General features: G+C 64.4%; 138 protein-coding genes, 2 tRNA genes and 5 pseudogenes (1 of these 145 running past the window's edge). 69 read left to right on the top strand and 76 right to left on the bottom strand.

Annotated elements, in window-relative coordinates; all coding sequences use genetic code 11:
• A partial coding sequence (locus DNX69_RS26460; protein WP_207803143.1) for a hypothetical protein occupies positions 1 to 204 on the top strand: 204 nt, incomplete at its 5' end.
• A 4-nt stretch (positions 205 to 208) separates the two neighbouring features.
• Here the strand turns inward: DNX69_RS26460 and cas2 are convergent.
• The 4 genes from cas2 to DNX69_RS12315 form a co-directional block, all read right to left on the bottom strand.
• Positions 209 to 565, bottom strand: coding sequence for a CRISPR-associated endonuclease Cas2 (gene cas2, locus DNX69_RS12330; protein WP_234826947.1), 357 nt, complete (start codon positions 563 to 565; stop codon positions 209 to 211).
• 1 nt (position 566) lies between these two features.
• On the bottom strand, positions 567 to 1,529 hold the full coding sequence (gene cas1 / locus DNX69_RS12325; protein WP_234826946.1) for a type II CRISPR-associated endonuclease Cas1: 963 nt from the start codon (positions 1,527 to 1,529) through the stop codon (positions 567 to 569).
• Positions 1,530 to 1,556: 27 nt separating this feature from the next.
• Positions 1,557 to 5,000 carry a type II CRISPR RNA-guided endonuclease Cas9 gene (gene cas9 / locus DNX69_RS12320; protein WP_110786270.1) on the bottom strand — a complete coding sequence of 1,148 codons (3,444 nt, stop codon included), beginning with the start codon at positions 4,998 to 5,000 and terminating at the stop codon, positions 1,557 to 1,559.
• A gap of 314 nt (positions 5,001 to 5,314) precedes the next feature.
• Positions 5,315 to 7,000 (bottom strand): methyl-accepting chemotaxis protein, encoded by a 1,686-nt coding sequence (locus tag DNX69_RS12315; protein ID WP_110786269.1) that lies wholly within the window; start codon positions 6,998 to 7,000, stop codon positions 5,315 to 5,317.
• Between the two features lie 320 nt (positions 7,001 to 7,320).
• Here DNX69_RS12315 and DNX69_RS12310 point away from each other — a divergent pair, with 320 nt between their 5' ends.
• The 3 genes from DNX69_RS12310 (at position 7,321) to DNX69_RS12300 (ending at position 11,192) form a co-directional block, all read left to right on the top strand.
• Positions 7,321 to 8,343 (top strand): AraC family transcriptional regulator, encoded by a 1,023-nt coding sequence (locus tag DNX69_RS12310; protein ID WP_110786268.1) that lies wholly within the window; start codon positions 7,321 to 7,323, stop codon positions 8,341 to 8,343.
• A 272-nt stretch (positions 8,344 to 8,615) separates the two neighbouring features.
• A complete protein-coding gene (locus DNX69_RS12305) occupies positions 8,616 to 10,022 on the top strand; it encodes a DEAD/DEAH box helicase (protein ID WP_110786267.1) in 1,407 nt (468 codons plus the stop codon).
• Positions 10,023 to 10,124: 102 nt separating this feature from the next.
• Positions 10,125 to 11,192, top strand: a complete 1,068-nt coding sequence (locus DNX69_RS12300) for a GGDEF domain-containing protein (RefSeq protein ID WP_110786301.1) — start codon at positions 10,125 to 10,127, stop codon at positions 11,190 to 11,192.
• Between the two features lie 69 nt (positions 11,193 to 11,261).
• Here the strand turns inward: DNX69_RS12300 and DNX69_RS12295 are convergent, their stop codons facing one another.
• From DNX69_RS12295 to DNX69_RS12240, 12 genes are all read right to left on the bottom strand, one after another.
• Positions 11,262 to 11,723, bottom strand: coding sequence for a TfoX/Sxy family protein (locus tag DNX69_RS12295; RefSeq protein WP_110786266.1), 462 nt, complete (start codon positions 11,721 to 11,723; stop codon positions 11,262 to 11,264).
• An 81-nt stretch (positions 11,724 to 11,804) separates the two neighbouring features.
• Positions 11,805 to 12,281: a RidA family protein gene (locus DNX69_RS12290; protein ID WP_110786265.1), complete on the bottom strand. Its 477-nt coding sequence runs from the start codon at positions 12,279 to 12,281 to the stop codon at positions 11,805 to 11,807.
• Positions 12,278 to 13,378, bottom strand: a complete 1,101-nt coding sequence (locus DNX69_RS12285) for an NAD(P)/FAD-dependent oxidoreductase (protein WP_110786264.1) — start codon at positions 13,376 to 13,378, stop codon at positions 12,278 to 12,280. Before DNX69_RS12285 ends, DNX69_RS12290 begins: the two co-directional genes overlap by 4 nt.
• Positions 13,379 to 13,383: 5 nt before the next feature.
• Complete coding sequence (gene goxA, locus DNX69_RS12280; protein WP_110786263.1) at positions 13,384 to 15,348, bottom strand: CTQ-dependent glycine oxidase GoxA; 1,965 nt, start codon at positions 15,346 to 15,348, stop codon at positions 13,384 to 13,386.
• 161 nt (positions 15,349 to 15,509) lie between these two features.
• A complete protein-coding gene (gene sufA, locus DNX69_RS12275) occupies positions 15,510 to 15,881 on the bottom strand; it encodes a Fe-S cluster assembly scaffold SufA (protein ID WP_110786262.1) in 372 nt (123 codons plus the stop codon).
• Positions 15,882 to 16,010: 129 nt separating this feature from the next.
• A complete protein-coding gene (locus tag DNX69_RS12270) occupies positions 16,011 to 16,427 on the bottom strand; it encodes a VOC family protein (protein ID WP_110786261.1) in 417 nt (138 codons plus the stop codon).
• 8 nt (positions 16,428 to 16,435) lie between these two features.
• Positions 16,436 to 16,804: an SUF system Fe-S cluster assembly protein gene (locus DNX69_RS12265; RefSeq protein WP_054163221.1), complete on the bottom strand. Its 369-nt coding sequence runs from the start codon at positions 16,802 to 16,804 to the stop codon at positions 16,436 to 16,438.
• Positions 16,801 to 18,048, bottom strand: coding sequence for a cysteine desulfurase (locus DNX69_RS12260; RefSeq protein ID WP_110786260.1), 1,248 nt, complete (start codon positions 18,046 to 18,048; stop codon positions 16,801 to 16,803). The genes DNX69_RS12265 and DNX69_RS12260 overlap by 4 nt, the downstream gene beginning before the upstream one ends.
• Positions 18,045 to 19,358, bottom strand: a complete 1,314-nt coding sequence (gene sufD / locus DNX69_RS12255; RefSeq protein ID WP_110786259.1) for a Fe-S cluster assembly protein SufD — start codon at positions 19,356 to 19,358, stop codon at positions 18,045 to 18,047. The genes DNX69_RS12260 and sufD overlap by 4 nt, the downstream gene beginning before the upstream one ends.
• A gap of 23 nt (positions 19,359 to 19,381) precedes the next feature.
• Positions 19,382 to 20,140, bottom strand: coding sequence for a Fe-S cluster assembly ATPase SufC (sufC, locus tag DNX69_RS12250; protein ID WP_110786258.1), 759 nt, complete (start codon positions 20,138 to 20,140; stop codon positions 19,382 to 19,384).
• A 134-nt stretch (positions 20,141 to 20,274) separates the two neighbouring features.
• Positions 20,275 to 21,771 carry a Fe-S cluster assembly protein SufB gene (sufB, locus tag DNX69_RS12245; protein WP_110786257.1) on the bottom strand — a complete coding sequence of 499 codons (1,497 nt, stop codon included), beginning with the start codon at positions 21,769 to 21,771 and terminating at the stop codon, positions 20,275 to 20,277.
• A gap of 83 nt (positions 21,772 to 21,854) precedes the next feature.
• Positions 21,855 to 23,027: a cysteine desulfurase family protein gene (locus tag DNX69_RS12240; protein ID WP_110786300.1), complete on the bottom strand. Its 1,173-nt coding sequence runs from the start codon at positions 23,025 to 23,027 to the stop codon at positions 21,855 to 21,857.
• Between the two features lie 233 nt (positions 23,028 to 23,260).
• On the opposite strand from DNX69_RS12240, the gene DNX69_RS12235 reads away from it, so the two are divergent.
• Entirely contained in the window at positions 23,261 to 23,908 is a 648-nt protein-coding gene (locus tag DNX69_RS12235; protein ID WP_011158012.1) for an alpha/beta hydrolase, read from the top strand.
• Positions 23,909 to 23,917: 9 nt separating this feature from the next.
• Here DNX69_RS12235 and DNX69_RS12230 read toward each other — a convergent pair whose 3' ends face one another.
• Entirely contained in the window at positions 23,918 to 25,021 is a 1,104-nt protein-coding gene (locus DNX69_RS12230; protein ID WP_110786256.1) for an anhydro-N-acetylmuramic acid kinase, read from the bottom strand.
• Between the two features lie 157 nt (positions 25,022 to 25,178).
• On the opposite strand from DNX69_RS12230, the gene tyrS reads away from it, so the two are divergent.
• The 3 genes from tyrS to DNX69_RS12215 all read left to right on the top strand — a co-directional run bounded on the left by tyrS (position 25,179) and on the right by DNX69_RS12215 (position 28,520).
• Positions 25,179 to 26,435, top strand: coding sequence for a tyrosine--tRNA ligase (gene tyrS, locus DNX69_RS12225; RefSeq protein WP_110786255.1), 1,257 nt, complete (start codon positions 25,179 to 25,181; stop codon positions 26,433 to 26,435).
• 84 nt (positions 26,436 to 26,519) lie between these two features.
• On the top strand, positions 26,520 to 27,737 hold the full coding sequence (locus DNX69_RS12220) for an MFS transporter (protein ID WP_110786254.1): 1,218 nt from the start codon (positions 26,520 to 26,522) through the stop codon (positions 27,735 to 27,737).
• A 222-nt stretch (positions 27,738 to 27,959) separates the two neighbouring features.
• A complete protein-coding gene (locus DNX69_RS12215) occupies positions 27,960 to 28,520 on the top strand; it encodes a cytochrome b (protein ID WP_110786253.1) in 561 nt (186 codons plus the stop codon).
• 31 nt (positions 28,521 to 28,551) lie between these two features.
• On the opposite strand, the gene DNX69_RS12210 is transcribed toward DNX69_RS12215, so the two are convergent.
• The gene (locus DNX69_RS12210; RefSeq protein WP_110786252.1) at positions 28,552 to 32,172 is read right to left on the bottom strand and encodes a DUF3971 domain-containing protein; all 3,621 of its coding nucleotides are present in this window, start codon (positions 32,170 to 32,172) and stop codon (positions 28,552 to 28,554) included.
• 281 nt (positions 32,173 to 32,453) lie between these two features.
• Between DNX69_RS12210 and DNX69_RS12205 the strand changes: the two genes are divergently transcribed.
• The gene (locus tag DNX69_RS12205) at positions 32,454 to 33,056 is read left to right on the top strand and encodes a peroxiredoxin (protein WP_110786251.1); all 603 of its coding nucleotides are present in this window, start codon (positions 32,454 to 32,456) and stop codon (positions 33,054 to 33,056) included.
• Between the two features lie 93 nt (positions 33,057 to 33,149).
• The gene (locus DNX69_RS12200) at positions 33,150 to 34,523 is read left to right on the top strand and encodes a M23 family metallopeptidase (protein WP_110786250.1); all 1,374 of its coding nucleotides are present in this window, start codon (positions 33,150 to 33,152) and stop codon (positions 34,521 to 34,523) included.
• Here DNX69_RS12200 and DNX69_RS12195 read toward each other — a convergent pair.
• The 7 genes from DNX69_RS12195 to DNX69_RS12165 all read right to left on the bottom strand — a co-directional run bounded on the left by DNX69_RS12195 (position 34,520) and on the right by DNX69_RS12165 (position 43,190).
• Positions 34,520 to 35,446 (bottom strand): DMT family transporter, encoded by a 927-nt coding sequence (locus DNX69_RS12195; RefSeq protein ID WP_110786249.1) that lies wholly within the window; start codon positions 35,444 to 35,446, stop codon positions 34,520 to 34,522. The genes DNX69_RS12200 and DNX69_RS12195 overlap by 4 nt on opposite strands.
• A 108-nt stretch (positions 35,447 to 35,554) precedes the next feature.
• Entirely contained in the window at positions 35,555 to 35,866 is a 312-nt protein-coding gene (locus DNX69_RS12190) for a glutathione S-transferase domain-containing protein (protein WP_110786248.1), read from the bottom strand.
• A gap of 75 nt (positions 35,867 to 35,941) precedes the next feature.
• Positions 35,942 to 36,793 (bottom strand): NAD(P)-dependent oxidoreductase, encoded by an 852-nt coding sequence (locus tag DNX69_RS12185; protein ID WP_110786247.1) that lies wholly within the window; start codon positions 36,791 to 36,793, stop codon positions 35,942 to 35,944.
• A 244-nt stretch (positions 36,794 to 37,037) separates the two neighbouring features.
• Entirely contained in the window at positions 37,038 to 37,928 is an 891-nt protein-coding gene (locus DNX69_RS12180; protein ID WP_110786246.1) for an NAD(P)-dependent oxidoreductase, read from the bottom strand.
• A gap of 6 nt (positions 37,929 to 37,934) precedes the next feature.
• Positions 37,935 to 39,066 (bottom strand): peptide chain release factor 2 gene (gene prfB / locus DNX69_RS12175; RefSeq protein ID WP_110786245.1). Its coding sequence is split into 2 segments (ribosomal slippage): positions 37,935 to 38,996 and positions 38,998 to 39,066, totalling 1,131 coding nucleotides; the frame shifts between segments, so codons are not numbered across the junction.
• A gap of 110 nt (positions 39,067 to 39,176) precedes the next feature.
• Positions 39,177 to 41,672, bottom strand: a complete 2,496-nt coding sequence (locus DNX69_RS12170; protein WP_110786244.1) for a penicillin-binding protein 1A — start codon at positions 41,670 to 41,672, stop codon at positions 39,177 to 39,179.
• 207 nt (positions 41,673 to 41,879) lie between these two features.
• Complete coding sequence (locus DNX69_RS12165; protein WP_110786243.1) at positions 41,880 to 43,190, bottom strand: N-acetylmuramoyl-L-alanine amidase; 1,311 nt, start codon at positions 43,188 to 43,190, stop codon at positions 41,880 to 41,882.
• A 701-nt stretch (positions 43,191 to 43,891) separates the two neighbouring features.
• On the opposite strand from DNX69_RS12165, the gene DNX69_RS12160 reads away from it, so the two are divergent.
• Complete coding sequence (locus DNX69_RS12160; RefSeq protein ID WP_110786242.1) at positions 43,892 to 47,128, top strand: Rne/Rng family ribonuclease; 3,237 nt, start codon at positions 43,892 to 43,894, stop codon at positions 47,126 to 47,128.
• A gap of 379 nt (positions 47,129 to 47,507) precedes the next feature.
• On the opposite strand, the gene DNX69_RS12155 is transcribed toward DNX69_RS12160, so the two are convergent.
• The 3 genes from DNX69_RS12155 to DNX69_RS12145 form a co-directional block, all read right to left on the bottom strand.
• Positions 47,508 to 48,845, bottom strand: a complete 1,338-nt coding sequence (locus DNX69_RS12155; RefSeq protein WP_110786299.1) for a dicarboxylate/amino acid:cation symporter — start codon at positions 48,843 to 48,845, stop codon at positions 47,508 to 47,510.
• Between the two features lie 96 nt (positions 48,846 to 48,941).
• Positions 48,942 to 49,499 (bottom strand): biotin transporter BioY, encoded by a 558-nt coding sequence (locus DNX69_RS12150; protein WP_165825248.1) that lies wholly within the window; start codon positions 49,497 to 49,499, stop codon positions 48,942 to 48,944.
• Positions 49,500 to 49,657: 158 nt separating this feature from the next.
• Positions 49,658 to 50,848: a pyridoxal phosphate-dependent aminotransferase gene (locus DNX69_RS12145; protein WP_013502762.1), complete on the bottom strand. Its 1,191-nt coding sequence runs from the start codon at positions 50,846 to 50,848 to the stop codon at positions 49,658 to 49,660.
• Positions 50,849 to 50,955: 107 nt separating this feature from the next.
• Between DNX69_RS12145 and DNX69_RS12140 the strand changes: the two genes are divergently transcribed.
• From DNX69_RS12140 to DNX69_RS12125, 4 genes are all read left to right on the top strand, one after another.
• Positions 50,956 to 52,383, top strand: a complete 1,428-nt coding sequence (locus DNX69_RS12140; protein ID WP_110786240.1) for a M48 family metalloprotease — start codon at positions 50,956 to 50,958, stop codon at positions 52,381 to 52,383.
• Between the two features lie 216 nt (positions 52,384 to 52,599).
• Positions 52,600 to 52,992 carry a BA14K family protein gene (locus tag DNX69_RS12135; protein ID WP_110786239.1) on the top strand — a complete coding sequence of 131 codons (393 nt, stop codon included), beginning with the start codon at positions 52,600 to 52,602 and terminating at the stop codon, positions 52,990 to 52,992.
• Positions 52,993 to 53,187: 195 nt separating this feature from the next.
• Positions 53,188 to 53,817, top strand: a complete 630-nt coding sequence (locus tag DNX69_RS12130; RefSeq protein ID WP_110786238.1) for a peroxiredoxin — start codon at positions 53,188 to 53,190, stop codon at positions 53,815 to 53,817.
• A 185-nt stretch (positions 53,818 to 54,002) separates the two neighbouring features.
• Positions 54,003 to 54,770 carry a DsbA family protein gene (locus DNX69_RS12125; RefSeq protein ID WP_110786237.1) on the top strand — a complete coding sequence of 256 codons (768 nt, stop codon included), beginning with the start codon at positions 54,003 to 54,005 and terminating at the stop codon, positions 54,768 to 54,770.
• Positions 54,771 to 54,858: 88 nt separating this feature from the next.
• On the opposite strand, the gene DNX69_RS12120 is transcribed toward DNX69_RS12125, so the two are convergent.
• The 3 genes from DNX69_RS12120 to DNX69_RS12110 all read right to left on the bottom strand — a co-directional run bounded on the left by DNX69_RS12120 (position 54,859) and on the right by DNX69_RS12110 (position 57,049).
• A complete protein-coding gene (locus DNX69_RS12120) occupies positions 54,859 to 55,542 on the bottom strand; it encodes a TetR/AcrR family transcriptional regulator C-terminal domain-containing protein (protein ID WP_110786236.1) in 684 nt (227 codons plus the stop codon).
• Complete coding sequence (locus tag DNX69_RS12115; RefSeq protein WP_110786298.1) at positions 55,539 to 56,492, bottom strand: cation diffusion facilitator family transporter; 954 nt, start codon at positions 56,490 to 56,492, stop codon at positions 55,539 to 55,541. Before DNX69_RS12115 ends, DNX69_RS12120 begins: the two co-directional genes overlap by 4 nt.
• 344 nt (positions 56,493 to 56,836) lie before the next feature.
• Complete coding sequence (locus DNX69_RS12110; protein WP_110786235.1) at positions 56,837 to 57,049, bottom strand: hypothetical protein; 213 nt, start codon at positions 57,047 to 57,049, stop codon at positions 56,837 to 56,839.
• A gap of 436 nt (positions 57,050 to 57,485) precedes the next feature.
• Here DNX69_RS12110 and DNX69_RS12105 point away from each other — a divergent pair.
• From DNX69_RS12105 to aat, 10 genes and pseudogenes are all read left to right on the top strand, one after another.
• A pseudogene (locus DNX69_RS12105) lies at positions 57,486 to 57,776 on the top strand (DUF1236 domain-containing protein); the annotation flags it as partial.
• A 285-nt stretch (positions 57,777 to 58,061) separates the two neighbouring features.
• Positions 58,062 to 58,517 (top strand): type II 3-dehydroquinate dehydratase, encoded by a 456-nt coding sequence (gene aroQ, locus DNX69_RS12100; RefSeq protein ID WP_110786297.1) that lies wholly within the window; start codon positions 58,062 to 58,064, stop codon positions 58,515 to 58,517.
• A gap of 38 nt (positions 58,518 to 58,555) precedes the next feature.
• Entirely contained in the window at positions 58,556 to 59,053 is a 498-nt protein-coding gene (gene accB / locus DNX69_RS12095; protein ID WP_110786233.1) for an acetyl-CoA carboxylase biotin carboxyl carrier protein, read from the top strand.
• Between the two features lie 115 nt (positions 59,054 to 59,168).
• Entirely contained in the window at positions 59,169 to 60,521 is a 1,353-nt protein-coding gene (gene accC, locus DNX69_RS12090) for an acetyl-CoA carboxylase biotin carboxylase subunit (protein ID WP_110786232.1), read from the top strand.
• Between the two features lie 179 nt (positions 60,522 to 60,700).
• Positions 60,701 to 62,233, top strand: coding sequence for a sensor histidine kinase (locus tag DNX69_RS12085; RefSeq protein WP_110786231.1), 1,533 nt, complete (start codon positions 60,701 to 60,703; stop codon positions 62,231 to 62,233).
• Entirely contained in the window at positions 62,230 to 62,673 is a 444-nt protein-coding gene (locus DNX69_RS12080; RefSeq protein WP_110786230.1) for a response regulator, read from the top strand. The genes DNX69_RS12085 and DNX69_RS12080 overlap by 4 nt, the downstream gene beginning before the upstream one ends.
• Positions 62,670 to 63,749: a histidine kinase dimerization/phosphoacceptor domain -containing protein gene (locus tag DNX69_RS12075; RefSeq protein WP_110786229.1), complete on the top strand. Its 1,080-nt coding sequence runs from the start codon at positions 62,670 to 62,672 to the stop codon at positions 63,747 to 63,749. The genes DNX69_RS12080 and DNX69_RS12075 overlap by 4 nt, the downstream gene beginning before the upstream one ends.
• Positions 63,750 to 63,871: 122 nt before the next feature.
• Positions 63,872 to 64,543, top strand: coding sequence for a spermidine synthase (locus DNX69_RS12070; RefSeq protein ID WP_110786228.1), 672 nt, complete (start codon positions 63,872 to 63,874; stop codon positions 64,541 to 64,543).
• Positions 64,544 to 64,787: 244 nt separating this feature from the next.
• Positions 64,788 to 66,005 (top strand): citrate transporter, encoded by a 1,218-nt coding sequence (locus DNX69_RS12065; RefSeq protein ID WP_110786227.1) that lies wholly within the window; start codon positions 64,788 to 64,790, stop codon positions 66,003 to 66,005.
• A gap of 57 nt (positions 66,006 to 66,062) precedes the next feature.
• Complete coding sequence (gene aat / locus DNX69_RS12060; protein WP_110786226.1) at positions 66,063 to 66,740, top strand: leucyl/phenylalanyl-tRNA--protein transferase; 678 nt, start codon at positions 66,063 to 66,065, stop codon at positions 66,738 to 66,740.
• 13 nt (positions 66,741 to 66,753) lie between these two features.
• On the opposite strand, the gene DNX69_RS12055 is transcribed toward aat, so the two are convergent.
• Positions 66,754 to 67,677: a DUF2155 domain-containing protein gene (locus DNX69_RS12055; protein ID WP_110786225.1), complete on the bottom strand. Its 924-nt coding sequence runs from the start codon at positions 67,675 to 67,677 to the stop codon at positions 66,754 to 66,756.
• 244 nt (positions 67,678 to 67,921) lie between these two features.
• On the opposite strand from DNX69_RS12055, the gene DNX69_RS12050 reads away from it, so the two are divergent.
• Together DNX69_RS12050 and DNX69_RS12045 are read left to right on the top strand one after the other, a co-directional pair.
• Positions 67,922 to 68,866, top strand: a complete 945-nt coding sequence (locus DNX69_RS12050; RefSeq protein ID WP_110786224.1) for an alpha/beta hydrolase — start codon at positions 67,922 to 67,924, stop codon at positions 68,864 to 68,866.
• Positions 68,867 to 68,972: 106 nt separating this feature from the next.
• Complete coding sequence (locus DNX69_RS12045) at positions 68,973 to 70,307, top strand: agarase (protein ID WP_234826945.1); 1,335 nt, start codon at positions 68,973 to 68,975, stop codon at positions 70,305 to 70,307.
• A 23-nt stretch (positions 70,308 to 70,330) separates the two neighbouring features.
• Here the strand turns inward: DNX69_RS12045 and DNX69_RS12040 are convergent, their stop codons facing one another.
• Positions 70,331 to 71,269: a GlxA family transcriptional regulator gene (locus DNX69_RS12040; protein ID WP_110786222.1), complete on the bottom strand. Its 939-nt coding sequence runs from the start codon at positions 71,267 to 71,269 to the stop codon at positions 70,331 to 70,333.
• A 125-nt stretch (positions 71,270 to 71,394) separates the two neighbouring features.
• Between DNX69_RS12040 and DNX69_RS12035 the strand changes: the two genes are divergently transcribed.
• Positions 71,395 to 72,099 carry a DJ-1/PfpI family protein gene (locus DNX69_RS12035; RefSeq protein ID WP_110786221.1) on the top strand — a complete coding sequence of 235 codons (705 nt, stop codon included), beginning with the start codon at positions 71,395 to 71,397 and terminating at the stop codon, positions 72,097 to 72,099.
• Between the two features lie 24 nt (positions 72,100 to 72,123).
• On the opposite strand, the gene DNX69_RS12030 is transcribed toward DNX69_RS12035, so the two are convergent.
• Entirely contained in the window at positions 72,124 to 72,534 is a 411-nt protein-coding gene (locus DNX69_RS12030) for an NADH:ubiquinone oxidoreductase subunit NDUFA12 (RefSeq protein WP_110786220.1), read from the bottom strand.
• Between the two features lie 422 nt (positions 72,535 to 72,956).
• Between DNX69_RS12030 and DNX69_RS12025 the strand changes: the two genes are divergently transcribed.
• Positions 72,957 to 73,400, top strand: coding sequence for a BA14K family protein (locus DNX69_RS12025; protein WP_425327306.1), 444 nt, complete (start codon positions 72,957 to 72,959; stop codon positions 73,398 to 73,400).
• A gap of 238 nt (positions 73,401 to 73,638) precedes the next feature.
• Positions 73,639 to 75,870: a lytic transglycosylase domain-containing protein gene (locus DNX69_RS12020; protein ID WP_110786219.1), complete on the top strand. Its 2,232-nt coding sequence runs from the start codon at positions 73,639 to 73,641 to the stop codon at positions 75,868 to 75,870.
• A gap of 261 nt (positions 75,871 to 76,131) precedes the next feature.
• Here DNX69_RS12020 and DNX69_RS12015 read toward each other — a convergent pair whose 3' ends face one another.
• On the bottom strand, positions 76,132 to 77,580 hold the full coding sequence (locus tag DNX69_RS12015; RefSeq protein WP_110786218.1) for a porin: 1,449 nt from the start codon (positions 77,578 to 77,580) through the stop codon (positions 76,132 to 76,134).
• A 689-nt stretch (positions 77,581 to 78,269) separates the two neighbouring features.
• Here DNX69_RS12015 and DNX69_RS12010 point away from each other — a divergent pair.
• Positions 78,270 to 78,363 (top strand) — tRNA-Ser (locus DNX69_RS12010).
• Positions 78,364 to 78,643: 280 nt separating this feature from the next.
• A complete protein-coding gene (locus tag DNX69_RS12005; protein WP_110786295.1) occupies positions 78,644 to 78,865 on the top strand; it encodes a hypothetical protein in 222 nt (73 codons plus the stop codon).
• 101 nt (positions 78,866 to 78,966) lie between these two features.
• Here the strand turns inward: DNX69_RS12005 and modB are convergent, their stop codons facing one another.
• Together modB and modA are read right to left on the bottom strand one after the other, a co-directional pair.
• Positions 78,967 to 79,662 (bottom strand): molybdate ABC transporter permease subunit, encoded by a 696-nt coding sequence (gene modB, locus DNX69_RS12000; RefSeq protein WP_110786217.1) that lies wholly within the window; start codon positions 79,660 to 79,662, stop codon positions 78,967 to 78,969.
• Positions 79,663 to 79,668: 6 nt separating this feature from the next.
• A complete protein-coding gene (modA, locus tag DNX69_RS11995; RefSeq protein ID WP_234826944.1) occupies positions 79,669 to 80,361 on the bottom strand; it encodes a molybdate ABC transporter substrate-binding protein in 693 nt (230 codons plus the stop codon).
• 173 nt (positions 80,362 to 80,534) lie between these two features.
• Here modA and DNX69_RS11990 point away from each other — a divergent pair, with 173 nt between their 5' ends.
• Positions 80,535 to 81,440 (top strand): ABC transporter ATP-binding protein, encoded by a 906-nt coding sequence (locus DNX69_RS11990; protein WP_234826954.1) that lies wholly within the window; start codon positions 80,535 to 80,537, stop codon positions 81,438 to 81,440.
• 305 nt (positions 81,441 to 81,745) lie between these two features.
• Here the strand turns inward: DNX69_RS11990 and DNX69_RS11985 are convergent, their stop codons facing one another.
• The 10 genes from DNX69_RS11985 to DNX69_RS11940 all read right to left on the bottom strand — a co-directional run bounded on the left by DNX69_RS11985 (position 81,746) and on the right by DNX69_RS11940 (position 91,854).
• Complete coding sequence (locus DNX69_RS11985) at positions 81,746 to 82,507, bottom strand: SDR family NAD(P)-dependent oxidoreductase (protein WP_110786214.1); 762 nt, start codon at positions 82,505 to 82,507, stop codon at positions 81,746 to 81,748.
• A gap of 15 nt (positions 82,508 to 82,522) precedes the next feature.
• Positions 82,523 to 84,262 carry a nitrilase-related carbon-nitrogen hydrolase gene (locus tag DNX69_RS11980; RefSeq protein ID WP_110786213.1) on the bottom strand — a complete coding sequence of 580 codons (1,740 nt, stop codon included), beginning with the start codon at positions 84,260 to 84,262 and terminating at the stop codon, positions 82,523 to 82,525.
• A 14-nt stretch (positions 84,263 to 84,276) separates the two neighbouring features.
• A complete protein-coding gene (locus DNX69_RS11975) occupies positions 84,277 to 85,266 on the bottom strand; it encodes an acetamidase/formamidase family protein (RefSeq protein WP_110786212.1) in 990 nt (329 codons plus the stop codon).
• A 24-nt stretch (positions 85,267 to 85,290) separates the two neighbouring features.
• Positions 85,291 to 86,004 carry an ABC transporter ATP-binding protein gene (locus DNX69_RS11970; protein WP_110786211.1) on the bottom strand — a complete coding sequence of 238 codons (714 nt, stop codon included), beginning with the start codon at positions 86,002 to 86,004 and terminating at the stop codon, positions 85,291 to 85,293.
• Positions 85,997 to 86,719, bottom strand: coding sequence for an ABC transporter ATP-binding protein (locus tag DNX69_RS11965; protein WP_011157964.1), 723 nt, complete (start codon positions 86,717 to 86,719; stop codon positions 85,997 to 85,999). Before DNX69_RS11965 ends, DNX69_RS11970 begins: the two co-directional genes overlap by 8 nt.
• Entirely contained in the window at positions 86,719 to 87,783 is a 1,065-nt protein-coding gene (locus DNX69_RS11960; protein ID WP_110786210.1) for a branched-chain amino acid ABC transporter permease, read from the bottom strand. The genes DNX69_RS11965 and DNX69_RS11960 overlap by 1 nt, the downstream gene beginning before the upstream one ends.
• 11 nt (positions 87,784 to 87,794) lie before the next feature.
• The gene (locus tag DNX69_RS11955; RefSeq protein ID WP_110786209.1) at positions 87,795 to 88,667 is read right to left on the bottom strand and encodes an ABC transporter permease subunit; all 873 of its coding nucleotides are present in this window, start codon (positions 88,665 to 88,667) and stop codon (positions 87,795 to 87,797) included.
• Positions 88,668 to 88,784: 117 nt separating this feature from the next.
• Positions 88,785 to 90,023, bottom strand: a complete 1,239-nt coding sequence (locus DNX69_RS11950) for an urea ABC transporter substrate-binding protein (protein WP_110786208.1) — start codon at positions 90,021 to 90,023, stop codon at positions 88,785 to 88,787.
• A gap of 11 nt (positions 90,024 to 90,034) precedes the next feature.
• Entirely contained in the window at positions 90,035 to 90,700 is a 666-nt protein-coding gene (locus DNX69_RS11945) for an ANTAR domain-containing response regulator (RefSeq protein WP_110786207.1), read from the bottom strand.
• Complete coding sequence (locus DNX69_RS11940) at positions 90,697 to 91,854, bottom strand: transporter substrate-binding domain-containing protein (RefSeq protein WP_110786294.1); 1,158 nt, start codon at positions 91,852 to 91,854, stop codon at positions 90,697 to 90,699. The genes DNX69_RS11945 and DNX69_RS11940 overlap by 4 nt, the downstream gene beginning before the upstream one ends.
• 393 nt (positions 91,855 to 92,247) lie before the next feature.
• On the opposite strand from DNX69_RS11940, the gene DNX69_RS11935 reads away from it, so the two are divergent.
• Positions 92,248 to 92,583 (top strand): hypothetical protein, encoded by a 336-nt coding sequence (locus DNX69_RS11935; RefSeq protein ID WP_110786206.1) that lies wholly within the window; start codon positions 92,248 to 92,250, stop codon positions 92,581 to 92,583.
• A gap of 89 nt (positions 92,584 to 92,672) precedes the next feature.
• Here DNX69_RS11935 and draG read toward each other — a convergent pair whose 3' ends face one another.
• The 3 genes from draG to DNX69_RS11920 form a co-directional block, all read right to left on the bottom strand.
• Positions 92,673 to 93,551, bottom strand: coding sequence for an ADP-ribosyl-[dinitrogen reductase] hydrolase (draG, locus tag DNX69_RS11930; protein WP_110786205.1), 879 nt, complete (start codon positions 93,549 to 93,551; stop codon positions 92,673 to 92,675).
• Positions 93,552 to 93,561: 10 nt separating this feature from the next.
• Positions 93,562 to 94,317: an NAD(+)--dinitrogen-reductase ADP-D-ribosyltransferase gene (locus DNX69_RS11925; protein WP_234826953.1), complete on the bottom strand. Its 756-nt coding sequence runs from the start codon at positions 94,315 to 94,317 to the stop codon at positions 93,562 to 93,564.
• 192 nt (positions 94,318 to 94,509) lie between these two features.
• On the bottom strand, positions 94,510 to 95,514 hold the full coding sequence (locus DNX69_RS11920; protein WP_110786204.1) for an AraC family transcriptional regulator: 1,005 nt from the start codon (positions 95,512 to 95,514) through the stop codon (positions 94,510 to 94,512).
• A 443-nt stretch (positions 95,515 to 95,957) separates the two neighbouring features.
• Here DNX69_RS11920 and DNX69_RS11915 point away from each other — a divergent pair.
• The 9 genes and pseudogenes from DNX69_RS11915 (at position 95,958) to DNX69_RS11875 (ending at position 102,180) form a co-directional block, all read left to right on the top strand.
• Positions 95,958 to 96,047 (top strand) — tRNA-Ser (locus DNX69_RS11915).
• A gap of 1,190 nt (positions 96,048 to 97,237) precedes the next feature.
• Positions 97,238 to 97,366 carry a hypothetical protein gene (locus tag DNX69_RS26785; RefSeq protein WP_283809343.1) on the top strand — a complete coding sequence of 43 codons (129 nt, stop codon included), beginning with the start codon at positions 97,238 to 97,240 and terminating at the stop codon, positions 97,364 to 97,366.
• Positions 97,353 to 97,928, top strand: coding sequence for a class I SAM-dependent methyltransferase (locus DNX69_RS11905; RefSeq protein WP_110786202.1), 576 nt, complete (start codon positions 97,353 to 97,355; stop codon positions 97,926 to 97,928). The genes DNX69_RS26785 and DNX69_RS11905 overlap by 14 nt, the downstream gene beginning before the upstream one ends.
• Positions 97,929 to 97,938: 10 nt before the next feature.
• The gene (locus DNX69_RS11900; RefSeq protein WP_110786201.1) at positions 97,939 to 98,598 is read left to right on the top strand and encodes a DedA family protein; all 660 of its coding nucleotides are present in this window, start codon (positions 97,939 to 97,941) and stop codon (positions 98,596 to 98,598) included.
• A 239-nt stretch (positions 98,599 to 98,837) separates the two neighbouring features.
• Complete coding sequence (locus DNX69_RS11895; RefSeq protein ID WP_110786292.1) at positions 98,838 to 99,704, top strand: UDP-2,3-diacylglucosamine diphosphatase; 867 nt, start codon at positions 98,838 to 98,840, stop codon at positions 99,702 to 99,704.
• Positions 99,704 to 99,814, top strand: a pseudogene (locus DNX69_RS26655) (glycosyltransferase family 1 protein); the annotation flags it as partial. The gene DNX69_RS11895 and the pseudogene DNX69_RS26655, both read left to right, overlap by 1 nt.
• 10 nt (positions 99,815 to 99,824) lie before the next feature.
• Positions 99,825 to 100,063: pseudogene (locus tag DNX69_RS11885) on the top strand (ATP-dependent DNA helicase RecG); the annotation flags it as partial.
• Between the two features lie 81 nt (positions 100,064 to 100,144).
• The gene (locus DNX69_RS11880; protein WP_110786200.1) at positions 100,145 to 100,819 is read left to right on the top strand and encodes a response regulator transcription factor; all 675 of its coding nucleotides are present in this window, start codon (positions 100,145 to 100,147) and stop codon (positions 100,817 to 100,819) included.
• The gene (locus tag DNX69_RS11875) at positions 100,816 to 102,180 is read left to right on the top strand and encodes a sensor histidine kinase (protein ID WP_110786199.1); all 1,365 of its coding nucleotides are present in this window, start codon (positions 100,816 to 100,818) and stop codon (positions 102,178 to 102,180) included. Before DNX69_RS11880 ends, DNX69_RS11875 begins: the two co-directional genes overlap by 4 nt.
• 147 nt (positions 102,181 to 102,327) lie before the next feature.
• On the opposite strand, the gene DNX69_RS11870 is transcribed toward DNX69_RS11875, so the two are convergent.
• The 3 genes from DNX69_RS11870 to DNX69_RS26650 form a co-directional block, all read right to left on the bottom strand.
• Positions 102,328 to 103,170, bottom strand: coding sequence for an alpha/beta fold hydrolase (locus DNX69_RS11870; RefSeq protein ID WP_110786198.1), 843 nt, complete (start codon positions 103,168 to 103,170; stop codon positions 102,328 to 102,330).
• Positions 103,171 to 103,418: 248 nt separating this feature from the next.
• Positions 103,419 to 103,634, bottom strand: a complete 216-nt coding sequence (locus DNX69_RS11865) for a hypothetical protein (protein WP_110786197.1) — start codon at positions 103,632 to 103,634, stop codon at positions 103,419 to 103,421.
• A 137-nt stretch (positions 103,635 to 103,771) separates the two neighbouring features.
• Complete coding sequence (locus DNX69_RS26650) at positions 103,772 to 103,957, bottom strand: hypothetical protein (protein WP_234826943.1); 186 nt, start codon at positions 103,955 to 103,957, stop codon at positions 103,772 to 103,774.
• 153 nt (positions 103,958 to 104,110) lie between these two features.
• On the opposite strand from DNX69_RS26650, the pseudogene DNX69_RS26645 reads away from it, so the two are divergent.
• Positions 104,111 to 104,524: pseudogene (locus DNX69_RS26645) on the top strand (LysR family transcriptional regulator); the annotation flags it as partial.
• 156 nt (positions 104,525 to 104,680) lie between these two features.
• On the top strand, positions 104,681 to 105,385 hold the full coding sequence (locus DNX69_RS26640) for a methyltransferase family protein (RefSeq protein ID WP_234826952.1): 705 nt from the start codon (positions 104,681 to 104,683) through the stop codon (positions 105,383 to 105,385).
• Positions 105,386 to 105,567: 182 nt separating this feature from the next.
• Here DNX69_RS26640 and DNX69_RS11850 read toward each other — a convergent pair whose 3' ends face one another.
• From DNX69_RS11850 to DNX69_RS11825, 6 genes are all read right to left on the bottom strand, one after another.
• Positions 105,568 to 106,779, bottom strand: coding sequence for an acyl-CoA dehydrogenase family protein (locus DNX69_RS11850; RefSeq protein ID WP_110786195.1), 1,212 nt, complete (start codon positions 106,777 to 106,779; stop codon positions 105,568 to 105,570).
• Between the two features lie 47 nt (positions 106,780 to 106,826).
• Positions 106,827 to 108,368, bottom strand: coding sequence for a sugar ABC transporter ATP-binding protein (locus DNX69_RS11845; protein WP_110786194.1), 1,542 nt, complete (start codon positions 108,366 to 108,368; stop codon positions 106,827 to 106,829).
• Complete coding sequence (locus DNX69_RS11840) at positions 108,365 to 109,492, bottom strand: SMP-30/gluconolactonase/LRE family protein (protein ID WP_110786193.1); 1,128 nt, start codon at positions 109,490 to 109,492, stop codon at positions 108,365 to 108,367. The genes DNX69_RS11845 and DNX69_RS11840 overlap by 4 nt, the downstream gene beginning before the upstream one ends.
• Entirely contained in the window at positions 109,476 to 111,665 is a 2,190-nt protein-coding gene (locus DNX69_RS11835) for an ABC transporter permease (protein WP_110786291.1), read from the bottom strand. The genes DNX69_RS11840 and DNX69_RS11835 overlap by 17 nt, the downstream gene beginning before the upstream one ends.
• Positions 111,666 to 111,746: 81 nt before the next feature.
• Positions 111,747 to 112,766 (bottom strand): sugar ABC transporter substrate-binding protein, encoded by a 1,020-nt coding sequence (locus tag DNX69_RS11830; protein WP_110786192.1) that lies wholly within the window; start codon positions 112,764 to 112,766, stop codon positions 111,747 to 111,749.
• Positions 112,767 to 112,810: 44 nt separating this feature from the next.
• Complete coding sequence (locus DNX69_RS11825) at positions 112,811 to 113,812, bottom strand: ABC transporter permease (protein ID WP_234826942.1); 1,002 nt, start codon at positions 113,810 to 113,812, stop codon at positions 112,811 to 112,813.
• A gap of 159 nt (positions 113,813 to 113,971) precedes the next feature.
• Between DNX69_RS11825 and DNX69_RS11820 the strand changes: the two genes are divergently transcribed.
• Entirely contained in the window at positions 113,972 to 114,679 is a 708-nt protein-coding gene (locus DNX69_RS11820; protein ID WP_110786191.1) for a GntR family transcriptional regulator, read from the top strand.
• A 285-nt stretch (positions 114,680 to 114,964) separates the two neighbouring features.
• Here DNX69_RS11820 and DNX69_RS26780 read toward each other — a convergent pair whose 3' ends face one another.
• Together DNX69_RS26780 and DNX69_RS26630 are read right to left on the bottom strand one after the other, a co-directional pair.
• Positions 114,965 to 115,306: a TonB-dependent receptor plug domain-containing protein gene (locus DNX69_RS26780; protein WP_110786190.1), complete on the bottom strand. Its 342-nt coding sequence runs from the start codon at positions 115,304 to 115,306 to the stop codon at positions 114,965 to 114,967.
• On the bottom strand, positions 115,246 to 115,776 hold the full coding sequence (locus tag DNX69_RS26630) for a hypothetical protein (RefSeq protein ID WP_234826957.1): 531 nt from the start codon (positions 115,774 to 115,776) through the stop codon (positions 115,246 to 115,248). Before DNX69_RS26630 ends, DNX69_RS26780 begins: the two co-directional genes overlap by 61 nt.
• On the opposite strand from DNX69_RS26630, the gene DNX69_RS26625 reads away from it, so the two are divergent.
• Together DNX69_RS26625 and DNX69_RS26905 are read left to right on the top strand one after the other, a co-directional pair.
• Entirely contained in the window at positions 115,686 to 116,081 is a 396-nt protein-coding gene (locus tag DNX69_RS26625; RefSeq protein ID WP_234826951.1) for a helix-turn-helix transcriptional regulator, read from the top strand. The genes DNX69_RS26630 and DNX69_RS26625 overlap by 91 nt on opposite strands.
• 154 nt (positions 116,082 to 116,235) lie before the next feature.
• Positions 116,236 to 116,526 (top strand): annotated as a pseudogene (locus tag DNX69_RS26905) (ABC transporter ATP-binding protein/permease); the annotation flags it as partial.
• A 245-nt stretch (positions 116,527 to 116,771) separates the two neighbouring features.
• Here DNX69_RS26905 and DNX69_RS11800 read toward each other — a convergent pair.
• Positions 116,772 to 117,272 carry an RNA polymerase sigma factor gene (locus DNX69_RS11800; RefSeq protein WP_042441556.1) on the bottom strand — a complete coding sequence of 167 codons (501 nt, stop codon included), beginning with the start codon at positions 117,270 to 117,272 and terminating at the stop codon, positions 116,772 to 116,774.
• Positions 117,273 to 117,547: 275 nt separating this feature from the next.
• Here DNX69_RS11800 and DNX69_RS11795 point away from each other — a divergent pair, with 275 nt between their 5' ends.
• From DNX69_RS11795 to DNX69_RS11725, 15 genes are all read left to right on the top strand, one after another.
• Positions 117,548 to 119,329, top strand: coding sequence for an IucA/IucC family protein (locus tag DNX69_RS11795; RefSeq protein WP_110786188.1), 1,782 nt, complete (start codon positions 117,548 to 117,550; stop codon positions 119,327 to 119,329).
• 358 nt (positions 119,330 to 119,687) lie between these two features.
• Positions 119,688 to 121,046: an IucA/IucC family protein gene (locus DNX69_RS11790; RefSeq protein ID WP_234826941.1), complete on the top strand. Its 1,359-nt coding sequence runs from the start codon at positions 119,688 to 119,690 to the stop codon at positions 121,044 to 121,046.
• Entirely contained in the window at positions 121,043 to 122,311 is a 1,269-nt protein-coding gene (locus DNX69_RS11785) for an AMP-binding protein (RefSeq protein ID WP_110786187.1), read from the top strand. The genes DNX69_RS11790 and DNX69_RS11785 overlap by 4 nt, the downstream gene beginning before the upstream one ends.
• The gene (locus tag DNX69_RS11780) at positions 122,308 to 123,618 is read left to right on the top strand and encodes a DUF6005 family protein (protein ID WP_110786186.1); all 1,311 of its coding nucleotides are present in this window, start codon (positions 122,308 to 122,310) and stop codon (positions 123,616 to 123,618) included. Before DNX69_RS11785 ends, DNX69_RS11780 begins: the two co-directional genes overlap by 4 nt.
• Positions 123,618 to 124,508 carry a sugar phosphate isomerase/epimerase family protein gene (locus tag DNX69_RS11775; RefSeq protein ID WP_110786185.1) on the top strand — a complete coding sequence of 297 codons (891 nt, stop codon included), beginning with the start codon at positions 123,618 to 123,620 and terminating at the stop codon, positions 124,506 to 124,508. Before DNX69_RS11780 ends, DNX69_RS11775 begins: the two co-directional genes overlap by 1 nt.
• Positions 124,509 to 124,516: 8 nt before the next feature.
• A complete protein-coding gene (locus DNX69_RS11770; RefSeq protein WP_110786184.1) occupies positions 124,517 to 125,422 on the top strand; it encodes a siderophore ABC transporter substrate-binding protein in 906 nt (301 codons plus the stop codon).
• Entirely contained in the window at positions 125,419 to 126,396 is a 978-nt protein-coding gene (locus DNX69_RS11765; protein ID WP_110786183.1) for an ABC transporter permease, read from the top strand. The genes DNX69_RS11770 and DNX69_RS11765 overlap by 4 nt, the downstream gene beginning before the upstream one ends.
• Positions 126,389 to 127,339 carry an iron chelate uptake ABC transporter family permease subunit gene (locus DNX69_RS11760; protein ID WP_110786182.1) on the top strand — a complete coding sequence of 317 codons (951 nt, stop codon included), beginning with the start codon at positions 126,389 to 126,391 and terminating at the stop codon, positions 127,337 to 127,339. Before DNX69_RS11765 ends, DNX69_RS11760 begins: the two co-directional genes overlap by 8 nt.
• Entirely contained in the window at positions 127,336 to 128,094 is a 759-nt protein-coding gene (locus DNX69_RS11755) for an ABC transporter ATP-binding protein (protein ID WP_110786181.1), read from the top strand. The genes DNX69_RS11760 and DNX69_RS11755 overlap by 4 nt, the downstream gene beginning before the upstream one ends.
• A gap of 119 nt (positions 128,095 to 128,213) precedes the next feature.
• Positions 128,214 to 129,203 (top strand): FecR family protein, encoded by a 990-nt coding sequence (locus tag DNX69_RS11750; protein WP_110786180.1) that lies wholly within the window; start codon positions 128,214 to 128,216, stop codon positions 129,201 to 129,203.
• A 191-nt stretch (positions 129,204 to 129,394) separates the two neighbouring features.
• The gene (locus DNX69_RS11745) at positions 129,395 to 131,533 is read left to right on the top strand and encodes a TonB-dependent receptor (RefSeq protein WP_234826940.1); all 2,139 of its coding nucleotides are present in this window, start codon (positions 129,395 to 129,397) and stop codon (positions 131,531 to 131,533) included.
• 24 nt (positions 131,534 to 131,557) lie between these two features.
• A complete protein-coding gene (locus tag DNX69_RS11740) occupies positions 131,558 to 132,043 on the top strand; it encodes a GNAT family N-acetyltransferase (RefSeq protein ID WP_207803142.1) in 486 nt (161 codons plus the stop codon).
• A gap of 151 nt (positions 132,044 to 132,194) precedes the next feature.
• Complete coding sequence (locus DNX69_RS11735) at positions 132,195 to 134,510, top strand: TonB-dependent receptor (RefSeq protein ID WP_110786177.1); 2,316 nt, start codon at positions 132,195 to 132,197, stop codon at positions 134,508 to 134,510.
• 108 nt (positions 134,511 to 134,618) lie between these two features.
• Positions 134,619 to 134,921, top strand: a complete 303-nt coding sequence (locus DNX69_RS11730) for a DUF2218 domain-containing protein (protein ID WP_110786176.1) — start codon at positions 134,619 to 134,621, stop codon at positions 134,919 to 134,921.
• Positions 134,922 to 135,544: 623 nt separating this feature from the next.
• The gene (locus DNX69_RS11725) at positions 135,545 to 135,919 is read left to right on the top strand and encodes a MarR family winged helix-turn-helix transcriptional regulator (RefSeq protein WP_234826939.1); all 375 of its coding nucleotides are present in this window, start codon (positions 135,545 to 135,547) and stop codon (positions 135,917 to 135,919) included.
• 148 nt (positions 135,920 to 136,067) lie between these two features.
• On the opposite strand, the gene DNX69_RS11720 is transcribed toward DNX69_RS11725, so the two are convergent.
• From DNX69_RS11720 to DNX69_RS11695, 6 genes are all read right to left on the bottom strand, one after another.
• A complete protein-coding gene (locus DNX69_RS11720) occupies positions 136,068 to 136,676 on the bottom strand; it encodes a TetR/AcrR family transcriptional regulator (protein ID WP_110786175.1) in 609 nt (202 codons plus the stop codon).
• A gap of 185 nt (positions 136,677 to 136,861) precedes the next feature.
• A complete protein-coding gene (locus DNX69_RS11715) occupies positions 136,862 to 138,139 on the bottom strand; it encodes an enoyl-CoA hydratase-related protein (RefSeq protein WP_207803141.1) in 1,278 nt (425 codons plus the stop codon).
• Entirely contained in the window at positions 138,126 to 139,691 is a 1,566-nt protein-coding gene (locus DNX69_RS11710) for an acyl-CoA synthetase (RefSeq protein ID WP_110786173.1), read from the bottom strand. The genes DNX69_RS11715 and DNX69_RS11710 overlap by 14 nt, the downstream gene beginning before the upstream one ends.
• A 250-nt stretch (positions 139,692 to 139,941) precedes the next feature.
• Positions 139,942 to 140,499 (bottom strand): aromatic-ring-hydroxylating dioxygenase subunit beta, encoded by a 558-nt coding sequence (locus tag DNX69_RS11705; RefSeq protein WP_110786172.1) that lies wholly within the window; start codon positions 140,497 to 140,499, stop codon positions 139,942 to 139,944.
• Positions 140,499 to 141,755 carry an aromatic ring-hydroxylating oxygenase subunit alpha gene (locus tag DNX69_RS11700; protein WP_110786171.1) on the bottom strand — a complete coding sequence of 419 codons (1,257 nt, stop codon included), beginning with the start codon at positions 141,753 to 141,755 and terminating at the stop codon, positions 140,499 to 140,501. The genes DNX69_RS11705 and DNX69_RS11700 overlap by 1 nt, the downstream gene beginning before the upstream one ends.
• 128 nt (positions 141,756 to 141,883) lie before the next feature.
• Positions 141,884 to 142,534 (bottom strand): TetR/AcrR family transcriptional regulator, encoded by a 651-nt coding sequence (locus DNX69_RS11695; protein WP_110786170.1) that lies wholly within the window; start codon positions 142,532 to 142,534, stop codon positions 141,884 to 141,886.
• Between the two features lie 304 nt (positions 142,535 to 142,838).
• Here DNX69_RS11695 and DNX69_RS11690 point away from each other — a divergent pair, with 304 nt between their 5' ends.
• Positions 142,839 to 143,894 (top strand): MBL fold metallo-hydrolase, encoded by a 1,056-nt coding sequence (locus DNX69_RS11690; RefSeq protein WP_110786169.1) that lies wholly within the window; start codon positions 142,839 to 142,841, stop codon positions 143,892 to 143,894.
• Here DNX69_RS11690 and DNX69_RS11685 read toward each other — a convergent pair.
• The 6 genes from DNX69_RS11685 to DNX69_RS11660 form a co-directional block, all read right to left on the bottom strand.
• Positions 143,878 to 145,188, bottom strand: coding sequence for an FAD-dependent oxidoreductase (locus DNX69_RS11685; protein WP_234826938.1), 1,311 nt, complete (start codon positions 145,186 to 145,188; stop codon positions 143,878 to 143,880). The two genes, DNX69_RS11690 and DNX69_RS11685, sit on opposite strands and share 17 nt — an antisense overlap.
• Positions 145,189 to 145,323: 135 nt before the next feature.
• On the bottom strand, positions 145,324 to 146,238 hold the full coding sequence (locus tag DNX69_RS11680) for an alpha/beta hydrolase (RefSeq protein ID WP_234826937.1): 915 nt from the start codon (positions 146,236 to 146,238) through the stop codon (positions 145,324 to 145,326).
• Complete coding sequence (locus tag DNX69_RS11675; protein ID WP_234826936.1) at positions 146,235 to 146,939, bottom strand: SDR family NAD(P)-dependent oxidoreductase; 705 nt, start codon at positions 146,937 to 146,939, stop codon at positions 146,235 to 146,237. Before DNX69_RS11675 ends, DNX69_RS11680 begins: the two co-directional genes overlap by 4 nt.
• 33 nt (positions 146,940 to 146,972) lie before the next feature.
• On the bottom strand, positions 146,973 to 147,809 hold the full coding sequence (locus DNX69_RS11670) for an enoyl-CoA hydratase/isomerase family protein (protein WP_110786166.1): 837 nt from the start codon (positions 147,807 to 147,809) through the stop codon (positions 146,973 to 146,975).
• Between the two features lie 163 nt (positions 147,810 to 147,972).
• Positions 147,973 to 149,127 carry an acyl-CoA dehydrogenase family protein gene (locus tag DNX69_RS11665; protein WP_110786165.1) on the bottom strand — a complete coding sequence of 385 codons (1,155 nt, stop codon included), beginning with the start codon at positions 149,125 to 149,127 and terminating at the stop codon, positions 147,973 to 147,975.
• A 302-nt stretch (positions 149,128 to 149,429) separates the two neighbouring features.
• Positions 149,430 to 150,584 (bottom strand): acyl-CoA dehydrogenase family protein, encoded by a 1,155-nt coding sequence (locus tag DNX69_RS11660; RefSeq protein WP_110786164.1) that lies wholly within the window; start codon positions 150,582 to 150,584, stop codon positions 149,430 to 149,432.
• A 241-nt stretch (positions 150,585 to 150,825) separates the two neighbouring features.
• On the opposite strand from DNX69_RS11660, the gene DNX69_RS11655 reads away from it, so the two are divergent.
• Entirely contained in the window at positions 150,826 to 153,609 is a 2,784-nt protein-coding gene (locus DNX69_RS11655; protein ID WP_165825243.1) for a LuxR C-terminal-related transcriptional regulator, read from the top strand.
• Here DNX69_RS11655 and DNX69_RS26100 read toward each other — a convergent pair.
• Entirely contained in the window at positions 153,606 to 153,974 is a 369-nt protein-coding gene (locus DNX69_RS26100; RefSeq protein WP_133256012.1) for a hypothetical protein, read from the bottom strand. The two genes, DNX69_RS11655 and DNX69_RS26100, sit on opposite strands and share 4 nt — an antisense overlap.
• 14 nt (positions 153,975 to 153,988) lie before the next feature.
• Between DNX69_RS26100 and DNX69_RS11650 the strand changes: the two genes are divergently transcribed.
• The 4 genes from DNX69_RS11650 to DNX69_RS11635 all read left to right on the top strand — a co-directional run bounded on the left by DNX69_RS11650 (position 153,989) and on the right by DNX69_RS11635 (position 160,590).
• On the top strand, positions 153,989 to 155,194 hold the full coding sequence (locus DNX69_RS11650) for an acetyl-CoA C-acetyltransferase (protein WP_110786162.1): 1,206 nt from the start codon (positions 153,989 to 153,991) through the stop codon (positions 155,192 to 155,194).
• 12 nt (positions 155,195 to 155,206) lie between these two features.
• Complete coding sequence (locus DNX69_RS11645; RefSeq protein ID WP_110786161.1) at positions 155,207 to 157,327, top strand: 3-hydroxyacyl-CoA dehydrogenase NAD-binding domain-containing protein; 2,121 nt, start codon at positions 155,207 to 155,209, stop codon at positions 157,325 to 157,327.
• 57 nt (positions 157,328 to 157,384) lie between these two features.
• Positions 157,385 to 158,950, top strand: coding sequence for a long-chain-fatty-acid--CoA ligase (locus tag DNX69_RS11640; protein WP_110786160.1), 1,566 nt, complete (start codon positions 157,385 to 157,387; stop codon positions 158,948 to 158,950).
• 752 nt (positions 158,951 to 159,702) lie between these two features.
• Positions 159,703 to 160,590 (top strand): transglutaminase-like cysteine peptidase, encoded by an 888-nt coding sequence (locus DNX69_RS11635; RefSeq protein ID WP_110786159.1) that lies wholly within the window; start codon positions 159,703 to 159,705, stop codon positions 160,588 to 160,590.
• On the opposite strand, the gene DNX69_RS11630 is transcribed toward DNX69_RS11635, so the two are convergent.
• Positions 160,556 to 161,491, bottom strand: the final stretch of a protein-coding gene (locus tag DNX69_RS11630) for a YDG domain-containing protein (protein ID WP_165825242.1). It continues 12,183 nt past the right edge of the window; the window shows 936 of its 13,119 coding nt (coding positions 12,184-13,119); its start codon lies beyond the right edge, outside the window — the gene reads right to left on this strand; its stop codon occupies positions 160,556 to 160,558. The two genes, DNX69_RS11635 and DNX69_RS11630, sit on opposite strands and share 35 nt — an antisense overlap.

Here is a 161,491-nt window from a genome sequence, read left to right as displayed (position 1 = left end):
AACTTGATCAGTGCGGCGCTGAAATTCTTCAATCGTTTCGGTTGGCCCTCAATCACCAGTCCGCTAAACTTGGAGCCGCCGCAGCCACCGCCGCCGCTCCGTTTCGGTTGGCCCTCAATCACCAGTCCGCTAAACTGGCTACCGAACCACCCGCTTGCAAATACTGGAGAATTTCTGATCGACGAGGCCCCGAAGCGCATCTGACGGGCTAGAAGAGCGCGTATTGATCCGGATTTTTCGGGCTCTGTTCGCGATTTCTTCCGCGATAGGTTCGGATGTTCTCATATTGCTTGTCGGTGATGCCGATGATGTGGATCTTCCCGGACGAAGGCATCGCCTGCTCGACCTTTCGGGCATAGGCTTCAGCCTGCTCCTTGCCGGCGCAGAAGCGCAGATAAACAGAAAACTGAGACATTTCGAAGCCGAGATCGAGCAGCTTTGTGCGAAATCCGGTCGCGCTCTTGCGCTGCTTCTTGGTCCCCACCGGAAGATCGAACAGCACCAACAGCCACATGATTCGATAACCTGACAGCGCGGGCGGCGCCTGGTGTGCGGCGGTCGCCATTTCAGAAGCCGAGCGGCAAGCCGGGTTTCGGCAGGATCAGGCGATCCGTCTCGCCGGCGCAAGCCTTCGCAAGCGACGTTGCGAGACGTTCGAGGCAGGTCATCATCGGACTGAGGCCGTCTTCGACCGGTAGGTCGACCACCATCGTGCGAGCCAGCGCGGCCTTTGCTTCGCTAGTCAGCTCGACGACACCGCTCTCCTTCAGCCGATATACTTCGCGATCGACGAGCGACCGGAACGGCTCCATCAAGTCGTCCACCAGAACCATCGGGTTCCCGCGATTGGAGTGCATCAGGCCGAGGCTCGGATGAAGGCCGGCCGCCATCACGGCGCGCGCCGTGGCGGCCCGCAGAATCGCATAACCGTAGTTCAACAGCGTATTGAGTCCTCCGCCCTCCTGATCGCGACGAAACTCGCGCCCGAGTAGCAACGGCCAATAGCGCCGCGCGGCCTCTGCCTCGACATTGTCGGGATCGCCGGCGCGAACCTTCCGGGCCAGCAAGCGAAAGCCGCCGGCTTCGGCACCTACCGCATCGAGCGTCGCCCCTTGGGCAAGGATCTTCGCTTGCACGATCTGCTGCCACAGCCGCTTCTTCAGCGGTGCCGACGCTCTGGCCTGATCACTCATCCTTCCGGATTGCGCGTGGTGGCCATCCACCGGCCAAACCACCGCAGCGGGCCGATGATTGGCTCCGCACAGCACCATCGGCACTCCACGAGCAGCGAGTGTCACGAGGAGATTGTTGGAGTACGTCAGGCCGTGCGCGTTGGCGACGACTGCCGCAAGATCGTCGAGCGGCACCCGGGCGAGTTCCGCCCCCTTTTCAGCGATGGTCATGAAACCGCGACTGACCGCTAGGTGCCGTCCATCAGTCGCCACTTCAACCACTCGGCCGACCATCGCCATCGCCTCCTGCTGGTCCTGCACACGTACCAGAGCAAGAGCATGAGGCTCGACGACCATACACGCAACGCGTGTGTCGTGACGTAGTTAACGCGGGTCGATACGCCAGACCCGTCCGAGTTCGTCGACTCGAACCGGCACGGCCGCCATCTTCTTCAGCGTACCGTAGGACGCCATCAACCACCGGAAAGGATCGATGTCGTTGTCCGTCGCATGGCGTTTGTCGAGATTGCCGGTCTCGTTGTGCGCGGCCAACTTGAACCGGCCGGCTGCCGCGTCGAGCCGGTGTACCACCATGATCCTGGTCCGGCCTTCGTATTCAAGCCTTATCAAATCGCCCTTGTGGATGCGCATCACCAATCGCGCTCCCGCGCTCTCGGTGCGCCACCTCGGCACATGCGGCGTCTTTGGCCCGCGGTTCGACCTGTTGGCATCGAACCGTCGGACCGCTTCGCCGCTCCATTTGCCATCGGCGGTCTCGAACACCTCGACGCAGAAATTCTCGCCGGCGCTGTAGGCTTTGTAGGGCCGACCGGTGGCTCGATCGACGACGGGCACGAGATAGTCCGTCTTCTCTTTCTTGAGAAGCCGCACATGGCGCAGCCCGTGCCTGAAATGCGGATTGTCGGACGACTCCGTCAACTGCCGCAGCGCGTCTGCGAGAGCGACACCGTCCCGTTTCGCGGCATCGACGTGATCGCGGACAAAGTCGCGCAGCCGCCGATCCCGGATACGGCCGATCTCGTTCTCGTTCAACATCTCCACCGCTTTGCGGTAGACGAGGTTCGCGGGTTCTCGATCGTCATCGTCGACAGCTTCGGGTCGATCGAGCAATCCGTAAGCGCTGTCCTCGTGCAGCTTACCCTGGACGCCGTGATCCGGCTTGTGCGACACCACCATCTTGTCGAGCGCCGCCTTGAGATCGTCGCGCATCGTCGGCCACGGCAATTCGACGACGAATTTCTCGCGCTCGTCGTCGTAGGCGTTCGCCATCTTCCACAACAGCGATCGATCCGTCAGCGCGGCGACCAGACCGTCGATGGCGTGGTGCCGGTGATCGGCACGATTCTTCACGCCGGAAAACTCCATGTCGTCGGTGGACGCCAGAAATGCGTCGGCCTTGTCCTGGACGCCAGCGTAGTTGTGGTCCGGTAGCAGCGCGTTCAGGCCCCATTTGCCGCGCAGCAAGCCAGTGAGCCGGCCGGGGACCACCCAGATCCGGTTCGGATCCGTGACAGCTCCGAGATACTCCTTGGCCAGTCGCGCCAGCCAGCCGGTCTCGTTGAGCTGTCGCGCCAAAAAGCCGCCGCGCTTGTCGAACTGTTCGCGCGCATCGGCGTCGAACCGCCAGCGCTTGTTGCGCGGCAGCGCTGCCGCCCGCGTTACGATATCGTCCCAAGCGTAGCGGCGGCCCTGGACAAGCGGGCTGGAGCCGAAAGCCTCGAACGGAGTCTGCTTCCGCTTGTGGCGGTTGGCGTAGCGCATGCAGACGATCTTGTTGGCCGCGCTGTCGTCCAACGTCATGGCTACCGGCAGGATGTGATCGATATCGACCTCTTCCGACAGCAGCCTCTCGATGCCGATCTGCTCGCCCGTGTAGACGCACTTGCGATCCAGTGGATCGCGCAAGTTCAATTCCTCCCACAGCCGCATCTTCAGGAGGTTGCGCGGATTGGCTGGAAAACCGAGATGCTCCAGCTCGGCTGCACGGGCCCGGTTCTTGTCCTGGTTCTTGCGCTGTTCGCGCTGCACCTGCGCCTTTTGATCCTCCGACAATCTCAACGCGCGGGTGAATTCGATGGAGATTTCCGTCGGGGGCCCGTAGGCTCGGATCAACTCGTTGACGAGACGACGCAGTTGCCCCAACCCGATATGAACGGTCGGATTGGGAAATTGGCCGAACTGCCGTTCCTTGCCGTCGCGTGCATCACCGCTGCCGACCACGGCATCGGCGAGCCACTTGCCGTAGTACGGCAGATAGTCGAGATCGCCCCCGGCCGGGAGTTTGGCGTGATCGTAACCGATGCGCTTAGCTGCTTCGTAGTAACCGGCACCGCTGACGCCGTCGTCCCCAAGCTCATTCTGCATCACCGGCACGATCTTCTTGATCGCTCGCAAACCCAAACGGCAGTGGCCCTCCGGCAAGCTGGTGTTCGCCACCCGCGCGGCAGCTTCCGGGCCGAGGCCGCATTCCTGCTCCAGCCAGTCCACCAGTTCGGCCTCGACCTCCACGGTCATCAGCTTCTCGACGATCGCGATCTGGCGCTCCAAGGGAAATCCCCGCCAAGTTTTGCCGAACCCGTTCTTGTCCGACAGCCGTGCGGCAGTCGCGTCGCCGTCGAGCGCAGCGCGACGATCCGACTCGAGGTTGAACTTGGATTCCGCAGGCAACTTCAGAAGCGTCCGCAACTTGTCGAATTTGACCTCCTTGCTGCCCAGCAGAGCGAGGGCGACGGCATCGCTCTGCGCCTTGGTCAGTTTTCGCGATCCCCTACCGGTCTCGCGGATCTCCAGATTGCGCGCCTCTGACAGAATTCGAAACCGCTGTGCCAACGGATGCGCCCACGGCGCCCGATAGCCTTCCGGGTCCTCCTTGAACGGTCGTGTCGCCGGATCGAGCGAGCACTTGCCGACGATCGGATCCTTCAAGGGTCGCTGATAGAAAATGATCCGCTCGATCTCTCGGCACGCACTCTCGGTCATCGTCGAATGGTGTGGCGCCTGCGCTCTCCAGATCGCATGAAACTCCTGGAGCAGCAGATCGCGGGTCGGATAGAAGTCGTAGGAGGCCTTCGTCCCGGTGATGATCGCACGCGCTCTGACGCTTTCCGGTGCCACGGCCGGATCGAGCACGTCATCTCCGAAAAGGCGCTTGCGGACCTTCGCCCACGCCTTCTTGCGGGCATTGCCGGTCAGATGGTCTTTGCCGATCCGCTGCAGTTCAGCTCGGATCGCGGTCTGCCGTTCTGCGTAGGTATCTGAGTGACGCCGACCCGCGAAAAACTCGCCGAGGGTTTGTGCGCCTTGGCTCGCCATGCTGTCACGCAGGCGAGACGCGGCCTGCTTGATGGCGCCGTCCTCGCTGTTCTTCTTGTTGTCCGTCTTGCGATTGGAGAGAAAGCCGCGGCGCTGATTGAGATGAAACAGCGCGCGACCGACATGATGCGCCGGCAGCCTATCGACCAGGGCTCTGGCCCTCAACTGATAGGGATCGAGCCCGGCCAGAGCTTTGCGCGCCGCGGCCTCTTGGGGCATCAGGCCGTGCCTCACCAGCGCAGCCATCAGTTGGCTGCGGCGCAGGACGAATCGGTCGCGCCGCTTGCGAGCGCCCCGCGCCATCCGGCGGTCGACGGCATTGGACGCTTTGCTCTGCGGGTCGCGGCCATCGGGAAAGATCCGCACCCCGCCGGGCCCCAGGCCGACCGGTTCGAAACGATCGCCGCGTTGTTGGAGAGTGGTGACAAACCAGCCGAGCGAATTGGACCCCAGGTCCAGCCCGAGGCGATACGGTTGTGGAAGCCTCTCCAACATTATCTGCTCCGTCTCTTGACGGACGTATTACAGCACTGCACAATTCTAACGTGCAATGCTCCTTATCGGCAGACTTACTGGTTTTAGCGGACTGGTGATTGAGGGCCTCCCGTTAACAAGCTTATGCACAAAATGGGGCATCCTGCGGGATGCCCCTTCCATTCGTGTTGATGGTTTTTTTGACTGCTGCACGTCGGGACGTAACGGACTACTTCCTGAACGTCTTGATCTCCGACACGCCGCCGTCGCGATAAGTCAGCTCCACCGAGACCGACGTCGCGTTCGGCGCCAGCTTGATCACAACGGCGCCGTGCCTATGCGGCGCGGACGGTCTCGAGGAATTTGCCGACTTCCATCTTCAGCCGGTTGCTGTCGTTGGCGAGCGACTGCGCCGCCGACAGCACTTGCGTCGATGCGGAGCCGGTCTCGCCGGCGCCGCGCTGAACATCGACCACGCTGGCGGAGACTTGCTGCGTACCTTGGGCCGCCTGCTGGACATTGCGGGAGATCTCCTGCGTCGCCGCGCCCTGCTCTTCCACCGCAGAAGCGATCGTCGAGGCAATCTCCGACATCTTCGAAATCGTGGCGCCAATCTCGCGGATCGCGTTCACCGATTCATGCGTCGCAGCCTGAATGCCGCCGATGTGCTGACTGATCTCACCGGTGGCCTTGGCGGTCTGCTCGGCAAGCGCCTTCACCTCAGCCGCGACCACCGCAAAGCCCCGCCCCGCCTCACCAGCACGGGCCGCTTCGATCGTCGCGTTGAGCGCCAGCAGATTGGTCTGGCCGGCGATGGTGTTGATCAGTTCGACCACGTCGCCGATCCGCGTCGCGGCCTGAGACAGTTCGCCGACGCGCTCGTTGGTCCACTGCGCCTGCGTCACCGCCTCGTGGGCAATCCGCGCCGAGTCCTGAACCTGACGGCTGATCTCCGTCACCGACGAGGCCATCTCTTCGGTCGCTGACGCCACCGACTGCACGTTCGCCGAAGCCTGTTCGGATGCCGCAGCGACCGACGTGGTGACCTCCTGCGCGCGTTGCGCACTCGACGTCAGCGTGGTGGCCGACGCTTCGAGCTCGTTCGAAGCCGAAGATACTGCCTGGATCACCTCGCCGACCGCGGTTTCGAAGTGATGAGCGAGCTTTTCCATCTCCTGCTTGCGCTGTGCCGCGATGATCCGATCCTGATCGGCTTTCGCCTGAGCTTCCTGCTTCGCCTTCTCGGAGAGCATCAGCTTGATGCCGTTGACGGCGTTGGCGGTCTGGCCGATTTCGTCGCCGCGCTCGGTACCCGAGACCTCGACGTCTTGTCCGCGCGCCATGGCCTGCAGATCGCCGACCAGCCGGCCGATCGGGCGGGCGATGCCGAGCTGCACGATCGCGAATGCCAACGCCAGCACGGCAAGGAAACCGCCGCCGACCAACAGGATGGTCAACTTGACCGTGCTCGCGACATCTGCGGACGCGGCGTGCGAGCGGTCGCTGAGCTGCTTGTCGAGCCTATTGGTGATTGAGAACTGAAGCTCCCGCACGTCTTGATTGCGCTTCGCGAGATCCTTCGCCAAGCGAACCGCGAGCGCGTTGTCGTTTGCCATTGTGGCGCGCTCGAGAGCGGCGTAATCCTTCTCGATCATATCATCGAACATGCGATCGATCCGGTCGAAGTCCGCGGCAAATTGCGGCAAGCCCTTTTTCGCCTGGGCGACGAATTCGCTGAATTCCTTATGGTTGGCTGCAATCTCGCGGCTCAGCCGCTGCATTTCGGCCGGCTCGGTCTCGGCGATGATCCGCCACGACATTCGTCCGAAGTTGTACAGCCTGGCATTGGCGCGAAAATTCGCCTTCATGCCCTGCACTTCGTTCTCGAGCATCGCCGCGTAGGTTCGATTGATCTCTTCCATCTTCGCGGTGGCGAACCAGATTCCGAATCCAACGACCACACTGAGCAATAAGAAACAGCCCAGGATTTTGTAGAGCAATTTCACGTTCGAAAGCTGCATGGCAGGTACCCCAACCCTTAATGTGCCGACCCGTCGCACCGTACGTTCGAGCATTGGCCGATGTTGTTAGCGCCGACGGCGCGGGCTTCCGATAAACTCATTGCCTCACGACGTGATCGTGCGATGCGTAAATTGATCAAACAGCTCGCCGACGGTGGTGCCCCGAACACACAACATCGATCATCGTCCGTATCAGGAGGCTGCTAATCACCAGTGAGTACAAATTCGGTCAGTTAGGACAAAACCGGGAGACGGGTCGACAAAGCCGCCGCGACGGTCGAAATAGCGGGACCATCCACTGGAGTCAGCGTGAGCGTCAGATGAATTCGGAAGGCGTCGTTTCAAATTCGGATCAGGAGTTACTGAAGGATTTTCCGCTGGTGCGGAGCCACGATCCGATTGAGGCGCGAGACATCCTGCGACGCTACGGCGTCGATATGATCGCCTCAAATCCCAACGACTTCTTCATGCGAACCAACCTCGCCGAGCTGCCACATATCGGCTTGTACTTCCTCCACAGTTCCGGCGCGACCGAGCTTGTCATCCCGAAGCGCGAGATCGCCCTGGTGCATCTCTGCCTGCAAGGCGAAGCGTCACTCACCAGCGGTGATCGCCGCGTCGAACTGTCGCAAGGCGCGGCATGTATTTGCTCGCCGGGAGTGAGCGCCCAGCTCGAATTCGGACGCAACTCGCGGCAATTGCTGCTGCGGATGCCGCAGCGGGTGCTCGAGCGAACCATCTCGTCGCTGCTCGGCTTCAAGCCGCGGCAGCCGATCCTGTTCGAACCGGCGATCGCGAACGACGAGCCGCGCTATCTCGGGTTCAGAGATCTGACGACGCTACTCGCGTCGCGACTGGATGCGAGCTACTCGGTGTGGCCGAAGAACGTACTGCTCCATCTCGAGCAATCATGCATCACCGCGCTCTTGTATTGCAGCCGGCACAATCTCGGCCATCTGCTGGAAAACGCCAACGCAGTGAACGACGATGTGCCCCGTTCCGTCCGCACAGCGGAACACTATGTCGACAATCACCGCGACGACGACATCAGCGTCGAAGATCTCGCGCGTATCGTCGGGGTCAGCATCTCCACCCTCACCCGCGCCTTCCTCAAACACCGCGGTTACTCGCCATCGGCTTACGTCAAGCGCGCCAAGCTGCACCACGCCAAAATGCTGCTGGAGACCGGGGCGGCGACCACGCTGATCGGCGTCGCGCTGCGCTGCGGGTTCGCCAATCCCAGTCGATTCGCTCAGGATTACCGCGAGGCGTTCGGGGAATCGCCGACCGAAACGCTCCGCCGCTGCCGCCCCCACCGCAGCCCCGAACCGCAAAAACATTAAGCTATTTCAGCCGTTTCATGCGCCGGCGCATTGACTTTGGCCGATTCCGGCCTATGTTCCGCCCGTGATGCGGCCCGGTATTGCGACGAGCAGTACGATGATTGAGCCGCCTGTCCGCGACCAGGCTTCCCCGTGCACGATTGCTAGCCGCTCCGGGGTTGAGCGCGACAGTGATTTTCGAAGAATCCATGCGGCGGTTCGATTTAGTGGCGTGCCCCCGAGTTCCGGCCGAAGGCGTTAGGACCAGGCCGCGCCCCGACAACAGAGGCTCGATGTCTTTTACCAATCTGGGACTTTCCGAGAAAGTCCAAGCCGCCGTCGCCGCCGCCGGTTACGTTTCGCCCACCCCTATCCAACAGCAGGCGATCCCCCACGTCCTCGCCCGCAGGGACGTCCTTGGCATCGCCCAGACCGGCACCGGCAAAACGGCCGCGTTCGTGCTGCCGATGCTGACGATGCTGGAGAAGGGCCGCGCCCGGGCCCGGATGCCCCGAACCCTGATTCTCGAACCGACCCGCGAACTCGCCGCCCAGGTCAAAGAGCAGTTTGACAAATACGGCGCCGGCCAAAAGCTCAACGTGGCGCTTCTGATCGGCGGCGTGTCGTTCGGCGATCAGGATCTCAAGCTGACCCGTGGCGTCGACGTGCTGATCGCCACTCCGGGCCGCCTGCTCGACCACACCGAACGCGGTGGCCTGCTGCTCACCGGCGTCGAGATGCTGATCATCGACGAAGCCGACCGCATGCTCGACATGGGCTTCATCCCGGACATCGAACGGGTCTGCAAGCTGGTCCCGTTCACCCGACAGACCCTGTTCTTCACCGCGACGATGCCGACCGAGATTCGGCGCATCACCGAGACCTTCCTGCACAATCCCGAAAAGATCGAGGTCAGCAAGCCCGCATCGACGGCGGTCACGGTGACCCAGTCCCAGGTCCCGTGCGGCCGCGAGCCGCACGAAAAGCGCGAGACGCTGCGCCGACTGATCCGCGGCGCCACCGACCTCAAGAACGCGATCATCTTCTGCAACCGCAAGCGCGAGGTCGCGCTGCTGGCAAAGTCGCTGCAGCGCCACGGCTTCAGCGTCGGCGCGTTGCACGGTGATATGGACCAGACCGCTCGAACGGCCGCGCTCGAAGCGTTCCGCAAAGGCGACCTGCCGATCCTGGTCGCGTCCGACGTCGCCGCCCGCGGCCTCGATATTCCGGAAGTCAGCCACGTCTTCAATTTTGACGTCCCCCACCACCCCGACGACTACGTCCACCGGATCGGCCGCACCGGCCGCGCCGGTCGCACAGGCACGGCGGTAAGCATCGTGGCGCCGTCCGATCTGAAGTCGATGGCGGCGGTCGAAAAGCTGATCGGCCAGGAGATTCCCCGCGCCGAGGTCGGCCCGGGCGTGGAAGCCGACACCAGCGACGAGGCCGAGACCGAGCGTCCGACGCGCTCCCGGCGCGCCGCGCCCGAAGGTCGCCATCGTGAACCGCGCCGCGAAAACCGCGAACCGCGCGAGCGCAAGCCGCGCCGTGAGCCGCGCAGCGCGACGCCCCCGGCCGCCGTTCCGGCAACCCATGCGTCCTTTGGGTCCGCACCACCGGCCCGCGATACCTCTTCGGAAGCCGGCGATCATTCGCATCTGCCGGCGTTTCTGCTGCGTCCGGTCCGCGCGCGCGGCTAACGCGCACGGAACCCAACGGCGTTTACCGCACCTTCATTACCCGACCATAGGTTCGTACCGTTCACAGCGGTGCGTATAGAGACGTCGGATCGGAGATTGCTGGTGGCCGGGAGGCAGGACAACAATGATCGCACCTTGGCTTATGCCGAGGTGGCCCTCTCGCAGATCAAGGCGCTCGGGCAAGGCGCTGTGCCGCGCAACTACGAGATCTGGTACGTTTATGCGACCGGCTACAATCCGGCGTTGAACAAGGCGATCAACGATACGCTGGCGCAGCGTGGCAGCCTCAGCGACGCCGATCTCGATCAACTCTACGACGATTACTTGTCCCACGGACGGACCACCGACCGCCTCGACCAGATCGGAGCGCGTGTCGTCGGCGAGATCGACGACATCATGATTTTGCTCGCGGGCACGCTCGGCAGCACTGCGAGCTTCGGCGAAAATCTGCGCGGCGAAAGCGACAAACTATCGACCGCCACCGACCACGACCAAATCAAGGCGATCGTCGAGCGCTTAGTGTCGGCTACGCGTGAAATGCAGCAGACAAACAGTGCACTGGAACAGCGGTTGTCGCAATCCAAGCAGGAGATCGCCAACCTTCAGGTCAACCTGGAAACGATCCGCGCCGAGAGCCTGACCGACCCGCTCACCGGGCTCGGCAACCGTAAGCACTTCGACCGCGCCGTCAGCGAAGCGATCCGCGCCGCCACCGCCGGCAATCAGCCGTTGTCGCTGCTGATGATGGATATCGACCACTTCAAATCATTCAACGACACCTACGGCCATCTCACCGGCGATCAGGTGCTGCGGCTGGTCGGCCTGACCTTGAAGCAAAGCATCAAGGGACAGGACTTCACGGCGCGTTACGGCGGCGAAGAATTCGCTGTGGTGCTGCCCAACACACCGTTGCGCCAGGCGATCATCGTCGCCGACAATATCCGCCGGCTGGTGATGTCGAAGGAACTGAAGAAAAAATCGACCGGTGAAGTGCTCGGCCGGGTGACGATGTCGGCCGGCGTGTCGACGCTGAAGCCCGGCGACGACGCCGACGCACTGATCGAACGCGCCGACGCCTGCCTGTATGCGGCCAAGCGCAACGGCCGCAACCGGGTGATTTGCGAAACAGATCCGGAATTCTCCTGCGTGACGCAGGCCGCGGTGGCCTGACTCGGGCCGCCTGACGCCTCTGCTAACGCGCGGCCCGGCTCCGTCCGGCGGCACTGGGTCTCGGAGTCTTCACCTTTTTTTATCCGGATCTACTGCCCTTGCAGCCTTCTTCGGCTTCGGCTGGACGCCGGCTGACTTGCTCTGCTTCGGTGCCTTGCTCCTATCCGTCTCGGCCTTCTTCGCTGCGGCACGCCGCGTTTTCGATGCTTTGCTGAGGGCGGCGCGCTCGGCGACTGCGTAGGCTGCGCGCGCCCAATCAGCGAGTTCATCCGGATCGTCGAGCAGCCTCTCTGGCAGCAGCCAGTACGAGCCGACGGTCACCGTCTTTGTGCTTGTATCGTAGCGGAACGGCCGGCTGCCTTCGCCCTCGAACCTTGCGATCGTCGCATCGTCGGCACGCAGATAGATCGCATCGCGGATGACCAGCGCGAAGGTGATGCCGTCAGCCGAAATCCCGAAACCGGAGAACATCCGGCGGATCGTCACCGGGCCGAACGGCGCGAACAGGTCGGCGAGAAATTCACGGTCCATGACGGCTCGCAGCGCTGACGGATCGGGCGGCGCGGCAAAACGCGCCGCCGACCAGCTTAACTGCGAACGCGCAGGATGCGCCTATTTTTTCTCCGGCGCGTAGAACGTGCCGTCGATCTCGGCGATATCGCCCTGGTCGAGCGCCGGGACCTGCAGCACGGTGCGCGGCGGATACGGGCCGTCGCCCCAGATGTCCTTCTGCACCTTGTTGACCAGCGGCCGATATTTGGCGACGTCGGTGACGAACACGGTGAGCCGCACCGCGTCGGCCTTGGTCGCGCCGGCAGCTTCAGCCGCCGCCAGCATGTTGTCGAACATCCGCCGGATCCGCGCCTCGTCGCCGTCGACCATCTTGCCAGTGACGCGGTCGGTGCCCCGCATCCCGCCGATGAACACGAAATCGCCGGCGCGGGCGCCGATGCTCCAGGTGCCGCTCGGGGTGATCGTCTTGTCGGTCGGCGCGATGATCTTCACCGCACTGGATTCGGCGGACGCCAGGGTCGGCATCGCGACCGCAATGGCGGCAGCAGCGAGCAGCGTGCGCAGAGGGGCGTTCATGGCAGTGTCTCCTGGTGGGGGTGGAACGGTGCATTGGCGCGGCGGCGCTGCCAGAACGGCTCGGCGGCGAAGCGCGGCTCGGCGGCGTACATCGCCTGTTGAGTGACGAGGTGCTGTGCGATCCCTTGCAGATAATCGCGCTCATAGGCCTCGGCCCGATCACACTCGCCATTGGTCAGCGTCAGCGCCGCCTCGGCGGCCGCGATCCCACTCCACAGCGCGGTGGCGAGCCCGTTGGCGCCGAGCGGATCGAGCGCAGCAGCAGCGTCGCCGGCGCGCAAGATGCGCCCCTCGATCAGTCGGCTGGCCGTGACGGTGGCGGCAGGCGCGACTTGGGGCGGCTCCAGGGCAGCCGTGACATCGAGACCCAGGCTGTGTAGCCGCGGCGCGATCGCGATGGTGGATGTGGCCAAGTCGGTCCATTTGGCGCCATCCTGCGCAGCGCCGGGTGGCAACAGATCGGTATCGGTGAACAGACCTAGCATCATACGGCGGCCCGGCAGCGGAGCCATGTACCACCAGCCGAGCGCCACAGCTTCGATCAACGTCGCCGCGGCGGGTTCGGTGTCGTCCGGCAAGTCGAGTACGCGCCACACGGCGACGAGGCGGTCGGTGCGGCGACGCCCCGCCGCTGCTCCTGACGACAACGCGGCCCGGCCGCTGCAATCGATGGCCGCGTCCGCGAACACGACGCGGCCATCCCCGAGTTCGAGCACCACGCCATCACAGTGATGCGCCAGCATGGTGACGATGAGCGGATGCGACTCGATCGGGTCGCTGTTCAGCTTGGACCGCATCTGCCGCTCGAGGCTGGCGCGGTCGAGGTGCCAGGCGCCCTCGCCTCGCGCTGCCATACGCAAGGTCGCATCGCCCCAGACCGAGAACCGACCTTCGCTCGGCAGCGCGGTGTCGTCGTCGAGCAGGTCGGACCATTGCAGCCGCTCGAGCGATACCGCAGCCGCGGAAGATAACGTCTCGCCGCGGCTACTCACCTCGCGATCGGGCGCGAGCAACAGCGGCCTTCGCCCCGCCAGCACAACGCTGCGGGCGGCAGCGAGCGCCGCAACGCCTGCGCCGATCACGGCAATCCGGCCCATCGAGATCAGCGCGGAAGTGTCGGCGCCGCAATGTCCATCGAACCGCGCTGGACTTCGACATAAAGCTGCTCAGGTACGCCGGGCAGTCCCTTCGGACCGGGACGACGCACCACGACGCCCATCTGCGTCCACAGCTCGATCATCCGCCGCAAGCCGTCGGTGTAGCCGGCCTCGACGTGCAGACCGATGCCGGCCGCGCCGCGCGCCCACGGCACCCGCGTGTGATAGAACCGCAGCCGCTCCTCCTCGGGCAGATCGGTCCGCATCATCTGCTGATAGAACGCATCCGGCAGCACATCGACCGGCAGCAGCGCTGGCCACCATACCGGGGTCGGGAAACCGCTGGCAGTGAGAACCGCTTGGCAGCTGAACGCATCACCCTGCCACGGCACACCCATCCAGCGCGTCAGGTCGCCCGGCGCCTGCGGGCCGATCGGCTTGCCCTGATCCGGCTTGTCGGGATTGCCGGCGAATACATTGACCGGATTGAGCTGAAATCCGACGTCCTGGACCAGGCTCTTGCGGTTCGACAACGCGAGGCGGAACGGCAGCTTGGTCTCGTTCGGACCGCGATACAGCTCCTTGTGGCGGATCGGCCAGGTGATTTCGACACCGGGATGGAAAGCGCCACCCGAACAGGCGTCGAGCGCGGCGCGCGTCATCGCCTCGGGGCGTAGTTCGATCGGCAGATCGTCGAGCGTGCGAACCGAGTCGGCGCTCTTGTTCGCGTAGTCGGCTTCGAACTTGCCCTCGGCCCAGAGTTCGAGCACGCGATATTGGGTCGGCGTCAGCGCCAGCCAGGCATGCTGGCTGTCCTGATAGTTGACGCCGTCGCCGAGCATGATCGGAATCGCGTAGCCGCGCTGATCGCTGCCATCCGGTTTGCGGAACGCGTCGAAGACCTTCTTGCGCGCGGCCTTGGCGTCGGCACCGGGCTTGGCCAGCGTCTCGATCGTCGCCGGGCTGGACAGATCACCGATGTCGTTCCAGGCGGCACCGAGGAACGACGCTGTAGCGACCCACTGCATCGCGCCGGCGCGGCGCAGGATCGGCAGCACGTCGCGGCGGAACGACACCTTGTCGGTCGGGCTCTGCATCTGGCCGAGAGCGACCATCGCTTCGCGCGCGGCATCGTACAGCGTCACGATCGGCTCGAGCTGCGGCGCAAATTTCGGACCGCAGCACACCACCCAGGCCGGATCGCAATCGAGCTTCTGGCCGTCCACGGTGACGGTCGCCTTGACCCAGCCGTCGGCCCAATCGTCGTGCCAGCCGTCGTTATTGGTGAAGTCGCGCACCGGATTCTGCGGCAGCGCCGTGCGCGAGACGCCGTCGGCGGCGAACACCAACAGACGGCCCTTGTCGTCGGTGCGCAGATGGCCGAGCGAGACATCGAGCGTCTGCCAGAACCGGCCCTTCATCCGATATTTGTCGTCGCCGCCCTTTGCGTTGGTCGAGGCGCCGGCGATCTCCAACCGGCCGCCGTCGATGCACAGCATCGCTTCGCGCTTGTCAGCGGCGATGAACGCATTGCGCTGCGGGCCTGGCACGCCGGGCGCGGCGTCACCGCGATCCATCGCATTGACGAAGCCGTACCAGGCGGCCTTGGTGTTGGCGACGTGGACGCTCCAGGTCACACCGTCGGAGCCGTCGAGCTCACGCACGACCCGGCCCTGATCGTCGTAGCCGAACAGCCGGAACCGCTGGACCTGCTTCTTGATGCGGCCTTGCTTGTCCTTGAAGCCGCCCTCGGGCTCGTCGAGCAGGCCCGGCACTTCGGGGGCGAGGAACCAATCCTCAGCGTTGCCCACGCGGGAGAAACCGATCGCCGGAAAAATCGCGACCTTCGCGATCTTCGCTCCCTTCGGCGCCGCCGGCTGCGCGTGCAGCGACGAGATCGCCGCCTTCGCGAGCCAAGGCCCGCCGAGCCCGACGGCCGCAGCCCCCAGCAAAAAGTCACGGCGCTTCATGCGATCACTCCCCTGCGAATGCCTCGCAGAGGTTTTCCGATACCACTTCTTAATTACTGTTTAATGAGTAGTACCGTTATTGAGCGCTTGATGCACAATCCGCACCCCCTTCCGCTCACGGGAAGATCGGATCGGATCATGCGAAGCAGCGGGAGACCCGCTCAGCCATCAATTGCCGCGGGCTTCAGTTCTACCGATTCGCCGCAGCCGCAGGCGGAAATCTGGTTCGGGTTGTTGAACACGAACTGCGCCTGCATCCTGTCGGCCTTGTAGTCCATCTCGGTGCCGAGCAGGAACAGCACCGCCTTCGGATCGACCATGATCTTGACGCCCTTGTCCTCGATCACCTCGTCGTTCGGCTTGATGTCGTGGGCGTACTCGACCGTGTAGGACTGCCCGGCGCAGCCGCCGTTCTTGATGCCGACGCGCAGACCGAGAATCTCGCTGTCGGCGCGGCCCATCAGTTCCTTCACGCGAATGGCCGCGGCATCGGTAAGCCGCATCACTTGAGGCCGAGGACGTGCCGTAGCCATGGTGTTTCCCACTCCTGTTGCCGGGCCTGCCCGGATACGTTCGCCGCTGCACCGGCGACCAGCCGGACCTTCAGATAGTTACGCAACCGCCACTTCGAAAGGTGTTACCACGTCGTCGCCATATGCCTGCTAATGGATCGGCCAGACACCCGGCGTCACAAGTTCCAACAGATGGCGATCGGGATCGCGGAAGTAGATACTCGACCCTCCGCGCGGCCAATCCGTGCGGCCTTCGATCGCCACGCCGTGCTCCCGCAGGCGCGCTTCCCACTCGCCGAGCCGATCGCGATCGACCGACAGGCCAATGTGGATGGGTCCGCTGCCATCGTGCGGCGGGATCGTGCCGCCCGGCAGTTCGACCGTCTCCAGCGTGCTACCCCGCTTGAACAACAGCAGCACGCTCCGACCGCCGACGTCGAAAGCACAAAACCGCTGGTCGCTCGTCATCGGACTCAGCAGCAAGACGTCCTGGTAGAAGCTCCGGGCGCGATCGAGGTCGTCGACATACAAAGCCGACTCGATCACTCCATTCAGACGCAAATCCAATCCGTTCCTCACCACATGTTCAGCACGAGCCGGGCTTCGTCGCTCATTCGCTCCGGAGTCCACGGCGGTTCCCAGACGATGTTGACGTTGACCACCCCGACGCCCGGCACCGAGGCGACCGCATTCTCGACCATGGTGGGCAATTCGGCTGCAGCCGGACAGTTCGGCGTCGTCAGCGTCATGTCGAGATCGACGGTACGGTCGTCCTTGATCTCGACCTTGTAGATCAGCCCGAGCTCGTAAATGTCGGCCGGAATTTCCGGGTCGAACACCGTCTTCAGCGCGCCGACGATCTCGGTGCCGAGCCGCTCGGTCTCCTCCGGCGGCAGCGCCGAGACGGTCTGCATATTGGCTTTGGCTTCGATCGTATCGGTCATGCGAACAGATCCCGCGCCTTGATCAGCGCACTGACGAGTTGGTCCACTTCCTCACGGGTATTATACATGCCGAACGACGCACGGCACGTCGCAGTGACTTGGAACCGCTCCAGCAGCGGCATCACGCAATGGGTGCCGGCGCGAACCGCGATCCCCTGCCGATCGATCACTGTCGCGATATCATGCGGGTGAGCGCCCTTCATTTCGAAGGAAATCACCGGCCCCTTGTTCTTTGCAGAACCGATGATCCGCAGCGCGTTGATCTCGCGCAGCCGCTGATCGGCGTAGGTCAAAAGATCGTGTTCGTGGGCGGCGATCCGCTCCTTGCCGATCGAATTGACGTAATCGATCGCCGCTCCGAGTCCCACCGCTTCGACGATCGCCGGCGTGCCGGCCTCGAATCGATGCGGCGGGTCGCCGTATGTCACCCAGTCCTGCGCCACCTCGCGGATCATCTCGCCACCGCCGTTGAAGGGGCGCATCTTGGCGAGGATGTCGTACTTGCCGTACAGCGCGCCGATCCCGGTCGGGCCGTAAATCTTGTGCCCGGTCATGACGTAGAAATCGCAATCGATATCCTGGACATCGATGGCGAGATGCACCGCCGCTTGGCTGCCGTCGACCAGCACCGGAATGCCGCGGGCGTGGGCGATCTTCACCACCTCCTTGACCGGAACGACGGTGCCGAGCGCGTTCGACATCTGGGTGATCGCGACCAGCTTGGTCTTGGCGGTCAGCAGCTTCTCGAACTCGTCGAGCAGGAAGTTGCCTTCGTCGTCGACCGGCGCCCATTTCAGCACGGCGCCCTGGCGCTCGCGCAGGAAGTGCCACGGCACGATGTTGGAATGGTGCTCCATGATCGAGAGCACGATCTCGTCGCCCTCGCCGATGTTCGGCGCGCCCCACGACGACGCCACCAGGTTGATCGCTTCGGTGGCGTTGCGGGTGAAGATGATCTCTTCCGGCCGCCTGGCGTTGAGCAGTCCCTGCACCTTGGCGCGGCCGCCCTCATAGGCCTCGGTCGCAGCGTTGGCGAGATAATGCAGGCCGCGATGCACGTTGGCGTATTCGCTCTCGTAGGCCTGCGTCATCCGAGTCAGCACCTGGCGCGGCTTCTGCGCCGAGGCAGCGTTGTCGAGATACACCAGCTGCTTGCCGTAGACCTCCAGCGACAGCGCCGGAAAGTCTTCACGGACGCGGGCGACGTCGTAGCTGCCGTTGCTGACCGCCGGATGCGTACTCATTGCCTCGCCTCCAGCCAGCGCACCGCGGCCGCGGTCACCAGCTCACGCAAATTGTCGTCCGCAATCGCCTCAATCGCCTCGCCGACGAACGCCTGGATCAGCATCGCCTCGGCTTCTTTCTGCGGCAATCCGCGGGCACGCAGATAGAACAGCAAGGAATCGTCGAGCGCACCGACGGCCGCGCCGTGACCGCAGGTGACGTCGTCGGCGAAGATCTCGAGCTCGGGCTTGTTGTCGACCTCGGCCTCGTCGGACAGCAACAGCGCCCGCGTCATCATCTTGGCGTCGGTCTGCTGCGCCGGCTGGCGAACGTTGATCCGGCCCTGGAACACCGAATGGCCGCGGTCATCCACCACCGCGCGGAAACCTTCGCGGCTGGCGCAATGCGGCACGTCGTGATTCATCACCAGCGTGGTGTCGGCGTGCTGCTTGCCGTTGAGCAGATTGACGCCGTTGGTCTGCACCTCCGAGTGCGAACCGGCCACCGTCACCACCGCTTGATAGCGGCTGACGAATCCGCCGGTGGTGATGCAGAAGGCGTTGAAATGCGCATGCGTTCCGACCGCGACCGTCGCCGAGGTCACGTTGAACGCCTCGCGGGAGTCTTCGACGATCCGCACGTAGTCGAGACGCGCGTGGTCGCCGACCGCGATCACAGCGGAATCGTGAACCTGATAGGCGCCGGCGCCCTCGCCCGCCACGTAGCTCTCGACCACCGTCGCCACCGCGGCGTTGCCGAGCGCAATCCGCGACCGGGTGAACATTGCAGCCGGCGCTTCGCCGGAGGCAACGTGCAGGACGTGAAGCGGCCGAGCCAGCGTGGTGCCGTCCGCGACCTCGATGACGACGCCGTCGGTCATCAGCGCGGTGTTGAGCGCCACCATCGGATCGGCGGTGTCGAGCGACAGCACGCGATCGTCGCCGCTCTGCAGCGCCTCGCGCAGGCTGCGGATCGACAGGCCGGATTCGAGCCCCGCAAGATCCGACAGACCCGGCGCCAGGACGCCATCGACCAGCACCAAGCGGCGGACGCCGTCGATCGCGTGCAGCTTGGCGGCGGCCTCGGCGCGCGACAGCGCGCTCGCCTCGGGCTCCGCCGCGAGCGGCAGCACCTCGCGCATCAGCGCGCGCAGGTCGGTGTACTTCCAATCTTCGATCCGCCGATGCGGCAGCCCGATACGCAGGAACGTATCGAGCGCCTGACGGCGGGTGTCGGCGACCTTGCCCGCGCCCGGCACGCGGGCGCTGACCGCAGCGAAATTGTCGCTGACGGTGTCGAGCTTGTCGGGTTTCGCCACTGCGATGTTCATGACCGTGTCCCGATCGGCGGCGCTCAGGCCGCCGCTTCCTGATATTGCGCGTAGCCGTTGGCTTCGAGCTCGAGCGCGAGCTCCTTGCCGCCGCTGCGTACCACCTTGCCCTTCGACATCACATGCACGACGTCGGGCACGATGTAGTCGAGCAGCCGCTGATAGTGGGTGATCACGACCATCGAGCGGTTCGGCGCGCGCAGCGCGTTGACGCCTTCGGAGGCGATCCGCAGCGCATCGATGTCGAGACCGGAATCCATCTCGTCGAGGATGCACAGGCTGGGCTGGAACAGCGCCATCTGCAGCACTTCGTTGCGTTTCTTCTCGCCGCCCGAGAAGCCGACATTGACGCCGCGCTTCAGCATCTCCTGCGGAATACCGAGCGAACCGGAGACTTCACGAACGCGCTTGAGGAAATCCGGCGTCGACAGTTCGTCCTCGCCGCGTGCCTTGCGCTGCGCGTTCAGCGCGGTGCGCAGGAAGTTCATGGTGGCGACGCCGGGGATCTCGACCGGATACTGGAACGCCAGGAACACGCCCTTGGCGGCGCGCTCGTTCGGCTCCATCTCCAAGAGATCCTCGCCCTTGAACAGGATCTGGCCGCCGGTCACCTCGTAGCCCGGCTTGCCGGCGATGACGTGGCTGAGCGTCGACTTGCCGGAGCCGTTCGGCCCCATAATCGCGTGCACTTCGCCTTCGTTCACCGAAAGCGTCAGGCCGTGCAGGATCTCGCGATCCGCGACGCTGACCTGGAGGTCCTTCACTTCGAGCAATGCAGGCATAACGACCTTCCTGTTTGGCTCTCATCCTGAGGATCGATCGCGGCGCGCGCCTCGAAGGATGAGTTGGTATGACGTTCTCGTTGCGGATCCTGCGAGGCGGCCGCGGCGCGGCCACCTCGTGAAGCTTGCCGGCGTTACCCGACCGAACCTTCGAGGCTGATCGAGATCAGCTTCTGCGCTTCGACCGCGAATTCCATCGGCAGTTGCTGCAGCACGTCCTTGACGAAGCCGTTGACCACGAGGCCGACCGCCTCCTCCTGGCTGAGGCCGCGCTGGATGCAGTAGAACAGCACGTCCTCGGAGATCTTCGACGTGGTGGCTTCGTGCTCGAACAGCGCCGAGGCGTTCTTGGCTTCGATGTAGGGCACGGTGTGCGCGCCGCATTGGTCGCCGATCAGCAAAGAGTCGCAGGCGGTGAAGTTGCGCGCGCCCCTGGCCTTGCGGTGCGCCGTGACGAGGCCGCGATAGGTGTTCTGCGACTTGCCGGCGGCGATGCCCTTGGAGATGATCCGGCTGGTGGTGTTGCTGCCGAGATGGATCATCTTGGTGCCGCTATCGACCTGCTGATAGCCGTTCGAGATCGCGATCGAGTAGAACTCGCCGCGCGAATTGTCGCCACGCAGGATGCAGCTCGGATATTTCCATGTGATCGCCGAACCGGTCTCGACCTGGGTCCAGGAGATCTTAGAATTGGCGCCGCGGCAGTCGCCACGCTTGGTGACGAAGTTGTAGATGCCGCCCTTGCCTTCCGAATTGCCCGGGTACCAGTTCTGCACCGTCGAGTATTTGATCTCGGCGTCGTCCAGCGCCACCAGCTCGACCACGGCGGCATGGAGCTGGTTCTCGTCGCGCTGCGGAGCGGTGCAGCCTTCCAGATACGAGACGTAGGACCCCTTGTCGGCGATGATCAGGGTGCGCTCGAACTGGCCGGTGTTGCGCTCGTTGATCCGGAAATAGGTCGACAGCTCCATCGGGCAGCGCACGCCCGGCGGCACGTAGACGAACGAGCCGTCTGAGAACACCGCCGAGTTCAGCGTCGCGTAGAAATTGTCGGACGTCGGCACCACGCTGCCGAGATATTTCTGCACCAGCTCGGGGTGATGGCGGATCGCCTCGGAGATCGGCATGAAGATCACGCCGGCCTTCTTCAGCTCGGCCTGGAAGGTGGTGGCCACCGACACCGAGTCGAACACCGCGTCGACCGCGATCTTGCGGCCCGGCGAGTCCGGCTCGCCCGGACGCGGTTCGACGCCCTCGAGCAACGCGACTTCACGCAGCGGGATGCCGAGCTTCTCGTAGGTCTTCAGGATCTCCGGATCGATCTCGTCGAGCGAGCCGACGGTCTTCTTCGGCTTCGGCGCCGAATAGTAGTAGAGATCCTGGAAATCGATCTTCGGATAATCCACCCGAGCCCAGGTCGGCTCGGTCATCGTCAGCCAGCGGCGGTAGGCTTCCAGCCGCCACTGCAGCATCCAATCCGGCTCGTTCTTCTTGGCCGAGATGAAGCGGACGATGTCTTCGGAAAGCCCCTTGGGAGCCTTCTCGGATTCGATCAGTGTCTCGAATCCATAGCGATATTGATCGACGTCGATCTGGCGGACCCGATCGACGGTCTCTTGGACGGCAGCCATTCAAACCTCCGCTCACGGTTTCAAGGACCGCGGTGGATCTGCGAAAGACATGCTTACACGATCCGTCACGGGATGAAACCCTCTTAGAACCGTTCAAGCACTGTTTCACGATCCCTTCTAGCTATGTTGCCGACCAGCTTTCTCCAAGCCTCCAGACAACAATCAATGTCGGATTCGCTACTCGACCAGCCGAGGCTGATCCTGATTGCAGACTTAGCAAGTTCCGGGCCGCAGCCCATCGCCCCCAACACGTGCGACGGCTGCACCTTGCCAGACGAACACGCCGACCCCGACGACACCGCGATACCGGCCAGATCGAAGCCGATTACGGCGGTTTCGGCGCGTAATCCCGGAATTGCGACGAGCGTCGTGTTGGGGAGCCGCGGCACACCGGCCGACATGATCACCCCGTCCTCCCCGGCAATATGTCGCAAGCCGGCCTCAAGTCGTGTCCGCAATCCTTCGACCCGGACCATGTCGTGCTTGATCGCAGGGATGGCGAGAGCCGCCGCCGCGCCGAAACCAGCGATCCCGACTAGGTTCTCGGTGCCGGCCCGCCGCCCCAATTCCTGGCCGCCGCCGCGCAGCAAAGGCTCCGGCCCCGACAGCCCGGAACCGAGCACCAGCGCACCGACCCCCTTGGGGCCCCCGATCTTGTGTGCAGACAAGGCCAGAAGATCGGCCCCGAGATCTTTGATTCTGAACGAAATCTTGCCGAACGCCTGGATCGCATCGACATGAAGCACCCCGCTTGCTTCATGGACGATCTCAGCGACTTCACGAATCGGCTGAAGCGCACCGGTCTCGTTGTTGGCGAGCATCACAGACACCAGGGTGGCTGGACCGCTAGCCAGCATGGCGCGCAGGTGGTCGAGATCGACCACGCCGTCCGGCGTGACCCGGATCTGGTCCACGCGTTCCGCAGTGAACCGGCCGCCGCTCAGCACCGCGGCGTGCTCGATCGAGGAAACCAACAATCGTTCAACGGGTTCCGAGCCGATCCGGAGGCCCGGCGTCAGCGCCAGAGCGTTCGCCTCGGTGCCCCCTGAGGTGAATACGACATCGCGCGGCACTGCCCCAACGGCCTCGGCGAGCTGCGCCCTGGCCTGCTCGAGCAGGCCGCGCGCCGCACGTCCTTCGGCATGGATCGAGGACGGATTGCCGACCAGATCGAGCGCCGAGGTCATCGCCGCCTTCGCCTCCGGCCGCAGCGGCGTGGTCGCATTCCAGTCCAGGTAAACTCGATTGGCCGTCACCGCGCTTGTTTCCCCCTTCACAGCAGTCGATCCGCCGGTGATCGGCTCCGCCGCCGGCCCACCCTGTTCAATATGCTTGCATTTGGCCCTGCGCTCCATGCTAGAACGCAGCTCCCCGTTTCCTCCGGCCGCCTGCCCGATCCGCTTCGCGGCAGCCGGCGGCTGTTGCTGGCAGGACCCGCCCGTGCACGGCGCGGCAGGCCCATTCCCACAATGTCGCGCAAGGATCGCTGATGCCCGAAGTCATTTTCACCGGTCCGGCGGGCCGCCTCGAAGGCCGCTACCACCCCGCCAAGCAGAAGAACGCGCCGATTGCGATGGTGCTGCACCCGCATCCGCAGTTCCGCGGCAACATGAATCACCCGATCGTCTATCAGGTGTATTACGCCTTCGTCGCGCGCGGCTTCTCGGTGCTGCGCTTCAATTTCCGCGGCGTCGGTCGCAGCCAGGGCTCGTTCGACCACGGCACCGGCGAACTGGCAGATGCGGCCTCGGCGCTCGACTGGGCCCAGACCATCAACCCCGAGGCGCGCGCCTGCTGGGTTGCCGGGTTCTCGTTCGGCGCCTGGATCGGCATGCAACTGTTGATGCGTCGGCCCGAGGTCGAGGGCTTCATCTCGATCGCGCCGGAACCGAACCGCTACGACTTCTCGTTCCTGGCGCCCTGCCCCTCGTCCGGCCTGATCGTCCATGGCGAGAAGGACATCGTGGCTCCGGCCAAGGACGTCAACACCCTGGTCGAGAAGCTCAAGACCCAGAAGGGCATCGTCATCGACCAGCAGACCATCCCCGGCGCCAATCACTTCTTCGAAGATCGGATGGAGCCGCTGATGGAGACGATCACGTCCTATCTGGACATGCGGCTCGCCAACGTACGCTGACGCCTCCGGCTACGGCCGCGCCAGCAGCCCGCCGGTCATCGGGAACGCGACACCGGTCGTCGCCGGATAGCTGAGCGGCAGCCCCTTCAGTCCACGCGCGGCGAGGAAGCCGAACGCCTGCGCCTCCATCGCATCCGCCGACCAGCCGAGTGCGTCGGCGCTGTCGATGCTGGCCGGCGCCAGCGCGTCGCGCAGCATCCGCATCATCGTCAGGTTCCGCGCCCCGCCGCCGGTGACGACCCAGCTCGCGGGCGGCTTCGGCAGTAGCGGCACCACCGCCGCAATCGCCCGGGTGGTGAACGCGGTCAGCGTCGCTGCGCCATCAGCCGCCGACCAGTCGCGCAGTGCGAGCCCGGCGAAGTCGTTGCGGTCGAGCGATTTCGGCGGCGGCTTGATGAAGAACGGATGCTGCAGCGCATCGCCGACCCACGCCTGATCGACCACGCCTTGCGCCGCCAGCCGGCCCTCGCAGTCGAACGGCTTGCCTTGGGTGCGGAACACGAAATCATCGAGCAGCGCGTTGCCGGGCCCTGTATCGCAGGCGATCAGCGTATCGCTGCCGTCGATATAAGTGATGTTGGAGACGCCGCCGATATTCACCACCGCGACCGCGCCGTCACGGCTGAGCGACTGCGTCAGCGCACGATGATACACCGGCACGAACGGCGCCCCCTGACCGCCCGACGCGACGTCGGCGGCACGGAAATCGTACACCACAGGAATACGAATCGCCCTGGCCAGCGCAGCAGCGTCACCGATCTGGACGGTGAGCTTCGCCTCCGGCCGGTGCAGCACGGTCTGGCCGTGAAAGCCGGCGACGTCGATGGCGGCGGCAGACAGCCGGTATTGCGCGATGAATGCCGAGACCGCTTCGGCATGCGCGATCGTCACCGCCCGCTCGGCTTCGGCGAGCACGCCGGGGCGCGCATCGCGGCGGTCGAGCTCCGTCGCCTCCGCAAGCGCCTGGCGCAGCAGGCCGCGCTCGGTCTCGGTATAAGGCCGGTAGCCCGACGGACCGAGCGCAGCGACGCGCCGCCCATCGGTCTTGATCAGCGCGACATCAACGCCGTCGAGCGAGGTGCCGCTCATCAGTCCGATCGCCGTCATCATCATGGCAACGCGCCTTTCTGCCCGCTGCAGAACGTCCAACTTGTGTCAAACACCTAGTTCTTATAATGCCACGGGGTAACGGCCCCGAAAGACTTTCCTGGGCGTCGTCGCGCGCGATTTGCGCCGATCGTGAAATAACTGTGATCAGAGACCGATACAGATGACCGCTTTTAAGTCTGATTTTATGAATGTTCTCCAGAGTCGGGGATTCATTCATCAGATTTCCGACCCCGACTCGCTCGATGCGCTCGCGGCGAAGGGCGAAGTGGTCGCGTATGTGGGTTACGATTGCACGGCCGCGTCGCTGCATGTCGGCCACCTTCTCTCGATCATGATGCTGCATTGGCTGCAGGCGACCGGCAACAAGCCGATCGCGCTGATGGGCGGCGGCACCACACGCGTCGGCGATCCGTCCGGCCGCGACGAGACCCGCAAGATCCTCACCTACGAGCAGATCGACGCCAACAAGGAGTCGATCAAGGGCACGTTCTCGAAGTTCATCACCTTCGGCGACGGCCACAGCGACGCGGTGATGGCCGACAACGCCGAGTGGCTGACCAAGCTGAACTACATCGAGATGCTGCGCGACGTCGGCCGCCACTTCTCGATCAACCGCATGCTGACGATGGACTCGGTGAAGCTGCGGCTCGACCGCGAGCAGGAGCTGTCGTTCATCGAATTCAACTACATGATCCTGCAGTCCTACGACTTCGTCGAGCTGGCGCGCCGCTACAAATGCAATCTGCAGATGGGCGGCTCGGATCAGTGGGGCAACATCGTCAACGGCGTCGACCTCGGCCGCCGCATGGGCACGCATCAGCTTCACGCCCTGACCTGCCCGCTGCTGACGACATCGTCCGGCGCCAAGATGGGCAAGACCGCCGCCGGTGCGGTCTGGCTCAACGGCGATATGCTGGCGCCCTACGACTACTGGCAGTACTGGCGCAACACCGAGGATGCCGATGTCGGGCGCTTCCTGAAGCTGTTTACCCTGCTGCCACTGGACGAGATCGAGCGGCTTTCGAAGCTGCAAGGTGCCGAGATCAACGACGCCAAGAAGATCCTCGCAACTGAAGCGACCGCGCTGATCCACGGCCGCGAGGCGGCCGACAAGGCGGAAGCCACCGCGCGCACCACCTTCGAGCAGGGCGGCACTGCGCAGGATCTGCCAAGCGTCGAGATCAGCCGCGGCGAACTCGACGCCGGGATCGGCGTGCTGGCGGCATTCGCGGAGAAGACCGGCCTGGTCGCCTCCAACGGCGAAGCGCGCCGCCAGATCAAGGCCGGCGGCCTCAAGGTCAACGATGCGCCGGTGACCGACGAGAAGATGACGCTGACCGCGACCGATCTGTCGTCGGACGGCGTGATCAAGCTGTCGATGGGCAAGAAAAAGCACGTGCTGCTTCGGCTTGCATAGCCCCATTCGCCAGTTGGCCCTGCTCCTTTCCGGCAAAACCGCGTTCGATACCCAAAACGTGGTTTCGTTCGGGAAGGAACGTCCTTGGATCACCGTGCCTCGCGCATCGGCCTGTTCATTCTCGGCCTGTGCTTCGTGCTGTCGTTGCTCGGGCGCGGGCTCGGCGAGAGCTTCACCGTATTCCTACTGCCGATCTCGGCCTCGTTCGGCTGGGACCGCGCCGAGGTGGTGTCGATCTATTCGCTGACGGCGCTGTGCACCGGCCTCGCCTCGCCGTTGGTCGGCCGCCTGTTCGACCGCTCCGGCCCCCGCGCGGTCTATACTCTCGGCATGGCGCTGCTCGGCGGCGCGCTGCTGATCGCCGCCTATGCCGAACGGCTATGGCAGTTGCAGATCACCGTCGGACTGTGCGTCGGCCTCGGCATCGCATGCACCGGCAACGTTCCGAATTCGATCCTGCTGGGGCGCTGGTTCGGCGCCAAGCTGCCGACCGCGATGGCGGTGGTGTATTCGGCGATCGGTGCCGGCGTGCTGGTGATGCTGCCGGTCGCGCAAGTCCTGATCGAGCGGTTCGGCTGGCGCGAGGCGTATCTGATCCTCGGCGTCGCGATGCTGATCCTGCTGGTCCCGCTGTCGCTGCTGCCGTGGCGGCGGTTCGCCGCCGGTGCCGACGCGCACACGCGGCGGCCGAGCAACGAGGCAGTGGACGACGATTGGACGCTGGCCAGCGCGATGCGTCACCATGCGTTCTGGGCATTGTTCGCGACGTTCTTTTTCACCGCGATCGGCATGTACTCGATCTCCGTGCAGGTGGTCGCCTATCTGGTCGACGCCGGATTCACCCCGTTGCAGGCCGCGACCGCCTGGGGGTTCTCCGGCGTCGTGCTGGTGGTCGGCATGCTCGGGGTGAGCTGGCTCGATGGAGTGATCGGGCGTCGACCTTCGATCCTGGTATCCTACGCGATTTCGATCACCGGCCTCGCACTGCTGTGGCTGCTCCAGTGGTACCAGAACCTGCTGCTGCTCGGCGGCTTCGTCATCTGCTTCGGCTCGATGATCGGCTCGCGCGGCCCGCTGATCACCGCCACAGCAATGAGCATCTTCCGCGGCAGGCGCGTCGGCACGATCTACGGCACGATCTCGATCGGCAGCGGCCTCGGCTCGGCGTTCGGCTCGTGGTGCGGCGGCCTGCTGCACGACCTCACCCAGAGCTACAATCCGGTGCTCGGCTTCGCGCTGATCAGCGTCGTGCTCGGAATGATCCCATTTTTGGTGGTCCCGGCGCTGCGAGAGCGACAATAAGTTCGCGCTGTTGCTTTGCAATCGCAGCTACCTGTCATGACTTCGTATTTCCTCCGTGGCATAGATCGGGCCATTGGCAGCCCGCCGTCCCTGCGATCAGCAAAATGTGTTCGGCAAATTGCGCTCGATCACATCGCGCCTGCCGCCCTGCCGGGCATCATCGTCCGGTGGGCTGCTCGCGCCGCGGGCTGCGACGCGCCGCGATTTTGCTTCGGAGACAACATGACAACCACGACTCTCGACTCCGCCGACAAACGGCCCGCCGAGTACGGCGCGCTCGCTGTCCTCATTCACTGGCTGATTTTCTTCGCCGTGATCGCCCTGTTCGCTTCGATGAACTACGCACACGGTCTGGAGAAAACCGACCCGCTGCGGGGCACGCTGTACAACTGGCACAAGGCGATCGGCACCTGCGTGCTCGGCCTCGGCTTGCTGCGCATCCTGTGGATCAAGATCCACGGTACGCCCGATCTGGTGCCCTCGCCGCGCATCACCGAGGTAATCGCCCGGATCAGTCACGGCCTGCTGTATTTGCTGCTGCTCGCTCTGCCATTGTCCGGCCTCGGCATGACGCTGTTCTCCGGCCGCGGCGTCGACCTGCTCGGCATCCCGCCGATCGCCAAGAACGATGCGATCGCCAGCGTGCTGCACGCGGCGCACGGACCGCTGTTCCTTTTGACTGCGATCGTTGTGCTGATCCACGTGATCGGCGCGCTGTGGCACCAGTACTTCCGCCACGACGCAACGCTCGGCCGCATGGTGCCGTGGCTGCGTGGCAAGTAAGCGCGGCGCCGATACTCGAAAAATGTAACGCTTAGTTGGGCGGCGCCGGGAAATCGGCGCCGCTGTTTTGTCGGCCGGTATTGAACTCGAAGATCTTGCGCAGCACGCCCGGTGCCATCGCTGAGATCGGGTTGACCCGCAGCACCGGCTTGCCCGGCGTGCCGACCACCTCGTAGGTGACTCCGATCAGGCCCTCATTGCTGCCGCCGCCGAGGAACAGGCCGACGATCGGGATCTGCCCGAACATGTTATTCAGCCCGTACATCGGCACGAAGGTGCCACTCATCCGCACCTGGTTGGCGCCGTAATCGATCGAGCCTTCGATCGTGGCGCCGATGGTCGGCCCCTTCACCACCCCGTCGCGGATGGTGAGCTGGCCGTTTTGGCGGCTGAACTCGGCGCGCAGTCGCGAAAACGCCAGCCCCTGCGGCTGTCCGCCCGGTGCACCGGCGGCGACGCGATCGAGCGCCGCTTCGCCCTTCACGGTGAAGTCGCGGACGTTGATCAGACCTTCCTTCTCGCGCGGCTCGCCGCCCGGCGGCTCGACCGCCAGCGAGAGCTGCCCGCCATACATCTTGGCGTAGCTGTCGGTGAAGCGGAAGAACGCGCCCGCGTCGTTGGTCTCCAGATAGATCACCTCGCGCCCCTGATTGCGACCGCGCAGATCTGCGGTGATCGGGGTGTCGCGTCCGAGCTTGCCGCTCATCGTGAAGTTGCGGAACGCGCCATTGCGACGCGTCGCTTTGACATCGAGGCTGCGCAGCGCTTCGCCATAGAAGCCGGCGACCGCGCCGAGCTTCAGGTCGAGATCGAAATCGATACTCTTGCCCTTGGCATCGCTCGAGCTGCCCGAGAGCGCCGACTTGATGAAGCCGCGGCCGTCGAACACGTCGCCGCGCATCACCGCTTTCAGTACGCCGTCGTTGCCGCGATCCGCCTTGAGCATCGCCTTGTCGCCTTCGGAGGGCGAATACACGGGGAAGTTGGCATTGAGCAGGTCGCCGTCGCCGTCGACCTCGAGAGCGCCCTTGATCAGCGTGCCGCCGCCCTCGATCGTGACGTCTTCGAGCCGGGTCGATTGCGGCTTGCGGACCACATTGAACGCGGCTCGGCCGGGCTTGCCGGGCGACTTGGTCCAGCCGGGCAACAGATTGTCGAGCTTCACCGAAGTGAGATCGGCCTCGATGGCGAATTTGGAATCCTGCTCATTGTCGCCGATCTTCCCGTTCATCTTCACCCCGAGCGGGCCGCTGAGGCCGCTGCCGAGATCGAACCCGAGCCGGGCGCGGCTGGCGTCGTCGAGCGTCGCCTGAAGCTTGAGGTCGGCGTCGCCGTCGACCGGCTTGCGATAATCCAGCGACGCCGGCTGGCCGTTGATCTTGACGTCGCCTTTGACCTGATAGCCTTGGTTGTTGGCCGTGACCTTCAGCGTGGTGGCTTCGAGCTTCTGGCCCATCGCCACCTTGTCGCCGGAGAAGCCGCTGAGGTCGGCTGTGATCGAATAGCTAGTGTCTTGCTTGGTCAGCTCGCGCTGGATCGGCATGCCGAGCATCACCTGGGCCGACACCGTTCCCTTGGTGCCATTGGGATCAATCGGCAACGCGGCGGCGTCGCTGAGCCGGCCGGAGGCCAGCACCTCGGCGACCGCGGGCACCGCGCCGTCGAGCTTAAACTTGATCCGCGCCGGTGCCGGCTTCGGCGCAAGATCCGGCACCTCGAACAAAATGTCGGACAACGCAATCTTCCGGCCGCTGTCGGTATCGGCATTGGCCTGATTGATCGCCACCGTGGCGGTGCGGCCGGTCACCCGAACCCGCATATCCGCGTCCTTCACGGTCGGCATCCCGTCCACCGGATGGATCGCCGCGCCGCTGCCGAGGATATTGACGAGCAGCCCCTCGTCCGGGATCGGCGGCCCGCTACGCGACAGGTTCTTCAACGGCGAGTTGACGGCGATGTCGATCGTCTGGATTGAGCCGGCGAGGATGCGATCATTTACCCACTCGCGCAGCTCGGGCACAATCAGTACCGGCCACATCCGCTTCAGAGCCGAAACCGACATCGGCGTGCCGGCCAGCCCGAGCGTCAGCCGCGGCTCGCCGGAGTAATCGATGCTGCCGGAACCAGCAACGCCGATCTCACCGTTGCTGACGTCGGCTTGTGTCAACAGCACCCGGCGATTGGCGCTGTCGAACCGCACCCGGACGGCGATCCGGTTGAAGATCAGCGGCGCCTCGTTCTGAGCGCCCGGCAACACAATCGTCCCGCCGGACAGACCGAGCCGCCAGTCGTTGACGCTGCCGTTCGGCGGCTCGAGCGAGGCCAGCAGCGTCACCCGGTTCTGGCCGGCCAGCACCTTGAACGGCGCGATCAGCACGCGGCGATTGGCGTCCCATTCGAAAGTCGTCTCGATCTGATCGATCGCCATCGGATAGTCCGGCGTTTCCAGGTCGACCAAGGTGCCGGCTCCGGCCGTCAGCTTGCCGCGGAAATAGGTCGGCACGCCGTCGCGGCCGACCTCGCCCTTGAGATCACCGGTGAGCGGGAGGTCGGCGCTGTAGGTCAGATTTTTGAGTCGCAGCGCAAGCAGCACGGTCCGGGTCGGGACCTGGTTGGCGTGCAGCTCGACCGAGCGCACACCGTCGCGGGCGGGACCGACCTGGACGCGGAGCGACCACGGCTTGGCCCCCTCCTCGCCGACGCTGAGCGCAACGCCGCCCCCGCTCGGCCGCCGCAGACTGAGCGAGATGTTTTCGAACGTCCAGCGATTGCCGCGCTGCTCGTCGTCGACGACCAGATTGCCGTTCTTGAGACCGATCTCGTTGAGGTTCTGACCATCGAGCCCGGTCATGCTCAGGCTGTCGAGCCAGGACAGGCCGGCCAGCACGCCTTTCATCGCGTCGGAATTGTCTTCCGCTGGCGCGGTGGGCGCAGGCGCCGCGACGTCCGGCGAAGCGCCGGGCACGTCAGGGGCCGACGTCTGGCTGGGCAGCTTGAACTCGACCGGCCGGCCGGCTCTTGCGACCCCGGTAGCGAGCGGTTTTTCGGTGGATCCAGCCGACACCGTGACCTGACCCTCGGGGTCGATCCGGATCGCCAGTTCGGCCCCGACCAGTCTCAGGCTCTCGGCCCGCAGCTTGCCCATCAGCATCGCCGAGCCGGACAGCCGCACTTCCGCTTTCGGGGCCGAGGCGATGACGGCATGATCGCGGTCGCGGACCACGATGTCGCGGATCCGCACCGCGATGCGGATCCGACCGGCGCGCTCGATCTGCGTGCCGCCGATCTCTACCGAGTTACCATTACCGATGTTTTGCTCGATGGCGTCGGCCAGCCAAGGCGTCACCATGTCGAGGTTGATCGGGCCGGCACCGAGCCGAAGCCAAAGGCCGGCAAACCCGGCGGCGAGCACCATGCCGACCACGGCGAGCGTCACAACGATGCGCTTCAGCCACGGCGCGCCGACGGTGTGACGGCGGGACCATTCGTTGATGCGATGCAGACCAAGTCCACGCCGCTTCAGCAATCGGCGGGCGCGATGACGGCCGTCTTCCTCATGCGCGTGGTCCCAATGACCATCGTGCCAATGCGGGTCAGATGAATCGTGGCCGGCGTGCGGGTCGGACTGGTTCGGCGTCGGATGTTTCGCCATTGCCTCTCGTTGCACGCGCCCGTCGGGAGCCTAGTTGTGGAGGAAGGAGCCAGGCACCATCACGCAAATCATGCGCTGCAGTGGCGGCTTCGCAGCTCTCCTCGTATGAACCTCTACTCGCCCGCCGGCCCAACAGCCCCACTGAACGAACGGGGATAGTCGGTACGCCGAATCCCTGCGACCATACCCCGAGGTCGACGGACTTGCCCAGCAGCGGCATAGTCGCATCGCGTCTGGCGATGATCGATGTTGACCTTTCGAAAACGACGAAAGGAAGGCGCATGTCCAAGCAAACGCCGGAGAAATCACCTAAGAAAGTTCGTCCCCCAGCGAAGCAGAAAGCCGGAGCCTTCGCCGCAAAGAAAACCTCGAAGCCCGCGGCTAAGGCGGCAGCGAAGACCGCCGGCTCCGCCAAATCGGCCACTTTGATCGAAGGCGGCAAGGCCCCGGACTTCACGCTGCCCCGCGATGGCGGCGGCTCGGTCTCGCTCGGCGACTTTGCCGGCCGCAAGCTGGTGCTGTTCTTCTATCCGCGGGCCAACACGCCGGGATGCACCCGCGAGGCGATCGACTTCACTCGCCTGGCGCCCGACTTCGAGGCCTGCGGAACCGCGGTACTCGGCGTCTCCGCCGACTCGGTGAAGGCCCAGGACTCGTTCCGCGACAAGCATCAGCTCGCCACGCCGCTGCTCTCGGATCCCACCCATGCGATGCTCGAAGCCTACGGCGCCTGGGGCGAAAAGTCGTTATACGGCCGCAAGTTCCAAGGAATCATTCGCACCACGGTTGTGATCGATCAGGACGGCCGTGTCGCGCGCGTCTGGCGCAACGTCAAGGTCGATGGCCACGCCGACCAAGTACTCGCCGCAGTCCGATCGAGTTAGTTCGCATTTTCTGAAAATTAACCATGCAGGGGTCAAATCGGCTCGCGCCTCGAGCGGAACAGTAACGAGTTTCCGATCGGCGCGGGAGTTCCGATGTCTTATCGTTCCGGCCATCCATCCGCAGCGCAGCACTACCACCCCCACGATCAAGCCCGGCCGGCAACTCCGCGCCCGGCTCGGCCGCCGCGGCCGGTCCAACGACCGGCGCCGGATGCGCGCAGCTACACGATCGCACATGCCGGCCGGCAGGTCCGGATCGGGCCGGTGCTATTCTGGATCGTGATCGGCAGCATCGTGCTGCTCGGTGGCTGGACCGGAATTACCGCCACCTATTTCACCTTCCGCGACGACGTCCTGACCCGGCTGATCGCGCGCCAGGCCGAGATGCAATACGCCTACGAGGATCGTATCGCCGAGCTGCGCGCCAAGGTCGATCGCACCACCAGCCGGCAATTGCTCGACCAAGAACAGTTCGACAAGAAGCTCGACCAGATCATGCGGCGGCAGTCGCTGCTCGAGTCCCGCGCCGGCGCGCTCGGCGCCCTGCCTGACGTCGCGGTCACCGGCAGCATCAAGCCGACCCGCACGCCATCGTTCGACAGTGAAACGACGACCGGCCGGCCGAAGCCGTCACCGATCAACGACACGGTGATCTTCGTCGCCCCTCCAGACCGCGAAGCGCGGCTGCAGTCGCGCACCATGCCGGCGGCGCTGGAACGCCCGCCGACGCAATACGCCAAGGCCCAAGGCGTCGAAAGCGTGCTGACGCGGCTGCAGAACTCGCTCGACCAGGTCGAGAAGCAACAGATCGCCGCGCTCGGCGCCGTCGAAGACAGCTACGAATCCCGCGCCCGCCGGATGCGCGACGCGCTCAGCAGCCTCGGCCTCAACACCCGCTCGCTTGAAGCCGCGGCGCCGCGCGGCGGCGTCGGCGGCCCGTTCGTGCCGGTGCGCGCGCCGTCCGCCAACGCGTCGAGCTTCGACCGCCAGCTGTATCGCATCAGCGTGAGCCGCGCCCAGGTCGACCGCCTCACTCGCGTGCTGACACTGGTCCCCTATCGCAAGCCGGTGGTCGGCGAAGTCGAGCTGTCGTCGGGTTTCGGCGTGCGCACCGACCCGTTCCTCGGCCGACCGGCCATGCACACCGGCCTCGACTTCCGCGGCTCGACCGGCGATCCGGTCCGTGCCACTGCCGCCGGAAAGGTCGTCAGCGCGGGCTGGGCGGGCGGTTACGGTCAAATGGTCGAGATCGACCACGGCAACGGCCTATCGACCCGCTACGGCCATCTGTCGAAAATCATCGCCAAGGTCGGCCAGCATGTCAGCATCGGCCAAGTGGTCGGCGAGATCGGCTCGACCGGACGCTCCACCGGCCCACACCTGCACTACGAAACCCGCATCGACGGCGAAGCAGTCGACCCGCAGAAGTTTCTGCGGGCGGGGGTCAAGCTGGCGGGGGCGGCCTAGAGCCACTCGCTCCGCCACCTGTGTGCCTGGAGCCAAGCGATAGCCCGGCCGTCGATGATCAGGAGAGCGCTGGCGATCACGCTGCCGCCAATCAATTCACGAACGCCGATGTGTTCGTGCAGCACCACAGTGCCGAGCAGGATGGCCGTGACCGGGATCAACAACGTCACCAGCATGACGTTGGTCGCCCCCGACCGCGCAATGATGCGGAAGAACAGGACGTAGCCGAGCGCGGTCGAGAGCGTACCGAGTGCCGCCACGGCCAGAATGACCGGCGCGCTTGGAACGGGTAGTCTCCACGGCTGATCGAGCAACGCCGCGACGACACCGGTGATGAGCGTTGCCACGACCATCTGTGACGTCGCCGTCGTCAGGGGTGCGAAGCCGGTCAATCGCCTTCGCGCCAGCAGCGCCGACAGGCCGTACGACAGCGCCGCGCACAGACACAGCACCACGCCGATCCCCGTTTCGACCTCCCGCAGGTCAACCCCACGCAGGATGGCAACTCCCGTCACGCCGACTGCGACTCCAACTATGCGCTGGGCCGTCAGCCGCTCCTCTCCGGCGATCGCCATCACGACGACGGTGAACAAAGGGGTCGTCGCATTGAGCACCGACGCGAGGCCGGTCGAGATGAACGTCTGGCCTGTCGCCAGGCAGGAGAACGGAACGACGTAGTTGAGACAGGCCATTCCGACGAAGGGCAGCCACCCGGCGACGCCGCGCGGCATCGGAATCCCGCGGAGCCAAATGATTGCGAGCAAGACAAGCGCGGCGATCGCGGCACGAAGAAAAACGATCGTGAAAGGCGGCAATTCTTTCAGAGCCACGCCCACGCAAAAGAACGATGCACCCCACAGGATCGACAGCGCGATCAAGAGAGCCCAGTCTCGCGGATGAATCGGATGAACGGCTGATGACATGAGCGCACCTCGCGGCGTCAGTCATCAGTCATGTGGCGGTGCGCAGCCACCCGAATTCCGAAGCGGCTGTCGCGCGACTCGCATCTTCAGACGCTTGTGGAGACATCGTCAGCCGCAGCAACTGGTCCGCGCCGGCGACAGCCGCAACTTGTCAGCGATATCGGCGACCGATGGTGAGGCCCCGATGGCGAAAGCGTTCGTCTCAAAATGTCGTTCGGCGACACTAAGGCAATCGTCGATGCGCTTGCGCAGGAAACCGAGCACATGCTCATCGGGCGCTGGGGTGAATGCGCGCAGATAGCTGGACACCGCCATGTAGCCGGACAGCTTGGGATTGTCCCAGAACAGCCAGCGCATGATTACGTGACGATCATCCTCGTTCGTCTCACCGAAGCGGCAGTAGGCTTCGGCCAGCCGCAACAGGATCAGTCCGGCCTGCGTCAGGCTTGGCGGCCTCCGGATAGGCGAAGACGCATCGGAACGCGCCGCGGCCCGCTATTTTCCGCCGCGGATGGTGTACTCCGCCATCGCCGCCCAGTCGCGTTCGCCCTGCCCCGAAGCGACGGTTTCAGCCATCTGGCGGTGAACGGCGCTGAGCATCGGCAGCTCTCGGCCGGCCTGTTCGGCAGCCTCCGTGGCGAGGCGGAGATCCTTGAGGCCGAGCACCGCCTTGAAACCAGGCTGGTACTTGCCCTCTGCGATGATCGCCGAATACACCTGATAGGATCGGCTGCCGAACAACGTGCCGAGGATAAGTTCGAAGAAGCGCTCGCGCGGCAGCCCGTTGGCCTCGGTGAGCACCACACCTTCAGCCATCGCCTCGATCGCCATGGTGATCATCATGTTGCAGGCGACCTTGGCGGCGTTCGCGGTCGGCGCCTCGGTCCCCATGTCCCAGATCTTGCCGCCGATCACTTCGAGCACCGGCCGCACCGCTTCCACCGCGTCGGCCGGCCCGCCGGCCAGGATGTTCAGCTGGCCGGCAGCCGCGACGTCCGGCCGGCCGAGCACCGGCGCGGACACATAGCGAACGCCAGCCTTGGCGTGGACATCCACCAGTTCCCGCGCGAACGCCACGGAGATGGTCGATGTCACGACATGAACGAGGCTCTTGTTCGCCTTGCTCAGAGCGCCGCTGTCGAGCAGCACCGAACGGATCACAGCATCGTCCGACAACATTGTCAGCGCGACGTCGCCCTGCAGCGCGTCGACCGGGGTATCGACCATGGTCACGCCCTCGATCGTGCCGCCCGAGCGATTCCACGCTTTCACCCGATGGCCGGCGGCTGCGAGATTCCGCGCCATGCCGCGCCCCATTGCACCAAGTCCGATGATGCCGATGTCCATTGTGTTCTCCGATGCCAAACGTCCGCCAGACGCGCGTCCGCGCCCGCAGCGAATGCGCCAATGTCCCAGAGATAGAAGACGCTGACTATATCGGAAGGTCGATCAACGCATACGAGGAACGCGGGCCGCTCCTCCGCCAGGTTCAGCAGCCTGACATCGGCCAGCGTCGACACAACCAACCCGCGCAACCGCAAATCGGTCGAGCCGCGCTGTGCGAACGACGCGTTTTAGAGAATCACGATTCTCAAACTCGAGGCTGATCCGACAACAACTCGATCAGCCGCCCCTCATCCTCGGCCGGCATAGCGGCTGCAGCTTTGGCGTAGATCTCGACCGCGGCGCGGCTGAGCGGGAGATGCGGCAGGAGCGCTTCGCCGAGCTTCAGCGCATACACCGCATCCTTGTGCCGGAGCGCAGCCGTAAAGGTCGCGTTAGTGAAGTCACGCGCGATCATCCGGGGAGCGTGGCGGACGACCTGCGGACTTGCAACGACGCTGCTGAGGATCGCTTCGCGTACCAGCGCCATGTCGAGACCGGCCTGCTCGGCGATCGCAATGCCTTCGGCGATGCCGGCGATCTGGATCGCGCCCATCAGATTGTTGATCAGCTTGTAGACGGTGCCGGCGCCCACCGGGCCGAAATAGCGGATCGTCTGGCTCAGCGGTGCCAAGAACGGCCGCGCCTGATCGAGGTCGTTCGGCTCGGCGCCGATCAGCAGCGTCAGCTCGCCGCGCGCAGCAGCATCGGGCAGCCCGGTGACCGGACAATCAATGTAGACGAGATCTCGCGCGCGTAGCGCGGCGGCCATGTCGAGGGCGTGCTGATGCGACACCGTCGAACATTCGATCGCCAGCGCATCCGCTGGGGCGGTCGATGCCGCGCCCTCGGGACCGAGCCACACCGCCTGCGAGGCGGCATCGTCGGCGACCATCGTCAGGATGGCACGGGTCTCGCGCGCAGCTTCGGCGGGACTATCGGTCCACCGAGCGCCGCGGCCGATCAGATCGTCCGCCTTGGCCTTGCTGCGATTCCACACGGCAACGTCGAAGCCCGCATCGAGCAGCCGCCCGGCCATGCCGTGCCCCATCTTGCCGAGGCCGATGAAGGCGACACGGGTTCGGGGCCGATGCGCCATCGCGGCTTAGTCCACGTCCTCGATCGCGCCCGGTCCGCCGCCGAAGGCGCGTTGCGCCAGCGTCGCGGCCATGAACTCGTCGAGATCGCCGTCGAGCACCCCGGCGGTGTCGGAGGTCTGCACGCCGGTGCGCAGGTCCTTCACCATCTGATACGGCTGCAGCACGTAGGAGCGGATCTGGTGGCCCCAGCCGATTTCGGTCTTGGCGGCCTGGTCGGCGGCGGCCTGCTCTTCGCGCTTCTTCAGCTCGATCTCGTACAGCCGCGCACGCAGCATGTCCCAAGCCTGCGCCCGGTTCTTGTGCTGCGACCGGCCGGCCTGACAGACCACCGCGACGCCGGTCGGAATATGCGTGAGGCGCACCGCGGATTCGGTCTTGTTGACGTGCTGACCGCCCGCGCCGCCGGACCGCATCGTGTCGACACGCACGTCGGATTCGGCGATGTCGATCTTGATCGAGTTGTCGATCACCGGGAAGATCTGCACACTCGAGAACGAGGTATGTCGGCGGGCGTTGGAATCGAACGGCGAGATCCGCACCAGACGATGCACCCCGGCCTCGGTCTTCAGCCAGCCATAGGCGTTATGGCCGGAGATCTGGATCGTCGCCGATTTGATCCCGGCCTCTTCGCCCTCGGACTCTTCGAGATACTCGATCTTGAAGCCGTGCTTCTCCGCCCAGCGGACGTACATCCGCAGCAGCATCGAGGCCCAATCCTGGCTCTCGGTACCGCCGGCACCGGCATGGACTTCGAGATAGGTGTCGAAGCGATCGGCCTCGCCGGACAGCAGCGCTTCCAGCTCGCGGCGCGCGACTTCCTTCTTCAGCGCCTTCAGCGCGTTCTCGGCTTCCTTGACGATGCCTTCGTCGCCCTCGGTTTCACCGAGTTCGATCATCTCGACATTGTCGGTGAGCTCGCGCTCGACCTTGCCGATGCCGGTGAGCGAATCCTCCAGCGAGGTCCGCTCCTGCATCAGCTTCTGAGCCTTTTGCGGATCGTTCCAGAGGTCGGGATCCTCGGCGAGCTTATTCAGCTCCGCGAGGCGGACGGTCGACTGATCGACGTCAAAGATGCCTCCTCAGCAGCCCGACTGACTGCTTGATCTCTTCGACGAGGCGTTCGATTTCTGCGCGCATGGGATCTCTTCGGAAGCGGCGGTGCCGCGAATGCTGAGACGCGATTTAACGGGCGACGCGGCAAAGCGCAATCGCCCGTTGGGCTCAAGGCCGGATCGATCCAAACTGGATCAATAAAGTCCGCCGGTGCCGGGCCGGAAGAAGCCGCGATCATCCGGCGGCGGCGCCGCCTGCTGCGGCTGGCGACCGTCGGCATCGGCGACGCCGATCACCGAATAATTGTCCGGCGGCGCGGTGCCCGGCTTGAACGCTTCGAGAATGGTGCGGGTATCGCCCGGCCCGGCCCGCATGCCGCTCTTGGCGTCGACGCGGATCAGCTTGATGCCGGCCGGCACGCGGAACGGAACGGCCGGCTTGTCGGCGAGCGCGAGCTTGAAGAAGTCCTTGGCGACCGGGGCGGCGAGATGGCCGCCGGTAGCGCCGCGGCCGAGGTTGCGCGGCTTGTCGTAGCCGAAATACACACCGACCACGAGATCCGGCGAGAAGCCGATGAACCAGGCGTCCTTCTCGTCGTTGGTGGTGCCGGTCTTGCCGGCGATCGGCTTGCCGACCTCACGCACCACGGTGGCGGTGCCGGCCTGGACCACGCCTTCCATCATCGAGGTGATCTGATAGGCGGTCATCGGATCGAGCACCTGCTCGCGGCGGTCGACGAGCTGCGGTTCGGGCTGATTGTGCCAGCCTTCCGGAGCCTCGCAGCCGCGGCACTCGCGCTGGTCGTGCTTGAAGATGGTGTGGCCGTAACGGTCCTGAATCCGGTCGATCAGCGTCGCCTTCACCCGCCGTCCGCCATTGGCGAACATCGAATAGGCGGTGACCATCCGCATCACCGTGGTTTCGCCGGCGCCAAGCGCATAGGATAGATAGTTCGGCAACTCGTCGTAGACGCCGAACCGCTTGGCGTATTCGCCGATCAGCGGCATGCCGATGTCCTGCGCGAGCCGCACCGTCACGGTGTTGAGCGAGCGCTGCAGCGCGTTGCGCAGCGTGGTCGGACCGTAATACTTGCCGGTCGAATAGTTCTCCGGCCGCCACACCCCAACGCCCTGCCCCTGGTCGATTTCGATCGGGGCGTCGATCACCACCGTCGACGGCGTGTAGCCGTTGTCCATCGCGGCCGAATACACCAGCGGCTTGAACGACGAGCCCGGCTGCCGATAGGCCTGGGTGGCGCGGTTGAACTGGCTCTGGTCGAACGAGAAGCCGCCGACCATCGCCAGCACGCGGCCGGTCCACGGGTCCATCGCCACCATCGCGCCCGACACTTCAGGAATCTGCCGCAGCCGGTACTGGCCCTCGATCACCTTGCCCTCTTTGTCGAGCAGCGGGTCGACATAGACGACGTCGCCGGGCGACAGCACGTCCGAGACCGTTCGCGGGGTCTTGCCGCGGGACGAACCGCTGGTTGGCTTGGCCCATTTCACGCCTTCGAGCGTGACCAGACCGGTCTCGCGCTGCTTCGAGATCGCGCCGCCGAGCTCGCGACCGGGCTGGAAGCCGATCCGCGCCGACTGATCCGAGGTCTCCAGCACCACCGCCATCCGCCACGGGGAGATGTCGGCGAGCGATTTGACGTCGGCGAGCTTGATGCCCCAATCGCCGGAGATGTCCAGCTTGTGGGCCGGGCCGCGCCAGCCGCGCGCCTCGTCGTAGCGGACCAGCCCCGCCACCATGGTCTTCCGCGCCTCGACCTGCAGCTTGGGATCGAGCGTGGTACGGACCGACAATCCGCCCTCGTACAGCTTCTTTTCGCCGTAGCGCTCGAAGATGTCGCGGCGGACTTCCTCGGCAAAATATTCGCCGGCAAAGGTGTGAGCGAGATTGCCGCGGTTGGTGACGACCAGCGGCGACTTGCGCGCCTTGTCGGCGTCGGCCTGACTGATCCAGCCGTTCTCCAGCAGACGATCGATCACGTAATTGCGGCGCTCGACCGCGCGGTCGTGGTTCTTCACCGGGTGCAGCGACGACGGCGCCTTCGGCAGCGCCGCCAGATAAGCCGCCTCCGAGACGGTGAGCTCGTTGACCGACTTGTCGAAATACACCAGCGAGGCGGCAGCGATGCCATAAGCGCCGAGACCGAGATAGATCTCGTTGAGATACAGTTCGAGGATCTTGTCCTTGGAATAGGCGCGCTCGATCCGCATCGCGAGCAGCGCTTCCTTGATCTTACGGGTGAACGACACCTCGTTGGTCAGAAGGAAGTTCTTGGCGACCTGCTGAGTGATGGTCGAGGCGCCCTGCGGCCGGCGGTTGGTGCCGATGTTCTGCGCATACAGCAGCGCCGCGCGCGCCATGCCCTGATAGTCGATGCCGCCGTGCTCGTAAAAATTCTTGTCTTCGGCGGCCAAGAAGGCGTTGATCACCAGCTTCGGCACTGCCTGGATCGGCAGATACAGCCGGCGCTCCTTGGCGTATTCAGCAAGCAACGAGCCGTCGGATGCATGAACCCTGGTCATCACCGGCGGCTCGTAGTCCTGAAGCTGCGAGTAGTCCGGCAGATCCTTGGAAAAATGCCAGATCAGTCCAGCAGCGACCGCGACGCCGACCAGGAACACGATCGTGCCGGCCGCGAACAGGAAGCCGAAGAAACGCAGCAGCAAGCGCATCAGAGAGTTCCGTTTCATCCAGGGCCGCACCTCGCGGCGGATGTCCCTTGACCGAGAATGCCGTCGTTCGCAACCCGTGCGGTGCACGCTACCGGGCGAGGCCCAATTGCAATCGACCTCACGAACCGCGCAAGACGTCTTATAGAACTTCCGCTGTGGCCAAACTAGGGCCCGCCGCGCCCCCTCACCGTACCGGAAATGCCGAAATTAACCCGGCTGGCCGGCCGAAACCAACCGCCTGCTCAGAAACGAATCAATTGCCTGTGCCACGGCCCCAACAGTCTTGTTGCGCCATTGCTCGGACAAAAGGTGCTGCAGATCGGCCTTGTTGGAGACATAGCCGAGCTCGATCAGCACCGACGGCACGTCCGGTGCCTTCAGCACCCGGAAGCCGGCCGACTTCAGCGGACGTTTGTGCATCCGCGTAGCGGTCTTCATGTCCTTCATCAGTTGCTGAGCGAATCGGCTGGAGAACGTCTTGGTCTCGCGCTGGGCAAGGTCGATCAGAATGTCGGCGACGTCGGTCGGCTCCTCGGTAAGGTTGACGCCGCCGATGGCGTCGGCCTTGTTTTCCGCATCCGCCAGCCGCTGCGCTTCGGCGTCGGAAGCCTTATCCGACAGCGTGTAGATGGTCGCGCCCTGGGCGTCGCCTTCGCGCCGCGGCAGCGCGTCGGCGTGGATCGACACGAACAGCGCCGCTGACTGCTCGCGCGCGATCTTCACGCGATCGTTGAGCGGAATGAAGGTGTCATCGTCTCGGGTCAGCACCACGCGGAATTTGCCCTGCCGGACGAGCCGGTCGCGCAATGCGAGGGCGAAATCCAGCACGATGGTCTTCTCCGCGACGCCGTCGGCCGATTGGGTGCCGTTGTCGATGCCGCCGTGGCCGGGATCGAGCACCACCACCGGCCGCGGGTCGTCGCGCTCCACTTTCGGCGTCGGCGCGCCGCGCGGCACCCCCGCGGTGGCCTCGGCGCCCGCCACGGTCGGCCGCAGTTCCGCGACGCTGTCGGCGGTGCGCAAGGCTTGCACAAAGGCGTCGCGGTCGATCGTTTCGAGGTCGATCACCAGCCTGGCCGGCTGGCCGTTGGCGGGGTCGAGCATCTCGGTCTTGGCGATCTTCACCGGCCCGGTGAGGTCAAGCACGATGCGAGAGCCGCCCGGCATCACCAGCCCATAGCGGAAAGCCTTGATCAGGCCGCGACCGTCCTCACCCGCCCCTTTCGGCAGGCGGAAATTGATCTGCGGCAGATCGATCACCACGCGATAAGGATCGGCCAGCGCGAACGCACGCAGCGGCACTTTTTGGTCGAAATCGACGATCAGGCGGGTCTGTTTGTCGTCACCGGCGACGCGAGCATCGGATACAGTGGGGAAACTCGCGGCGACCGGCACGGCGGCACTGGCGGCCGGCTCGGCAGTCGCGGCAACGACTGCAGCGGGCGTCAGGCAAAATAATGCTGCAGCGCACGCGACAAGCGCACTGAACAAAACAAAATGATTTGCGCGGCGTGCCAAACGAATCCCAACCCTCCCGGAAGTCGTTCTACCGCAATAGGACCGCACGGTTAATTGGAGCTTAAATGACCTCGGGATGAAACCTGCGGGGTGTTGCCGGGCCGCGACGCTCGCCTTGCAACCGACACCCAATCCACGTATGTATTTACTGCTGACGGTCTATACTACCGGTTGTGTCGCGTTCAGCCACTCGGTGCAGCGCCAAGTCCCCGAACCCAATCCGGTGGATTTTGCGTTTTGCCGGCCCCTCCGAGCCAGCGCAGTGCGCGGCAGGTCAAGGAGTGCCGGCCCAGCCCGAACGGCGTCCGTCCCCGGGCCTTCTCTACGTACCAGGGACGGTTCAACACTTCATGACCGGCCACATTCGGCTCACCGGCCGGATGCCCTACTCCGGCTTAGCGCCTCGGCGCGGAGCCGGCCCATCAGCGAAACGACACGGCGGCTGATCGAGCCGCCACCTGTTCAGACGGGCCGACGCTTAATGCGCCAGACTGCGACGCCGAAAACGACCCACGCAAAGGCCGCGCCGCCGCGAAGCTATCGCTTCGCCTCGCACGTCGCCTCGGGTCTCCGACCGGCACGGCACACCGCGACGCGCTTCGGCCTTCCCCTCACCCCCGAATCAGGTGGACCGTCGCGTCTGCCGGCCGCGCTGCTTGCGCGAGCCGTTTCGCGCGCGCTCCGCCGACATGAGTTGAAAAATGGCCAACAAGATGCTGATCGACGCCACCCACCCGGAAGAGACCCGGGTGGTCGTGGTCCGTGGCAACCGCGTCGAAGAGTTTGATTTCGAAACCGCTCAGCGCAAACAACTCCGCGGTAACATCTATCTCGCGAAAGTCACCCGGGTCGAACCCTCGCTGCAGGCCGCCTTCATCGAATACGGCGGCAATCGCCACGGCTTCCTCGCCTTCAGCGAAATCCATCCCGACTATTATCAAATTCCGGTCGCCGACCGGCAGGCCCTGATCGAGGCCGACGAACGCGCCCACCGCGAAGCTGAAGAAGAAAGCGAACAGCGCTCCAGCCGCCGCCGGTCGCGGCATCGCAGCCATCGCCGCCGGAACAATGGCGAGCGGGTGCAGAGCGAGATCGTCGAGGCCGCAACCGACGCCTCGGCGGAGCAACCGTATCCGGTCGCCGAGCAGCCCGAAGCCCATGAGGCCGAGGCTCACGAGGCCAACACCTACGAGACCGCGGCGCACGAGGCAGAGACTCACGCATCCGGAGCGGACGAGGCTGATGCCCCCGCCGCCGAGCAGCTGATGCACGAACTGCCGGAGGCTGAGACCGCCGAGCAGCAACAAGATACTGCGGATGGCGCCACGGCGCACGAACCGGCCCAGCCCGACGCCGCCCCGTCCGCCCCGGCTGTGAGCCCCACGGTCGAGGCCGCGGCTGCCGAGCCGGAGGTGATCGCCGAGGCTCGCGCCTCGTTCGATGCGCCGCAACTGGCTGCGTCGCAGGACGAAGTCGAGGCGCACGCCGACGGGCAGCCTGACGATGACCATGCCGAGGTCAGTGCCGGCTTCGTCGAGGACGCACCGTTCCCGATCGACGAGCAGCACGACGGCGATGAGGACCACGAGGCGCACGACGATCACGCCGATCACGAGGCTGAGACCGACGCCGACAGCGAGGCGGAAGCCGAGGACGACGACGAGGATGACGAAGACGACGCCGAGGAGGACGTGGTCGAGTCCGTCGGCGGCGACGACGTGCTCGAGGAAGTGCCGGAACGCGCCTTCCGTCCGCGCCGACAGTACAAGATCCAGGAAGTCATCAAGCGCCGCCAGGTGATGCTGGTGCAGGTGGTCAAGGAAGAGCGCGGCAACAAGGGCGCGGCGCTCACCACCTACTTGTCGCTCGCCGGCCGTTACGCTGTCTTGATGCCGAACACCGCCCGCGGCGGCGGCATCAGCCGCAAGATCACCTCGGCGCAGGACCGCTCGCGGCTGAAGGAAGTGGTGCAGGACCTCGACGTGCCGGAAGGCATGGGCGTGATCCTTCGCACCGCCGGCGCCTCGCGGACGAAGCCGGAGATCAAGCGCGACTTCGAATACCTGATCCGGATGTGGGAGACGGTGCGCGACGTCACGCTGAATTCGCAGGCACCGAAGCTGGTCTACGAGGAAGGCTCGCTGATCAAGCGCTCGCTTCGCGACCTCTACAACAAGGAGATCGACGAGGTGCTGGTGGCCGGCGAAGCCGGCTATCGCGAGGCCCGCGACTTCATGCACATGCTGATGCCGTCGCAAGTACGTGCGGTGAAGCTGTATCGCGACGGCCAGCCGCTGTTCTCGCGGATGGGCGTGGAGAGCCAGCTCGACGCGATGTTCTCGCCGACCGTGCAGCTCCGCTCCGGCGGTTACATCGTCATCAATCAGACCGAAGCGTTGGTCTCGATCGACGTCAACTCGGGTCGCTCGACCCGCGAGCACCACATCGAAGACACCGCGCTCAAGACCAACGTGGAGGCCGCCGAAGAAGTCGCGAGGCAGCTCCGGCTGCGCGACCTCGCCGGCCTGATCGTCATCGACTTCATCGACATGGACGAGAAGCGCAACAACCGCGCGGTCGAGCGCAAGCTCAGCGACTGCCTGCGGCAGGATCGCGCCCGAATCCAGGTCGGCCGCATCTCACATTTCGGTCTGCTCGAAATGTCGCGCCAGCGCATCCGCGCCAGCGTGCTGGAGAGCTCGACCGAGCCCTGCCCGCATTGCGGTGGCTCCGGTCACGTCCGCTCGGTCTCCTCGGTGGCGCTGCAATTGCTGCGCGGCCTCGAAGAAATGCTGATGAAGGGCGCGACCCACAATCTGATCGTGCGGACCCGAACCGACGTGGCGCTGTATGTGCTCAACCACAAGCGCGGTCACCTGCGCGACCTCGAGACCGGATTCCGGGTGTCGCTGTCGGTGCTCGCCGATCCGACCGTCAGCGGCCAGCAGTCGTTCGTGATCGACCGCGGTGAGCAGGTCCACACGCTCGAGACTGCCAAAGCGCTGCTCGCAGCGCAGGTCGCGGCCTCCCCGGCCCCGATCGAGGAGCCGGACGACGAGGACGGGTACGAGTTCGAAGCCGAGATCGAGACCGAGGAAACTGTCGGACTCGCCGAGGATCAGGGCGGCGAAGCTGGCGAAACCGAGAGCGATAACCGCAAGCGTCGCCGTCGCCGTCGCCGTCGGCGGTCGGGTGAGCCGCGTGAAGCAGCCGAGGCCGGCGCAGCGGCCGAGGACGGCGAGCAGCCGTTCGCGACCGAAGGTGTCGAGCAGGTCGGCGAAGCTGACGAGGGTGACGAGGCCGGCGACGACGACAATGAGGGCGAAGCTCGTGCCGATCAGGGCGAGAACGGCGAACGCCGTCCGCGCCGCCGTGGTCGTCGCGGTGGACGCCGCCGGCGCGGCAACGCTGAAGGCGGCGAGAACGAGGCCGAAGCCGGCGTGGTCGGCTCGATCGGCGACGAACTCACCGCGACGGACGAAGCGGAAGCTTCGGACGCGGTCGCGGACTTCGACGGCGGAAGCCCGTCGGTGCAGCCCAGCTTCGATCCGGCAGTCGAGCCGGAACAGCCGCAGCACGTCGCGCAATCCGAACCGCAGCCCGCCCCGGCAGCGGAGGCCGCAAGCGCCAGCGAGCCGCCGGCCGAAGACGACAGCGCCGCCAAGAAGGCCGCGCGTCGCCGCTCGACGGTGCGCGAAAAGGTGAGCTTCGGCGCACCAGCCGCATCGGCAGAGACGACGATCGAAGCGCCTGCCGAAACGCAACCCGCGCCAACCGCCGAGGCGGAGCAGCCAATGGCGTCGGAGCCTGCGGCCGAAGTCCCGGCTCCGACCGCCGAGGCCGCACCGCAGGCAGCCGCGCAGCCCGCGCAGGAGCCCTCCTCCAACGCCCCGCGCCGGGTCGGCTGGTGGTCCCGCCGATTCGGCGGCGGCAATTAATCGGCCGCCAATGCAATCGCCTGCAAAATGCCCGCGCACGCCGCGGGCATTTTCATTTCAGGCACTGGTCAGGCATTGGTGATGAGATCTGCGCTCGGCTGCGCTGCATCAGTTTGATCAGCCCTGACGCCCCACTCGCAATGCCCGGGCTCGTCCCACGCATCCACGCCTTGAAGCCGAAGTTGCGAGGAAGACGTGGATGGCCGGGACGAACCCGGCCATGACAAAGTAAGTGACCAACCGGCCATCGTCTTAAGAAGCCGCGAATTGTCTACGACTCCGGGGCCGCATCCTCAGACAACAAGTCGCCTCAAAACGTCGATGCCCGCGACAAGCGCGGGCACCGACTTTGTCGTTGCAATCGTTGGTTCCGAAGTCGTCAGCCGGTGGTGACGGCCGTCTCGACGTCGGATGGATCGATGGTGCGGTTGAGATTGGCGTGCAGCCGATCGTGGTCGAGTTCGCCTTCCCACCACGACACGAACACCGCGGCGACACCGTTGCCGGTGATGTTGGTGAGGGCGCGGACTTCGCTCATGAACTTGTCGATCGAGAACACGATCGCCATCCCCGGCAGCAGCGCCGGATTGACCGCGGCGAGCGTGCCGGCGAGCGTCACGAAGCCGGCGCCGGTGACGCCGCTGGCGCCCTTCGAGGTCAGCATCGCCACCAACAGGATCGCGACCTGGTGGCTGAAGGTCAGTTCGATGCCGAGCGCCTGGGCGATGAACAGCGTCGCCAGCGTCATGTAGATGTTGGTGCCGTCGAGGTTGAACGAATAGCCGGTCGGAACCACTAGGCCCACCACCGACTTCGAACAGCCGAGCCGCTCCAGCTTTTCCATGAGTTGCGGCAGCGCGCTTTCCGACGACGAGGTGCCGAGCACGATCAAGAGCTCGTCCTTGATGTAGGCGATGAACTTGAAGATGTTGAAGCCGACGAACCGCGCGATCAGCCCGAGCACCAGCACCACGAACAGTGCGGCGGTGGCGTAGAACAGCAGCACCAGCCCGAGCAGGTTGCTGAGCGCCGCCGGGCCGTATTTGCCGATGGTGAAGGCCATCGCGCCGAACGCGCCGATCGGCGCCGCTTTCATCACGATGGCGATGACGCCGAACACCGCGTGCGCGGCGTCGTCGATCACGTCGCGCAGCCGGTGGCCGCGCTCGCCGAGCGCCATCAGCGAGAAACCGAACAGCACCGCGAACAGCAGCACCTGCAGGATATCGCCCTTGGCAAAGGCGCCGACCACGCTGTCCGGGATGATGTGCAGGACGAAGTCGACCGCCTTCAGATGGCTGGCCTGATCGACGTATTTCTCCACCGCGGCGGCGTCCGGCTTGGCGGCGAGACCGTGGCCGACCTGAAACAAATTGCCGACGATCAGGCCGAGCAGCAGCGCGAAAGACGACACCACTTCGAAATACAGCAGCGCCTTGACGCCGACGCGGCCGACCTTGCGGGCGTCCTGAATGTGGGCGATGCCCGACACCACGGTGCAGAAGATGATCGGAGCGATCACCATCTTGATCAGCTTGACGAAGCCGTCGCCGAGCGCCTTCACCCATTCGTTGGTGGCGATATGCGGCGACAGCCAGCCGAGCAGCACGCCGAGCACGATGGCGAACAGTACCTGGACGTACAGCACCTTGTAGAACGGCTTCGACTTGCCGCTCTGCGGCAGCGCCAGTGCATCGATATCGGTCGTCGCCGACATGGCCATCACTCCACTCGCTTGATGCCTGTCGAAGAATGTGACGTTGCTGACCGACCGCAGGCAGACCGGCCAGCCAAGTCGATTGACTTTGAACCGTCAGCGTTGGCGGTCGAGGATGCGGCGCATCGCGGGTAACAAGGTCGCGCCAAGCGCGGACTTGACCAGCGAGCCGGCGAGGAACAGAACCACACCGATCCACCAGGCCTTGGCCACGCCGAGATGCAGACCGAAGGTGAGCCAGGTGAAACCGAGTGTCAGGATGGCGAGGTGGCCGGCGAGCATCGCTGCGAACAGCTTCGGCACCGAGCGATCGCAGCCGCGTTCGGCGAACCACCCGACCAAGACAGCGGCGACCACGAAGCCGCCCAGATATCCGGCGGTCGGGCCGAGCAGCGGCGCCAGTCCACCGACCGGGCCGGCGAACACCGGCAGACCGACGCCGCCCGAGACGAGATAGGCGAGTAGTGTCGCGGCACCGAGCTGCGCGCCATAGGCGGCCCCGATCAGCACCACCACCAGCGTCTGCAGCGTCATCGGTACCAGCGGCAGCGGCAAATTGACCTTGGCCGACAGCGCCAACAACAGCACGCCAGACGCGACCAGAACGATCGCCCGCAACCAGACAGAGAATCCGCCCGAGTGCTGCGGCCACATGCGAGCAGCAAGCACTGCGTGGCCGCCGGTGCACGGCGGCGCGGACGAACCGAGCGGCAAGGGAATTCTCCCGGGAGAAATTAGTCGCGGGAGCCTATAGCGACGAAATGCCGCAAAGATCAACCTTTGAAATCGCCAATCCTGTCATGCGGCCGAGATCATCGGCCGAGCCAGGCGGTGATCCGGCGTACCGCTTCGCGCATGTCCTCCGCGGACCTGGCATAGGAAAACCGCACGAAACTCTTGCCGCGCACCGGATCGAAATCGATCCCCGGCGTCGCCGCCACCCTCGCCTCCTCCAGCATCCGCCTGGTGAAATCGTAGCTGTCGGACGTGAAGGCGGAAACGTCGGCGTACAGGTAGAATGCACCGTCGGCCGGCAGGAACTCGGTCAAGCCGGCCTTCGGCAGCCCTTCGATCAGAATCGCCCGGTTCTCTTCATAGCCGCGCTTCACCGCTTCCATCTCGTCGCGACCGTCGAACGCCGCCTCGGCGGCGATCTGCGACAGCGTCGGCACCGAGATCGCCAGATTCTGCTGCAGACGCTCGACCGGCCGCACCAGGCTTTCCGGCAGCACCATCCAGCCGACGCGCCAGCCGGTCATGCAGAAGTACTTCGAGAACGAATTGATCACCACCGAGTTCGGCGACAGTTCCGCGGCCGTCACCGCGGGGAATGCGTAGTCGAGGCCGTGATAGATTTCGTCGGAGATGAAGCGGATGCCTTCGCTCTCGGCGACCGCGATCAGTTCGGTGAGCGCTTCGCGCGTCATCATCGTGCCGGTCGGATTGGCCGGACTGCCGACCAGCACGCCCTTCAGCGGCGCCTTGCGGTGCGCGGCGAGCAGCGCTTCGCCGGTCAGCGCATGACGCGTCTCGCTGTGCGTCTCGATCGGCACCGGCACGCAGCCGAGCGCATTCAAAATGTGGCGATACGGCGGATAGCCCGGCACCGTCACCGCCACGCGATCGCCGGGCTCGAACAGCGCCAGAAACGACAGGATGAACGCGCCCGACGACCCAGTGGTGACCACGATGCGGTCCGGATCGACATCGCAGCGATAGGTTTCGCGATAATGCTTCGCGATCCGTGCGCGCAGCGACGGAATCCCAAGCGCGGAGGTGTAGTCGATCCGGCTGCTGTCGAGCGCCGCATGTGCGGCGGCAAGCGCGGCGCGCGGCGCTGGCGCCCACGGCTGTCCGACTTCCATATGAATGACGTGACCGCCGGCCGCTTCGATCCGGTCGGCAGCCGCCATCACGTCCATCACCATGAACGGCGGTACGTCGCTGCGGGCGGACGCGGTCAACAATCCGCGCGCACGTTGTGTCTTGGTCGCATCGAGCATTGAATTCTGCTATCCCCGCGCGGTCTGTTCGGTGAACCCGCTGCGCGCCGCGCCGCTGCCGTCTTGCTGGGCCGACCAGGAGATACCCGGAATTCGATGCACGGCCAATGCTGAACGACATTGCAGTTTTCGCCGGACGGCTATGCCCGTCCGCACGCAAACACGCTTCGCGGCTGGTCGCGGGCTTCCTTGCGCTCGCGCTGGCGGTCCCGCCGGTTCCCGCGCTGGCGCAGGCGCGTGGTCAGAAGGGCCCGCCGCTGCTGCGCGACACCGAGACCGAGCAATTGCTGCGCGACTACACCCGGCCGATCCTGCGCGTCGCGGGCCTTGAGAAGCAGAACATCCAGGTCGCGATCATCAACGATCCAACCTTCAACGCCTTCGTCGCCGATGGCCACCGCATCTTCGTCAATTACGGCGCGCTGTTGCAATCGGAGACGCCGAACCAGTTGATCGGCGTGCTGGCGCACGAGACCGGCCATCTCGCCGGCGGTCACCTGTCCAAGCTGCGAACTCAGATCTCCAACGCCCAGACCCAGATGATCGTGGCGATGCTGCTCGGCGTCGGCGCGATGGTCGCAGGCGCCAATGCCGGCCCGGGCAGCGGCGCCAGCAACATCGGCGCCGCCGCGATCTCGGCCCCGCAGGAGATTCTCCGGCGCAATATTCTGTCGTATCAGCGCCAACAGGAAGAGAACGCCGACCGGGCGGCGGTGAAATTCCTCAACGCGACGCAGCAGTCCGCGAAGGGGATGTACGAAACCTTCCAGCGCTTCACCAAGGAGAGTCTGTTCGCAGCGCGCGGTGCCGACCCGTATGCGCAATCGCATCCGATGCCCGCCGAACGCGTCGCGGCCCTCGCCGACCTCGCCCGGTCGAGCCCTTATTGGGACAAGAAGGACGATGCGGCCCTGCAAATGCGCCACGATATGATGCGCGCCAAAGTGTCGGGATTCATGGAGCGGCCGGATACGGTGTACCGGCGCTATCCGGCATCGAACACGAGCCTGCCCGCGCGCTATGCCCGCGCCATTGCCAGCTATCTGCACGGCGATCCGCGCTCTGCACTGGCGCAGATCGACGGTTTAATTCAGGCGCAGCCCAACAACCCGTATTTCTACGAATTGCGTGGCCAGGCGTTGCTCGAAGGCGGGAAACCTGCCGAAGCGATCGCACCACTACGCAAGGCGGTGGCGATGACCCGCGGCGCGCCGCTGATCGAGATCCTGCTCGGCCAGGCGCTGGTCGCCAGCAACAACAAGGCCTACACCGACGAGGCAATTCGAATCCTGCGCGGCGCGCTTGGCCGCGAAGGAGAAGTACCGATGGGTTACAGCCAGCTTGCAATGGCCTACGGCCAGAAGGGCAACTACGCCGAGGCCGATCTCGCTTCGGCACAGGCGGCTTACTTGCGCGGCGATTCGAAAACCGCGCGAGAGCTGGCGGCTCGCGCCAAATCCCGCTTCCCGGTCGGTTCACCGGGATGGGTCAAAGCCGACGACATCGTCGCGGCGAAGATGCCCGGACAAAAGTAACCGGTCCGCGGTCGATTGTCGCGCCGCGACGGATTGTCCCTCACCCGCTGCTCTGCCACACTCCCGGTGTGGAGATTTTGTCCGCCTCGTGAGTCTTGCGATCGCCCCGACATCGCGGTCGATACATTGGCAGGAAGTGCACTGGCGGTCGATGCATTGAACGCCCCGCGCTCGACAGCAGACGAAATCACTGCATCAACATCGGGAGAGACATCCATGAGCAACTCGACACGGCCCTCGGGCAACAAGCCCCGAAAATTCGTCACGCGTGCGCTGGCGAGCGTTGCACTGCTGACGATGTACGGTTTGGGGATGATCGCCACCACCGGCGCAGCGATGACGCTGGCATCGACGCCAGCCCAAGCCCAGCGCGGCCGCGGTCGTGGATGGGGGGGACGTGGCCGAGGCCGCGGGCGCGGCTGGGGCGGCCCCGGCCCGGGCGCTGCGATCGGTATCGGCATCGGTGCTGCGATCGTCGGCGGCGCGATCGCGGCCAGCCAGGCCGAAGCGGCACGCCAGCAGGACTACTGCGCCCGCCGCTTCCGCTCGTACAATCCGGCGACCGGGACCTACATCGCCAAGGGCGGACGCGAGGTGCCCTGTCCGTAGCCGTATCGAGATACGTCTCGTTCGGGCGGTGCATGGAAATCATGCACCGCCCGAACTTTTTTGCGGATGCTTTTGCGACGAGTTCCTTGATCCTGCAGTGCGGAATCTCCATCTAGAAGGCCTCTACACTTCCGCGCGTGCGACCTTGTTTCGACGCGCAATCAGCATTCAGCAAACCTACAGGAGACCGTACCGATGTCCCTTCATATCGGCGATATTGCCCCCGATTTCACCGCCGACACCACCAAGGGTAAGATTTCGTTCCACGATTTCATCGGCGACTCCTGGGTCTTCTTCTTCAGCCATCCGGCCGACTTCACCCCGGTCTGCACCACCGAGATGGGCAAGACCGCCAAGCTCGCCCAGCCGTTCGCCTCGCGGAACGTCAAACCGATCGGCCTGTCGACCGACACCGTCGACGAACACCTGAAATGGATCGGCGACGTCAACGACACCCAGCAGACCGATCTGCAATTTCCGATCATCGCCGATCCGGACCTGAAGGTCGCCAAGCTGTACGACATGATCCATCCCAACCAGAGCGATACCGCCGCGGTGCGTTCGGTGTTCATCATCGACCCGAACAAGAAGATCCGTCTGACCATGACCTACCCGATGAATGTCGGGCGGAACTTCGACGAGATCCTGCGCGTGATCGACGCGCTGCAGTTCGCCGACAAGCACACCGTCGCAGCACCGGCAGATTGGCGGCCGGGCGACAAGGTCATCATCCCGCTGTCGCTGAAGGGCGAAGCCGCCACCAAGGCGTTCCCGCAGGGCTGGGAAGAACCCCGCCCCTATCTGCGCCTGACCACCATCAAGTAACGCGCCATTCGACCTGCACGACGCCGGCGTTCGGCCATCCCGAGCGCCGGCGTGGTTGCGTCGCTCCAGCGCCGACTCGGCCTCACGCGTTCACAAAAACCGCGTATTTGCCGACGAAAAGCGCTATGAAGCATTCGAATCCACGCTTCTTTTCCACGACCTGACCCGCCGAAGGGATCCCGCTCATGCCGTCGTTCCGCCCGCTCGCCACAGCCTTGCTCGCGCTCGCCATCGTCGGCGCGCCGGCCATCGCCTCGGCGCAGAAGTTCTCCGACGAGCAGCGCAGCCAGATCGAGACGATCATCAAGGAATATCTGGTGTCCCATCCCGAGGTCCTGGAAGAAGCTTCGGAGGAGCTCGGCAAACGGCAGGCGGCGGCACAGGCCGAGAAGCATCAGTCCGCGATCACCGAGAACGCCGCGACGATCTTCGACTCGCCGCGCGGTGTGACGCTGGGCAACAAGAACGGCGACGTCACCATGGTCGAGTTCTTCGATTACAATTGCGGCTACTGCAAGCGCGCCATGGCCGACATGATCGAGCTGATGAAGGACGACCCCAAACTGAAAGTCGTTCTGAAGGAATTCCCGGTGCTCGGCCCGCCGTCGGTCGAAGCCGCGCAGGTGGCGATCGCGGTTCGGATGCAGGACCCGAGCGGCAAGAAGTATCTCGACTTTCACCAGAAGCTTCTCGGCGGCCGCGGTCAGGCCGACAAAGCGCGCGCGCTGGCGGCAGCGAAGGATGCCGGCCTCGACGTTGCGAAGATCGAGAAGGACATGAACAGTCCGGAAGTGCGCACCACGATCGAGGAGAGCTTCAAGCTCGCCGAAGCGATGGGGATGAACGGAACGCCGAGCTACGTGATCGGCAAGCAGGTGGTGGTCGGTGCGGTCGGCCTCGACACGCTGCGCCAGAAGATCAACACCGCACGTTGCGGGAAGGATAAGTGCTGAGCGCGATCGGAAAGCCTGATTTCAGATCCCGGTCGCAGCGTGGTGCCGAGACCGACGATCTGGCGCCGGAGCAACGACGGCGAAGCTTTCAGTCGGGCGAGCGGCGCGGCTGGCCGCACAATCCTCGGATAAAGAGCTCGTTGGCGATCTCGAAGACGGCTTCGGTCTCGAGAGCCAGATACGAGGGAGCCAGTTTCCTCAACACCGGAAACTCGGCAGACGGCAGCGCCTCGATCTCCGCAACCTCGGAGGCGCGAGCCGGCCGTACCAGCCCGCTGATTTCCGCCGCGCACAGGCCGATCACGCACGCGTACCAGGCGAGACACACCGCGGGAGCCTCCTGGTCAGGTACGCCGGCATCAGCAAGGGCACGGTGGACCATTTCGATATGGGGAAAGTCGGCAACCCCGGTGTTGAGAAACCTCTGCAGCAGCGGAAACGTGTTGGGATATCGGAGCGTCAGCGCGCGATGATCGCGCGCATGGGCGCGTAGCCGATCCTGCCAAGGCTGGTCGCTGCCGACGGGCGGCAGCTTCGCCACCAGGGCGTCGGCCATCGCGCGATACATGCCGTCCTTGTTCTTGAAGTGATAGAGGATGGTCATCGGATCGCAGCCGATTCTGTCGCCGAGCTTGCGCACGCTGAAGGCGGCCTCCCCCACCTCTTCCATCAGCCTCACCGCGCTGTCGACGATCTCGCGCTTGGCGAGCCCGCGCCGGCCGGAACTCGCGCGGGCCCTTGTGTTCAGCTTTGCATCAGCGGTCGAACTCATTCGGCCCATTCAGGATCACCCGTGAACACGACGGTCAGCCATCGGTTCGGTCCGTCGTCGCCGACGAGATCTCCGATCTCGTCACGCAACGCGTCCCATTCGCCGATGGTTCGCGCAGGGGCGTCGGCCGGAACGATGAAGTAGAGCTCGATCTCTTTCGATCGTCCGACACGCGCGACGTAGGCGCGATAGGACAGGAAGCCATGCTTCGCAACGAAAGCCGCCGCCACCGTGTCGAGGTGCTTCTTCAGATCGATCGGCGTGACCAGGAAGACGTCGGCAAGCGCCTGTCGCACGGTCGAGATCGGCAGCGGAATGATCAAGATGCAAACCGCCGCCAGGACCGCCGGATCGATATAGGGCGAAATCCACTGCCACGACGTTCCCTGCACGGCCAAGCCGATCATGAAGGCGATCAGCAGCGCGGCACTGATCCCGGCCGACATGATCCAGCCGCGCACGTCGAGCCTGACGAACTCGGATCCGATCTTCTTGTTGGCGTGCCATTCGACGGCGGCGATGCCCGCGCAGGCGATCACCGTCACCGCCGCGTAAACCAGCGCCCAACCGAATTCCAGGTCGCGCCCACCACTCAACAGGCTGCCGATGGCCGTGACCAAGGCGTAGACTGCCGCACTGATCAGCAAAGTGCCGTTCAGCCCGAGCACCATCGGTTCGAGATGCCAGAGGCCGAACGAGAACCGTTCCCTGAGCTTTCGCGACAGATGATCCGCCACCGCGTAGGACGTGATCAGGTTGACCACGATCAGCGACAGCAGGCTCATCCCCGCATCGATCAGGGAATACACGCCGTCGAAAGCGATCGCGAACGATCCCGAAAACAGCCCGAACCCGATGCCGAGAAAAGAGATCACGAAGGTCACGGCGATCGAGGTTCTCAACACGCCGCGTTCGTCTGACAGATCGAAAATAGATAGCAGTCCGCTCATGGTTCGCTCGCAGTCGGAGCCTCGCGTCGCGCGTCGGCTCCCGGACACGCGCATCAGCGTGCTCCGCAGACTGAACAAAACGGCAGTCTAGGCCGAAGAGCCTGATTGAGATCACGAAGCAGGTCGCGATGTCACCGTGTGAACCTCTCGCAACGTTGTCGAGGCTCACGGGCGACTATTTCTACACTGTAGAAATAGACGGAGCAACCATACGATGTCACCCACGCGGCCCCGGCGACAGCGATCGTCCCACGCTGGTTCGAACACAACGAAGGCAGATCCAGATTCGGGATGATCGAGCACGATCCCGCACGCTTCTCATTCGGGCACGAGTTGCCAGAGGGCTAGGATGGAAACTCGGTCTCGGCGACGTCGACGCGATCGGCGTGTAGAGACCATTCTGGCAGCCGTTCCTGTTCGCAGAAACGACGCTTGGCGAGTTCGACGGCATCGTGGCTGGTCTCGGCATCGACCTCGATCAGCCTCTGGCAGACCTCCTCGTGACGACCGTTCTCGCCGAGGATGCCCTTCATAAATCGCACGATGTAGCGAGACATGACACCTCCGGTTTGCAACTACTAACGGAGCGAGAGACGCCTGAATGCGCAAAGCCGATGGGTTCAGGCTGAAGCGGCGCGCGAGATCGATCGAGCCTTCGGCATCGCGACCGCGCCGCAGTCGCCGCAGAGCCTCACACGCTCGATCAGCTTAGTCCGATTGTGACGGTTGGACAAAACAAAACTCCCGGACTCGACGATGGAACCCAGTACGCGGGGAACAGTGGCGCAGACCTGCCGTCGAGGCATGGGCAGGCAACCTGGACAGCACCATGAACCATCCACGATCGACCGCAGCGCCGGCAACGACCGCGACCGTGATCGCGACATGCAACGCGGCGCCGACAGCCGTCGGGATGGTGACCGGGACATGCAGCGCGGAGCCGACAATGATCGCAACCGCAACACCCAGCGTGGTGCCGACAACGATCGCGAACGGTCCGCGACCACCACGGGACAGGCCGGCGCCCGCGCCAAGTTGTCCGGCGAGCAGCGCAGCAAGATCACCACGGCGATCAAGAACCAGCGCGTCGAGCCGCAGATCAACATCAACTTCTCGATTTCGGTCGGCACGCGTGTCCCCCGCGACGTCCGTTTCGATCCGCTTCCGGCCGAGATCAACACCATCTATCCGGACTGGCGGGGCTACGAATTCTTCCGGGTGCGCGACGAGATCGTGGTGGTCGACCCGCGCACGCTGGAGATCGTCGCGGTCCTCGATATCTGATCGCTGGCCGGAATCCGGTTCTCTGCAAGGGGGGCGGCGCGACCGCCCCTTGCTTCATCCAGGCCACAGCGCGCCGATTGCGAACGATTCCCTGTGGTTGACGATCCACACTCGTCCAAAGCATCAGGCAATTCATCCATGCCTCAAGCCTGTTCAGGCTTCCCCTCAGCGCCGAGGTTACCTATAACGCCCGCAATCAGGTGAATTTCGCCGGATTCCGACAGGCTGCGCGGTGAATTGCGCCGCTCGGCTGGATCAGATTCGCAAATATTGCCGGAATTTTCGATGCCTCAGACGATTTACGTGCTGAACGGCCCGAACTTGAATCTGCTCGGGACCCGTGAGCCGGAAATCTACGGTCGCGCCACGCTGGCCGATGTCGAGAAACTGTGCGCCGAAACCGCTGCCGGCTTCGGTCTGGCTGCCGTTTGCCGTCAATCGAACCACGAAGGCGAGCTGATCGACTGGATTCACCAGGCGCGCAGCGAGAAGGTGGCTGGCATCGTGATCAACGCCGGTGGCTACACCCACACCTCGATCGCCCTGCACGACGCGCTCGTCGGCGTGCAGATCCCGACGGTGGAAGTCCATGTTTCCAACGTATTTGCGCGTGAGGACTTCCGTCACCACTCCTTCCTTGCGAAGGCTGCCTTCGCCAGCCTGTGCGGCTTCGGCATCGACGGCTATCGCCTGGCCATCACCGGCCTCGCCGCCAAACTCGGCGCCAGCGCCACGGCCTGACCCCAACCGTTCACTCAAGACATCTGGATCGACATATCATGGCCCGCCAGCCTGCAGAGAAAACCGCCGCCGAGCCGACTACCGCCCCGGCGACCGACGACAGCAGCCTGATCCGCGAACTCGCGGTGCTGCTGGACGAGACCAATCTGACCGAGATCGAGATCGAACGCGCCGGCTTGCGGGTTCGTGTAGCGCGCAACGTCAGCATCGCTGCGGCGGTGCCGGCCTATGCGGCTGCGCCGGGCGCGAAGGCGGCCTCGGCGGGAGCGGCCGACGCGGGGTCAATCGACCCGGCCAAGCATCCCGGTGCGGTGACCTCGCCGATGGTGGGAACGGTGTATTGGGCGCCCGAACCCGGCGCCAAACCGTTCATCGACGTCGGCAGCCGAGTTTCGGTCGGCGAAACCCTATTCATCGTTGAAGCGATGAAGACCATGAACCAGATCCCATCGCCGCGGGCTGGCATCGTCACCCAGATTCTCGTCGAAGACGGCCAGCCGGTCGAGTTCGGCGAGCCGCTGGTCGTGATCGAGTAAGAAGCGAATGGCGTGCAGCGAATAGCGAGTGAAACACGCCGCTTAGCTGCATCTCCTTTGATCCTCCATTCGCTATTTGCCCTTCGCCCTTTGGCCTCACAGCGCGGTTAAGCCGATGTTCGATAAAATCCTGATAGCCAATCGCGGCGAGATCGCTCTGCGCGTGTTGCGCGCGTGCAAGGAGCTCGGCATCGCCACCGTGGCGGTGCACTCCACCGCTGATGCCGACGCGATGCACGTCCGTCTCGCCGACGAGAGCGTGTGCATCGGCCCGCCGCAGTCCAAGGACAGCTACCTCAACGTCCCGGCGCTGCTCGCCGCCTGCGAAATCACCGGCGCCGACGCGGTCCACCCAGGCTACGGCTTTCTGTCTGAGAATGCCCGGTTCGCCGAGATCCTCTCCGACCACAATTTGCATTTCATCGGCCCCAAGGCCGAGCACATCCGGCTGATGGGCGACAAGATCGAGGCCAAGAAGACCGCCAAGCGCCTCGGCATTCCGGTGGTGCCCGGCTCGGACGGCGCCGTCGGCGCCGACGACGACGCCATGGCGATCGGCAAGTCGATCGGCTTCCCGGTGCTAGTGAAGGCTGCAGCCGGCGGCGGCGGGCGCGGCATGAAGGTCGCGCACACCGCCGAGGATCTGGCGATGGCGATTTCCACCGCCGGCAACGAAGCCAAGGCCGCGTTCGGCGACTCCTCGGTCTATCTCGAAAAGTACCTACAGAAGCCGCGCCATATCGAAATCCAGGTGCTCGGCGACGGCCGCGGCGGTGCGATCCATCTCGGCGAGCGCGACTGCTCGCTGCAGCGCCGGCATCAGAAGGTGTGGGAGGAAAGCCCCTCCCCGGTGATCAGCCCCGAGGCGCGCGCCCGGATCGGCGGCATCTGCGCCAAGGCAATGCAGGAGATGCAATATCTCGGCGTCGGCACCATCGAATTCCTGTACGAGGACGGCGAGTTCTATTTCATCGAAATGAACACCCGCATCCAGGTCGAACATCCGGTGACCGAGATGATCACCGGCATCGATCTGGTGCTGGAGCAGATCCGGATCGCTGCCGGCGGCGATCTGCCGGTCAGACAGGACGAGATCACACTCAACGGCCACGCCATCGAGTGCCGCGTCAACGCCGAGAATCCGGTGACCTTCCGGCCATCGCCCGGCAAGATCTCGCGTTACCATCCGCCCGGCGGCCTCGGCATTCGGATCGATTCGGCAGTCTACCAGGGCTACACTATTCCGCCCTATTACGACTCGCTGGTCGGCAAGCTGATCGTCCATGGCAAGACCCGTGGCGAATGCCTGATGCGGCTGCGCCGTGCGCTCGACGAGATGGTGGTCGACGGCATCGAGACCACGCTGCCGCTGTTCCGCGCGCTGGTCCGGGAGCCGTCGATCATCGACGGCGACTACCATATCCACTGGCTGGAGCAGTATCTGGCTTCCGGCGTCACTGACGGCTAGGATCGCATCCTACTGACAAGGTGGCCTTTTCCGGCATTATCGGCAGACCGAGCATAAGCTCTAAAAGTTCGGAGACTAGGGAACCATTCCGCTACGTCGGCGTTAGATTGCGTTCAGAGTCTGGTTGGGGCGTGTCTGGGGGATGGTTTGCTTGATGTTGTTCGTGCCGGGGGCGTGCGTTGACGCCTGAATCCGCGCGCAAGCGTTCGCTTGTCCAGATCTCCCTGCTGTCGTTGTCGTTCGCGGTCCTGGTCGCGGTCAGCCTCGCCTCGGTGTACTGGCTGCAGAAGGCGCGCGAGGATAACGCCTGGGTGGCGCACACCCTCGAGGTGCAGAACCAGATTGCGATGGTTCAGTTGCAGCTGCGCCGGGCCGAAAGCGCCGAGCGCGGCTATGTGCTCACCGGCCAGGACGATTTGATCCGCCAATTCAACGAGGTTGCGGCGGACGTGATGCCGCGACTTAATCAATTGCGCGGCTTCGTCGCCGACAACGAGGTGCAGCGTCCGCTGATCGAGCAGGCGATCGTTTCCGCCGAGGCCCGGCTCGACCGGTTCCGCGACGTCATTGCGCTCGCCAAAGAGAATCGGGCCGAAGAAGCCAGGAAGCTTTTGCGCGACGTCGATAGCCGGCGCGCGATGAACGATCTTACCGATGCGCTGGCGAAGATGCGCACCGAGGAAAACCGGCTGTTCGCCGAACGGACCTCCGCCGCCGATCGCAGTCAGGCGCTGGCGACCATCATCACCACCACCGGCTCAGGCCTGGTGCTTATGCTGGCCGGCCTGTCGATCTTCCTTGTCCGCCGTTCGGCGCGGGCTCGCGACGAGGCCGAGTCCCGGCTGCGTGAGAACAACCTCAACCTCGAATCCACTGTGCAGGAGCGGACCACCGACCTACGCGAGGCCAACGAGGAGATCCAGCGCTTCGCCTACATCGTCAGCCACGATCTGCGCTCGCCGCTGGTCAACATCATGGGGTTCACCAGCGAGCTGGAGGAGCTGCGCACCGACATCTTCCGCCGGATCGCGACCCTGAGCCGCGAAGTCGCCGGCAAGCAGAGCGCAGCTAATGCCGACAGTGACGGCGAACCGGAACTCGAACCCGCCGACCAACAGCTCTCGGACGATTTCACCGAGGCGCTCGGCTTTATCAAATCCTCGATCGGCAAGATGGACCGGCTGATCAGCGCCATCCTGAATCTGACCCGCGAAGGCCGGCGCCAGTTTCAGCCGGTGCGGATCGACACTCGCGAATTGATCGAGAACATCGCCTCGACGGTCGCCCATCAGGCCGCCGAAGCCAATGCCGAGATCCGGATCGAGCCGCTCCCCGAGATCGTCAGCGATCGCCTCGCGCTTGAACAGATCTTCTCAAATCTTATCGACAATGCCCTGAAATATTTGAAGAATGGCGTTCCGGGCGACATCGTGGTCCGGGGCCGGCAGAAGCTCGGCTTCGTGATCTTCGAGGTTGCCGACAATGGCCGGGGGATCGATCCGAAGGACCACCAGAGAATCTTTGATCTTTTCCGCCGCGCCGGTACACAGGATCGGCCAGGACAAGGCATCGGGCTCGCTCACGTGCGGGCGCTGGTTCGGCGCCTGGGCGGCACGATGTCGGTGTCTTCCGCGCTCGGAGAGGGCTCGACTTTCACCATCACGCTGCCGGCCAAATGGGCGGCGAACAAGAACCAGGAACAGCGCGCATGAGTAACCCTGTCACCATCATCATGATCGAGGACGACGAGGGGCATGCCCGCCTGATCGAGCGGAACATCCGTCGTTCCGGCGTCAACAACGAGATCATCCCGTTCACCTCCGGGACAGCCGCGCTGAATTATCTGTTCGGCAGCGACGGCACCGGCGTGGAGCACCAGCATCGTGCCCTGCTGGTTCTGCTCGACCTCAACCTGCCCGACGCCAGCGGCATCGATATCCTGCGGCGGATCAAAGAGAACGATCACCTCAAGACCACCCCGGTGGTGGTGCTGACCACCACCGACGATGCCCATGAGATCAAGCGCTGCTACGAGCTGGGCTGCAACGTCTACATCACCAAGCCGGTGAACTACGAGAGCTTCGCCAACGCGATCCGCCAACTCGGTCTGTTCTTCTCGGTCATCCAGGTTCCGCAACCCGACGCTCCATGACAGACGCCAAGCCGACCCTGCTCTATATCGACGACGACGAGGCGCTCGGCCGGCTTGTGTCGCGCGGCCTGCAGCGACAGGGATTTTGCGTCGAGCACGTGCTCAGTGGCGAAGCCGGTCTGGAACGGCTGCGGCAGGGCGGCATCGATGTGATCGCGCTCGACCAGTACATGCCCGGTCTCGACGGGCTGGAGACGCTCGAGCAGATCCAGGGCATCCCGGACCCGCCCCCGGTGGTGTTCGTCACCGCCTCCCAGGATTCCAAAATCGCCGTCACCGCGTTGAAAGCCGGTGCCGACGATTATCTCGTCAAGGACGCCCAGGGCGAATTCGTGCCGCTGCTGCAGGTCGCGGCCGATCAGGCGCTGAAGCAGGCCATGGTACGTAAGGCCCGCGACGACGCCGAAGCCGAAGTCCGCGCCTCACGCGACCGCTACGCCGCACTGGCCGCCGAGCGCGAAATGCTGCTGCGCGAGGTCAACCACCGCGTCGGCAATTCGTTGCAGATCATCGCCTCGCTGCTGCACCTGCAGGCGTCCTCCAGCAAGCAGGAAGAGGTCAAAGCCGCACTGACGAATGCGATGGGCCGCGTCGCCGCGGTGGCGCAAGTGCATCGCCGGCTCTACACCTCGCACGATCTGAACAGCGTGATGCTCAACCAGTATCTCGAGGCGCTGCTGGAAGACCTGCGACGCTCGGCCGAAGGTAACCGGATGTCGCGGCTGACGCTGTCCGCCCAGCCGGTCGAAACCGACCCGGACCAGGCGGTGGCGATCGGAATCATCGTCAACGAACTGGTGATGAACGCCGTCAAATACGCCTATCCGGAGGGCAAGGGCCCGATCCATGTCGAGCTGAAGGCCGACGGCGACAACCTCGAGCTGGCGATCTCCGACGATGGAGTCGGCCTCAACGTCAAGGTCAACCCGCAGTCGACCGGCATGGGCCAGCGTATCGTCAGCGCGATGGCCGCCAAGCTGGAAGCCGGCGTTGAACGCGACCCCAATCACCCGGGAACGCGGATCGTGCTGCGGTTTCGCCGCGCCACCCCGCCGGCAGCGCGGACCGCCCCCTGAATCAGCGGCATGCGGGTGACAGCGGCGCGCCTGCGCCGTAGATGAGCTCCAAACTTTTCGGCCAAGCGCTCCCCCTTGGCGGGCGTCTCATTTCCCATTTCCGCGACTGAAAGGCGATTGCCGTGCTTCCCTGGACCCAATTGGCCACCGCGCAGATCCCCGGTGGCGGTGAATTGCGGCTGATGCGACGCGGCCAGGAATTCTCGATCCGGCTCGATGCCAACGAGCTCATGAACAGCCGGCTCGGCGGCTCGGAGGAAGCACTGGCCACTCTGGCCTGTCAGAAGCTCGCCGGCCGGCCCAAACCGCGCGTGTTGATCGGCGGACTCGGCATGGGGTTTACGCTGCGCGCCGCGCTGAAGGTCTTCGATGAGGCTGCGATCATCGAAATCGCCGAACTGGTGCCGGAGGTGATCGACTGGGGGCGCGGCGCGATGGCCGAACTGTTCGGCGGCAGCCTCGGCGATCCTCGCGTCAGCATCCTGCCGCGCGACGTCGGCGAACTGATCCGGACCGGCAGGGAACGCTACGACGCCATTCTGCTCGACGTCGACAACGGTCCCGAAGGACTGTCCCGCCCCGCCAATGACCAGCTCTACGATAGCCGTGGCCTCGCGGACGCGCACGCAGCCTTGCGTGGCGGCGGCGTGCTGGCCGTATGGTCGTCAGGGCCGGATGACGCCTTCACCAAACGGCTGCGGCGTAGCGATTTCGTCGTCAACGAAGTCCCGGTCCGCGCTGTCGGCAAGCGCACCGGGTCACGGCATTGGATCTGGCTCGCCGTCAAAAGCTGATCGCCGCGCGCGCTACCGCAAGGATTTCGGTGCGATAGCCGGTGCCTTAAGACCATTGCTGCCTTGCCATTTTGTCGCACGTCGGGCAGCTTCCGCCGCACCGCTGACCGTTGCCGGTTCGGCGGATCCGATCTCGGGAAGATACGCCTTTGAACCTTCAGGCTCTCAGCGGCGGCGTGTTGCCGTCGGCATATCATTGGCGCGTCGATGCGCTGCAGCCCGCCCTGCCCGGCACGAGGCTGTCGTGACCCCGGTTCTGGTGTTCGGCATTCCGCTCGATTTCATCCTGTTCGCCGCCACCCTCGTCGGTGTGGCGATCTTCCATCGTCATACCCTGCTGATCGCTCTGACCGGGCTGGCCACCGTCGTCAGCTACAAACTGCTGTTCGCCGGCTTCAAGACAGGCACCGGGCTGACCGGACTGACGCTGCACATGCAACACGAATGGGTGACGCTGGCGAACCTGTTCCTGCTGCTGATGGGATTTGCGCTGCTGTCGGCGCATTTCGAAAAGAGCGGCATTCCCGACGAAATGCCGGCGCTGCTGCCCGACGACTGGAAGGGCCCGGTGGTGCTGCTCGGCCTGGTGTTCGTGCTGTCGAGCTTCCTGGACAACATCGCCGCCGCGCTGATCGGCGGCATGGTGGCGCGGCACGTTTTCCGCGGCCGGGTGCACATCGGCTATCTGGCCGCGATTGTCGCCGCCTCCAACGCCGGCGGGTCGGGCAGCGTGGTCGGCGACACCACCACGACGATGATGTGGATCGACGGCGTCAGCCCTCTGGAAGTGCTCGACGCCTACGTCGCGGCCGCGATCGCGCTGGCGCTGTTCGCGGTGCCGGCGTCGATCCAGCAGCAGCGGTTCTCGCCGATCGAGAAGAACGCGCCGCGCGGCCTGAAGATCGAATGGGTCCGGGTCGGTATCGTCGCTGCGATCCTGATTGCGGCGCTGGCTGCCAATGTCACCGCCAACATGAAATTCCCGACGGTACTCGACCATGCGCCGGTGCTCGGCCTGACGGTCTGGGCAGTGCTCCTTCTGACGGCGCCGCTGCGCCGCCCGGATTGGGAGCTGATGCCCGCGACCTTCAAGGGCACGATCTTCCTGCTGGCGCTGGTGACCACCGCCTCGATGATGCCGGTCGAAGAGCTGCCGGCGGCGAGCTGGCAGACCGCGCTCGGCCTCGGCTTCGTGTCGGCCGGATTCGACAACATTCCGCTTACCGCGCTGGCGTTGAAGCAAGGCGGCTACGATTGGGGCTTTCTCGCCTACGCCGTCGGCTTCGGCGGCTCGATGATGTGGTTCGGCTCCTCGGCCGGAGTGGCGATCACCAACATGTTCCCCGAGGGCAAGTCGGTGGTGCTGTGGCTGCGCCACGGCTGGCACGTCGGCATCGCGTATTTCATCGCGTTCTTCGCGATGCTGGCGTTGCTCGGCTGGTATCCCGACCTGCCGCACTAAGCCAGGCGCCCGCTCCCGCAGGGTCGCGCGTCGCCGCCGTCGTGCTATGGTTTCGGCATGGCTTCACGCGACTCCGCCGCTTCCGAGATCACCCCCGACGTGCTGCTGCGCGCCTATGCCTGCGGCATCTTTCCGATGGCCGAGAGCGTCGACGATCCGTCGCTGTTCTGGGTCGAGCCCGACATGCGCGGCATCATCCCGCTCGGCGGCTTTCGGGTGACCTCGCGCCTCGCCCGCACGGTGCGCTCCGATGCCTTCACGGTCACGGTCGATCGCGACTTCAAAGCGGTGATCGACGGCTGCGCCGCGCCGCAGCCCGGGCGTGACGATACCTGGATCAACCGCCGGATTCGCGAGCTGTACATCGGCCTGCACGAGATCGGCCACTGCCACAGCGTCGAGGTCTGGCAGGACGGCGATCTCGTCGGTGGCCTTTATGGCGTCAGTCTGGGGCGCGCATTCTTCGGTGAGAGCATGTTCCACCGTGCCCGCGATGCCTCCAAGGTCGCACTGGTGCATCTCGTCGCCCGTCTCCTGGCCGGCGGCTACATCCTGCTCGACACCCAGTTCGTGACGGATCATCTGAAGAGCTTCGGCGCGATCGAAGTGCCGCGGCTGCGCTACCGCAACCTGCTCGACGATGCGCTCGACGGCGAAGCCTCGTTCGCCGCACTGCCGACCGACCGCCCGGTCGCCGGCGCCGAGGCGCTGGCGATCATCGCGTCGCGCAGCTGAGGACCACGATCAGTTACTGCTGGAAACCCGGCAGCGGCGGCGGGCGTTGCGGGCGCGGCTGGGACTGCTGCTGCGAGCGGCGGCGCGGCTGGGGCTGGGCGGCCGGCTTCGGCGGCTCAGGCTGCGCGCTGGCGACGTTCGGCTTCTCCGGATCCTTACAATCGGTCAGCCAGATGTCGTAGATCGGGTGCTCGACCGCGTGCAGGCCGGGGCTCGCCGCGAACATCCAGCCCGAGAAGATCCGCTTCACCTCGCCCTGCAGCGTGATCTCGTCGACCTCGACGAAGGCGTCGGTGTTGGTGGCCTCGGTCGCCGGCCTGGTGTAGCAGGCGTCGGTCTTCACCCGCAGCGCGCCGAACTGCACCGTCTCGCCGATATCGGCATCGAAATTGATGGTGCGGCCGGTGATCTTGTCGAGGCCGGTGAAGCTGGCCTTCTTGTTGACGATCTTCTGCGCCGGCGGCTCGGTGACGATCTCGTCGCCCGGCTGCAGCGTCGCCGGGGCCGGTGGCGGATTGGTCTGCGGCGTACCGCGCGGCTGGCGCTGCCCCGGCGGCAGGCCGGGCAATGGATTGGCGCCGGCAGGTGCGTTGGCGACGCCGGTATTCGGCTGGCCGGGCGCAGCGGCTGGCGGTGCGGTCTGCGGGATGATCGTCGTGCCGGGCGGCGGCGGGAGCGGCTGCGATTGCACCGGCCCTGGCATCGCCGAACCCTGGATCGCCCGGTTCGGGGCCGGCAGCACCCGCCCCTGGGGCGGCAGATCCGGCACCTCTTCCTCGTCGTCGTCGGCCGGCGCACCGCGCGGTACCATGCCCGGCGGCCGCGGCGGCGGATCCGAGAAGATGTTGCCGATCTGCGCCTGCGCCGGGGGCGCAAACGCGATCAACGGGGCGACGATCAACGCCGCAAGACCGACTAGGCTCAGGCTTCGGGACATTCCGCGCGGCTTCAATCGACGAATCAGGCTTGCGACATTCTACAGCTTCGGGCCGCTCGCATTGGCCTCTCGGTTAACACGGGGAATACGGCGGGGAAAGGGCCGGTCAGCGGCGAGCCTGAAGCACCCGCTGCTGCTGGCTATTGCGAGGAACTCCTGAGATATTGGTTTCAGGCTCCGCGGGTCCGCCCTCGGCGCCGCAACAAATAGCCCCGGCTCGAACCGGGAAGCCCGAGGAAGCCCCATGCCCGCCAAGCTCGATCCCGATGCCGCTGCCGTCTATCAGGCGTTCCAGGACGCCGGCCGCCCCTCCTATGAGACACTGAGCGCGAGCGAAGCGCGCGCCTACTACTCGGCGGCGCGGCTGGTCAGCAATCCGGAGCCGCCGGAGCTGGCATCGATCCAATCGATCGCCATCCCGGGACCGGTCGGCGACATCCCGGCCCGGCTGTATACGCCGAAGACGCTGCGGCAGGACGGCGGTCTGGCGCCGGCGCTGGTGTTCCTTCACGGCGGCGGCTGGGTGATCGGCGATCTCGATACCCACGACGTGGTGTGCCGTGGGATCGCCAATGACGGCGAGCTGTTGGTGATCTCGGTCGACTACCGGCTGGCGCCGGAACACAAATTTCCAGCGGCGGTCGATGACGCGATCGCGGCGACGCGGTGGATCGCTGACCATGCCAAGACGCTCGGCATCGATCCGGAGCAGCTCAGCGTCGGCGGCGACAGCGCCGGCGGCAACCTCGCCGCAGTCGTTGCGCTTCACGCCCGCGATCACGGCGGACCGCTGCTCGCCGGCCAGGTGCTAATCTATCCAGCCACCGATTTTTCGATGCAGCATCCGTCGCACAGCGAACCGGAGACCAGCGTGCTGCTGACGCATTCGGTGATCCGCTGGTTTCGTGATCACTATCTGAATGGAGCGAACGACGCCGACGACTGGCGCGCCTCCCCGGCCCGCGCCGAAACGCTCGCCGGCCTGCCGCCCGCCTTCGTCATCACCGCCGGTGCCGACCCGCTGCGCGACGAAGGCGACGAATACGCCCGCCGCCTCGCCGATGCGGGCGTACCGGTCGAGCATCGGACCTTTCCGGGCCAGTTCCACGGCTTTTTCACCATGGGCAAGCTGCTGCCGCAGGCCAACACCCTCGTGCGCCAGATCGGCGACTGGCTGAAGGCGCTTTAGCCGCAGCACGGCATTGACCGGCGTCAACGAGACGCTGGTCCCGCCGTCCGAGGATTTGCCCGGTCACAGGGAGCAGCGGCGCGCGGGCGCCGATCGTCGCGACGGAATGTCTGAACTTGAACGCACACGCTGGGGCGGCCTCGCCGATGGCAAGGCCACCGCAACCGGCTTCTTCCGTGTCGAAGAGATCGACGGTCGATGGTGGTTTATCGATCCCGACGGCGGACGGTTTCTCTCCAAGGGCGTGGTCTCGGTGCAGTTCGACCACGACAACATTCAGGGCACCGACCGCCGCCCCTATCGCGAAGCCTGCACGCGCAAATACGGCAGCCGCGCCGCGTGGCGTCACGCCGCGGCGGACCGCCTCGCCTCCTGGGGCTTCAACACGCTCGGTGCGTGGTCGGAGCCCGAAATCGCGCGCGCCGGCGCGGTCCCCCTCGCCTCCGCCGCCGGCGTCGTCTACATCGCCGCCGCCTATGGCGAGACGCGCGGCGGCTGGCCGCTGTGCGATATTTTCGATCCGGAGTTCGAACAGTTCGCGCGCGCGCATGCGCGTGAGGTCTGCTCGCCGCAGCGCGATGATCCGCATGTGCTCGGCTGGTTCACCGACAACGAATTGCCTTGGGGACCGGACTGGCGCGGTGAAAACGAGCTGCTCCCGTCGATCCTTCGCGCGATGGATGCGCCGTTCTCGCGGCGCGCCGCGCTGGCGCTGCTGAAGAGCCGCTACGACAGCGTCGAACAGTTCAACGCGGCGTGGCAATGCGCGCTGACGGCGTGGGACGATCTCGCCGCCGCGCCGCTCAAGCCACCGCCGTTCAGACGCAACTTCTTCACCAACGACCGGGCGCAGGAGCATGATCCGGCCGCGCGCGGTTACTTCGCCGATTGCGACGCCTTCGCCGGGCTGCTGGCCGAACGCTATCTGTCGGTCAGCGCCGCCGCGATCCGCGCCGCCGCTCCCGATCATCTGGTGCTGGGTGGACGCTTCGCTTACGTGCCGCCCGGTGACGTGATCGCGGCGGCCGGGCACTTCTGCGACGTGATCAGCATCAACTGCTATGATCCGTTGCCGGACGCGGTGATCGAAGGCTATGCCTCGACCGGACGGCCGTGCCTGATCAGCGAATATTCGTTCCGCGGCGACGATGCCGGGCTGCCGAACACCCACGGCGCCGGCCCGCGGATGCCAACGCAGCACGAACGGGCCGCCGGCTTCACCCGCTACACCACGGCGGCACTGCGCCACCCGACACTGATTGGCTATCACTGGTTCGTTCATGCCGATCAGCCGGTGCAAGGCCGATGGGACGGCGAAGATTCCAACTACGGCGTCGTCACCATCGACGACGAGATCTATCCCGAGCTGACGCAGGCGATGGCGACGCTGAACGCCGACGCCGAGCGCATCCATGCGGAAGCGGTTGCCGTGCAGGCCTGACGGAACGATGGCAGCGGCGACCGTCAGGCCGCCTTGGCGGCGCGGCGCAGCGCTTGCGGCGGATGGCCGAAGGCGCGGATGAAGGCACGGCGCATCCGCTCCGGATCGCCGAAGCCGGTCGCCTGCGCGACCAGCTCGATCGCTTCGCCGGACGCCTGCACCCGGCTGCGCGCCACCTCGAGCCGCAGCCGCTCCACCGCTTTCGATGGTGTCGTCCCGGTCTCGGCCGAGAACGCACGGGCGAAATGCCGCGTACTCATTCCCGCTTGCTCGGCCAATTGTTCGACGGTCAGCGGCGTATCGAGATGCTCGCGAACCCACGACAACAGCGCGGCAAAACGGCCGGACGGATCCTGCAGCTCGACCAGCGATGAAAACTGTGACTGCCCGCCGGCGCGGCGCTGGGCAACGACCAACTGCCGCGCCACATCGCGTGCGATCGCATCGGAATCATCTTCGGCGATGATCGCCAAAGCCAGATCGATCCCGGCGCTGATCCCGGCCGACGTCCAGACCTCGCCGTCGCGCACGAAGATCCGGTCGGGCTCCAGCCGAACTTGCGGATAGCGCAGACGAAAATCGCGGCTGCGGCCCCAGTGGGTGGTGGCGCGCTTGCCATCGAGCAGCCCGGCTTCGGCCAGCATATACGCACCGGAGCAAACGCTGGCGATGCGACAACCGCGCTTCGCGGCAGTCCGCAGAAAGGCTTGCGTTCGCGGACATTGCGCCGCCGCGCGAACACCTTCACCGCCGGCAACGATCAGCGTCCGCATCGACCGATCGTAGCGAAGGACGCGCGCCAACAGCTCAGCGCCGGACGAACTGCGCACCGGCCCCGCCTGCGCTGCCATCACCCTGATCGCAGGCGGCAGCTTTGCGTAACGCGCGGCGATCTCGAAAGCTGCGATCGGACCTGCGGCGTCGAGCAGTTGAAAGTCGGGATAGATCAGCACCCCGATCATCGCTGGGCTCTCCTTGAATTCGTCCGAAAACGAGGGAAATATGCCATTTCGGACAACAGCCGATCATGCCAGGCTGATCTCGTCAAGCGCAGCGCGCCCAAGGCTCCCGCGACAAGGAGATCGCCATGACCACCACGACCATCGGACTGCTACTGTTTCCGAAGCTCACCCAGCTCGATCTCACCGGACCGCTGCAGGTGTTCTCGCGGTTGCCGAACGCGAAAGTGTACCTCGTCGCCAAGACGATGGCGCCTGTCACCAGCGACACCGCGCTGATGCTGCCGCCGACGATCGATTTTGCCGGCTGTCCGCAGCTGGATGTGATCTGCGTGCCCGGCGGCTCGGGCACTGACGATCTGGTCAACGACGAGGACACCCTCGGCTTCCTGCGCCGCCAGGCCGAGCACGCACGCTATCTCACCTCGGTGTGCACCGGCGCCCTGGTGCTCGGCGCGGCGGGCCTGCTGCGCGGCTACCGAGCCACGACGCACTGGTCGGCGATCGAGGATCTTGCGGCCTTCGGTGCAATTCCCGACCGGTCGCGGGTCTGTATCGACCGCAACCGCATCAGCGGCGGCGGCGTGACCGCGGGGATCGACTTTGCGCTGACGCTGGCGGAGCTGCTCTCCGACCGCAGCACCGCCGAGGCGATCCAGTTGATGCTGGAATACAACCCGGCGCCACCGTTCAACGCGGGCTCGCCGGACACCGCCCCGGAAGAGGTCGTCACGATGCTGAAGCAGCGCATGCAGGGCGCGCGCGAAACCCGCGTCAATGCGATCCGCCGGGCGGCCGATCGATTGGCGCGAAATGCGGGGCCGGCGGTCTGATCGGACCGCCTCCTCCGCGACGACTCAGGCGCCCGGAGTCCAGGGCTGATAATCGCCGGTCGCCTTCGGCCGGCGCCCGGTCGACAGGGTCGATCCGCTCGGCCGATGCGCCAGCGGCGTACCGGTGAGATTCGGATGATGCGGCTTCATCCACTCACGCGGCGTGTAGCTTTCCTCGGTCGGCGGCAGATCGACCACATTGTGCAGCCATCCATGCCACTCCGGCGGCACACGGCTCGCCTCGGCGTAGCCATTGTACAGAACCCAGCGCCGCTCGAAGCCGAGGCTGGGGTCGATCTTGCCGCCTTTGGTGCGGAAGTAGCGGTTGCCCTGGTCATCGGTACCGACCAGTTCGCCGAACCGCCACGTCCAAAGCTGGGTGCCGAACGTAAAGCCGTTCCACCAGGTAAAAATCCGCAGCAAAAACAGTTTCATCTGGTGCATCCTCGGCGGCGTCAACGGTTTCCCTGATGCCACTGGCGGGCCCGCTTGTCCAGCCGTTGCGAACGCCTGCGAACAAGCGCCGGCACCGGTTCCGCAAAATCACCGCATTCTGTTCAGTCTCTATACAGCGGAATGGGACCAGCTTTCGCCAACGCGCGACGGAATCGGAACGACGGCGGTCCAGCCGGGTTGAGACCGCGAACGGTGTTCCAAGCCAGTCCCCGTCGATGGAGCCAATGATGTTGAATTTGAAAACCTTGAGTGCCGTGGCCGCGCTGGCCATCGCCCTGCCCCTCGCCACCGCGCCGAGCTTCGCCCAAGGCCCGGCCGTTGCCGGCCGCGGCGGCGGCGGTGGCGGAGGCCCTGCGGGTGGCGGTGGCCCCGCGGTTGGCGGTGGAGGCGGCGGCCCGGCCATGGGTATGGGCCGTGGCGGCGGTGGCGGCCCGGTTTTCGGCGGAGGTGGAATCAGCCGTGGCGGTTTAGCCGGCGCAGCGATCGCCCGCGGTGCGCCCGTCGGGCCGCGCGTGGCCGGTGGCGGCGGCGGTTGGCGCGGCGGTGGATGGCATGGCGGTGGCGGATGGCATGGTGGCGGCCGTCCTTGGCACGGCGGAGGTTGGCATGGCCGTCACTGGCGCGGTGGAGGGTTCTGGCCCGGCTACGCGGTCGGTGGCGTTTGGGGAGCCCCCTACGGTTATTACGGCAACTCGTATTACTATGGCGACTACGACGAGCCGACCGTGACGGTTGTTCCCGACGACGACGGTGCGGACGCCTATTGCCGGCGGCGCTTCAAATCCTACGATCCAGCGTCCGGGACCTATCTCGGCTACGACGGCAAGCGGCACCCCTGCCCATAAGGCTGGATCTGGCTGGTTTCAGGAGCGGCGCCCTCATCGGCGCCGCTTTCGTTCGGCACATTGGAAACCTGCGGCGATCGGACTCACCCAGCGTTGATCGTTTCGCCGTGCTTTTGCCCCCAAATCGCTGCAAGTGAAGCGCGGTCACGCGCGCGCCTGTTGCTTTCGGCGCGCCTTAACTTCTGTCGGCGATGCTGCCAGAATCGCCGAATCGCTCCCACAGGGAGGCCGCAGCGCTTTGCATCGATCATCACCATCACGACGCTCGCCGCCTCTCAGTGCGGCGCTGAAGGCATCGACCGCGATGCTGGCACTCTGCCTCGGCTGCGCAGGACTGATCGAGGCTGCGAACGCGGCCTCGAAGGTGCCGCTGCCGAAGCCGCGGCCGGCGGTGCGCAGCGCGCCGAAGGCTGCTGCACAGACGCTGCCGCTTCCAGATCCTCGCCCCTCCACCAAGCTCGCCGTCACCAGCCCCGCCGCAGCGGTCGAGCCGATGCGTCAGCGACCGCCCGCGGCGGCGCTGCACAAGCCGGCGAAGCGTTCGGCGCTCGCAGCGACCGCATCGACCTCCGCAGCGGATGCGGGCGCGCTGGAGAACGTGATCGAGCTGGTGCGCAAGCGACAGCCGGGCGACGCCACCGAGGTCGCCAACACCATCGCCGACCCGGTGGCGCGCAAGCTCGCCGAGTGGGTGATCCTGCGTAGCGAGAACAACGGCGCCAGCGTCGAACGATACGCGGCCTTCATTCGAGCCAATCCGAGCTGGCCGTCGCAGAGCTTCCTCCGCCGCCGCGCCGAAGCGGCGCTGTGGGACGACCGGCGCTACGACGCGACTGTGCTGTCGTTCTTCGAGGATGAACGACCTTCGACCGGCAAGGGCAAGTTGGCGCTGGCGCGCGCGGTGCTGGCGCGCGGCGACCGTCGCACGGCCGAGCAATTGGTGACCGATGCCTGGCGCAACGACACGATGTCCGAGGCGACCGAAACCACCGCGATGGAGCTGTTCGGGCCGCTGATCACGCCGAGCGACCAGAAAGCGCGGATGGACTCGTTCCTTTACGGCAACGATCTCGGTCCGGCGCTGCGCGCCGCCAAACGCCTGGGAAGCGCGCAGCTCGCACTCGCTCGGGCGCGCATCGCGGTCGACAAGAAGGCGTCGAACGCCAAATCCTTACTTGCCGCCGTCCCCGCCGAATTGCATCGCGACCCAGGCTATCTGTTCAGCAAGATCCAGCTGCTTCGACGCGACGACAAGATCGCCGAAGCCGGCCGCCTGATGCTGACGGTGCCGCGCGATCCGAACCGGCTGCACAATGTGGACGAATGGTGGATCGAGCGCCGGCTTGTCGCACGCAAGCTGATCGACATCGGTGATTATCGCCTCGCCTATCTGGTGGCGCGTGACGCAGCGACGCCGACCCGCGGCGTCTACAAGACCGAGCAGGAATTCACCGCAGGCTGGATCGCACTCCGTTTCCTGAGCGATCCGAGGACCGCTGCGCAGCATTTCGCCCGTCTCGGCCGCGACACCACCAATCCAACCGCCCTGGCACGCGCCGGCTATTGGCAGGGCCGCGCTGCGGAGGCCGCCGGCAACATTCAAGAGGCGCGCAACGCCTATTCGGCATCGGCCGCGCACTCCACCAGTTACTATGGCCAGTTGTCACGCGCGAAGCTCGGTCTGCCGCAGCTCGACCTCAACGGTCCGCCGTCGGGCCATGGCCGCAATGTCGACCGGCTAGAAGTCGTGAAAGCAGTGAACCTGCTGTACGCGATCGACGAAGGCGACATGGCGATCCCGATCTTCGCCGATGTCGGCGAGAACGGCGACGTCGATGCCTTGATAGGTCTCAGCGAAGCGGCGGCACGCCACAACGACGCACGCGCCATGCTGCTGGTCGGCAAGGCCGCGCTCAATCGCGGTCTGCCGTTCGATCATTATGCCTATCCGGTGATCGGCATTCCGCAGTTCAGGTCGGTGGGCCCGGAGGTCGAGCGCGCGATCGTCTACGCCATCGCGCGCCAGGAAAGCGGCTTCAATCCGTCGGTGGTCTCACCGGCCAAAGCCTACGGGCTGATGCAGGTAACGCCCGACGCCGGCAAATACGTCTGCCGCCGTCACGGCTGCACCTTCGATATCCAACGCCTGAAATCCGACTCGGTCTACAACGCGGCACTCGGCGCCGCCGAGCTCGGCGGCCTGATCGACGACTATCGCGGCTCTTACATCATGACCTTCGCCGGCTACAACGCCGGGCGCGGCAGCGTGCGCAAGTGGGTCGCGCGCTACGGCGACCCGCGCGATCCGAAGGTCGATGCGGTCGACTGGGTCGAGCTGATCCCGTTCTCGGAGACCCGCAACTACGTGCAGCGAATCATGGAAAATCTGCAGGTGTACCGGGCCCGATTCGGCGGCGGTCAGCGGCTGCAGATCGAAGCCGACCTCCGCCGCGGCGCCGGCGCGGAATAGCGCCACGACCTTCTCGGCCGATTCCCATCCGGCACTTTTCGCGTAGAGCCGCGCGATCGAATCGTCGTGCCCTTGGGGCAATGTCCCGATCGATCCCTTGCCTGCCTGCTCGCCTCGCCTTCCAGCCGCCTCAGCACCGAAATCAATCGTTTGATTCCGCTGCGTTCAGGCTGCCAGCCGTTGCACAGGAGAAAACCCCAACGAAAAACCCCGGCGGTTGCCCGCCGGGGTTCATCAGATAATCGCCTTGAGCAGCGAGGATCAGAAGTTGCGCTGAACGCGGAGGTTGCCGCTCCAGACGCCCTGGTCCTTGAACTCGTAGTTCGCGGCCGGCTTGGTGCCCGCAGCGGTGAGCGGCAGGACGCCCGACGAGGCCTGATCGAGATAGGTGTACATCACTTCGCCCGACAGGGTCAGACCCTTGACCGGGGTCCAGCGGGTGACGGTACCGATCTGAGAGATCGCGAAGTCCGGGTTGCAGGTGAAGCCGGCGACATTGGCGCCCAGACCGCTGCAGATCAGAGCAGTCGCGGTGCCGTTGTAGTCGAGCTTGGTGTACGACCCGAACAGCGAGGTCGACCAGTAGGGGTTCCAGTTGTGGTTGAATGCACCACGGACGCCCCAGGCGCCGGTCTTCTCGATGCCGGTGCCGGTCAGGTTGTTCGCGCCGGCGAACACGCCGTCAGCCGCAACGCCGAACGCGACGCTCTGATAGGTGCCCGGAACCGAGTTGGAGCCGTAGATCGCGAACGAGTTCGGGCTGACGCCGCCCAGCACGTAACGGGTCGCGCCGTTCGAATAGGTGGCGGTCAAGTTGATGCTGTCGCCGGGGCCGGTCGGCAGGTTCTTGAGCGAGATGGCGCCCTGAACCGCATAGCCCCAGGTGTCGCTCGGATGACCGGAGGTCTCGTTCGCGGTGTTGTAGTAGCTGGCGCGAACCTGATGCGCCGCAGCCGACACCTGGAACAGACCCCAGGCCTGGTCGACGCGGACCTTGCCGACGATATCCGGAACGTCGACGCCGGCGTAGGAGTTGACGCCGTAGGCCAGGAAGTTCGCACCGGTCGAGGTGTTGTACAGGCCCGACTGCAGATACGAAGACGGATCTTCCAGCGAGATCGAGGCCGACACGCCGTTGCCGAATTCAGCGGTGTACGACACCTGGTTGATGCCGGTGACGTCGTCGTAGCCGCCGATCAGGAACGAGGTGTTGTTGCCCGGATAACCGGTCCAGGGCGTGTCGAACTGCGACACCGCCTTACCGAAGGTAAAGCCTGCGAACTGCACGAACGCATAGTACACGCCGAGCGAACCACCGGCGACGCCGTCACCCGAGGTCCAGTTGAAGACCGCATCGAAGAAGGTCCGAACGACGCCGTATTCGGTCGCGGTGCGGGTATCGATGTTCAGGTCCTGGCGCGAACGGAAGATGAAGTTGTTCGCATTGCGGTTCATCTGGCCGGCATTGCCGTTCCAGGCCGGGGCGTTATAAGCGGTCGAGCCGTACAGCGTCGCGTCGGCGCGCAGATAGCCGCCGAGCTTGATGCAGGTATCGGTGCCCGGGATGTAGTAGAAGCCCGCGCCGTAGATCGAGCAGACCTTCACGTATTCGACCGCCTTGGCCTTCAACGGGAGATCGGCCGCCTGCGCGCCGCTGACGGCGAGAAGAGCCGCCGCTGAGCCGAGGAACAGGCCCTTAACGATGTTCATGTAAACCTCCAAGTTGCTCTGTCGGGAAGGTTCCGGTCCGCAAAGTGCAAGCACCCGCCGTGGTCCCTTAATCCCAGAAACCCGCCTAGCCGCTTCGCGCCTTTGGACACACCCGCTGAACGCGAGGGACTTAAGCGAACCACCTATTACGGGGCGACCTCGGGATGCCCCCCTCCGTCGCAGCACGACAATTACCTAACAGTGATGCACACGCAACAACGGAGCCATGCTCTGCGTCCGGTTTTCGGAGGGGTGTTGCACAAATAGCACTCACGCCCCCGTATCGACGGCCTCAACCTATTGTTTTGAAACGACCTTTTGAATCACACCGGACAGGTGATGCGGCGTTGCAGCACTGATGGAGAGTGGATGGCTCGCGCTCGAAAGCAAGAATCGGAGCCCTCGACGACTATTTTTCTGAGAATCGATTCCTTTCCCCGGGCGAATCCGAGCCCCCCTCACGATGTTCGGCACGGCCCTTTTGAAGCGACGCAGTGGAGCCGGTTGGGATCGTTCGACAACGCCTGTTCCTGAGCCCCCGTCCCTCCAGGCAAGACAAGGTCACAAGAGGAATGGCAGTCGGCCAGTCTACGAGATGACGTTTTCTCGTGCACAGACCCAAAGGTCGCGGTGCAATCCATGCAATCCTGCTTGCGAGCAGCCACCGTGTCGGGCATATCGAGCGCACCGGAGACGTGGCCGAGTGGCTGAAGGCGGCGGTTTGCTAAACCGTTATAGGGTTGTAAAGCCCTATCGAGGGTTCGAATCCCTCCGTCTCCGCCACCTCAAGATCCTGGAACTCCAGACAAAATCATGCACCAGCGACACCGGACGATGTGTCGCCCGATCGCGCGCTGAATTCGGCGGGCGAAAGGTTCGATTCGCTCGAATTCGCCGGCCGCCCGCGCATGGCGCATCGCCGCGCCGCAAGTTCATATCAAAAGATACGAGCACCACCTCGGGTCAGGCCTAGGGTAACGAACCGTGTTCCGACGCAGGAACAGCAGTGCCGTCAGAAGCCGTGCCGGGCGCTCAGGTGCTGGTTCGGTTCATCGGAGGTCCCTTGCCCTACAGAGCCTTTCTCGCCCGTATCCGACAGTTTTTCGACGGCCCAGACGAGCACCTCGACTTGATTGCGTCAGGCTTGGCCGGCGGCGAGCTGAGGCAGCCCGCGACACCGATGACCGATCAGGAATTGGCCGAGGCGATTCGCGAATTCCAGAAAGCGCCGCCTTCGGAGGATTCTTTGAAGAAGCTCGGCGCCAAGCTCACGCGCAGACAATAGAGGCGACCTGTCCCGACTCGGCTCGTCGGAACCGTTCGCCACCGCTCTGCACCACGCTACGGCGTCTCTTGCCGTCCGCCCGATCGCAAATTTGAGGTGGTTTAGGTCGGAGCCGTTTGCGCTCCCCGCCGCAGCAGAGCGAATACGACCAGCGAGACCATTCCAAGCACCGCCGAGAGCACCGCGGCGCGGCCATATTCGCCGTTGAACACGGCGTTGTAGACCTCCAGCGAAATCGTGTTGGTCTTGCCGACGATGTTGCCGCCGAGCATCAAGGTGATGCCGACCTCGCCGAGCGAGCGCGCGGTGCCGAGCACCAGGCCGGCGACGATCGCGCCGCGGATGTTGGGCAGGATGACGAACAGGAACGTCTCGAGCTCGTTGCGGCCGAGCGTCCGCGATGCTTCGCCGAGGCTGCGGGACACGCTGGCGATTGCCGCCTCGATCGGCTTCACCACCAGCGGCAGACCGGCAATTACCGAGGCCAGCAACACACCCTCGACCGAGAACACGAAGCTGAAGCCGAAGCCGGCGTCGAGCCAATGCCCGACCGGACTGCGACGGCCGAGCAGCAGCAGCAGAAAGAAGCCGAGCGCGATCGGCGGGAACACCAGGGGAATCGTGACCAGCGCGTCGAGCACGGTGCGTCCCGGCCAGGATCGCTGCGCCAGAGCCCAGCCGAGCAAGGTCCCGAGCACGATGTGCAGCACCAGGGTCGCCGCGGCGATCTTCAGCGACAGCAGCGCAGGCGCGATCAGCGCGGGATCGTGCAGCGCCTCGATCGCCGCGGCCAGCATCGCGGGTTACAGCCCGTGGCGCCGCAGAATGGCGCGGGCCTGTTCGGTGCCGAGGAATCGCACGAAGCCGTCGGCAGCCTTTGCGGCCGGCGCGCGCACGCCGCAGACGATTGCAGCCGGATCGTACAGCTTGCTGTCGACAGCCACATAGCCGCCGATATTGCCGGCCGCGCCGATCGCGTCGGTGGCGTTGATGAAGCCGGCATCGACTTCGCCGCTGGCGACGTAGCTCGTCACCTGCGGCACGGTGGCAACGGGGACGAGCCGCGCATCGATGGCCGTAGCCAAACCGCTGCGTTCGAGAAACTGCCGGCCGGCCTTGCCGTAAACAGCGCTCGCCTGATCCGGAACTCCGATCCGCTTGAATTCAGTGCCCGCGAGGTCTTCGGGCTTCGACAGCGTCAGCCCCTTGCGATAGGCGATCACCAGCCGTCCCATGCCCAGCGGCGCGATCTGCGAAAAGCCGAAGTCCTTGGCCTTTTGCAGCACCGCTCTGTCGCCGCAGACCAGCGCGATCTGATTGCTTTCGCGCGCCTGGGCCAGCACCTGGCCCATATGGCCGTACACTTGCAGCAGTTTGTCGCCCGACTGCTTCTCATAGGCCGCCGCCAGTTCGGCGATTGGACGCCGATAGCCGGCGCCCGCGGCCAGCGTCGTCTCGTCCGCTCCCGCCGGCGCGACACACGACAGCAACGCCACGCCTATCGCCGCAGATCTGACCGACCATTCCATTGCAATCCCCCGCCCTTGGATTCGCTCGCCGACGTCTGGCTAGCAGAGCCGCCCATCGTTGTATATTTCACTATATAACGATCTCGACTGGTGGTGAGGCAATGGACTGCGGAGCCGACGACATTGAGCTGCGCGTGCGCATGCCGCTCTCTGGACCAGCAGGACCATTCTGGCTCGATGTCGATCTTGCGATCGCAGCCGGTTCGCTGCTGGCGATCGCAGGTCCTTCGGGTGCCGGCAAGACCACCCTGCTCCGTGCCGCCGCCGGATTGGCGCGGCCGGCGGAGTGCCGGATCCGGGTCGGAGCCGAACTGTGGTGCGATAGCGCCACGCGGGTTCACCTGCCGACGCGCAAGCGGTCGATCGGTCTGGTGTTTCAGGATTACGCGCTGTTTCCCAACATGACGGTGCGGGGCAATGTCGAATACGCGATCGGATCGCGCAGCCGCCCATCGGAGGTCGACGAGCTGCTCGATCTGGTCGCGCTCGACCGTCTCGCTGACGCTCTCCCGGGTCGCCTGTCCGGAGGCCAGAAGCAACGACTGGCCCTGATCCGGGCGCTGGCGCGCCGGCCGGCGCTGCTGATGCTCGACGAGCCGCTGTCGGCGCTCGATCCGTCGATGCGCAAGAAGCTGCAGGACGATCTGCTGCGGCTGCATCGCCGCTTCCGCACCACCACGCTGCTGGTCAGCCACGATCCGTCCGAGATCCTCCGCCTCGCCGATCGCGTCGTCCGGATCGAGCACGGCGGGGTGGCGTTCGACGGCACGCCGACCGCGTCACTGGTCGGCGCAGCGGGCAGCGATCCGTTGATTGTCACCGGCATCTATCTTGGCGAGTGCGACGCCGGCGGTGCCTGCTCCGTACTGATCGACGGCCGGAAGCAGCGGCTACATCTGTCCGACGCCGCCGACCTGACTATCGGTGAGCCGGTAACGTTGCGGATCGACGGAGCCGTGGTGCAGCGAACCGCGCCGGAACACGATGATCGCCTCAACGGTCGTCCGGCTTCGGCGGCGGCTGCGCCGGAGCTTCCTCACATTTGACCACGATCTGAAATACGCCGTCACATTGCGGGCACGTGTAGTCGCGAAGCTCGTAGCCCTCGACCAGCGGGCGCGCACGCAGCAGCTCGGTCGCGGATCGGCAGATCGCGCAGTTACTGCTGTTACCCGGCACCGCGTCCCCCACCATCCCGGAATCGCGGTTGTATGCCCGATCTGCGGGCCGCGTTGCAACCGATCAGTACGCGGCCTGCTGTTGTTTCGTCGTCATGACCTAGCGATGGTAATGGAACCCGGCGTCATTCCATCCTGCAGAAATTAATCTACGCCTTTCGACTCGTCACTGATCAGAACTGCACCCCGCGGGTGAGCGCACCGTCGACCACAACGTTGGTGCCGGTGATGAAGCTGGCGGCACGGCTGGCGAGGAACACCACCGCATTCGCCATCTCCTGCGGCGTCCCCATCCGTCCAGTCGGGTTGAGCGCCAGCGCGGTGTTGTAGAGATCAGGGTTGCCGTTCTTGATCTGCTCCCACACCCCACCTTCGAAATACGTATTGCCGGGCGAGACGGTGTTGGCGCGGATGCCCTTGCCGGCGAGCTGATAGGCGAGCCCTTGGGTGTAGTGGATGATCGCAGCCTTAAAGGTGCCGTAGGGGCCGGCGGCAAAGTCGATCTCGCGCCCCGACACGCTGGAGACGGTGACGATCGCCGGCTGCTGACTCTGCTCGAGATGCGGCATCGCGGCGTCGACCAACCGCACCGTGCCCATCATGTCGGTGGCAAAGCCCTTGGCCCAGCTCTCTTCGTCCGAGCCGATCGCCAGCGCGCTGACGTTGGCGACCACCACATCGATGCCGCCGAGCTTGGCCGCCATGTCGGCGACCCAGGCCTTCAGCGCCGGGCCGTCGGACACATCGACCGCGCCGCCGAATGCCGACACGCCGGTCGCCTGCAGCGCAGTGACCGCGCTGTCGACTTCGGCCGCATTGCGCGCGCACAACCCAATATGCGCACCTTCCGCCGCGAAGGTCTCGGCGATCGCACGGCCGATGCCCTTGGTGCCGCCGGTGACCAGTACCTTGGCGCCCTTCAATCCCAGATCCATGCTCGCTCCCCTTGGTTAGTAGTTGCCGGCGACGGCTTGCACCAGCGGCCGATAGCTGTGCGGCATTCGCATCGCCACCAGATCCTTCCGCCGCACCACGTTGGTCGGATACACGCTGTCGAGATTGGAGGTGTCGATCGTCGCGGTGGCGACGCCCTCCTCGCTCCCGATCAGCGCCTCGCGGCGCGGAAATTCGAACGTGTCCGGCCCGAACACGCCGCTCAGTCCCGGATAGCCGCGCGACGCATCGGCCACGTTGGCGAAAGCGAAGAACACGTTGTTCTCGCCGGCGCGGACGCGGAAGTGATGCCAATGATGCGGGTCGGGACCGGTCGGGATCGGTGCCGGCTGCCCGACGCTCGTCCCCGCATGCGGCGTGCTGAACCGGGTCGCGATCGCCGCCGGGCACGCGATGATGTCGCAGCCGCGCAGCGCCAGCACGCGGCCGGCTTCGGGAAACATCGCATCGTGGCCGATCAGCAGGCCGATCCGGCCGAGTGGCGTATCGGCCACGATGAAACTGTCGCCGGGCTTCGCCCAGCTCCGCTCGTCCTCGGTGAGATGCGTCTTACGATAGGTGGTGATGGTGCCGTCCGGCGAGATCAGCAAAGCGCTGTTGTACAGCATCTCGCCGTCACGCTCGGCGAGGCCGCAGACGAGAAACAGCGACAGCTCGCCCGCCAGCGCCGTGAGCCGGTCGGTGGCGGCGCTCGGCACGCTCACCGCTGTGCCGACTGGATCGTCCAGTCCAGTCAGGCTCAGCTCGGGAAACACCACCATCTCGGCGCCGGCGGCCTTCGCCTGTCGCGCCAGCGTCGCAATCCGATCGAGATTGGCGTTGATGTCGCCGCTCGGGGCGAACTGCGCGGCGCTGAGCCTGGAGCGCTTGCCTTTCGGCCACGGCTCGTGGCCGTACAGGCCGAAGAAGTCGTACGGATTCCAACTGAAGGTGCCGGTCAGCAGCTCCGGATACAGCTCCGGCCGCCGCTGCCGGAACACCGCCTCGCCGCCGATCCGCCGCGCCCGCGCGGCTTCGAGGTCGATGTCGGCGAACGCCACGCCGTCACCTCCATCGATCACGGTGGCGATGCTGGCATCCGGTGCGATCACACAGCTTCCGCCAGAGAACTGCACGGTCCGCTCCAGCCCCCAGCGATTGCTTTCGATCACGTAGCAGGAATTCTCGAACGCCCGGCTGATCCAATACGGCGCAGGCGTGCGTTCGGCCAGCCAGTTGGAGATGTGGCAGATGATGTCGGCGCCGCCCAGCGCCATCAGCCGCGCGGTCTCGACGAAATGGATATCCATGCAGATCAGGAGCGAAATCCGCCCGATCGGGGTGTCGAACACCTGGTTGTGCAGATCGCCTGCCGCCGACCATTTCGGCTCCGAGATATAAGGATGCGTCTTGCGGTGACGCCCGATCAGTCCCTCCGGGCCGATCAGGACGGCGGAATTGAAATAGATGCCGTCCTCATCGACTTCCGGAAGGCCGACGACGAAATAGCAATCGTGCTTGCGCGCCAGCGCAGCGAACCGCGCCGTGGTCGGCCCCGGGATCGGCTCGACGAACGGCGCCACTTCGGAGCGGTCGTACCAGCAATAGCCGGTGGTGCCCATCTCCGGGGTGACGATCAGTTTGGCGCCCCCTACCGCGGCCTCCTCGCACAGCTCGAGCAGGCGCGCGACGTTGCGCTCCTTCTCGGCCATGACCGGTTCGAACTGGACGGTAGCGACCTTCAGCAATTGCGACATCGTCGTCGCTCCCCTCACACCAGGAACGACTTCTTGATCGACGCGCCGAGCGTGTATTTCGGATCGACCATGTTGCCGAGCCGGACGCGCCCGGCCTGCGTCAGCAGCATATAGGCGTCGATCTCGTCGAAACCGTAATCCGCCGCCATCCAGCGGCACAGCTCGCGATAGGCGATGCGCGCGGCATCCTCCATCGGGCGCGCCGAGCCGATCGTCATGATGAAATCCTTGGTCTCCAGCCGCGGCCAATGGATCGGCCAGCCCTTGATCAGATCGATCTGCACCGTGGTCACGGTCGGGTGCTCGATCGCGACGCCGCAAAGTTCGCCGTCGCCCTGCGCGGCGTGGCAGTCACCGAGATACAGCAGTGCGCCCGCAGTATTAACCGGCAGATAGATGATGGCACCGACGCCGACGTCGGGCAGATCCATGTTGCCACCGTAATAGTCCGGGACCAGCGACGAGATCGCTTCGATCTCCGGCGAAGTGCCGATGGTGCCGATGAACGGCTCATAGGGCAGCGTGATCTTGTCGTTCCATTTGGTGCCGTGCTCGGCGGTGATCTCGAGCTTCTTCACCCGCTCCGGCAGCGGCGGATTGAGCAGCGCGGTATTGCCGGTGCCGACCAGGCCGCCGAATTCGGGCATCACCACCGTCGTGCCGCGCGGCTGCGGTCCACGCGGCACGATGCTCTCGATGTACACCGCCAGCGTATCGCCCTTCTCGGCGCCGTTGACCCAGATCGGGCCGTTCTGCGGATTGAGGAACGGGAAGTTCAGGATCTTGGAAGGGATGTCGGTCTCCGACTTGATCGCCCCCTCGAACGCGTCGTGAGTCTCGGCGGCCACCACCGCGCCGGGATCGACGGTCAGCACCTTGTCGAAATACGGCCCGTAGACGTAGTGATACTTGCCCTGCTCCGCCTCGGTGAGGGTGTGGGTGGTGCCGCGAACGCCCTTGGCGACGCCTTTGCGCGCCATGATCGATTCAGTCTGCCAGGCCATGTTGGTCTCCTTTGTTGAATTCAGTCACACCGCAAGGTGGCGGCGCATTTCGGCCTCGTCGTCGAGCGCTGCGCGGTCGAGGTCGGCAACGATCCGGCCCTTGTCCATGACGTAGCAGCGCTGCGCCATCGCCCGGATCATGTCGAGATTCTGCTCGACCAGGATGATGGTGACGCCGGTCTTGGCGTTGAGCGCGACCATGTCGCGGGCGATCTCCTGAACGATGTTCGGTTGAATGCCTTCGGACGGTTCATCGAGCAGGATCAGCTCGGGATCCGCCACCAGCACGCGCCCGATCGCGAGCTGCTGCTGCTGGCCGCCGGACATCGTGCCGGCGCGCTGGCTCCAGCGCTCGCCGAGGATCGGAAACGTCTCGATCACCTCGCGGCGCTGCTGCTCGGTGAGCCGGCCCTTGATCGAGGCGCCGACTGCGATGTTCTCAGCGACGCTGAGCCGCGGAAATACGTCGCGGCCCTGCGGCACGTAGCCGATGCCGAGCCGCGCCCGCTTGAACGCCGGCAGATGCTCGATCAGTTCGCCGCGGAACACGATCGAGCCGTCCATCGCCGGGATCAGCCCGATCAGGCTCTTCATCAGCGTCGACTTGCCGACGCCGTTGCGGCCGATCACCGCGATGATCTCGCCTTCCCGGACCTCGATCTCGAGGCCTTGCAGCACCGGCTTGCCGCCATAGCCGGCCCGCAGTCCCACGGTGTTGAGGATGACTTCCTTACGCATGGTGATGAGCCTGCCCGAGATAGATCGCCGCGACCCGCTCGTCGGCGACGATGTCGTCGATCGAGCCCTGTGCGAACACCTGACCGAGATGCAGCACGGTGACGCGCTGCGCGACCTGGCGGACGAACGCCATGTCGTGCTCGATCGCCAGCACCGTCATGCCTCCGGCATTGAGCCGCTTGACCATCTCGCCGGTCTGGAACGTCTCTTCCGGCGACATCCCCGCGGTCGGCTCGTCGAGCAGCAGCATCCGCGGCTTCAGGCTGGTCGCCATGCCGATCTCCAGCCACTGCTTCTGACCGTGGCTGAGATTGCCCGCGGTCTGCTTCTGCTCGGCTTCGAGGCCGAGAAACGCCAGCAACCGATCAATCTCCTGATCGAGCTCGGCGCCGTGCCGCGTCCGCTGCAGCGCAATCTCGAGGTTCTGCCGCACTGACAGCCCCTTGAAGACGCCGGGCACCTGAAACTTCACCGAGAGCCCGCGCGCGATCCGCGCAAACGACTTGAGCGCCGTGATGTTCTCGCCCGCGAAGAAGATCTCACCGGAGCCGGGCGCGTATTCGCCGAGGATCAGCCGGAACAGCGTGCTCTTGCCGGCACCGTTAGGACCGATCAGGCAGTGGATCTCGCCGGTCTCGAACGACAGGTTGACCTGATTGGTGACGTGCAAGCCGCCGAAATGCTTGTTCAGGCCACGGAGTTGCAGCAGCGCCATCAGTTCCGTCCTCCCTTGGCGCGGGCGACGAGCCGGCCGATCACGTTCATTGCTCCCAGCACCAGGCCATTCGGCGCAATCAACACGGTGAGCACCAGCAGAAGCCCCATCACCACCAGCGCGTATTGGCTGCCGTAGATCGTCAGGGCCTGGAAACCGGCAAGCACCACCAGCGTGCCGACCAGCGTCGAGGTCAGGTCGCTGCGCCCCCCGACCGCCACCCAGATCAGCGGCAGCGCCGCCGACGTCATGCCCATGCTCGAAGGCGTGATGTACTGGCCCCAGGCGGTGTAGAGCACGCCCGATAGCCCGGCGAGCCCGGCGCCGATCACGAAGTTGATGAGCTGATACTTGCGGATGTCGTAGCCGAGCATCTCGGCGCGCTCCGGATTCTCCCGGATCGCCACGATGACGTTGCCGAACGACGAGTTCACCAGGATGCGCAGGCCGAGATAAACAACAACCACCAGCGCCAGGACCAGGTAGTACAACCCGACATCGGCGAACAGCACGATCGGCCCGTCGAACCAGGGAATGGTGATCGGCGGCATTCCGCTCATGCCGTTGAAGCCGTTCAGCCGCGCCGCGCCGATCCGCCATTCCGGTCCGGCGGTCTGGGCCATGAAGCGCTCCAGCATCAAGGTCACGGCGAGCGTGACGATGCCGAGGAACACGCCTTCGATCCGGCCGAAGAACATGAAGTAGCCGAGCAGCAGCGCCACCACCGCGGCGATCGCGATCGCCGCCAGCACCGCGACCAGCGTGAAACCGTACGCCGCGCCGAAGTTCAGCGTCAGGATGCCGTAGCTGTAGCCGGCGATGCCGAAGAAAGCGGTCTGGCCGAACGACAATGCACCGCCGTAGCCCCAGATCAGGCAAAGGCTGAGCGCAATAAACACCCATACGAAGAAGTACGCGGTATTGCCGACGGTGTAGCCGTCGCTGAACATCGGATAGGCAAGCGCGCCGAACAGCGCCAGCACGAACACCGACCAGAACAGCTTGCCGCGACCTTTGGTCTGCGGGCCCTCGAGCCGGCGGAAGAGAGAGATCAATCCGTTCACCCTCGCCTCCCTCAGGTCCGTTCGCGCAGCAGGAAGCCGGAGATGCCTTTCGGCAGCACCCGGACCACGATGATCACCGCGACCAACAGGCCGATCTGGCCGAACAACTGGCCTTGCCAGGAGGTCATCGCCGACTTCACCACCGCGAGCACGGCAGCAGCCGGCGCGGTGCCGAGGAAGACGTCGGCGCCGCCGATCACCACGGTGACGAACGCCTCCATCAGGAACGTCGCGCCCATCGTCGGCACCAGCGTCATGGTCGGCGCGTACAGTCCCCCAGCCAATCCGGCGAGCCCGGCGCCGCAGGCGAAGGTCAGGCTGTAGATCCAGCGGGTGTCGACGCCGAGCGCATCGGCCATGTGCGGCACCTGGATGGTGGCGCGTGCCTTGACGCCGAACGACGTCCAGTTGAACACCGCATACAGCGCCCCGAGCACGCCGAGCGCGGCCAGGAACAGCACGATCCGATAGATCGAATAGGAATAGGCGCCGACCTGAAAGCTGCCGAACGGCGTTCCGACCCCGGCCATGGTCGAGCCGATCACGATCAACGTGCCTTGGGTGGCGATCAGGCTGAGGCCCCAGGTGGCGACGATGGTGTCGAGCGGGCGTTCGTACAGATGCCGCACCACCACGAACTCGACCAGCATGCCGACCAGAGCCGAGACCAGCGCCCCGGCCAGGATGGCGAGCGGCAGCGGCAGTCCGGCGTGCGCGGCAGTTGCGGTGACGTAGGCGCCGCACATGATGAACTCGCCATGGGCGAGATTGATCACGCCCATCATGCCGAAGATGACGGCGAGCCCGCAGGCCGACAGCACCAGAAAGGCGAAGGCGTCGGCGAATTGATACAGCGCCGCGAAGGCGAAGGTGGCGATGTCCATCTGACGTCCAGCAAGGTGGCGTGGAGGGCCGCGGCACGAGCGACGGCCCGACGAGGAACAGAGACGCGAGAGAGTCCGCTCCGGCGCGTCAGGGTGCGCCGGAGCGGCCCGCCGCACTTACTTGGGCGGCGGATTCGACGGCGTGTATTGCGCCATCGGATCCTTCTTGGTCAGGTCGCAGCCGGCATCGCCCAGCCAATACGGCTTGATGTCCGGCCAGACCTTCGGGAAGTCGATCGAGTGATCGGCATTGACGTGCGCGAGATAAATGGTGTGCGACATGTGCTGGCTCTTGGGGTCGATGCAGACCTTGCCTTCCGGCGCATCCATGCAGACGTCACCCTGCGCGATCACCTTGCGGATGTCGTCGCGCTTGGTCGACTTCGCCCGCTCGACCATCTGCTTGTACAGATAGACCGCGAGGTAGGAGTTCTCGGCTTCCTGATTGATGTACGGTTCGTTCGGGAACTTGGCCTTGAACTTGGCGACGAACTCCTTGCTCTTCGGGCTGTCGATTTCCTCGATGTAGTTGGTGGTGACGTACATGTCCTTCAGGCTCGGCGGCTTGAAGCGCTTGTGCTCGTAGCCCTGGCCGACATTGACCGAGGACGCCATCGGCAGGTTGACGTTGGCGGACGCCGCCTGCTCGTAATAGGAAGCCTGCGCGGTGCCGACCAGCAGCGTCACGATGAAGTCCGGCTTGGCCTTCTGGATGTTCTGGATGCTCTGCGAGAACTGCGACACGCCGAGCGGGATGAACTCCTCGCCAACCATTTCGCCGCCGTTCTGCTTGACGATGTTGCGCACCCACTCGGCCGAAATCTGGCCGAAATTGTAGTCGGCGGCCAGCGTGTAGACCTTCTTGCCGTACTTCTCCATCATCCAAGGGATCAGCGTGGAGAACTGCTGCTCGGGTACGGCGCCGGTGACGATCATGTGGCCGTCGCAGACGCCGCCTTCGTACTGATTGTTGTAGAGCGCGAAGCCGTTGAGCTGATCGACGATCGGCCGATAGGCTTCACGCGACGCCGACGAGAATCCGGCGAAGACCGCGTCGGCCTTGTCCTTCTGCAGCACCCGCCGCATGAATTCCTGGTAGCGGGTGTTGTCGGACTGGGTGTCGTACACCACCAGTTCGAGCGGGCGACCCATGATGCCGCCGGCCTTGTTGATCTCGTCTGCGGCGAGCTGGATGGCGTGGACCTTGCCGATCGTCGCCACCGCGAAATCTCCCGACTGATCCTCCAGCACGCCGAGCTTGATCGGCTTCTCCGCGGCCAGCGCCGCGCCTGACGCGAGGACGAGCGTCCCCGCGAGGACTGCGGCATGCAGTCCCCGTAACCCAGTTCCGGTCATGTTGCTGTCTCCTACATCGCTCGTTTGTCGCCACGGTGCAGCGGCGGGTCGCCGGTGTGGCCAGTCGAATCGGGCGGCCTCGCCCGTCGGCTCAGCAGATCCTCGCAATAGCTCTCCAGGCTCTGCCTCACGCGCATGCTCTCCCGGCGGATTTGGTCGTAAGCGCCGTCCTCGTCGAGGCCGCTGTCCCGCATCCGCTGGACCACGGCGCGCAGCACGGCACGACGGCCGCGACGGCGCTCCTCGAGCGTCTGCAGGCGCTCCTGCATCCCGCCACGCAGGAGAAATTGGTTGATGCCCATGAACAGCGCCGAGTACACGGCGCCGCCGTGCACCGGCTTGCGCAGAAACGCGGTGGCGCCGAGATTGACCAGCGCCTTCAGCCGGCTCGGCGCTTCGACCCCGACCAGTCCGATCACCGGCACCGGCGGCAGATGCGACAGCGGATTGAGCTCGACCGCCAGCACGCCGTCGAGGTCGCCGTCGACAAACAGCATGTCGCGATCCGGCTGCAGCGATGCGAGATCGAGCTGAGCCCGCCCGTCGACGATCGGCGCGGCCTCGCAAGTGACGCCGAGCTTGGCCAGCGTCGGCTCCAACGCGCCTTCCCTGCCCGTGCGCTCCATCACCAGAAGCGCACGGCCGCCCTTGAAGTTCTGAACCGGTCGAAAGGTCATGACTTCACCAGCCTCAACAATGGGGAACGCATGGCGGCGGCGAACCGCGGCGAGGTTTGCACCAGATACGGATCGGGTGCGATCGGCTCGGGAGCTTCGAGCAGCACTTCGAATTGGCCGGCGGCGGTGGAACGTCCGATCCGCGGCGTCAGCCATGCGTGATAGGTCTGCGGGTCGATCCGCACTTCGCCCTGCGGCGCGATCAGGCGCTGATCAGCGACCGCCGCGCGCACAGCGGCAGCCTCGTCGGTGCCGGCCTGCTGCAGAGCGGCCGCGAGCAGCTTGACCGCGATGTAGCAGGCCTCGGCATCCGCCGAAGGCGGTGTCGCGCCCGCAAACTTCTCGGTGTAGGCGCGGATGAAGGCGCCGTTGACCGGACCGGTGAGCGACGCGAAGTACACGCTCGACGACAGATGCCCGTCGACCGCATCGGCGCCGATCTCGGCCAATTCCGGTTCCGCCAGCGTGCAGCTCGCCACCGGGATCTCGGCAGCCTGGTCGATGCCGCGCGCGCGGCATGCGGCACGGAACGCGCGGAAGAACGCATAGGCGCTGGTGCCGATCAGATTGTTGAAGACGAAGTCGGGGCGCTGCTCCAGGACCGCCGCGACAACGCGGTCGACATCGGTGTCGCCGACCGGAAGATAGCGCTCGGCCAGCACCGTGCCGCCCCGCGCAATCAGCGCCTCGCGAAAAATCCGGTTGTTCTCCCACGCCCAGATGTAGTTCGAGCCGATGCAGAACGCGCGCTTGCCGTGCTTGGCGACGAGATAATCGACCAGCGGCAGCACATGCTGGTTCGGCGACGCGCCGGTGTACACGACGTTGTCGGAGCTCTCGAACCCTTCATAATGCGACGGATACCACAACAGGCCGTCGTGCTTCTCGAAGCACGGGATCACCTCTTTGCGGCTCGACGACGTATAACAGCCGATCACCTGGCGAACGCCCGACGCCAGCAGGTCGTGCGCCAGCGCGCGATACTGCGACAGGTCGCCGCCGGGATTGACGATGACCGGCTCGATCTCCGGCCCGTTGCCGCTCGCCGCAACCTCACTGAGCCCGAGCATCGCGCCGTTGAGCATGGTGCGGCCGACCGCCCCGTAGGAGCCGGTCGTGGAAAACATCACACCGATGCGCAGCCGATTCGTCATGCCCGTGTCCAAAAACAAAAAGCGCCCATCGGCTGTCGAGCCGAGGGCGCCTTCGCCACCAACCAAACGCGCCTGCATCAGCGCGGTGTCGGAAATGGTTCAAAACTCTTTGCGTCTCAGGGCTTATTTGCCCAACGCTTGGTAGTTACGGTCGTCGAGTTCCTACTTCAAGTCAAGCGCATTGTTGATGCGAAACCTGCCGCTTTTCCCGCCTCAGTGCAGCAAATTGATGCAATGCGATCAGCAGCAGCGAGATCACTTCGCGTGCGAACAGAACACCTTGGTTCGCAACCTCGCCCAAGCACTTGCGGTAAATTCAATTTCGAATGCAACCGCCGCTTCTCTATCTAAACCCAGGGTGGTAGAGGACCTGCGGCGATCGCGGGGGCCGACATGACTGGCAATCTTCAAGGATTCTACAAGGCAGAATTCGAAACGGCGCGAAAGAAGTCTCACGGCGTGATCTTTCTCCGCGACGGCAAGATCCAGGGCGGCGACTCCACCTTTCTGTACGTCGGTGCCTATTCGCAGAACGGATTGACCGTCACCGGCCATCTGCGCGGCGTTCGGCACTCGTCGGATCATTCGCGACTGTCGGTATTCGGGATCGAGCCATTCGAGGTGGCGTTCGACGGCGTCGCCAAGGACGGCTATGTCGCAATCGAAGGCTACGCCCATGAGACGCCGGGTCTGCCGATGAAGGCCATCCTGACGCGTATCGGCGATTAATGCGCACGCCGGCGGGGCCGGCGGGCCTCGTCAAGTTGGTATCAGAGCAGTGGCCACGGCCGCCAAGCGGAAGTCCGTCCAGCAGTCCGTTACCCGGCCAGAGCCAACAGCTTCGGCACCTGGCCGCGGATTGCGCTCGCGACGTCGCGGTCGAGCTTCTCGAGCCAGCGTTTTGGGATTGCAGCAAGTCCGTAGGTGGCGCCTGCGAGCATCCCGGCGAGCGCACCGGTGGTGTCGGCATCGTCGCCCTGATTGACGGTGGCGATCAAGCAATCGGCGAAGCTGTCGGTCGAGAAATAGTAGTGCAGCACCGTCTGCAGGGTATCGACCACATAGGCGGTGGCGGGGCCGCGATACGGCGTGAAGCCGAAATTGCGGTGCGCCCGCACCAGATCGTCCGCGATGGCGCGGGCGCCGCTTCGCCCCTCGCCGCCCAGCAGCACCTGCAGCATCTGCACCAGGGTCAGCGCGGCAGCGTCCGACAGCGGATGATGGTGGGTGACGTGCGCTTGCGCAATCGTCCAGGCCTCGGCCTGCTCCGGCCGGCCGAAAGTGGCGAGTGCCAACGGCAGGATCCGCATCGCGGCGCCGTTGCCGGCATCGCCTTCAAAATAGCTGCCCTGCATCTCGCCGGTGGTGATGTAGCGGCGAATGCCGCGACGGCAGGTGCTGCCGACGTCGACGGGACCGGTCTTCAGCCAGGCGGCGAACTCCGCGCACAGATCGGGCAGATCGAGACCGCCGCAGCGGATCAGCGAACGGCCGAGCGCGAGCGCCATCTCGGTGTCGTCGGTCACCTGCCCGGGCTTCAGCCGCAGCCAGCCGCCGCCCGAGATGTCCTTGTGGACGCCGTAGCGCGCCGCGATCTCGGACTTGGTCATGAACTCGACAGTGGCGCCGAGCGCGTCGCCGATCGCAAAGCCCAGATAGGCGGCGAGCGCTCGGTCCTGCAGGCTCGGCGAGGTCATCAGCGTCCTTTCAGAAGTAGCTCGCGGTGACGCGATAGTCGCCGCCGATCACCAGATACTCGCCCTCGCCCTTGAGCGGATGCGCGGCCAGCAGCCGGTTGAAGAACAGGATCTTCGACACCGGCACGCGCACCGTCAGGATGGTGTCGCCGAAACAATCGGCGATACCGCGGTCGGAGGTGAACGACGTGAGGTTGTTGAGCCGGATGATGCAGTGCCGCTTGTCGAGCCGCTCGACGATCTGATGCTCGTCGAAGCCATTGACGCCGCGATACAGCGTGACGTGGGTGCTGCCGACGGCGGCGAAATGCGTCAGCGCCCACTGGCAGAATTCATAGAGCAGATCGAGCTGCACGAAGATCGCATTGTTGTGGAAGCGGCTCGACATCTTCTGTTCGACGTACATGGTCCACACCGGGCTGGCGATCCGACGGATCGGCTCCTTGTGGAACGTCGGAAACAACCCGAAGCGACTCTCCACCCAACCCTTCAGCACGGCGCCCTCGGCGCCGTTGCTGTCGAAGCCCCAGCCCTTGATCAGATCGAGATAGGACGAGCGGAAGCGGCGGCCATCGCGGCTGCGGACGCGCTGCTCGGCGTCGATCCCGAACAGCGCCGCCATGTAACAGCCGAAAGCCTCGCCGGCTTCGGCGAGGTCGCGCGCCTCGCCCAGCATCTCGAACAGGCTGGGATTCATCTCGCGCACGCCGGCGATGTGCAGCGGCACCGGCGCATCGTTGAAGCCAACGCCGGTGAGAAACCGCATCGGCACGCCGACGAGGTTGCTGGAGTGCCCGATGCTGCCGTCTTCGCTCACCTTGGCCGGCTCTGCCGCTCCCGCGCCCGCATGCGGCGCGCCCCGATCGATCGTCCTGACGCCGACATGGTTAGCCAAGACCGCGCCGCCTGCCTATGCGCAACTCGACGGAGCGCGGCAGCCGGCGGTTCGAAACACAGCTCAGCGACGGCGCGACAACGTCTCGGACGGCAGCTCGCCATGACGGCGGCGATAATCGTTGGCGAAATGGCCGAGGTTGACGAAGCCGCAGGCGAACGCCACCGCCGTGACCGAGCGCGCCGGCTCGCCCGATCGCAGCATCTCACGGGCCTTGTCGAGCCGCACCGCTTTGGCGAACGCCATCGGCGAATAGCCGCGGTGCTTCTGGAACGCCTTGAACAGGCTGCGAACGCCGACATTGGTGACGGCGGCGAGATCGACGATGGTGATCGCCTTGTTCCACGACGCCTCGATGAACTCCTCGGCGACACGGACATAGTCCGGAGCGGTGTCGGGCGCGTCGCGCTCGAGCTGGCTGCTGTAATTGTGCCGTGTCACGCTGAGGAACGACACGGTCAACGCCTGCTGCATCTCGCGCAGCATCGCCGGCGGCAGCGTCGGCGCAGCCGGATCGAGGTGGCGGGCGACGTGCAAAGCCAGATCGCGCAGCGCCTGCGCCCCGCGCCCCTCGCTGTGCAGTTCCGGGACGAAGGCCAGCTTGCTGCGCGGCTGGACGCCGAGTAGCGCCTCGAGGGCCGCAGTCAGGGTCGCAGCGGTGATGCGCAGGATCATCTGCCGGTAGTCGGTACCGAATTCGAGCCGTGCCGGGGTGCCGGCCGACGACACGCACCAATTCTGCGGATCGAGATCGACGCTGGCCGCGCCGGCAGACGTCCGGCTGCTGCCACGCAGCGCGATCTGCACCCGGGCGAAATCGGTCTCGCCGAACTCGGCCACGGCCGAGCCGGCATAGGCGCAGAACCCCAGCCCGACGCCGTCGAACGATACGTAACTGCCGAACCCCTCGAAGCCGTCCGCATCCGCCTCGAAATTCGCCGCGCCGTAGACCGACAGCATCGCCTCCCTCATCGCTTCAGGATCACGGGTGTGGACGACGGGGGCGCGGTTGAGGGGATAGCTGTTCGGGTCGGCGTTCAGGCGAACGTCAAACTCGGGCTGGCGCATTCCAACGGACTCGCTTCACGAGGATTCTGGTCGCAGGAACTTGGGGCTGGCATCGGCGACGATTCTGTCAGCCTAACGCGACACTCCCCGCGGCACTGCTCAAGATCGGCACGCGCTCGCTCGGTAAGCGCACCATCTGGCGGATCAGGACGCGGCGATGGTGGGAACAGCCATGGTCAAGGCGCTAGGTCGGCTCCCCGAGCCGACAGCGAGGCGCCCGCAGGATCTGCCGTCCCGCCGTGCTCCCCCAGCCTAGTCGGATTGATCCGCCGAGCCCCGATCGATCGCCCGAGCGGCCCCCGCGCATCACGGCTCAGCCGCGACGAGCCACGCCAAGCGTTGACCTGATCGAGCAATCCACCCTAAACAAGCGACGCGGACGACGCGACGGCCGTCGACGGCGGACCGACCTCCGCCCCGGCAATCCGGCCAGCGCCCGATCCGGAAGGGTGGCCGAGTGGTTTAAGGCACCGGTCTTGAAAACCGGCGTGCCCGCAAGGGTACCGTGGGTTCGAATCCCACCCCTTCCGCCATAGATCGTTGATTGTATTTTGCAAAATCAGTTGACGGGTGAGCGCGGGTTCTACAGCCATACGGCGAAAGTGGGTTTCAACCTGCAACAATTTTTCTCTTGCCGGCCCCTCACAGCGACTTTCGCGGCGGGCACCGCTTCGATCTAAAATCGTTACACGGCTTCCAACAGCAAGGTTCCCGGCTACTGCGCGACCGCACCTTGGTACCGCCAGCCGCCGATTCCGCCCACCTTGCCTCCTGAAGGACGTTCACGACCTTCTCGACCCGGCACCGGCGGCACCCATGGATACGAACGACGCCTCGAGGGGTTGCCCCCTCCACGGACCATGCCGGCGCCTATTCGTGCTGCTCAATGCCGCCCTCGCGAGCGGAAGGGTCGATCGCGAATTTCACCGCCGTCCTAGTTGGAAGGCGCGTTGCGCTCGGTGCCGGATGTGGAACGCCACCATCGGAGTCGCCTGCCCCGGTGGCTCGAATAACGGCCTCCCTCCACAACGTCGGATAAGTTCATGCCTCGCTTCACCGGCACCCCTTCGACAGCCACCGGACCATAATGCTGGTTCACGGCGGCGCGGCGATTGAAGCCCCCTCCCACTACACCGGTGATCCCAACATTCCTAGCGGGATCCGGTTACATGCGGAGACGCGAAGACCCTCTGTCGCGTGGCCAAGCCTAACAGCCCCGTTTCGCTCGTTGCGGCAGCAGCAATAGCCATCAACCCAGAGGCCGGCATCATCGCCTCGATAGCTTCGTTATGGAATTCCGACCATGTCCAGGCCTTGGCATCATTCCGGTTAGCGTCCTTCTCGCAGGCGTCCTCGCAATTGCCCTTCCCGATAAATCGCCTCGGCAACAGACAGGTTCAACCTTGATCGACAAGTATGTCATGTCGCGAACGCTGCTCGCAGCGCAGTGACCATTTCCGGCAGATCCTCCACCAAACGGATTCGCATTCGCAGCCCCCTTCTCGCGTCCCCGCCGCATCGCGAGCGTTGACCTGATGTCTCATTCATTGCGGCAACCCTACGGCGACTCCGGCGAACTCGTTGCTGATGATTTTCTCCGTGGCACGCGTCGGCGACAGGCTAGCGCAATGTTTGCGTGAGACTGAAGGCCACTTGTCGGGCCTGGCTTCATCATCCTGCTACGCCGGACACCGCTGCTCGACCGCGACGGAGCCGTCCGCTTTTGACGGCGGCGATCCGCAGCACCGAAAGAGCCGAACTGAAAGAGAAATACATGACGTCATTGGCAACTCATCACCGCATCGCCGTTCGTACCTTTATTGTCCGGGAGATCCAGCATGTCGACGACTGACATCCTGCCATTCTTCCGAGCGTGGATTCGCAATCCGCTTCGCGTCGCCGCTGTCGCCCCGTCGGGCTCGGCCGTTTCATCACTGATCGTGCAGGGGATCACGTCCAAGACCGGCCCCGTCATCGAGCTCGGCCCCGGCACCGGTGTGTTCACCCGCGCACTACTCGAGCGCGGCGTCAGACAACAGGATCTGACACTTGTCGAGTACGGCTCCGAATTCATTCCGCTGCTGCAGCGACGCTTTCCCGGAGCTCGCGTACTGTGGATGGATGCAGCCTGGCTGCACCGAGAAGAGCTGTTCGAGGGCGCCCCGGTCGGTGCCGTCGTCAGCGGGCTCGGGCTGCTGACAATGTCGCAAGAGAAAGTTGTCGAGATCCTCCGCGGCGCGTTCTTCTATCTCCGTCCGGGCGGCGCCTTCTATCAGATCACCTACGGCCCGCATTGTCCCGTGGCCGACGCGATCCTGGACAATCTCGGCCTGCAAGCAACCTGCATCGGGAAGACCTTTCGCAATCTGCCGCCGGCTTCCGTTTACCGGATCAGCCGCTGCCCCTTACGTTGATTGAAGCACCATGGACAGCTCGAACACAATCACACTTTTCCTCAGCTTCGGCCTGCTGGGTGTTGGCTGCCTGGCAGTCGCTGAGAAGTTCATCCCGCTGTTTCCGTCCTATGTTCTGCTGATGCTGCTCGGCCTGACAATCGCTGACGGCACGACGCTCGCCATGACCATCATGGCGACAAGCATCGGATCCGTGGTCGGGGCAATCGGTTGGTACGGCATCGGCCGTGCGTTCGGTTCGCAGCGTATCGAGGGACTGGTGACACGCTATGGAAAATACGTGTCGCTGCGTCTCTCGCTCTATCGCCGGCTCACCGACGCTTATCGCGGCAATCATTTTTGGGTGACGGTGATCGGCCAGACTCTGCCCGTGGTGCGGATTTATCTGGCTCTGCCGGCCGGTGTCCTGCGAATAGAGCCGCGCGCCTTCGCCGCTGCCGCCGCGATCGGCACCTTGCTCTGGAACACACCGTTTCTCACGCTAGGCTATGCGCTCCGCGGCAGCGGCTACGATCCCGTCAGCATCGGCTTCTGGGTCGCCATAGCTGTGATCACCATCGAGGCTACGATCATCCTGGGGATCCGCCTCTATAGGCAGTCGATCGCGTCGCCGCGTCCTGCGCTACCACGTGCAGTCGCTGCCCCCGTGAACGCCGAGGAGTTTGCATGAGCCCCCTATTTTCCCGCTTCAAACCCGGCTCCTACGCGCTCGAGCAATTGTTGGCCGCGGTTCTGACCCTGCTCGCCAGCCTTCAGTTCGGCGTCGCGGCGTCCGAAGGCCGGCATCGCGGCGCTCAGCTCGCGCTGCTCATTGCTGCCGTCGGCGTCTATTGGCATCGCTCGATTTTCAGACGGCGCGCCAGTCGTGACGTGACGAAGGTCGTCGCGGGCCTAGCGGAAGCCGCGGCGATGACCTTTCTGCGCGAGCACCGCGACGAGGATCGGGAGGCGCAGCAACCGGACGCGGCCAGCTCCTTGCCCCAGGATGTCATCAGGGTCAGGAGCCTGTTCATTTCCGACGTCCACCTCGGGACCAGAGGATGCCAGGCCGATCGGCTGATCGACTTTCTCCGCCACCATGACGCCGAAACCGTGTTCTTGGTCGGCGACATTGTTGATGGCTGGTGTCTGAGGTCGGGCTGGTACTGGCCGACGGCGCACAATGCGGTCGTGCAGGAGCTGGTCGACCTCGCGCGCCGGGGCAAGCGCATCGTCTATGTTGCCGGCAATCACGACGAGTTCGCGCGCCGCTATGTCGGCTCGGCGTTTGGTGGCCTCGAAGTCGTCGATTATACACTCCACCGCGGTCTCGATGGGCGCGACTATCTCGTCGTCCATGGTGATCATTTCGATCTCGTGGTGCGGCACGCCCGCTGGCTCGCTTTGCTCGGCGATGCCGGCTATCGTGCAGCGTTGTCTTCCAACATCTGGTTGAACAAGATCCGAAGCCGTTTCGGGCTCGCCTATTGGTCGTTCTCGTCCTGGGCGAAGTTACGGGTCAAGAATGCGGTCAACCACATCGGCCATTTCGAGGACGTGCTGTCGTCGGAAGCGGCGCGCCACCACGCTCAGGGCGTGATCTGCGGACACATCCACCACGCCGCCATGCATGACGATTTCGGCGTCCGCTACATCAACACCGGCGACTGGGTGGAATCCTGCACCGGAGTCGTCGAGCATCATGACGGTCGCTTCGAGATCGTCAAATGGACCGAGGCGCCACGCCCGACGCCGAGCGACACGGACGTGGTGCCATTCGCAAAAGCGGTGGCGTGATGCGCGGGCTTGTCGCAACAGACGCCTGGCGTCCGCAGGTCAACGGCGTGGTTCGCTCGCTCGAATATCTCGCCAGCGAAGCGCCCTCCCTCGGAGCTGATATCGGCTTCCACATCGAACGAGGAAGACCTCAAGCTGCGTGGCGAAGGCGACGTGCTCGGCACCCGTCCGTGCGGCCTACCCGGCTACCGGATTGCGCACTCCGAAGTCCACGGCCAGTTGATCACGCAGGCACGCGACGAGGCGTTGCGGAGTCTCAAGGACAATCCGAAGCTGACCGGTCAGAGCGGTGAGGCGCTGCGTACCTGCTTTATCTCTACGAGCGCGACGAGGCGTTGCCGCTGCTGGGCACCGGATGAGCCGTTGGTTTCCGCGCGCGCAAGGTTGACGCAATGTTCGCCGAATAGACCGAATCCCGATGAGGTCGGAAGGATTCTGCTGTGCGTGTACTCCTGGTGGAGGACGAGCCCGAAATGGCGGCGGCGTTGGCCGGCGCCCTGCGGAACCACGACATGGTGGTCGACCGGGTCGCGACGCTCGGGCTGGCCTCAGAGGCTCTGATCGACAACAGCTACAGTGCGATTCTGCTCGACCGCCAGCTGCCCGACGGCGACGGGCTGTCGCTCATCCCCACGCTGAGAGCGAAGGGCCTGATGACGCCCATCATCGTGCTGACGGCGCGCGGCGACCTCGCCCAGCGCGTCGCGGGGCTGGATAGCGGCGCCGACGATTATCTGGGCAAGCCATTTGCCATCGCTGAACTGCTTGCCCGGCTGCGCGCGGTGCTGCGCCGGCCGAGCGGTCTGTCGGAGGAGATTCTCAAGCTGGGCCGCCTTTGCTTCGACGGCGCCCATCGCCAGGCCAGCGTCGCCGGCGTCGACCTCAATCTGCCGCGGCGCGAGTTGCTGGTATTGGAGGCGCTGTTGCGACGGTCCGGGCGAACCGTCGCCCGCGAAGCGCTGGTCCACGCGGTCTACGGCTTCGAAGATGACATCCAGTCGAACGCACTGGACACCCACATCTCGCGGCTGCGCCGGAAACTGATCGACGCCGACGCCGGCGTCGAGATCCACACCATTCGCGGCATCGGCTATCTGATCAATCGCTTACCATGACGACGCGTCCGCGCACCTCGCTGCGATGGTTATTGGTCCGCCGCCTCGTCGCGCTGCAGGCGATGGTGCTCGCGATCCTGACGGTCGCGTGGATCGGCACGTTGTGGGCTGGGGGCTTTGTGGTGCCGCCCGAGCCTGAAGACCAAACCATTGATGCGATCAGGGATGCGGTCGCGCGCGACGAGTCGGGCGGGCTGACCCTCAGGCAGACGCCGATGTTGGCAAGGCAGTTCGCTGCGATGCCCGAGCTTTGGTTTCTGGTCAGAGACAAATCCGGGCATTCGATCTCGCGCGGCGAAGTGCCGGCCGAATTTGCCCGGATTGGCGATGCCCTCGACGCGGTCGGACAGGCCCGCCTCGGCTGGACGATCGGCGATGCGCCACGTGGCGGAGCACGGATGCGCTGGATCGACGCGCCGGGCGGCCCACTCCAGATTCTGGCCGGCGCCGGCGGCACGGTGCCCTGGCATCGGTTTGCCGGCGTCGTCGCCGCGCTGATGGCCAGCATCATTCTTCCGGTCACCGTCGTGATGGCACTGGCGACGCTGATCGCGACCCCGATGGTCGTGCGTCGCTCGCTGGCCGGCCTCGCAACCGCCGCGGCTGAGGCCGAGGCGATCGATATCGACCGGCGCGGCACCCAGCTTCCGCTCGATCTGGTGCCGAGCGAGATCGTGCCGTTGGTGCGCGCCGTCAACGATGCGTTGCGACGCCTCGACGAAGGATTGGAACGTCGCGAGTTGTTCCTGGCGAACGCCGCCCATGAAGTGCGAACGCCGATTGCGATTCTGCAGACCCGTATCGAGTCGCTCGATCTCGGCCCGCAAACGGCGCGGCTGCTGGAGGATATGAAACGGCTGTCGACCCTTGCCGACCAGCTTCTGGACGTCGAACGGCTGGGACAAACCGCCGCGCCGTGGGGGGCCGTCGACCTTGTCGACATCGCCCGCCGCACCACCGCGGACCTCGCCCCGCTCGCCATCGCTGCAGGCTACGAGATTGGATTCGAAAACACAGTCGATGTGCTCACGATGCCGGGCGACGAAGGAGCCCTGGAGCGCGCAATTGCCAATCTGATTCAGAACGCAATCCAATACGGCGGCCGCCGCGGCCGCATCCTGGTTCGCGTCAGCGCATCGGAGCTGTGCGTGACCGATGAGGGGCCGGGCGTGCCGATCGGCGATCGCGAGCGCGTGTTCGAGCCGTTCTATCGTGTGAGTCCCGGCACGCGCGGCGCCGGACTCGGTCTCAACCTGGTTCGCGAAATCGCGCGGTTGCACGGTGGCCGCGTCGAAATCAAGGATAGTCCGACGGGAGCCCATGTCGCGATCATGTTCGGCGCGCGCTCACGCCTTCGCTAGACGACGTCGCCTATACGGCCTCCGGGGGGCCACAGCAGCGATTATCTCGGCATGCAATTGCAGTACGGTTGGTAGGAGCCAGGTAAAACGCAACGGCCCGGCGCGACGACGTGTCGGGCCGGGCCGCTGCTTGGTTGCCGCGGGGCCTTATTCCTTCACGAACGCCAGCAGGTCGGCGTTCAGCACGTCGGCATGGGTGGTGAGCATGCCGTGCGGATAGCCCGGATAGGTTTTCAGCTTGCCGTTCTTCAGCAGCTTGACCGACAGCTTCGCGGAGTCCTCGATCGGCACGATCTGGTCGTCCTCGCCGTGCAGAACCAGCGTCGGCACGGTGATGGCCTTCAGGTCGTCGGTCTGGTCGGTCTCGGAGAACGCCTTGATGCCGTCATAGTGGGCCTTGGCGCTACCCATCATGCCCTGGCGCCACCAGTTGTTGACGACGCCCGGCATCGTCTTCGCATCGGGTCGGTTGAAGCCGTAGAACGGCCCGGCCGGGACATCGAGGAAGAACTGCGCGCGGTTGCCGGCGAGCGCCTTGCGGAAGCCGTCGAACACTTCGATCGGCAGGCCGCCGGGGTTCTTCTCGGTTTTCAGCATCAGCGGCGGCACGGCAGACACCAGCACGGCCTTGGCGACGCGGCCCTGCGGCTCACCGAACTTGGCGACGTAACGCGCCACTTCACCGCCGCCGGTCGAGTGACCGATGTGCACCGCCTTCTTCAGATCGAGATGCTCGGCGACGGCTGATGCGTCGGCCGCGTAGTGATCCATGTCGTGTCCGCTGTCCACCTGCGACGAGCGGCCATGGCCGCGGCGATCATGAGCGACCACGCGATAGCCGTTCGCCAGGAAGAACAGCATCTGCGCGTCCCAATCGTCGGACGATAGCGGCCAGCCGTGATGAAAGACGATCGGCTGAGCCTGCTTCGGCCCCCAATCCTTGTAGAAAATGTCGACGCCGTCCTTGGTCTTGACGAAACCGCTGCTCATTCCATGGTCTCCTTGTGAAGGTCGCTGAGGGTGGGCTGTCTGGGCGATGGCGGTGGCAGGAAGAAGAGCGACGCAGGCGGCGCCCACGATCGCGTCGGGATATGTGGAGAGCGCGGGGTTCCAACGCTCGCGAAGGCCGCGCCACATCTTCGTGATCAGGGACGCTCATCGTCGGTCTCCCGTCGATAAGTCTCGCGGCGAAGCTGGTCCGCTCGCGCTCCTGGCGCGCGCTCGGTGGCGGCCTGCGGCTATCCGTAGGTCGCGAATGGATTACAGCACGGGAAGTCCGTGCTCTTGTCGTTTTCCTGCGGTGAATTGAACGATATCGCCATGCCGCACCGACGGCCAATCTGGGCCTCTAGCAGTCCGCCGGAGAACTGCTTGGTGTCTTCAAGAAACGCCAGCCGCAGGCCGACCCGATCCGGGTCAACCGAGCGCTCGTTCAGTTCGCGATGGAAGCTCATGGCGAGATCTCCAGCGAAGCGATCTTGTCGCCGTCGATCCGAAACCGATAGCGCAGGTCGATCGGGCTGCCGGGAAAATTGCCTGTGACACGGCACGTCACGATAGTCGCCCCGAGCGCGGCTTCTCCCGCAATCGGCTAAACGGTGAAGTCGTACTTCGCCGAACTCTCCGTCAGCCAGCGCGAGATGGCGGCGACGCCGACATAACTGTGGCCTTCGTCTTTCACCACGGCATCCTGAGCAAACAGATCAGCAACGCCGTCGCTGCGCCGCCCATGGGCGGCGAGATAAGCGGCGATCGGGGACGGCAGGTCGAGTTGCATGATGTTATTCCTTTTCGATGTCTGCATCGAACGAGACCTCGCGACGTCGCGGAATCGGCGGTCGCCTGGTTTGCGCGCGAGCCTGATCTAGCGATGGACAATCATTTCGGTAAGCAGATAGAATAAGGATGACACGTTGCGAAAATCAGGATAATGCCGCGGGCCTCTCTGCAAGATCTCGAAGCGGTGATCGCCATTGCGCGGCGCGGATCGTTTCGCGCAGCCGCCCTCGATCTCGGCATCTCGACCACGGCACTCAGCAACGCGATCAGTAAGCTCGAGGCGAGCCTCGGCGTCCGTCTGTTCAAGCGGACGACACGCAGCGTCTCGCTGACGGACACCGGGCAGCTCTTCGTCGGCCAAACCGGCCCTGCGCTGCAGGACATCAAAGCTGCGATCGAAACGGCGAGGTCTCGGCAGGCGACGCCCTCGGGCACGCTGCGGATCAACGCCTTTGCAATGGCTGCGCGGGAGATCCTCTCGCCCCTGATCCTGGAATCTCTCCGCCGATATCCCGACGTTCACATCGACCTCGTCACCGAAGGGCGGTTGGTCGACATCTCGAAACGTAGGTCGGGGGTGTCCTCGAAGTCCGTGGTCTCACCTGTCTGTCTTCCGGCTCGACGGAGCGCCGGGGTTCAACCCACAGATCGATCACGATGGCGCGTGGATTCTCCGCTCCCTACCAGACGGAGCTCGTCTTGCGTGCCGATCGGAGGTGCAATGTCGGAGATTGCCAGGCCAGCCACATCTCTTCTCGCCGTGCGGCTCGGCCGCACCGCGCTCGGGGCGTCGATCTACACGGCGCTAGCCTTCGCCGGCGCCGGCACGCTGGACTGGCCGCGCGGCTGGATCTACGCGGGGGCGTTCGTTGCGGTGTCGATAGCTGGCAGTGCCGCGGCGCAGCTCGCCAATCCGGAACTAATGGCGGCACGCGCCAAGGGCATGCGCGGCGACACCAAACGGTTCGACCGGCTGTTCTACGCCGGCTTCTTGCCGCTCATCACGTCGTATCCGCTGGTTGCCGGCCTCGACGCGATCCGATTCGGCTGGGCGCCGCTGCCGGGCTGGACAGTGGCGCCTGGACTGCTGCTGTTCGTCGCCGGCTCGGTGTTGTCGACCTGGACGTTGCTCGTCAACAACCATGCCGAAAGCACGGTCCGCATCCAGAGCGACCGCGCCCACACCGTCGTGCGCGACGGCCCCTATGGCTTGGTCCGACACCCGATGTATCTCGGTACGTTACTCGGCCTCCCCGGCACCGCCCTGATCCTCGGCTCCGCCTGGGCCCTCGTCGCAGTGGCGCTGATAACGGCCCTGTTCACCTGGCGCACAGCGCAAGAGGACCGTGCCCTCCAACAAGAGCTCCCCGGCTACACGAATTACGCGTCCGTCACCCGCTATCGGCTGCTGCCGGGAGTGTGGTGAGTAGCCAAAGACGCCATCGCCAAACACGCAGATGGGCTTGGCGAAATCATCCGGCTCCTGAACGAACGCGAAACAATCTCTAAGGCAGATATCGAGTCCAAACTGCGTCCTGTTTGAACTCAACGGTTCTTTCTGTAGATGCAACACGAACCTACGCTCGACCACACTTCGGCCAGACGAAACTATTTGTTCGAGTATTTCCTCAGTTCCTGCCGGGCGATTTGGTTGCGGTGGACTTCGTCCGGACCATCGGCCAAGCGTAGCAGCCGTGCGGTCGCGTAGGCAGCCGTGAGGCCGAAATCGTTGCTCGTGCCGCCGCCGCCGTGCGCCTGGATGGCCCAGTCGATCACCTGGCAGGCCATGTTCGGCACCGCGACCTTGATCATGGCGATTTCGGTCTTGGCGACCTTGTTGCCGACGGTGTCCATCGCATGGGCCGCATTGAGCGTGAGCAGCCGAGCCTGCTCGATCATGATGCGCGATTCAGCGATGCGCTCCTGCGTCACGGTCTGCTCCGAGACCGGCTTGCCGAACGCGACGCGGCTGGCCGCACGCCGGCACAGCTTTTCCAGCGTTCGCTCGGCGAGCCCAATCAACCGCATGCAGTGGTGAATCCGCCCCGGCCCCAGACGGCCCTGCGCGATTTCAAACCCGCGCCCCTCGCCCAGCAGAATATTCGACGCCGGCACCCGCACGTCACGGAACACGACTTCGGACGCGCGGTCGGGAACGCCGTAGAAACCGAACACTGGAATTGGACGAAGCACTTCCACGCCAGGCGCATCCATCGGCACGAGGATCATGGATTGCTGCTGATGCCTGTTCGGATTTTCCGGATCGGTTTTACCCATGAAGATGCAGATCTTGCAGCGCGGATCGGTGGCATTGGTGGTGTACCATTTGCGCCCATTGATGACGTAACTGTCGCCGTCCCGCACGATGCGGCTCTCGATATTAGTGGCGTCGCTGGACGCGACCGCGGGCTCGGTCATCGCGAAGCACGACCTGATTTCCCCGGCCAGTAGCGGCTTCAGCCAGCGCTCCTGATGTTCGGCGGTGCCGTAGCGCGCCAGCACTTCCATGTTTCCAGTGTCCGGAGCCGAACAATTGAACACTTCGGGCGCGAGATGCGACCGACCCATCACTTCGCACAGGCTGGCATATTCGAGATTGGTGAGACCCGCGCCGTGCTCGCTGTCGGGCAGAAACAGATTCCAGAGCCCTTGCTCGCGCGCGAGCGGCTTGAGCTCCTCGACAGTCGGATAGACCTTCCAGGGGCCGAGTTCTTCCGCCTCCTGGTAGAAACGCGCCTCGTTCGGATAGACGTGACGGTCCATGAAGGACAACAAGCGGTGCTTGACGGCGGTGACGCGCTCGGACTCGGGATATAGCATGGCTTCTCACAAAGAGCTTAAAAGGCAGAGGGCGGGTGCGCCCTCGTTCAGTGAATCGCGGCGTACATGATCTTTTCTTCCGTCGCCTCGGACGCAGGCATCTCCTCGACGATCCGCCCGCCGCGGGCCACCAGCACGCGATCGGACAGAGCCAGCACTTCGGGTAGATAGGAGGAAATCACGACGACCGCCTTGCCGCTCTTGGCGAGCTCGCGGATCGACGCATGGATCTGCGGGATGGCGCCGACGTCGACACCGCGGGTCGGCTCATCGAAGATCACCAAGGACGGCTCCTGCGCCAGCGACTTTGCGACCACCACCTTCTGCTGGTTGCCGCCTGAATATTCGATGATCTTCAGACTGCGCTTGAGCGCCGAAATCGACAGCGCCTTCACCCAGCGGTCGGCGACCTGCTTGCGCTTCTTCAGCGAATAGAAGCAGCTGCGCCCCTTGGGCGAGGCGAGATAGCCGAGATAAATGTTGTCGTCCGCCGTCATGGTTTCGAAGAAGCCGTCGAGTTTGCGGTCTTCGGTGATGTAGACGATGCCGTCGCGGATCGCTTGGCGCGGTACGCGATAGCGGATCGGCTTATCGTTGAGATAGATCAGCCCGCCACGCAGGAAGTTGCGTTTGCGCGCGCCGCAGATGATGTGCGCAATTTCGGTTCGGCCGGAGCCGACGAGACCCGCGATGCCGACGACCTCCCCCTCATAGACCGAGAACGACATGTTCTTGACGACGTTGCCCATCGTCACGTTCTCGACCGCTAGCACGCGCTTGCGCTCGGCCGGCGTTTCGGCCGGCGCCACTGGAAGCGCGGCGTCACCTGCGATTTCCGCGGCCGCGTAGTGGCTGGTGGCGACGTCGCGGCCCACCATCATCCGGACGATCTTCGGGCGATCGAGTTCGTTCGCCGGCCCAGTATGCACCAGCTTGCCGTCGCGCAGGATCGTGATCCGGTCGGCGATCTTCAGCGCTTCCTCCAGCGCATGCGAGATGAAGATGACGCCGACGCCCTTCGCACGCAAACTGTTCAGAAGGTGAAAGAGATGCTGGATTTCTTCCGGCGTCAGGCTGGCCGTCGGCTCATCGAACACGATGACGCGCGCATTGTGACGAACGGCGCGCGCAATTTCCACCATCTGCCGCTTCGCGGTGCCGAGCGTTTCCACTAGCGCGAGCGGATCGACGTTGAAATTCAGGGCCTGTTGTGACTGCTGCGCGGCGATGTTGATCTTGCGGTAGACGGTGAACCACTTCTCCATCCCGAGTTCAAGATTCTGCGCCACGGTCATCGACGGGACCAGGCTGGTTTCCTGGTAGACCATCGCCACGCCCTGCGCCAAAGCCTCGCCCGGAGACGAGAACGATACTTTCTCGCCGCCGAGATAGTAGTCGCCGGAGGTCAGCTTGATGGCCCCTGCAATCGCCTTGCACAAGGTGGATTTGCCGGCGCCGTTCTCGCCCAGCAGGGCATGGATCTCGCCGGGACGGAGCGTGAAGTCGACGTTGGCGATCGCGTGAACGCCGCTGTACACCTTGCTTCCTGCAGCGATCTGCAAGACCGGAGCGATCTCGATAGAGCTCATGGCGTCCTCCTACTCGGACACGGGCCGGTGGGCAGTCTGATCAACTTGCCGTGCCCCTTCGACACGGCGAGGACCTGCCCCGCGGGATCCGCCAACGCCGCCGTGATACCGTGCACCTCTCCGGACGTACGGCTGTGATAGCTCTCGCGCGCCGCACCGTCCGTTCCGATGCGGGCGACGAGGCCGTAAGACCGCGGGGGCGCCCAGGGTTTCTGGATGCCGAGCTTTTTGATCCTCCCGATCTGCATCGCCTCACGATAGTCGGCCGCGCCGCCGAGCCGCGGGCCGATCCACAGATGCGGCTCGACGGCTTCGAGCATCCGCATGCGGAACGAGTCCTCGCGCAGCACGAACTCCATCAATTGTGTGCGCAAGCCGAAGAACGCGAGCCAGTAATCGCCCCGAGTGCCGCGCGAGATCCGGCACGGATAGCCGGCGAAGTTCTTCACCAGGGCGCGCGGAGTTCCGCCGTCGCGAGCCAGGGCGCTCAGCCGATGCGCCCAGGCCTCTGTCACCAGCAGGCTGCGACCGTCATGAGACACGACGAGGCCCGCCGGCCAATCGAGGCCGTCGGCCAGGATGCGGGCATTTGAAAGTTGTCGGTCGCAGACAATGATCCGGCCGGACGGTGTGCGCTTCTCGAGCAGGTCCCGGTGCCATTCTGCGGCGGGATTGTGCCGCGAGCCATCGGCGATATAGATCAGGCCGTCGTCTGCGATCGCCAGCGCGGTCACGGATCGGAGCTGCTCGCCCGCCACACTCGTCAAGCGCGCGGCTATCGCTCCCTCTGCCGTCAGGGACACGATCCCCTTCCCCGACAAAGCGGCGACCAGGCCGGTCGACGCGAACCACGCCAGCGCGCCGACCTCGACATCGAACGTCGCGAAAGTCCGTCGTTCAGCGAAGTCGGGACCGCGGCACACCTGAATGGTGCGACCGCTCGACACATACAGCGTACCACTGCTGTCCAATGCGAGCGCGTCCGGAGCGTCAAATGGTTCGCCGAGAACAAACGCGCGGTCGAGGCGCTCGTTCGGTGAGAGGTTTCCGTCCAGCACCGGGATCGCGTGAACATCGCGATTCGGATGGAATATGCGGTCGATGATGTCACGCGCCAGAGACATACTTCGCCCTCGCTGCAGGAATCCGATGAACGTTGCTCGCTTCGGCGTCAGGATCATTGCTGACGCTCGACACCCAGTAGGACTTCCAGCCGGTCCAGTTGACGTCGGCGTTCGGCAATTTCACGCGACCAATACGGTTGTTCTCGAGACCGCCGATGTAGAGATAGCCTTTGTGTTCGCGCATCGAGGTGATCGTCGGATGCGAACGCCCGCCCGGATCCCACAGTGATTCCAGGACGCGGCCGGTATCGTCGAACTTGATGACGCAGCCGTTGTTGATGCCGGGGCACATCCACTCGTCCGGAGGGATCTGCTTTACCATCCGCGTACGGAAGGCAGGGTCCGCCATCGCCAGATCGTAGACCGGCGATCTTATGCCCACGAGCGCGAGCCAATAGGTCCCGTCGGAGGCGCGATTCACGTTGTCCGGATAGCCCGGCAGATTGTCGACCAACAGCTCGAGCTGGCCTGCCTTCTCGCCAGCGATCCAGTAGCGATAGATGCGGCAGAGCCACGTCGAGACCCACAGCACCGAACGACCGTCGTGAGACACGCAGACGCCGTTCGGGAAGGCCAGATTTGACAGGACGGTGTTGGTCTTACCCGTCGCCGGATCGTGGCAGACGATGCGCCCGTTGCCCCGCCCTTCGAAGCCGTCCAGCGCCCAATCCGACAGGTCGTAGCGCGTGGTCGCATCGCTGAAATAGATCTTGCCGTCCGGCGCGACGTCGAGATCGTCGGCGAGCCACAGTCGCGAGTCGTCCTTGAAGCGATACCAGGTCCGGTTGGTCTCGTCGGTGACCTTGAACACGGTGCGGTCGGGCCTGACACCATAGACTCCCATGCCGGCCACGCAGACCAGAATGTTCTTGTCGCGGTCGAGCGCCATCCCGAGCGGTCGACCACCGATGCGGGCGAATTCTTCGCGCACCTCGTAGTCCGGTGCGAGGAACCGGATAATCGAGCCGTTGCGATTGACCGTGTAGAGATGGTCGTGCTCGTCGAGGATGATGTCTTCTGGCCCCTCGATCTTGTCGAGCGCGATCGCCTCGGCATTTCTCAGCCGGTCGTTTTCGGCGAACACGGTGCCGCTGTCCCGCGCGATCGAGGCCGGCGGCTCGAACTCCACCAGCGACGGCGTCACGTAGATCTTCTGCAGCAGCTTGCCCTTGTTCTTCACGAACTTGACGTTGAACGCCACGGCCGCGAGCAGGATCGCGCCGATGATCGCGGTGGTCAGGCTGCCGTGCGTACCGAGCTGAACCAGGCCGTTGATCAGCAGGAAGATGATGGCGGCACCCATCAGCGCCCGGCTGATGGTGCCACGGCCGCCGGACAGGCTGATGCCGCCGAGCACCGCAGCCGCGAGCGCGTTGACTTCCCAGCCGACGCCGGTGTCCGTGCCGGCGCTGTTCTGCCGGGCGGCGTAGAGAATGCCCGCCAGTGACGCCATCATGCCGGACAACACGTAGGCCATGAACAGCGACCATTTCACATCGATGCCGGCATGGCGCGCCGCCTTGCGGCTGGAGCCGACCGCCATGATGTGGACGCCGGAGCGGATCCGCGTCAGATAAAAATGAGCCACGACGCCGACGACGAGGAGGCAGACCATGTTGATCGGGATGCCGAATAGAAAACCGCCCCCGAGATAATCCCATGCCGCGCTGTCCGAGGACGCGGAGGCCAGTTCGACGGCGTATTGCCCCGTGATCTTGTTATAGCCTGCGCGCAGGATGATCAGCACCACCATCGTGGTGAGGAACGGTCGCGTCTTCGCATAGGCGATCAGTCCACCGTTGATCGCGCCGATCAACGCCCCCCACCCCATCACAGCGACGATCGTGAGCGGCAACGGCCACTCCAGGACCATCAGGAAATACAGCGTCAGGAAATCCGCCATCGCGAAGACGGCGCCGACCGAGAGATCGAGCCCGCCGGAGAGAATGGAAATGGCCATCGCCATCGCCACGAAGCCCTGCTCCGGAAAACTGCGCATCAATTGCTGAAGCTGAGGGATCGACGTGTAGCCGGGGATCATCACGACAAACGCGACGAACACCACCAGCAGCAGCGTGAAGGGAACGATCGGCTCCATCCAGCGCTTTTCCAGGAGCTCACCGAGCAGCAGCTGGGGCGAAAGACGATACCACAGACGTCGAAGGGACTTCATGAGCGACGGACTTTCGGACAGCGGATGCCGCTCCACAGTGGAACGGCATCGGTGATGTCGGGACTAAGCTAGGAGAGCCAGCTATTCCTTCGGCACGACGAAGCAGTATTGACGATCGTCCTTGCTGGAGACCCAATAGTTCGTCGTGTAGTAGGCGAGCTGGGTCGTCCCGGCGGGCCGGTTGTCCTGCAACAGGGTCAGCACTGCGTTGGCGATCGCTTCTCCTTGCGTATCGGCGCGGTAGGACAGGTTCTTGGTGAACAGGCCCTGCTCCACCATGTCGCAATCCGCGGGCTGACCATCGCTTGCAACGAAGATCTTCACCTCGCCCTTCTTGCCGGCGTTCTTCACGACCTGAGCCGCACCGACCGTCTGAGGCCCCCAGACGCTGAAGATCCCGCAAAGGTCCGGGTTCTGCTGCAGCACGTTAGTGGTGATGTCCGAAGCCTTGTTGGCGTCCCAATTGGTCGGCTGCGAGGACACGACCTTGATCGACGGGTCGGTCTTGAACACCTCCATCGCCGCCTTGACCATGTCGAGCGAATAGGCCGCGGTCGCTTCACCTTGAAGGATCGAGATCTTGCCCGATCCCTTGCCGCCGCCGCACGCCTTGATGACCTCGCCGGCTAGCATGCGGCCGAGCTTCGGCACGTCGGCACCGACATAGGCGTCGGTGAGCTGGTTCGACGCCATGTTGACCTGGATCACCTTGATGCCGGCGTCCATCGCCCGCTTCAGCTCGCGCGCCAGTAGAGTCGTCGTCGGATTCTGCACGATGAGCACATCCGGCTTTTCGTTGATGAGAGACGATACCGCCTGCAGTTGCACGTCCGACTTCATGTTCGGATCGCGCGTCACCATTCTGATTCCGTAGTCGTCGAAGTGGGCTTTCATCACGCGAGTCCACTCGCCCTCGAGAACGCCCATCCAGACCGGCACCCAGGCGACAGTCTTGCCCTTCACGGCTTTCTCGAATTTCTGAAGCAGTTCGGCGCGCGGATCGGCAGCGCTTGCGTGGCTGCTGCCGACCATCAGCGCGGCCGCCGCCAGTGCGAAAATGCCAGGGCGAAGGCGCCCGTGATCGCTGTTCTTTCTGGTCATTGTCGTCCTCCCGGTGCTGTCTTATTTTGCTTAGATTGGGCTTATCAGTCGCCCTGCTTTGCGGTTTCTTCGTCGCGCGGATGAATGTAGCTGTCGAGAACGATCGCGAGCAGCAGCACCGCGCCCTTGATGATGTCCTGGGTCTGGATATCGAGATTCATGATCGTCATCGCGTTCAGCAGCACGCCGATCAAAAGCGTGCCGGCGATCACGCTGAGTACGTTGCCACGGCCGCCGACGAGGCTGATGCCGCCGAGGACGACGACCAGGATGACGTCGAAGATCATTGTGGATTCGACGATCTGCAGGTGCATCAGCGAGGTCGATCCGACCATGATGATGCCACCGATATAGCCGATGGTCGCGGACAGCGCGTATTCAATCATGGTGAGAGGACGCGTCGCGATACCGGACATCCGCGCGGCCTGGGCGTTGTCGCCGTGGGCGTAGATGAAGCGCCCGATCACCGTGCGCGAAAGAAACAGATGCAGCAACAGCGCGCAGATCGCGAAGGCGATCAGCGGCACCGGAACTCCGCCCAGCACCGTTCCGCCGAGCATCAGCAGTATCTCGTGCCCCGGCTGCAGGAAGACTTGGTAGTGCGGGACCACGAGCGCGCGGGTGAGCCCAAGCACCAGCAGGCCGGATGCGAGCGTCGTGAAGAGCGGCGGAATTTCGATCACGGACACGAAGTAGCCGTTCATGACACCGATCAGGATCGACAGCACCAGGCCGAAGCCGATCGCTGCGGCCACCGGCCATCCGCTGTTGATCAAGGTGACCGCGATTGCGCTCGAACAAGCCAGCGTGGCGATTTGTGACAGGTCGATGCCGCGGCCGATCACCACGACGGCCATGCCAAGCGCCAGGATGCCGAGGATCGAGATGTTGCGGGCCAGGGTGAACAAATTGCCCAGCGTGACGAACCCGGGTAGCGCGGCGCTGAGCACGACAAAAAGCGCGAGAGTTACGCCGAGAACGATCAACGACTGACTTGGCTTGAAAGGCGCACGACGACGTCCGCCGGCCAACGCTTCGCTGGACACGTTCCCCTCCTGGTCCTTCGGCCGAGCGCTCGAACGATCAATCGCGCGAACGGCGTTTCCTCGCGGGGCAGTTCGCCCTCTGTGACTGCAGCTTGCGCGCAGCCACTCTTGTTAGTTGTATATTATTTGTTATAACAAAAACATCATAAGGTTCCGAGCATGTCAATAACCATTCGCAGGCCGTCGGACGATGACCTTCAGTCCCACCCCTTCGGACGACCGATCTCGAAGGAGAGCGTGAGCCAGCAGGCCTATACGGCGATCCGGGATTCCTTGATGCGGAGCCGTCTGAAGCCGGGGCAGAAGCTTGTTGCACGGCAAGTCGCGGATGAACTCGGCATCAGCGTGACGCCGGTTCGCGAGTCGCTTCTGCGGCTGGCGTCCGAACACGCGCTGACGATCGACGAGCGGGGGACGGTGATCGTGCCGCGGTTGACGCGCGCGCGTTGCATCGAAATTCGCGATCTGCGCCGCCTGCTCGAAGGCGAAGGTGCCGCCCGTGCGGCCGAGCACGCGACGGAAGCCGATTGTGCGAGTCTTGAGGCGATCCACGCCCGCTACATCGAGACCGAATCCGCACGCGACTATGCAAGGGCGCTGGTCGAAAACGAGAACTTCCACTTCGCGGTCTGCCGCTTGGCGCAAGCGCCCGCCCTATTTCGGCTGGTCGAAAACCTCTGGATGCAGTTCGGGCCGATCCTGTCGGCGTTGTACGACGGCACAAGCCGGCCGTTCCACGACCGCAAGCACGGCCATATCGCCATCATCGAAGCACTAAAGGCTCGCGATGCAAAATCAGCCCGCCACGCGATGAGCCAGGATATCCTGATCGGAGGCGCCGCACTGCTGGAACGATTTTCGGACTGACCGCCATATCGACGCTGCGCGCCCCATTTTTGCGTTTTACCCACTAACCGCTTCGTCAGTCATCCCGTAAGCATATTGCGCTTCAGCGACCACCGAGCCTCCGATGCCCCGTGTATGAGTCGTCTCTTTCGTACTCATAAGATTACATTTCATCCGAATGAACGTCGCAATGCACCCTACAAGGCCGTGGAGCTCCCTGCCGCGCTAAGCGCCCCTGGAACGGTGCCGCCGCACGTTGGTCGCTATTTTCCGCACTCCAGTTATCCGATTTAGAGCGCGATGATTTTATGTTGGTTGTATCCTGCGTTGATGAAGTAGTTTGAGCACTCGGTTGGCCGCGGACCGGAACGATGTCGTAGCGGCTGGAGGGCGCAGATCGACGAAGGTGCCGGCGGTGTAGCGCAGCGCCTGCGATACGCTCTGCGCGCCCTGATCGCTGATCTGGTCGCGCGTCACCACCGACACCGACGCCGGCGTTTCGACCAGCGGCGAATCCGTCTTGGTGCCGGTGGCGCTGCGGCCGGCGACGTAGCCGGCGACCGGGCCGGTCGCGGTCTCCGCCGCGCTCAGGACTGACGCTGCACACCACCGACACCCGTGAGATCTACGATCTGCACACCGAGGCAACGCAGCCGCCCGGCCTCACCATCGCGCTGTTTCTCCAGGGGCGGGTCCGCGTCTGGCTCGGCGGGCAGCTGGTCGAACTGGGGGGCGGCGAAGACAACGGCGACATCGAGGCGGTAGCGATCGCGAGGTCGGCGCCGGACAGCTTCGTCCGGCAATCGGTGAAGGGCGCCCACATCCGCAAGGTCAACGTCACTGTCAGCCCCGAATGGCTCGACCAGGAAGCGCTGGCACGCTCGGCAGGATGCGCCGAGGCATTGCGCTTCCTGCGCGGACACCTCACCACCCGGCGCTGGAAGGCGACGCCGCGCTTGATAGCGCTCGCCGAACAGATCCTCAATCCACTGCATCTCGCCGAGCCACTGATCCGGCTGTATCTCGAATCCCGTTCGATCGAGATCGTGGCCGAGGCGCTCCAGGCGACCACCGACACGCCGGCCGGGGCAGGCCTCGCCGCGGTTCACCCCGCGCATCGCCGCGCGCCTGCGCCTTCATCGACGCCCATCTCGATCAGGACCTGACGCTGCAGACTATCGCGGCGGCGGCGGGCCTCAATCCCGGCAGCCTGCAGCGCGCGTTTCGCCTCACCCATGGCGACACCATTTTCGAGTATGTGTGGGGTCGCAAGCTGGACCATGCGCGCGCGCTGCTCGAACGCGACAACATCTCGGTCGGCGAGGCCGCGCATCTGGTCGGCTATCGGACGCTGGGCAATTTCTCGACGGCGTTCCGGCGGCGGTTCGGAATCACCCCACGACAAATCCGGCCGCGCTACTGACCGGCGCCACTCGGGAACTTTGAAGCAGCCAGCACAGCCCGACGAGATCGAAGAAGGCGCGATCGTCACGGCGTCCTATCCGGGCCCCTGAGCGTTCGAGGGCCTCTCGGACCGCCGAGGCGTTGAAGACCCCAGACTCGATGATTTCGTTTCACAGCTCGACCAGGCAGATCGCTGGGATGTCCTGCTTTCGGAGGGCGAAACGCAACTCCTGTCGATCGCGCGAGCACTGCTGTGTCGGCTGGATCCATTGCTGCTCGACGAGGCGACTTCAGCTCTGGACAAAGCGTCGGAAATCGCTCTTCACCGAATTATAGGAACACGCTTCCCCTCGGCCACCATCATCGCCATCAGTCACCAGGATGCACGCGACCCAGAATACGATCGCGTCATTTTTTCAAGCAATCGAAGGGTTGACGAATTGCGCCGACGCAGCCTCCGGTGACGTGCGTTGGCCGCGACGGCGACACCACCGGTAAACGAGATACAGCCAACAATGCGCGGGCCCAAGCTTCCCGGAAATGAGCCGCCGTGGTTGCGCTTTCGTTTGGGTATCACGTCAGCTCTTCATGCGCCTCGTGCTCAGACACGGATTTCTGTCGTGGTGGCCCTCGTCCACGATCGCCAAGGCCCCGCGCCGCCCGAGCGTGATCTCATTCGCTCGCAAGCTGCCCCCGCTCGAAAGGATAGCTAGATGGTCTCACGCCGTTGCCGCCAGGTGCGGCAGAATTCGAGCGCGGAGATCATTTCCTTCTCGACCGTCGAGACCGAGATGTTCAGGCTGCGCGCGATCTGCGGATAGGTCATGCCGTCGACCTTACTCAGCAGAAAGATGCGTTGGGTGCGCACGGGCAGCGTCTGCAGCGCGCGCAGCAGCGCGTCGAGATCCAGCCGGCTCGCCACCGCGTCTTCGGGATCCACCACGCCGGTCTGCAACTGCTCCGACGATACATTGCTGGCGTAAGAGGCGCGGACGCGTTCTGCCCGGATCGTGTCGCAAGCGAGGTTGCGCGCGGTCGTGACGACGAGTCCAATGTCCCGTTCGGTGACCTTGCGATTCATCAACTTGATGAACGTCTCGTGGACGACGTCTTCCGCCGTATGCGCATTGCCGGTGATGCGACGCACCATCCGTTTGAGCTGGCCCTGCTCCGCTCCAAATATACTGAGCAGTTCTGTCGCAGACGACATGAGATCCCCATCGTAGCGCATCAGCCCCGACCGAACGCAACGCGGCCGAAGTAACCACCGAGACGATCGCGACGAAATTCGAAGCTCGGAGGCATTACCGCCGGTCATTCTTCTAACCGCATTCCTCGCGGATCTGTCAACGCCGCCCGGTCTTTGCAATCGATGATTGGTTGAATTCTAAACAATGCACCCGGCTACGATTACGGGGTCGGGCGCTGTCGACCGTTGAACCCATACGGCCCAGCAAGTCGGGCCGCTATGCGGAAGACATACCGATGCCCGATTCCATGCGCGAGATCGCCGAACGCGCTACGTTCCAAAGCTTTGCCAATTGCTACCGGCGCGAAATCGACCCCGGAATACCCTGTCAGGAGAGGCCGGAGTGCGGGGATCGGCGAAGCTACGTCGAGTGGTCCTGTCCGATGTCGGCTGCGACATTACGCGCCGAAATCGAACGGGAGTCGCTGTGCGGTCCGCTCCGCTTCGGGCGCGTCTTCATTTGCCGAGCACCGGAGAATGCCTGGCATGAGATCGCACCGCTGCGCGCGCTCTATCTGATGGTGCAGGAATGCTATTCCGGAATCGGCGCCGCACGGGCGGAAACGCTGCGCAATGAGGAGATAGAGCTGCTCGGCCGCGTACTCGCGAGCTATCAGTGCATTGCCGAAAGCCTGCAGCGGTCATCCGGGGAGGCAGGCCGAACCTTCCTCGACGGCGAACAGAGCCTGATATTCGGGCATTGGCTGCACCCGACGCCGAAGAGCCGGCAAGGCATGACCGATTGGCAGAAGCCTGCTTATGCACCGGAGCATCACGGCCGATTTCCACTCACATACTTCGCCGTCGACGCAGCGTTGTTACGTCACGGTGGCACCGAAGAAATTCCCGTCTCTGACATTCTCGGGACACTCCTCCCGGTGGCCGACCGCCCGACGTTGCGTCCGGGCGAAGCCCTTCTGCCCCTCCATCCGCTGCAAGCAGAAGCCGTGATGCTCGATCCCGACATCGCGGACCTCGCCAGGCAAGGCCGGCTTCGCCGCCTCGGTTCGTTCGGGGCGGAGTTCTCGCCGACGTCCTCGGTCCGCACGCTGTACAGCCCCGAGATTCCGTGGATGCTGAAATTCTCCCTGCCGGTACGGATCACCAACTCCTTGCGGATCAATCGGATGCCCGAACTCGAGGCCGGGGTCGCAATGTCGCGGTTGTTCGCACGCACCGATTTCCTGGCGCGCCATCCTTGCTTCCGCCTGATCCGCGATCCAGCCTACCTGACGCTCGGGCTTCCCGGCCGCACCGAGAGCGGATTCGAAGTCATCTTCCGCGAGAATCCATTCACAACGGGCAACGAGAGCAAGGGCATCACGATCGCGGCCCTGACGGCCGATCCTCCGCCTTGCGCGCGCTCACGGCTCGACCTGTTGGTGCGCGGACATGCTGCGCAGCAAGGCGTGCCAGTGGCGAGCGCTGCCCGGCAATGGTTCTCGGCCTATCTCGATTGCGCGCTGGACCCGCTCGTCAAGCTCTATGACGAACTGGGCGTGGCCTTGGAAGCGCATCAGCAGAACGTTCTGCTCGACGTCTCGGCCGGGCTGCCGACCGCATCCTATTATCGGGACAATCAGGGCTTCTACCTGTCCAATGCCCATCGCGATCGGCTGGTCGCACTGGTGCCCGACACCGCCGAGATCGGCGGCTTGTACTTCGACGATCGCGTGATCCAGGAGCGCTTTGCCTATTACCTGATCGTCAATCAGATCTGCTCGGTGATCGCCCGCATGGGGCAGGATCGACTGGTCGACGAAGAAGCGTTGCTGAACATGTTGCGCGATCGCCTCAACGATTTGGCGCACGAACTCGGCGGCGTCGGACGCGACTTCGCCATCGGCCTTGTCGAGCGCCCGACTGTTGCCGCGAAGGCCAATCTGCTGACACGGATGTTCGACATCGACGAGCTGGAGGCCGAGGACGGCCGCGCGATCTATGTGCAGTTGGCAAATCCGCTGTTCGGCAATCGCCGTGCGGCGCGACGGGGGGAAGCTCGTGTCGCTTCCCGGTGACATCCCTGCCCGACCGGAGGAGCGGATCGTGCGCCAGCTCATTGCAGCGGCCTTGTACGAAAACCTGTTCGGTCCTTTGGCGTCGGCGGCCGCCCCGGCGCGGCCCTTCGAGTGGCGCAGTGGCGCGCAGGCTTGGCGAGCACGCGGCCGCCTCGGCGCGTTCGGCCGGCCTCGCATCGAGCCGGGAACGGTCGAGTGCCGAACCGGCAGCGCGTGGCGTCCGGCGTCGATCGGCGATGCGGTTGCGGCCCTTCCCGGTGGCTCGCGTGAGCGAGCGCGGCTCGCTCAGGAACTCGGTCAGACCGAAGCACTGGTCCGTTGGAATCGGCTCCATGCTCCGTGCCGCGACCGGCGACTGATGTCGTTCTCCGCACTCGACGCGGCGATCGACGAAGGGCACCCCTACCATCCCTGCTTCAAGTCGCGCACCGGATTCGATGAGCACGACCACCGTTGTTACGGCCCCGAAGCCGGTGGCTCGTTCCAATTGGTCTGGCTCGCGGTCGCCCGGGATCTCATCCATCTGTCATTGCCAGACTCCGAAGAGACGTTCTGGCAGCGTGAACTCGGCGCCCCGGGACTCGCAGAGATCAAAGCGCGCGCTAATGCCCTCGGCCTCGGACACGAATGTTTCGGCCTGATGCCGATCCATCCATGGCAATGGCATGATCTATCGGCCGATCGGCTGCGTCCCCTGCTCGAGTCCGGCCGTATTCACCATCTCGGTGTCGCCGGCGACGCGTATCGCGCCAGCCAGTCCGTTCGGACGCTCAGTAATGCGCAGAGCCCCTGCCGGAGCAGCGTGAAGCTGTCGCTCGGCATCGTCAACACTTCGGCTCGCCGCAACATCGAGGCGCATTCGGTTGCGACCGCCCCGGTGCTGTCGCGCTGGCTCGACGCAGTTCTCGACGGCGACCCGCTGTTCAAAACCCGCTACCGGCTCGACATCGTCCGCGAATTTGCCGGCGCGATCGTCGATCGGGATGGTCCACTCGGGGGAGACGTCGCGGCGATCTGGCGGGAGAGCGTCGAGAGTAAGCTCGCGGACGGCGAGCGCGCAGTACCGTTCAATGCGCTGATGGCGATCGAAGCAGATGGCCTGCCCTTCATCGATCCGTGGCTGCAGCGCTACGGCATCAAGCCATGGCTCGAACGATTGATCGACGTCGCAGTGCTGCCGGTGTGGCGGCTGCTCGTCGTCCATGGCATCGCCACCGAAGCGCACGGCCAAAACATGGTGCTGGTGCACCGCGACGGCTGGCCCGAACGCCTGATCCTGCGCGACTTCCACGACAGCCTGGAATTCGTTCCGGACTTCCTCGCCGATCCCAATCTGGCGCCGGATTTTCCAGCGCTCGATCCTCGTTATCGTCGCGCGCTGCCGAACCAGTACTATTGGATGGAACGGCCGGAGGACCTGCGCGATTTGTTCGTCGACTGCCTGTTCGTGTTCAATCTGTCCGAGATCTCGCATCTGGTGGAGAGCTTCTACGGGATCAGCGAGGGCGCTTTCTGGCATCGGGTGTCGTTGCGTCTGGCCACCGACATCGCCGAACACGGCCTCGGTGAACGCGTCGTCCGTCTCGGCTTCGGCACACCTGAGATCGTGATCGAAAGCCTACTCGCCCGAAAGCTCGGCCTGCCGGGCCACGCTCTCCAACACAAAGTCCCAAATCCACTTGCGGCAGTCGCGCCGATCGCACGGGAGTACGCATGATTCAGGTCGGCGACAAATTCTACGATCAGGCCCTGCTGCAGGCGATGGGCGCCCGCGCCGCTGACGCAGTCGGCCTCAATGATCGGTCCAACCTTAGCTTTGCAGTCTGCCTGTCCGATCCGGCAGAACTCCTGGCGCTGCTGCTCGCCATCCGCGATGCCGGCGCCAGCGTGCTGCCGATCCATCCGTCGACGCCGCGTGCTGCAGCGCGCCGGCTGGCAAGCGACCTCGGCTGCCACCGGCTGGTGACCGATGGGCTCGCCATCGAGGATCTCGGCGGCGAAGGTCCCGGTCCGGGCGGGCTTATGCAGACCACATCCGGCACCACTGGCGAACCGAAGCGGGTCGCCCGCAGTTGGGCTGAGATCGATCGCGAGATCGATAGCTATGTGACGACTTTCACCGCCCCACAGGACATGACGCCGCTGATCGCATGTCCGGTCACGCATTCCTACGGACTGATCTGCGGCGTTCTGGTCGGGCTCCGCCGCGGCCAGATTCCCCACATTCTCGGCACGGCCAATCCAAAATATCTCATCGCTCGCCTGCGCCAAACCAGCCGGCCGCTGCTGTACTCATCGCCCGCCATGCTCTACACCATCGCCCGCCTGCTACCCGCAAGCGAGACGATCCATGCCGCGATGACGTCCGGCACCCTGCTGCCCGACCAATGGTTGATGACAATCCGGGCCCGGACGACGCATCTGTTTCAGCAATATGGCTGCTCGGAAGCCGGATGCGTGGCGATCAATCCAAACCTGGCCGCATCAGGCGACATGGGCGTGCCGCTTCCCCATCTCCGTGTCGAGACCGGAGATGCCGGGCAGCCGCGGGAGATCGTGGTCCACGTCGGCGACCGCGCAATCCGGACGGCCGATCTCGGCTACACCAAGGACGATGGCACATTGGTGTTCGTCGGTCGCCTCGACGACACCATCAACGTCTCTGGCCTCAACGTCTATCCAAAGGAGGTCGAGGACGTGGTGATGGCGATGCCGGGTGTGACCGACGCGGTCGTATTCCGACGTCTGGATTCCCTCGCGGGCGAGCGGGTCGCTGTGGCATTCAGCGCCGAACACAGCATTGCGCCGGCGGAGCTGCGCGACTGGTGTATCAAGAACCTGGCTCCCCATCAGGTCCCCATGGAGACGGTGCGCCTGCCCCGGCTGCCACGGCAGGCGAACGGCAAGATCAACCGGCGAGAGATCGCCGCCCTGCATGCCGAAGGACGCCTCGCGTTTTTGGCAGAGGAGACCGCCGCGTGACTCGCGAGCAGATTACGGCCGCGATCCGCCAAGTGCTTACCGAGCGGTTGAACAACCGGCATCTCGACGGCTTTTGCCCACAATCGCGGCTGAATGCCGACCTCTATCTCGACTCGGTATTGATGCTGGACCTGCTTTTGCATCTGGAGCTCGATCACGGCATCCCCGTCCCCGAAGCGGCCGTCGCAGCGACGGCGATCGACACAGTGAGCGATCTGGTGGAGTTGTTAGCCGGTTCTTCCCCGGCTGCCTCGAGCGCCAGTGATACCGCAGTCGTGGACGCTCCCGACGTCCATGCCGACGTCTATCCGGACATCAAAGTGCATTGCGTCGTGTCGTGTCTCTGCGACGCTGTGAAGGCCGCCGGCCTCGATCATCGCCCGATGTATTTCGGTCTTTGGGACGCCGACTTCGCCGTCTCGGACAAGCTTCAACTGCGCTATCACACCGATCAGATCAGCCACGGCTTCTTCTGCCAGTGGTTCGAGCAGCTCTACGGCGTGCATATCACCGAATGGTACGATCACTCGGCACCCAAACAGGCCAATCTCGACAGGCTGATGGCTTTGGTCGCCGCCAGACAGCAAACCGAAAGCCTGATGGTGATGTTGGACATGTTCCATCTGCCGGAGCGGGAGAACAAGTTCAACCAGAACCCATTTCCGCACTATCTGATGGTCGAAGCGACGGAGGATCCGGAGATCTGGCAGATTCGCGATCCCGACTTCCGTTGGGAGGGACCGATCGCAAAAGACCGTATCCTCAACGCTGTCGCTCAGCCGAGCGTCGCTGGCGGTTACGTATTCGATCGCCGCTCGATACGGCTGCCAACCGCCGCCGACATCGGCGACTATTTTCTGGCGTGCTTCATATCCGACGACAATCCGCTGATCCGCCGCATCCGCGAAGTCGTCGATGCCCATCTCGGCTGCCGCGACGGCCTGCGCCTTCAGGCGCTCGGCGATGCGGTCCGTGAGCTTCCCGTACTGTCGATCCGAAAATGGGCTTACGAACACGGCTTCGCCTTCTTCTGGCGCGAACTGGAGTTGCCGAACGACGCATTCTTGACGTGGTGCGACCGGATCGAAGAGCTCGCGCTCGGCCTACCGGCGTTGCATCTGAAGATCCTGCGGTTGGCCCAGACCGAGGATCGCGCCTGCGCCGCCGACATCAATCAGGCGCTGGATCACCTGGATGCTCTGGAGACCGCGATCAAGGCCAAGCTGCGCGAGGTCTTCATCGCCTGGTGCAACCATCAAGGTCTGACCCAGGCGATGCCCCGCGAACGCCGTGTCGGTGTACGGTGATGAAACTATCGATCTGCACCATCACGTTCCGCCATCACCTGCTCTGCTTCAGCGAGATCGTGGAGTGGGCACAACGCAACGGCTTCGACGGTGTCGAACTGTGGGGCGCTCACGCGCGCGGCTTGATGCGGACGCACCCGGAATACGGTGCAGACTGGATTCGCAGTTGCGGTCTGTCGGTGCCGATGCTGAGCGATTACCTGCCGACAGACGGCGACGTTGCTGACATTCGCCACCGGACCATCCAGCTCTGCCGGATCGCACAGCATTGGTCGGCGCCAAAGATCCGCACCTTCGCCGGCAACAGGCCGAGCGCCGCACTTTCGCGCGAGGAGCGTAGAGCCCTGGCCGGCCGGATCGGCGAGATTGCCGGCATCGTTCAAGATCACGGCATCCGGTTGGTGGTCGAGACACACCCGAATACACTGGCCGACAGTGTCGAGTCGACGCTGTGCCTGTTGGCCGATGCGGATCACCCAAGCCTCGGTATCAATTTCGATGCTTTGCACGTCTGGGAAGCAGGCGATGATCCCGTGCTGGCTCGCCGCACACTCGCAGGGCTCATCGGGCACTACCATCTCAAGAACGTTCGATCGCGCGCCGAGCTCGGTGTGTTCGCCCCTGAGAACGTCTATTCCGCAGCCGGTTCCCGTGACGGCATGGTGCCACTGTTCGACGGCGCGATGGACTACGACAGCTTCCTTGCGACCTTAACGGAGGACAGCGGTGCGGAAGCGTCGCTCGAATGGTTCGGTCACGATTGCTTCGAAACCCTGACCCGGGATCGACTCGCCATTCTCTCCCGCGCGCTGTCGACGAGAGGAAGCGGCAGCTCGGCGGGCCCGCAGCAAGCGAGGTCGCGTGCCGCCGGCCGCATCGCTTCATCCTAAGGACACTCATGTACTTGTTCCGCATCATCGCCTTGCTCGCCACGCTTGCTCTGCCTACGGCTGCCTCCGCAGAGACCATCGAGATCCAGACCGCCCAAGGCTCGGTCAGAGTGCCGGCAAAACCGTCTCGCGTCGCCGTATTCGACATGGCAGCGCTCGATACGCTCGACCTGCTCGGCGTCAAGGCTGCCGGCGTTCCGGATCGGGTGTTCCTGCCCGAACTGAAATCAGCCGCTGCCGGCGGCGAGGTCGTCGGCACGCTGTTTGAACCTAATCTCGAAGCCCTTAGCGCGCTCGATCCGGATCTGATCATTCTCGGTGGTCGTTCATCGCCCAAGGCGAAGTTCACCTCGCGTATCGCGCCCACGATCGACATGACGATCGACGGACAGGAACTGGTCCGGGATGCCGAAGCCCGGCTTCAGGCCTACGGCCGGCTGTTCGGCCGGGAGCAGACCGCCGAGGACGAAAAGCAGAAGTTCAACGCGGCAATCGCCGCGGCGCGCGATGCGGCCAAGGGTAAAGGACGCGCGCTGATCGTGATGACCAACGGGCCGAAAATCTCCGCCTTTGGCCTCGGATCGCGGTTCGGCTGGATTCATAGCACGCTCCAGATCGAGCCGGCGGTGACCACCATGGCCCCCTCGATCCACGGCGAAGCTGTCTCCTTCGAGTTCGTCCGCAAGGCCGATCCGGACTGGCTGATCGTGGTCGACCGCGCGATGGCGATCGGGGCCGGCGACAATCAAGCGCGAGCCACGCTCGACAACGAGCTGGTGCGTGACACCAAGGCCTGGAAGAGCGGCCGCGTGATCTATCTTCCCTCCGCCGATCTCTACATCGCCGGCGGTGGCATCCAGGCGATGACCCGCGTTCTAGCGGCTCTCACCCGCGGCTTCTCGGCGCCGCAATGATCGCAGTCGAGCGAGCCGCTTCGCGCTCCGCCGGGACGACCGCGCTGCTGGCGCTGGTCGCCCTGTTCTTCGTCAGCATCTTCGTCGGCGTCGGCGACGTCGCGCCGCGCGACGTGTTGACCAATCCCGATACGCTTTATCTCGTCGCCGCGAGCCGGCTGCCACGCACGCTGGCCGCCGTACTGACCGGTGCCGGCCTCGCGATTGCCGGCCTGGTGATGCAGACGCTGGCTCGCAACCGGTTCGTCGAGCCGACCACGGCGGGGACCGGCCAGAGCGCCGCGCTCGGCATCCTGTTGGTGGCGCTGTTGCTCCCTTCGGCCTCGATCGCCACCAAGACGCTGGTCGCGAGCCTGACCGCGCTCGCCGGCACATCGCTGTTCCTGGCGATCGCCCATCGGTTGCCGCCGACGCAGCCGTTTCTGGTGCCGCTGTTCGGGCTGGTCTATGGCGGCGTGGTCGGCGCCGCCGTTACCTTCGTCGCCTGGCACACCGATCTGCTGCAGTTCATCGAGATCTGGACCAACGGCGAGTTCTCCGGCGTGCTGCGCGGTCGCTACGAACTCCTCTGGGTCTCGGCCGCTGTCCTCGCCGTAACCTGGGCGTTCGCCGACCGCCTCACTTTGATGTCGCTCGGACGCGACGTCAGTGTCGGGCTGGGGCTGGACTATGCCCGCATGATGCAAATCGGGCTGCTGATCATCTCGATCGTCACCGCGCTGACCGTTGTGATCGTCGGGATGATCCCGTTCGTGGGTCTCGTGGTCCCCAACATGGTCTCGCGGCTGATCGGCGACAATATGCGATCACTGATCCCCTGGGTCGCGGGGAGCGGCGCTGCGCTGGTGCTCGCCTGCGATATCATCGGCCGGCTGCTGCACTTCCCCTACGAGATCCCCGTCGGCACCGTGCTGGGCGTCGTCGGCGCAGCGTCATTCCTGTGGCTTCTATTGCGCCGTCCGTCCCATGCGTGACAGATCGACGATTGTGCTGGCCTCGCTCGGCGTGGTCGCGCTCGCTTGCATCGCAGCCTACATGACGGTCGGACTGCGTGGAAACCTGTGGTTCGCGCTCGAGCTGCGCGCCGTCCGCCTGGCTGCGCTGATCGTGGTTGCGGTCTCGATCGCAGTCTCGACGGTGGTGTTTCAGACGGTGACGACCAACCGGATCCTGACGCCGTCAATCATGGGACTCGACGCGCTCTACGTGTTCAGCCAATCGCTGCTGGTATTCGCCGTCGGCGGGCTTGGTTTCGCGGTGCTTGACCCGCGGCTCAAGTTCGTCGGCGAGGCCACGGTGATGGTGATCCTCGCGGCGCTGCTGTTTCTGCCGCTGCTGAAGGCCCGCATGGACCTGATCCTGATGCTGCTCACCGGCGTCACCGTCGGCGTGCTGTTTCGCAGCCTGTCATCGCTGCTCGCCCGGCTGATCGATCCCAACGACTTCGTGGTGCTGCAGGGCGCCAGCTACGCCAATTTCAGCAAGATCCACGGCGAGCTTCTGATCGCCGCCTGCGCGCTGACGCTGGTCGGCATCGCGATCGTCTGGCGGATGCGTCATGTCCTCGACGTATTGGCACTCGGCCGCGATGTCTCGACCGGCCTCGGCCTGGAATGGCCGCGCGTCGTTGCGGGCATGATCATGCTGGTCGCGGCGCTGGTCGCGGTTTCGACCGCGCTCGTCGGGCCGGTGGCGTTCTTCGGCCTGCTCGTCGTCGCGCTCGGCGAACGGCTGATCGATACGCGGCACCACGCGATCCTGCTTCCGGCCGCGGCGCTGGTCGCCGTGATCGTGCTGGTCGGCGGCCAAACGATCCTGCAGCACGTGCTCGGCGGCGCCTCGACGCTCGGCGTCGTCATCGAATTCGTCGGCGGCCTGGTGTTCCTCGTAATGCTTCTGCACGGAGTCCGGCGATGATCGTCGTGAACAACGTCTCGCTCGCCCATCAGGGCGCGCCGATCCTGAAAGACATCAATCTGGAAATCCCGGAGACCGGCGTCACCGCGCTGATCGGGCCGAACGGTGCCGGCAAATCGAGCCTATTATCGCTGATCGCGCGGCTTCAGCCGTTGCAGCAAGGCACCATCACGGTCGACGGGCTGACGGTGGGCGCGACGCCGAGCCGTATGCTCGCCCGCACGCTCGCGATCCTGCGGCAAGACCCGGCGATTGCCAGCCGGCTGCGCGTGCGTGAGTTGGTCGCCTTCGGCCGGTTCCCGCACAATGGCGGCCGCATCACCGACGAGGATCGGGCGCTGACCCAGGCTGCACTCGAACGCTTCGATCTGACGTCGTTCGCCGACCGCTTCATCGACACGCTGTCCGGTGGCCAGCGCCAACTCGTGCTGGTGGCGATGACGTTCTGTCAGGGCACGCGATGGTTGTTGCTGGACGAGCCGCTCAACAATCTCGACATGTTTTATGCCCGCGAGCTGATGCGCGCCCTCCGCGAGATCGCCGACAGCGAACGGCGGGCCATCGTGATCGTTTTGCACGACATCAATCAGGCGGTGACCTACGCCGATTACATCGTCGCGCTGAAGCACGGCACGGTGGTCGCAAGCGGTCCCCCGGCGCTGATCGCAAACACAACCAGCTTGCAGCGGATCTTCGGCTATGAGATGCCGGTCGAAAGCTATCACGGCAAACCGATCGTTCTGAACCACCTGTGAAGTCTTGATGCATTGAAACACGGCGTCCTACGATCACACGCGAGAATGCGGCGACGGCCGCGCGTCGGAGACGCGCGACGTCGATCATGCCCCCGCGCATCGCGAGAGATGGCGTGGAGATGAACACCGCATCGAATGACGACGACCGCCAGCGGGCGCTCCAGGAGGCGACCGAGTGGTTCGTCCGCCTCAACAATCCGCTCGTATCGGACGAGACACGCCGCGCTTACCAGACCTGGCTCGCGGCGAATGCTGCACATCCTGAAGCGATGCAGGCCGTCTCGGAGCTCTGGGGTGCGCTCGATCAGCCGGCGGCGCAGCTCGCCGCTTCCGGATGGCACCGCGACGCCCCAGCGTCAATCCCGACTCCGCGCCCTCGCCGGCCAGCAAAAATCGGCGTGAAGTTCGCCGCCGCTTCGGCGGTGCTGGCGCTGGTGGCGGCGATCTTCATGTGGCGCGATCCCGGCCTCATCGACCGGGCCTTTGCCGATGCGGCCACGCGCCCTGGTGAACGGCGCGACGTGCGGCTCGCCGATGGCTCGTTGGCGGTGCTCGACGGCGACACGGCGCTGAACAGCGACATGGCGGGCGATCGCCGCGTCGTGACCCTGTTGCGCGGCCGCGCTTGGTTCGACGTCGTTGCCGACTCCGCACGTCCTTTCACCGTCCGCGCAGGACAGGTGGACGTTCGGGTTCGCGGTACCGCCTTCGAAGTGGATCGCGATGCTGCGGCGGTGACTGTCGAGCACGGCCGGGTTGCTGTCTCAGGCCCTCAGACGACAGATCTCCAAGTCGATCTGACCGATTGGCAACGGGTCGCGCTCCAGAACGGTCGCCTCGGCACACCAACCGCGATCGAACCGGACCAGGCTTTCGCGTGGCGGCGCGGCCTGATCATCGTTGACCGCGCGCCACTGTCGCTGGTCGTCAAAGAACTCGACAAGATGGCGCCCGGTCACGTTCTGATCGTCGATCGGCAACTCGAACGGACGACGCTGTCCGGTACTTTTCGCGCCGACGATCAGGAGTCGGTGCTGGAGGCGCTGCGCGCCACCCTTGGCGTGCGTACCCTGTCGGTGCCTGGCGTGGCCACGTTGATCTACCGGTAATGCTTCTCAGTATTTTTACGGGTTTTGCCTCGCACGCACGTTGATCAGCGAGGGCTCTGAACGCGTACCCCTCGATTGTCGTGGGGGACGTCAAGACCATGCAAAGATTTGCCAGTGTCGCCGGATCGAGGTGCGGGACCTCCCTCTGTGCGTTGGCACTTCTCGTGACCGCGTCCGAAGCCCGGCCGCGAGTGGACGCGACGTTCGACTTCCAGATCGCGCCCAAGCCGCGCCTGTCGGCGCTGGCCGACTTCACGACGACAACGGGTATTCAGGTCGTTCGGCTCGGCGAAGGTGCAATCAGTGGCGCCTCGCCTGCCGTCAGCGGCCGCCTCGCCGCCGAGACCGCGCTGCGCGAGATTCTCGCCGGATCGAACCTCGCCTATCGCTTCACCGGCCCCCGCACCGTCACCATCGAGTCGGCGCCCGACGCCGCCATCGCGCTCGAGACGATCAGCGTGACTGAGGTCAGCATCGGGCGCGGCGGCATCCGCGAGATCGATATCACCAGCGCCGATATCGAACGTCGAAATGCGACCGACCTGAGAGGCGTGTTCCGCGGCGAACCAAGCGTTGTAGTCGGCTCATCATTGCCGATGTCCCAGAAGCTCTATGTCCAGGGCATCGAGGAGACCAATCTGGCGATCTCGATCGACGGCTCACGCCAGAACAACAAGGTGTTCCATCACAACGCCACCACGATGATCGACCCCAGCCTGCTCAGGGCGGTCCGCGTCGATGCCGGTGTGGCGCCAGCCGATGCCGGCCCCGGCGCGCTCGGCGGCGCGATTGCCTACTTCACCAAGGACGCACGAGACTTCCTCTCCGCGGACGGTTTCGGCGGCTCGATCAAGTCGACGTTCAACTTCAATGGCAACGTCTCGACCACCAATCTCACCAGCTACAGCCGCCAGGGCGAATTCGAGGCGCTGGGCTCGTTCACTTACGGCAAAGGCAGCGAGTTTCGAGCCGGTAACGGCGAACAGGTGCTCGGCAGCGCCACCAATGTCTTGAGCGGGCTCGGTAAGCTCGCCTATCAGAACGCCGACGGACATCGCTTGTCCATCAGCCACGAGCAGATCCGCGACGACGCCATCCGGCCGTTCCGCGCCAACGCGGTGCAGATCTACGGCTCGCAGACGACACCGCTCGTCCGCCCCTACAAGCTCGACCGGCAGAACACGGTCGTCAGCTACTCCAATGTCGCTCCGGAGGGGTGGTGGAATCCGAACGTCGTGCTTGGCTACAACCGTACCCAAGTCGCGGTCGATCAATACGCCGGAGCCACACCTGAGACCTACAGCTACACCAGCGAAGGCGTCACCGACAGTCTCAACGGGAAGCTGGAGAACAAGTTCGCGCTGCCGATCGGCGAAATCGTTGCCGGCATCGATTTCTATCGCGACCGCGCCAGATCGATCGAACGGACTTACCGAACTGCCGAGACCGCCAACAATGTCGGCGCCTACGCACAGGCCCGCCTGACATTCCTGGACAACGCCAAGCTGTCGTTCGGACTGCGCGGCGACCATCAGCAGTTCGGTGGCATCAATGGATTCCGCTCCAGCGACCAGGGCTTGAGCAGCAACGTGTCGGGCGAATACGCCCTGGCCAGTCACCTGACCGCAAAGGCAGGTTACTCCAACGTCTGGGCTGGCGTGCCACTTGCAGAGAACTACGTCCAGAACCCAGCCTGGCACTACGGCGCCGGACCGCGTTCAGTCACCTCCGACAACGCCACTGCGGGCCTGGTCGCACACTTTACCAGCTTCCGGATCGAGGGCGGCGTATTCCGGACTCGGATCTGGGATGCCCGCGTCCCGCTATGGGCCGCCGACATGGCGCTGCGCGCCTTCGATGTGCAGAGCCAGGGCTTCCACGTCGGCGGCGCCTACTCTTGGGACGATGGCTTTGTTCGCCTGCAGTTCGTTCGTACCGACGCGGCGATCGATGGCAGGCCGGCCGACAGCTATCTCGGCAAGTACCTGACCGCTCCGATCGGCGACATCCTGACGGTCCAGGTCGCGCACAGCTTCGCGTCATCGAGCGTGACGATCGGCGGTGATGTCGAGATCGCGTTCGAGGACGACAGCCTGCTGAACCCCTTCACCGGGATCGGACGACTCGACGGCTACGAGGTCGTCAACGTCTTTGCCGAACACCATCCGTTCGCCCTGCCCTCGCTCACGCTGCGCGGCGAGGTTCGCAATCTGTTGAACCAGACTTATGCGGCACGCGGCACCTACGGACTCGAATACGGCAGCGGCGTCGTGCGGCCACTCTATGACCCCGGCCGCTCCTACCTCGTCAGCGCCAAGCTGACGTTCTAGCTGGCCCGCGCCATGGACAACGACATGCATGTGATCATTCGAGCGATGCGCCGGGAAGATACGGCCGACATCTACGACATCGTCAATCAACACGCCTTTCGGTTCTGGACTCTCGCCCTTCCCTTCGAGTCGTTCGAAACCATCGCCAAATGGCTCGAGCCGCAATCCCCACGCGACCTGCACTACTCGGCGGAATTGGATGGACGCGTGGTCGGTGCGTCCGCGTTGCGCCCGTTTTACGGGCGCCGCGCCCACGCCGCTGAATTCTGGATCGGCGTTCACGAAAACTACGCCCGCATCGGCGTCGGCTCGAAGCTGCTCGCCGCGATGATCGACACTGCCGACAACTGGCTGAACATCAAGCGGCTGGAAATGACGGTGTTCACCGACAATGTCGCAGCATTGGCGCTGTACGCCAAATTCGGCTTCGCGATCGAGGGCACGCACAAGGCCGCCAGCTTTCGAGACGGTGAGTTCGTCGACGCCCATTGCATGGCGCGGCTGCGATGAACCGCCGCTCCCTCCCTCGCATTTGGCCTCGAGCCGCCGCTCAACGCGCCAGCGAAATGTGGCCCCAGATCACAGCTCATCGCCCGCAAACTTACGCGACGCGACCGATAGCCCTCCACGACATTCCACCAAGAACATCTCGGAGATATTGATGAGAAAGAAAGTTGGTCAGGTCGCTCTGGTCGTTTCGGGCTTCGGCATGATGCCGCTGGCCGATGGTGCCATGGCGCAAACGTCGTCGTCGCGCTCGACGAACCTGCCGCCGATCGAGATCCTCGAACCGCAAGCGCGTCAGCGCGCAGCAAGCCGGCCTGCGAGCACTGCCGCCAATCCGCGCCGCGCGGCGTCCCGTCCTCGCGCGCGGCAAGCCGAGGCGCCCCCGCCAGTCTTCCCCACACCCGGGGTGCCGCCGACCGGAACGGTCGGACAACCGCCAGTGCCCTATGCCGGTGGACAGGTCGGCAGCGGGGCACGGCTTGGCCTGCTCGGCAACACCTCGATCTTCTCGGCGCCGTTCAACATCACCAGCTTCACCTCCAAACTGATGGAGGATCAGCAGGCACGGAGCATCGCAGACGTCGTGTCGAACGATCCGTCGGTTCGCAACGACGCCCCCCCGTTCAGCGAGCGCGACTCGTTCTTCATCCGCGGATTCTCGGTGACCAACCTCGACACCGCCTATGACGGGCTGTTCTATCTGGCCAATCCGCGGCGTAGCTTCCTCGAGGGCATCGAGCGGGTCGAGATCCTGAAAGGCCCGAGCGCGCTGCTCAGCGGCGGCACCGCCCGCGTCGGCGGCACCATCAACCTGATCCCGAAGCGGGCCGGCGACGAACCGCTGACGCGCCTGACGACCGGCTGGATGAGCGACTCCCAGATCTGGACTCACCTCGATGTCGGTCGCCGCTTCGGCGACTTCAAGGAATGGGGCGTTCGCTTCAACGGCTCTTACCGCAATGGCGATACGCCGCTGGACCTCAACTCGGTCGAGGTCGGGGTCGCCTCGCTCGGTCTCGATTATCGCAGCGAGGACTTCCGCGCCTCGCTCGACCTCAACAGCTCGGTCCAGCACATCAATGCGCCAACGTCGCTGTTCAACTCGGCAGCGCCGAACATCGTCATCCCGCCCGCGCCGAACGGCCGCATCAACACCGCAAGCAAGGACGAGTACATCGACAGCCGTTACAAGATGATCGCCGGCCGCGCCGAATACGACCTTCTGCCGGACACCACGCTGTATCTCGCCGGCGGCGGCAGCATCTACAACGAAGACTTCCTCACCTCGTCCTACCGGATCACCAATTTCAACGGCACGGCGACCAACACCCTCGCAATCCAGCCGCAGGAGCTGCAGGGCTACACCGGCGAGATCGGGCTGCGGTCGAAATTAAGGACCGGCGTGATCGGCCACCAGCTCAACATCTCGGCGGTGGAGGCCAACAACGAGCTGTATCGCGGCGGCACGCTCGGATTCACGCCGTACAGCTACGTGACCAACATCTACAATCCGGTGCGTCCGCGTCCGGGTGCGTTCCAGACCAGCGGCTTCGCGCAGTCCGACGACCGGCCGCTGCTGTCGCGGCTGACCGCTCGCAGCGTGGCGGTGTCGGATACGCTGTCGCTGTTCAACGACCGGCTGCTTCTGACCCTCGGCGGTCGCTGGCAGGACATTGCGTTGAGCGGCTTCGTTACGGCGGTGGGGCCAAAGCAAGGGACCCGCTCCTCCTACTATAACGAAGCCCGCTTCAGCCCCGCCGTCGGCGCCGTGATCCGCGCCACGGACGAGTTGTCGATATACGGAAACTATATCGAATCGCTCGACTCGGGACCGACTGCCCCCGCAACGGCGCGTAACCCCAACACGGTATTCCCGCCGACGGTGAGCAAGCAACAGGAAGTCGGCGCCAAGTATGATTTCGGTTTCGTGGCGCTGACGGCCTCACTGTTCCAGATCGAGCAACCCAGTGCCTACACCGACCCCACCACCAACGTTTTCTCGGTCGACGGGCTGCAGCGCAACCGTGGCGCCGAATTCAACATCTTCGGCGAGCCGTTCAAGGGCATCCGGCTGCTCGGCGGCATCGCGCTGATCGATGCCAAGCTGGTATCGACCATCGGCGGCCGCTACAACGGCAACGACGTGCCCGGTGTGCCGACCACCTCGCTGACCCTTTATGGCGAATACGATCTGCCGTCCTGGATGGCTCCGGGCGTCACCCTCACCGGCCGCGTCATCCACACGGCCGATGTGTTCTATGATCAGGCCAACACGCAGACCGTCTCCGGCTGGACGCGGGTCGACCTCGGCGCCCGCTACACGTTCGTGGCCCCGAACGGCAAGCCGGCTGTCCTGCGCGCCACTGTCGAGAACGTCGCGGATACGGCCTATTATCTGTCGGCTGCCCGCGGCTATCTGGCCGTCGGCGCGCCTCGTACCTACATGGTGTCGGCGACGTTCAATTTCTAAACATCGATCGTGCGGCGCGCGGTTCGGCGACGCCGTCCAAACGAAGCGAAACGGCTCAGACGGCACCCGCCTGAGCCGTTCATCAATCAAGCAACATTGAGATCGTGCATGAACTCATCCCCGACCTCCAGCCCACAAACGACCCACGCCTCCGTCCCCACAGCCCACGCCAGCCGTTATCTTCAGCAGCTCTGCAAGCACTGGGCGCACAAGTTTGAAACCGAATTCGATCCGACCCAGGGCCGAATTTCTTTACCGCTCGGACAGGCTCGGCTGACCGCAAGGCCAGACACCCTATTGATCGATCTGACCGCGATTGATGCGGCCAACATGACGACCTTCCAGCAGGTTGTCACCAGCCACATCGAACGCTTCGCGTTCCGTGAAGAGCTGCGTTTCGTTTGGGAGTGAAAGACTATCTGTCGACCACGATAGACTCGCGTGTTGGTCGACTTAGCAACCGCCAGCTACACCACATCATGGGGCGCGATCGGAATGAATGCAAATCCTTACTCCCGTCGGGTCCAGGCACATTCGATCGAGACCGCTTCTCCAAGACGCCTTCCGGTGTCGATGAGTGACGGAAAGAGCGCGTGCAATTGGCGGTGGGTCGGATATTGCGCTCAATTGCTTTCTTGATCGCCTCTTCCTCACCGTCCGGGAGCCGTCGTTCAAGGTGGCCCACAGCAGCAATGCATCAACAAATACTGAAGAACGACGAAGGTCTTGAAGACCGGCGTGCCCGCAAGGGTACCGTGGGTTCGAATTCCACCCCTTCCGCCACAAACCGTTGATGGTATTTTGCGAACTCTGTTGACAGGCGAGCGCGGGTTCCACAGCCATAAGGCGAAGGTGGGTTTCAACCTGCAACAATGCTGCAACAGTTTTTTCTGATGTATCAGGTTGTTCAGAACCTCCGCCGCGGCGACGTTTCGCCCACTTAGAATTTTGATAGTTTAATCCGGCGATCGGCTGTCTGAGGACCACCGTGCTCGCGGGCAGCGTTCGCGATAGGTTGCAGGCCGGTCGTGAGGGTGATTTCAGAGCTCGAGAGTGGCATCGGTTTTCTGACCCCGCTGCTTGATGCTCGCTATGACGCCCTGTATCAAACTGTCACGCGGCAGAACGAAATTACGCTGCGCCAGTTCGGCGCCCTAATGGCGCTGTACCAGCGTGGCCCGCTGACGCCATCGGTGCTCGCCGATCGCATCAGCTGTGATCGCAATACGCTGCGCAAGATGCTGAAGCGCACGGCGGCCCGCAAGCTGGTGGCCAAGACCGCCCATGCCGAGGATCGACGCTCGATCCAGGTTCAGATCACGCCCAAGGGCGCCGACGCACTCCTCAAGGTCGTGCCACTAGCGGCAGAGCTGCAAGAAATCATCCTACCTCCCACTCAGCAAGAATGACCGGGGCTCATTTCCTAAAGTGCGTGCTGGCGATCGTAAAGGCACCGATGCCAGCCGCAAGCGTCAATGACGATGCAGAGACGCGCAGTCCATTTTGAGATCGCCCAGAGACTGTCCGAACGAGCCCGTTCAGCCGATTCAGATGCACTCACCCCTCGCCCGGAACTGGGCTGGTGAACCCATAAAGAAAAAGGTCGACGACGGTGTCGGCGAATTCGGTCGGGCTCAGTCCACGGGCTGGATTGAACCAGGTGTGACTAAAATTCAGAATCCCGAACAGCATCATCGTGTAGACCGTCTTGGTCCGCTTCACGATCTTGTGCTGGCCGTCCAATCGGATCAGAAGTTCCGAAACGATCTCGACGATCTGTCGCTCCAACGATTTGATCGACGTCTGCTCGGTCTCGCTGAGAAAGGCCATATCGTTGAGGATCAGCCGCTGTTCGTTGGGCGAGCGGGCATTGAGTTCGACGATCGCGCGGATCGCGGCACGAAACTGAGCGAGCGTGTCCGTCTCGGCTGCGATCGCATCCTCGACGTCCGCGATCATGCGCCGGACGTGTGCATCGAGGATGGCAAACAGGATCGCTTCCTTGGATTGGAAGTAATGATAGAGCGCTCCACGGGACAGCCGGCAGGCGTCCGCGAGTTCGGCGATCGAGGCCCGCATGTAGCTTTGGCGGGCGAACAATTCGCAAGCGACGGTCAGAATCCCATTCTGAATGTCGTCGTAGTTTTCTGACCGAGTTCGTGCCATCGCAGCCTTTCGGGACCGTCCGACCGCGAGTCGGACGGGTTGCCTGTTCGGGCCTCCGTTACTGCCCCGACGCCGTCGGTGCAATCATTATCGAACGGACGACCGGACTGCCCAGGCCAAGCTGCCACGCGCAAGCGATCCGCGACGGGTGCAACAGGCCAACCTTCAGGCCGCGGGCCGCTGGCTCAGAGGCCGCGGAAATGCGGACGCCGCTTGTCGGCAAACGCCGCCACGCCTTCCCGCGCGTCATCGGTTCGGGCCGAGACGACGATGGACTCGCATTCGTCGCCGAGTTGCTCCGTCAGCCCGGTTTCGAAAGATTGCCGGAGCAAGCGGCGCGTCGCGCCGAAAGCTTTGGTCGGCCCAGATGCGAGCTTTCTAGCGATGCCATAGGCTTCGTCTTCGACCTCGCCATCGGACACGACGCGGGTGACGATGCCGTACGCGAGGGCTTCGTCGGCGGTCAGGCGGCGGTTCAGCAGAAAGAGCTCCTGAGCCCGGCGCATGCCGACCATCCGGGGCAGAAACCAGGTGTTGCCGCCGTCCGACGTCAGCCCCAGCGCGGCATAGCCGAGCGCGAACCGGGCATCATGGGCTGCGACCACGATGTCGGCGGCGTACAGAAGACCCAAGCCTCCTCCCGCCGCAGCTCCCCGAACCGCTGCGACCACAGGAGCATCGACGCTTGTCAGCCTCTCGATCGCCAGATGATATCCATCGATCATCGTGCGCAGTCGGCCGGGTAGTTTGTCCGGCTCGGTCCCCGCGAACAATGCGACGTCGCCACCGACCGTGAAGTTGGCTCCCGATCCTGCGATCACGATGGCCCTAACCCCACTGGCGTCGGCGATCGCCTTCACGGCCGCATTCAATTCAGACGCCATCGCTTCGTTGATGGCGTTGCCCTGCTCTGGACGATTCAGTCGAAGCGTGGCGATGCCTTCGACGATGTCGAGCTGAACCACTCCTGACGTCCTCGCAGCATCGCGCCAGCGCGCCGTGTCGGTGTACTGTCGAAGCGCGCTGATCCGCTCGCCGTCGAATGTAAGGATGTGCGCAAAGGCAGCGTCGAGGGCTCCTCCGCTTCGACCACGCCCGCGATAACGTCCAGTCACCACCAGACGATCGACGTCGACCTCGAGGAAATTGTCCGGCTCGGCACGAGCTTCGAAATGTCTAGCGATTCCGCCCCAGCCGTTACGGCGCATCGCTGCCGCGCCCTCGTGCTTGCCGCCAATATCGAACGGCATGCCTTCTGCGATCTCTCCGACGAAATCCGGATGCAGAAGCTGGTCGAGATTCTTGCGGTCTCCGGCAGACAGAGCGTCGTACAACGAGCGCGCGAGATCCGCTCGAGTCCTTGGTTGCATGGGCGGCCTCTCTTGAAGGGACGAATACGGTCTTCTTTGCCAGGACCCAGGCGGCCGCTGTAGCGGCCGCCACGCGCCATCAACCCACTGCACGCTCGCGTCCCGCCCAGTACGGACCGCGCAGCTCGTGCTTCAGCAGCTTGCCAGCCGCCGACACCGGCAATGCGTCGCGGAATTCGACGCTGACCGGACACTTGTAACCGGCGATGTACTGGCGGCAATGGTCGCGCAGCTCGGCTGACGTCGCCTCCGCGCCGGCGCGAAGGACGACGACGGCATGCACCTGCTCGCCCCACCGCGCACTGGGAATGCCGATCACGGCGCAACTCACGATCGCGGGATGCCGAGCCAGCGCGTTCTCGACCTCCGCGGAGTAAACGTTCTCGCCTCCGGAGACGATCATGTCCTTCAGCCGGTCCACGATGAACAAGAAACCTTCGGGATCGACGTAGCCCATGTCGCCAGAGCGCAGCCACCCGTTGCGAAAGGCGTCGGAGGTTTCTTTCTCTCGGTTCCAATAGCCGGTCATCACGCCGATGCCGCGAGCGACGATCTCGCCCACCGTTCCGACCTGGGTCTCCGTGCCGTCGAGATCCTGGATCTGCATCTCGATGCCCCACGCCGGTCTCCCGGCGGAGCGCAGACGGGCCTTGTCGGCAGCATCGTCCGAGCGATGACAGTGTGGCGGCAGGATCGTGTACGGCCCTCCCGTCTCGGTCATGCCGTAGCCCTGATAAAAGTCGACTTGAGGCAGCGCTTTCAAGAGTCGCCCGAGAAGCTCTTCGTTGATGGGCGAAGCACCGTAGACGATCTTTCGCAGACTGCTGAGATCGAGTTCGCCGAACCCCGGATGTTCGATCAGACGCTGGAGCATCGTCGGCACCAGCAGCGTAAACGTCGCCCGCTCGGTCGCAATCGCGCCCAGCACTTGCGCGGGCTCGAATGCCTCCACGTAGACTGTTCTGCAACCTCGTACCAATGCTCGAATCAGGATGCACATGCCGGCCTGATGAAAGATCGGCGCGACTGCGAGCACGACCTCGTCGGAGCCGTAGGCCACGTCGAGCAGATTACAGATGGCATTCCCGAGCAACGCATTGTGGCTCAGCATGACGCCTTTCGGAAACCCGGTAGTTCCGCCTGTGTAGAAAACGCCCGCGAGATCCTCGCCTCCGCGTCGCGTATCCTCCACCGGGTCGGCAGCTCGCATCAATTGCTCAGCGTGAAGCACGCCGTCAGGAGCAACGCCGTCGCCGAAATAGACGATGGTCTTCAGCGACCTGCTGACCGCCCGAAGGTGGTCGCACCAGGACAGGAAATGATCGTCGACGAGAAGGATCTCGGTGTCGCAATCGTCGAGGGAAAAAGCGACCTCCGCCGCGCTCCAACGCGTATTCGCCGGATTGAGGGCGCCGCCTCCCCACCAGACGCCGAGCATGTATTCGAGATATCGATCGGAATTCAGCGCCAGCATCGCCACGCGATCGCCCGGAGCCATGCCGATCTGTTGCAGGACCGCGGCGAGACGCGCTGTCCGATCCGCCAGTTGTCGCCACGTTCGACAGCGGTCGCCGAATGTCGTCGCGACTGCATCGGGTGCCGACCGCAACTGACGATGTAGTCCATCGGTCAAACTGAGCTTCATGTTGTCGTCCTCCCTCGAATCGATCGCGCGAGCTCGGAACTTGGCGGACCGGCTCCGCAATCATCAGCCCTCTTGCCGGGGCTCATTTTTAAACCGACGGGTCGGTCTTTTCGTGGGCCGCGGCGTCCACCTATTGGTGGTGAAAGCCGCTGCTCGTCATTGAATTCGTCCGTGCCGATCGGTCAGCGTCAGACAACCGACCGGTCGCACTCCCGTTGCCGACGACGCCGAACGGCACCTGGCCGGGTGATCAGATCAGGAACGAGATCGTGTAGATCGGCTTGTTGTTATTCACCAGCACGACCTTCTTGTACGCCATCTTGAGAGCGCCTTGCTGTCGTCGCAGTCGATAGCAGCAGCGCGCCGCCCACATCGTGTCTCCGCGAAGATTCGTTTCGAAGATCTGGCTGTTGCAGGCGACTCCGATGTCCTGTCCTTCGGACTGCAACAGTTCGATATTTCCGATGATGCGGGCGAGCTGTGACGGCGGCGTCTGCGAATGACGGCGACCGGTCTTCAACTGGCGGACACGCAATGCGATACGCGAGCGGTTGTCGTAAATCAGCGACATCTCGCGCTCGGGATCCGTATCGGCGCCGTTGGCCGGCACCCAGTATACCGCGTCGTCAGTCCACAGGGCCTCCCACGCATCATATTCGTGCGTGTCCTGCAAGCGCGCCTCACGATAGAGAAACTGACTGACCTCTTGATGAAGATCGGCGTCGACTTGAGCGGCGTAGCTCAGATCCCGCCCCGTCCACTGCTTCAGGATATCGTCCGCAGGGCGCTCGCTCGTCTCGACTTCCATCAGCAGGCCTCCATCAGTGTGCGGTAGTGCTTCCAGATCTCGCGCGACGGCAGATCGTCCGTCGAGTGCCCGACGACGAATCCGTCGTCATCGCGCCGCTCACGATGCTCGCCCCGTTTCAGGTAGAGATACTCGGGTGAGCGGATCTCCAGTCCCCGCTGATTTCGCTCGTACATCTCGGTGTCGTCGGCGAGCAGAAAGCCAGCCGGTCCCACCGATCCCATCGTCTGCTGCCTGAGTCGCCGGTTGATCTCCGGCGAATCCTTGAACTGGATGGCGGTGACGTGCTGGATCGACTCGACTGCCGAGACCGGCTGAATGACGAAGATCTGGATTTCAGCGATGAACAGATTCGGAAAGATCATGACGTGGGGCATCCCGTCGATCATGATCTGCCGGGCGCGTTCGTCGCCATAGGCGGCGTTCATCTGCGCCGTGTATTCCGGCAGCTTATCGGCCGTCGTTCCGAACCAGCTCATCGGCTGATCGCGCCGGCGAAACTCCGGACGCGGGTCGACCTCGGTGTGTCCATTTCCAAGCCCACGCGTGACGGCGACGGCGTCGTTCCCGTAAAGGCTACCGATGGCACTGTCGGCGACCGAGAAGATCGAGGAGTGCACGAATGCGGGGTGATAGCCGTCGCACTCGTTCTCCAGGATGAACTTCCAATTGGCTCGCGTGCGATGTCGCAGGAAGCCGGCACTGAGATCGAGTTCGCCAGTCGGCGAGTTCTCGCAGGCTTGGTCGAGCGTTCGGCGCGCCCCTCCGAGATGCTGTTCAAGCGACGGGCCATCCTGCGCCATCGAGGCGAAGACGAAGCCGCGATAGCTCGCCACGCGCGGCACCTTCGCCAGACCGAGCCCCGACTTGTCGGTGCCCGCGTATCCTTCGGGGAAGGCGTAATTCATCAGCCTGCCGTCGTTCGCGAACGTCCAGGAATGATATGGGCAGGTGAACGACTTGCGATTTCCCTTATGCTGCACACAGACCGCATTGCCGCGATGGGGGCATCGATTGAGCAGGAGGCTGATCTCCCCGTGCTGATTGCGAACCATCAGCACAGGCATCGGTCCGACCGACTTGGTGACGAAGTCATTGGTGTTGGGCACCTCGCTTTCGTGCCCGACATAGACCCAGGTTTTGAACCAGATCTTCTCCAGCTCCTCCTTGAAGATCAACTCGTCCGAATAGAGAGACCCATGAACCATTCCTGGCTGAATGAGCTTCTCCCAAGGGTTGTGCAGACCACCTTCCATCGGCGTTTCTCCCGTCGTCTCTTTATAATCCGGACAGCCGGTCTATAAATAGAATGCAAACAATTGTCAATCGCTGAGACGATTGCAGGTACCCGCGTGACAACGCAGCGGGGGATCGGTTTCGAGGTCTACGAGCGCGCTCTGTTGCTGCGAGCAACTGGACGTTTGCGCTGCGGGGATCGATCTGCCGCCTCTTCGGACAGAAAGCCGTCGAGATAGAGCCGCGCGATGCGATCGCAAAGCTCGCGGGGCTTCAGCTTTCCCGCAGGCCGAAACCAGAGATCGGTCCAGTTCAACATTCCGATCAGCAGCATCGCATAGGGCGCATAGACTTCATCAGGCAGGCCAGGATTGACGACACGTAACAACCCGCTGAGCGTACGCCTGACTTTCCGCTCCAGTTTGAGGACCTGCGCACGTTTCTCGGAGGGAAGGAACTTCGCATCATTCATGGCGCTGACATGGCGTTGCCGCGATTGCGAGGACTTCGTCACGAAAACGTCGACGAAGCGCTGAAGCTGCTCCTCCGGAGACCGACTTTCGCTCAGCGCCCGATCGATCTCAGCGAGAAGGCGCTCGAGATGATCGATCAGCAGCGCCAGCAGCAGATCGTCCTTGGTCGGGAAGTAGTGGTACAGCATTGACTTGGTCGCGCCGCACGCCTTTGCCACGTCCTGCAGCTTGGCGCTTGGGTAGCCGACCTTCGCAAACAGAGTCGCGGCACTGTCGAGAATCGCTCGGTATTTGTCATCGTAGTTGTCGGCTCGAACGCGTGGCATCTTTGTCCCCCGGTTGACGTTTGCGATCGTGGCTCGAAGCTCGGCACCGATAGCCTGCCGCCGTCGGTCAGCGCGCGGTCGAGCGCGTTGACATAAACCGTCCCGTCGGTCTTATATTTTGCCACAGATCAAACATGCGGACCACCTTGACCAATGGACGCAAGATGGCGTCTGCAAACCGAGCGGTGACCAAACAAGCCCCGGCGCGTCATCAGGCAAATGTCCGATCAGTGCGTCGGCACGAAGGTCGACGATCGTACGACGCACCGACCAGTCGCAGACCAAGAGTCTAAGAAGGACGACGATGCAGCCCGAAACCGCCGCACCTGCGCCAGCGCGCTTGGACTTTCCATTTCCGCAGCCGCCGCAGTTCGGTGAGGTGATGGAGGTGCGTCCCGGCCTGTTGTGGCTGCGTCTTCCGCTGCCGTTTCAGCTCGATCACGTCAACATCTATCTCATTCGAGATACGGACGGCTGGGCCATCCTCGACACCGGTCTGTCGGAGGATGAGGCGCTCGCGGTTTGGAACGGCTATTTCGACGGTCCGTTGCGCGGACTGAAGATCACGCGGATCGTCGTGACGCACCATCATCCCGATCATATCGGTCTTGCGGGATGGCTGTGCAAACGTTTCAAAGCGCCGCTGCTGACCAGCCTGTCGAGCTACATGAGCTGCCGGGTCATCTCCCTCGACCCGCAGGCCTTCGAGTCGCCGGCGAACCGGCTGTTCTACGAGAGCCACGGCATGGATGACTCCGCCGCGCGCATCGTCAGCACGCAGGGACACGAGTATCTGCGGCAAGTCGGCCCGCTACCCGACACGTTTCTGCGCCTGGTGATGGGCGATACCCTGACGCTCGGCGACAGAATTTTTCGCGTCCTCACCGGCGATGGCCATTCCGCCGAGCAGGTCATGCTTTACTGCGAGAAGGATCGGTTGCTGTTCGCGGCGGATCAGGTGCTGGAGCGGATTTCGCCCAATGTCGCCGTCTGGGCGGGAGAGCCGGACGGCGATCCTCTCGGACATTTCCTGCGTAGCCTCCGCCTGCTGGCCACCCAGATCCCCAATGACGTGCTCGTGCTCCCCGGACACCGGCGCCCGTTCTACGGCCTCCATCAACGCGCGCAGGAGCTGGTGGACCATCACGAGAACCGCTGCCGCATCCTGACCGAGGCCTGCAGCGATCAAGAGCATTCGATTGCGGAACTCGTTCCGCTGCTGTTCAATCGTCCGCTGGATCCCCACCAGATGGGGTTCGCCTTCGCCGAGACGCTCGCGCATACCAATCGACTGGTGAGACGCGGGATTCTCGACGTCGTCTCGCGACACGATCGCTACGTCTTCACCGCAAGGCGCTGACGGCTCCGACTTCGGGATCAGCGTGACCCGCGGCAAGTGACGCCAACGCTTTGCTTGCAGCCTCACGCCCCGTGAAGGCGCAGGCCTGCGTCCCGCCGTCGCCATAGTCTTTCACGGCGTCGCCGACATGCCAGAGATTGGCGAGCGGGGTCTCCTGCGGCATGTCGAAGCCCGCGCAGGAGCGCTGTGCCGGCCAGTCGCCCTTCATGACGCGAATCGACAACATCTTGGCCCCGGCGAATGCCGGAAAAAGCTCGCGGAGATCGGTCAACGATGCCTCGATTTCGGCCTCTTCGTCGAACTCGCCGATGGCCGGCCGCGGCACGGCGTAGGCGACGTACTGATACCAGCCGGCGGGAGCGAGCTCGGGGCAAGTCCCCGTCAGCTCACCCATGTTGCACAGCCGCCGGGTCTTGCCGAACGTCACCAGGCCGGGCACGTCGAGGAGCCGTTCGCGCGTCGCAAAGTTGATGACGATATTGGCGGCCGGCTTGGGTAGCTCTTTGGCTTGATCGACGTAGGCCGCCCCCATCGCGTCGGCCCCAGGGAGTGCCACCGTCGCAGCAGGGCCGATATTGCTGATCACGACGGAAGGCGCCACCTTCACGGTCGCACCGGCGCGCTCGATGGTCACCGCAACGATGCGACCGCCGCGAATGTCGAGGCCGGTCACGGCCGCTTCCGTCCAGACCTGGCCGCCACGGCCGCGAATCCCCTCGGCCAGGTCGTTCCACAATCCGACCGTCCCGCGCGGACAGAAGCCGAACCGCTTGAAGGCTCCTTTGACAGCGAAGTAAGTGAGAAACGCGCGCGCCGGCAGTTCTTCGGCGTTGACGGCAAAGATCGCCGCGCAAAGATTGCGGAAGATCGCATGCACCGTGGCATTGGAAGTGTATTGCTCGAGCCACTGCTTGGTCGTCAGCTTGGCCTCAGGAAGCTCGCCGGCGCGAGCATCGGAGAATTTCGCCCCGATCTTTGCGGCCTGCTTGGTGAACGTGCCCAGCAACATGCCCCAACCGCCCTTCGCGACGTTGATCACCTTGCCGTCGATGAAGAACACCGTGGCAGGATTGGGCTCTCGAATGTCCAGGGGGACGCCGAGCAAATCGAAGGTTTCCTCGAAGACCCCACCTCGCTCGATCGCGATGGCGCCGACATTGACGATGTGGCCGTCGATGACTTCGCTCGATGCACGGCCACCCAGGCGGTCCAGCCGTTCGGCAACAAGGACCGATTTGCCGGCCGCAACCAGACGCGCCGCAGCAGTGAGGCCGCCGGCGCCGGCACCGATCACGAGAGCATCGACATGCAAGGCTGATGTATCACTCAAGTAAACCTCCTGGGTGTAGTGGCCACATGGGTCAGGCAAAACCGCCCGGCAGCATTCGGCAGTTCGATGCACGGCTCGCGCCGAGATGCCGGCAATTCATCAGTCGGCCTTCGCTGGAGCGAGATGGCGGGCGATGAAGCGTCCGCCGGCGGCGATGGCCTCTTCCGCTTGAGGCAGTTCCCCGGCAAATTGTTGAAACACGTGAATCATCCCCGGCCAGATTTCGAATTGCACGAGCGCTCCCTCGGCTTGCGCGCGCATCGCGAAATCGACGGTGTCGCTGACGAGCGTTTCGCGTTCACCGACCTGAAGCAGCGTCGGCGGCAATCTGCCGACGAGGTCGCGGGAAGCACGTAGCGGCGACCATCTGGGATCCTCGGCTGCGCTGCCCGGCCCGAGCGCCCCTTGCGCCATCGCCAACATGAGATGGCGCTGATGAATCGGATCGAGCTCAGCGCGCTCGGTGTAGCTCTGGCCCGACGCGGTCAGGTCGGTCCATGCCGACATCAGATACGCGGCCGCGGGCCTCGGCTTGCCATCTTTCAGTCGCGACAGGATCGCTGAAACCGCGAGGCCGCCGCCTGCAGAGTCGCCCGCCACGGCCGTGCGTTCGGGAGGAAAACCGATCCGGTCCAGCCAATCCAGCACCGCCACGGAATCCTCGATCGCCGCAGGCAGCGGATGCTCCGGCGCCAACCGATAATCAACTCCCAACACCTGCACGCCGGCCGCCGTCGCAAGCCGTGCCATCAGGTCTCGGTGCGAGGCCACGGAGCCGACGCGATATCCTCCGCCGTGAAGATAGACGATCACAGCGTCTCGTCGCGTGCCGACTGGCCTGATCCAGTGGCAAGAAACGTTGCCTGCGGCGACCGGCTCCACGTCGGCGTCGACCGGAACGTCGAACAGAGCATCCCAGTCCGCGCGCATTTGCGAGACCGGGGTATCCCGGCGCCAGCGCGCATAGACCTCGCGGACCCGAGCAATCACGGCCTCGATCGAATCTTGCGTCACGCGCCGCACCCCATGCCGCCTGAGACACCAAGGGCTTCGCCCGTGATGTACCCGGCTTCTTCAGACGCGAGAAAAGCGATTGTGGCGGCGACCTCATCGGAGGATCCGAGACGGCCCAGCAGCGTCGCGGACGTCATGGCCGCCATCAGTTTACCGCCGCCGTCGGACACGGCGCGTCGGAGCATCGGCGTATCGATCGGGCCCGGTGCGACAACGTTCGCCGTCACGCCCCTTGCGCCGCTCTCGCGCGCGATCGAACGCGTGAAGGCGATCACGCCGCCTTTGGCGGCCGCATAGACGGCACCGCCGCGCGAACCCAGCCGCCCGGCTTCCGACGCCACATTGACGATGCGGCCGTAGCCGCGCTCTTGCATCGACGGTAGCAGCGCATGCGTGGCGTTGAGCACGGCGATCAGATTGATGCCGATCAGCCTCTCCCAGTCGCGCGGGGAGGTTCGCGTGAAGAACGCGTGCTGATCGATGCCAGCGCTGTTGATCAGAATATCGAACGGCGCCCAGGTCGCGATTGTCTGGCTGACTGCATCGTAGTTCGTGAGATCGACTGCGGCGAAAGTCGCACCGATCTGCTCGGCCACGCGTTGAGCACGCTCTCGATCGATATCGACGATCGTCACATCGACCCCGTCCGTCGCCAGGCGCGACGCCGCCGCGGCGCCGATGCCGCTGGCACCGCCGGCCACGAGTGCACGTCGCTTGCCTCGCCCCGTCATTGATCAGCGCCCGGTGAATTTCGGACTACGCTTCTCGATCACGGCCGAGAGGCCTTCACGTGCGTCGGCCATGCCGGACAGAACTTCCTGAGCCTGGTTTTCCTCCGGCATGGCGGCTTCGACACCTTCGCCCAAGCCGTTCCAGAGCAACCGTTTGGTATTTGCCAGCGCCGCCGGCGCGCCGACAGCCAGCAGCCGCGCCAGGGTCCACGCGTGGTCGAGCAGCTCGGCATCGGGTACGACGCGTGTGATCAGACCGATCTCTCGCGCCTGCGGCGCGTCGATCACCGGATTGAGCATCAGGATTTCCATCGCGCGCCGGAATCCAACGAGCTGGGTGAGCGTGACCGTGACTCCGGCGTCCGGAACCATTGCGACTCGGGTGGCTCCGGCAATGAACTTGGCGCTCTCTCCGGCAACGACGAAATCGGACGCGCAGACGAGCCCCATCCCTCCGCCGCCTGCAGCATACCCCTGCACGGCGGTCACGACCGGCGCCTTCAGGCGGATCAAGCTGCCGGCAACCATGCCGAGATAAGCCGTCGCCACCCGAATATAGGCGGGCAATTCCGCGCCCTTGGCGAGGAACGTGTGCACGTCGCCGCCCGCACAGAAATTCACGCCTTCGCCCGTGAGGAGGACCACGCGGACGCGGTCGTCTCCGTGGATCAGCATGATCGTCTGGTGAAGCGCGGTGAGTAGTTCGATGTTCAGCCCGTTGGCGGATTCCGGGCGGTTCAGCCGAACGTGGGCGACACCGTCGGCATGAAGCTCCGCCGTGACCGGCCCCGATGCGACCAGCAGCGACGGGGCGTCCCTCGTCTGGTGTTCGGTCGTCATGGCATCCTCCCTGCTCCGGCGTTCCGCCACTCTCGAGAGTGGTCGTCGCGGCTCGTCCCTTTGGCGAAGGTTCGCGGACAATAAATAGTCCGACTAGTCGGATTATGTCAATTGCGCACTTGCTTGCGCCGCCGGCTTCTCACGGCCTGACAGCACGTGAAGGTCACATTCGCTTGGCGACTTCTTCGAGCATGACTTCGGTCGCACCGCCACCGATCGTCAAAATGCGCGCGTCCCGAACCATGCGCTCGATCGGAGTTCCGGACATGTAGCCGATGCCGCCATGGAGCTGCAGACAGGTATGCACCACCTCCTGCAGCGTTTCGCCGGCCAGCGCCTTCAGCATCGAGACTTCGCGGACGACGTCCTGCCCCTCGTCGATCATCGTCGCACATTGATAGGTCAGCGCGCGGACACCGGCGGCCTTCGCAGCCACCCACGCCATCTTGTTGCGCACGACGGGCTGATCCCAGAGCGACTTCCCGAACGCCTTTCGCTGACGCAAATAGTCGAGCGTGAGCTGAATCGCCTTCGCACAAGCACCCGAAACAAGCCCGCCGATCACGAGGCGCTCATTCTGGAACGTGCCCAGAATGTAGTAGAAGCCCTTCCCCTCTTCGCCCAGAAGCGCGTCCTCGGGGACCAACATGTCCTGAAAGAACAGTTCGGCCGTGTCGGAGCTGAGCCAGCCGTGCTTCCGCAGCTTTCCGGATACCGACAATCCCTGCGTGCCGCGCTCCACGACGAACAAGGAGATGCCGCGCGCCCCACCCGCATCCGGATCGGTCCGGGCTGCGACGATATAGATGTCTCCGAGAACGCCATTGGTAATGAAGGTCTTCGACCCGTTGATCAACCAACCGCCCTCGACCCGCTTCGCATGCGTCTTCAGGCCGGCGACGTCGGAGCCGGCATTCGGCTCCGTCACGCAGATCACGCCGACCTTTTCGCCGGCACAGGCCGGAGGAAGGTAGCACGCTTTCTGCTCGTCGGTGCCGCGATGTGCGATATGCGAGATCGACATGTCCGAATGCACCGTCAGTGCACTCGCGACGCCTCCGAACGACGAGCGGGACAATTCCTCCGCGAGAATTACCGACGACAATGCTCCCATCCCGCCGCCGCCATATTCGGCCGGGTGGCGCATGCCGAGAAAGCCGAGTTGGCCCATTTCGCGGAAGATCTCCCGCGGGATCTCGCCGGCCTCTTCCCACGCCAGCCCCGCTGGCGAGATGCGCTCCTCAACGAACCTGCGGAGCTGGGCTCGCAACAGCGTCAGATCCTCATCCGTCAGCGCGGGTTCGGCAAATTCGAACATTCAAAGCCTCCCATGAGACACTGGCCTATTAATAAACCGACGAGTCGGTTTATATTTTGGACCAGCAACGAGCACAATCGAAAATGACGCTGTTTCGGATTTGAAAGTCTCCCGAAGCTCGCTCGAGAGCGCGCCATGGGCCTCGCAAGGCGAGGCCCATCGTCAGCCGGTTTCGCCTTGATGGATCAGCCGTTGGTTTCAGGACGCGAAACGCAATCGCCCGACAGGAAGCGCGACTTCAAGGTCTACGCTGCCGAGGCGGCCAGTCCGTCTCGCCGCCTTCGCTACCTGGCAGCTTGACCTCAAAGCTGCCGTCCGATCAGATCCTTCATCAGTTCGTTTGCTCCGCCATAAATCGGCTCGATGCGCGCATCGACGAACATCCGTCCGATCGGATACTCCAGCATGTATCCGTGTCCGCCGAACAGTTGAAGGCAACGGCTGACGACCTCGCACTGCCGATCGCTCGTCCACCATTTCGTCATCGACGCGAGTTCGGTATCGATGGTCCCGGCGACCATTCGCTCGACGATGAAGTCGACAAACACCCGCGCGATCAGCGCGACTGTTTTGACCTCGGCAAGCTCAAATCGGATATGCTGCAGATCGAGCAGCCGCTTGTCGAAGATGTCACGCGTCTTCGCGTGTTCAACCGTGACGGCGTAAGCGTGTTCCATGACGGCCGCGCAGTTGACCCCGACCAGTGCACGTTCATAGGTCAAATCCTGCATCATCTGGGCGAAGCCCTGCCCCTCGCGACCACCGAGGATGGCGTCCGCCGGGACCCTGCACTCGTCGAAGAACAGCTCGCAGGTGTCCGAGCCGTGCAAACCCACCTTCTTCAGTCGGCGCCCGACGCGAAATCCCGGCGTCTTCGTTTCGAAGAGGACGAGCGAAACTCCCTTGGCCTTCTGCGCGGGGTCGGTCTTGACGGCGAGCACGATGAGATCGGCAATCGAGCCGTTGGTAATGAACGTCTTCGCCCCCGTGATGACGTAGTCGTCACCGGACCGTAAGGCGCGGGTCCGCATGTTCTGAAGATCCGTTCCGCCTCCCGGCTCGGTCATCCCCATGGCGGCGATCCACTGCCCGCTCGCGAGCAGCGGCAGATACTTCTGCCGCTGTGCCGGAGTCCCGTAGCGCTCGATGTAGTGGGCAGCGATGACGTGGATCTGCTTGCCCGGCCGAAGGCTCGTATCGCCAGCCAGGCAAAGCTCGTGCGCGACGGCCGCTTCGTGCGCAAACGTCCCACCGCTGCCGCCATACTCCGTTGCGATGTCGGGCAGTAATATTCCGAGTTCTCCTGCTTTCCGCCAGACCTCCCGGTCGGTCGCCCCTTCGACAAACCATCGCTCCTGGTTGGGCAGGATCTCCTCGGCACAAAAGCGACGGGCAAGGTCCGCAAGAGCCTCGATTTCCTCCGTGTACCAGCGGGGCCGTACCTTTTCGATGAACATGCTGCATCCTCGCAAACCGACCGACAGACCTCGATCGGATGCCTTAAGCGCAGAGGGCGAGAGCCGAAATCGTCGAATGCGACGATTTCGCGCTGCGGCTCGTCGACGATTTCCAGGCCGCTTGCGGTGCAACAAAGCCGCGCCAATCCGCTCTGTGTTGTCACGCTCGACGCCCGAGCGGTATAAGCGATGCGGGGCCCAGTCGAGAATTCAGACGGTTATCGCAAACGGAATATTCGTTATGGCCGGCGCAGCCGATAGCACGATCGACCGTACGCCGCGGGAGGCACTCCCCGACGGCCATCGCGCGACCGTGCGTCTGCAACCTGCGGCATTGAGCGTGAAGCTCGCGGTCCCGTTGCTGACCGGCGACGCAATCGAGCGCGCCGCCTTGTCGCAAAGGGTCTTGGCTTCCCCTTCGGCTCGTATCGTCCTGCTCCGAGCGCCGGCGGGTTTCGGCAAGACAACGTTGATGCTCGAGCTACGACAAAAATTGGAAGCGTCCGCCATCCCGACGGCATGGCTGACGTTGGATTCGGCCGACAACGATGTCGGCCGCTTCCTATACGTCGTGCGGGCTGCTCTGACGCCGCTGATCCCAGGGCTGTCGACGAGTGCCGACGCCGCGGCTGGCCCCGACGAGATAGCGCTCGGGCTCATCGACGCGATTGCGGCTCACCGGGCGCCATTTGCACTATTCCTCGACGACTTCGAAACCGTCCAGGGGCCTGCGGTCCTGGGGATGGTCCGAGAGCTGATCAGTCACCTCCCGGCGGGCGGCCGCATCGTGATCGGCTCGCGCAACGTCCCGGAGCTGGGGCTCGGTCGGCTACGCGCGCACGGCAAACTCGTCGAGATCGAGCCGACACATCTTCGTTTCACCATCGAGGAAACCGCCATCTATCTGCGCAACCGCCGGCGATTGGATCTGTCTCAGGACGACGTCGTGCGGCTGCACCACAGCACCGAGGGCTGGGTTGCCGCACTCTGGCTGGCATCGGTGTCGCTGGAAAATCGGCAGGACCCCAGCCAGTTCATCGCAGGCTTCAGCGGCGCCGATACGGCCATTGTCGAGTACCTGCTGGAAGACGTTTTTTCGCGGCAGAGCGAGAAGATACGCGCCTTCTTGTTGAGGACCAGCATCGTTGCAGATCTCACGCCCGGTCTCTGCGACCGTCTGTGCGGCACGACCGACAGCATGGACGTCCTGGCGATGCTGCAGCGCGAGCATCTGTTTCTGGTCCCGATCGACGGCGACAGTCCCAGGTGGCGCTATCACAGCATGTTTGCGGAGTTTCTTCGCACGCAGCTCAAGCAACGACATCCCGAACAGGCGAACGAGCTCCATCGCGTGGCGGCGAAGTGGTACCTCGAACAGGATCGCCCTGTCGTGGCCATCGAACATTGGCTCGCCGCCGGCGATTCCGATGCGGCGCTGCCATTGCTCGCGCGCCATGCCGAGCCATTACTCAATCAGGGCCGCGTCCGTTTGCTCGCCCGATGGCTCGACCCTCTGCGCGAACGAGGCTTGCTCGAAGACTCGCCGATGCTGCAGGTCGTTCATGCCTGGGCAGTCTTGCTCGGGCGGGGACCGCGCGCCGCCGCGCCGCTGCTCGAGCGGCTTGATCGGGAAGACCGACCGGGCAGAGGATTCGATGCACATCGACGAGCCCTGCGCCTGCTTTTCCTGGTCCTTCTCGATCGGACGGACGAGGCAAGGGACCTCGCCGCGAGCCTGGTGCGCGAAGTACCCGGACGCGGTTCTTTCGTCCGCGGATTCGCCGAGGTCGCCCTGGCCAACCTGACGATGATCGCCGGCGAATACCAGGAAGCCCTGAAGCTGGCCGATGTGGTGCGCAGCCGGAGGCCGGACAACACAAGCGGAATGATGCTCGCGCTGTCAGAGGCAGCCGAAGGAGCTGTCGACCTGACGCAGGGCCGCCTCAGAAAGGCAACCGCCCATCTCCGTCTGGCAGTTCGCGCCGGGACCGACGACGCATCCGGCGCCACGAACGGCAATGCCCTGGCCGGAGTGCTGCTCGCCGAAGCACTGTACGAGGCCGATCAGCTCTTACAAGCCGAGCGCCTTCTCACGGTGTACATCCCGCTGATCCGAGCCGTCGGGGTTCCGGATCAACTGATCACCGCTCATACGATCATGGCGCGGATCGCCTGGCGTCGCGGCGACCGGGATCTGGCGCAACAGTTGCTCGCCGAACTCGAGCTTTCCGGGCATCGGGAAACACTCGGCCGTGTCGTCGCCAGTGCCAGGCTGGAACGGGCACGAATGCTCACCGTCGAGGGTCGCATCGATCTTGCCAAGAAGGAGATCGAGCGCTGCGCGGATCCGACATTATGGGATCGAATCAATCGGCTGTCGCTGCGAGCCAACGAGGTGGAGACCTACAAGCTCGGCGCCGCGCGCTGCGCCGTGCATGGAGCCCAACCATCCTCCAGCATCGACGGCCTGCGCGCGGAGCTGGACGCAGCAGAAAGGACGCAACGCGCACGACGGGCGCTCACGCTTCGGCTCGTTCTCGCGCAGGCGCACCATCGGGCTTCTCAGCCGAACAAGGCGATGCGCATTCTGTCCAAGGCCGTCAACTTCGCCGCCACCGAAGGCTATCAGGCCGCCTTCCAGGACGAAGGCCCGCTGCTACGCGAGATGTTGCGCGAACTGCGGCTGCGGCCGGACCTGCTCGGCACCGGCGCACTGCCTTCGGCGGACAGGCTGCTGTTTCTCGACAAACTCGTCGGAGAGTCCGGGGCCGTCCTGCCGACCGATGCCGAACGTCGGGATGATACAAGTGCTGCATCTGTCCCGGCGGCAGTTGCGCTAACGCGCAAGGAATTGAAGTTGCTTGCCCTCGTCGCGGACGGCCTGTCCAACAGCGAATTGGCCGGCCGGCTGTTCGTCGCGGACACGACGGTCAGAACCCATCTGCGCAACATCAACGCGAAGCTCGGAACGCGCAGCCGCGTCGAGGCGATCGCAATCGCCCGCAAGAACGGCCTGCTCCGCTAAGTCGCCACGGCGACCGCATCTGTGAAAATCGTCGCTTGCGACGATTTCCGCGCACGACCCAGCCGATACCGTGCGCGCATGAAGAGCTCACCTCTTTCTGGAATGTCCGGGACCAATACAGCTTGGGATCGCGGTGTCGCGAGGATCGAACGCGATCTTTCGCAGCTCAAAGACAGCTTCCGCGCGGCGGCTGTCGAACGGCTCGACGCCACGCTGGATGAATCCACGGCAACCAATGCACGCTCACTCATGAGCGCCGCACGCTGCGCCGCGTGCGCGAAACCACTGACCTCAAGGAAGGCATTCGCGCCTTTCAGCAGGGCCGAGCTCGATAATTCGAACAGCGTCAGCCCATTCGTCTTCACTGGGACACTCACCTATGCACGAAGCTTACATATTGGATGCGGTCCGCACGCCGCGTGGCAAGGGACGTTCGAACGGAGCCCTGCACGAAGTTGGCCCCGCGCGACTGGCCGCGCAGACCTTGTTGGCACTCAAGGAGCGCAACGGCTTTTCGCCCGATCAGATCGCCGACGTCATTCTTGGCTGTGGTGAGCCGTCGCTCGAGCAAGCCTCTGATGTCGCCAAGGCCGCCACCTTCGCGGCCGGCTTCACCGAGGTCCCCGGGGTCCAGCTCAATCGGTTCTGCGGATCGGGACTCGAGGCGTGCAATTTCGCGTCCGCGATGATTATCGCCGGGCAGGCGGAGCTGATGATCGCCGGCGGTGTCGAAAGCATGTCGCGCGTACCGATGTTTGCAGGTGGCGGCGCCTGGGTGACCGATCCCCAGATCACCATTCCAAACCGCATCGTTCCGCAGGGCGTCTCGGCGGATCTGATCGCCACCCTGTACGGATTTTCGCGGTCGGACGTCGATGCCTACGCGGCTCAAAGCCAGCACCGCGCGGGGACCGCATGGGAGGAGGATCGATTTGCACGGTCGATCATTCCAGTGCGCGACGTGAACGGCACGACGATCCTGGATCGGGACGAACACGTTCGAGCCGATACGAGTGTGGCGTCGCTTGGTGCGTTAGAACCCTCGTTTCAGGTTCTCGGTGGGCAGATGGGCTTCGATAGCATGGCCCTGCAACGTTACCCGGAACTGGGGTCGATCGAGCATGTGCACCACGCCGGAAACTCTTCGGGCATCGTCGACGGCGCGTCGGCGGTCTTGATCGGCAGCCGCGCCGCCGCCGACAGGCTCGGCGTGAAGCCGCGCGCACGGGTCCGCTCGTTCGGAACGGTCGGGAGCGAACCGACGATCATGCTGACCGGCCCCATCCCTGCAACGGAGGCGGTGCTGAAACGTGCCGGCATGTCGGTACGCGACATCGATTTGTTCGAATGCAACGAAGCGTTCGCCGCCGTCGTCCTCCGCTTCATGCAAGCGCTGGAGATTCCGGCCGACAAAGTGAACGTCAATGGCGGCGCGATCGCGATGGGGCATCCGCTTGGCGCCACCGGCGGCATGCTGTTGGGCACGGTCCTGGACGAGCTCGAGCGGCGCGACCTTTCCAACGGCCTCATCACACTCTGCATCGGCGGAGGCATGGGCATCGCGATGATCATCGAACGCGTCTGAGGAACCACGGATATGATTGACTACAAACTCGATGCCGACGGTGTTGCGACGCTGACCTGGAACGTTGCCGACCGCCCCATGAACGTCCTCAACAAAGCTTCGATCGCGGCCTTCGCCGAGGCGGTCGAGAGAGCGATCGGCGATCCAAACGTGAAAGGCGTCATCATCACCTCGTCGCGTCCGGAATTCGTCGCCGGCGGGGATCTCGACCTGATCCGAGGCATTAAGGACGTTCAGGAATCGATGGACTGCTCCGGACCAATCTCGCGCATCCTGCGCCGGTTGGAGACGTCGAAGAAGCCCTTCGTTGCCGCCATCAACGGCAGCGCACTCGGCGGTGGCCTGGAGATCTGTCTCGCCTGCCATCACCGGATCGTGGCGGATAGTCCGATTATCCAGCTCGGCTTGCCGGAAGTCACGCTCGGCCTGCTGCCTGCCGCTGGCGGAACGCAGCGCCTGCCCCGCATGATCGGTATCAAGAAGGCCCTGCCCTACCTGCTCGAAGGTCGAAAGGCGGATCCGGCCAAGGCGCTCGAAGCCGGGATCGTCGACGCCGTCGTGCCCCAAGCCGAGCTGCTATCACGTGCCCGCGACTGGCTCCTTGCGACCCCGGCAGAGGCCGCTATCAAGCCATGGGACCGGAAAGACTTCCGATTCCCCGGCGGTGCGCCGCAGAGCCCGGCTTCCATCCAGATCTTCTTCGCCGTTTCCGGAAGTCTGCTGAGCAAGACGCAGGGCAACTTTCCAGCACCGGAGGCGATTCTCGCCTGCATATACGATGGATGTCAGGTCGACCTCGACACCGGTCTGCGGATCGAGCAACGCCAATTTGCACGACTCGCAACTTCGCAGTCGACCAAGAATATGATTCGCCTCCTCTTCAACGACATGAACGAGGCGAACCGGCTTGCCGGGCGCTCCAAGGCCGTGCCGAAGCGCTCCTTCGAGAAGATCGGAATTCTCGGCGCCGGCATGATGGGAGCGGGTCTGGCCCACGTCGCCTCGATGGCAGGTCTTGACGTTGTGCTGCTCGACGTCAGCAGAGACGCGGCCGAGAAGGGCAAGGCCTACGGCGCCAACATTCTCGAGGGACAAGTCGCGCGAGGACGTCTCGCCGGCTCGGTCCGGGACGCGGCGCTCGAGCGCGTCACGCCGACCACGAACTACGCCGATTTGGCCGACTGCGACCTTGTGATCGAAGCCGTGTTCGAAGATCGCGCGATCAAGGCCGAGGTGACACGTCGGGCCGAGGCGGAAATGCGCGACGACGCGATCTTTGCATCCAACACGTCGACACTTCCCATCAGCGGCCTCGCCTCGGTGTCGAAGCGTCCGTCGCGGTTCGTGGGGATGCACTTCTTCTCGCCGGCTGAAAAGATGCCGTTGGTGGAAATCATCCGTGGAGTCGCCACGAGCGAAGAAACCATCGCCGAAGCGCTCGACTTTGCGAAGCGGATCCGAAAGACGCCGATCGTCGTCAACGACTGCCCATCCTTCTACGCAAACCGGGCCTTCGCCATGTATCCGTACGAGGCGATGACGATGCTGGCGGAAGGCGTGAATCCCAATCTGATCGAGAACGCCGGCCGCGTCGCCGGCATGCCGATGCCACCGCTCGCCCTGATCGACGAAGTCTCCGCTGAACTTCTCCACAAGGCCATGAAGCAGGCGCGCCTCGATCGAGGAGCCGCGTATCGCGCGCAGCCACAGGACGCCGTTCTGGAGCTGATGGTTGAGAGCCTCCAGCGGCTGGGGAGGAAGACAGGCCGCGGCTTCTATGACTATCCCTCAGAGGGCGGCCGTAAGCTGTGGGCGGGGCTCGCAGATCATTTCCCCATCGCGAACAAGCAGCCCAGCCTGGAAGAGGTTCGCGAGCGGCTGATGTACTCGCAATCCCTCGAAGCTGCGCGCTGCGTCGCCGAGGGAATCGTGGGCGTTCGCGACGCTGATATCGGGTCGCTGCTCGGTTGGGGCTTCCCGTCTTTCCTGGGCGGAGTTCTGGGGCAGATCGACACCGTCGGCCTGCCCCGGATGATTGCAGTCTGCGATCGCCTCAGTGGTCATATGCCTGAGCGCTACGCCGTTCCGCAAATGTTGCGCGACATGGCGGCGAGTGGCCGAACGTTTCACTGAGCTATTCGGGAACTGGCGCAACAAGAGCCAGACTCACAAGAGAAAACGGGGGGAACTATGGACTTTCAAACACTGGCGGATATTCCGCGCCACTACGCAGCAACTTCGCCTTCCCGCATCGCGCTCCAGTATCAGTCGAGACGAACGACCTACGCGCAATGGAACCTGATCTCCAATCGCGTCGCTCACGCGCTCGAAAGCGCGGGCGTCACCGCCGGAGCGCGCGTCGGCTATCTCGGGAAGAACTCCGATGTGTTCTTCCACGCGTTGTTCGGCTGCGCCAAGATTGGAGCCGTCCTGGTTCCGATCAATTGGCGACTAGCCCCTCCCGAAATCTGCTTCATCGTCAGCGACGCAAATTGCAGGCTGGTTTTGATCGGCCCTGAATTCGAATCCTTGATCGACGCCCTTCGCAGTGAATGCCCAGATCTTCAGACCATCGTTGGAATCGAGGAATCGAGCGCGGCCGCTATCTCGTTCTTCCACTGGATCGCGGGCGCACCCGATTCAGATCCAAAGCATCCGGTTGCGCATGACGACGTCGTCCTCCAACTCTACACCTCCGGCACAACGGGTCTTCCGAAGGGCGCGCAGCTTACCCACCGCAACCTGCTGTTCTCGACCAGGCTGAGTCAGACAGAGCCCCTCGGGCACTGGCGTGAGGATGATATTTGCGTCCTGCCGTTGCCGCTTTTCCATGCCGGCGGGGTGGTATTCGGCCTCAACACGCCCCACGCCGGCGGCACCGCCATCGTCGTCCGCGAAGCACAGCCGAGCTTGATCATGGAGGCCTTCAAGAATGCGCCTGGTCCTGTCACCCGGCTCGGCCTGGTGCCGGCCCTCATCGCGCCGGTTCTCGATCATCCAGACTTCTCGACAGCCGATTTTTCGAGCTTACGAACGCTGACCTACGGCGGTTCGCCAATCTCGCCAGCCGTACTGCAGCGGGCGATCGAGCGTGTCGGCCCGGTCCTGCTCCAGTTGTTCGGCATGACGGAGACCGCGACGGTGGGAACGGCGCTCCTGCCATCGGATCACGACCCGCAAAACGAGGCTCGTCTCGGCTCCTGCGGACGAGTACTAGCAGGCGTGGATGTTCAAGTCGTGGATGCAAGTGGCAAGCCGGCAGAGACAGGACAATCCGGAGAGATACAGATCCGCTGCGGCGCGGTCATGGCGGGCTATTGGAATCGCCCCGAGGCTACGAGCGCGGCATTGGAGAACGGCTGGTACCATAGCGGCGATGTCGGCTATTTCGACGCGGACGGCTATCTGTACATTCGGGATCGCCTGAAGGACATGATCATCTCGGGAGGAGAGAACGTCTATCCCGCCGAGGTCGAGCGCGCACTGCTCGGGCACCCCGCCATCGCGGATGTCGCTGTCTTCGGCGTGCCTGACCCGAAGTGGGGCGAAGCGGTGAAGGCCGCCGTGGTGTTACGGCCAGAGCAGTCCCTCTCTCAAGAAGATCTCATTGGCTTTGCTCAGTCGCGGCTGGCGGGGTTCAAGTGTCCTAAGAGCGTCGACTTCATCGCAGAACTTCCGCGGAATGCATCGGGCAAGGTTCTGAAGCGTGTTTTACGAGAACCGTATTGGACCGGGACAAGCCGCAATGTGAATTGAGCACGATTTGAATTGGGTAGTACGATCTAGGCTTTAGGAGTGCAGATCCTACAAGCTGCTGATGAGGTTGAAAACCGGCGTGCCCGCAAGGGTAACATGGGTTCGAATCCGCCCCCTTCCGCCATAAACAGTTGATTATATTCCGCAAAATCTGTTGGCGGGCGAAGCGCTACTCGACAATCATACGACGAAAGTGGGTTTCAACCTGCAACAATGCTGCAACAGTTCTTTTCTGTTGCAGACGGGCCCTCGGGCATCAGTTCGGCGAGTTGCCGTCTGCCTTGTAATGGCCGAATGGCCGGTCCTTCATCCCTATCCAATACCGAGATCGTGTCCCTTCGCGTGGGGTAGCGGCGGTGGGTCCTGCGTTGGCCTAGCATGTTCCGCGCCGGTCAACTGGCGAATGCCGGGAGGCTTACGGTGGGATTGGTACCACGCGCCGCCATCCTAGACCGGGTCTCGTGTCGAGAATCCTGGTTCCCCAAATGCTGACACCCGGCGGCGATCCTGATCTCGTTCCGCCAGGCATCTTTGACGCTTCGAAGCGCACCGTCCTCGAGTGGTCAATGCGAGCTTAATGACTCGACACCCACTCTATGAATCCTCGTTGATAAGTGTTCACGCTCCGAACCAATAACGTCTCGGCCGCGGGGCTCTCTTAACCGCCGCAGCAGCACCGCCCCGTATCGTCGATCAGGTCGAGCGAGCCCGCAAGACGGATCGATAGTCGGGCCCGCGTCAGGGCACGGGCGATGCAATTCGGTCTGCTGAAAGCGCTGCTCTCTGGTTCGATCGTATTCGGCGCTGTGCTGCCTGTCGCGGCGACGGCGGCCGAACGGGACCTCGCGACCGTCACCGCGTCGATCGCGCCGACCGAATTCATCGAGACGATCCCGAACCAGGCGGGCAGCGAGCCGTTCGGCAGGGCCACGGCGCGGGCTCCCCGAGGCGCGTTGTGGACGAAGCTCGCGCGGATCACCGCCGACATCCAGGCGGCGAAGCCCGCGCTCGACCGCTGCCGCGCCGACCGCCCGCACTGCACCGAGGCTGCGTCCCGCTTCGCGGACATCATCGACCAAGCCGCGCAGCGGCAAGACCGCGACCGGCTCGAACTGGTGAACAGACGCATCAACGCGGCGATCGACTACACCACCGACCAGGACCAGTGGCACGTCGCCGATCGCTGGTCGCCGCCGCTGTCCGACACCGCCGACGGCTCGTTCGAGACCGGCAAAGGCGATTGCGAGGACTTCGCCATCGCCAAGTTCGTCGCGCTGCGCGAGGCCGGCACGCCTGCAGCCGACTTGCGGGTACTGATCGTGCGCGACAGATCCGCCGGCGATTACCATGCTGTGCTCGGCGTGCGTCTCGGCGGCGGCTGGATGCTGCTCGACAACCGCGTTTCGCGGTTGGTCGAGAGCACCGACGCGAGATATTTCGAGCCGCTGTTCGCGGTCTCCAGCGTGGACGTGTCGGCATTCTCCGCCGGCGGCCCCCAGCTCGCGGCGCGCGTCGCTCCGCCGCCGCGCCCGGCCCGGCAGGAGCCGCTGGCCACCACCGAGGCCGGAACGATCCTCACCCGATTTCACAACTTCGCCGGCCTGCTCACATCGTCACCGCGAAATAGCCCGCAGGTTTGAACGCTTTCAGCGCGGTCCACATCGCCGGCGTGATCTTGTCGGCGTGCGCGACGAACGGGGGCACCGCATCACCGACGGCGGCCGGCTGCTTGTCGGCCGGATTGATCACCGCTGTCACGCCGCCGACCGACTTGGTCGCGGAGTCGAAAGCGAGGATTACCTGCTGGCCGGTCATCGGATCGTTGGCGAGCAGGCCCTTGCCGTCGGCCGTCACGCTGAGCACCAGCAGCCACGGCGTCGGAACACCTTCGGTCTTACCGCCCTGCAACACCACCGGCCCCTTCCGCAGCAGCGCTGCGACGTCGGTCTGACCGCCGACGAACGCGAACGCATTGCCGCCGCCGGGCACGCGCTCGGTGCCGTTGCCGTCGGTGAACGACACCGCGCGCACGTCCGGGTGGTCGAGACGGCTCCAGGACGCCGCACCGTCGCCCCACAGCGCGTCGATCTTGAACGGCTGCTGGTCGTTGGTCTCGCCGCGGGCGATCATCGTCAGCACCGCCGCCTCCGCCGCCTCGGGCGCGAAGCCGGGCAGTTCGGCTTTCGAGTATTGCTGATTGTCGAACTGCGAGATCGGCCTGAACAGCGTGCCGGCGCCTGCGCCGACCGCGATGTTCTGATTGGCATCGCCGGTGTTGCCGGCGGTCCGCACCACCGGCGCCGCCGCGCGGATCGCCGCGATCACCGGCACCACCGGAGAGGCCGGCTGCTGGTAGCTGATCGTCACCGCCACCGGTGTGCTCTCGCTACCGGAGGCGAAATACTGGCTGGTCGGATAGTCGCCGCTGTTGGTGGCGGTGACCGTCGGCGTGGTCGGGGCCGCCAGGATGGTGAAATCTGCACCGACATAGCTCAACAGGTAGTTCTGCGATGCGGCGAGCGTGCCCTGCAGGATGGCGTA

It is taken from the genome of Rhodopseudomonas palustris, assembly GCF_003226555.1.
Lineage (GTDB): Bacteria > Pseudomonadota > Alphaproteobacteria > Rhizobiales > Xanthobacteraceae > Rhodopseudomonas > Rhodopseudomonas palustris_I.
The sequence above is the reverse complement of the archived record's forward strand: the minus strand, read 5'-3'. Positions and strand labels throughout refer to the sequence as shown.

Excerpts from the sequence above, each read along its gene's own strand:
- cas2 (WP_234826947.1), bottom strand. The coding sequence starts at position 565 with ATGGCGACCGCCGCACACCAGGCGCCGCCCGCGCTGTCAGGTTATCGA.
- cas1 (WP_234826946.1), bottom strand. The coding sequence starts at position 1,529 with ATGGTCGTCGAGCCTCATGCTCTTGCTCTGGTACGTGTGCAGGACCAG.
- cas9 (WP_110786270.1), bottom strand. The coding sequence starts at position 5,000 with ATGTTGGAGAGGCTTCCACAACCGTATCGCCTCGGGCTGGACCTGGGG.
- DNX69_RS12315 (WP_110786269.1), bottom strand. The coding sequence starts at position 7,000 with ATGCAGCTTTCGAACGTGAAATTGCTCTACAAAATCCTGGGCTGTTTC.
- DNX69_RS12310 (WP_110786268.1), top strand. The coding sequence starts at position 7,321 with ATGAATTCGGAAGGCGTCGTTTCAAATTCGGATCAGGAGTTACTGAAG.
- DNX69_RS12305 (WP_110786267.1), top strand. The coding sequence starts at position 8,616 with ATGTCTTTTACCAATCTGGGACTTTCCGAGAAAGTCCAAGCCGCCGTC.
- DNX69_RS12295 (WP_110786266.1), bottom strand. The coding sequence starts at position 11,723 with ATGGACCGTGAATTTCTCGCCGACCTGTTCGCGCCGTTCGGCCCGGTG.
- DNX69_RS12290 (WP_110786265.1), bottom strand. The coding sequence starts at position 12,281 with ATGAACGCCCCTCTGCGCACGCTGCTCGCTGCTGCCGCCATTGCGGTC.
- DNX69_RS12285 (WP_110786264.1), bottom strand. The coding sequence starts at position 13,378 with ATGGGCCGGATTGCCGTGATCGGCGCAGGCGTTGCGGCGCTCGCTGCC.
- goxA (WP_110786263.1), bottom strand. The coding sequence starts at position 15,348 with ATGAAGCGCCGTGACTTTTTGCTGGGGGCTGCGGCCGTCGGGCTCGGC.
- sufA (WP_110786262.1), bottom strand. The coding sequence starts at position 15,881 with ATGGCTACGGCACGTCCTCGGCCTCAAGTGATGCGGCTTACCGATGCC.
- DNX69_RS12265 (WP_054163221.1), bottom strand. The coding sequence starts at position 16,804 with ATGACCGATACGATCGAAGCCAAAGCCAATATGCAGACCGTCTCGGCG.
- DNX69_RS12260 (WP_110786260.1), bottom strand. The coding sequence starts at position 18,048 with ATGAGTACGCATCCGGCGGTCAGCAACGGCAGCTACGACGTCGCCCGC.
- sufD (WP_110786259.1), bottom strand. The coding sequence starts at position 19,358 with ATGAACATCGCAGTGGCGAAACCCGACAAGCTCGACACCGTCAGCGAC.
- sufC (WP_110786258.1), bottom strand. The coding sequence starts at position 20,140 with ATGCCTGCATTGCTCGAAGTGAAGGACCTCCAGGTCAGCGTCGCGGAT.
- sufB (WP_110786257.1), bottom strand. The coding sequence starts at position 21,771 with ATGGCTGCCGTCCAAGAGACCGTCGATCGGGTCCGCCAGATCGACGTC.
- DNX69_RS12235 (WP_011158012.1), top strand. The coding sequence starts at position 23,261 with ATGCCCGAAGTCATTTTCACCGGTCCGGCGGGCCGCCTCGAAGGCCGC.
- DNX69_RS12230 (WP_110786256.1), bottom strand. The coding sequence starts at position 25,021 with ATGATGATGACGGCGATCGGACTGATGAGCGGCACCTCGCTCGACGGC.
- tyrS (WP_110786255.1), top strand. The coding sequence starts at position 25,179 with ATGACCGCTTTTAAGTCTGATTTTATGAATGTTCTCCAGAGTCGGGGA.
- DNX69_RS12215 (WP_110786253.1), top strand. The coding sequence starts at position 27,960 with ATGACAACCACGACTCTCGACTCCGCCGACAAACGGCCCGCCGAGTAC.
- DNX69_RS12210 (WP_110786252.1), bottom strand. The coding sequence starts at position 32,172 with ATGGCGAAACATCCGACGCCGAACCAGTCCGACCCGCACGCCGGCCAC.
- DNX69_RS12205 (WP_110786251.1), top strand. The coding sequence starts at position 32,454 with ATGTCCAAGCAAACGCCGGAGAAATCACCTAAGAAAGTTCGTCCCCCA.
- DNX69_RS12200 (WP_110786250.1), top strand. The coding sequence starts at position 33,150 with ATGTCTTATCGTTCCGGCCATCCATCCGCAGCGCAGCACTACCACCCC.
- DNX69_RS12195 (WP_110786249.1), bottom strand. The coding sequence starts at position 35,446 with ATGTCATCAGCCGTTCATCCGATTCATCCGCGAGACTGGGCTCTCTTG.
- DNX69_RS12185 (WP_110786247.1), bottom strand. The coding sequence starts at position 36,793 with ATGGACATCGGCATCATCGGACTTGGTGCAATGGGGCGCGGCATGGCG.
- DNX69_RS12180 (WP_110786246.1), bottom strand. The coding sequence starts at position 37,928 with ATGGCGCATCGGCCCCGAACCCGTGTCGCCTTCATCGGCCTCGGCAAG.
- DNX69_RS12170 (WP_110786244.1), bottom strand. The coding sequence starts at position 41,672 with ATGCGCTTGCTGCTGCGTTTCTTCGGCTTCCTGTTCGCGGCCGGCACG.
- DNX69_RS12160 (WP_110786242.1), top strand. The coding sequence starts at position 43,892 with ATGGCCAACAAGATGCTGATCGACGCCACCCACCCGGAAGAGACCCGG.
- DNX69_RS12155 (WP_110786299.1), bottom strand. The coding sequence starts at position 48,845 with ATGTCGGCGACGACCGATATCGATGCACTGGCGCTGCCGCAGAGCGGC.
- DNX69_RS12150 (WP_165825248.1), bottom strand. The coding sequence starts at position 49,499 with ATGTGGCCGCAGCACTCGGGCGGATTCTCTGTCTGGTTGCGGGCGATC.
- DNX69_RS12145 (WP_013502762.1), bottom strand. The coding sequence starts at position 50,848 with ATGCTCGATGCGACCAAGACACAACGTGCGCGCGGATTGTTGACCGCG.
- DNX69_RS12140 (WP_110786240.1), top strand. The coding sequence starts at position 50,956 with ATGCTGAACGACATTGCAGTTTTCGCCGGACGGCTATGCCCGTCCGCA.
- DNX69_RS12135 (WP_110786239.1), top strand. The coding sequence starts at position 52,600 with ATGAGCAACTCGACACGGCCCTCGGGCAACAAGCCCCGAAAATTCGTC.
- DNX69_RS12130 (WP_110786238.1), top strand. The coding sequence starts at position 53,188 with ATGTCCCTTCATATCGGCGATATTGCCCCCGATTTCACCGCCGACACC.
- DNX69_RS12125 (WP_110786237.1), top strand. The coding sequence starts at position 54,003 with ATGCCGTCGTTCCGCCCGCTCGCCACAGCCTTGCTCGCGCTCGCCATC.
- DNX69_RS12120 (WP_110786236.1), bottom strand. The coding sequence starts at position 55,542 with ATGAGTTCGACCGCTGATGCAAAGCTGAACACAAGGGCCCGCGCGAGT.
- DNX69_RS12115 (WP_110786298.1), bottom strand. The coding sequence starts at position 56,492 with ATGAGCGGACTGCTATCTATTTTCGATCTGTCAGACGAACGCGGCGTG.
- DNX69_RS12110 (WP_110786235.1), bottom strand. The coding sequence starts at position 57,049 with ATGTCTCGCTACATCGTGCGATTTATGAAGGGCATCCTCGGCGAGAAC.
- aroQ (WP_110786297.1), top strand. The coding sequence starts at position 58,062 with ATGCCTCAGACGATTTACGTGCTGAACGGCCCGAACTTGAATCTGCTC.
- accB (WP_110786233.1), top strand. The coding sequence starts at position 58,556 with ATGGCCCGCCAGCCTGCAGAGAAAACCGCCGCCGAGCCGACTACCGCC.
- accC (WP_110786232.1), top strand. The coding sequence starts at position 59,169 with ATGTTCGATAAAATCCTGATAGCCAATCGCGGCGAGATCGCTCTGCGC.
- DNX69_RS12080 (WP_110786230.1), top strand. The coding sequence starts at position 62,230 with ATGAGTAACCCTGTCACCATCATCATGATCGAGGACGACGAGGGGCAT.
- DNX69_RS12075 (WP_110786229.1), top strand. The coding sequence starts at position 62,670 with ATGACAGACGCCAAGCCGACCCTGCTCTATATCGACGACGACGAGGCG.
- aat (WP_110786226.1), top strand. The coding sequence starts at position 66,063 with ATGGCTTCACGCGACTCCGCCGCTTCCGAGATCACCCCCGACGTGCTG.
- DNX69_RS12055 (WP_110786225.1), bottom strand. The coding sequence starts at position 67,677 with ATGTCCCGAAGCCTGAGCCTAGTCGGTCTTGCGGCGTTGATCGTCGCC.
- DNX69_RS12050 (WP_110786224.1), top strand. The coding sequence starts at position 67,922 with ATGCCCGCCAAGCTCGATCCCGATGCCGCTGCCGTCTATCAGGCGTTC.
- DNX69_RS12045 (WP_234826945.1), top strand. The coding sequence starts at position 68,973 with ATGTCTGAACTTGAACGCACACGCTGGGGCGGCCTCGCCGATGGCAAG.
- DNX69_RS12040 (WP_110786222.1), bottom strand. The coding sequence starts at position 71,269 with ATGATCGGGGTGCTGATCTATCCCGACTTTCAACTGCTCGACGCCGCA.
- DNX69_RS12035 (WP_110786221.1), top strand. The coding sequence starts at position 71,395 with ATGACCACCACGACCATCGGACTGCTACTGTTTCCGAAGCTCACCCAG.
- DNX69_RS12030 (WP_110786220.1), bottom strand. The coding sequence starts at position 72,534 with ATGAAACTGTTTTTGCTGCGGATTTTTACCTGGTGGAACGGCTTTACG.
- DNX69_RS12025 (WP_425327306.1), top strand. The coding sequence starts at position 72,957 with ATGGGTATGGGCCGTGGCGGCGGTGGCGGCCCGGTTTTCGGCGGAGGT.
- DNX69_RS12015 (WP_110786218.1), bottom strand. The coding sequence starts at position 77,580 with ATGAACATCGTTAAGGGCCTGTTCCTCGGCTCAGCGGCGGCTCTTCTC.
- modB (WP_110786217.1), bottom strand. The coding sequence starts at position 79,662 with ATGCTGGCCGCGGCGATCGAGGCGCTGCACGATCCCGCGCTGATCGCG.
- DNX69_RS11990 (WP_234826954.1), top strand. The coding sequence starts at position 80,535 with ATGCCGCTCTCTGGACCAGCAGGACCATTCTGGCTCGATGTCGATCTT.
- DNX69_RS11985 (WP_110786214.1), bottom strand. The coding sequence starts at position 82,507 with ATGGATCTGGGATTGAAGGGCGCCAAGGTACTGGTCACCGGCGGCACC.
- DNX69_RS11980 (WP_110786213.1), bottom strand. The coding sequence starts at position 84,262 with ATGTCGCAATTGCTGAAGGTCGCTACCGTCCAGTTCGAACCGGTCATG.
- DNX69_RS11975 (WP_110786212.1), bottom strand. The coding sequence starts at position 85,266 with ATGGCCTGGCAGACTGAATCGATCATGGCGCGCAAAGGCGTCGCCAAG.
- DNX69_RS11970 (WP_110786211.1), bottom strand. The coding sequence starts at position 86,004 with ATGCGTAAGGAAGTCATCCTCAACACCGTGGGACTGCGGGCCGGCTAT.
- DNX69_RS11965 (WP_011157964.1), bottom strand. The coding sequence starts at position 86,719 with ATGGCGCTGCTGCAACTCCGTGGCCTGAACAAGCATTTCGGCGGCTTG.
- DNX69_RS11955 (WP_110786209.1), bottom strand. The coding sequence starts at position 88,667 with ATGGACATCGCCACCTTCGCCTTCGCGGCGCTGTATCAATTCGCCGAC.
- DNX69_RS11950 (WP_110786208.1), bottom strand. The coding sequence starts at position 90,023 with ATGACCGGAACTGGGTTACGGGGACTGCATGCCGCAGTCCTCGCGGGG.
- DNX69_RS11945 (WP_110786207.1), bottom strand. The coding sequence starts at position 90,700 with ATGACCTTTCGACCGGTTCAGAACTTCAAGGGCGGCCGTGCGCTTCTG.
- DNX69_RS11940 (WP_110786294.1), bottom strand. The coding sequence starts at position 91,854 with ATGACGAATCGGCTGCGCATCGGTGTGATGTTTTCCACGACCGGCTCC.
- DNX69_RS11935 (WP_110786206.1), top strand. The coding sequence starts at position 92,248 with ATGACTGGCAATCTTCAAGGATTCTACAAGGCAGAATTCGAAACGGCG.
- draG (WP_110786205.1), bottom strand. The coding sequence starts at position 93,551 with ATGACCTCGCCGAGCCTGCAGGACCGAGCGCTCGCCGCCTATCTGGGC.
- DNX69_RS11925 (WP_234826953.1), bottom strand. The coding sequence starts at position 94,317 with ATGCGGTTTCTCACCGGCGTTGGCTTCAACGATGCGCCGGTGCCGCTG.
- DNX69_RS11920 (WP_110786204.1), bottom strand. The coding sequence starts at position 95,514 with ATGCGCCAGCCCGAGTTTGACGTTCGCCTGAACGCCGACCCGAACAGC.
- DNX69_RS11905 (WP_110786202.1), top strand. The coding sequence starts at position 97,353 with ATGTCGACGACTGACATCCTGCCATTCTTCCGAGCGTGGATTCGCAAT.
- DNX69_RS11900 (WP_110786201.1), top strand. The coding sequence starts at position 97,939 with ATGGACAGCTCGAACACAATCACACTTTTCCTCAGCTTCGGCCTGCTG.
- DNX69_RS11895 (WP_110786292.1), top strand. The coding sequence starts at position 98,838 with ATGACCTTTCTGCGCGAGCACCGCGACGAGGATCGGGAGGCGCAGCAA.
- DNX69_RS11875 (WP_110786199.1), top strand. The coding sequence starts at position 100,816 with ATGACGACGCGTCCGCGCACCTCGCTGCGATGGTTATTGGTCCGCCGC.
- DNX69_RS11870 (WP_110786198.1), bottom strand. The coding sequence starts at position 103,170 with ATGAGCAGCGGTTTCGTCAAGACCAAGGACGGCGTCGACATTTTCTAC.
- DNX69_RS11865 (WP_110786197.1), bottom strand. The coding sequence starts at position 103,634 with ATGAGCTTCCATCGCGAACTGAACGAGCGCTCGGTTGACCCGGATCGG.
- DNX69_RS26650 (WP_234826943.1), bottom strand. The coding sequence starts at position 103,957 with ATGCAACTCGACCTGCCGTCCCCGATCGCCGCTTATCTCGCCGCCCAT.
- DNX69_RS26640 (WP_234826952.1), top strand. The coding sequence starts at position 104,681 with ATGTCGGAGATTGCCAGGCCAGCCACATCTCTTCTCGCCGTGCGGCTC.
- DNX69_RS11850 (WP_110786195.1), bottom strand. The coding sequence starts at position 106,779 with ATGCTATATCCCGAGTCCGAGCGCGTCACCGCCGTCAAGCACCGCTTG.
- DNX69_RS11845 (WP_110786194.1), bottom strand. The coding sequence starts at position 108,368 with ATGAGCTCTATCGAGATCGCTCCGGTCTTGCAGATCGCTGCAGGAAGC.
- DNX69_RS11840 (WP_110786193.1), bottom strand. The coding sequence starts at position 109,492 with ATGTCTCTGGCGCGTGACATCATCGACCGCATATTCCATCCGAATCGC.
- DNX69_RS11835 (WP_110786291.1), bottom strand. The coding sequence starts at position 111,665 with ATGAAGTCCCTTCGACGTCTGTGGTATCGTCTTTCGCCCCAGCTGCTG.
- DNX69_RS11830 (WP_110786192.1), bottom strand. The coding sequence starts at position 112,766 with ATGACCAGAAAGAACAGCGATCACGGGCGCCTTCGCCCTGGCATTTTC.
- DNX69_RS11820 (WP_110786191.1), top strand. The coding sequence starts at position 113,972 with ATGTCAATAACCATTCGCAGGCCGTCGGACGATGACCTTCAGTCCCAC.
- DNX69_RS26630 (WP_234826957.1), bottom strand. The coding sequence starts at position 115,776 with ATGCGCGGGGTGAACCGCGGCGAGGCCTGCCCCGGCCGGCGTGTCGGT.
- DNX69_RS11800 (WP_042441556.1), bottom strand. The coding sequence starts at position 117,272 with ATGTCGTCTGCGACAGAACTGCTCAGTATATTTGGAGCGGAGCAGGGC.
- DNX69_RS11795 (WP_110786188.1), top strand. The coding sequence starts at position 117,548 with ATGCCCGATTCCATGCGCGAGATCGCCGAACGCGCTACGTTCCAAAGC.
- DNX69_RS11790 (WP_234826941.1), top strand. The coding sequence starts at position 119,688 with ATGTCGTTCTCCGCACTCGACGCGGCGATCGACGAAGGGCACCCCTAC.
- DNX69_RS11785 (WP_110786187.1), top strand. The coding sequence starts at position 121,043 with ATGATTCAGGTCGGCGACAAATTCTACGATCAGGCCCTGCTGCAGGCG.
- DNX69_RS11775 (WP_110786185.1), top strand. The coding sequence starts at position 123,618 with ATGAAACTATCGATCTGCACCATCACGTTCCGCCATCACCTGCTCTGC.
- DNX69_RS11770 (WP_110786184.1), top strand. The coding sequence starts at position 124,517 with ATGTACTTGTTCCGCATCATCGCCTTGCTCGCCACGCTTGCTCTGCCT.
- DNX69_RS11765 (WP_110786183.1), top strand. The coding sequence starts at position 125,419 with ATGATCGCAGTCGAGCGAGCCGCTTCGCGCTCCGCCGGGACGACCGCG.
- DNX69_RS11760 (WP_110786182.1), top strand. The coding sequence starts at position 126,389 with ATGCGTGACAGATCGACGATTGTGCTGGCCTCGCTCGGCGTGGTCGCG.
- DNX69_RS11755 (WP_110786181.1), top strand. The coding sequence starts at position 127,336 with ATGATCGTCGTGAACAACGTCTCGCTCGCCCATCAGGGCGCGCCGATC.
- DNX69_RS11750 (WP_110786180.1), top strand. The coding sequence starts at position 128,214 with ATGAACACCGCATCGAATGACGACGACCGCCAGCGGGCGCTCCAGGAG.
- DNX69_RS11740 (WP_207803142.1), top strand. The coding sequence starts at position 131,558 with ATGCATGTGATCATTCGAGCGATGCGCCGGGAAGATACGGCCGACATC.
- DNX69_RS11735 (WP_110786177.1), top strand. The coding sequence starts at position 132,195 with ATGAGAAAGAAAGTTGGTCAGGTCGCTCTGGTCGTTTCGGGCTTCGGC.
- DNX69_RS11730 (WP_110786176.1), top strand. The coding sequence starts at position 134,619 with ATGAACTCATCCCCGACCTCCAGCCCACAAACGACCCACGCCTCCGTC.
- DNX69_RS11720 (WP_110786175.1), bottom strand. The coding sequence starts at position 136,676 with ATGGCACGAACTCGGTCAGAAAACTACGACGACATTCAGAATGGGATT.
- DNX69_RS11710 (WP_110786173.1), bottom strand. The coding sequence starts at position 139,691 with ATGAAGCTCAGTTTGACCGATGGACTACATCGTCAGTTGCGGTCGGCA.
- DNX69_RS11705 (WP_110786172.1), bottom strand. The coding sequence starts at position 140,499 with ATGGAAGTCGAGACGAGCGAGCGCCCTGCGGACGATATCCTGAAGCAG.
- DNX69_RS11700 (WP_110786171.1), bottom strand. The coding sequence starts at position 141,755 with ATGGAAGGTGGTCTGCACAACCCTTGGGAGAAGCTCATTCAGCCAGGA.
- DNX69_RS11695 (WP_110786170.1), bottom strand. The coding sequence starts at position 142,534 with ATGCCACGCGTTCGAGCCGACAACTACGATGACAAATACCGAGCGATT.
- DNX69_RS11690 (WP_110786169.1), top strand. The coding sequence starts at position 142,839 with ATGCAGCCCGAAACCGCCGCACCTGCGCCAGCGCGCTTGGACTTTCCA.
- DNX69_RS11670 (WP_110786166.1), bottom strand. The coding sequence starts at position 147,809 with ATGACGACCGAACACCAGACGAGGGACGCCCCGTCGCTGCTGGTCGCA.
- DNX69_RS11665 (WP_110786165.1), bottom strand. The coding sequence starts at position 149,127 with ATGTTCGAATTTGCCGAACCCGCGCTGACGGATGAGGATCTGACGCTG.
- DNX69_RS11660 (WP_110786164.1), bottom strand. The coding sequence starts at position 150,584 with ATGTTCATCGAAAAGGTACGGCCCCGCTGGTACACGGAGGAAATCGAG.
- DNX69_RS11655 (WP_165825243.1), top strand. The coding sequence starts at position 150,826 with ATGGCCGGCGCAGCCGATAGCACGATCGACCGTACGCCGCGGGAGGCA.
- DNX69_RS11650 (WP_110786162.1), top strand. The coding sequence starts at position 153,989 with ATGCACGAAGCTTACATATTGGATGCGGTCCGCACGCCGCGTGGCAAG.
- DNX69_RS11645 (WP_110786161.1), top strand. The coding sequence starts at position 155,207 with ATGATTGACTACAAACTCGATGCCGACGGTGTTGCGACGCTGACCTGG.
- DNX69_RS11640 (WP_110786160.1), top strand. The coding sequence starts at position 157,385 with ATGGACTTTCAAACACTGGCGGATATTCCGCGCCACTACGCAGCAACT.
- DNX69_RS11635 (WP_110786159.1), top strand. The coding sequence starts at position 159,703 with ATGCAATTCGGTCTGCTGAAAGCGCTGCTCTCTGGTTCGATCGTATTC.